Annotated in this window: 179 protein-coding genes (1 of these 179 running past the window's edge); 88 read left to right on the top strand and 91 right to left on the bottom strand. The window is 66.8% G+C overall.

What is annotated here, in order from left to right:
* Nucleotides 1–358: hypothetical protein (locus FHW81_RS21265; RefSeq protein WP_429480184.1), on the top strand; the 358-nt coding region annotated here is incomplete at its 5' end.
* On the opposite strand, the gene FHW81_RS21260 is transcribed toward FHW81_RS21265, so the two are convergent.
* Nucleotides 307–1623, bottom strand: coding sequence for an MFS transporter (locus FHW81_RS21260; RefSeq protein WP_003096675.1), 1317 nt, complete (start codon nt 1621–1623; stop codon nt 307–309). The genes FHW81_RS21265 and FHW81_RS21260 overlap by 52 nt on opposite strands.
* A 287-nt stretch (nt 1624–1910) precedes the next feature.
* Here FHW81_RS21260 and FHW81_RS21255 point away from each other — a divergent pair, with 287 nt between their 5' ends.
* The gene (locus FHW81_RS21255; protein ID WP_003096677.1) at nt 1911–2315 is read left to right on the top strand and encodes an acyl-CoA thioesterase; all 405 of its coding nucleotides are present in this window, start codon (nt 1911–1913) and stop codon (nt 2313–2315) included.
* A gap of 45 nt (nt 2316–2360) precedes the next feature.
* Here the strand turns inward: FHW81_RS21255 and betA are convergent, their stop codons facing one another.
* From betA to betI, 3 genes are all read right to left on the bottom strand, one after another.
* Nucleotides 2361–4046, bottom strand: a complete 1686-nt coding sequence (betA, locus tag FHW81_RS21250) for a choline dehydrogenase (RefSeq protein ID WP_003104848.1) — start codon at nt 4044–4046, stop codon at nt 2361–2363.
* A gap of 135 nt (nt 4047–4181) precedes the next feature.
* Nucleotides 4182–5654 carry a betaine-aldehyde dehydrogenase gene (betB, locus tag FHW81_RS21245; protein ID WP_023088821.1) on the bottom strand — a complete coding sequence of 491 codons (1473 nt, stop codon included), beginning with the start codon at nt 5652–5654 and terminating at the stop codon, nt 4182–4184.
* Nucleotides 5655–5714: 60 nt separating this feature from the next.
* The gene (gene betI / locus FHW81_RS21240; protein WP_003096684.1) at nt 5715–6308 is read right to left on the bottom strand and encodes a transcriptional regulator BetI; all 594 of its coding nucleotides are present in this window, start codon (nt 6306–6308) and stop codon (nt 5715–5717) included.
* Between the two features lie 332 nt (nt 6309–6640).
* Here betI and FHW81_RS21235 point away from each other — a divergent pair, with 332 nt between their 5' ends.
* Nucleotides 6641–8191 (top strand): BCCT family transporter, encoded by a 1551-nt coding sequence (locus tag FHW81_RS21235; protein WP_034054816.1) that lies wholly within the window; start codon nt 6641–6643, stop codon nt 8189–8191.
* 216 nt (nt 8192–8407) lie between these two features.
* Here the strand turns inward: FHW81_RS21235 and choV are convergent, their stop codons facing one another.
* Genes choV through FHW81_RS21220 form a run of 3 tightly spaced genes read right to left on the bottom strand, consistent with a single transcriptional unit; the run spans nt 8408 to nt 11409 of the window.
* The gene (choV, locus tag FHW81_RS21230) at nt 8408–9586 is read right to left on the bottom strand and encodes a choline ABC transporter ATP-binding protein (RefSeq protein ID WP_003096690.1); all 1179 of its coding nucleotides are present in this window, start codon (nt 9584–9586) and stop codon (nt 8408–8410) included.
* 3 nt (nt 9587–9589) lie between these two features.
* Nucleotides 9590–10429: a choline ABC transporter permease subunit gene (choW, locus tag FHW81_RS21225; protein WP_003096692.1), complete on the bottom strand. Its 840-nt coding sequence runs from the start codon at nt 10427–10429 to the stop codon at nt 9590–9592.
* A 41-nt stretch (nt 10430–10470) separates the two neighbouring features.
* On the bottom strand, nt 10471–11409 hold the full coding sequence (locus FHW81_RS21220) for a choline ABC transporter substrate-binding protein (protein WP_003111338.1): 939 nt from the start codon (nt 11407–11409) through the stop codon (nt 10471–10473).
* A gap of 463 nt (nt 11410–11872) precedes the next feature.
* Here FHW81_RS21220 and FHW81_RS21215 point away from each other — a divergent pair, with 463 nt between their 5' ends.
* Both FHW81_RS21215 and FHW81_RS21210 read left to right on the top strand, forming a co-directional pair.
* The gene (locus FHW81_RS21215; RefSeq protein ID WP_023090976.1) at nt 11873–13249 is read left to right on the top strand and encodes an L-serine ammonia-lyase; all 1377 of its coding nucleotides are present in this window, start codon (nt 11873–11875) and stop codon (nt 13247–13249) included.
* 419 nt (nt 13250–13668) lie between these two features.
* A complete protein-coding gene (locus FHW81_RS21210; protein WP_023090977.1) occupies nt 13669–14772 on the top strand; it encodes a GlxA family transcriptional regulator in 1104 nt (367 codons plus the stop codon).
* Nucleotides 14773–14818: 46 nt separating this feature from the next.
* Here the strand turns inward: FHW81_RS21210 and FHW81_RS21205 are convergent, their stop codons facing one another.
* Together FHW81_RS21205 and FHW81_RS21200 are read right to left on the bottom strand one after the other, a co-directional pair.
* Nucleotides 14819–15067 carry a hypothetical protein gene (locus tag FHW81_RS21205; protein WP_003096701.1) on the bottom strand — a complete coding sequence of 83 codons (249 nt, stop codon included), beginning with the start codon at nt 15065–15067 and terminating at the stop codon, nt 14819–14821.
* Between the two features lie 268 nt (nt 15068–15335).
* Entirely contained in the window at nt 15336–16229 is an 894-nt protein-coding gene (locus FHW81_RS21200; protein WP_003096704.1) for a LysR family transcriptional regulator, read from the bottom strand.
* A 107-nt stretch (nt 16230–16336) separates the two neighbouring features.
* Here FHW81_RS21200 and FHW81_RS21195 point away from each other — a divergent pair, with 107 nt between their 5' ends.
* A complete protein-coding gene (locus FHW81_RS21195; protein ID WP_003114439.1) occupies nt 16337–17404 on the top strand; it encodes a YeiH family protein in 1068 nt (355 codons plus the stop codon).
* Here the strand turns inward: FHW81_RS21195 and FHW81_RS21190 are convergent.
* The 5 genes from FHW81_RS21190 to FHW81_RS21170 all read right to left on the bottom strand — a co-directional run bounded on the left by FHW81_RS21190 (nt 17348) and on the right by FHW81_RS21170 (nt 21790).
* A complete protein-coding gene (locus FHW81_RS21190) occupies nt 17348–18343 on the bottom strand; it encodes an acylcarnitine hydrolase (RefSeq protein ID WP_003115631.1) in 996 nt (331 codons plus the stop codon). The genes FHW81_RS21195 and FHW81_RS21190 overlap by 57 nt on opposite strands.
* A gap of 5 nt (nt 18344–18348) precedes the next feature.
* Nucleotides 18349–18828: a thioesterase family protein gene (locus tag FHW81_RS21185; protein WP_023090979.1), complete on the bottom strand. Its 480-nt coding sequence runs from the start codon at nt 18826–18828 to the stop codon at nt 18349–18351.
* Between the two features lie 50 nt (nt 18829–18878).
* On the bottom strand, nt 18879–19844 hold the full coding sequence (locus FHW81_RS21180) for an L-carnitine dehydrogenase (protein WP_003096713.1): 966 nt from the start codon (nt 19842–19844) through the stop codon (nt 18879–18881).
* A 50-nt stretch (nt 19845–19894) separates the two neighbouring features.
* The gene (locus FHW81_RS21175; protein ID WP_003096716.1) at nt 19895–20779 is read right to left on the bottom strand and encodes a 3-keto-5-aminohexanoate cleavage protein; all 885 of its coding nucleotides are present in this window, start codon (nt 20777–20779) and stop codon (nt 19895–19897) included.
* Nucleotides 20780–20851: 72 nt separating this feature from the next.
* Nucleotides 20852–21790: a choline ABC transporter substrate-binding protein gene (locus FHW81_RS21170; protein ID WP_003096718.1), complete on the bottom strand. Its 939-nt coding sequence runs from the start codon at nt 21788–21790 to the stop codon at nt 20852–20854.
* 210 nt (nt 21791–22000) lie between these two features.
* Here FHW81_RS21170 and cdhR point away from each other — a divergent pair, with 210 nt between their 5' ends.
* A complete protein-coding gene (cdhR, locus tag FHW81_RS21165; protein WP_023090980.1) occupies nt 22001–23011 on the top strand; it encodes an HTH-type transcriptional regulator CdhR in 1011 nt (336 codons plus the stop codon).
* Here the strand turns inward: cdhR and argE are convergent.
* The 5 genes from argE to cls form a co-directional block, all read right to left on the bottom strand.
* Nucleotides 22941–24095 (bottom strand): acetylornithine deacetylase, encoded by a 1155-nt coding sequence (gene argE / locus FHW81_RS21160; RefSeq protein ID WP_023090981.1) that lies wholly within the window; start codon nt 24093–24095, stop codon nt 22941–22943. The genes cdhR and argE overlap by 71 nt on opposite strands.
* Nucleotides 24096–24151: 56 nt before the next feature.
* A complete protein-coding gene (locus FHW81_RS21155) occupies nt 24152–24826 on the bottom strand; it encodes a DUF1028 domain-containing protein (protein ID WP_003106037.1) in 675 nt (224 codons plus the stop codon).
* Between the two features lie 13 nt (nt 24827–24839).
* Nucleotides 24840–25262 carry a RidA family protein gene (locus tag FHW81_RS21150; protein ID WP_003096732.1) on the bottom strand — a complete coding sequence of 141 codons (423 nt, stop codon included), beginning with the start codon at nt 25260–25262 and terminating at the stop codon, nt 24840–24842.
* Nucleotides 25262–26614 carry a flavin-containing monooxygenase gene (locus FHW81_RS21145; protein WP_003122387.1) on the bottom strand — a complete coding sequence of 451 codons (1353 nt, stop codon included), beginning with the start codon at nt 26612–26614 and terminating at the stop codon, nt 25262–25264. Before FHW81_RS21145 ends, FHW81_RS21150 begins: the two co-directional genes overlap by 1 nt.
* Nucleotides 26615–26907: 293 nt before the next feature.
* A complete protein-coding gene (gene cls, locus FHW81_RS21140) occupies nt 26908–28380 on the bottom strand; it encodes a cardiolipin synthase (RefSeq protein WP_003121332.1) in 1473 nt (490 codons plus the stop codon).
* A gap of 153 nt (nt 28381–28533) precedes the next feature.
* Here cls and FHW81_RS21135 point away from each other — a divergent pair, with 153 nt between their 5' ends.
* The 13 genes from FHW81_RS21135 to FHW81_RS21075 all read left to right on the top strand — a co-directional run bounded on the left by FHW81_RS21135 (nt 28534) and on the right by FHW81_RS21075 (nt 39368).
* Nucleotides 28534–29004: a DUF1348 family protein gene (locus FHW81_RS21135; protein ID WP_003106041.1), complete on the top strand. Its 471-nt coding sequence runs from the start codon at nt 28534–28536 to the stop codon at nt 29002–29004.
* A 221-nt stretch (nt 29005–29225) separates the two neighbouring features.
* Complete coding sequence (locus tag FHW81_RS21130) at nt 29226–30203, top strand: dipeptidase (protein ID WP_003106042.1); 978 nt, start codon at nt 29226–29228, stop codon at nt 30201–30203.
* A 126-nt stretch (nt 30204–30329) separates the two neighbouring features.
* Nucleotides 30330–30860, top strand: a complete 531-nt coding sequence (locus FHW81_RS21125) for a DUF5943 domain-containing protein (RefSeq protein WP_003107282.1) — start codon at nt 30330–30332, stop codon at nt 30858–30860.
* A 15-nt stretch (nt 30861–30875) separates the two neighbouring features.
* Nucleotides 30876–32936, top strand: a complete 2061-nt coding sequence (gene dgcA / locus FHW81_RS21120) for a dimethylglycine demethylation protein DgcA (RefSeq protein WP_003107280.1) — start codon at nt 30876–30878, stop codon at nt 32934–32936.
* A 103-nt stretch (nt 32937–33039) separates the two neighbouring features.
* A complete protein-coding gene (dgcB, locus tag FHW81_RS21115) occupies nt 33040–35001 on the top strand; it encodes a dimethylglycine demethylation protein DgcB (RefSeq protein WP_003107277.1) in 1962 nt (653 codons plus the stop codon).
* A 118-nt stretch (nt 35002–35119) separates the two neighbouring features.
* On the top strand, nt 35120–36352 hold the full coding sequence (locus FHW81_RS21110; RefSeq protein ID WP_023090982.1) for an electron transfer flavoprotein subunit alpha/FixB family protein: 1233 nt from the start codon (nt 35120–35122) through the stop codon (nt 36350–36352).
* Nucleotides 36353–36387: 35 nt separating this feature from the next.
* The gene (locus FHW81_RS21105) at nt 36388–37161 is read left to right on the top strand and encodes an electron transfer flavoprotein subunit beta/FixA family protein (RefSeq protein WP_003105716.1); all 774 of its coding nucleotides are present in this window, start codon (nt 36388–36390) and stop codon (nt 37159–37161) included.
* A gap of 124 nt (nt 37162–37285) precedes the next feature.
* Nucleotides 37286–37855 (top strand): hypothetical protein, encoded by a 570-nt coding sequence (locus tag FHW81_RS21100; RefSeq protein ID WP_003096751.1) that lies wholly within the window; start codon nt 37286–37288, stop codon nt 37853–37855.
* 7 nt (nt 37856–37862) lie between these two features.
* Nucleotides 37863–38069, top strand: a complete 207-nt coding sequence (locus FHW81_RS21095; RefSeq protein WP_003096753.1) for a helix-turn-helix domain-containing protein — start codon at nt 37863–37865, stop codon at nt 38067–38069.
* A 31-nt stretch (nt 38070–38100) separates the two neighbouring features.
* Nucleotides 38101–38505, top strand: coding sequence for a hypothetical protein (locus FHW81_RS21090; RefSeq protein WP_003114450.1), 405 nt, complete (start codon nt 38101–38103; stop codon nt 38503–38505).
* A gap of 13 nt (nt 38506–38518) precedes the next feature.
* Complete coding sequence (locus FHW81_RS21085; RefSeq protein WP_003105712.1) at nt 38519–38752, top strand: hypothetical protein; 234 nt, start codon at nt 38519–38521, stop codon at nt 38750–38752.
* 95 nt (nt 38753–38847) lie between these two features.
* Nucleotides 38848–39081 carry a hypothetical protein gene (locus FHW81_RS21080; RefSeq protein ID WP_003105710.1) on the top strand — a complete coding sequence of 78 codons (234 nt, stop codon included), beginning with the start codon at nt 38848–38850 and terminating at the stop codon, nt 39079–39081.
* Nucleotides 39078–39368, top strand: a complete 291-nt coding sequence (locus tag FHW81_RS21075; protein ID WP_003105708.1) for a cell division protein ZapA — start codon at nt 39078–39080, stop codon at nt 39366–39368. The genes FHW81_RS21080 and FHW81_RS21075 overlap by 4 nt, the downstream gene beginning before the upstream one ends.
* Here the strand turns inward: FHW81_RS21075 and FHW81_RS21070 are convergent.
* The 3 genes from FHW81_RS21070 to gbcA form a co-directional block, all read right to left on the bottom strand.
* Nucleotides 39365–39541, bottom strand: coding sequence for a hypothetical protein (locus FHW81_RS21070; RefSeq protein WP_003096763.1), 177 nt, complete (start codon nt 39539–39541; stop codon nt 39365–39367). The genes FHW81_RS21075 and FHW81_RS21070 overlap by 4 nt on opposite strands.
* Before the next feature lie 4 nt (nt 39542–39545).
* Entirely contained in the window at nt 39546–40106 is a 561-nt protein-coding gene (locus FHW81_RS21065) for an HdeD family acid-resistance protein (RefSeq protein ID WP_003096765.1), read from the bottom strand.
* Nucleotides 40107–40380: 274 nt separating this feature from the next.
* Nucleotides 40381–41670, bottom strand: a complete 1290-nt coding sequence (gene gbcA, locus FHW81_RS21060) for a glycine-betaine demethylase subunit GbcA (protein WP_003096766.1) — start codon at nt 41668–41670, stop codon at nt 40381–40383.
* Nucleotides 41671–42094: 424 nt separating this feature from the next.
* Here gbcA and gbcB point away from each other — a divergent pair, with 424 nt between their 5' ends.
* Nucleotides 42095–43195 carry a glycine-betaine demethylase subunit GbcB gene (gene gbcB / locus FHW81_RS21055; protein WP_003096769.1) on the top strand — a complete coding sequence of 367 codons (1101 nt, stop codon included), beginning with the start codon at nt 42095–42097 and terminating at the stop codon, nt 43193–43195.
* On the opposite strand, the gene FHW81_RS21050 is transcribed toward gbcB, so the two are convergent.
* The 3 genes from FHW81_RS21050 to FHW81_RS21040 all read right to left on the bottom strand — a co-directional run bounded on the left by FHW81_RS21050 (nt 43189) and on the right by FHW81_RS21040 (nt 48793).
* On the bottom strand, nt 43189–45618 hold the full coding sequence (locus FHW81_RS21050; RefSeq protein ID WP_031772016.1) for a hypothetical protein: 2430 nt from the start codon (nt 45616–45618) through the stop codon (nt 43189–43191). The genes gbcB and FHW81_RS21050 overlap by 7 nt on opposite strands.
* A 1412-nt stretch (nt 45619–47030) precedes the next feature.
* Nucleotides 47031–48071 (bottom strand): low specificity L-threonine aldolase, encoded by a 1041-nt coding sequence (locus tag FHW81_RS21045; protein WP_003105702.1) that lies wholly within the window; start codon nt 48069–48071, stop codon nt 47031–47033.
* Nucleotides 48072–48151: 80 nt separating this feature from the next.
* On the bottom strand, nt 48152–48793 hold the full coding sequence (locus FHW81_RS21040; RefSeq protein ID WP_003105700.1) for a hypothetical protein: 642 nt from the start codon (nt 48791–48793) through the stop codon (nt 48152–48154).
* Nucleotides 48794–49008: 215 nt separating this feature from the next.
* Between FHW81_RS21040 and glyA the strand changes: the two genes are divergently transcribed.
* The 8 genes from glyA (at nt 49009) to FHW81_RS21000 (ending at nt 59108) form a co-directional block, all read left to right on the top strand.
* On the top strand, nt 49009–50262 hold the full coding sequence (gene glyA, locus FHW81_RS21035; protein ID WP_023090985.1) for a serine hydroxymethyltransferase: 1254 nt from the start codon (nt 49009–49011) through the stop codon (nt 50260–50262).
* 85 nt (nt 50263–50347) lie between these two features.
* Complete coding sequence (locus FHW81_RS21030) at nt 50348–51598, top strand: sarcosine oxidase subunit beta (RefSeq protein WP_003096779.1); 1251 nt, start codon at nt 50348–50350, stop codon at nt 51596–51598.
* 93 nt (nt 51599–51691) lie between these two features.
* Nucleotides 51692–52012, top strand: coding sequence for a sarcosine oxidase subunit delta (locus tag FHW81_RS21025; RefSeq protein WP_023084796.1), 321 nt, complete (start codon nt 51692–51694; stop codon nt 52010–52012).
* Nucleotides 52009–55026 (top strand): sarcosine oxidase subunit alpha, encoded by a 3018-nt coding sequence (locus FHW81_RS21020; protein ID WP_003117184.1) that lies wholly within the window; start codon nt 52009–52011, stop codon nt 55024–55026. Before FHW81_RS21025 ends, FHW81_RS21020 begins: the two co-directional genes overlap by 4 nt.
* Nucleotides 55027–55119: 93 nt before the next feature.
* Nucleotides 55120–55755, top strand: coding sequence for a sarcosine oxidase subunit gamma (gene soxG, locus FHW81_RS21015; protein WP_003096784.1), 636 nt, complete (start codon nt 55120–55122; stop codon nt 55753–55755).
* Between the two features lie 49 nt (nt 55756–55804).
* A complete protein-coding gene (purU, locus tag FHW81_RS21010) occupies nt 55805–56662 on the top strand; it encodes a formyltetrahydrofolate deformylase (RefSeq protein ID WP_029611176.1) in 858 nt (285 codons plus the stop codon).
* A gap of 206 nt (nt 56663–56868) precedes the next feature.
* Nucleotides 56869–58068 carry a formaldehyde dehydrogenase, glutathione-independent gene (gene fdhA / locus FHW81_RS21005; RefSeq protein WP_003096788.1) on the top strand — a complete coding sequence of 400 codons (1200 nt, stop codon included), beginning with the start codon at nt 56869–56871 and terminating at the stop codon, nt 58066–58068.
* Between the two features lie 83 nt (nt 58069–58151).
* A complete protein-coding gene (locus FHW81_RS21000; protein WP_003122353.1) occupies nt 58152–59108 on the top strand; it encodes a D-hexose-6-phosphate mutarotase in 957 nt (318 codons plus the stop codon).
* Nucleotides 59109–59173: 65 nt separating this feature from the next.
* Here the strand turns inward: FHW81_RS21000 and FHW81_RS20995 are convergent, their stop codons facing one another.
* The 4 genes from FHW81_RS20995 to purE form a co-directional block, all read right to left on the bottom strand.
* The gene (locus FHW81_RS20995) at nt 59174–59722 is read right to left on the bottom strand and encodes a DUF3299 domain-containing protein (protein ID WP_003096792.1); all 549 of its coding nucleotides are present in this window, start codon (nt 59720–59722) and stop codon (nt 59174–59176) included.
* 61 nt (nt 59723–59783) lie between these two features.
* Nucleotides 59784–60029 (bottom strand): GlsB/YeaQ/YmgE family stress response membrane protein, encoded by a 246-nt coding sequence (locus FHW81_RS20990; protein WP_003096795.1) that lies wholly within the window; start codon nt 60027–60029, stop codon nt 59784–59786.
* A gap of 114 nt (nt 60030–60143) precedes the next feature.
* Nucleotides 60144–61226: a 5-(carboxyamino)imidazole ribonucleotide synthase gene (locus FHW81_RS20985; RefSeq protein WP_003146811.1), complete on the bottom strand. Its 1083-nt coding sequence runs from the start codon at nt 61224–61226 to the stop codon at nt 60144–60146.
* A gap of 30 nt (nt 61227–61256) precedes the next feature.
* Nucleotides 61257–61748: a 5-(carboxyamino)imidazole ribonucleotide mutase gene (purE, locus tag FHW81_RS20980; RefSeq protein WP_003106314.1), complete on the bottom strand. Its 492-nt coding sequence runs from the start codon at nt 61746–61748 to the stop codon at nt 61257–61259.
* Nucleotides 61749–62095: 347 nt separating this feature from the next.
* On the opposite strand from purE, the gene adhP reads away from it, so the two are divergent.
* Nucleotides 62096–63124, top strand: coding sequence for an alcohol dehydrogenase AdhP (gene adhP / locus FHW81_RS20975; protein WP_003096816.1), 1029 nt, complete (start codon nt 62096–62098; stop codon nt 63122–63124).
* Nucleotides 63125–63160: 36 nt separating this feature from the next.
* Here adhP and FHW81_RS20970 read toward each other — a convergent pair whose 3' ends face one another.
* Entirely contained in the window at nt 63161–64069 is a 909-nt protein-coding gene (locus tag FHW81_RS20970) for a LysR substrate-binding domain-containing protein (protein ID WP_003096819.1), read from the bottom strand.
* Between the two features lie 175 nt (nt 64070–64244).
* Here FHW81_RS20970 and aspA point away from each other — a divergent pair, with 175 nt between their 5' ends.
* Nucleotides 64245–65669 (top strand): aspartate ammonia-lyase, encoded by a 1425-nt coding sequence (aspA, locus tag FHW81_RS20965; protein WP_003096822.1) that lies wholly within the window; start codon nt 64245–64247, stop codon nt 65667–65669.
* 363 nt (nt 65670–66032) lie between these two features.
* Here aspA and FHW81_RS20960 read toward each other — a convergent pair whose 3' ends face one another.
* The gene (locus FHW81_RS20960; RefSeq protein WP_019372306.1) at nt 66033–67247 is read right to left on the bottom strand and encodes a YeeE/YedE family protein; all 1215 of its coding nucleotides are present in this window, start codon (nt 67245–67247) and stop codon (nt 66033–66035) included.
* A 36-nt stretch (nt 67248–67283) separates the two neighbouring features.
* The gene (locus FHW81_RS20955; RefSeq protein ID WP_003121353.1) at nt 67284–68759 is read right to left on the bottom strand and encodes a PLP-dependent aminotransferase family protein; all 1476 of its coding nucleotides are present in this window, start codon (nt 68757–68759) and stop codon (nt 67284–67286) included.
* Between the two features lie 127 nt (nt 68760–68886).
* On the opposite strand from FHW81_RS20955, the gene FHW81_RS20950 reads away from it, so the two are divergent.
* Together FHW81_RS20950 and FHW81_RS20945 are read left to right on the top strand one after the other, a co-directional pair.
* Nucleotides 68887–69336: a GNAT family N-acetyltransferase gene (locus FHW81_RS20950; protein WP_003096834.1), complete on the top strand. Its 450-nt coding sequence runs from the start codon at nt 68887–68889 to the stop codon at nt 69334–69336.
* An 8-nt stretch (nt 69337–69344) separates the two neighbouring features.
* Nucleotides 69345–70019 (top strand): GNAT family N-acetyltransferase, encoded by a 675-nt coding sequence (locus FHW81_RS20945; RefSeq protein ID WP_003096837.1) that lies wholly within the window; start codon nt 69345–69347, stop codon nt 70017–70019.
* A 24-nt stretch (nt 70020–70043) separates the two neighbouring features.
* On the opposite strand, the gene mtr is transcribed toward FHW81_RS20945, so the two are convergent.
* The 3 genes from mtr to FHW81_RS20930 form a co-directional block, all read right to left on the bottom strand.
* Nucleotides 70044–71297, bottom strand: a complete 1254-nt coding sequence (gene mtr / locus FHW81_RS20940; protein WP_003146817.1) for a tryptophan permease — start codon at nt 71295–71297, stop codon at nt 70044–70046.
* A 180-nt stretch (nt 71298–71477) separates the two neighbouring features.
* The gene (gene oadA, locus FHW81_RS20935; RefSeq protein ID WP_003105555.1) at nt 71478–73301 is read right to left on the bottom strand and encodes a sodium-extruding oxaloacetate decarboxylase subunit alpha; all 1824 of its coding nucleotides are present in this window, start codon (nt 73299–73301) and stop codon (nt 71478–71480) included.
* Between the two features lie 15 nt (nt 73302–73316).
* Nucleotides 73317–74732, bottom strand: coding sequence for an acetyl-CoA carboxylase biotin carboxylase subunit (locus FHW81_RS20930; protein WP_003096848.1), 1416 nt, complete (start codon nt 74730–74732; stop codon nt 73317–73319).
* 213 nt (nt 74733–74945) lie between these two features.
* Between FHW81_RS20930 and pycR the strand changes: the two genes are divergently transcribed.
* Entirely contained in the window at nt 74946–75881 is a 936-nt protein-coding gene (pycR, locus tag FHW81_RS20925; RefSeq protein WP_003121355.1) for a LysR family transcriptional regulator PycR, read from the top strand.
* Here the strand turns inward: pycR and FHW81_RS20920 are convergent.
* Nucleotides 75835–76050 carry a PA3496 family putative envelope integrity protein gene (locus tag FHW81_RS20920; protein WP_003105559.1) on the bottom strand — a complete coding sequence of 72 codons (216 nt, stop codon included), beginning with the start codon at nt 76048–76050 and terminating at the stop codon, nt 75835–75837. The genes pycR and FHW81_RS20920 overlap by 47 nt on opposite strands.
* A gap of 106 nt (nt 76051–76156) precedes the next feature.
* Entirely contained in the window at nt 76157–77038 is an 882-nt protein-coding gene (gene hexR / locus FHW81_RS20915; RefSeq protein ID WP_003096857.1) for a transcriptional regulator HexR, read from the bottom strand.
* 85 nt (nt 77039–77123) lie between these two features.
* On the opposite strand from hexR, the gene zwf reads away from it, so the two are divergent.
* Nucleotides 77124–78590, top strand: a complete 1467-nt coding sequence (gene zwf, locus FHW81_RS20910; protein WP_003096859.1) for a glucose-6-phosphate dehydrogenase — start codon at nt 77124–77126, stop codon at nt 78588–78590.
* A gap of 80 nt (nt 78591–78670) precedes the next feature.
* On the top strand, nt 78671–80065 hold the full coding sequence (yegQ, locus tag FHW81_RS20905) for a tRNA 5-hydroxyuridine modification protein YegQ (RefSeq protein WP_003105560.1): 1395 nt from the start codon (nt 78671–78673) through the stop codon (nt 80063–80065).
* On the opposite strand, the gene FHW81_RS20900 is transcribed toward yegQ, so the two are convergent.
* Genes FHW81_RS20900 through FHW81_RS20890 form a run of 3 tightly spaced genes read right to left on the bottom strand, consistent with a single transcriptional unit; the run spans nt 80059 to nt 85893 of the window.
* Nucleotides 80059–80784: a DUF3142 domain-containing protein gene (locus tag FHW81_RS20900; protein WP_003096864.1), complete on the bottom strand. Its 726-nt coding sequence runs from the start codon at nt 80782–80784 to the stop codon at nt 80059–80061. The genes yegQ and FHW81_RS20900 overlap by 7 nt on opposite strands.
* Nucleotides 80781–82982, bottom strand: a complete 2202-nt coding sequence (locus FHW81_RS20895; RefSeq protein ID WP_003117617.1) for a hypothetical protein — start codon at nt 82980–82982, stop codon at nt 80781–80783. Before FHW81_RS20895 ends, FHW81_RS20900 begins: the two co-directional genes overlap by 4 nt.
* Nucleotides 82983–83040: 58 nt before the next feature.
* Nucleotides 83041–85893 (bottom strand): putative bifunctional diguanylate cyclase/phosphodiesterase, encoded by a 2853-nt coding sequence (locus FHW81_RS20890; protein ID WP_019372309.1) that lies wholly within the window; start codon nt 85891–85893, stop codon nt 83041–83043.
* A 176-nt stretch (nt 85894–86069) separates the two neighbouring features.
* On the opposite strand from FHW81_RS20890, the gene uvrD reads away from it, so the two are divergent.
* The 4 genes from uvrD (at nt 86070) to FHW81_RS20870 (ending at nt 90894) form a co-directional block, all read left to right on the top strand.
* Entirely contained in the window at nt 86070–88256 is a 2187-nt protein-coding gene (gene uvrD / locus FHW81_RS20885) for a DNA helicase II (protein ID WP_003117615.1), read from the top strand.
* Nucleotides 88257–88293: 37 nt separating this feature from the next.
* Nucleotides 88294–88722, top strand: coding sequence for an EamA family transporter (locus tag FHW81_RS20880; protein WP_003096873.1), 429 nt, complete (start codon nt 88294–88296; stop codon nt 88720–88722).
* A 97-nt stretch (nt 88723–88819) separates the two neighbouring features.
* A complete protein-coding gene (locus FHW81_RS20875; protein ID WP_003096875.1) occupies nt 88820–90313 on the top strand; it encodes an acetyl-CoA hydrolase/transferase family protein in 1494 nt (497 codons plus the stop codon).
* 377 nt (nt 90314–90690) lie between these two features.
* Nucleotides 90691–90894 carry a DUF1127 domain-containing protein gene (locus FHW81_RS20870; protein ID WP_003096877.1) on the top strand — a complete coding sequence of 68 codons (204 nt, stop codon included), beginning with the start codon at nt 90691–90693 and terminating at the stop codon, nt 90892–90894.
* Between the two features lie 55 nt (nt 90895–90949).
* Here FHW81_RS20870 and wbpZ read toward each other — a convergent pair whose 3' ends face one another.
* From wbpZ to rmd, 8 genes are read right to left on the bottom strand one after another with little or no spacing between them, the layout of a single operon-like run.
* Nucleotides 90950–92095 carry a D-rhamnosyltransferase WbpZ gene (gene wbpZ / locus FHW81_RS20865; RefSeq protein ID WP_010792440.1) on the bottom strand — a complete coding sequence of 382 codons (1146 nt, stop codon included), beginning with the start codon at nt 92093–92095 and terminating at the stop codon, nt 90950–90952.
* Nucleotides 92096–93223, bottom strand: coding sequence for a glycosyltransferase family 4 protein (locus FHW81_RS20860; RefSeq protein ID WP_003122346.1), 1128 nt, complete (start codon nt 93221–93223; stop codon nt 92096–92098).
* Nucleotides 93207–94589 (bottom strand): glycosyltransferase family 4 protein, encoded by a 1383-nt coding sequence (locus tag FHW81_RS20855; protein WP_003096882.1) that lies wholly within the window; start codon nt 94587–94589, stop codon nt 93207–93209. The genes FHW81_RS20860 and FHW81_RS20855 overlap by 17 nt, the downstream gene beginning before the upstream one ends.
* The gene (locus tag FHW81_RS20850; RefSeq protein WP_003142110.1) at nt 94586–95851 is read right to left on the bottom strand and encodes an ABC transporter ATP-binding protein; all 1266 of its coding nucleotides are present in this window, start codon (nt 95849–95851) and stop codon (nt 94586–94588) included. The genes FHW81_RS20855 and FHW81_RS20850 overlap by 4 nt, the downstream gene beginning before the upstream one ends.
* Nucleotides 95851–96648: an ABC transporter permease gene (locus FHW81_RS20845; protein ID WP_003096887.1), complete on the bottom strand. Its 798-nt coding sequence runs from the start codon at nt 96646–96648 to the stop codon at nt 95851–95853. Before FHW81_RS20845 ends, FHW81_RS20850 begins: the two co-directional genes overlap by 1 nt.
* Nucleotides 96648–98087: a mannose-1-phosphate guanylyltransferase/mannose-6-phosphate isomerase gene (locus FHW81_RS20840; protein ID WP_003096889.1), complete on the bottom strand. Its 1440-nt coding sequence runs from the start codon at nt 98085–98087 to the stop codon at nt 96648–96650. The genes FHW81_RS20845 and FHW81_RS20840 overlap by 1 nt, the downstream gene beginning before the upstream one ends.
* Nucleotides 98088–98090: 3 nt before the next feature.
* Nucleotides 98091–99062 carry a GDP-mannose 4,6-dehydratase gene (gene gmd / locus FHW81_RS20835; protein ID WP_003096890.1) on the bottom strand — a complete coding sequence of 324 codons (972 nt, stop codon included), beginning with the start codon at nt 99060–99062 and terminating at the stop codon, nt 98091–98093.
* Nucleotides 99059–99973 (bottom strand): GDP-6-deoxy-D-mannose reductase, encoded by a 915-nt coding sequence (rmd, locus tag FHW81_RS20830; RefSeq protein ID WP_003114107.1) that lies wholly within the window; start codon nt 99971–99973, stop codon nt 99059–99061. Before rmd ends, gmd begins: the two co-directional genes overlap by 4 nt.
* A 407-nt stretch (nt 99974–100380) precedes the next feature.
* Between rmd and FHW81_RS20825 the strand changes: the two genes are divergently transcribed.
* The 10 genes from FHW81_RS20825 to FHW81_RS20780 all read left to right on the top strand — a co-directional run bounded on the left by FHW81_RS20825 (nt 100381) and on the right by FHW81_RS20780 (nt 109652).
* The gene (locus tag FHW81_RS20825) at nt 100381–102003 is read left to right on the top strand and encodes a glycosyltransferase (RefSeq protein WP_023122431.1); all 1623 of its coding nucleotides are present in this window, start codon (nt 100381–100383) and stop codon (nt 102001–102003) included.
* Complete coding sequence (locus FHW81_RS20820) at nt 101997–103298, top strand: glycosyltransferase (RefSeq protein WP_023122432.1); 1302 nt, start codon at nt 101997–101999, stop codon at nt 103296–103298. The genes FHW81_RS20825 and FHW81_RS20820 overlap by 7 nt, the downstream gene beginning before the upstream one ends.
* On the top strand, nt 103295–104158 hold the full coding sequence (locus FHW81_RS20815) for a class I SAM-dependent methyltransferase (protein WP_023084802.1): 864 nt from the start codon (nt 103295–103297) through the stop codon (nt 104156–104158). Before FHW81_RS20820 ends, FHW81_RS20815 begins: the two co-directional genes overlap by 4 nt.
* Nucleotides 104155–105297 carry an acyltransferase family protein gene (locus FHW81_RS20810; RefSeq protein WP_003114111.1) on the top strand — a complete coding sequence of 381 codons (1143 nt, stop codon included), beginning with the start codon at nt 104155–104157 and terminating at the stop codon, nt 105295–105297. The genes FHW81_RS20815 and FHW81_RS20810 overlap by 4 nt, the downstream gene beginning before the upstream one ends.
* Complete coding sequence (locus tag FHW81_RS20805) at nt 105291–106127, top strand: class I SAM-dependent methyltransferase (protein WP_003096902.1); 837 nt, start codon at nt 105291–105293, stop codon at nt 106125–106127. The genes FHW81_RS20810 and FHW81_RS20805 overlap by 7 nt, the downstream gene beginning before the upstream one ends.
* Nucleotides 106128–106289: 162 nt before the next feature.
* On the top strand, nt 106290–106502 hold the full coding sequence (locus tag FHW81_RS20800) for a DUF1127 domain-containing protein (RefSeq protein WP_003096905.1): 213 nt from the start codon (nt 106290–106292) through the stop codon (nt 106500–106502).
* Between the two features lie 95 nt (nt 106503–106597).
* A complete protein-coding gene (locus tag FHW81_RS20795) occupies nt 106598–106915 on the top strand; it encodes a DUF2388 domain-containing protein (protein ID WP_003096907.1) in 318 nt (105 codons plus the stop codon).
* Between the two features lie 124 nt (nt 106916–107039).
* Nucleotides 107040–107333 (top strand): DUF2388 domain-containing protein, encoded by a 294-nt coding sequence (locus FHW81_RS20790; protein WP_003096909.1) that lies wholly within the window; start codon nt 107040–107042, stop codon nt 107331–107333.
* 43 nt (nt 107334–107376) lie between these two features.
* A complete protein-coding gene (locus FHW81_RS20785) occupies nt 107377–107697 on the top strand; it encodes a DUF2388 domain-containing protein (protein ID WP_003114112.1) in 321 nt (106 codons plus the stop codon).
* Nucleotides 107694–109652: a DUF4105 domain-containing protein gene (locus FHW81_RS20780; protein WP_003102547.1), complete on the top strand. Its 1959-nt coding sequence runs from the start codon at nt 107694–107696 to the stop codon at nt 109650–109652. Before FHW81_RS20785 ends, FHW81_RS20780 begins: the two co-directional genes overlap by 4 nt.
* Before the next feature lie 107 nt (nt 109653–109759).
* Here FHW81_RS20780 and FHW81_RS20775 read toward each other — a convergent pair whose 3' ends face one another.
* Nucleotides 109760–110179 carry a GFA family protein gene (locus tag FHW81_RS20775; protein ID WP_023087936.1) on the bottom strand — a complete coding sequence of 140 codons (420 nt, stop codon included), beginning with the start codon at nt 110177–110179 and terminating at the stop codon, nt 109760–109762.
* A gap of 67 nt (nt 110180–110246) precedes the next feature.
* On the opposite strand from FHW81_RS20775, the gene FHW81_RS20770 reads away from it, so the two are divergent.
* From FHW81_RS20770 to FHW81_RS20755, 4 genes are all read left to right on the top strand, one after another.
* Nucleotides 110247–111191 (top strand): AEC family transporter, encoded by a 945-nt coding sequence (locus FHW81_RS20770; RefSeq protein ID WP_003096914.1) that lies wholly within the window; start codon nt 110247–110249, stop codon nt 111189–111191.
* Nucleotides 111188–111550 carry a DUF2388 domain-containing protein gene (locus FHW81_RS20765; RefSeq protein WP_003102543.1) on the top strand — a complete coding sequence of 121 codons (363 nt, stop codon included), beginning with the start codon at nt 111188–111190 and terminating at the stop codon, nt 111548–111550. The genes FHW81_RS20770 and FHW81_RS20765 overlap by 4 nt, the downstream gene beginning before the upstream one ends.
* 279 nt (nt 111551–111829) lie before the next feature.
* A complete protein-coding gene (locus FHW81_RS20760; protein WP_003096918.1) occupies nt 111830–113134 on the top strand; it encodes a CitMHS family transporter in 1305 nt (434 codons plus the stop codon).
* A gap of 20 nt (nt 113135–113154) precedes the next feature.
* The gene (locus FHW81_RS20755; RefSeq protein WP_023122433.1) at nt 113155–113919 is read left to right on the top strand and encodes a TerC family protein; all 765 of its coding nucleotides are present in this window, start codon (nt 113155–113157) and stop codon (nt 113917–113919) included.
* A gap of 5 nt (nt 113920–113924) precedes the next feature.
* Here FHW81_RS20755 and prfH read toward each other — a convergent pair whose 3' ends face one another.
* From prfH to FHW81_RS20740, 3 genes are all read right to left on the bottom strand, one after another.
* The gene (gene prfH / locus FHW81_RS20750; RefSeq protein WP_003114116.1) at nt 113925–114539 is read right to left on the bottom strand and encodes a peptide chain release factor H; all 615 of its coding nucleotides are present in this window, start codon (nt 114537–114539) and stop codon (nt 113925–113927) included.
* Nucleotides 114536–115675 (bottom strand): RNA ligase RtcB family protein, encoded by a 1140-nt coding sequence (locus FHW81_RS20745; RefSeq protein ID WP_003121369.1) that lies wholly within the window; start codon nt 115673–115675, stop codon nt 114536–114538. The genes prfH and FHW81_RS20745 overlap by 4 nt, the downstream gene beginning before the upstream one ends.
* A 367-nt stretch (nt 115676–116042) precedes the next feature.
* On the bottom strand, nt 116043–116843 hold the full coding sequence (locus FHW81_RS20740; protein ID WP_003121370.1) for a substrate-binding periplasmic protein: 801 nt from the start codon (nt 116841–116843) through the stop codon (nt 116043–116045).
* A gap of 353 nt (nt 116844–117196) precedes the next feature.
* Between FHW81_RS20740 and FHW81_RS20735 the strand changes: the two genes are divergently transcribed.
* Entirely contained in the window at nt 117197–118945 is a 1749-nt protein-coding gene (locus tag FHW81_RS20735; RefSeq protein WP_003096931.1) for a Na/Pi cotransporter family protein, read from the top strand.
* Between the two features lie 68 nt (nt 118946–119013).
* Nucleotides 119014–120387: a M16 family metallopeptidase gene (locus FHW81_RS20730; RefSeq protein WP_003121371.1), complete on the top strand. Its 1374-nt coding sequence runs from the start codon at nt 119014–119016 to the stop codon at nt 120385–120387.
* Nucleotides 120388–120392: 5 nt separating this feature from the next.
* On the opposite strand, the gene FHW81_RS20725 is transcribed toward FHW81_RS20730, so the two are convergent.
* Together FHW81_RS20725 and FHW81_RS20720 are read right to left on the bottom strand one after the other, a co-directional pair.
* On the bottom strand, nt 120393–120953 hold the full coding sequence (locus FHW81_RS20725; RefSeq protein WP_003096934.1) for a GNAT family N-acetyltransferase: 561 nt from the start codon (nt 120951–120953) through the stop codon (nt 120393–120395).
* Between the two features lie 142 nt (nt 120954–121095).
* Entirely contained in the window at nt 121096–122385 is a 1290-nt protein-coding gene (locus tag FHW81_RS20720; RefSeq protein WP_003096941.1) for an MFS transporter, read from the bottom strand.
* A gap of 373 nt (nt 122386–122758) precedes the next feature.
* Between FHW81_RS20720 and FHW81_RS20715 the strand changes: the two genes are divergently transcribed.
* Nucleotides 122759–123799, top strand: a complete 1041-nt coding sequence (locus FHW81_RS20715; protein WP_003114118.1) for a DUF5924 family protein — start codon at nt 122759–122761, stop codon at nt 123797–123799.
* An 18-nt stretch (nt 123800–123817) separates the two neighbouring features.
* Here the strand turns inward: FHW81_RS20715 and FHW81_RS20710 are convergent, their stop codons facing one another.
* The 4 genes from FHW81_RS20710 to FHW81_RS20695 all read right to left on the bottom strand — a co-directional run bounded on the left by FHW81_RS20710 (nt 123818) and on the right by FHW81_RS20695 (nt 127850).
* Nucleotides 123818–125047 carry a nucleoside recognition domain-containing protein gene (locus FHW81_RS20710; RefSeq protein ID WP_003096953.1) on the bottom strand — a complete coding sequence of 410 codons (1230 nt, stop codon included), beginning with the start codon at nt 125045–125047 and terminating at the stop codon, nt 123818–123820.
* Between the two features lie 105 nt (nt 125048–125152).
* On the bottom strand, nt 125153–126487 hold the full coding sequence (gene gltP / locus FHW81_RS20705) for a glutamate/aspartate:proton symporter GltP (protein ID WP_003096956.1): 1335 nt from the start codon (nt 126485–126487) through the stop codon (nt 125153–125155).
* 712 nt (nt 126488–127199) lie between these two features.
* Nucleotides 127200–127667, bottom strand: coding sequence for an inhibitor of vertebrate lysozyme family protein (locus FHW81_RS20700; protein WP_003114119.1), 468 nt, complete (start codon nt 127665–127667; stop codon nt 127200–127202).
* A 21-nt stretch (nt 127668–127688) separates the two neighbouring features.
* A complete protein-coding gene (locus tag FHW81_RS20695) occupies nt 127689–127850 on the bottom strand; it encodes a DUF1328 domain-containing protein (RefSeq protein ID WP_003096961.1) in 162 nt (53 codons plus the stop codon).
* 474 nt (nt 127851–128324) lie between these two features.
* Here FHW81_RS20695 and algB point away from each other — a divergent pair, with 474 nt between their 5' ends.
* Complete coding sequence (algB, locus tag FHW81_RS20690) at nt 128325–129674, top strand: sigma-54-dependent response regulator transcription factor AlgB (RefSeq protein ID WP_003102840.1); 1350 nt, start codon at nt 128325–128327, stop codon at nt 129672–129674.
* Nucleotides 129671–131458 carry a KinB sensor domain-containing domain gene (locus FHW81_RS20685; protein WP_003102837.1) on the top strand — a complete coding sequence of 596 codons (1788 nt, stop codon included), beginning with the start codon at nt 129671–129673 and terminating at the stop codon, nt 131456–131458. The genes algB and FHW81_RS20685 overlap by 4 nt, the downstream gene beginning before the upstream one ends.
* A gap of 34 nt (nt 131459–131492) precedes the next feature.
* On the opposite strand, the gene ampDh2 is transcribed toward FHW81_RS20685, so the two are convergent.
* The 7 genes from ampDh2 to FHW81_RS20650 all read right to left on the bottom strand — a co-directional run bounded on the left by ampDh2 (nt 131493) and on the right by FHW81_RS20650 (nt 137666).
* Complete coding sequence (gene ampDh2, locus FHW81_RS20680; RefSeq protein WP_003096970.1) at nt 131493–132272, bottom strand: N-acetylmuramoyl-L-alanine amidase AmpDh2; 780 nt, start codon at nt 132270–132272, stop codon at nt 131493–131495.
* A gap of 29 nt (nt 132273–132301) precedes the next feature.
* The gene (locus FHW81_RS20675) at nt 132302–132895 is read right to left on the bottom strand and encodes a MarC family protein (RefSeq protein WP_003102836.1); all 594 of its coding nucleotides are present in this window, start codon (nt 132893–132895) and stop codon (nt 132302–132304) included.
* Nucleotides 132896–133012: 117 nt separating this feature from the next.
* Nucleotides 133013–135028 carry a diguanylate cyclase DgcP gene (gene dgcP, locus FHW81_RS20670; RefSeq protein WP_003114121.1) on the bottom strand — a complete coding sequence of 672 codons (2016 nt, stop codon included), beginning with the start codon at nt 135026–135028 and terminating at the stop codon, nt 133013–133015.
* A complete protein-coding gene (locus tag FHW81_RS20665; RefSeq protein ID WP_003096975.1) occupies nt 135025–135903 on the bottom strand; it encodes an endonuclease/exonuclease/phosphatase family protein in 879 nt (292 codons plus the stop codon). The genes dgcP and FHW81_RS20665 overlap by 4 nt, the downstream gene beginning before the upstream one ends.
* A gap of 15 nt (nt 135904–135918) precedes the next feature.
* Nucleotides 135919–136554, bottom strand: a complete 636-nt coding sequence (gene dsbA / locus FHW81_RS20660) for a thiol:disulfide interchange protein DsbA (protein WP_003096976.1) — start codon at nt 136552–136554, stop codon at nt 135919–135921.
* Nucleotides 136555–136721: 167 nt separating this feature from the next.
* On the bottom strand, nt 136722–137327 hold the full coding sequence (locus FHW81_RS20655) for a c-type cytochrome (RefSeq protein WP_003102831.1): 606 nt from the start codon (nt 137325–137327) through the stop codon (nt 136722–136724).
* Nucleotides 137328–137372: 45 nt separating this feature from the next.
* On the bottom strand, nt 137373–137666 hold the full coding sequence (locus FHW81_RS20650) for a c-type cytochrome (protein WP_003096979.1): 294 nt from the start codon (nt 137664–137666) through the stop codon (nt 137373–137375).
* A 183-nt stretch (nt 137667–137849) separates the two neighbouring features.
* Here FHW81_RS20650 and yihA point away from each other — a divergent pair, with 183 nt between their 5' ends.
* A complete protein-coding gene (yihA, locus tag FHW81_RS20645) occupies nt 137850–138497 on the top strand; it encodes a ribosome biogenesis GTP-binding protein YihA/YsxC (RefSeq protein WP_003161102.1) in 648 nt (215 codons plus the stop codon).
* Nucleotides 138498–138760: 263 nt separating this feature from the next.
* On the opposite strand, the gene polA is transcribed toward yihA, so the two are convergent.
* On the bottom strand, nt 138761–141502 hold the full coding sequence (gene polA / locus FHW81_RS20640; protein WP_003118455.1) for a DNA polymerase I: 2742 nt from the start codon (nt 141500–141502) through the stop codon (nt 138761–138763).
* 77 nt (nt 141503–141579) lie between these two features.
* Between polA and FHW81_RS20635 the strand changes: the two genes are divergently transcribed.
* Complete coding sequence (locus tag FHW81_RS20635) at nt 141580–141870, top strand: DUF2782 domain-containing protein (RefSeq protein WP_003096984.1); 291 nt, start codon at nt 141580–141582, stop codon at nt 141868–141870.
* A 33-nt stretch (nt 141871–141903) separates the two neighbouring features.
* A complete protein-coding gene (locus tag FHW81_RS20630; RefSeq protein ID WP_033980891.1) occupies nt 141904–142854 on the top strand; it encodes a homoserine kinase in 951 nt (316 codons plus the stop codon).
* 178 nt (nt 142855–143032) lie between these two features.
* Here the strand turns inward: FHW81_RS20630 and FHW81_RS20625 are convergent, their stop codons facing one another.
* From FHW81_RS20625 to FHW81_RS20615, 3 genes are all read right to left on the bottom strand, one after another.
* Nucleotides 143033–143722 (bottom strand): hypothetical protein, encoded by a 690-nt coding sequence (locus tag FHW81_RS20625; RefSeq protein ID WP_003096987.1) that lies wholly within the window; start codon nt 143720–143722, stop codon nt 143033–143035.
* A gap of 16 nt (nt 143723–143738) precedes the next feature.
* Nucleotides 143739–145943, bottom strand: coding sequence for an adenosylcobalamin-dependent ribonucleoside-diphosphate reductase (locus FHW81_RS20620; protein ID WP_003146829.1), 2205 nt, complete (start codon nt 145941–145943; stop codon nt 143739–143741).
* Between the two features lie 109 nt (nt 145944–146052).
* Nucleotides 146053–146976 carry a zinc ABC transporter substrate-binding protein gene (locus FHW81_RS20615; RefSeq protein WP_003099734.1) on the bottom strand — a complete coding sequence of 308 codons (924 nt, stop codon included), beginning with the start codon at nt 146974–146976 and terminating at the stop codon, nt 146053–146055.
* A 69-nt stretch (nt 146977–147045) separates the two neighbouring features.
* Here FHW81_RS20615 and zur point away from each other — a divergent pair, with 69 nt between their 5' ends.
* The 12 genes from zur to FHW81_RS20555 all read left to right on the top strand — a co-directional run bounded on the left by zur (nt 147046) and on the right by FHW81_RS20555 (nt 157952).
* Nucleotides 147046–147549 carry a zinc uptake transcriptional repressor Zur gene (gene zur, locus FHW81_RS20610; protein ID WP_003096992.1) on the top strand — a complete coding sequence of 168 codons (504 nt, stop codon included), beginning with the start codon at nt 147046–147048 and terminating at the stop codon, nt 147547–147549.
* The gene (gene znuC, locus FHW81_RS20605) at nt 147549–148358 is read left to right on the top strand and encodes a zinc ABC transporter ATP-binding protein ZnuC (RefSeq protein ID WP_003099732.1); all 810 of its coding nucleotides are present in this window, start codon (nt 147549–147551) and stop codon (nt 148356–148358) included. The genes zur and znuC overlap by 1 nt, the downstream gene beginning before the upstream one ends.
* The gene (gene znuB / locus FHW81_RS20600; protein WP_003096998.1) at nt 148351–149139 is read left to right on the top strand and encodes a zinc ABC transporter permease subunit ZnuB; all 789 of its coding nucleotides are present in this window, start codon (nt 148351–148353) and stop codon (nt 149137–149139) included. The genes znuC and znuB overlap by 8 nt, the downstream gene beginning before the upstream one ends.
* Before the next feature lie 41 nt (nt 149140–149180).
* The gene (locus tag FHW81_RS20595) at nt 149181–149969 is read left to right on the top strand and encodes a PA5502 family lipoprotein (protein ID WP_003122325.1); all 789 of its coding nucleotides are present in this window, start codon (nt 149181–149183) and stop codon (nt 149967–149969) included.
* 206 nt (nt 149970–150175) lie between these two features.
* Entirely contained in the window at nt 150176–151183 is a 1008-nt protein-coding gene (locus tag FHW81_RS20590) for a methionine ABC transporter ATP-binding protein (RefSeq protein WP_003097002.1), read from the top strand.
* Complete coding sequence (locus tag FHW81_RS20585) at nt 151183–151860, top strand: methionine ABC transporter permease (protein WP_003097004.1); 678 nt, start codon at nt 151183–151185, stop codon at nt 151858–151860. The genes FHW81_RS20590 and FHW81_RS20585 overlap by 1 nt, the downstream gene beginning before the upstream one ends.
* A 76-nt stretch (nt 151861–151936) precedes the next feature.
* Nucleotides 151937–152719: a MetQ/NlpA family ABC transporter substrate-binding protein gene (locus FHW81_RS20580; RefSeq protein ID WP_019727077.1), complete on the top strand. Its 783-nt coding sequence runs from the start codon at nt 151937–151939 to the stop codon at nt 152717–152719.
* Between the two features lie 202 nt (nt 152720–152921).
* Nucleotides 152922–153779, top strand: a complete 858-nt coding sequence (qapR, locus tag FHW81_RS20575; protein WP_003099726.1) for a transcriptional repressor QapR — start codon at nt 152922–152924, stop codon at nt 153777–153779.
* Between the two features lie 4 nt (nt 153780–153783).
* On the top strand, nt 153784–154437 hold the full coding sequence (locus tag FHW81_RS20570) for an isochorismatase family cysteine hydrolase (protein ID WP_003099724.1): 654 nt from the start codon (nt 153784–153786) through the stop codon (nt 154435–154437).
* Nucleotides 154434–155765, top strand: coding sequence for a glutamine synthetase family protein (locus tag FHW81_RS20565; protein WP_003099720.1), 1332 nt, complete (start codon nt 154434–154436; stop codon nt 155763–155765). The genes FHW81_RS20570 and FHW81_RS20565 overlap by 4 nt, the downstream gene beginning before the upstream one ends.
* A gap of 67 nt (nt 155766–155832) precedes the next feature.
* Entirely contained in the window at nt 155833–156501 is a 669-nt protein-coding gene (locus FHW81_RS20560; protein ID WP_003122323.1) for an N-formylglutamate amidohydrolase, read from the top strand.
* Nucleotides 156502–156602: 101 nt separating this feature from the next.
* Complete coding sequence (locus tag FHW81_RS20555) at nt 156603–157952, top strand: APC family permease (protein WP_003099715.1); 1350 nt, start codon at nt 156603–156605, stop codon at nt 157950–157952.
* Nucleotides 157953–157970: 18 nt separating this feature from the next.
* Here FHW81_RS20555 and FHW81_RS20550 read toward each other — a convergent pair whose 3' ends face one another.
* Entirely contained in the window at nt 157971–159314 is a 1344-nt protein-coding gene (locus tag FHW81_RS20550; RefSeq protein WP_003099712.1) for a sigma-54-dependent transcriptional regulator, read from the bottom strand.
* Nucleotides 159311–161077 carry a sensor histidine kinase gene (locus tag FHW81_RS20545; protein WP_003097020.1) on the bottom strand — a complete coding sequence of 589 codons (1767 nt, stop codon included), beginning with the start codon at nt 161075–161077 and terminating at the stop codon, nt 159311–159313. Before FHW81_RS20545 ends, FHW81_RS20550 begins: the two co-directional genes overlap by 4 nt.
* An 81-nt stretch (nt 161078–161158) precedes the next feature.
* Between FHW81_RS20545 and poxA the strand changes: the two genes are divergently transcribed.
* Both poxA and FHW81_RS20535 read left to right on the top strand, forming a co-directional pair.
* A complete protein-coding gene (gene poxA, locus FHW81_RS20540) occupies nt 161159–162037 on the top strand; it encodes an alpha/beta hydrolase PoxA (RefSeq protein ID WP_106120534.1) in 879 nt (292 codons plus the stop codon).
* 71 nt (nt 162038–162108) lie between these two features.
* On the top strand, nt 162109–162897 hold the full coding sequence (locus FHW81_RS20535; RefSeq protein ID WP_014603442.1) for an OXA-50 family oxacillin-hydrolyzing class D beta-lactamase OXA-851: 789 nt from the start codon (nt 162109–162111) through the stop codon (nt 162895–162897).
* Between the two features lie 12 nt (nt 162898–162909).
* Here FHW81_RS20535 and FHW81_RS20530 read toward each other — a convergent pair whose 3' ends face one another.
* Entirely contained in the window at nt 162910–163410 is a 501-nt protein-coding gene (locus FHW81_RS20530; protein ID WP_030048005.1) for a DUF3301 domain-containing protein, read from the bottom strand.
* Between the two features lie 32 nt (nt 163411–163442).
* Here FHW81_RS20530 and pdxY point away from each other — a divergent pair, with 32 nt between their 5' ends.
* Nucleotides 163443–164315, top strand: coding sequence for a pyridoxal kinase PdxY (gene pdxY, locus FHW81_RS20525; protein WP_016852291.1), 873 nt, complete (start codon nt 163443–163445; stop codon nt 164313–164315).
* A 47-nt stretch (nt 164316–164362) separates the two neighbouring features.
* The gene (locus tag FHW81_RS20520) at nt 164363–165565 is read left to right on the top strand and encodes an acyltransferase family protein (RefSeq protein WP_016852292.1); all 1203 of its coding nucleotides are present in this window, start codon (nt 164363–164365) and stop codon (nt 165563–165565) included.
* On the opposite strand, the gene FHW81_RS20515 is transcribed toward FHW81_RS20520, so the two are convergent.
* The 3 genes from FHW81_RS20515 to FHW81_RS20505 form a co-directional block, all read right to left on the bottom strand.
* Nucleotides 165562–166146: a YqaA family protein gene (locus FHW81_RS20515; protein ID WP_003114135.1), complete on the bottom strand. Its 585-nt coding sequence runs from the start codon at nt 166144–166146 to the stop codon at nt 165562–165564. The two genes, FHW81_RS20520 and FHW81_RS20515, sit on opposite strands and share 4 nt — an antisense overlap.
* A gap of 1 nt (nt 166147) precedes the next feature.
* The gene (ybaL, locus tag FHW81_RS20510; RefSeq protein WP_003099695.1) at nt 166148–167851 is read right to left on the bottom strand and encodes a YbaL family putative K(+) efflux transporter; all 1704 of its coding nucleotides are present in this window, start codon (nt 167849–167851) and stop codon (nt 166148–166150) included.
* A 378-nt stretch (nt 167852–168229) separates the two neighbouring features.
* A complete protein-coding gene (locus tag FHW81_RS20505; protein ID WP_003097040.1) occupies nt 168230–168712 on the bottom strand; it encodes an acyl-CoA thioesterase in 483 nt (160 codons plus the stop codon).
* A 160-nt stretch (nt 168713–168872) separates the two neighbouring features.
* Between FHW81_RS20505 and FHW81_RS20500 the strand changes: the two genes are divergently transcribed.
* Complete coding sequence (locus tag FHW81_RS20500; RefSeq protein ID WP_003118448.1) at nt 168873–169616, top strand: hypothetical protein; 744 nt, start codon at nt 168873–168875, stop codon at nt 169614–169616.
* 47 nt (nt 169617–169663) lie between these two features.
* On the opposite strand, the gene FHW81_RS20495 is transcribed toward FHW81_RS20500, so the two are convergent.
* The 3 genes from FHW81_RS20495 to FHW81_RS20485 form a co-directional block, all read right to left on the bottom strand.
* A complete protein-coding gene (locus FHW81_RS20495) occupies nt 169664–170422 on the bottom strand; it encodes an SDR family NAD(P)-dependent oxidoreductase (protein WP_003097046.1) in 759 nt (252 codons plus the stop codon).
* A 94-nt stretch (nt 170423–170516) separates the two neighbouring features.
* Complete coding sequence (locus tag FHW81_RS20490; protein WP_003114138.1) at nt 170517–171884, bottom strand: glutamine synthetase family protein; 1368 nt, start codon at nt 171882–171884, stop codon at nt 170517–170519.
* A gap of 1 nt (nt 171885) precedes the next feature.
* Nucleotides 171886–173280, bottom strand: a complete 1395-nt coding sequence (locus FHW81_RS20485; RefSeq protein WP_003114139.1) for an aspartate aminotransferase family protein — start codon at nt 173278–173280, stop codon at nt 171886–171888.
* Nucleotides 173281–173395: 115 nt separating this feature from the next.
* Here FHW81_RS20485 and FHW81_RS20480 point away from each other — a divergent pair, with 115 nt between their 5' ends.
* Together FHW81_RS20480 and FHW81_RS20475 are read left to right on the top strand one after the other, a co-directional pair.
* On the top strand, nt 173396–174178 hold the full coding sequence (locus tag FHW81_RS20480; protein WP_003099690.1) for an SDR family NAD(P)-dependent oxidoreductase: 783 nt from the start codon (nt 173396–173398) through the stop codon (nt 174176–174178).
* A gap of 64 nt (nt 174179–174242) precedes the next feature.
* Entirely contained in the window at nt 174243–174923 is a 681-nt protein-coding gene (locus tag FHW81_RS20475) for a GntR family transcriptional regulator (protein ID WP_025216313.1), read from the top strand.
* Between the two features lie 16 nt (nt 174924–174939).
* On the opposite strand, the gene FHW81_RS20470 is transcribed toward FHW81_RS20475, so the two are convergent.
* From FHW81_RS20470 to FHW81_RS20460, 3 genes are all read right to left on the bottom strand, one after another.
* The gene (locus FHW81_RS20470; protein WP_003097061.1) at nt 174940–175152 is read right to left on the bottom strand and encodes a YgdI/YgdR family lipoprotein; all 213 of its coding nucleotides are present in this window, start codon (nt 175150–175152) and stop codon (nt 174940–174942) included.
* A 217-nt stretch (nt 175153–175369) separates the two neighbouring features.
* Entirely contained in the window at nt 175370–175771 is a 402-nt protein-coding gene (locus FHW81_RS20465) for an SMI1/KNR4 family protein (RefSeq protein WP_003099687.1), read from the bottom strand.
* Nucleotides 175772–175967: 196 nt separating this feature from the next.
* Nucleotides 175968–176822, bottom strand: a complete 855-nt coding sequence (locus tag FHW81_RS20460; protein WP_003099685.1) for a Tim44 domain-containing protein — start codon at nt 176820–176822, stop codon at nt 175968–175970.
* A gap of 361 nt (nt 176823–177183) precedes the next feature.
* Here FHW81_RS20460 and FHW81_RS20455 point away from each other — a divergent pair, with 361 nt between their 5' ends.
* Both FHW81_RS20455 and FHW81_RS20450 read left to right on the top strand, forming a co-directional pair.
* On the top strand, nt 177184–178941 hold the full coding sequence (locus FHW81_RS20455; protein ID WP_003161091.1) for a cation:proton antiporter: 1758 nt from the start codon (nt 177184–177186) through the stop codon (nt 178939–178941).
* 315 nt (nt 178942–179256) lie between these two features.
* The gene (locus FHW81_RS20450) at nt 179257–180564 is read left to right on the top strand and encodes an MFS transporter (protein ID WP_003097074.1); all 1308 of its coding nucleotides are present in this window, start codon (nt 179257–179259) and stop codon (nt 180562–180564) included.
* Between the two features lie 415 nt (nt 180565–180979).
* Here FHW81_RS20450 and tonB1 read toward each other — a convergent pair whose 3' ends face one another.
* A complete protein-coding gene (gene tonB1 / locus FHW81_RS20445; RefSeq protein WP_003121399.1) occupies nt 180980–182011 on the bottom strand; it encodes an energy transducer TonB1 in 1032 nt (343 codons plus the stop codon).
* Nucleotides 182012–182103: 92 nt separating this feature from the next.
* Nucleotides 182104–183072, bottom strand: a complete 969-nt coding sequence (locus FHW81_RS20440; protein ID WP_015649885.1) for a CobW family GTP-binding protein — start codon at nt 183070–183072, stop codon at nt 182104–182106.
* Nucleotides 183073–183174: 102 nt separating this feature from the next.
* On the opposite strand from FHW81_RS20440, the gene FHW81_RS20435 reads away from it, so the two are divergent.
* Nucleotides 183175–183543 carry a hypothetical protein gene (locus FHW81_RS20435; RefSeq protein WP_003099679.1) on the top strand — a complete coding sequence of 123 codons (369 nt, stop codon included), beginning with the start codon at nt 183175–183177 and terminating at the stop codon, nt 183541–183543.
* A gap of 152 nt (nt 183544–183695) precedes the next feature.
* Here FHW81_RS20435 and FHW81_RS20430 read toward each other — a convergent pair whose 3' ends face one another.
* Genes FHW81_RS20430 through dksA form a run of 3 tightly spaced genes read right to left on the bottom strand, consistent with a single transcriptional unit; the run spans nt 183696 to nt 185955 of the window.
* Nucleotides 183696–184337: a DUF1826 domain-containing protein gene (locus tag FHW81_RS20430; RefSeq protein WP_003099676.1), complete on the bottom strand. Its 642-nt coding sequence runs from the start codon at nt 184335–184337 to the stop codon at nt 183696–183698.
* Nucleotides 184334–185536 carry a zinc metallochaperone GTPase ZigA gene (gene zigA / locus FHW81_RS20425; RefSeq protein ID WP_003099674.1) on the bottom strand — a complete coding sequence of 401 codons (1203 nt, stop codon included), beginning with the start codon at nt 185534–185536 and terminating at the stop codon, nt 184334–184336. Before zigA ends, FHW81_RS20430 begins: the two co-directional genes overlap by 4 nt.
* A gap of 14 nt (nt 185537–185550) precedes the next feature.
* On the bottom strand, nt 185551–185955 hold the full coding sequence (dksA, locus tag FHW81_RS20420; RefSeq protein ID WP_003118445.1) for an RNA polymerase-binding protein DksA: 405 nt from the start codon (nt 185953–185955) through the stop codon (nt 185551–185553).
* Between the two features lie 112 nt (nt 185956–186067).
* On the opposite strand from dksA, the gene FHW81_RS20415 reads away from it, so the two are divergent.
* Entirely contained in the window at nt 186068–186484 is a 417-nt protein-coding gene (locus FHW81_RS20415; protein ID WP_003118444.1) for a hypothetical protein, read from the top strand.
* On the opposite strand, the gene FHW81_RS20410 is transcribed toward FHW81_RS20415, so the two are convergent.
* Nucleotides 186462–187655, bottom strand: coding sequence for an N-acetylmuramoyl-L-alanine amidase (locus FHW81_RS20410; RefSeq protein WP_003118443.1), 1194 nt, complete (start codon nt 187653–187655; stop codon nt 186462–186464). The genes FHW81_RS20415 and FHW81_RS20410 overlap by 23 nt on opposite strands.
* A 99-nt stretch (nt 187656–187754) precedes the next feature.
* On the opposite strand from FHW81_RS20410, the gene folE2 reads away from it, so the two are divergent.
* The 3 genes from folE2 to FHW81_RS20395 are packed head-to-tail and all read left to right on the top strand — an operon-like array spanning nt 187755 to nt 190548.
* Nucleotides 187755–188651: a GTP cyclohydrolase FolE2 gene (gene folE2 / locus FHW81_RS20405; RefSeq protein ID WP_003099665.1), complete on the top strand. Its 897-nt coding sequence runs from the start codon at nt 187755–187757 to the stop codon at nt 188649–188651.
* Nucleotides 188648–189208 carry a hypothetical protein gene (locus tag FHW81_RS20400; protein ID WP_003099663.1) on the top strand — a complete coding sequence of 187 codons (561 nt, stop codon included), beginning with the start codon at nt 188648–188650 and terminating at the stop codon, nt 189206–189208. The genes folE2 and FHW81_RS20400 overlap by 4 nt, the downstream gene beginning before the upstream one ends.
* Before the next feature lie 2 nt (nt 189209–189210).
* Complete coding sequence (locus FHW81_RS20395) at nt 189211–190548, top strand: dihydroorotase (RefSeq protein ID WP_106120533.1); 1338 nt, start codon at nt 189211–189213, stop codon at nt 190546–190548.
* A 44-nt stretch (nt 190549–190592) separates the two neighbouring features.
* Here the strand turns inward: FHW81_RS20395 and FHW81_RS20390 are convergent, their stop codons facing one another.
* From FHW81_RS20390 to FHW81_RS20375, 4 genes are all read right to left on the bottom strand, one after another.
* Nucleotides 190593–191837, bottom strand: coding sequence for a serine hydrolase domain-containing protein (locus tag FHW81_RS20390; RefSeq protein WP_016264006.1), 1245 nt, complete (start codon nt 191835–191837; stop codon nt 190593–190595).
* Between the two features lie 86 nt (nt 191838–191923).
* On the bottom strand, nt 191924–192322 hold the full coding sequence (locus FHW81_RS20385) for a DUF1850 domain-containing protein (RefSeq protein WP_003458383.1): 399 nt from the start codon (nt 192320–192322) through the stop codon (nt 191924–191926).
* Nucleotides 192319–194343, bottom strand: a complete 2025-nt coding sequence (locus FHW81_RS20380; RefSeq protein ID WP_003099653.1) for a TRAP transporter permease — start codon at nt 194341–194343, stop codon at nt 192319–192321. Before FHW81_RS20380 ends, FHW81_RS20385 begins: the two co-directional genes overlap by 4 nt.
* 74 nt (nt 194344–194417) lie before the next feature.
* Nucleotides 194418–195075, bottom strand: the 3' portion of a protein-coding gene (locus FHW81_RS20375) for a TAXI family TRAP transporter solute-binding subunit (RefSeq protein WP_003097103.1). Its footprint extends 302 nt past the window's final position; the window shows 658 of its 960 coding nt (coding positions 303–960); its start codon lies beyond the right edge, outside the window — the gene reads right to left on this strand; its stop codon occupies nt 194418–194420.

The raw sequence follows: 195075 nt of genomic DNA, 5'->3' as shown, positions 1-195075 counted from the left end.
TTTTCTACTCAACCGCTTGCGCCGACCTTCAAACCATCTTCCGATCAGCGGGAGGCGCATTCTACAGCGTTCAAATTCGCTGTCAAGCACCTCGGTGAAGCTTCGTTTCGAGCCCCTTTCGGGGCTGAACCGCTGCGGCGAACAACCTGCCGGAGCGCTTCACCACCCCTGGGAGAGAATCCGTAAATCCTTGATTTTCAAGCATTTACTCTTCGTCGTCGCCGGGAGTGGTGCGCATTATAGGGAGATAGAAACTGGCGTCAACGATTATTTCAAAAATAATTCAAATAACCGCCGGAAGCGCTTTCAGCCCACCGAAACCGCCTCGCCAGCCGGCTTTTTCTGCGCCAGCAGGTAGAGCCCGACGAGGAAGCCGACCAGGCACAGAGTGACCACGTAGTAAGCCGGCCCCATCGGGCTCTGCTTGAGCAGCAGGGCCACCGCCATCGGCGTCAGCCCACCGAAGATGGCGTAGGCCAGGTTGTAGGAAAAGGACAGGCCGGAGAAACGCACAACCGGTGGGAACGCATTGACCATCACGTAGGGAACGGCGCCGACGATGCCGACGAAGAAGCCGGTCAGTGCATATAAAGGAAAGAGCCAGTCCGGGTGGGCCTTGAGGTTGCCGTAGAAGCTCCAGGACACCAGCGCCAGCAGCACGCTACCGGCAACGAAAGTCAGCCCCGCGCCGAAACGATCCGCCATGCGCCCGGCGACGATGCAGCCAAGGGTCAGGCAGACGATCGCCAGGCTGTTGGCCTTGAGCGCCGTGGCGGCATCGAAGCCGTATACGCTCTGCAGCACGGTAGGGGTCATCAGGATGACCACCACGATCGCGGCCGACAGCACCCAGGTCAGCAGCATCGACACCAGGACGGCGCCACGATGATCGCGGACCACCGCTTTCAACGGCACTTCCTCTGCCAGCGCCTTGCGCTGCTGCAGCTCGGCGAATACCGGCGTCTCGTGCAGCCAGCGGCGCAGGTAGACCGAGAACAGGCCGAACACCCCGCCGAGCAGGAAGGGAATCCGCCAGGCGTAGTCCTGCACCTCTGTCGCGCTATAGAAGCTATTGATCGCAGTAGCCACCAGCGAGCCCAGCAGGATGCCCGCCGTCAGGCCGGAAGTCAGCGTCCCGCAGGCATAACCGACATGCCGTGCCGGTACATGCTCGGCGACGAAGACCCAGGCCCCCGGCACCTCCCCGCCAATCGCGGCGCCCTGGATCACCCTCAGCAGGAGCAGCGCCAGGGGCGCCCAGATGCCGATCTGCGCGTAGGTCGGAAGCAGGCCCATGATCAGGGTCGGCACCGCCATCATGAAGATGCTCAGGGTGAACATGCGCTTGCGCCCGAGCAGGTCACCGAAGTGGGCCATGATCACGCCGCCCAGCGGCCGCGCCAGGTAGCCGGCGGCGAACAGGCCGAAGGTTTGCAGCTGACGCAGCCATTCCGGCATGTCCGCCGGGAAGAACAGCTTGCCGACCACGGTGGCGAAGAACACGAAGATGATGAAGTCGTAGAACTCCAGCGCTCCACCCAGGGCGGAGAGGGACAGGGTCTTGTAGTCGCTGCGGGTCAATGGACGCTGGGCCGGCGCCTCGGGAGCATTCGCGGATGGCATGTCGGGATTGTTCTCTTTATTCGTTCAGCAAGCATGAGCGGGGTTCGACCGGCAGGCGTGTCGACCTGCGACCCGGGGACGCAGGAGCGAAACCATAGCAAATCGACGAATGTCCACACAGTCGGTCGAAGAGAGAACCGGGCGGTCGTCGGCTGCCCTACTCCTCTATATAATGCCCGGGCGCCTCTGAAAGCTGTCCCAAGACCTTGCACCGGCAGGCGTTTTGGGAGAGTTTTCCCCTAAACCGCGCTTGAACAAGAAATCCGGGGGGCACGAGGCCCTTACCTATGATCGAGCTTGAACAAGAAGACCCCATTCCCCAGGGAGACCTGGCCTTGCAGATTACCGCGCTGCCGCGCGAAACCAACGGTTTCGGCGATATCTACGGCGGTTGGCTGGTATCCCAGATGGACCTGGCGGGAACCGCCATGGCCAGCAAGATCGCCGGCGGCCGTATCGCCACCGTCGCCATCGACCGCATGGCCTTCATGGTGCCGGTCGCGGTAGGTGCCCAGCTTTCCTTCTATACCCAGACCCTGGAAGTCGGCCGCAGCTCGATCCGCATGCTGGTCGAGGTGTGGAGCGACGACCCGCTGTCCAGCGAATGGCGCAAAGTCACCGAGGCGGTGTTCGTGTTCGTCGCCATCGATGGCAGCGGGCGCACCCGCCCGGTCCCGCCACGCCGGGGCTAGACGCAGGAACGCCGGCTATCGCCGGCGTTCTTGTTTGCGCGTTCCTCAGGCCCGCACGGGGTTGCCGCGTACCGGCGCATCCCCGGCCACGTAGTACTTCGCCGTGCTGCGCGGCAGCGGCTGGCGACCGCGGATCCTGTCGGCGATCTTCTCGGCCATCATGATGGTGGTGGCATTGAGGTTGCCGGTGATGATCAGCGGCATGATCGACGCATCCACCACTCGCAGTCCTTCCATGCCATGGACCCGTCCCTGGCCATCGACCACCGCCATGTCGTCGCTGCCCATCTTGCACGAGCAGGATGGGTGGAAAGCGGTCTCAGCATGGTTGCGGATGAACTCGTCGAGTTCGGCGTCCGACTGCACGCTCACCCCAGGGCTCAACTCGCGGCCCCGATAGGGGTCCAGCGCCGGCTGGTTCATGATCTCGCGGGTCAGCCGGATGCCGTCGCGGAACTCCTGCCAGTCCTGCTCGTGGGACATGTAGTTGAACAGGATGCTCGGATGCTGGCGCGGGTCCCTGGACTTCAGGTGGATGCGCCCGCGGCTCGGCGAGCGCATCGAGCCCATGTGCGCCTGGAAGCCGTGCTCCTGCACGCCCTTGCTGCCGTTGTAGTTGATCGCCACCGGGAGGAAATGGAACTGGATGTTCGGCCATTCGAACGCTTCGCGGGTTCGGATGAAGCCGCCAGCCTCGAACTGGTTGCTGGCGCCGAGGCCCTTGCCGAGGAACAGCCACTGGGCACCGATGGCAGGCTGGTTCCACCATTTGGTCGCCGGGTAGATCGACACCGGTTGCTTGCAGGCGTACTGCAGGTAGAGTTCCAGGTGATCCTGCAGGTTGGCGCCGACGCCCGGCAGGTCATGCACCACCGGGATGTCCAGGTCGCGCAGCAGGGCCGCCGGGCCGACGCCGGAGCGTTGCAGCAATTGCGGCGAGGCGATCGCGCCGCTGCACACCAATACTTCGCGGCGGGCGTGGGCGGTGACCGGGTTGTCGCCGTTGCCCACCAGGTAGGAGACGCCGATGGCGCGCTTGCCGCTGAACAGGATGCGGTCGCTCAGGGCGTGGGTGACGATGGTCAGGTTGGGCCGGCCGCGGGCCTGGTCCAGGTAGCCGCGCCCGGTGGCGGCGCGACGGCCCTCCGGGGTGACGGTCCGGTCCATGGGGCCGAAACCTTCCTGCTGGTAGCCGTTGAGGTCATCGGTTCGCGGGTAGCCGGCCTGCACGCCGGCCTCGACCATCGCATGGAACAGTGGGTTGTTGCCGGCCTTCGGCGTGGTCACGCTGACCGGGCCGTCGCCGCCATGGTAGTCGTTGGGACCGATGTCCCGGGTTTCCGCCTTGCGGAAGTACGGCAGGCAGTCGAGGTAGCTCCAGTCCTCGAGGCCCGGCTCCTTGGCCCAGCCGTCGAAGTCCAGGGCGTTGCCGCGGATGTAGCACATGCCGTTGATCAGCGAGGAGCCGCCCAGGCCCTTGCCGCGACCGCACTCCATGCGGCGGTTGTTCATGTAGGGCTCGGGGTCGGTCTCGTAGGCCCAGTTGTAGCGCCGCCCCTGCAGCGGGAAGGCAAGGGCCGCCGGCATCTGGGTGCGGAAGTCGAAGCGGTAGTCGGGACCGCCGGCTTCGAGCAGCAGGACGCTGACGTCGGCATCTTCGGTGAGGCGGGTAGCGAGTACGTTACCGGCAGAGCCGGCTCCGATGATGATGTAGTCGAATTCCTGGGACATGCAGGCCTTCCTCTTTTCTCGGCATGACACCGGCCGCGACGCTGGCGCGCCGGTGTCTGGAAGTTCGGAATGGCCGGTGTCAGGGAGCGTTGCCTGGGACCGGCCTGGTTAGGGGTTCGAGCGCTGCGTCGAGGCTCAGAACACCGAGGCGTAGTCGCCCAGCTCCACTTGCACGGACTTGATGCGAGTGTAATGAGCCAGGGTGGTGAGACCGTTCTCGCGACCGACACCGGATTGCTTGTAACCGCCGACCGGCATTTCCGCCGGCGACTCGCCCCAGGTATTGATCCAGCAGATGCCGGCTTCCAGGCGATGGATGGCGCGGTGGGCGCGGGCCAGGTCTTGGGTCACGACGCCGGCGGCGAGGCCGTACTCGGTATCGTTGGCGCGGCGGATCGCCTCGTCTTCGTCGTCATAGACCAGGATGCTCATCACCGGGCCGAAGATTTCCTCGCGGACGATGGTCATGTCGTCGCGGCAATCGGTGAACACGGTCGGCGCGACGTAGGCGCCATTGCCGAACGCTCCATCGGTCACACGCTCGCCGCCGCACAGCAGGCGAGCCTTCTGCGCCTTGCCGGACTCGATGTAGCCGAGCACGCTTTCCATGTGCGGGAAGCTGACCAGCGGGCCGAAGTTGGTGTTCTCGTCCTGCGGGTCGCCGAGACGGATGCGCTGCACGCGCTCCAGTATCTTGGCTTCGAAGCGGGCCTGCTGGGAACGGTGGATGAACACCCGGGTGCCGTTGGTGCAGACCTGGCCGGAGCTGAAGAAGTTGGCCATGACGGCGATGTCGGCGGCACGGTCGAGGTCTGCGTCGGGGAAGATGATCAGCGGGGACTTGCCGCCCAGCTCCATGGTCACTTCCTTCAGCGACGAGCTGGAAGCGCTGGCCATGACTTTCTTGCCGGTGGAGGTGCCACCGGTGAAGGAGATCTTCTCGATCAGCGGGTGCTCGGTCAGCCACTGGCCGACTTCGCGTCCGCTGCCGGTGAGCACGTTGAACACGCCGTCCGGCACGCCGGCCTCGGTGTAGATCTCGGCCAGCTTGAGGGCCGTCAGCGGGGTGACTTCGCTGGGCTTGAAGATCATCGCGTTGCCGGCAGCGAGGGCCGGGGCGGATTTCCACAGGGCGATCTGCACCGGGTAGTTCCAGGCGCCAATGCCGGCGACCACGCCCAGCGGCTCGCGGCGGGTGTAGACGAAACTGGTTTCGCGCAGGGGAATCTGCTCGCCTTCGATGGCCGGGACCAGGCCGGCGTAGTACTCGAGCACGTCGGCGCCGGTGACGATGTCCACCGAGCGGGTTTCCGCCAGCGGCTTGCCGGTATCCAGGGTTTCCAGGGCAGCCAGTTCGTCGTTGCGCTCGCGGAGGATGTCGACGGCGCGACGGAGGATGCGCGAGCGCTGCATGGCGGTCATCGCCGCCCACACCTTCTGCCCCTCGACGGCGCTCTGCACGGCCCGCTCGACGTCTTCCCTGGAAGCCCGCTGGACCTTGGCGAGCACTTCGCCGTTGGCCGGGTTGATGGTCTCGAAGGTGGCGCCACTGCTGGCCTCCACGTAGCGACCGCCAATGTAGAGCTTCTGTTCTTCGAATCGGGCCATGTTGCAGTCCTCTCTTATCGGTATCGCAGGCGCAAGGCGGCGCCGCGGGGGTTTTCGTCCCTACCCCGACTGTTTTGCCAACTGCTGGTCGAGGTAGTCGTAAGCGATGTTCAGGGCCTCGTCGGTATCGAAGGCATCGCCGGTCAGCGCGCCACGCAACCACAGGCCGTCGATCAGGGCCGCCAGGCCGCGTGCCGCGGCGCGGGCGTCGTCCGCCGAGAGCTGGCGGCGGAACTGGTAGCACAGGTTCGAATACAGGCGATGGTCGTTGACCCGCTGCAATCGACGCAGTGCCGGCTGGTGCATGCTGGTCGCCCAGAACGCCAGCCAGGTCTTCATCGCCGGACCATTGACCTGGCTGTCGTCGAAGTTGCCTTCGACGATCGCTCGCAGGTGCGCCCTCGGACTGTCGTCGTAGAGCGCCGCGCGGCGTTCGCGTACGGCCTTGCTCAAGGCGCTGAGCAGGTGCCGCATGGTCGCTTCCAGCAAGCCGTTCTTGTCCTGGAAGTAGTGGCTGATGATGCCGTTGGAAACACCCGCCAGGCGGGCTATCAGGGCGATGCTGGCGTCTCCCATGCCGACCTGATCGACCGCCTCCAGGGTGGCGTGAATCAGTTGCGAGCGGCGGATGGGCTGCATACCGACCTTGGGCATTGCTATCTCCTCTCGTCGATGGGTGCGTGCGGGCACCGACCGACGTCATTGGTGGCCAGTCTATTTTGTTTTTATTGAACGTTCAATCAACTAAGAATAAGCTCGGCGTCCATGAGCGGCTCCCAGCCTGCGTGCAACCTGGCCCGCGCCGTTCATCACCTCGTCGCCGAAGTCCGCCAAGGATCGCAGAATCCGGGCTTCAAGTGGGGTGGCAATGCTGTGTCTGTAGTCCGCGGCCATAAGCCGCCATGCTTTCACTGCCATGGGGTCATCCTCCAATGAGTACTGCTTCGCCAATAAAAACAAACGAGCAGGTACGTCTGAATCCGATCGTGTTCTTCGGCTCGACCGCACTGATCCTGGTTCTGACCGCCGCCCTCATCCTCTATCCCGACAGCGCCGGAGCCTTGCTCGGCCGCATCCAGGCGTGGCTGTCGCACAGCTTCGGCTGGTACTACATGCTGGCCATCGGCGCCTACCTGTTCTTCGTCGCCTGGGTGGCCTTCTCGCGCTTCGGCACCCTCAAGCTCGGCGAGGAGCATGAAAAGCCGGACTTCAGCTACGGCGCCTGGGCCGGCATGCTGTTCTCCTCCGGGATCGGCATCTCGCTGCTCTACTTCGCCGCATCCGAGCCGATCGACCACCTCTACCATCCACCCGAAGGCGTTCCCGGCAGCCCTCAGGCGGCGCGCCAGGCGCTGCAACTGACCTTCCTCCACTGGGGCCTGCACGGTTGGGCGATCTATGCCCTGGTCGGCCTCGCCGTCGGTTATTTCGCCTACCGCCATAGCCAGCCGCTGGCGTTGCGCTCGGCGCTCTATCCGATCCTCGGCGAGCGCTGGGTGAAAGGCGCCGCGGGCCACGCGGTGGATTGCTTCGGCATCTTCGTCACCCTTCTCGGGCTGGTGACCAACCTGGGCATCGGCGCCTTGCAGGTGTCGTCCGGTCTCGAGTACCTGACCGGCATGCCGCACAGCAAAGGCACCCTGCTGGCGGTGATCCTGGCGATGAGCCTGGTCGCCACCCTGGCGGCGGTCTCCGGTGTCGAGAAAGGCATCCGCCGGCTGTCCAACCTGAATATCGTGCTGTTCAGCTCGCTGCTGCTGTTCGTGCTGGTCTGCGGTTCGACCCTGGAACTGCTCAACGGCTTCGTACAGAACCTCGGCGACTATCTCGACGGCCTGGTGCTGAAGACCTTCGACCTCTACGTCTACACCGGTGCCGGCGCCGGCAAGAGCGAGGAATGGCTGGGCCTGTGGACCCTGTTCTACTGGGCCTGGTGGATTTCCTGGGCGCCCTTCGTCGGTATGTTCATCGCCCGCATCTCCCGCGGTCGCAGCGTGCGCGAACTGGTCTGCGGGGTGCTGCTGATCCCGCTGGGCTTCACCCTGGCCTGGCTGTCGGTATTCGGCAACAGCGCCCTGGACCTGGTGATGAACCACGGCGCGACCGACCTGGGCAAGGCCGCGCTGGAACAGCCGTCGATGTCGATCTACCTGCTGCTGGAACACTATCCGCTGTCGAAGATCGTCATCGGCCTGTCGATCTTCGTCGGCTTCGTGCTGTTCCTCACCCCGGCGGATTCCGGCTCGGTGATGCTGGCCAATCTCTCGCGCAGCGGCGGCGAGCTGGACGAGGACGCGCCGAACTGGCTGCGCATCCTCTGGTCGGCCGTCGTCACGCTAGTCACCATCGGCCTGCTGTTCGCCGGCAACTTCACGGCGATGCAAACCGTCGTGGTGCTCGCCGGGCTACCGTTCTCGGCGGTGCTGATCCTGTTCATGTTCGGCCTGCACAAGGCCATGCGCGCCGACTACGAGGCCCAGGTCGGCGACCGCCGCACCTACCAGCCAGTGCCGGCGCCAACCCAGCACCAGACCTGAATCCGGCGCCGCTAGGGCGCCCTCGCCAATCAGGTGCGTACTTGGCCCGGCGTTTCGCCGGGCCTTTCTTTTCTGCCGCCCGGCGCCCGGCGCATGCCGCAGGAACCGGCGCGCGGGAGCGTGCGAAAGGAAGAACAGACGGAAAAAGCGCGGAGGATAAACGCGAATGCCCGGCAGCGCCGGGCATTCGCAGCGGCCCCGAGCGGGCCTTGGGGGTCAGCCGAGGTTCTTGCCCAGCAGCGCGTGGTACAGCTCGCTGTCGCCGAGCACCCCGACCACCCTGTCCTGCTCCTGCAGAACCAGCTTGTGGCCGGTCTGGTAGCGAATCTGCAGGGCATCGCGCATACGGATGCTGACATCCACCAGGGTCGGTTCGCGGCGCAGCTTCTCCACCGGGTCGCCCTGGCGCCAGCGTTGCAGGTCGATGACGTTGCTGCCCTGGCGCGCGCCCTTGAGCACGTCGCCTTCGCTGAGACCGATCCAGCAGTCGCGGCCCTGGTCGAAGCAGATCTCGTCGTTCTGCCGGATGCACTGGTCGAGGCCACGCATCAGGCTCTGGCCGCACAGCACGTTGAGCGGGTTGGTATGGGCGACGAAGGTACGCACGTAGTCGTCCGCCGGGCTCAGCACGATCTCTTCCGGCTTGCCGTGCTGGATGATCCGGCCGTCCTTCATGATCGCGATGCGGGTGCCGATCTTCAGCGCCTCGTCGAGGTCGTGGCTGACGAACACGATGGTCTTGTGCAGTTGCCGTTGCAGCACCAGCAGTTCGTCCTGCAATTGCTGGCGGATCAGCGGGTCGAGGGCGGAGAACGGTTCGTCCATCAGCAGGATGTCGCCATCCATCGCCAGCGCGCGAGCCAGGCCGACGCGCTGCTGCATGCCGCCGGAGAGCGAGTCGGGACGCTTGTCGCGCCACTGCGAGAGACCGACCAACTCGAGCTTCTCGTCGATCAGCTTCTTCCGCTCGGCGGCCGGACGGCCCTGCATCTCCAGGCCGAAGCCGACGTTCTCGGCCACCGTCAGCCAGGGCATCAGGGCGAACTTCTGGAACACCATGGCGATGCGCTTGGTGCGCATGGCCTTGAGGGTCGCCGGCGAGCAGTTGGCGATGTCCACCTGCGAACCTTCGTGCTCGATCAGCAGCTTGCCGCGGCTGACCTTGTTCAGGCCGTTGATGCAGCGCAGCAGGCTCGACTTGCCGGAGCCGGAAAGTCCCATCAGCACGCAGATCTCGCCGCGGTTGACGTCCAGGCAGGCGTCCTCGACGCCGAGCACCTGGCCGGTGCGCTTGAGGATCTCGGCGCGGCCGAGGCCCTGGTCGAGGAGCTTCAGGGCTTCCTTGGTGTGGGTGCCGAAGATGACGTCCACATGGTCGAATCGGATCGCGGTCATGGCTTATTTCCCCTTCACGGCGCGCTGCTTGCACACCCGGTCGAGCAGGATGGCGAGCAGGACGATGGCCAGGCCGGCTTCGAAGCCGAGGGAGATGTCGGCGGTGTTCAGCGCGTTCACCACCGGCTTGCCGAGGCCATCGGCGCCGACCAGCGCGGCGATCACCACCATCGACAGGGAGAGCATGATGCATTGGGTGATGCCGGCGGCGATGCTCGGCATCGCGTGCGGCAGCTCGATGCGCGTGAGCAGTTGCCAGCGCGAGCAGCCGAAGGCCTTGCCGGCGTCGAGCAGCTCCGCCGGCACGTCCTGGATACCCAGGCAGGTCAGGCGGATCGGCGCGGCGACGGCGAAGATCACCGTGGAGATCAGGCCCGGCACCACGCCGAGACCGAACAGGGTCAGGGTCGGGATCAGGTAGACGAAGGTCGGTACCGTCTGCATCAGGTCCAGCAACGGCCGCAGCGCGGTGTAGAACCACGGCTTGTGCGCGGCGACGATGCCCAGCGGCACGCCCACGGCGATGCACACCAGGGTGGCGAATATCACCTGGGCGAGGGTTTCCATGGTCTCCTGCCAGTAGCCCAGGTTGAGGATCAGCAGCAACGAGGCCAGGGCGAACACGGTCAGCCCCCAGCTGCGCTGGATGAAATGCACCAGCCCTACCAGCAAGGCGATCAGCACCAACGGGTTGAACCAGAGCAAGCCGTTGGTGACGCCATGGATGAGGAACTCCAGGGTGTCGGAGATCTTGTCGAAGAACGATGCGCCATGCAGGGTCAGCCAGTCGACGAAACCGGCGATCTGCTCTCCCAGCGGGAGCTTGTGATCAGTCAGGAACATAATCAGGGTCCATCAAGAGCGGGAAATGAACGACCGGTCGCCTACTTGGCGAACGCCAGCTTGGCCGCGGCTGCGGCAGGCTGCCCGTCGCGCGTGGTGACACCGGCCAGCCAGGCATCCAGCTGTTCCGGGTGATCCTTCAACCAGGCCTTAGCGGCTTCCTCGGGTTTCTTGTTTTCGTTGAGTACCGCGTCCATCAGCTTGTTCTCCATCTCGAGGGTGAAGCTGAGGTTCTTCAGCAGTTGGCCGACGTTGGCGCACTCCTGGGCGTAGCCCTTGCGCACGTTGGTGTAGATGGTCGCGCCGCCATAGTTGGGGCCGAAGAAGTCGTCGCCGCCTTCCAGGTACTTCATCTGGAAGCGGGTATTCATGGGGTGCGGCTCCCAGCCGAGGAACACCACCCACTGGTTGCGCCGGATGGCCCGCTGCACCTGCGAGAGCATGCCCGCCTCGCTGGATTCCACCAACTTGAACTTGCCCAGTTCGAAGGCGTTCTTGTCGATCATGCTCTGGGCGACGCGGTTGCCGTCGTTGCCCGGCTCGATGCCGTAGATCTTGTTGCCCAGCTTGTCGGAGAACTTCGCGATATCGGCGAAGCTGCGCAGGCCGCCGTCGTAGACGTACTGGGGAACCGCCAGGGTGTACTTGGCGCCCTCCAGGTTGGCGCGCAGTGTCTCGACCGTACCTTTCTCGGCGTACTGCTTGATGTCGTTGGTCATGGTGGGCATCCAGTTGCCCAGGAATACGTCGAGGTCGTTGTTGGCCAGGGAACGGTAGGTCACCGGCACCGAGAGCAGATTGACCTTGGTCTTGTAGCCGAGGGACTCGAGGACCTGGCGGGTGACCGCGGTGGTCACTGTGATGTCGGTCCAGCCGACGTCGGCGAAACGCACCGACGCACAGGATTCGGGCTCCGCGGCCTGGGCTGCCAGCGGTGCGCACAGAGACACGACCAGCAGCCAAGACTTGCAACCTTTCATAGCGAACTCCTCTGCAGGGTAAGGCGCCGGCGCTACCCCGAAGGGCGCGGCGGTCTGTCTGTATCGGGCCGACCGGTAGCGGCCCTCAGCGGGCAATTCGTGAACGATCATGAAACAGGACGCATCCGTCGCCTACAGGGTGGGTCGCAACCAGTGCAGGCGGGGTCGCATTCAGTACCCGCTGTGTCGCATTCAATCATAGTGGTCTTTGCCGGCGACCAGCGGATGCCGTTTTCGGAGCGGCGCGAGCCCGTTCTCATTCCGACGCCGTGCAGGTGCAGACGCCCCCCGGCCGCAGAGGTTCCCCGATCCGGGCGCGGACGCGGCGCTTTTGGACATGGCCGGGTCGGTGGCGGATGCGGCCCGCCCCGGGGAAAGCCCGATGATGCGCAGGAATCGCGGGCGGAGGAGCCGCCACCCCCACTACGCAGGCACGGATGCCGCGGCAATCCCGGAGGCCGGCATGGCTATCAGTGTGTTCGACCTTTTCAAGATCGGTATCGGCCCGTCCAGTTCGCATACCGTCGGCCCCATGCGCGCCGCCGCGCTGTTCACCGCTGCCCTGCGCCAACGCCAGGCGCTGTCGGCGGTGCGGCGTCTCGAAGTGCGCCTGTACGGCTCGCTGTCCGCCACCGGCGTCGGCCACGGCACCGATCGCGCGGTGATCATGGGCCTGATGGGCGAATGGCCGGATCGTATCGACCCGACCCAGATCGCCCCGCGCATGGCCGCGCTGCTCGATAGCGGCCTGCTGCAACTGGACGGCCGCGTGGCGGTACCGTTCGACTGGGTGCGCGACATGCGCCTGCTCGACGAGAACCTGCCCTACCACCCCAACGCCATGACCCTGGTCGCCTACGGCGAGCAAGGCGAACTGCACCAGGAGACCTACTACTCGGTGGGCGGGGGCTTCGTGGTCGATGCGGCACAGGCCGCCTCGGGACAGCTCGACCAGGACCACACGGGGCTGCCCTACGACTTCTCCAGCGCCGAGGAACTGTTGCTGCTGTGCAAGCGCCACAACCTGCGGGTATCCGAGCTGATGCTGGCCAACGAACGCATCTGGCGCAGCGAGACCGATATCCGCGAAGGCCTGCGGCGCATCTGGCAGGCGATGCGCGATTGCGTCGACAACGGGTTGCGCAACGAAGGCATCCTTCCCGGCGGGCTCAACGTGCAACGCCGCGCCGCGCGCCTGCACCGCAACCTGCAGGAGATCGGCAAGCCCAACGTGATCGGCTCAACCCTCAGCGCCATGGAATGGGTCAACCTGTTCGCCCTGGCGGTGAACGAGGAGAACGCCGCCGGCGGACGCATGGTCACCGCGCCCACCAACGGCGCGGCGGGGATCATCCCGGCGGTGCTGCACTACTATATGAAGTTCAATCCCGACGCCCAGGACCGCGACGTCGTCGACTACCTGCTGGCCGCCGCCGCGGTGGGCATCCTGTGCAAGAAGAACGCCTCGATTTCCGGCGCCGAGGTCGGCTGCCAGGGCGAGGTCGGCTCGGCCTGCGCGATGGCCGCCGCCGGCCTGGCGGAAGTCCTCGGCGCCACCCCGGCGCAGGTCGAGAACGCTGCCGAGATCGGCCTGGAACACAACCTCGGGCTGACCTGCGACCCGGTTGGCGGGCTGGTCCAGGTACCCTGTATCGAGCGCAACGCGATCGCCGCGGTGAAGGCCATCAACGCGGCGCAAATGGCCTTGCGCGGCGACGGCCAGCATTTCATCTCGCTGGACAAGGTGATCCGCACCATGCGCGACACCGGCGCCGACATGCACGACAAGTACAAGGAAACCTCGCGCGGGGGCCTGGCGGTGAACGCCATCGAGTGCTGAACCGGAATTGCTCACGAAACGATCGAGACGCCACTTTTTGGCGCATATGACGCGTGACCGGGCGGTCGCCATCCGTCACACTGCGGGGTAACGGCTCGCCGCCCGTCGTTACCTTTGTCGCCACGGCCGCTGCCCCGCCTTCTCACCGGGGGCCGCCCTGGTGCTACCGAAATGCCCAGGCGCGCGGCGCGCCGCCAGCCGTCGCCCATGCTGTCGTTGTGCCAGGCCCGAGTGGAAATGCCGGGCTAAAGCCTTCCGGCTTTTTTGATTGAACGCCCAATCAATATAGGCATGGCATTTGCCTTGCTCTGGTTACAAGCAACGCCGACGGCGTGGCCCAAGCAGCCACCCGGAAATTCCAACAATCATAAAAAAAGCCTCGTGAGAGGCCTGCTTGCTCAGCGTGAGGAGATACACCCATGACCACGTACGCGCCCGGAGTTCCGCCACAGAACCGAAATCCGCAGTCCATCGGCTTCCTGCTGCTGGATAACTTCACCCTGATCTCCCTGGCCTCGGCGGTGGAACCGTTGCGCATGGCCAACCAGCTCTCGGGACGCGAACTCTACCGCTGGCATACGCTGAGCCTGGACAGCCGCCAGGTCTGGGCCAGCGACGGCCTGCAGATCACCCCCGACGCCGGTACCGACAACGCCCCGGCGGTGGATTGCGTGATCGTCTGCGGCGGCGTCGGCATCCAGCGCAGCGTCACCCGCGAGCACGTCACGTTCCTCCAGGCCCAGGCCCGCCAGGGTCGGCGCCTCGGCGCAGTGTGCACCGGCAGTTGGGCGCTGGCCCGCGCCGGCCTGCTCGACGGCTACGATTGCAGCGTGCACTGGGAATGCCTGGCGGCGATGCAGGAAGCCTTCCCCCGGGTGGCCATGAGCACCCGCCTGTTCTCCATCGACCGCAACCGCTTCACCTCTTCCGGCGGCACCGCGCCGATGGACATGATGCTGCACCTGATCGGCCGCGAGCATGGCCGCGAGCTGTCGGCGGCGATCTCCGAGATGTTCATCTACGAGCGCATCCGCAACGAGCAGGACCACCAGCGCGTGCCGCTCAAGCACATGCTCGGCACCAACCAGCCGAAGTTGCAGGAGATCGTCGCGCTGATGGAGGCCAACCTGGAGGAACCGATCGACCTCGACGAACTGGCGGTCTACGTCAACGTCTCGCGTCGCCAGCTCGAGCGGCTGTTCCAGAAGTACCTGCACTGCTCGCCGTCGCGCTACTACCTGAAGCTGCGCCTGATCCGCGCCCGCCAGTTGCTCAAGCAGACGTCCATGTCGATCATCGAGGTGGCCTCGGTCTGCGGCTTCGTCTCCACCCCGCACTTCTCCAAGTGCTACCGCGAGTACTTCGGCATCCCGCCGCGCGACGAGCGCCAGGGTCAGCCGCTGGGCCAGCCGGTGGTGCTGATGCCGATCCCGCAGGACCTGGCGCTGATGCCCAACTCCTCGGCGCTGTCGGCCCTGAGCCAGGCGCAGGGCGAGTCGACCTTCGCCAGCGTGCGGATCTGACGGCGCGTCCCTGCCCGCCCCGTCCACGGGGGCGGGCAGGGCCTTGTCAGCCCCGCGGCACCAGCGCCGGCAGCAGTTGCCGGGAAATCGCCTCGCGCACCGCCGGGAGCAGCGTGGCGTGCCCGCCGAGCATGTCCTCCACCAGCCGCCGCAGCGCCTGGGCGCGCTCCGGGCTGAGGCCGCGCACGGCGTATTCGCAGGCCTGCTCCGGAGTCGAGTCCGGCGGCACGCTGAAGCCCAGCGCCTGCAGGCGTTCGCGGAAATCGTCCTGGTCGATCAGATCGGCGTGCATCATCGCGGCAGCTCCTTCGATGGGGATTGCCATCGATTCTGCTGAGCCCACGTCGCTCCCGGCAAGGGGGCTGTCCCGCCTGGACATGGGCAGGTCGTTTTCGGCTAATTCGACCGTCAGCGACACCGCCACAATCACCTCCAGCGGCTTGCGGAATGCAGCGGACGGCTTCCGGAAAACGCCAGACTCACACTGAGGGCCGTTCCTGGCTCCTTTTTCATCCCCCTCCGCGCGTCGGGCGCGGCAGGGGGATCTTTTTGCCGGGAGCCGGCTAACCGGCGTCGAGTCCCGCCCGACAGTGTTCCCAGAAGCGCTCGAAGCCCGGCGAGAGGAACTTGTCGCGCTGGCGCAGCATGTAGAAACGCCGGCGCAACGGCGGCAGGCTGCTGCGCAGCTCGACCAGCGCGCCGGAGGCCAACTGTTCCTCGACCACCCAGCGCGACAGGCAACTGATGCCCAGCCCGGCGGCGACGCTGTGCTTGATCGCCTCGGAGCTGCCCAGGTCCAGGCTGTCTTCCAGGTAATGCAGGTGGCCCAGCAGGGCGTGACTGACCTCCTCGCGCGTGCCCGAGCCGGGCTCGCGCAGCAGCCAGCGCGCACGGCGCAGGGCCTCGCGGGAGACCTGGGTGCGCAAGGCCAGCGGGTGGCCGGGCGCCGCCACCACGATCAGGCTGTCCTCGAGCCAGGGCTCCACCCGCAGGCCCGGCTCGTGGCAGGGGCCTTCGATGAGGCCGATGTCCGCCGCGAAGGTCACCACGTCCTGCACCGCCGAACCGGTGTTGCCGATGCTGGCGTTGACCCTCACCCCCGGCTGCTCCCGCTCGAAGGAGGCCAGCAGGCGTGGCAGCACGTAGTTGCCGATGGTGCTGCTGGCCGCCACCGTCAGGCTCGCCTGGGGCGCGGCGGAAACCGCGAACTGCTGCTCCAGTTGCGCCACCCCGTCGAGCAGGCGCAATGCCTGGGGCAGGAAGCGGCGGCCGACCTCGTTCAGTTGCAGGCGCTTGCCGACCCGGTCGAACAGGCGCGTGGAAAGCTGCGATTCCAGCTCGTTGAGCGCGGCGCTGGTGGCCGACTGCGACAGCGAGATGGATTCCGCCGCCGCCGTGGTACTGCCGCAGCGAGCCACCGCACAGAAGATCTGGAGCTGACGGAAACTGAGGGCCATGGACTCACCTACCTGTTTTTCAGGTATTTAATACAGAAACTATTCGTTTCACAAATTCATGCCCGCTACCTAACCTGCGTCCCGTGACCTCACCTGAGGAGCGAAGGATGCACACCCTCCCCGTCAAGACCGGTACCAGACCCCTGGCCCAGGTCCAGAAACTCATCCCCGGCCTGCTGCTCAGCGCCGCCCTGGCCGGCGTGGCGATCCTCCTGGGTCGTTCGCAATGGTTGCAGCACAACGGCATCAGCGCGCTGACCCTGGCCATCGTGCTCGGCATCCTCGTCGGCAACACCCTGTACCCTCGGATCGCCGCCGGCAGCGCCGCCGGCGTCGGCTTCTCCAAGCAGATCCTGCTGCGCGCCGGGATCATCCTCTACGGCCTGCGCCTGACCTTCCAGGACATCGCCGGCGTCGGATTGCACGGCGTGCTGCTGGACGCCCTGATGCTCGCCAGCACCTTCGGCCTGGCGTGCCTGCTCGGCACCCGGCTGTTCGGCCTGGACCGCACCACCACCCTGCTGATCGGCGCCGGCAGTTCGATCTGCGGCGCCGCCGCGGTGATGGCCACCGAGCCGGTCGTGCGTGGCCGCGCCGAACAGGTCGCGGTGGCGGTTTCCACCGTGGTGGTGTTCGGCACCCTGGGCATCTTCCTCTATCCGGCGCTGTTCCAGCTCGACCAGGATTGGGGGCTGCTACCGCGCGACCCTGGCACCTGGGGCGTGTACATCGGTGCCACGGTGCACGAGGTGGCCCAGGTGGTCGCCGCGGGTCGCTCGATCGGCATCGAGGCAGCGGATACCGCAGTGATCGCCAAGATGGTCCGGGTAATGATGTTGGCGCCCTTCCTGATCCTGCTCTCGGCCTGGCTGGCACGCGACAAGGCGCACCGCCGGCAGCACAGCGGCGCGACCAAGATCACCATTCCCTGGTTCGCCGTCGGCTTCGTACTGGTCGCCGGGCTCAACTCGCTGGTCAGCCTGCCGCCGGCGCTGGTCAGCCACGTCAACGACCTCGACACCTTCCTCCTGGCCATGGCAATGGCCGGCCTCGGCCTCGGCACGCACCTCTCGGCGATCCGCCGCGCCGGCCTCAAGCCGCTGCTGCTGGCCGCCCTGCTATTCGCCTGGCTGGTGCTCGGCGGTGGATTCCTCACCCGCCTGGCGCTCGCCTGAGTCCTCCGCCAGGAAGCCCTGCACGGCCCGCCGCAAGGCCTCGTGCAGGGCTTCCACCTCATCGATGCCGTGGCCGCGCAGGCAGCCATGGACCAGCCCGCTTCCCGGATAGAACCCTGCCTCGCCACCCGCCGCGCGTAGCGCTGCGCCATAGCGCTCGCCGTCGTCGCGCAGCGGATCGAATTCGGCAACCGCCACGAAGGCCGGCGGCAGGCCAGTGAAATCAGCGGCCTCCAGGGGTAGCGCCAGCGGCTGTCGGTGCAGCGCCGCCAGCGGCAGGTAGGCGTCCAGGCACGCCTGCACATCGCCGAGGCCGAGCAACGGCGCGTCGGCGCAGTCGATCCGCGAGGGCGATGGCGCAGCGGACAGCAAGGGATAGAGCAATATCTGCGCGGCCGGCGACGGCGCGCCGCCATCGCGCAGGGCCAGGCACAGCGCCGCCGCCAGGTTGCCGCCGGCGCTGTCGCCGGCCACCAGCAGGCGTCGCCCATCCAGCGCTTCGTCCAGCTCGCCCAGGCTCAGCGCCTGCCAGGCACGCAGGCAATCCTGCAATGCCGCCGGGAACGGATGCTCCGGCGCCAGTCGGTAATCCACCGCCAGCACCAGCAGGCCCAGGCGCGCCGCCAGGTCGGCGCAGATGAAATCGTGTGAATCGAGGCCGCCGAGCATCCAGCCGCCACCGTGCAGGTAGAGCAGCGCCGGCCAGCCACCGGGCGGTGCCGGGCGGTCGGGGCGATAGCGGCGCACGCGCACCGGCGGCGCGGCCGGCAAGCAGGAGTCGAGCACCCGCAAACCGGCCGGGCGCGGCGGCGCGAACGCCTGGCACATCCGCGCGTAGGCCGCACGTTGCGCATCCAGGCGCGGACTGTCGCTGGCGAACGCCCGGCTGTGCTCGACGAAGCGCCACATCGCCGGAGACAGCGGATACTTCGCAGCCATCGCGCTCAGCGCAGCGGCGGCAGGCCGATCACCCGACCGACGCCTTCCGGCACGGGGAGCGCGCGATGTGCCTCGGCGAGCGCCTCGACCCGCGCCAGCACCTCGCCTTCGAACGGTGCCGAGCGCGGGCCGTCGAGGCTGACGTGGAGCAGCATCTGCTCGCTCAGCGCCAGCGCCTGCCCGCTGCCAGGCAGGTACAGGGCATGGTGGATATGCAGGCGCTTGCGATCGTGACCGAGCAGTTGCGTGCGCACCTCGACCCTGGCGCCCTCCTTCACCTCATGGAGGAAGTTCAGGTGGCATTCCAGGGTGAACAGCGAGTGTCCGCTGGCGTCGCGGTTCTGGCTGTGCAGGCCGATATGCGCCATCAGCGCATCGGTGGCGTAGCTGAACACCAGCAGGTAGAACGCATCGCGCAAGTGGCCGTTGTAGTCCACCCACTCGGGCAGGACCGGCGTCTCGTAGGTCGTCAGGACTTGGCTCATGGCAGGCTCCGTGGTTGCGCTACGTCCGGCGGGGCGGAAGGCGCGTCATGTCACTCGGCGAAGGCGAAGCCGTGCCGGGCCTTGGTTTCCCTGATCGCCCCGAGCACCGCCAGCAGGCAGTCGTCGCGGTAGCGCTCGAGCTCGGCGATGCTGCGCGCGCCCTGCTGCTCGGCGGTGCCCTCCACCACCCGGTCGATCAGGGCTTCGGTGAGTTCCGGCGCCGGCAGGTAGGTCCAGGGCAATTGCAGCGCCGGGCCGAACTGCGCCATGAAGTGGCGCATGCCGGCGTTGCCACCGGCCAGGGTGTAGGTCAGGAAGGTGCCCATGAACGACCAGCGCAGGCCGGCGCCGAAGCGGATCGCATCGTCGATCTCGCCGGTCGTGGCCACGCCGTCGTTGACCAGGTGCAGCGCCTCGCGCCAGAGCGCCTCGAGCAAGCGGTCGGCGATGAAGCCGGGCACTTCCTTGCGTACGTGCAGCGGACGCATGCCCAGCGATTCGTAGACCCGCATCGCCGCCCGCACGGCCTCGGCAGCGGTGCGTTCGCCGCCGACCACCTCCACCAGCGGCAGCAGGTAGACCGGATTGAAGGGGTGGCCGACCAGGCAGCGCTCGGGGTGGCTCGCCTCGGCGTAGAACTCGCTGGGCAGCAGGCCCGAGGTGGAGGAACCGATCAGCACGTCGGGCCGCGCCGCGGCGCTGATCCTGGCGTGCAGGTCGAGCTTCAGGTCGAGCCGCTCGGGGGCGCTCTCCTGGATGAAATCGGCGTCGCCCACGCATTCCTCGATGCTCGCGACGAAGCGCAGGCGCTCCTGCGCCGCGCCGGGCGCCAGGCCCTGTTTCCGCAAGGCCGGCCAGGCATTGGCGACGCGCGCGCGCAACGCCGCTTCGGCGCCCGGCGCCGGATCCCAGGCGACGACGTCGAGGCCGTGGGCCAGGGCGCGGGCGATCCAGCCGCTGCCGATGACGCCGCTACCGAGGGCGGCGAAGGTCTTGATCTCGGTGACGAAGGACATGGACATCTCCAGAAGTTGTTCCCGCCCCCGACGGGGCGGGGAGGAAGAAATCAGCGCGGCTTCAGGTTCATCCTGCGGCGCCCTTCCGCCGGGCTCAGGGCGCGCCCGCCGAGGCGCTCGATGATCTCGATGGCGCGCTCCACCAGGCTGCCGTTGCTCGCCGGCACGCCCTTGTCCAGCCAGATGTTGTCCTCCAGGCCGACCCGCACGTTGCCGCCCAGCAACATGGCCTGGGCGACCATCGGCATCTGCGTGCGGCCGATGCCGAAGCCGGCCCAGGTCGCCCCCGGCGGCAGGTTGTCGGCCATCGCCTTCATGGTCGTGGTATCGGCCGGCGCGCCCCAGGGAATGCCCAGGCAGATCTGGAACAGCGGATCCTCCAGCAGCCCTTCCTTGAGCATCTGCTTGGCGAACCAGAGGTGGCCGGTATCGAAGATTTCCAGCTCGGCCTTGACCCCCAGCTCGGTGATGCGCCGGGCGCCGGCGCGCAGTTGCGCAGGGGTGGAGACGTAGATGTAGTCGCCGTCGCCGAAATTGAGGGTGCCGCAGTCCAGGGTGCAGATTTCCGGCAGCAGCTCCTCGACATGCCTGAGCCGCTCCAGCGGGCCGACCAGGTCGGTGCCGGCACCGAACTCCAGGGGCTGCTCGCCCTTGCCGATCTCCAGGTCGCCGCCCATGCCGGCGGTGAGGTTGATGATCACATCGGTGTCGCTTTCGCGGATACGCTCGACCACTTCGCGGTACAGCGCCACGTCGCGGCTGGGCTTGCCGGTGGCGGGGTCGCGGACATGGCAGTGGGCGACGGTGGCGCCGGCCCTGGCCGCCTCGATGGCGGCCTCGGCAATCTGTTTCGGGGTGACCGGGATCGCCGGATGCCGGCCGACGGTATCGCCGGCGCCGGTCACCGCGCAGGTGACGATGACTTCATGGTTCACGGTGGTAGCTTCCTGTATTCGGGGTGTACGAAGCCCCGCCCGGCCGCGCCGGGCGGAACGGATAGGTGCGGGTTACTTCAGCGAGGCCTGGAGCGCGGCCAGGCCGTCCTTGCCGTCGAAGGTGCTCACGCCATCCAGCCAGGCCTTCAGCGGCTCGGGGTTGGCCTTCAGCCACTGGCGCGCGGCGTCGAGGGGCTGGGTGCGATCGAGGATCGGCGCCATCACCTGGCTGACCTGGGCGCTGCTGAAGCGCAGGTTGTGCAGCAGCCGGGCGACGTTGCCGCACTGCGCCTGGTAGCCGGCGGCGGTCATGGTGGAGACGGTGGCCGCGCCTTCGTCGGGACCGAACACATCCTCGCTGCCGGTGAGGTAGGTCATGTCGATCTGCAGGTTCATCGGATGCGGCTTCCAGCCGAAGAACACCACCCACTGCTTGCGCTTGATCGCCCGCTTCACCGCCGTGAGCATCCCGGCCTCGCTGGACTCCACCAGCTGGAAGCCCTTCAGGCCGAAACGGTTGTCGTCGATCATCTTCCGGGTGATGCGGTTCGAGCCGCTGCCCGGCTCGATGGCGTAGATGCGGCCGCCAAGCTTGTCCTTGAAGCGGGCGATGTCGGCGAAGGTCTTCAGCCCGCCCTCGGCGACGTAGCTCGGCACCGCATAGGTGGACTGCGCGTCGGCCAGGGTCGGCGGCTCGATCACTTCGATCCGGCCTTTGTCCAGGTAAGGCCTGGCGACCGGCTGCATGGTCGGTTGCCAGTAGCCGAGGAACAGGTCCAGCTGCTTGTCGGCCAGGCCGGCCAGGACGATCTGTTGCGAGGCGCTGGTCTGCTTCACCTGGTAGCCCAGGCCGTCGAGCAAGGCTTCGGCCACGGCGCTGCTGGCGACCACGTCGGTCCAGTTCACCGTGCCCAGGCGCACCGTGCGGCACTGCTCGGGTTCGGCGGCCAGGGCGGCGCCACTGGCCAGGATCAGCAGGGCGCAGCCCAGCTGGCGAATCGTCGTCTTCATCGGTCTCCCCTCGTGCGGCTATTGATTGTTTTTCTGCGAGGTGGGCGCCGGCCCCTTGCGAGACCGACCCTGGCGACCAAGGTACGCAGCCGGGACGGCGGCGAAGCGCACTGCGGCGACCAGCTCTTGCACTGCAGCGACCTGGCCATTGCCAAGCGCGGCGGGCCTGCGCTACACACAGGCTGCGCAACCTCAACCCCGGAGCGCCCCATGTCCCAGGACTTCTGGTTTCTCCTGCTGCCCGGCTTCTCGGTAATGGGCTTCGTTTCCGCCGTGGAGCCACTGCGAGTGGCCAACCGCTTCCACGCCGACCTCTACCGCTGGCACGTGCTCAGCGCCGACGGCGGTCCGGTGCTGGCCAGCAATGGCATGTCGGTGAACAGCGACGGCGCGCCGGAGCCGTTGAAGAAAGGCGACCTGCTGTTCGTGGTGGCCGGTTTCGAGCCGCTGCGGGCGGTCACCCCGGCACTGGTGCAGTGGCTGCGCAAGCTCGATCGCAACGGCGTGACCCTCGGTGGCATCGATACCGGCAGCGTGGTGCTGGCCGAGGCCGGTCTGCTCGACGGGCGCCGCGCGACCCTGCACTGGGAAGCCATCGACGCCTTCCAGGAGTCCTACCCGCAACTGAGCGTGACCCAGGAGCTGTTCGAGATCGACGGTCCGCGCATCACCTCGGCCGGCGGCACCGCCTCCATCGACCTGATGCTCGACCTGATCGCCCAGGCCCACGGTCCGCAACTGGCGGTGCAGGTTTCCGAGCAGTTCGTGCTCGGCCGCATCCGCCCGCGCCAGGACCACCAGCGCCTGCAGGTGGCGACCCGCTATGGCGTGAGCAACCGCAAGCTGGTGCAGGTGATCGGCGAGATGGAGCGGCATACCGAGCCGCCACTGACCACCCTGGAGCTGGCCGAGCGCATCCAGGTCACCCGCCGCCAGCTGGAACGGCTGTTCCGCGTGCACCTGGACGACACGCCCTCGAACTTCTACCTCGGCCTGCGCCTGGACAAGGCCCGCCAGTTGCTGCGCCAGACCGACCTCAGCGTGCTACAGGTGAGCCTGGCCTGCGGCTTCGAGTCGCCGTCGTACTTCTCCCGCAGCTACCGCGCGCGCTTCGCCGCCAGTCCCAGCCAGGATCGCGCGGTGCTGCCGCTCAAGGCTCCCGCAGCCACGCCGCCAGGCGCGCCAGCAGGGCATCGCACGCCTCGAGCTGAGCGAGGCTGACGAACTCGTCCGGCTTGTGGCCCTGGTCCATGCTGCCGGGACCGCAGATCACCGCCGGGATACCGGCCTGGTGGAACAGCCCGCCCTCGGTGCCGAAGGCCACGGTGGAGAAATCCGTCGAACCGCTGAGCAGGCCGATCAGCTCCACCGCCTGGCTGTCGTCTGCGGTGAGCAGGCCGGGATAGGCCGATAGCGGCGTGAAGCGGATATCGGTACTTCGCTCCACCGCGCGCATCCGCGGCAGCAGTTCGCTTTCGGCATAGTCGCGGAGTTCCTCGGCGACCTGCCGCGGGTCGTCCGCCGGCAGCGCGCGGACCTCGAAGTCGAAGCGGCACTCGGCGGGCACGATGTTCAGCGCCCGGCCGCCCTGGATCAGTCCGGTCTGCACCGTCGAGTAGGGCGGGTCGAAACGCCGGTCGTGGCGCTCCGGCACCGCCAGGCGCGCGCCGATCTCGCCGAGGCGGCCGATCAGCCGCGCGGCGTATTCGATGGCATTCACCCCCTGCGGCGCGTAGGCCGAATGGCAGGCCGCGCCGTGCACCTCGCAGCGCATGGCCAGCTTGCCCTTGTGGCCGAGCACCGGCTTCAGCTCGGTGGGCTCGCCGATGATGCACAGCAACGGCTTGTGCGGACGCCGCTCCAGCGCCGCGAGCAGCGAACGGACGCCCAGGCAGCCGACTTCCTCGTCGTAGGAGAACGCCAGGTGCACCGGCAGGCGCAACGGCGCGGCGAGGAACGCCGGGACGGCCGCCAGCACGCAGGCCAGGTAGCCCTTCATGTCCGCCGTGCCACGCCCGTAGAGGCGGCCATCGCGCTCGCTGAGCCGGAACGGCGGCACGCTCCAGGCCTGGCCGTCCGCCGGCACCACGTCGGTATGCCCGGAAAGGCAGACGCCGCCACGGTCGCTGGGGCCGATGGTGGCATAGAGATTGGCCTTGCGGCCGTCGGCGTCGAAGAACAGTTCGCTGTCGACGCCGAAACCCGCCAGGTAGTCGCGGACGTAGTCGATCAGCGCCAGGTTGGACTCGCGGCTGACGGTGTCGAAGGCCACCAGGTCGGCGAGGATGTCGCGGCTGCCGGGCATGTCGGGCTCCAGGGCGCAGGTCTCGCGCTGCGCCGTCGAGGAAGGGAACGACCCGCTCACTCGTCGCCGGGCACGCCGTAGCTCGGCGCACGGGTCGGGTCGAGGGCGCGGGTCACATAGTCCTGCATCTGCGGCTTGTAGGCGAGCCACAGTCGCTCGAGCTGGCCGATGGGGTCGTGCTCGGCCCAGTCGACGCGCAGGTCGACCACCGGCCAGAGCAGGTCGCCGACCACCGACAGCGCCGCCGAATGCACCGGCCCGGCTTCGCCACCAGCGGCCAGCGCGGCACGCATCGCCGCCAGCAGGCGCTCGGCGAGCAGGCCTTCGGCGTTCTCGAAGGCATCCACCATCGCCTCGATCACTTCCGGCGCGGCCAGCAGGTTGCCGGCCGCCACGCATTGTTCGCCGGCCCGCGCATGGTGGACGCCGAGCGCCTCGCGGCCGGTGAACAACGCGGTGCGGCCGTGCTGGTCGATCACCGTGACCTGGCGATACTGGCCATAGCCGTTGCTGCTCAGCGCCTGGTCCAGCGCTTCGCCAGGGGCCAGGCCCTGGTCGAGGCGGTCGAGGATCTGCGGGCCGAGCGCCGGCAGGGTGATGTTCTGCGTAGCCACCGCGCCGGTGCCGGCGCGCAGCCAGGGACAACGGGCGCCGACGGCGATGCTCGACGAGCTGATGGCGATGCCCAGCTGGCCGGTTTCGGCGCAGCGGCCGACGATGGAAAAGGTCATGGCGCGCGCCTCCTCATTGCTGCCAGTCGTCGGGAATCACCGCGATCACGTCGATCTCCATCAGCCACTGCGGCTGGCCGAGGGCCGAGACCACCAGTCCGGTGGAGATCGGGAACACCCCTTTGAGCCACTTGCCGACTTCGCGATAGACCGGCTCGCGGTAGCGCGGATCGATCAGGTAGGTGGTGGTCTTGACGATGTGCGAGAGGTCGCTGCCGGCTTCCTCCAGCAGTTGCTTGACGTTCTTCATCGCCTGCTCGGCCTGGGCGCGCGGGTCGCCGAGGCCGACCAGGTTGCCGTCGAAGTCGGTGCCGACCTGGCCGCGCACGTACACCGTGTTGCCGGCGCGCACGGCCTGGCAGAGATCGTTGTCCAGGGACTGGTTGGGGTAGGTGTCCTTGGTGTTGAACATGCGAATGCGGGTATGGGTAGGCATCAGCTGACTTCCTGGAGGCTGGTTTGCGGAGCTTGCGAGGCGCGGTCCTGTTCCTGGCGCTGGGCAGCGTCGCGGTATGCGAGGTACTTGCGCTGGATGGCGATGTGGTCGGCGACATGGCGCGCGTCGTGCCAGACGCCCCAGATGAACGAGGAGCCGCGCCGCGACAGCCAGGGCAGGCCGATGAAATACACGCCGGGTTCGCTGGACACGCCACGCTGGTGGCGCGGCTTGCCGTCGCGGTCGAAGGCATCGACCTGCAGCCAGCCGAAGTCGACGGCATAGCCGGTGGCCCAGATGATGCTGCCCACCCCGGCCTCGGCCAGGTCCAGTTCGAGGATCGGATCGGTCACGCACTGCGGGTCCGGCAGCCGGCGGCGCGCCTCGGGCTCTTCCGGCAGGTCAAGGCCGTTGCGGGCGATATAGGCGTCGGCGGCGTCGAGCAACGCCAGGTAGTTCTCGTCGCCGCGCGCCAGGTTCTCCGCCAGGTCCGGCCGGAAGGTCGCGACGCCGTCGACGAAGGATTCGGTCAGTCCGACCAGGGTCACGCCCTGATGCGCCAGGGCGCGGAAGTCCACGGTATGTCCGCCGCGGGCACCGCTCACGGCGATGGTCACATGCTCGCGCCCGGGCTTGGCGACTTCCGCATCCCATTCGCCGAGCACGCCCAGCCACCAGCAGAAGTCGCGGTTGCGGTAGGAACGCGGCGGACGGTCATGAGCGCCCACCGAGAGGTAGACCTGGCGCCCGGCACGTTGCAGCTCGTCGGCGATCTGTACCCCCGACGAACCGGCGCCGACCACCAGTACCGCACCTTCGGGCAGCTGCTGCGGGTTGTAGTAGTGGGCCGAGTGGATCTGCCGGATACGCTCGTCGCGCGGCGCGATCGGCGGGATCACCGGACGCTGGAACGGGCCAGTGGCGGCGACCACGCGGTTGGCCTCGATGGTCCCTGCGGAGGTGTCCACGGTGAAGCCGGGGCGGCCGACATTGCGCACCACCTTCCTCACCTCGACGCCGGTACGGATCGGCGCGTCGAATTTCTTCGCGTAGGCCTCGAAATAGGCCGCCACCTGGTCCTTGCCGGGGAAACCGTCGGGATCGATGTCGAATTCCATTCCCGGGAAGCGGTCGTGCCAGGCCGGGCCGTTGGCCACCAGCGAATCCCAGCGTCCGCTGCGCCAGGCCTCGGCGATGCGGTTGCGCTCCAGGACCAGGTGCGGCACGCCGAGCCGGCTCAGGTGCTCGCTCATCGCCACGCCGGCCTGGCCGGCGCCGACGACGAGGGTGTCGGTCTTTTCCACGGTCCCGTCCGTGCGCGAGGGCAAGGCGGTGCGATTCAGGTCGGTCATGGCTCGGTTCCTCGGACTCTGGTCGTTCTTGTTCTGCGGTTGCGTGATGGCCGCATTCTGTTCAGAGCCGGGGAATAGCGAAATTATGATTTTTGTAGTCGCTGGCTAGGGAAAAGCTGCACGCCCGCGCGGTCGGCGGGCGGCAGAGGCGTCGCTCAGGACCTGCCGACGATCTGGCGAGCTGGAGAAACCGGGCGAAAACGGACGGGGAAGCGGAGTCCCCGAACGGCAACCGAGCTTTCCGAAGCCGTTTCCAACGCGGTTTTGCCGACGTACAGAGTTCGCGAAGGTTTTCAGAGGATCGGCGAGACCAGCCGCGCCACGCGCATCCCCAGTTGCTGCAGGCGGCGCACGCTGCGGCGGTCTTCCGGAGTGAATTCGAGCGACTCGGCGAAGTCCGCCTCGAGCATCGCCTCCACCTCGCCGGCGAAGCCCTCGTCGACGGTCACCACCATCACCTCGAAATTCAGCCGGAACGAACGGTTGTCCAGGTTGGCGCTGCCGACGGCGGCGGTGTCGCGGTCCACCAGCACCACCTTCTGGTGGAGGAAGCCGGGCTGGTAGCGGAACACCTTGACCCCGGCACGGATCGCCTCCAGCGCGTAGAGGCTGGACGCGGCATACACCGTGCGGTGGTCCGGGCGCGAGGGTATCAGCAGGCGCACGTCGACGCCGCGCAGCACCGCCAGGCGCAGGGCGGCCATCACCGCTTCGTCGGGAACGAAATACGGCGAGGTGATCCAGACCCGCTCGTGGGCGGCGTTGATCATCTCGACGAAGAACAGCGAGCAGGTTTCCTGGGCATCCGCCGGACCGCTGGCGACTACCTGGCAGAGCGCGCCCTCGCTGTCGTACTGCGGCGGCAGGATCAGCGGCGGCAGGCTGTGGGTCGCCCAGTACCAGTCCTCGGCGAAGCTTTCCTGCAGGCACGCCACCGCCGGCCCGCGCAGTTCCATGTGGGTGTCGCGCCAGGGCGCCAGCGGCGGCTTCTCGCCGAGGTACTCGACGCCGACGTTGTGCCCGCCGACGAAACCGCACTCGCCATCCACCACCACGACCTTGCGGTGGTTGCGGAAATTCACCTGGAAGCGGTTGAGCATGCCGCTGCCGGTGCTGAAGCCATGCATCTGCACGCCGCCCTGGCGCAGCCGCTCGACATAGCGGTGCGGCAGCGCGTGGCTGCCGATGGCGTCATAGAGGAAGAACACCTCCACGCCGTTGGCCGCACGTTCCAGCAGCAGTTGCTGGAGGCGCTGGCCGAGGGCGTCGTCGCGGACGATGAAGAACTGCACCAGGATCACCTGGCGGGCGGCGGAAATCGCCTTGAACATCGCCTCGAAGCTGGCCTCGCCGTTGACCAGCAGGCGCACCCGGTTGTTCGCCAGGGTCGGCGTGCGGGTCATCCGCACCAGCGCCTTGAGCCCCTTGTAGCCGCTGACCTGGCGGGCCGCCAGGGCCTCCTCGACCCAGGGACGCCAGTCCAGCTCGGCGGCCGCCAGGTGCATCTCGCGGTTGGCCTGGCGCCGCGCCTCGATGTAGGCGTCGAAACGGCTGCGACCGAACACCAGGTACGGCAGCAGGGTCAGGTACGGCATGAATACCAACGAGGTGGCCCAGGCGATCGCGCCCTGGGCGGTGCGCACGGTGAGCACGGCATGGATGGCGGCGACGAAGCCGAGTACCTGGATACCGACCAGCAGCAGGCCGAGGTAGGTGGTGGAGGTCATTGCGCGAGGTCGATCCTTGTCCACTCCGGTGGCGGCCATCATAGCCCTCTCCGGGGTAGGTCTGGCCAGCCTGGCAAACAGCCAGGGGGCGAGGCGGGATTGGCAGGATCCGTGGGATCGACGTCATTCGGCCGCGCTCGCCCTGCCCTACGCTGTTCCCATCGAAAACCACCGCAGACCGAGGAGCCCGCCATGAGCGACGTCCGTCCCCCGCTTCCCCCCTTCACCGCCGAAACCGCCGCGCAGAAGGTCCGCGCCGCCGAGGACGGCTGGAACAGCCGCGACCCGCAGCGCGTCTCGCTGGCCTACAGTCCCGACAGCGTCTGGCGCAATCGCTCGACCTTCGTCCGCGGCCGCGAGCGGATCGTCGAATTCCTCAGCGGCAAGTGGCAGCGCGAGCAGGAGTACCGGCTGATCAAGGAACTCTGGGCGTTTACCGGCAACCGCATCGCCGTGCGCTTCGCCTATGAATGGCACGACGACTCGGGCAACTGGTTCCGCTCCTACGGCAACGAGAACTGGGCGTTCGACGAGCAGGGATTGATGTACGAACGTCACGCCAGCATCAACGACCTGCCGATCCGCGAGGACCAGCGGCTGTTCCGCTGGCCGCTGGGGCGCCGGCCGGACAACCATCCGTCGCTCGGCGAACTCGGCCTCTGAACCCGCGCCGGCAGGGGCGCGCGCACTCCCCGTTGCCGGCCCCGGGCGGCCAGCGCCTGTTCCATCCGCGACATTGCCCTCCGTCGTTGCGGTCGCACGCTTGACGCTTTCGGCACGACCCTGGTCGTTTTCGGGCCGGGTCGCGTCGGGCCCCGACGATATGCTGCCCCCAAAGCGTCGGCACAAGTCCCGGCGCGCCCAGCCTGAAAGGGGTATGCCAGATGAGCCCAGCCGAATTGCACGCCGACAGCATCGTCATCGACGGTCTGATCATCGCCAAGTGGAACCGCGAACTGTTCGAGGACATGCGCAAGGGCGGCCTGACCGCCGCCAATTGCACCGTATCGGTATGGGAAGGCTTCCAGGCGACGGTGAACAATATCGTCGCCAGCAACAAGCTGATCCGCGACAACAGCGACCTGGTGATCCCGGTGCGCAGCACCGCGGACATCCGCAAGGCCAAGGAGCAGGGCAAGACCGGCATCCTCTACGGCTTCCAGAATGCCCACGCATTCGAGGACCAGATCGGCTACGTCGAGGTGTTCAAGCAGCTCGGCGTGGGCATCGTGCAGATGTGCTACAACACCCAGAACCTGGTCGGCACCGGCTGCTACGAGCGTGACGGCGGGCTCTCCGGCTTCGGTCGGGAGATCGTCGCGGAGATGAACCGGGTCGGCATCATGTGCGACCTCTCCCACGTCGGCAGCAAGACTTCCGAAGAGGTCATCCTCGAATCGAAGAAGCCGGTCTGCTACTCCCACTGCCTGCCGTCCGGCCTCAAGGAACACCCGCGCAACAAGTCCGACGAGGAGCTGAAGTTCATCGCCGATCATGGCGGCTTCGTCGGTGTGACCATGTTCGCGCCGTTCCTCAAGAAAGGCATCGACTCGACCATCGACGACTACGCCGAGGCCATCGAGTACGTGATGAACATCGTCGGCGAGGACGCCATCGGCATCGGCACCGATTTCACCCAGGGCCACGGCCACGACTTCTTCGAGTGGCTGACCCACGACAAGGGCTACGCCCGGCGCCTGACCAACTTCGGCAAGATCGTCAACCCGCTGGGCATCCGCACCGTCGGCGAATTCCCCAACCTCACCGAGACCCTGCTCGAGCGCGGCATGCCCGAGCGCGTGGTGCGCAAGGTGATGGGCGAGAACTGGGTAAGGGTCCTGCGCGACGTCTGGGGCGAGTAACTCCCGGCCCACTCCCGACTCGTCGCCTCTTCCTCCAGGGAGGGGCATTGCATCGCACCCATCTTCCCTCTCCCCGCCTCTCTCCCTGAAGGGAGAGAGGGAGTCAAAAGAATCGGAGCTTACACCATGGCCAAACATGCCCCCCAACTGCCCATCGAGGTCGACAGCGAGACCGGCGTCTGGACCACCGACGCCCTGCCGATGCTCTACGTACCGCGACATTTCTTCGTCAACAACCACATGGGCATCGAGGAAGTGCTGGGCGCCGACGCCTACGCCGAGATCCTCTACAAGGCCGGCTACAAGTCCGCCTGGCACTGGTGCGAGAAGGAAGCCGAATGTCACGGCCTGGAGGGCGTGGCGGTGTTCGAGCACTACATGAAGCGCCTGTCCCAGCGCGGCTGGGGCCTGTTCGAGATCGAGCGGATCAACCTCGAGGAAGGCACCGCCGAGGTCCGCCTGCGGCACTCCGCCTTCGTCTACGTCTACGGCAAGGTCAATCGCAAGGTCGATTACATGTTCACCGGCTGGTTCGCCGGCGCCATGGACCAGATCCTCGCCGCCCGTGGCAGCAGCCTGCGCACCGTGGCCGAACAGGTCTACAGCGGCGCCGAGGACGGTCACGAAGACGGCCTGTTCGTCGTCAAACCCCTGTAAGCCGAGGAAAGGGTCATGGCCTTCGAAGCAATGTTCCAGCCGATCCAGATCGGCAAGCTGACCATCCGCAACCGCGTGCTCTCCACCGCCCACGCCGAGGTCTACGCCACCGACGGCGGGATGACCACCGAGCGCTACGTGAAGTACTACGAGGAAAAGGCCAAGGGCGGCATCGGCCTGGCCATCTGTGGCGGCTCCTCGGTGGTCGCCATCGACAGCCCGCAGCAGTGGTGGAGTTCGGTGAACCTGTCCACCGACCGGATCATCCCGCACTTCCAGAACCTGGCGGACGCCATGCACAAGCACGGCGCCAAGATCATGATCCAGATTACCCACATGGGGCGCCGTTCGCGCTGGGACGGCTACCACTGGCCGACCCTGATGTCGCCGTCGGGTATCCGCGAGCCGGTGCACCGCGCCACCTGCAAGACCATCGAGGTGGAGGAGATCTGGCGGGTCATCGGCAACTACGCGCAGGCCGCCCGCCGCGCCAAGGAAGGCGGCCTGGACGGCGTCGAGCTGTCCGCCGTGCACCAGCACATGATCGACCAGTTCTGGAGCCCACGGGTCAACAAGCGCACCGACGAATGGGGCGGTAGCTTCGAGGGGCGCATGAAGTTCGGCCTCGAGGTGCTCAAGGCGGTGCGCGCCGAGGTCGGCGAGGACTTCTGCGTCGGCATGCGCATCTGCGGCGACGAGTTCCACCCGGACGGCCTGTCCCACGAGGACATGAAGCAGATCGCCAAGTACTACAGCGATACCGGCATGCTCGACTTCATCGGCGTGGTCGGCTCCGGCTGCGACACCCACAATACCCTGGCCAACGTCATCCCCAACATGACCTTCCCGCCGGAGCCGTTCCTGCACCTGGCGGCCGGCATCAAGGAAGTGGTCGACGTGCCGGTGCTACACGCGCAGAACATCAAGGACCCGAACCAGGCCACGCGCATCCTCGAAGGCGGCTACGTGGACATGGTCGGCATGACTCGCGCGCACATCGCCGACCCGCACCTGATCGCCAAGATCAAGATGGGCCAGGTCGACCAGATCAAGCAGTGCGTCGGCGCCAACTACTGCATCGACCGCCAGTACCAGGGCCTGGACGTGCTGTGCATCCAGAACGCCGCGACCTCCCGCGAATACATGGGCGTGCCGCACATCATCGAGAAGTCCGCCGGACCGAAGCGCAAGGTGGTGGTGGTCGGCGGCGGGCCGGCCGGGATGGAAGCGGCCCGCGTGGCGGCCGAGCGTGGCCACGACGTGACCCTGTTCGAGAAGAAGGAGCAGCTCGGCGGCCAGATCACCACCGCCGCCAAGGCGCCGCAACGCGACCAGATCGCCGGCATCACCCGTTGGTACCAGCTGGAGCTGGCGCGCCTGGGCATCGACCTGCGCCTGGGCACCGCGGCCGACCCCGAGACCATCCTCGACCTGCGCCCGGACGTGGTGGTGCTGGCCAACGGCGGACATCCGTTCCTCGAGCAGAACGAACACTGGGGCGCCGCCGAAGGCCTGGTGGTGAGCAGCTGGGACGTGCTCGACGGCACGGTCGAGCCAGGCAAGAACGTGCTGGTCTACGACACCATCTGCGAGTTCAGCGGCATGTCGGTGGCGGACTTCCTCGCCGACAAGGGCGCCCAGGTGGAGATCGTCACCGACGACATCAAGCCGGGCGTGGCCATCGGCGGCACCACCTTCCCCACCTACTACCGCAGCATGTATCCCAAGGAAGTGATCATGACCGGCGACCTCATGCTGGAGAAGGTCTACCGCGAGGGCGACAAGCTGGTGGCGGTGCTGGAGAACGAATACACCGGCGCGCGGGAAGAGCGGGTGGTCGACCAGGTGGTGGTGGAAAACGGCGTGCGCCCCGACGAGAGCCTCTACTACGCGCTCAAGCAGGGCTCGCGGAACAAGGGCCAGATCGACGTCGAGGCGCTGTTCGCGATCCAGCCGCAGCCCTGCCTCAGCCAGTCCGGAGAAGGCTACCTGCTGTTCCGCATCGGCGACTGCGTGGCCCAGCGCAACACCCATGCGGCGATCTATGACGCGCTGCGCTTGTGCAAGGATTTCTAAGACACGCCTCGTGGCATCCGACCGGCACGGCCGGCCCCCCTCTCCCGCAAGCGGGAGAGGAGGCCGATCCAGCGCCGCCTGACGTCCCGCAGGGAGACCAGAAATGCTCGACACCCTCCTCCCCGTCCTGCTCTTCGCCGCCCTGGCACTTGCCGTGCTCGGCGCCGCGAAGCGCTTCCTCATGTGGCGCCGCGGCCGACCCGCCAAGGTCGACTGGATCGGCGGCCTCATGCAGATGCCGCGTCGCTACCTGGTGGACCTGCACCATGTGGTAGAGCGCGACAGGTACATGTCCAGGACCCACGTCGCCACCGCCGGCGGCTTCGTCCTGGCGGCGCTGCTGGCGATCCTGGTACACGGTTTCGGGCTGCACGGCCGGATCCTCGGCTTCGCCCTGCTGGCGGCCACGGCGCTGATGTTCGTCGGCGCGCTGTTCGTCGCCCGCCGCCGCCTCGACCCACCGTCGCGGCTGTCGAAGGGCCCCTGGATGCGCCTGCCGAAGAGCCTGCTGGCGTTCGCCGCGAGCTTCTTCCTCGCCACCCTGCCGGTGGCCGGGATCCTGCCGGAAGGCTTCGGCGGCTGGTTCCTCGCCGGCCTCCTCGCCATTGGCGTGGCCTGGGGCGTGTCCGAGCTGTTCCTCGGCATGACCTGGGGCGGGCCGATGAAGCACGCCTTCGCCGGTGCCCTGCACCTGGCCTGGCACCGCCGCGCCGAACGCTTCGGCGGCGGCCGCTCCACCGGCCTCAAGGCGCTCGACCTGGCCGATCCGCAGGCGCCGCTGGGCGTGGAAAAGCCCAGCGACTTCACCTGGAACCAGTTGCTCGGGTTCGACGCCTGCGTGCAGTGCGGCAAGTGCGAGGCGATGTGCCCGGCGTTCGCCGCCGGCCAGCCGCTGAACCCGAAGAAGCTGATCCAGGACATGGTCATCGGCCTGGCCGGAGGCAACGACGCGAAGTTCGCCGGCAGCCCCTATCCAGGCAAACCGCTGGGCGAGCACGGCGGCGGCCCGCACCAGCCGATCGTCGCGCTGGATGGCAAGGCCCTGGTCGACGCCGACACCCTGTGGTCCTGCACCACCTGCCGGGCCTGCGTCGAGGAGTGCCCGATGATGATCGAGCACGTCGACGCCATCGTCGACATGCGCCGCCACCTGACCCTGGAGAAAGGCGCCACACCGAACAAGGGCGCCGAGGTGCTGGACAACCTGATCGCCACCGACAACCCCGGCGGCTTCGCCCCCGGCGGCCGGTTGAACTGGGCGGCCGACCTGAACCTGCCGCTGATGAGCGAGAAGAAGAGCGCCGACGTGCTGTTCTGGGTCGGCGATGGCGCCTTCGACATGCGCAACCAGCGCACCCTGCGCGCCTTCGTGAAGATCCTCAAGGCGGCCGCGGTGGACTTCGCCGTGCTCGGCCTGGAGGAGCGCGACAGCGGCGACGTGGCGCGCCGGCTGGGCGACGAGGCGACCTTCCAGAACCTGGCCAGGCGCAATATCGCGACCCTGGCGAAATACCGCTTCACCCGCATCGTCAGCTGCGACCCGCACAGCTTCCATGTGCTGAAGAACGAATACGGCGCCCTCGGCGGCGACTACCAGGTACTGCACCACAGCACCTTCATCGACGAACTGCTGCGCGCCGGCACGCTGCAACCGGGCCGCAGCAAGGCCGGCAGCGTCACCTACCACGACCCCTGCTACCTGGGCCGCTACAACGGCGAGTACGAGGCGCCGCGCAACGTGCTGCGCGCACTCGGCATCGAGGTCAAGGAAATGCAACGCTCCGGCTTCCGCTCGCGCTGTTGCGGCGGCGGTGGCGGCGCGCCGATCACCGACATCCCCGGCAAGCAACGGATTCCCGACATGCGCATGGCCGACATCCGCGAGACCGGCGCCGAGCTGGTGGCCGTCGGCTGCCCGCAGTGCACCGCGATGCTCGAAGGCGTAGTGGCGCCGCGGCCGGAGATCAAGGACATCGCCGAGCTGGTAGCGGAAGCGCTGATAGAACAGGCGGAAGCGCCGGCAAAAAAGCCGTTGCGGCGTGAAGCCGTGGCGGAGGTGCATTGATGAGAGTGTCGAGCTTCACATCGAACCCGCTGCTAACCGGGGTAGCACGGATAGCGGCCTCTCCCTCCAGGGAGGGGGCCGCAGGATCGGGTAGCCGCAGCCACAGGAAGCATTCCGCATGAACGATATCGTCCGTCGCGATCCACGCGCCGAATGGATCGCCCGCAACCGCCTGCATCCGCTGCATGCGGCCATGCAGTCCGCCCAAGGCGGCGAGGTGCGCTGGATGGGCCCCCACGGCGTGATCCGCAAGAACCCGCACGCCGTCGGCTTCCTCGGCCCCAACGGCATCCGCCGCATCGATCGCTCCGGCGGCCAGCAGGGCAGCGGCGTGCGCCGCGCCAGCGTAGCGCAGGAAGCGCAGTTGCTGCTGCATGTGGTCGAGCAACCGGCATTCCTCGTCGCGGTGGTCCCGGACATGGTCGGCGGCCGTCTCTCCAGCCACGACAAGGACCTCCTCGGACTGGCCCGCAAGCTCGCCGGCAACGACGGCGCGGTGCTCGCCGTGGTGTTCGGCGAACACAAGGAAAGCGCCTTCGACAGCGCCGGCGTCGACCGCCTGCTGCACCTCTCCGGCGGCGAGTACGACGGCTACGCGCCCGAGCAGCGAATACTCGCCCTGCGCAACCTGGAGAACCAGCTCGCCCCGCGCCACTGGCTGTTCCCGGACAGTCGCAACGGCGGCGGCGAACTGGGCCGGCGCCTGGCCGCCGCGCTCGGCGAGCGGCCGGCCGGTCGCGTCTGGCAGGTCGAGGACGGCCGCTGCATCGGCCGCGCCGGCGCCGGCCGCGAGGACATCCAGCGCGCCCTGCCGCGCCTGCTGCTGGCCGCGGCGGAATGCGCCGAGCCGGTCAGCGAGACCCGCCATGAGGTTCGCGAACTGCACATGGCCGAGCAGGTGGCGCGCAACCTGCCACGCATCGAGGACCTCGGCCCGGTGGCCGTGGACCCGGCGCGGATTCCCATGGCCGAGGCCGAATTCATTCTCTCCGGCGGCAACGGCGTGCAGGACTGGACGCTGTTCCACCAGGCCGCCGCCGTCCTCGGCGCCACCGAGGGCGCCTCGCGGGTGGCGGTGGACGACGGGCACATGCCGCGCAACCGCCAGGTCGGCGCCACCGGTACCTGGGTCACCGCGCGGGTCTACCTGGCGGTGGGCATCTCCGGGGCGATCCAGCACCTGCAGGGCATAGGCGCCTGCGACAAGGTGGTGGCGGTGAACCGCGACGCCGGCTGCGACATGATCAAGCGCGCCGATCTCTCGGTGATCGGCGACTCGACGGAAATCCTCCGCGCGCTGATCCGCCTGGCCGAGGCACACCGCAACGGCGCCGCCCGCGATGCGGCCTGAACCCGCTTCCACGTACCTTTCATCGGTATCGAACCATGACTGAGCTGAACATCGTCGCGCTGGTCTCCATCGGCGCCCATCCCGCCTCCGGACGCCCGCGCCGTGCCGAACAGGACGCCCGCGCGGTGGAACTCGGCCTGCGCCTGAGCGGCCCACGCCTACAGGTGCTGCACGCCGGCGACCCGCACGCCGAGGCGCTGCGCGGCTATCTCGGCATGGGCCTGGAACGCTTGTCCGTGCTGGAACAGCCGGCCGGCGCCGACGCCCTGCCCGCACTGGCCGAGCACCTGCGCGACTCCCGCGCGCAACTGGTGCTCACCGGCAGCCAGGCGGAAACCGGGGAAGGCTCCGGGATGCTGCCCTTCCTCCTCGCCGAGCGCCTGGGCTGGCCACTGGTGGTCGGCCTGGCCGAGGTCGAGAAGGTCGAAGACGGCAGCGCTCAGGTCCTCCAGGCTCTGCCTCGCGGCCAGCGACGCCGACTGCGGGTACGCCTGCCGTTCGTCGCCAGCGTCGACAATGCCGCGCCGGTGGCCCGGCAGAGCGCCTTCGGCCCGGCTAGGCGTGGCGAGATCGAGGCCCATGAGGTGGAGGTGGTCGACGACCCGCTGCTCGCCGAAGACAGCCTGCAACCGGCCCGGCCGCGACCGAAGCGGCTCAAGGTAATCAAGGCGAAGACCGGCGCCGAGCGAATGAAAGCCGCCACCGCCAAGGCCTCCGGCGGTACCGGGCAGGTACTCAAGGATCTTTCGGCGGAAGCCGGCGCCGAAGCCATCTTCAAGCTCCTGCGCGAGGAAGGCGTGATCCGCTGAAGCGGGTCAGAACGCACTGTGCGCCAGATCACAAGTTATGACGTGGTGACGATAAATTATTGTATTACGATAATTTATTCCCTAGTTTCGCCATCCAGACGCGAAACACACAGGGGAACCCGGCATGGCGCTGTCCACGCATCTCAGCAACCACAAGCTCTATCTGCTCGGCATGCTCTGCGCCATCCTGGCCTGGGGCATGGCCTGCATCGAACTCGGAGCGAACACCCACCTCTGGTTCTCCGGCCTCAGCGAGCAGGGCTACCTGCAGGCCTGGAGCGATGAAATGCCGCGCCTGGCCAGCGACGGCTTCGTCCTGTCCTGGAGCAGCCGGGCGCTGCTGATGCTGCTGGACTACCTGCCGACCCTGCTTTCCGCGTTCGGCCTGGCGCTCACCGGCCTGTTCTTCCGCCGCCTGGCCAAGGGCGAACGCTGGTCGCAGCGCAACGCCAGGACCCTGGTGCACATCGGCCTGCTGTCCTTCCTGGCACTCTTGCTCCAGCCATTTATCAATACGCTGCAAGGTCTTGTACTATCTCTCGACCTGCCCGACGGCGAGCGTGTCCTGAGCGTTTCGATAGGACTCACTTCCGAAGCGGCCTACGAGTTTCTCAAGGCGATCTTTCTCTGCTCGTTCGGCCTGATGATGAGCGAAGCCAGGAAACTGGACGAAGAAGTAAGAGCCTTCATATGACGACCTCATGATCATCATCCGACTAGACGTCATCCTGGCGAAGAACAAGGTCCGCTCCAAGGAGCTGGCGGAAGCCATCGGTATCACCGAACAGAACCTGTCCCTGCTGAAGAACGGCAAGGTCAAGGGCATCCGCCTCGACACCCTGGAGAAGATCTGCGCCTTCCTGGACTGCCAGCCGGGCGACATCCTGGAATACGTCGCGGACGACTGATCCCCGCTCCACCCTTTCCCAACCAGAAACCATGAACAGACACCTGAACCTCTCGGGCGTTGCGCTCGCGCTCGCCCTGATCTCGGGCTGCGGCCCCTCCGTCCGCTACCAGTACGTGATGCCGCCGAGCGAAGCGGGACGCACCTGCGTCGCCCAGTGCCGCACGCAACAGAGCCAGTGCGAAAGCCTCGCGCGCCTGGAATGGCAGAACGAAAACCGCCTGCGCGAAGCGGAACGGCGCAGCTACCACTATTGCAGCCAGGGCAAGAGCAAGAAGCAGGCGCGCAAGGAATGCCTGGCGCCAGGCTATTCCTCCTCGTTCGGCTACAACGGCTTCGGCGGCTCCGGCAACTTCAACTGCAGTTCCGACTACGACCGCTGCTTCACCGACATCTGCGGCGGCACCATCCGCCGCATCGTCGAGCAACCTCAATGATCGGAGTATCCCCATGAGCCGACGCCTCTTCCCTCTCCTGCCGTTCCTGTTCCTGGTCGGCTGCGCCCAGGGCTATCCCTCCTTCTCCGGCATCCTTCCGGACGTCCGCGTCAGCGGCGACGAACGCAGCTACGCCGAGCGCGCCGAAGACTGCCTGAAACGGCGCAACTGCCCGCCGGCCACCGATCGCGATCCCTTCGTCGCCGACCCCGGGCACTACTCGCTGGGCGGCAGCTTTCACTGGTGAAGCCGGGTGCCGAAGCCTGGCAACCGACCACGGACCTGGCTTCGGCAGGCGCTTTTCTTTATCCTGCGCGCCCTTTGAACGACTGGGACGAGATCATGCTGGAGAACACCCTGGAACGCCTGGAAACCCTGGTAGCCGAGCTGCTGCAACAGAACCAGGCCCTGCGCGACAGCCACGACCAGCTTCAGCAGCAGCTGCGCCAGGCCACCGAGGAAAACGAAACCCTGCAACTCTCCATGCTCGAGCAGGAAGAAAAGCAGAGCGGCACCCAGGCCCGCCTGGAAGCCCTGGTCGAGCGCCTCAGCGCGCAGCAACCGGTTAGCGCATGAGCCGCGACGGCGTCCAGGTCCTGTCGATCCTCGGCCGGGACTATTCGATCCGCGTGCCGGCCGGCGAGGAGAGGGCCCTAGCGGACGCCGCCGCGTTGCTGCAAGCGGAAGTGGACGCCAACAAGCGCAAGTTTCCCTACGTCACCAGCAACGAGCTGGTGGTGCTCTCCGCGCTCAATCTCTGCGCCCGCCAGCTCGGCGCGAACGACGGCGAGTCGCCGCGCCTGCGAGCGGTGGAGCAGCGCCTGGAAGCGCTGGTCGAGCGGATCGCCGGGGCATCCGGCTAGTCGCGCGCCTGCGGACTCGCCCAATACAGCTGCCGATGCCCGCGCGCCTGGTAGTCCTTGACCAGCGCGCAGGCCTCGTCGCGCGTCAGGTCGCGGCGCATGACGAAGGCATTGCCGTTGTCGTCCTGGCGCCACAGGCACCAGCGCGTTTCCTCCGCCGGCTTCGCCGCCACCGCGTCAGGCCTTCAGGGTCGAAGTCTTGCGCAAGCGCAGCGCGAGCATGACCAGCAACACGCCGAAGAACACCGCGTAGGCGCCGATCACCCAGACCACCGCCAGCGCCCCGGCGCCGGGGTTGGCGATCATCAGCACGCCGAACAGCACCGAGATGGCACCAGAGAGGATCATCCACCATTCGTTCTGGATCGACTTGCGCAGGCGGATCGCCGCGACGATCTGGAAGATGCCCATCGCCAGTGCCCAGCCGGCGATGATCAGGAGCAGGCCGATGGCGGTCAGTTGCGGCCAGAAGAACGCAACCAGGCCGGCCGCCACGCCGATCACCCCGACCAGCGCCAGCGGCCAGTTGAACTGCCCATCGCTGCGCATGTTGAACGCGGCGATCAGGGCGAACGCTCCGTCCACCAGCGCGTAGGCACCCCAGAACAGCACCAGCACGGTCAGCGCCAGGGCCGGCGAGAGCAGGGTCAGGACGCCGAACACCAGCGCCGCCACGCCGCGCAGGGCCACCAGTTTCCAGTGCTTGCCCAGTTCGGCCCACAGGGGATTGTTTTCCACGCTTGCCTCCAGAGGCCGCCCTTGAGCGGCCCGTTCAGGTTGAGTCCTCCCACCTTAGTCCTTTTGCCGGGAGGCTGTCAGGGGGCGGAGGCGGGAGGCAAGGCGTGCGCGCGGGCTCAGGGCCGGGACTTCTCCGGCGGCCGCTGGCGGCGCCAGCAGGCGAACAGGTTCCAGGCCAGCAGCAGGCTGACGAAAGCGGAACTGACGTAGAACAGCAGGTTGTCCATGACCTTTCCTCCGCAGCGGCGCCCCGCCAGGGGGCGCCTCATCCGGCTCAGCTGCCGGCCACCTTGCGCACGTGGGCGGACTCCTCGCCGAGGTTGTTCAGCATGCGCTCGCTGTACCAGTCGAGGAAATTGATCACACCGAACTCGTAGGTTTTCGAGTATGGACCAGGCTGGTAGGCGTCGGAGTTGATCCCGCGCTGGTTCTCCTCGGCCAGCCGACGATCCTGGTCGTTGGTCGCGTCCCATACCTCGCGCAGGCGCGCCACGTCGTAGTCGACGCCTTCCACCGCGTCCTTGTGCACCAGCCATTTGGTGGTGACCAGGGTTTCCTGGGCGCTGATCGGCCACACGGTGAAGACGATCAGGTGGTCGCCCATGCAGTGGTTCCAGGAGTGCGGCAGGTGCAGGATGCGCATCGAGCCGAGGTCGGGGTTCTTGATCCGGCCCATGAGCTTCTTGCTGCCCTGCTTGCCGTCCATGGTCATCGACACGGTGCCGTCCAGCAGCGGCATGCGCACGATGCGATTGCGCAGGCCGAAGCTGGCGTGGGCGTACGGGATCTTCTCGGCGTCCCAGGCGCTGGTGCAGGCCGCCACCTGGTCCTTGAACGCCTGGCTGGCGCGCGGGTCGGTGACGTCGTCCCACTCCAGCAGGGTCTTCAGCAGTTCCGGGTGGGAGCCGTTGCAGTGGTAGCACTCGCGGTTGTTCTCGATCACCAGCTTCCAGTTGGCGGCTTCGCGGATGGTGGTCTGCACCGCCACCTTGGCGTTCTCCATGTCGTACGGCTCCATGTAGTGCTCGAGCGTCGCCAGGAAGTCGTCGATGGCCGGCGGGTTCTCCGCCAGGCTGATGAAGATGTAGCCGCCGGCGGTCTTCACCTGGATCGGCTTCAGGCCGTACTCCTTCATGTCGAAGTCGGCGCCCATCTCGGTGCCGGCGAACAGCAGGCGGCCATCCAGCTCGTAGGTCCACTGGTGGTAGGGGCAGACCAGCTTGGCCACCTTGCCTTTCTCGCTCACGCACAGGCGCGAGCCGCGGTGCCGGCAGACATTGTGGAAAGCATGCACCTGGCCTTCGGCGCCACGGATCACCAGGACCGGGTTCTTGCCGATCTGCAGGGTGAGGAAATTGCCCTTGGCGGGAATCTCGCAGGTCATGCCGGCGATCAGCCATTCCTTGTGGAAGATCTCCTGCATGTCGATCTCGAACAGGCGCTGGTCGCAGTAGAAGGGCTGCGGCAGCGAGAAGCTGTGGTCGCGGCTGCGCAGCATGTCGGCGGTGGCCTTGCGGGCCGGTTCCAGGGGATCGCCGAGACTCAGGGTGGAAGTGACGTCCATCGGTAACTCCTCATGCCGCCCCCGCGCGGGTGGCGGCGGAAAAAGTGGCTGATACGGTTGCTACGCAAGGTGGCGTTCACAGCCTTCCTCATCCCGGCGCGGCGTCCGGAATCCCGCCCTGCCGATGGACGGGCCCCGCCGTGGCGGGAATGAAGGTCAGTCGCTCTACACGTCCGGGCTCTACCCTCCCGGGGTTCATGCAAACCCTCGTCTCGGCTGGTCTGGAGTGTGGGCCCGCGCCCGCCGCCGACCTTATCCATGGGCGACATGACCGCATCCGTTTCCGACGCTCCGGGCCGCGCCCCAGCAGGCAGGTCGCGATAAGCATGTAAATGTCGCTGGCAGGTAAATGAGCGGCCACGGCGATGCGCACAATCCGCCCCATCAGGCCATCGTTCGGCCCCGTGCGCACGGAGAGATCATCATGTCGAGCAACTTCCTCAATCCGGTCACCACCCAGACCTGGGCCAACGGCCGGCACCTCGTGCGCTGCGTCAAGGTCATCCAGGAAACCTGGGACGTGCGCACCTTCTGCTTCATGGCCGACCAGCCGATCCTGTTCTTCTTCAAGCCGGGCCAGTTCGTCACCCTGGAGCTGGAGATCGACGGCGAGCCGGTGATGCGCTCCTACACCATCTCCAGCTCGCCCTCGGTGCCCTACAGCTTCTCCATCACCATCAAGCGGGTGCCGGGCGGGCGGGTTTCCAACTGGCTGCACGACAACCTCAAGGAAGGCCAGGAGCTACCGGTGCACGGTCCGGTCGGCCTGTTCAACGCCATCGACTTCCCGGCCGACAAGGTGCTGTTCCTCTCCGGCGGGGTCGGCATCACCCCGGTGATGTCCATGGCGCGCTGGTTCTTCGACACCAACGCCAACGTCGACATGGTCTTCGTCCACAGCGCCCGTTCGCCGAAGGACATCATCTACCACCGCGAGCTGGAGCACATGGCCTCGCGGATCGACAACTTCAGCCTGCACATCATCTGCGAGCGCCACGGCCTCGGCGAAGCCTGGGCCGGCTACCGTGGCTACCTGAACCTGCGCATGCTGGAACTGATCGCCCCGGACTTCCTCGAGCGGGAAATCTTCTGCTGCGGCCCGACGCCCTATATGAGCGCGGTGAAGCACCTGCTGCAGGGCCACGGCTACGACATGAGCCGCTACCACGAGGAAGCCTTCGGGCCGACTCCGCCGGAGGTCCGCGCCGACGTCAGGGAACTGGCCGCGGAAGCCGCCGAGGCGCCGGAGGTACCGGTCGCCGACCAGCACCAGGTGGAATTCACCGCCACCGGCAAGAGCATCCGCGTCAGCCCCGGGGAAACCGTGCACGCCGCCGCCGCCAAGCTCGGCCTGCACATTCCGAAGGCCTGCGGGATGGGCATCTGCGGCACCTGCAAGGTAATGAAGACCGCCGGCGAGGTGGAGATGGAGCACAACGGCGGGATCACCGACGAGGATGTCGCCGAAGGCTACATCCTCTCCTGCTGCAGCGTGCCCAAGGGCGACGTGGTCATCGACTACTGAGGGCGCGAGGGAAACGCCAGGCGCTCCCAGTAGCGCCGCCGCGGCAGTTCCTCGGCCGGCAGCCAGCGTCCGGCGCAGGCCTGCAGCGGCTCGGCGGGAGCCTTCAGCAGCGAGTCCAGGGCCAGCACGTAGCGCCCCGTCCCCGCGCAGCGGAAGCACAGGTCGTCGTCGAAGCTGTCGAAGCACGGGTACTCGCCGAGGTCGTCGCGGTAGCGACGCAACGTCCGCTCTTGCACGTCGAGCAGCAGCAGGCGCCACTGGTCCCGTTCCAGGTCGCTTTCCTCGTAGCGCTGGACGTGCCGGGTCAGCGCCAGGTAGCGACCGTCCGCCGACCAGATCATTGGCGCCGCCAGGTTGCCCAAGCCGATGCCCGACGCGGTCAGCAGGTAGCCGTCGCGGCTGAACCCGGCGCGCACGTCCTCGTCGCGGTGCATGCCCTCGTAGTGGAAACCGAAGCCCCAGGCGGCGTCCTCCGCGCCCACCGACGGCAAGACGAAGTCGCCGTCGCTCCAGGGCCGTGGCGCTGCGTCCAGCCAGCGCGACGTGGGGCACAGCCGCCAGGCCGTGCCATCGAACGCCACCCGCGCCTGCTCGTAGTAATGCCGCCAGTCGTCGTGGAAGCAGCCGAATGCGTGCCAGGCGCCGGGCTCGGGCAAGCCTTCGTCGAAGCGGCGCAACAGGCCGGGGTCGCCTTCGCCCGGCCCGCCCGGCGGCTGGTAGGCGTTGCGGCCGAGCAGGTGGAGCAAATGCACCTGGCCATCGATGAAACCTTGCAGGTGTAGATCGGCCAGCGGCTCGGCGAGCCACTCCAGGCGCCGCTCCCGGCTATCGAGTATGGCCAGGCGCTGCGGCAGGGTCGGCGCCTCGGCGAAGGCCACCACGGCCAGGTAGCGACCGCAATCGGACACGCGGTGGTCGAGCGTCCACTCGCCATCCAGGCGCCAGTCGCCCAGGCGCAAGGCATAGGCGCCGCGCTCCGCCTCCTGATCGTCGCGCAACCACTCCCAGACGGCCCGGCTGCCATCGGCCAGCGGTGCGCTCTGCAACAGGCATCCCGGCCTGCCGGCCGCGCCATCCAGCGGCAGCAACAGGTCCAGGCGCGGCATGTCGGCCTCACGCCAGCGCGGCCGGTCGTCCGCATCGCGAGCGTGCAGAAGGTAGAGGCTGGAATGGCTGTACGAACCCAGCGTGCCGTAGCGTTCGTAGGTCAGGCAGGGTTGCGCCAGGTCCAGGCCGAAACGCAGCCAGCCATCCTCCAGCCCGAGCAGTTCGGGCCCGCCGGCATGGAGCTCGGCGGGCAACGCCGACCACGGCGCGCCCAGCGCACGCAGACCGCCGTCCTCTCGCCAAAGCCAGTAGGTATCCTGCCCCAGCGGCTCGCCTGCAGCCTGCAGCGCCAGCGCCCGGCCGTCATCGCTCCAAGCCAATGGCGGCGCTTCACGGGACAGGTAGAGGCCGCTGGCCTCGCCGTTTATCCACAGCTCGCCGCGGTTGGCGCGCAGCGGCGCGAAAGGATCGTCCAGGGCCAGCAGGCTGGCCGGCAGCCAGGGGCGGATTTCCAGCGCGGGCCCGCCAAGCGGGGACGGTAGCGGTTGCGCGCGCAGATCCCTGCTCCAGCGCTGCCATTCGCTCTCGGGCAGCCAGAGGTCGCCGATGGCAACGAAGGCCTCGGCCTCGCTGCCGGCCTTGAGCGCCTGCAGCTCGAGGCGCTGCGGTGCGTTGGACGTCAGCGGACTGTGCCGCCCGATCACCTCGCGCTCGGTGACGCTGTCCAGCTCCCAGAAGTTGTCCACGGCACAGCGGTAGAGCAACCGCTCCTGCCGGTCGAAGATCGCCAGGCCCCACGCGCCTCGGCTCGGTATCGGCGAAACGAAGTGGCGGCCATCGCTGGAAAAGCGTGCCGAAGGATTGCAGTCGGGGATGAAACAGCCGTCGGGCATCAGGTAGTGGCATACCAGCGGGCCGCCCATGGCGATCTCGCCGCCGTCGAACAGGCGGATCGCCTCGCCCTCGGGGGTCCGCTCGGGCGCTTCGCCGCCCCATGCGCTACCTCCGGCCGGCAGGGGTGCGTCCAGCGCTTGCGGAGCCTGGCGCTCCAGGCGCAGGCCGCGCTCGAAGCGGATCTGCAACAGCACGCCGCCGATCACCGCCAGCAAGCCACCGCCCAGTCCCAGCCAGAAGCCCGGCAGTGCCTGGCCCAGGGCGATGCCGCCACCCAGAACCCAGAAGAACAGCGCCTGTTGCAGGCGATACGGCACCTTGCCGCGCCAACGATCCGTGGCCCACTCGGCGCCCAGCAGCAGCACCCAACCCAGCGCTACCAGCGGCAACGGAAGGAGGACGCCAAGGGCCACCAGCACGGCGATCCAGGCGATCTCGCCGAGGCCTTCGAGCAACAAGCGGCCGAGCGGCTTGTCTGACATCCGATCATCCATGATCCATCCCACTTTCCTGGCAAAAGCCAAGGGTAATCAAGGCTCCGGCCAACCACCAGAGCCACGGCGAAGCTGACCTTCTCATACTGGAAAACACCAGGGCGCCAAGGTTGTCCACATTCGGACTGGAATTCCATACAGGTGTTTCTTCGCCGCCTGGATGTCCGCCATGTGTTCACTCAAGCATTTGAAATAAAAGATAAATTCTACAAATTCAAGTGCATTTCAGGGCCGGCTATTCAGCCCGTCCCTGCCTCCGGGAAGCCCTTTCCAGGCTAGGTTGATCACAGACTTATCCACAAGTTGTGCAATCCATCGCCTCCTCTATGTCCTGCGGGTCCAGAAACAACATACCGACAATACCTCCTCCGTGGCGCGAGGGCTCCGCAAGCCCATCCGGCTTTCCTTCCGGGTAAATCGCACTTCGCCGCACGCTCGGCCTGGCCGCACTCTCCTGCTCATTTAACGATCAATACGCCAGAGACCCCGCCGTACGGCCCCCCCAAGCGTGAGCGAACAACTTTTCCACAGGGCTTTACACTTCCCGTGGGGAAAAACAAAAAAATATTCACAGCATGAAGAAAAATCTCTGCTTTCTCAGGCAGTCCGGCTCTTCCCATGCGCACCGATCGTTTATTGATCAATCCACCGCAGGCTTAGCCCTATGCGGCTTCTGGCGCTATCCATACAGGTTGTCCACAAGACTTTCCAGGCCTTTTGTGGGCAACCCTGCATTTATACACAAGCTCCCTAAAGCAAGCCCGCCACCTGTTGACAGAACATCCGGTCAATTCTTGATCAATTCCCTGAAAGGCTCGCCCCACCGGGCTCTCCGCACTCTATAAACAGGCTCTTCACATCGACCTCAACAGGAATTGGGGGAAATTCCCCTCGGCGATTGCTTCCATTGTCCCAGCGACTTCGGAACGGAAGAATTTTGTCTTTTTCCTCAAGCCGTTACGTCCGCGCAGGGTGTTTTCGACTTTTGCGCCCACTTCGCTCCCCGTCTTTTCTATCCACAGGCTTGCATGGGCCCGGAGGGGACAATACCCGTCACCGTTTCGTCAGCGCGTTTCACCCGAACCGTCATCCTCTGTTCACAAACGGCTGTTTTCGCTCAAAAACCGACCAGCCTCCGGAGAGCCCGGCGGGGCGCTGCCCGGAAGCGACTGCGAACACGTTATTCACATTCGGTTCCACAGTGTTTGTGGATTGGACAGGTTATCCCGCCACTGGAGTGGAGCCGCGTGGATAAAGGCTTTCGGCGTCTCGGGCGGAGACAGGAAGGACGTTCCAGGGAGCACTTTTGCATAGCTCCCGAACAGTTAGCCCACAGAGTTATCCACAGGATTTGGGGAAAGAGCGGCCGCCCCGCGCCATGGGGGCGACCGAGAGCGGACTCAGGCGCCCATCACCAGGCGGATGTCCCGCGCCAGTTCGCGGACCCGCTCGATATCGGTATCCCAGGAACACATGAAACGCGCGCCACCTTCACCGATGAAGGTGTAGAAGCGCCAGCCGCGCGCGCGCAAGGCTTCGATCGCCGGCTCGGAAAGCTGTAGGAACACGCCGTTGGCTTCTACCGGGAACATCAGGCTGACGCCGGGAACGTCGGCCACCAGCTCGGCCAGCAGGCGCGCGCAGCGGTTGGCGTGATCGGCGTAGCGCAGCCAGGCATCGTCCTGCAGTACGCCGACCCAGGGCGCGGCGAGGAAGCGCATCTTCGAGGCCAGTTGGCCGGCCTGCTTGCAGCGGTAGTCGAAGTCCTCGGCCAGGTCGCGGTTGAAGAACAGGATCGCCTCGCCCACCGCCATGCCGTTCTTGGTGCCGCCGAAGCAGAGCACGTCGACCCCGGCCTTCCAGCTCAGCTCCGCCGGCGAGCAGCCGAGGAAGGCGCAGGCGTTGGAGAAGCGCGCGCCGTCCATGTGCAGGTGCAGGCCGAGCTCCTTGCAGGTGGCGCTGATCGCCTTCAGCTCGTCCGGGCGGTACACCGTGCCGACCTCGGTGGCCTGGGTGAGAGTCACCACGCGCGGCTTCGGATAGTGGATATCCTGGCGCTTGAGAGCGATGTCGCGGATCGACGCCGGGGTCAGCTTGCCGACCTCGGTCTGCGCCAGCAGCAGCTTGGAGCCATTGGAGAAGAACTCCGGCGCGCCGCACTCGTCGGTCTCGACGTGGGCGGTCTCCGAGCAGATCACGCTGTGGTAGCTCTGGCACAGCGCAGCCAGGGCCAGGGAGTTGGCGGCGGTGCCGTTGAAGGCGAAGAACACTTCGCAATCGGTCTCGAACAACTGGCGGAAGTAGTCCGAAGCACGCGCGGTCCACTGGTCGTCGCCATAGGCGCGTTCGTGGCCGCGGTTGGCTTCGGCCATCGCCGCCCAGGCTTCGGGGCAGATGCCGGAATAGTTGTCGCTGGCGAACTGTTGGGTGTGATCGGTCATGTGGGCCTCTGGAACGGTTGCCGAGCCCTTGTGGGGCTCCATGCGGTCGTGCCGGCACGGGTACGTGCCGGCACAGTCTGTCAGGGTAGCTTGGTCAGCTTCATCTGCTCGACGAACGGCACCAGCACCTGGCGCATCGCCGTGGCGCTGCCGCCATTGGGCGTGTCGCGGGTGCTGAGGGTCAGTACGTAGCGGTTCTTGATCACTCCGCTGAGGGTCGAGACGCCCTCCTCGCCCTTGGCCGGGACCATCACTCCCAGCGGGTCGCCCATCCGCGTGGTATCGATCAGCGGCAGGTAGTCCTCGCCGCCGAAGCGCTCGGCGGTGCCGTTCTTAAGGGCGGTCTCGCGGGTCTTGTGGAGCAGGGTCAGGTTGGTCTGGGTCATCTCGCGCAGCTTGTCCTGCGCCGCCCGATAGGACACCGCGTCGCCCTCGGTCGGCGGCGCCGGCAGGCCGGTGTCGGTGAGGACGATCTCCAGGCGCTTGCTGCCGTCGGCGGCGCCGAAGACCACGGTGGCATCGTTGTAGCCGCACTGGCGGGAGAGGAAGTCGTAGCCGAACAGTGGCTTGCCGGCCGGCGGCAAGGCCACTTCGAGTTCATGGCCGGTGCAGGAATCGGCCGGCAGCGCAGGCGCGGCGGCCTGCTTTTCATCGCCGCCCCCGCACCCTTGCAGGGATGCGCCGAGCAGCACGGCGGAAAGGAAGATCAGCGGGCGTTTCATGGTGTTCTCGCAAGACGAAGAGCACGCAGTTTAGCGCCAGCCCGGGGCGTTCCGCATCGGTTGCCGAATCCCACCGCCATGTCGCAAACGCACCTCCCCGTGGCGTGCATAGGCATCTGGGCCGGCAGGGCCGGTCATACCATCGCTGGCAAAGGGACCGCGTGTCCCGTTGCAGCCATTCCGGCGCGGTTCCGGCGCCGCAGGGAGACCCAGCGATGTTCAGCAAGCATGACCAGATCCGCGGCTACGACGACGAACTGCTCGCCGCGATGGACGCCGAAGAGGCCCGCCAGGAAGACCATCTCGAACTGATCGCCTCGGAGAACTACACCAGCAAGCGGGTCATGCAGGCGCAGGGCAGCGGCCTGACCAACAAATATGCCGAGGGCTATCCGGGCAAGCGCTACTACGGCGGCTGCGAACACGTCGACAAGGTCGAGCAGTTGGCCATCGACCGCGCCAGGCAGCTGTTCGGCGCCGACTACGCCAACGTCCAGCCGCATTCCGGTTCCTCGGCCAACGCCGCGGTGTACCTGGCGCTGCTCAACGCCGGCGACACCATCCTCGGCATGAGCCTGGCCCACGGCGGCCATCTCACCCACGGCGCCAAGGTGTCCTCCTCCGGCAAGCTGTACAACGCCGTGCAGTACGGCCTGGACACCGCTACCGGGCTGATCGACTACGACGAAGTCGAGCGCCTGGCCGTGGAGCATAAGCCGAAGATGATCGTCGCCGGCTTCTCCGCCTACTCCAAGACCCTCGACTTCCCGCGCTTCCGCGCCATCGCCGACAAGGTCGGCGCCTACCTGTTCGTCGACATGGCCCACGTCGCCGGCCTGGTCGCCGCCGGCCTCTACCCGAACCCGATCCCCTTCGCCGACGTGGTCACCACCACCACCCACAAGACCCTGCGCGGCCCGCGCGGCGGCCTGATCCTGGCGCGCGCCAACGAGGAGATCGAGAAGAAGCTCAACTCCGCGGTATTCCCCGGCGCCCAGGGCGGCCCGCTGATGCACGTGATCGCGGCCAAGGCGGTGTGCTTCAAGGAAGCGCTGGAGCCGGGCTTCAAGGACTACCAGGCGCAGGTGATCCGCAACGCCAAGGCGATGGCCGAGGTGTTCATCGCCCGCGGCTACGACGTGGTCTCCGGCGGCACCGACAACCACCTGATGCTGATCAGCCTGGTGCGCCAGGGCCTGACCGGCAAGGAAGCCGACGCCGCCCTCGGCCGGGTCGGCATCACGGTGAACAAGAACGCCGTGCCGAACGATCCGCAGAGCCCGTTCGTCACCTCCGGCATCCGCATCGGCACCCCGGCCATCACCACCCGCGGGCTGCAGGAAGCGCAGAGCCGCGAACTGGCCGGCTGGATCTGCGACATCCTCGACCACCTCGGCGATGCCGACGTGGAAGCCAAGGTCGCCACCCAGGTCGCCGGTCTCTGCGCGGACTTCCCGGTCTATCGCTGAGCCCCCCGAAGACGGTCGGGGAGCCCGACGCGCCCCGGCCCAACCCTCTCCGCGGGAGAGGGAGCAACAGTTCAGGAGCATCCACATGCAACGCTACTCCGGCTTCGGCCTGTTAAAGCATTCACTGAGCCATCACGAGAACTGGCAACGCATGTGGCGCACGCCCACGCCGAAGCCGGTCTACGACGTGGTCATCGTCGGCGGCGGCGGGCACGGCCTGGCCACCGCCTACTACCTGGCCAAGGAACACGGCATCAGCAACGTGGCGGTAGTCGAGAAAGGTTGGCTGGGCGGCGGCAACACCGCGCGCAACACCACCATCGTGCGCTCCAACTACCTGTGGGACGAGTCCGCGCTGCTCTACGAACACGCGATGAAGCTGTGGGAGGGCCTGTCCCAGGACCTCAACTACAACGTGATGTTCTCCCAGCGCGGGGTCTACAACCTCTGCCACACCCTCCAGGACATGCGCGACGGCGAGCGCCGGGTCAGCGCCAACCGCCTCAACGGCGTCGACGGCGAATTGTTGAACGCGCAGCAGGTGGCGGAGGAGATTCCCTACCTGGACTGCAGCAAGAACACCCGCTACCCGATCATGGGCGCGACCATCCAGCGTCGCGGCGGCGTCGCCCGCCATGACGCGGTGGCCTGGGGCTTCGCCCGCGCCGCCGATGCCCTCGGCGTGGACCTGATCCAGCAGACCGAAGTCACTGGCTTCCGCAAGCAGGACGGCGCGGTGATCGGCGTCGAGACCAACCGCGGCTTCATCGGCGCGCGCCGTGTCGGCGTGGTCACCGCCGGCAACTCCGGGCACATGGCCAGGCTCGCCGGCTTCCGCCTGCCGCTGGAGTCGCACCCGTTGCAGGCGCTGGTCTCCGAGCCGCTGAAGCCGATCATCGACAGCGTGATCATGTCCAACGCCGTGCATGGCTACATCAGCCAGTCGGACAAGGGCGACCTGGTCATCGGCGCCGGCATCGACGGCTACAACGGCTACGGCCAGCGCGGCTCTTACCCGGTGATCGAGCACACCCTGCAAGCCATCGTCGAGATGTTCCCGGTGCTCTCGCGGGTACGCATGAACCGCCAGTGGGGCGGCATCGTCGACACCACCCCGGACGCCTGCCCGATCATCGGCAAGACTCCGGTGCAGAACCTGTTCTTCAACTGCGGCTGGGGCACCGGCGGCTTCAAGGCCACTCCCGGCTCCGGAAACGTCTTCGCCGCCACCCTGGCCAAGGGCGAACCGCATCCGCTGGCCGCGCCCTTCTCCATCGAACGCTTCCACAGCGGTGCGCTGATCGACGAGCACGGCGCGGCGGCAGTGGCGCACTGACAAAAGCCGCCCGAAGGGCGAAATCCGCTGCCCCTCGCCCTTCAGGGAGAGGGTGCCGGTCAACCGGCAAGAACAGTTTCCGGAGGCTACAAAATGCTGAATATCTTCTGCCCCCACTGCGGCGAACTGCGTTCCGAAGAGGAATTCCACGCCAAGGGTCAGGCCCACATCCCGCGCCCGCTCGACCCGAACACCTGCAGCGACGAGGAATGGGGCGACTACATGTTCTTCCGCGACAACCCGCGCGGCCTCCATCACGAGCTGTGGGTGCACGCCGCCGGCTGCCGCAAGTACTTCAACGTCACCCGCCATACGGTGACCTACGAGATCCTCGAGACCTACCTGATCGGCGAGCAGCCCAGCGTCGTCGCCGACGGTGAGAAGAAAGCCGCCGTACAAGGGGAACCGGCATGAGCCAGATCAATCGCCTGTCCAGCGGCGGCCGCATCGACCGCAACCGCCCGCTGACCTTCAGCTTCAACGGCCAGCACTACCAGGGCTATGCCGGCGACACCCTGGCCGCCGCGCTGCTGGCCAACGGCGTCGACATCGTCGGCCGCAGCTTCAAGTACTCGCGGGCGCGCGGCATCGTCGCCGCCGGCGCCGAGGAGCCCAACGCGATCCTGCAGATCGGCTCCCGCGAAGCCACCCAGATCCCCAACGTACGCGCCACCCAGCAGGCCCTCTACGGCGGCCTGGTGGCCACCAGTACCAACGGCTGGCCGAACGTGCAGAACGACCTGATGGGAATCTTCGGCAAGGTCGGCGGCAAGCTGATGCCGCCTGGTTTCTACTACAAGACCTTCATGTACCCGCAGTCGATGTGGATGACCTACGAGAAGTACATCCGCAAGGCCGCCGGCCTGGGCCGCGCGCCGACCGAGGTCGATCCGGACAGCTACGACTGGATGAACCACCACTGCGACGTGCTGGTGGTCGGCGGCGGCCCGGCCGGCCTGGCCGCCGCCCTCGCCGCCGCTCGCAGCGGCGCGCGGGTGATTCTCGCCGACGAGCAGGAAGAGTTCGGCGGCAGCCTGCTGGACACCCGCGAGACCCTCGACGGCAAGCCCGCCGCCGAGTGGGTCGCGGACGCCGTGGCCGAGCTGCAAGGCCTGCCGGAAGTCATCCTGCTACCGCGCTCCACGGTCAACGGCTACCACGACCACAACTTCCTCACCATCCACGAGCGGCGCACCGACCACCTCGGCGAGGTCGCCCCGCTCGGCCAGGTCCGCCAGCGCGTGCACCGCGTGCGCGCCAAGCGCGTGGTACTGGCCGCCGGCGCCCATGAGCGGCCGCTGGTCTACGGCAACAACGACCTGCCCGGCAACATGCTCGCCGGCGCGGTTTCCACCTATGTACGGCGCTACGGCGTGGCACCGGGCAAGAAACTGGTGCTGGCCACCAACAACGACTACGCCTACCGCGTCGCCCTCGACTGGCAGGAAGCCGGCCTGCAAGTGGTGGCCATCGCCGACGCCCGGGCCAATCCGCGCGGCGAGTGGATCGAGGAAGCACGCCAACGCGGTATGCGGGTGATCACTGGCAGTTCGGTGATCGAGGCTCGCGGCGGCAAGCGGGTCAGCGGCGCCAAGGTCGCCCGGATCGACCTGCAGGCCATGCGCGCCAGCGGCGGCGAATGGCTGGACTGCGACCTGATCGCCAGCTCCGGCGGCTACAGCCCGGTCGTGCACCTGGCCTCGCACCTGGGCGGCAAGCCGGAATGGCGCGAGGAAATCCTCGCCTTCGTCCCCGGCGAAGGCCTGCAGAAGCGCATCTGCGCCGGCGCCGTGAACGGCGTGTTCGGGCTCGCCGAGGTGCTCGCCGACGGCTACCAGGCCGGGAGTCGCGCCGCCCTCGACGCCGGCTACAAGACCACCGCCGGCAGCCTGCCGAAGGTCCAGCCGCGCCGCGAGGAAGCGTCCGTCGCGCTGTTCCAGGTGCCCCACGAGAAGCCCACGGCACGCGCACCGAAGCAGTTCGTCGATCCGCAGAACGACGTCACCGCCGCCGCCATCGAACTGGCCTGCCGCGAGGGCTTCGAGTCCATCGAGCACGTCAAGCGCTACACCGCGCTGGGCTTCGGCACCGACCAGGGCAAGCTGGGCAACATCAACGGCCTGGCGATCGCCGCGCGGGCCCAGGGCAAGAGCATCGCCGACACCGGCACCACCATGTTCCGTCCGAACTACACCCCGGTGACCTTCGGCGCCGTCGCCGGCCGCCACTGCGGGCACCTGTTCGAACCGGTGCGCTTCACCGCCCTGCACGCCTGGCACGTGAAGAACGGCGCCGAGTTCGAAGACGTCGGCCAGTGGAAGCGGCCGTGGTACTTCCCGCGCCGCGGCGAGGACATGCACGCCGCCGTGGCCCGCGAATGCCGCGCGGTGCGCGAGGCGGTCGGCCTGCTCGACGCCTCGACCCTGGGCAAGATCGACATCCAGGGCCCGGACGCGCGGGAGTTCCTCAACCGGGTCTACACCAACGCCTGGACCAAGCTCGACGTCGGCAAGGCGCGCTACGGCCTGATGTGCAAGGAAGACGGGATGGTCTTCGACGACGGCGTGACCGCCTGCCTGGCCGACAACCACTTCGTCATGACCACCACCACCGGCGGCGCCGCCCGCGTACTGGAGTGGCTGGAGCTGTACCACCAGACCGAATGGCCGGAGCTGAAGGTGTACTTCACCTCGGTCACCGACCACTACGCGACCCTCACCCTGTCCGGCCCGAACAGCCGCAAGCTGCTCGCCGAAGTCACCGACATCGACCTGGACAAGGATGCCTTCCCCTTCATGACCTGGAAGGAAGGCAAGGTCGCCGGGGTGCCGGCGCGGGTGTTCCGCATCTCCTTCACCGGCGAGCTGAGCTACGAGGTGAACGTCCAGGCCGACTACGCCATGGGCGTGCTCGAAGCGCTCGCCGAGCACGGCGCGAAGTACGGCCTGACGCCCTACGGCACCGAGACCATGCACGTCCTGCGCGCCGAGAAGGGCTTCATCATCGTCGGCCAGGACACCGATGCCTCGGTCACCCCGGACGATCTCAACATGGGCTGGGCGGTGGGCCGCAGCAAGCCGTTCTCCTGGATCGGCTGGCGCGGCATGAACCGCGCCGACTGCCTGCGCGAGGATCGCAAGCAACTGGTCGGACTCAGGCCGAGCAACCCGCAGGAGGTACTGCCCGAAGGCGCGCAACTGGTGTTCGACACCCAGCAGGCGATCCCGATGAAGATGGTCGGCCACGTCACCTCCAGCTACATGAGCGCCAGCCTCGGCCACGGCTTCGCCCTGGCGGTGGTGAAAGGCGGCCTCAAGCGCATGGGCCAGAAGGTCTACGCGCCGCTGGCGGACGGCCGCTTCATCGAGGCGGAGATCTGCTCCTCGGTGTTCTACGACCCCAAAGGGGAGCGGCAGAACGTGGATTGACCGGAGAGGGATGCGCTCCTCTCCCCGGCCCTCTTCCCGAAGGGAGAAGGCAGACAGGCTACCAGGGCGCGCGGCGCCCCAAGGTGAAAACGAATGAGCAAGGCAAACGTCTACCAGCAACGCCCCGAACCCGGCGTCCACGCCGAATCGCCGCTGCACCATGCCGAGCTGCACAAGCTCGCCGGCAAGACCGCCGCGAAGGCCGGTATCGTCCTGCGCGAGAAGAAGCTGCTCGGCCACCTGGTGCTGCGCGGCGATGCCGCCGACCCGGCCTTCGCCGCCGCCGTGCACCAGGCCCTCGGCCTGGAACTGCCGGTGGCCCTGACCCTGGTCGCCAGCGGCGAGACCTCGCTGCAATGGCTGGCCCCGGACGAATGGTTGCTGATCGTCCCCGGCGGCGAGGAATACGCCGTCGAACAGCGCCTGCGCCAGGCCCTGGGCGAGGAGCTGCACTACGCGGTGGTCAACGTCAGCGGCGGGCAGACGCTGCTCGAACTGAGCGGAGCGAACGTCCGCGAACTGCTGATGAAATCCACCAGCTACGACGTGCATCCGAGCAACTTCCCGGTGGGCAAGGCGGTCGGCAGCATCTTCGCCAAGTCGCAATGCGTGATCCGCCATACCGGCGAGGACACCTGGGAGCTGGTCGTGCGCCGCAGCTTCGCCGACTACTTCTGGCTCTGGTTGCAGGACGCCAGCGCCGAATACGGCCTGCAGGTAGCGGCATGAGCAGCCTTCCCCTCTCCCCGAGAGGGGATACTGGACCCGGAGCCTCGCGATGAGCCGTACCCCCGACACCTGGATCCTCACCGCCGACAGTCCCAGCCTGCTGGGCACCGTCGACGTGGTGACGCGCTACCTCTTCGAGCAGCGCTGCTACGTCACCGAGCACCACTCGTTCGACGACCGCCTGGCGCAACGCTTCTTCATCCGCGTGGAGTTCCGCGCCGGCGACGGCTTCGACGAAGCCTCCTTCCGCGCCGGACTGGCCGAACGGGTGGCACCGTTCGGCATGCGTACCGAGCTGACCGCGCCGGGCTACCGCAGCCAGGTGGCGATCATGGTTTCCAAGGCCGACCACTGCCTGAACGACCTGCTCTACCGCCAGCGCATCGGCCAGTTGCCGATGGACGTGGTGGCGGTGATTTCCAATCACCCGGACCTGGAGCCGCTGGCGCGCTGGCACGGCATTCCCTACCACCACTTCCCGCTCGACCCGAACGACAAGCCGGCCCAGGAAACCAGGGTCTGGCAGGTGCTCGAAGAGAGTGGCGCCGAGCTGGTGATCCTCGCTCGCTACATGCAGGTGCTGTCGCCGGAACTGTGCCGGCGCCTGGACGGCTGGGCGATCAACATCCATCACTCCCTGCTGCCCGGCTTCAAGGGCGCCAAGCCGTACCACCAGGCCTACCAGAAGGGCGTGAAGCTGGTCGGCGCCACCGCCCACTACATCAACAACGACCTCGACGAAGGGCCGATCATCGCCCAGGGCGTCGAGACGGTCGACCACGCCCACTACCCCGAGGACCTGATCGCCAAGGGCCGCGACATCGAGTGCCTGACCCTGGCGCGGGCGGTGGGCTACCACATCGAGCGGAGGGTATTCCTCAACGCCAATCGGACCGTGGTGCTGTAAGCGCGCCCTCTCTTCCCAACCCTCGCTGAAGGAAGAGGGCCAGGGAGAGGGGCGCTTCCCACGGCCTCGCGACCCGAGCAACACCGACAGCCCGCCGGCTGCCAGCATTCTCCGGCCCTGTCGCGCAACAGACGACTTTCCAGTGCAAAGCCGCGCGGCCGTGGACGCCGCGCATTTGTACCCACAACGACAAAGAGGAAACGCGTATGTCTGGCAATCGTGGTGTGGTCTATCTCGGCCCCGGCAAGGTCGAGGTGCAGAACATTCCCTATCCGAAGATGCAGGACCCGCAGGGCCGGCAGATCGACCACGGGGTGATCCTGCGGGTGGTCTCCACCAACATCTGCGGCTCCGACCAGCACATGGTGCGCGGCCGCACCACCGCGCCGGAAGGCCTGGTGCTGGGCCACGAGATCACCGGCGAGGTGGTGGAGATCGGGCGTGGCGTGGAAACCATGAAGATCGGCGACCTGGTCTCGGTACCGTTCAACGTCGCCTGCGGCCACTGCCGTACCTGCAAGGAACAGCACACCGGCGTCTGCCTGACGGTCAATCCGGCGCGTGCCGGCGGCGCCTACGGCTACGTCGACATGGGTGGCTGGGTCGGCGGCCAGGCCGAATACGTGCTGGTGCCCTACGCCGACTTCAACCTGCTGAAACTGCCCAACCGCGAAGCGGCGATGGAGAAGATCCGCGACCTGACCTGCCTTTCGGACATCCTCCCCACCGGCTACCACGGCGCGGTCACCGCCGGCGTCGGCCCGGGCAGCACGGTCTACATCGCCGGCGCCGGTCCGGTCGGCCTGGCCGCGGCGGCCTCGGCACGCCTGCTCGGCGCGGCGGTGGTGATCGTCGGCGACGTCAACCCGACCCGCCTGGCCCACGCCAAGAAACAGGGCTTCGAGATCGCCGACCTGTCCAAGGACACCCCGCTGCACGAACAGATCGCCGCTCTGCTGGGCGAACCGGAGGTCGACTGCGCGGTCGATGCGGTCGGTTTCGAGGCGCGCGGCCACGGCCATTCGGGCTCGCAGCAGGAAGCCCCGGCCACCGTGCTCAACTCGCTGATGGGCATCACCCGGGTCGCCGGCAAGATCGGCATTCCCGGCCTGTACGTCACCGAAGACCCGGGCGCGGTGGACGCGGCCGCCAAGCACGGCGCCCTGAGCATCCGCTTCGGCCTGGGCTGGGCCAAGTCGCACAGCTTCCATACCGGCCAGACCCCGGTGATGAAGTACAACCGCCAGCTGATGCAGGCGATCATGTGGGACCGGATCAAGATCGCCGACATCGTCGGGGTGGAAGTCATCACCCTCGACGATGCGCCGAAAGGCTATGGCGAGTTCGACGCCGGGGTGCCGAAGAAATTCGTCATCGACCCACACAACCTGTTCCGCGCGGCCTGAACCTCCGGCAACAACCGACGCGGCCCACGGGCCGCGTCGTCGTTGGCGCTATCCGGGGGAACTGCCGGCGATAAAATGGATCGGTGATACTGCTGCCATCCATTCGCCTCCCGGAGACCGCCATGAACACCGATAGCCCGATCAACCGCGTCGAACAGGTACAGGTCGACGACCTGGCCTGCTGGCGCATCCACACCGCCCATGGCGAGGCGCTGATCGCCCAGCAGGGCGCGCAACTGCTCAGCTACCAGCCCCACGAACAGCCGCCGCTGGTCTGGCTCAGCGACGAGGCCGGCTACCGGCGCGGGCAGTCGGTACGCGGCGGGGTGCCGGTGTGCTGGCCGTGGTTCGGTCCGCTGGAGCGCAACCCGCAGGAAGTCCGCGGCCAGGTGGAAGATGGCCTGAAGGCGCCCGCCCACGGGCTGGTCCGGGCAGTCGACTGGGAAATCGACGACATCGCCGAGGAGGACGGCGACCTCTGCGTCAGCTTCCGCCTCGACGCCCCCGATGGCCTCCCCGGCTGGCCGCACCCGGCGGCGCTGCGCATGCTGTTCCGCTTCGGCGAGCGCCTGACCCTGCGACTCACCAGCGAGAACCTCGGCAGCAAGCCGCTGGTGCTCAGCCAGGCACTGCACACCTACTTCGCGGTCAGCGACAGCCGCGAGATCGCCATCGAGGGCCTGGAAGGCGCGCGCTACATCGAGACCCTGGAGAACTGGGAAGAACGCACTCAGCACGGCGCGGTACGGGTCAAGGGCGAACTGGATCGCATCTACCTCGGTCTCGAACGCGACCTGCTGATCAAGGACCCGCGCTGGGAACGCAGCATCCACCTGCACGCCCTCGACTCGCGCTCGGCGGTGGTCTGGAACCCCTGGGTGGACAAGTCCCGGCGTCTCTCGCAGTTCGCCGACGACGCCTGGCAGCAGATGCTCTGCATCGAGACCGGGCGGGTCTGGGACGACCTCATGGTGGTCGCCCCCGGGCGCAGCGAAAGCTTTGGCGTGCAGATCTGGAGCGAGCCGCTGAAACGACCCTGAGCGGGTCGGCGAGCGGACGGCGCGGCTCGCATCGTCCGCCATGGACCGTTGCGCAGGTGCCGGCCCTACAGGTCCGCTTCCTCCACCACCTTCACCCGCGCCTTGTCGATGGCGTAGGCGGCATCGGCCAGGTCATTGCTCACCTGCTCGATCTTCAGCGTGCCGCTGACCCACAGCGGGGTGTAGATATCGGTCAGCTTCAGCCCCTGTGGATAACGCACCAGGACGATCTGGTTCGGCGGCGGCGGCGGCACGTGGATGCAGGCGCCCGGATAGGGCACCAGGAAGAATTCGGTGACGCGGCCCTTGGCGTCGTTCTCCAGCGGCACCGGGTAGCCGCCGAGGCGGACCGCCTTGCCATCCAGGCTGGCGACGGTCTTGGCCGAATACATCACCGCCGGCATCTTCCGGTCCGACTGCTTCAGGCCCCCCTTGCTGGTGAAGGTGCCGGCGGCCTCCGGGGTGTCGTGGACGATGTCGGGCATTTCTTCCAGCGCCTTGCGGTCGGCCGGCGGCATCAGTTCCAGCCAGTCGGTCTCGGGCAGTTCGGCGTGGACCAGGGGTGAGGACAACAGGGCGAGCAGCAACAGGCGGGCGAACGGGAAGCGGCGCATGATGGCGGGAATACCGGCGAAGTGAGGAAACGCCGGCCCCCGCGGGGGCCGGCCAGAGCCATCAATTCTTCTTGATCAGGCCGTAAATGACCAGCAGTACGACGGCGCCGACCACCGCGCCGATGAAACCGGCCGCCTGGCCAGCCTGGTAGAAGCCGATCGCCTGGCCGCCGTAGGTGGCCAGCAGCGAACCGCCGATGCCGAGCAGGATGGTCATGATCCAGCCCATGCTGTCGTCACCTGGCTTCAGAAAGCGTGCAACGAGACCAACGATCAGTCCGACGATGATGGTTCCGATTAATCCCATGACAGTCCCTCCTTACGGGTGTATGCGCATGTATTGCGCCTGCCATGGGACAGTGTAGAAAAGCCTTGGGTTCAGTGCCGCCCGCCAACCCAAGGATGGGCGGGCGGCAATCGCTCACGCCTCGATCAGCGCCTCGACCTCGGCGATGCGCGCCTGCAGCGTCGCCCGGTCGACACAACGCAGGGTGGCGTGGCCGACCTTGCGGCCGTTCTTGAAGGCCTTGCCGTAGTGATGCAGGTGGCAGTCGGCGACGGCGACCACCTGAGCCACCGGGGGGACCGCGCCGATGAAATTGAGCATCGCGCTCTCGCCAACCTTGGCGGTCGAGCCCAGCGGCAGGCCGGCGACGGCGCGCAAGTGGTTCTCGAACTGGCTGCACTCGGCGCCTTCGATGGTCCAGTGCCCGGAGTTGTGCACGCGCGGGGCGATCTCGTTGGCCTTCAGGCCGCCGTCCACCTCGAAGAACTCGAAGGCCAGCACGCCGACGTAGTCGAGCCGGGCCAGCACGCGGCCGACGTAGTCCTCGGCCAGCGCCTGCAACGGATGCCCGCTGCTGGCCACGGAGAGCTTGAGGATGCCGCTGTCGTGGGTGTTGTGCACCAGCGGGTAGAAACGCGTCTCGCCATCGCGAGCGCGCACCGCCACCAGCGAGACTTCCCCGGTGAACGGCACGAAGCCCTCGAGGATGCACGGCACGCTGCCCAGTTCGGCGAACGCGCCCTGCACGTCGGCCGGCTGGCGCAGGACCTTCTGGCCCTTGCCGTCGTAGCCCAGGGTGCGGGTCTTGAGCACCGCCGGCAGGCCGATGGCGGCTGCGGCGGCATCGAGGTCGGCCTGGGACTGGACGTCGGCGAAGTCCGGAGTGGGAATGCCGAGGTCCTTGAACATCGACTTCTCGAACCAGCGGTCGCGGGCGATGCGCAGCGACTCGGCGTTCGGGTAGACCGGCACGAACTGGGAGAGGAAGGCCACGGTTTCCGCCGGCACGCTCTCGAACTCGAAGGTCACCAGGTCGACCTCGTCGGCCAGTTGCCGCAGGTGCTCCTGGTCGCCGTAGTCGGCGCGGATGTGCTCGCCCAGGGAGGCCGCGCAAGCGTCCGGCGCCGGGTCGAGGAAAGCGAAGTTCATGCCCAGCGGGGTTCCCGCCAGGGCCAGCATGCGGCCCAGCTGGCCGCCACCGATGACACCGATTTTCATGGTTCGAGCCTTACCTTCTCAGAGCCTGTCTCACGCATCGCGCGGGTCGGGATTGTCCAGCACGGTTTCGGTCTGGTTGGCGCGGAACTGCTTCAGCGCCTCGTGGTACTGCGGGTGCTTGGCGCCGAGGATGCTCGCCGAGAGCAGCGCCGCGTTGACCGCGCCGGCCTTGCCGATGGCCAGGGTGGCGACCGGTACGCCGGCGGGCATCTGCACGATGGAGAGCAGCGAGTCGACACCCGACAGCATCGACGACTGTACCGGCACGCCGAGTACCGGCAGGTGGGTCTTGGCCGCGCACATGCCCGGCAGGTGGGCGGCGCCGCCAGCGCCGGCGATGATCACTTCGAGGCCGCGGCCTTCGGCTTCCTCGGCGTACTGGAAGAGCAGGTCCGGGGTGCGGTGGGCGGAAACCACCTTCACTTCGTAGGGGATGCCCAGCTTGTCCAGCATGTCCGCGGTGTGACTGAGGGTGCTCCAGTCCGATTTGGAACCCATGATCACGCCAACCAGTGCGCTCATCGTCGTGCCTCTCTCAAATGCGCCGTCCGGCGCGTCAGAAACCAACAAGCCACGCTTCGTCGAGGGGCGTGGCTTGTACTGGGCCGAGCCGGCGGGCAGTGCCGGTTCGAAGGCGGCGCAGTATACCGCAAAGGCAGGCCGGGCGCGCGCCGGGGGCTACCGTCCGTCCCGTTTTTTCGCGCCATGGCGGGAAACTTGCCGCAACTCAATGCGCGCCTGCCACGAGCGGCCAGACTGGTTGTCGCGGCGCGCTCCGAGGGAGCGGCGGCCGCGCCGGTTCCGCAGCCTGTCGCGGTGCCCGTCAAAGGCGCCGCGACAGGCGCTCAGCCCCGTCCAAGGAGATGACCATGACCCTGCCACAGACCATGAAAGCCGCGGTCGTGCACGCCTACGGCGCGCCGCTGCGGATCGAGGAAGTCAAGGTTCCGCTGCCCGGCCCCGGGCAGGTACTGGTGAAGATCGAAGCCTCCGGCGTCTGCCACACCGACCTGCATGCCGCCGAGGGCGACTGGCCGGTGAAGCCGCCGTTGCCGTTCATTCCCGGTCACGAAGGCGTCGGCTACGTCGCCGCGGTGGGCAGCGGAGTGACCCGAGTGAAGGAAGGCGACCGGGTCGGCATCCCCTGGCTGTACACCGCCTGCGGCTGCTGCGAGCACTGCCTGACCGGCTGGGAGACCCTCTGCGAGAGCCAGCAGAACACCGGCTACTCGGTGAACGGCGGCTATGCCGAATACGTATTGGCCGACCCGAACTACGTCGGAATTCTGCCGAAAAACGTCGAATTCGCTGAAATCGCGCCGATCCTCTGCGCCGGCGTCACCGTCTACAAGGGGCTCAAGCAGACCAACGCGCGCCCCGGCCAGTGGGTGGCGATCTCCGGCATCGGCGGCCTCGGCCACGTCGCCGTGCAGTACGCCAGGGCCATGGGCCTGCACGTCGCCGCCATCGACATCGACGACGCCAAGCTGGAACTGGCGCGCAAGCTCGGTGCCAGCCTGACGGTCAACGCCCGGCAGGAAGACCCGGTGGAGGTGCTCCAGCGCGACATCGGCGGCGCCCACGGGGTGCTGGTCACCGCGGTATCCAATAGCGCCTTCGGCCAGGCCATCGGCATGGCGCGCCGCGGCGGTACCATCGCCCTGGTCGGCCTGCCGCCGGGTGACTTCCCGACGCCGATCTTCGACGTGGTGCTCAAGGGCCTGCACATCGCCGGCTCCATCGTCGGCACCCGCGCGGACCTTCAGGAAGCCCTCGACTTTGCCGGCGAAGGCCTGGTCAAGGCGACCATCCATCCGGGCAAGCTGGACGACATCAACCAGATCCTCGACCAGATGCGCGCCGGGCAGATCGAGGGGCGCATCGTCCTCGAGATGTGACCTGCGGGGCGGCGTCCCGGCGCCGCCCTTGCCTGTCTACTCGACGCTGCCCAGCCCGCCTTCCAGCTTGCGCCAGAGCAGGCGGATCGCCGCCTTGCGTACCAGCGCGCAGCGGTACAGGCGGATTTCCTGCGGCACGAACCATTGCGGCCCGCCACAGATCGCCAGCTCACCGCGCTCCAGTTCGTTGACCACGCTCAGCCGTGGCACCCAGGCCACGCCCATGCCTTGCAGCGCCATGCTCTTCAGGCTGTCGGCCATCGCCGTCTCGTAGACCGTGGTGTAGCGCAGGTTGCGCTGGCGCAGCAGCAGGTTGACCCCGCGGCCGAGGAAGGCGCTGGCGCTGTAGGCGAGCAGCGGCACGCTCTGGCCGTTCTCCAGGTCGAACAGCGGCTGGCCCTCGGCGTTCACCGCGCAAACCGGCAGCATCTCGGTGCGCCCCAGGTGCAGCGAGGGGAAGATCTCCGGGTCCATCTGCAACGCGGCGTCAGGGTCGTAGAACGCCAGCATCAGGTCGCAGCTACCCTCGCGCAGGGAATGCACCGCCTCGCCGACGTTGGTGGCGATCAGCCGGCTGGCGATGTTCAGCCCCTCGTTGCGCAGCCGCGCGATCCACTGCGGGAAGAAGCCCAGCGCCAGCGAGTGGGCGGCGGCGAACTGCAGCACCTCGCCCTGCCCGCCTTCCAGGTGGTGCAGGTGGCGCACCACCTGGCCGAGCTGCTCGACCACGCTGCGCGCGGTGACCAGGAACAGCTGCCCGGCCTCGGTCAGTTCCACCGGCGTGCGCTGGCGATTCACCAGGGTCAGGCCGAGGGCGTCCTCCAGGCTGCGAATGCGCCGGCTGAAGGCCGGCTGGGTGACGAAGCGTTTCTCCGCCGCCTGGGAAAAGCTGCGGGTGCCGGCCAGGGCGATGAAATCCTCCAGCCACTTCAGTTCGAGGTTCACGACGGGAAAGGCTCCGGTAATGCGATGACACGTCCGCCATCATACCAGCGTCACATCCAACATTATGCCGTTTGTGCATGAGGCAGCGTTTAACAGCATTGGCCACGAAATCGTCACATCCTTAGTCTAGTGGGCATCGCGGCACTGGCCGTGTCCCTCTGAGACAAATCCCGTCATGTCCCCCGTTGCATCTTCCCGTATCGAGAAAGACCTGCTCGGCACCCTCGAAGTGCCCGCTGACGCCTACTACGGCATCCAGACCCTGCGCGCCGTGAACAACTTCCGCCTCTCCGGGGTGCCGCTGTCGCACTACCCGAAGCTGGTCGTTGCCCTGGCCATGGTCAAGCAGGCCGCCGCCGACGCCAACCGTCAGCTCGGCCATCTCCCGGAAGACAAGCACGCCGCCATCAGCGAGGCCTGCGCCCGCCTGATCCGCGGCGATTTCCACGAGCAGTTCGTGGTGGACATGATCCAGGGCGGCGCCGGCACCTCCACCAACATGAACGCGAACGAAGTGATCGCGAACATCGCGCTGGAAGCCATGGGCCACACCAAGGGTGAGTACAAGTACCTGCACCCGAACAACGATGTGAACATGGCGCAGTCGACCAACGACGCCTACCCGACCGCCATCCGCCTGGGCCTGCTGCTCGGCCACGACACCCTGCTGGCCAGCCTCGACAGCCTGATCCAGGCCTTCGCCGCCAAGGGCGTCGAATTCGCCGGCGTACTGAAGATGGGCCGCACCCAGTTGCAGGACGCCGTGCCGATGACCCTCGGCCAGGAATTCCACGCTTTCGCCACCACCCTCGGCGAAGACCTCGACCGCCTGCGTCGCCTGGCGCCGGAGCTGCTCACCGAAGTGAACCTCGGTGGCACCGCCATCGGCACCGGCATCAACGCCGACCCCGGCTACCAGAAGCTCGCCGTCGAGCGCCTGGCCGCCATCAGCGGGCAGCCGCTGAAGCCGGCCGCCGACCTGATCGAAGCCACCTCCGACATGGGCGCCTTCGTGCTGTTCTCGGGCATGCTCAAGCGCACCGCGGTCAAGCTGTCGAAGATCTGCAACGACCTGCGCCTGCTCTCCAGCGGCCCGCGCACCGGCATCAACGAGATCAACCTGCCGCCGCGCCAGCCGGGCAGTTCGATCATGCCGGGCAAGGTCAACCCGGTGATCCCGGAAGCGGTCAACCAGGTCGCCTTCGAAGTGATCGGCAACGACCTCGCCCTGACCCTGGCGGCCGAAGGCGGCCAGTTGCAACTGAACGTGATGGAGCCGCTGATCGCCTACAAGATCTTCGACTCGATCCGCCTGCTGCAACGCGCCATGGACATGCTCCGCGAGCACTGCATCACCGGCATCACCGCCAACGTCGAGCGCTGCCACGAACTGGTCGAGCACAGCATCGGCCTGGTCACCGCGCTGAACCCGTACATCGGCTACGAGAACTCCACGCGGATCGCCAAGACCGCCCTGGAGAGCGGCCGCGGCGTACTGGAACTGGTACGCGAGGAAAAGCTGCTGGACGAAGCCACCCTGGCCGACATCCTGCTGCCGGAAAACATGATCGCGCCGCGCCTGATTCCACTGCGCGCCTGATCCGATACGAGATCGAGCGCGCCCAGGTCCGGCTATCGACGCAGCCGGGCCGCAGCGCAGCCGATCGAAGAAGGCTCACCGGTAGAGGGGGAGTACTACCCCCTCGACCTTTAGGGATGGATACCCTTCATCCCTTCTTTTATACCCGGCGCCCCGGCCCAGCCGCGGCGCCACGCTCACCGGTCGAGAGGGATACCAACTTTCCCTCTCTACACTCTGAGGGACACGGCGACCTGCGGTGTCCCTTCTTTTTTTCACCGCTCAAGACGGCCCGCAGATCTTCCCCGTTGCCGAGGTGTTGTGTGGCTGCGCTCACCTGTGGATAACGTCCGCGTCATACGTCCTACGAAGACATATCCCCTCTCAACACCCCGTCAACCCTTGCTCCCGCCGCTCCTCCGGGAAGAAATAGGGCCTCAATACCCGTACCCCGACGCTGTTGCCGGCAAACGCCGCCACCAACCACAACCAGCCATGCAGGCTGCCGGACGCGATCCCGCTGAAATACGCGCCGATGTTGCAGCCATAGGCCAGGCGCGCGCCGTAGCCGAGCAGCAGCCCGCCGATCACCGCCGCCGCCAGCGAACGGCGCGGGATGTCCAGGTTCGGCGCGAAGCGTCCGGCCAGGCCGGCGGCGAGCAGCGCGCCGAGGACGATGCCGATGTCCATCACGCTGGTGATGTCTTCCCACAGCGGCGCGGCCAGCGCCTTGGCGTTCGCCGGCGTCTGCCAGAAGGCCCAGGCGCCGACGTCCAGGCCCACGCCCTGGGCGATCTTCGCGCCCCACAGGGCGAAGGCCGATGTGATGCCCCAGGGGCGTCCGGCGAGGTACAGGGTGAGGAAGTTGAGCAGCGCCAGCGCCAACGCGCCCCAGACCAGCGGCCAGGGGCCGCGGAGGAAGCGCCGCCAACCCCGCCATTCGGCGCTCGGCGGGGTTTCCAGGGTGCCGTGGCGGGCCTTCTCCATGCGTACCGTGACCCCGGCGATGCCGATGAACACCGCCAGGCTCAACACCAGCGCCGGTGCCAGGCCCAGTTCGGCGACCAGCGAGATCGGCGGCAGCGACGGCAGGGCGAACCACCAGCCGACATGCTGGGTGGCGATCAGCGAGCCGAGGATGAAGAACAGCAGGGTCACCAGCATCCGCGCGTTGCCGCCGCCGACGGTGAACAGGGTGCCGGAGGCGCAGCCGCCGCCCAGTTGCATGCCGATGCCGAAAATGAAGGCGCCGACGATCACCGAAGTGCCAACCGGCGAGACGAAACCGCTCACCGGCTGGCCGAACAGGCTGCCCGCCGCCAGCGCCGGGAAGAACAGCAGCACCGCCACGGCCAGCATCACCATCTGCGCGCGCAGCCCGGCGCCGCGCCGTTCGCGGATGAATACCCGCCAGGCGGAGGTGAAGCCGAAGGCGGCGTGGTAGAGGGTCAGGCCCAGGGCGCCGCCGACGATGAAGAGGATGGCCTGGCGCGCGCTGACCGCGTTGAACAGGAACAGCCCGCCGAGCACCAGCAGGGCGAAGGCGATCAGGGGGGCGGCGAGCTTGCGCTCGGGCACGGCGGAAAGGGCGACACTCATGGCTACTCCTGGGCGCGAGGGTGATCCGGGGGCATTCTAGTCAGTCGCGACGACGGGTCCAACCAGGGCCTCCCGCCGCCAGGCCTTGCGCAACGCCCGCAGCGCCTCGTCGATACGCACCTCGGGTACTGCCGCGAAGCCCAGCACCAGGCCCGCGCGGTCGTCTGGCGCAACGCTGGAGTCGTCCATCCAGTAGTCGCTCAAGGCGCTGACTTCCACCCCGGCGGCTGCCGCCGCGGCGATCAGGGCCCGCTCGCGCGCCAGGCTGTCGACCCGCACGCACAGGTGCAGCCCCGCCTCCACCGCCGGCAACGGCTGGCAACCCGGCGCCTCTGGCCAGCCCCGCAGCAAGGCGTCGCGGCGGGCGCGGGCGGCGCGGCGCATGCGGCGGACGTGGCGCTGGAAATGCCCCTCGGCGATGAAGTCGGCCATGACCCGCTGGGTGCCCACCTCCGAATGGCGTACCTCGATGGCCCGCCGCTGGCGGAAGCGCTCGACCAGCGCCGGCGGGACCACCAGGTAGCCCAGGCGCAACGCCGGGAAGGCGATCTTGCAGAAGGTCCCGACGTAGAGCACCCGGCCCTGTCGGTCCAGCGCGGCCAGCGGCGCCAGCGGCGTACCGCTGTAGCGATACTCGCCGTCGTAGTCGTCCTCGACGATCCAACCGTCGGCGCGCTCGGCCCACTCCAGCAGCTCCAGGCGCCGCGCCAGCGACAGGGTGACGCCGGTGGGGTACTGGTGTGACGGCGTGACATAGGCCAGGCGGCAGCCGGCAATGCCCGCGAGCCGGTCGCTGCGCAGCCCCTCGGCGTCGAGGTCGATCCCGTGCGGTACCGCGCCGGTCGCGGCGAAGGCCAGGCGCGCCGCGCGGTAGCCAGGGTTTTCCACAGCCACCGGATCGCCGTTCTCGAGCAACACCTGGGCGCACAGGCGGATGGCCTGCTGCGCGCCATGGGTGACGATCACCTGTTCCGCCTCGCAGCGCAGGCCGCGCGCGCTGCGCAGGTAGGCGGCGATCAGCTCGCGCAGGCGCGCCTCGCCGGCCGGGTCGCCGTAGCCCAGGCAGTCCGCCGGTGGGTTGCGCCAGAAGCGCGCCTGTAGCCGCGCCCAGGTGTCGAAGGGGAACAGGTCGAAGGCCGGCACGCCGACGCGGAACGCTCGCGGCGCGCCTTCCGGTGGCGGCGCCAGGGCCGCCGGGCCGCGCGGCGCGGGAGCGCTCGGGGCTACGGCGGGGGCCCTGCCTGGGATTTCCTGCAACTCGGCAACGTAGGTGCCGTCGCCTGTGCGCCCGTCGATATAGCCCTCGGCGTGCAACTGTTCATAGGCCCGCACCACGGTGTTGCGCGAGACCTTCAGGGCCTGGGCCAGTTCGCGGCTGGCGGGCATCCGCGTGCGGCTGCCGAGGCGGCCGTCGAGGATCCGTTCGCGCAGCGCGGCGTAGAGCTGGCGGGCCAGGCCCTGGGCGGGGTCGAGGTGGATGCCGGCGGCGTCGAAGGGCAGTACGGTGGCCATGGCGGTCTCGGAGGGAAGAAAGCGCCAGTGTGGATTGGACCTGTGGAATTGACCAGCAATGGATCTTCTAGCGGACCATTTCCCGGCCTAGTCTGGAGGCACCTTTACCCGGACATGGAACCGAGCCATGAGCACGTCCCTGCAGATTCGTCCCGTCGGCGCCGGCGACCACGCCGCCTGGCTGCCGCTGTGGGAGGGCTACCAGCGCTTCTACAAGACCGAGATCGCCGCCGCTACCAGCGACGCCACCTGGCAGCGCTTCCTCGACGCCGACGAACCGATGAACGCCGCCCTCGCCTGGCTCGACGAGCGCGCCGTAGGCCTGGTGCACTGGATCTACCACCGCTCCTGCTGGACCGTCGGCGACTACTGCTACCTGCAGGACCTGTTCGTCGCCGAGGGCCTGCGCGGCGAAGGCATAGGGCGCCGGCTGATCGAGCATGTCTACGCCGAGGCCGGCGCCGCTGGCTGTTCGCGGGTGCACTGGCTGACCCACGAGAGCAACAGCGACGCGATGAAGCTGTACGAGCGCATCGCCGACAAGTCCGGTTTCCTTCAGTACCGCAGGATTCTCTGAGGCCCACCATGCGCGAACCCTTGAACTGGCGCCCCGTCGCCACTCCACCCCACGCCCCGCTCGACGGCCGCTTCGTCAAGCTCGAACCGCTCGATCCGCAACGCCACGGCGACGACCTGTGGGACGCCCTGCAAGGGCCTGGCGCCGACCCGTTGCTGTGGGAATACCTGGCCTACGGCCCGTTCGCCGAGCGCCCGGCGTTCGACGCCTGGCTGGCCGGCCAGGCGGCCAGCCGCGACCCGCTGTTCTTCGCCGTGCGCGAGCGGCGCACGCAGCGCGCCGTCGGCCTGCTCAGCTACCTGCGGATCACGCCGAAGGATGGCGTCATCGAAATCGGCCATATCGCCTTCGGCGCGCCGATGCAGCGCACACCGGGGTCTACCGAGGCGGTCTACCTGCTCGCCGAACTCGCCCTCGGCCGCCTCGGCTACCGCCGCCTGGAGTGGAAGTGCAATGCCGGCAACGCCCGTTCGATGCGCGCCGCCGAGCGCCTGGGCTTCACCTACGAAGGCACCTTCCGCCAGCACATGGTGGTCAAGCAGCGCAACCGCGACACCGCCTGGTTCTCCCTGCTCGACAGCGAATGGCCGGCGCGACAGGCGGCGTTCGAGCGCTGGCTCGATCCTTCCAACTTCGACGCCGAAGGCCGCCAGCGGCAGACGCTGGAGGCGCTGCGCGACTAGCCCCTGGCAGGGACTGCCGGTCGCTCAACGGTACTCCGGCAGCCAGTGCAGGCTGGCCAGGATGTGCGCGACCGCGTTGGCCACGCCGAACAGCAGCACCAGCACGATCGCCGGCGTGCCGCCCCAGGCGCGGAACAGCGGGCTGCCGAAGCGCTTGCGCGAGGCCCGCGCCATCAGCGCCGGAACGATCACCGCCCAGAACGCCGCGGCCAGCCCGGCGAAACCGATGGCGTAGATGAAGCCGTTGGGGAACAGCAGCCCGCCGATGGTCGGTGGGACGAAGGTCAGCAACGCGGTCTTGAAGCGCCCGAAGTGGCTGTCGTCGAACTTGCACAGGTCGGCCAGGTAGTCGAACAGGCCGAGGGTCACGCCGAGGAAGGAGCTGGCCACCGCCAGGTTGGAGAAGGTGGTGAGCAACGCGTTCAGCGAATCCGACGCGGTGATCCGGTGCAGGTATTCCACCAGGGTGCCGACGTTGCTGCCGCCGGCGATGATGCCCTTGAACTGCTCGCGCGGGATGGTGCCCAGGGTGCTGGCCTGCCACAGCAGGTAGATGGCCAGGGCGATCAGGGTGCCGATCCACAGCGAACGGCTGATCCGCTGCGGGTCCTTGCCGTAGTACTTCATCAGGCTCGGCACGTTGCCGTGGTAACCGAAGGAAGTCAGGCAGAACGGCAGGGTCGCCAGCAGGTAGGGCCAGTAGACCGCGTCCGGCTCGCCGCTGTTGAACAGGATCGCCGGCTGGATGCGCCCGAGCAGGCCGCTGATGGAGAGGCCGAAGGTAATGATCATGCCGCCGAGCATCAGCGTGGTGATGCGGTCCACCGCGCGGGTGCTCCACCACACCACCAGCGCCACCGCCAGGGCGAACAGCAGCCCGGCGAGCTTTTCCGGCAGGGTCACGCCGAGGCCGCTGGACAGGGTGTAGCCGATGATCGAGCCGCCGCCGGAGATATAGGCATAGGTGAGGATATAGAGGACGAAGGCGATGCTCAGCCCGTTGACCACATTCCAGCCCTGGCCGAGCAGGTCGCGGGTGATGGTCGAGAAGCTCGAGCCCACCGGGTAGTTGAGGTTGGCCTCGAGGATCATCATCCCCGACAGCAGCATGCAGAACCAGGTGAGCAGGAACACCGCCACCGACCAGCCGAACCAGATGCCGGACATGGCGATGGGCAGGGAGAACATTCCGGCGCCGACGGCGGTGCCGGCGATGATCATCGAACCGCCGAGCAGCGAGGGCCGGCGGCTGGGCGTTTGAGCTGGAGAGGACGACACCTGGACTTCCCGATAGTCAGCGCCTGCGGCGCGACGCGCCGTTGGGCAGAGGCGGCATTCTAGGCGGCGCGCGCGCCGGGCGCACCCTGGCAGGGCGAACAGCCGGCCGACGCGGCAACCGATGCCGATAAAAAAAGGGGAGCATCATGCTCCCCCAGGGACTTTAACCGTCTGTCGCGGTCAGCCCGCAATCTCGATCAGGATCTCGCCCGGGTTGACCCGGTCGCCCTTGGCCACGTGGATCGCCTTGACCGTACCGGCGATGCCGGCCTGGACCTCGGTTTCCATCTTCATCGCCTCGGTGATCAACACCGCCTGGCCGGCCTTGACGCTATCGCCTTCCTTCACCAGCACGTCGACGATGTTGCCCGGCATGGTGGTGCTGACGTGGCCCGGCTCGCTGGCATGCTTGCGGCCGCTGGCGGAGCCGGCGACATATTCGTTGAGCGGCTCGAACACCACTTCTTCCGGCATGCCGTCGATGGACAGGTAGAAGTGCCGCTTGTTGTCGCTCTTCACGCCGACCCCGGTGATGTCGACGCGGTAGGTCTCGCCGTGCACGTCGATGACGAACTCGGTCGGGGTGCCTTCCGCGCCAGCGGCGGCGACGCCCTTGCCGGTGGGAATCGGCAGCAGTTCCTCGGGCTTCAGGGTGCCGGCCTCACGCTCTTCGAGGAACTTGCGCCCGATGTCCGGGAACATCGCGTAGGTGAGTACGTCTTCCTCGGACTTGGCCAGGTTGCCGATCTCGCTGCGCAGCTTGTTCAGCTCCGGCTTGATCAGGTCGGCCGGGCGCACGTCGATGACTTCCTCGCTGCCGATGGCCTGGCGCCGCAGTTGCTCGTTGACCTCGCCGGGGGCCTTGCCATAACGGCCCTGCAGGTACAGCTTCACTTCGTTGGTGATGGTCTTGTAGCGCTCGCCGGCGAGCACGTTGAAGAACGCCTGGGTGCCGACGATCTGCGAAGTCGGCGTCACCAGCGGCGGGAAACCGAGGTCGGCGCGGACCCGCGGGATTTCCTCGAGCACCTCGCCCATACGGTTCAGCGCGCCCTGCTCCTTGAGCTGGTTGGCCAGGTTGGAAATCATCCCGCCCGGCACCTGGTTGACCTGCACGCGGGTATCCACGCCGGTGAATTCGCTCTCGAACTGGTGGTACTTCTTGCGCACCGCGTGGAAGTACATGCCGATCTCCTGGATCAGCTCCAGGTCCAGGCCGGTGTCGTAGGGGGTACCGCGCAGCGCCGCGACCATCGACTCGGTGCCCGGGTGGCTGGTGCCCCAGGCCATGCTGGAGATCGCCGTGTCGATACGGTCGGCGCCGTTTTCCACGGCCTTGAGCTGGCACATGCTGGCGACACCGGCGGTGTCATGGGAATGCACCACCACGTCCAGCGGCAGGGCGTCCTTCAGGGCCTTGACCAGGTCGCCGGTGGCATAGGGGGTGAGCAGGCCGGCCATGTCCTTGATGGCGATGGAGTCGACGCCCATGTCGGCCATCGCCTTGCCCTGGGCGACGAAGGCCTCGATGGTGTGCACCGGGCTGGTGGTGTAGCAGATGGTGCCCTGGGCGTGCTTGCCGGCGGCCTTCACCGCCTCGATGGAGACGCGCAGGTTACGCACGTCGTTCATCGCGTCGAAGATGCGGAACACGTCGATGCCGTTGACCGCCGCCTTGGCCACGAAGGCGCGCACCACATCGTCGCTGTAGTGGCGGTAGCCGAGCAGGTTCTGCCCGCGCAGGAGCATCTGCAGGCGGGTGTTGGGCAGCGCCGCCTTGAGCTTGCGCAGGCGTTCCCACGGGTCTTCCTTGAGGAAGCGCACGCAGGCGTCGAAGGTGGCGCCGCCCCAGACTTCCAGCGACCAGTAGCCGACGCGGTCGAGCTTGTCGCAAATCGGCAGCATGTCCTCGGTGCGCATGCGGGTCGCCAGCAGAGACTGGTGGGCATCGCGCAGGATGGTATCGGTGACGCCGGTCTTCTTCGCTTGGATGGTGTTGCTCATGTTCTGCTCCTTCCCTTACAGGCCGGCGTGGGCCGCGATGGCGGTGGCGATGGCGATGGCCAGGTGCGACGGGTTGCGCTTGATCGAGTACTGGGTCAGTTCCGGGTGGCTTTCGACGAAGCTGGTGTTGAACTGGCCGCTGCGGAATTCCGGGTTGCGGAGGATTTCCTGGTAGTACGGCGCGGTGGTCTTGACCCCCTGCACGCGCATGTCATCGAGGGCGCGCAGGCCGCGATCGAGGGCCTCTTCCCAGGTCAGCGCCCAGACGATCAGCTTCAGGCACATCGAGTCGTAGTACGGCGGGATGGTGTAGCCGGTGTAGATCGCCGTGTCGGTACGCACGCCGGGGCCGCCGGGGGCGTAGTAGCGGGTGATCTTGCCGAACGAGGGCAGGAAGTTGTTCTTCGGGTCCTCGGCGTTGATGCGGAACTGCAGGGCGTAGCCGCGATGGACGATGTCGTCCTGCTTGACCGACAGCTCCAGCCCGGAAGCGATGCGGATCTGCTCGCGGACCACGTCGATGCCGGTGATCTCCTCGGTGATGGTGTGCTCCACCTGGACCCGGGTGTTCATCTCCATGAAGTACACCTCGCCGTCGGCGAGCAGGAACTCCACGGTGCCGGCGTTCTCGTAGCCCACCGCCTTGGCCGCGCGCACCGCCAGGTCGCCGATATAGGCGCGCTGCTCGGGAGTGAGCTGCGGGCTCGGGGCGATCTCGATGAGCTTCTGGTTGCGGCGCTGGATCGAGCAGTCGCGCTCGAACAGGTGCACGGTGTTGCCGAAGGAATCGGCGAGGATCTGCGCCTCGATGTGCTTGGGATTGACGATGCACTTCTCGAGGAATACCTCGGCGCTGCCGAAGGCCTTGGTCGCCTCGGAGATCACCCGCGGGAACGCCTGTTCCAGCTCCTCGCGGCTGTTGCAGCGACGGATGCCGCGACCGCCGCCGCCGGAGGTGGCCTTGAGCATCACCGGGTAGCCGATCCGCTCGGCTTCGCGCAGGGCCTCGGCGAGATCGGCGACGTTGCCTTCGGTGCCGGGGGTACAGGGCACGCCGGCGGCGATCATGCTGCGGCGGGCTTCGGTCTTGTCGCCCATGCGGCGGATCACTTGCGCCGACGGGCCGATGAACTTGATACCGCGCTCGGCGCAGATTTCCGCCAGCTCGGCATTTTCCGAGAGGAAGCCATAGCCGGGGTGCAGGGCGTCGCAGCCACTTTCCACCGCCAGGTTCACCAGGGCGCGCGGGTTGAGGTAGCCGGCCAGCGGGTCCGCGCCGATGCTGTGGGCTTCGTCGGCGCGCTTGACGTGCAGCGCGTGGCGATCGGCCTCGGAGTAGACGGCCACCGAGCGGATGCCCATCTCGGCGCAGGCGCGCACGATGCGGACGGCGATCTCGCCGCGGTTGGCGATCAGGATCTTCTTGATCACGGAGGTCTCCCTCTTCGGGGTTGGGAACCTGGTACGGTCGATCCGGATATTCCGGTCGCTGCATGACCGGCAGGCAGCTCCCGGTCGCGCTTTTACCCTACCCCCGTGAGGGTGATTAACAAAAATCAATAATTATTGGGATAGCCATTAGAAAAGCTTTATAGTCGCCCGACCGATCTCGGTCAGAGTGTGACTGGAATGCGTAAGTCGTTGATGCGTATGACATTACGGCAGCTTCAGGTTTTTCGTGCCGTATGCGAGAGCCGCTCCTACAGCCGGGCGGCGGAGGAAATGGCCCTGACCCAGCCGGCGGTCAGCCTGCAGATCCGCCAACTGGAAGAGCTGGTCGGCCAGCCGCTGTTCGAGTACGTCGGCAAGAAGCTCTACCTGACCGATGCCGCCGAAGCCCTGCTGAAGACCAGCACCGACCTGTTCCAGCGCCTGGAAAGCCTGGACATGCAGCTCTCGGACCTGAAGGGCTCGCTGCAGGGCCAGTTGCGCCTGGCGGTGGAGTCCAGCGCCAAGTACATCACCCCGCACCTGTTCAAGGCGTTCCAGAACCTGCATCCGGAAGTCAGCCTGAGCCTGACGGTGGTCAACCGCACCCAGGTGATCAAGCGCCTGGCCGACAACCGCGACGACCTGGTGATCATGTCCCTGGTACCGCAGGACATGGCCCTGGAGTTCCTGCCCTTCCTGAACAACCCGATCATCGCCGTGGCGCCGCCGGACCATCCGCTGTGCAACGCCGCGAAGCTGGCCCTGAAGGACCTGGAGCCCTTCCCGCTACTGGTCCGCGAACCGGGCTCCGGCACCCGCAAGGCTTGCGAGGAGTTCTTCCAGCAACGCCGCGCGCACTTCTCGCAGATCCAGGAGATCGCCTCGCTGGAGTCCCTGCGCGAAGGGGTGATCGCCGGCCTCGGCCTGGCCCTGCTGCCGCGCCATGCGGCGCACCAGGAACTGGCCAACGGCCTGCTGCGCGAACTACCGGTGGAGGAATTGCCGCTCTATCGCAGCTGGTGCCTGGTGCACGCCAAGGGCAAACGCCTGAGCCCGGTGGCCCAGGCGTTCGTCGCCTTCGTCCGCGAGGAGCGGGCGCTGATCAGCCAGCTCGCTGGGCGCTTCGCCGGCCCTGGCGGTTCGAGCTGAGGTAGGCGGCGGCTACCAGCTCGGGGTAGTCGGCCAGTTCCTGGCGCAGGCGCAGTTCTTCGCAGTGGTCCTCGATCGCCCGACGGAATTGCATGCGCCGCTGGTCTTCGAGCTTGCGGCGGGTTTTCGAATCCACGTGCTGGGCATTGGCATCGCTATGACGGGGCATCTCGCGTCTCCCATGGCCGACTGGCTGGAGTCGCGAGCATCGCGCAGCAATGTGACGGTTTGGCGGCAGGCCGGTGAAGACTGCGTTATGCCTTCCCGGCGGCGCCTCAGGACGGCTCGCCGCGCTCTTCCTGGTTCTTCATCACCTTCGGCGACAGGCGCAGGCTGCGCAGGCTGCGCTTGACGCTCTTGAGGTGGTTGACCAGGTCCGGGCCGCGGGCCATGGCCACGCCCATCGCCAGCACGTCGATCACCACCAGGTGGGCGATGCGCGAGGTCAGCGGGGTGTAGATGTCGGTGTCCTCGTGCACGTCGATCGCCAGGTTGACCGTGGCCAGGTCGGCCAGCGGGGTCTGGCTCGGGCACAGGGTGATCAGCGTGGCGCCGGCCTCGCGCACCAGGTTGGCGGTGATCAGCAGGTCCTTCGAGCGACCCGACTGGGAAATGCAGATGGCCACGTCGCTGGGCTTGAGGGTCACCGCCGACATCGCCTGCATGTGCGGGTCGGAGTAGGCCGCCGCCGACAGCAGCAGGCGGAAGAACTTGTGCTGGGCATCCGAGGCTACCGCGCCGGAAGCGCCGAAGCCGTAGAACTCCACGCGCTGGGCGTGGGCGATGGCGGCGATGGCGCGCTCCAGGGCGTGGGTGTCCAGGTGCTCGCGGACTTCCATCAGGCTGTGCAGCGTGGTGTCGAAGATCTTCAGGCTGAAGTCGGCCACCGAGTCGCTCTCATGGATCGAGAACTGGCCGAAGCTGGCGCCGGCCGCCAGGCTCTGCGCCAGCTTCAGCTTGAGGTCCTGGAAGCCGCTGCAGCCGATGGCGCGGCAGAAACGCACGATGGTCGGCTCGCTGACCCCGACCCCATGGGCCAGTTCGGCCATGGAGCTGTGCATGACCGACGCCGGATCGTTGAGAACGTGATCGGCGACCTTGAGTTCCGACTTGCGGAGCTGTTGGCGGGACTGGGCTATGTGCTGCAGCAGGTTCACAGGCTGGGCTCGATTCTCTGTAGTAACCTTGTAGTTATACTACAAACAGTCAGCCACGCCCAGCCAACGCCGTCGGGAGCTTGCCTTGAGTACACCAGCCACTCCAACGTCCTGCGACATCCTGGTCTTCGGCGGTACCGGCGACCTGGCCCTGCACAAGCTGCTGCCGGCGCTCTATCGCCTGCACCGGGAGGACCGCCTGCCGGCCGATACGCGGATCTTCGCCCTCGCCCGCAGCGCGCTGGACAACGCCGCCTTCCTCGCCCTCGCCGAGCGCAACGTCCGCGCGGTGGTGGCGCGCAGCGAGTTCGCCGCCGAACAATGGAAAGGCTTCGCCGCGCGCCTCGACTACCTGGCCATGGACGCCTCGCAGAGCGCCGACTTCGGCCGTCTCGCGCGGCACCTGAAGAGCAGCGAGGGCCGGGTGCTGGTGCACTACCTGGCGACCTCGCCGAGCCTGTTCGCGCCGATCGCGCAGAACCTCTCCATCGCCGGCCTCGCCGGGCCGCAAGCGCGCATCGTGCTGGAAAAACCGCTGGGCCATTCGCTGGACTCGGCGAGGGCGATCAACCAGTCCATCGGCCGGGTGTTCGACGAGTCGCGGGTGTTCCGCATCGACCACTACCTGGGCAAGGAAACCGTGCAGAACCTGATGGCCCTGCGCTTCGCCAATGCGTTGTTCGAGCCGGTCTGGCGCGCGGCGCACATCGACCATGTGCAGATCAGCGTCAACGAGACCCTTGGCGTGGAGAACCGTGGCGGCTACTACGACCACGCCGGGGCGATGCGCGACATGGTGCAGAACCATCTGCTCCAGTTGCTCTGCCTGGTGGCGATGGAGGCGCCGGTGCGTTTCGACGCCGAGGCTGTGCGCAACGAGAAGCTCAAGGTGCTGCAGGCGCTGAAGCCGATCTCCGGGCTCGACGTGCAGGACAAGACGGTACGCGGCCAGTACGCCGCCGGCAGGATCGGCGGCCAGGAGGTGCCGGCGTACTACTTCGAGAAGAACGTCGACAACGACAGCGATACCGAGACCTTCGTCGCGCTCCAGGCCGAGGTCGAGAACTGGCGCTGGGCCGGGGTGCCGTTCTACCTGCGCACCGGCAAGCGCATGGCGCGCAAGTGCTCGGAAATCGTCATCCAGTTCAAGCCGGTGCCGCACAGCCTGATCGACGGCGGCGGCGGGCCGGCCAACCGCCTGTGGATAAGGTTGCAGCCGGAGGAGCGGATCAGCGTGCAACTGATGGCCAAGACCCCGGGCAAGGGCATGCAACTGGAACCGGTGGAGCTGGACCTCAACCTGGCCGAGGCCCTCAGCCGCAACAAGCGGCGCTGGGACGCCTACGAGCGCCTGCTGCTGGACGTGATCGAGGGCGACTCGACGCTGTTCATGCGCCGCGACGAGGTAGAGGCCGCCTGGGGCTGGGTCGACCCGATCCTCGCCGGCTGGCGCGAGCACTACCAGAGCCCGCGGCCCTACCCGGCCGGCAGCAACGGCCCGGAACAGGCGCAACTGCTGCTGGAACTGCAGGGTCGACGCTGGCTGGAATGACGCGGACATTGATCCGGCTCAGGATCGCCCGGCGCGCGCTCGGCTAGAGTCGCGCGCCCACGTCGTTGCGAGCCCGAACCATGACCGCCACCACCCTCCGCCCCGAACTGCTGTGCCCCGCCGGCACCCTGAAAAGCATGCGCTATGCCTTCGCCTACGGCGCCGATGCCGTCTACGCCGGGCAGCCGCGCTACAGCCTGCGGGTGCGCAACAACGATTTCGACCACGCCCAACTGGCCGAAGGCATCGCCGAGGCCCACGCACTTGGCAAGCGCTTCTACGTGGTGGTCAACATCGCCCCGCACAACGCCAAGCTGAAAACCTTCCTGCGCGACCTGGAGCCGGTGGTCGCCATGGGTCCGGATGCGCTGATCATGTCCGATCCCGGCCTGATCATGCTGGTTCGCCAGCATTTCCCGCAGATGCCCATCCACCTGTCGGTGCAGGCCAACGCGGTGAACTGGGCCGCGGTGCAATTCTGGCGGCAGCAGGGCCTGACCCGGGTGATCCTTTCCCGCGAGCTGTCGCTGGAGGAGATCGAGGAAATCCGCCAGCAGGTGCCGGACATGGAGCTGGAAGTGTTCGTCCACGGCGCCTTGTGCATGGCCTATTCCGGGCGCTGCCTGCTGTCCGGCTACATCAACCGCCGCGACCCCAACCAGGGCACCTGCACCAATGCCTGCCGCTGGGAATACAAGGCGGTGGAGGGCCGCGAGGACGAGCTGGGCAACGTGGTGGCGCGGGAGCCGACCCTGGGACGCGGCGCGCCGACCGAGCAGGTGTTCCTCCTCGAGGAAGGCAACCGTCCCGGCGAACCGATGGCCGCCTTCGAGGACGAACACGGCACCTACATCATGAATTCCAAGGACCTCCGCGCCGTGCAGCACGTCGAGCGGCTGGCGCGGATCGGCGTGCACTCGCTGAAGATCGAGGGCCGCACCAAATCCCACTACTACGTGGCGCGCACCGCCCAGGTCTACCGCCAGGCGATCGACGACGCGGCGGCCGGCAAGCCGTTCGACCGCGGCCTGATGGACACCCTGGAGTCCCTCGCCCACCGCGGCTACACCGAGGGCTTCCTGCGCCGCCACGTGCACGACGAGTACCAGAACTACCAGCACGGCCATTCGTTGTCCGAGCGCCAGCAGTTCGTCGGCGAACTCACCGGCGAACGCCGCGACGGACTGGCCGAGGTGGAGGTGAAGAACCGCTTCCAGCGCGGCGACAGCGTCGAACTGATGACTCCGCGAGGCAACCTGAGCCTGCGCGTGGAGGACCTGCGCAACGCCGCCGGCGAGGCCATCGAGGTGGCGCCGGGCAATGGCCACGTGGTCTACCTGGCGCTGCCGGAAGGCCTGGACCTGTGCTACGCGCTACTGATGCGCGATCTCCAGCCCGGCCAGGATACCCGCCAGCCGCAGGCCGAACGCAGCGGCGGGTGTGCCGGCAAGGGCGCTTGCGGCTGCGCTCACTGAGGGTTGAGCAGGAACACCACGTAGCCCCTGAACCAGGGGCTCTTTTCCAGGTAGTCGGGGGCTTGCCAGTCGCCGCCCTGGACCAGGCCGATCCGGTACGGCAGTTGCAGGCGGCTGACCCGCGGGAGGTAGGCGGCGTGGTTGGGAATGCTGTGGCGCCCCTGGTAGGTCTGCACCACCACTTCGTCGACCACGCCCTTGAGCCGGTTGATCGCCGCCGGCTCGGCGTTGCTGCCCCAGTCGAGCAACCCGGTGATGCTCAAGCGGTATTCGCGGGGCAGGCGCCGGCGCAGGTCGCGGAGGAAATCGACGTACTCGTCGAGGTAGCGGGTACGCGCATCGAAGTCGATCTGGATGCCGACCACCGGGTTGCCGGCACGCTTCCAGCGCTGCACCTGGTTCAGCACGGCCTGGTAGATCTGCGGCGTCCAGCGCAGGGTATGGGCGCGGTACACCACCCAGACCTCGCCCCGCGCCAGGCGTGGCACCGAGATGCCCTGGGCGATCAGCCGCACGCCCTCGCCGGGGCGCCGGCGCGACTGGCTGATCTGTCCCTGCAGGATGTACAGCGTCTCGGCCCGCGCCAGCACCGGCTGCGGCGCGACGCCGCTCCACAGCCAGAAGGCGCCGTAGTCCTCGGCGCGCACCGCGGCCTCGACGGACGGCAACAGCGGCAGGCCCAGCAACAGGCCCGCCAGCCAGGCTCGCCAGCGCCTCACCAGTAGTACTTCAGTTCCTTGGCCCAGGAGCTGTCGGCGTAGGTCGACTTGAGCGTACGGAACCATTGCTTGCGCTCGGCCTGCGGGATGTCCTGCTGGCCGCAGGTGTTGTAGCCGGCCGGGGCGAAGCAGTTGATCGCGCGGAACAGCGCGTAGGCCTTGTCTTCGCGCGGAGCCTTGGGGTTGTCCATGACCAGGCGATAGCCATCCAGCCGGGAGTACACCTCGCCCTTGAAGCCGCTCGGGGTGCCGCCCAGCTCGTTGGCCTCGGGCTGGCTGTCCAGCGGCATGCCGTCGAGACCGTTGCGCAGGATGAATTCACCCAGGCAGTTCAGGCCCTTCGGGTCCTTGTCATCGGCGGCCAGCGCCGCGGCCGACTCGGCGATGGCCGGGCAAACGTAGCCGGACTCGGCCTTGTCGCCCTTCCAGCGGAACAGCTCCAGGCTGTTACCGGCGCCGTAGACATAGCCGAGGCTGGTGCCCAGCTTGGTCTGCGAGGGGGTTTCGCCGAGCAGCGCGAAGTCCTTGCCGAAGTCGGCGAAGCGGCTGCGGCGCAGGTCCTTGTAAAGGAGAGTGAACAGCGCGGTATCGCGCTCTTCCGCCGTCGCGCCCTGCTTGGCCTGGCGGCGCAACAGCGCGGCGTCGGCGACGTTGCGCAGGAGGATGCTGCGCAGCAGCGGCTCCTGGACCGGCGAACCTTCGGCGAAGACCTTTTCCAACTGGCCGCTGCGCTCGTAGTTGAGCGCCAGGGCCAGCTGCAACTGGCCCTTCTGGTACGGCTGCGCGGCCTGCGGCAACAGTTCCAGCCAGAGCGCCTCGGCGGCTTTCCAGTCCTTCTGCTGCTCCAGCGCCAGCCCGCGCAGGGTCTGCTGGCTGAAGCCGACGTAGTCGAGGCTGCCGACCTTTTGCGGCAGCGCTTCGAGGGTCTTCGCCGGATCCTGGTCGACATAGAAGCGATAGGCCGCCTGCAGGTAGGCGAACAGTTCGGGATGCGCGGCGAAGCTGGCCTGTTGGGCCTGCAGCGTTTCCCAGGTGAAGCTGCGCGGGGTCGACGGATCGTGGGCGCGCATCTGCACCAGGTCGGCCACCGCCAGCAGCAGCGGAGTCTGGATGTCGCCGAGCTGGATACCGGTCAGGAGCTTGTTGTCGACCTCCTGGACCAGGTCTTCCAGGGCCATGTTGCGCTGCCCTTGCTCGGCTTCGGCGAATTGCGCGGCATAGTCCTGGGCCAGCAGCTTCTGGTCGCCGGCCAGCCAATGCACGCGCCGTTGCAAGCCCTTGGCCGAGGCGGCGTAGAGCCCCTTCGGATACGCCTGCAGGTAGGCCTCGAGGGCGCTGCGGGTCTGTTCCAGGCGAGCCTTGTCGACATTCTGCAGCTCGGGGAAGCCCATGTCGTCGAAGGCGTTCTGCTGGGCGGCGTTGAGCAGGGTGCGCGCCTGCAGGTACAGGGCGGTTTCCTTCAGCCAGGGCTGCGACACGTCCTGCAACGCCTTGAAGCCCTGTTCGGCTTCGTCGAAGCGGCCGCTGTAGAAGTTGGCCGCAGCCTCCAGGTACGTGGCGAAGGCCCTGCCTGCGGCCGACTCGACGCCTTGCGCGAGCACACCGCCCAGTTCCTCTTGTTCCCAGCCGCAGGCACCGAGCAGCTCCAGGCGGCTGTTGGCCAGGGCCTTGGTCTCCGCCTCGCCCAGCCCGGCGTCACGCACCTGGCGAAGAAACGCCAGCGCGCTGTCCTGGTCGTTGCTGCGGCAGCGGCTGCCCTCGCCCTCGAAGAATTCGGCGCCGGCGATCTTTTCCGGTAGCGCTTCGGCGCCCATCTGCCGGGCCAGTTCGGCGAGCGGCGAGGGCGCTGGCGCAGGCGGCGGTGTCTCGGCTTCGCTCGCCGCCGGAGGCGCGGGCGGCTGGCTGCCGTCGCCGGGCAGCAGGCGGAACAGGCCGAACGGCACCAGGCCGTAGCCTTCGAGCTTCTCTTCCTCCGACGGCGGCGCCTCCACCAACCGCCAGTGGCCGGCGTCGGCCAGCAGCAGGCGCAGGTTGGCGCGGGTGTCGTTGCCCGGGGCGAGGAACGGCAAGGTATCGCAGACACCGCCGCCGACCAGCGACCAATCGGGATAGCAGGAGTCGTCGCTGCTGGCCTGGGCCAGCGGGGAGAGACCGGCGCCCACCAGCAGGAGGGCGGGAAGAAGCGGCTTCGAGCGCATGAATCGTCCTTAATTCGTGGGAGTCGAAAGTGCTACAGCATACTCCGCCGGATCGCGTTCAACGAGCCTGGCGCAAACCTTCCTCCAGGGCATGGGCCGGCAACGGCCGGCCGATCAGGTAGCCCTGCAGCTCGTCGCAACGCTGGGCCACCAGGAAGTCCCGCTGCTCGATGGTTTCCACGCCTTCGGCGACTACCTTCAGGTCGAGGCTGTGGGCCATGGCGATGATCGCCCGGATGATCGCCGCATCCTCGCTGTTCTGGGTCAGGTCGCGGACGAACGACTGGTCGATCTTCAGGTAGTCCAGCGGCAGGCGCTTCAGGTAGCTGAGCGAGGAATAGCCGGTGCCGAAGTCGTCGACCGACAGCTTCACCCCCATCTCGCGCAACTGGCGGAAGGTCGCCAGGACACTGTCGAGGGCGTCCAGCCACTGGCTTTCGGTCAACTCCAACTCCAGTTGCGCCGCCGGCAGGCCGCTGTCGGCCAGCGCCGAGCGCACTACGTCGAGCAGGTCGCCCTGGCGCAACTGGTGGACCGAGAGGTTCACCGAGACCCGCAGGTTCAGGCCCCGCTGGCTCCACTCGGCGGCCTGCAGGCAGGCCCGGCGCAGGACGAATTCGCCGATCTCGCCGATCAACCCGCACTCCTCGGCGAGGCCGATGAAGGTCGACGGCGGGATCATGCCCTCCTCCGGATGGTGCCAGCGCACCAGCGCCTCGACCGAGTCCGGGCGGGCGCTGGCCAGGCACAGCTTGGGCTGGTAATGCACGTCCAGCTGGCCCTCCTCGACCGCCTTGCGCAACCGGGTTTCCAGGCGCAGGCGTTCGAGGGTGCTGTCCTGCAGGTTGTCGCGGAAGAACTGGAAGGTGTTGCCGCCGAGTTGCTTGGCATGTTGCATCGCCAGGTTCGCCTGGCTCATCAGCACGGAGATTTCCCGCGCCTGCTCGGAAAACAGGCTGATCCCCAGCGAGGCGCCGAGGATCAGCTCGTGGCCGAGCACGCTCACCGGCTGGCGCAACTGGACCAGCAGGCGTTCGGCCAGGCGCGACAGGGCCGCGGCGCCGGTGCCGCCATCGAGGAGGATGGCGAACTCGTCGCCGGCCAGACGCGCCAGGGTGTTGGCTTCCGGCGCGGTGCGCCGCAGGCGCTGGGCCATCTCCCTGAGCAACTGGTCGGCGACCTCGTGGCCGAGGCTGTCGTTGAGCAGCTTGAAGCGGTCCAGGTCGATCAGCAGCAGGGCCAGCCCGCCCTCCTCCTGGCGCGCCCGCTGGGCCGCCTCGTGCAGCCGCTCGCGGAACAACCGGCGGTTGGCCAGGCCGGTCAGTTCGTCGTAGTGCAGCAGGTGACGCAGGCGCTCCTCGACGTCGCGGCGGGCGCTGAGATCGGTGAAGAAACCGACGATGTGGGTCGCCTCGCCATTGCCGTCGCGCAGCAGGTTGAGCTGCAGCCATTGGGGATAGGGATCGCCATTCTTCCGCGTATCCACCAGTTCGCCCTGCCACTGCCCGTGCTGGCGCAGCTCGGCGCGGATCTGCCGGTAGTGGCGCTGGGCCTCGGGGGTATTCACCAGCAGGCTGGCGTTGCGCCCGACCACGTCCTCGCGGCGATAGCCGGTGATGCGACTGAAGGCCTGGTTGACCGCCAGCAGGTTGTAGGCCGGATCGAGGATCACGATGCTCTCGCTGGCCGCCTCGAACACTGTCGCGGCCAGTTGCTGCTGCTCTTCCAGGCGCTTGCGCGCGCTGATGTCGCTGCGCGTGCCGAGCATCCGCGTCACCCGTCCCCGCGGGTCGCGAGCCATGGCCCGGCCACGATCCTCCAGCCAGCGCCAGCCGCCCTCCCGGTCGCGCACGCGGTACTCCACCCGGTACAGCTCGCTGCGCCCCTTGAGATGTTCGGCGAGGGCGCGACGGATACGCGGCAGGTCGCCGGGGTGGATGCTTTCGATCAGCCTGCGATAGTCCTCGGGACCGTCCCCGGCGCTGAAGACCGCCTCGAGATAGGAATGCTGGACCCGGCCGCTCTCCAGGTTCCAGTCCCACAACCCCAGTTCGCTGGCCTCCAGGGCCATGGCCAGGCGCGCCTCGCTCTGGCTGAGCGCCTGGCTGGTCGCGCCAAGCTCCTCGGTGCGCGCCTCCACCCGGCGCTGCAAGGCATCGCGGGCGGCGCGCAGCTCGCGTTCGACCAGGCGTCGCTGGCCGACCTCCTGGGCGAGCTTGCGATTGAGCGCTTCGGCCTCGGCGTTGACGCGCTCCAGGTGCAGGTTCAGCGCCTGGGTCTGGAAGCGTCGCAGCAGCGCGCCCTGCACCAGCCGGTGGATCTGCCCGGCGACCACCAGCAGCGCCACCAGCAGGATCAGGCCGAGCACGCCCCAGCCCTGCAACAGGCTATGCGGCTGCAACAGCAGGAAAACGATGGATGGCAGCAGGCCCGGCAAGGCGAAGGTGAGGAAGGCCGGCAGGCTCACCGCATAGGCGACGCTGGCGGAGAGGATCGCCGCCGCCACCAGGCCGAACACCAGCACCTGCTGGAGGAAGGCATCGGCCGGGACCAGCATGATCACCGCGAACGCCAGGGTCAGGCCCGAGGCGCCGGCGCCGCACAGGAAGGTCCGCCGCCAGTGGCGGCTGGCCTGGCGACGGCTGTCGGCCTGCTGGAAGGCGGCGACCTGCAGCAGGCGCAGGACGGCGAGCAACACCAGCCAGACCAGCCAGCCACCGAGCAGCCAGCTGCTGACCTTGCCCCACACCAGGCAGGCGCTGGTCACGCCGCCGAGCAGCATGAGCAGGGTCGGCGTGCGCGAGCCGAGATAAAGGAGCCGGGTACGCTCGATGGCAATTTCGCGGGCGTAGAGCCGCAGTACATCGGTGCTGCCGCCCGGCAGCGCCAAGGGCTCGACATGGACGGTCATAGGCGCTTGTTCTTGTAGTGGTTTGCCTTGAAGTGGCCGGAGCATAACCGAGCAGGGGCAGGCTGCCCAAGGCCGGGATAGAGCATTTTTCCGCAGCCAGGCCCGACGCTGCGCCGGCCTGCGCCGAATGGCGGCCCGGTTTGCCCGGCTTTTCCCCGCCCCGGTAGAATGCCGCGATGAACGACGACCTCTCCCTCCTGCTGAACTCCCTCAACGACCCGCAGCGCCAGGCCGTGGCCGCGCCGCTGGGCCGCCAACTGGTCCTCGCCGGCGCCGGCTCGGGCAAGACCCGCGTGCTGGTGCACCGGATCGCCTGGCTGATCCAGGTCGAGCACGCCTCGCCCTACAGCATCCTGTCGGTGACCTTCACCAACAAGGCGGCGGCGGAGATGCGCCACCGCATCGAGCAGTTGCTCGGGATCAATCCGGCGGGCATGTGGGTCGGCACCTTCCACGGCCTCGCCCATCGCCTGCTGCGCGCGCACTGGCGCGAGGCCGGGCTGAGCGAGAACTTCCAGATCCTCGACAGCGACGACCAGCAACGCCTGGTCAAGCGGGTGATCCGCGAACTCGGCCTCGACGAGCAGCGCTGGCCGGCGCGCCAGGCCCAGTGGTTCATCAACGGGCAGAAGGACGAGGGCCTGCGGCCGCAACACATTCAGCCCGGCGGCGACCTGTTCCTCGCCACCATGCTGAAGATCTACGAAGCCTACGAGGCGGCCTGCGCCCGCGCCGGGGTGATCGACTTCTCCGAGCTGCTGCTGCGCGCCCTGGACCTCTGGCGCGACCATCCCGGCGTGCTCGAGCACTACCAGCGGCGCTTCCGCCATATCCTGGTGGACGAGTTCCAGGACACCAACGCCGTGCAGTACGCCTGGCTACGGATTCTCGCCAAGGGCGGCGACAGCCTGATGGTGGTCGGCGACGACGACCAGTCGATCTACGGCTGGCGTGGCGCACGGATCGAGAACATCCAGCAGTTCAGCGACGACTTCGCCGATGCCGAGGTGATCCGCCTGGAGCAGAACTACCGTTCCACCGCGTCGATCCTCAAGGCCGCCAACGCCCTGATCGCCAACAATCAGGGACGCCTGGGCAAGGAGTTGTGGACCGACGGCGAGGACGGCGAGTCGCTGAGCCTGTACGCCGCGTTCAACGAGCACGACGAGGCGCGCTACGTGGTCGAGTCGATCGAGAGCGCGCTCAAGGGCGGCCTGGCGCGCAGCGAGATCGCCATCCTCTACCGCTCCAACGCCCAGTCGCGGGTGCTGGAGGAAGCCCTGCTGCGGGAGAAGATTCCCTACCGCATCTACGGCGGCCAGCGCTTCTTCGAGCGTGCCGAGATCAAGAACGCCATGGCCTACCTGCGCCTGCTCGACGGCCGCGGCAACGACGCGGCGCTGGAACGGGTGGTCAACGTGCCGGCACGCGGCATCGGCGAGAAGACCGTGGAGAGCATCCGCGAATTCGCCCGCGGCAACGATGTGTCGATGTGGGAGGCGATCCGCCTGATGATCGCCAACAAGGTCCTGCCCGGCCGCGCCGCCAGCGCCCTGACCGGCTTCGTCGAGCTGATCGAGAATCTTTCGGCGAAGGTCATGGACATGCCGCTGCACCTGATGACCCAGACGGTGATCGAGCAGTCCGGACTGATCAGCTACCACAAGGAAGAAAAAGGCGAGAAAGGCCAGGCCCGGGTGGAGAACCTCGAGGAACTGGTCAGCGCCGCCCGCGCCTTCGAGAACAGCGAGGAAGAGGAAGACCTCACCCCGCTGCAGGCCTTCCTCAGCCACGCCTCCCTGGAGGCCGGGGAAACCCAGGCCGACGCCCACGAGGACAGTGTCCAGCTGATGACCCTGCACAGCGCCAAGGGCCTGGAGTTCCCGCTGGTGTTCCTGGTCGGCATGGAGGAAGGGCTGTTCCCGCACAAGATGAGCCTGGAGGAATCCGGCCGCCTGGAAGAGGAACGCCGCCTGGCCTACGTCGGCGTCACCCGCGCCATGCAGCGACTGGTCCTGACCTACGCGGAGACCCGCCGGCTCTACGGTAGCGAGACCTACAACAAGGTTTCGCGCTTCATCCGCGAGATCCCGCCGGCGCTGATCCAGGAAGTGCGCCTGTCCAATACCGTCAGCCGCCCCTACGGCGGCACTTCGCGCAACGCCGGCGGCAGCCTGTTCAGCGGCGCCGGGGTGCCGGAGACGCCCTTCTCCCTCGGCCAGCGGGTTCGCCACGCGCTGTTCGGCGAAGGGACTATCCTCAACTTCGAAGGCGCCGGCGCCCAGGCCCGGGTGCAGGTGAACTTCGAGAGCGAAGGCAGCAAGTGGCTGATGCTCGGCTACGCCAAGCTGGAAGCCCTGTAGCGGCGCAGCCCGTGGAGAAGGCCCGGAGGAGGACGACATGCTGGCATCCTGGGCCTTCTGGGCACTGCTTTCGGCGCTGTTCGCCGCGCTGACCGCGATCTTCGCCAAGATCGGCCTCGACCGGGTCGATTCGGACTTCGCCACCTTCATCCGCACCCTGGTGATCCTCGTCACCCTCGGCGGCATCCTCGCGGTCCTGGGCAAGTTCCAAGCCCCGGGCAGCATCCCGCCGCGCAGCTGGCTGTTCCTGGTGCTCTCCGGGCTGGCCACCGGTGCCTCCTGGATCTGCTATTTCCGCGCCCTCAAGCTCGGCCCGGCGTCGCTGGTGGCGCCGCTGGACAAGTTCAGCGTGGTGCTGGTGGCACTGCTCGGCGTGGCCTTCCTCGGCGAACGCCTGGACCTGCGCCAATGGCTCGGCGTAGCCCTGGTGACAGCGGGCGTGGTGGTCCTGGCAATCCGCCCATAAGCCCGCTGAATGGCGCTTCGACCTTGGTATAAAGGCGAAAAATCGCGGAAACCCTAGACTGGCGGCCTCTAATAATTCGTCGTCTGAGGTTCGTTCCATGTACCGTGATCGCGTGCGCCTGCCCTCCCTGCTCGACAAGGTGATGAGTGCGGCCGAAGCCGCCGACCTGATCCAGGACGGCATGACCGTCGGCATGAGCGGTTTCACCCGCGCCGGCGAGGCCAAGGCCGTACCCCAGGCGCTGGCCATGCGCGCCAAGGAACGTCCGCTGCGTATCAGCCTGATGACCGGCGCCAGCCTCGGCAACGACCTCGACAAGCAGCTCACCGAGGCCGGCGTGCTCGCCCGGCGCATGCCGTTCCAGGTCGACAGCACCCTGCGCAAGGCGATCAACGCCGGCGAAGTGATGTTCATCGACCAGCACCTCTCGGAAACCGTCGAGCAGTTGCGCAACCACCAGCTGAAGCTGCCGGACATCGCCGTCATCGAAGCCGCCGCGATCACCGAGCAGGGCCACATCGTGCCGACCACCTCGGTGGGCAACTCGGCGAGCTTCGCGATCTTCGCCAAGCAGGTCATCGTCGAGATCAACCTGGCCCACAGCACCAACCTGGAAGGCCTGCACGACATCTATATCCCGACCTACCGGCCGACCCGCACGCCGATCCCGCTGACCCGCGTCGACGACCGCATCGGCAGCACGGCGATCCCGATCCCGCCGGAGAAGATCGTCGCCATCGTCATCAACGACCAGCCGGACTCGCCATCCACCGTGCTGCCGCCGGACGGCGAGACCCAGGCCATCGCCAACCACCTGATCGATTTCTTCAAGCGCGAGGTCGACGCCGGGCGCATGAGCAACAGCCTCGGCCCGCTGCAGGCCGGTATCGGCAGCATCGCCAACGCGGTGATGTGCGGCCTGATCGAGTCGCCGTTCGAGAACCTGACCATGTACTCCGAAGTGCTGCAGGACTCGACCTTCGACCTGATCGACGCCGGCAAGCTGCGCTTCGCCTCGGGCAGCTCGATCACCCTGTCGCCGCGGCGCAACGCCGACGTGTTCGGTAACCTGGAGCGCTACAAGGACAAGCTGGTGCTGCGCCCGCAGGAAATCTCCAACCACCCCGAGGTGGTCCGTCGCCTGGGCATCATCGGCATCAATACGGCGCTGGAGTTCGACATCTACGGCAACGTCAACTCGACCCACGTCGGCGGCACCAAGATGATGAACGGCATCGGCGGCTCCGGCGACTTCGCCCGCAACGCGCACCTGGCGATCTTCGTCACCAAGTCGATCGCCAAGGGCGGCAACATTTCCAGCGTGGTGCCGATGGTCAGCCACGTCGACCACACCGAGCACGACGTCGACATCCTCGTCACCGAGCAGGGCCTCGCCGACCTGCGCGGCCTGGCGCCTCGCGAACGGGCCCGGGTGATCATCGAGAACTGTGTCCACCCGTCCTACCAGGCACCGCTGCTGGACTACTTCGAGGCGGCTTGCGCGAAAGGCGGCCACACGCCGCATCTGTTGCGCGAGGCGCTGGCCTGGCACCTGAACCTGGAAGAACGCGGACACATGCTGGCCGGCTGAGGCTGAACCGTTTCATCCGCAACTATTTCCAGCGCCCGGACGATTAATTCTTCCGGGCGTCTAGACAGGGCAGAAAAAACCACGTAAAAACATATTTCGGCGGCCTTTTCTCTTGCCGCCATCGCAACACGCCGACCCGGCCCTTCCGCTTTTCCTGCTGTAACACTTCGTTGTTTCTTTCGGTAACGCACCATGACGGTGCAGAGCGGTACAGTTACGCACCGAAACAACCCATACAGTTCGGAAACACACCCCGGTGATCCAACGCAATTCTCCGCAACTGTTCCTATTCTTGTTGACCTGTTAGTCAGATCATATTGCTCAGTTAATCACTAGCAACCTGACTACCCACCACAAGTGGGAAGGATCGACACATCATGGAACGTACCCTCGGTTCCAACACTTTCGACATCGCTCGCTCCAACCGCCGCAGCAGCAGCCTGCTGGGCACCATGAAACTGTGGCAGCGCCGCATCCAGAGCCGTCGCCAGCTGGCCCGCCTGGACTCCCGCCTGCTCGCCGACGCCGGCATCAGCGAAGCCCAGCGCTACGCCGAGCTGAACAAGCCGTTCTGGCGCTAAGCGATACTGTAACGTCCCGGTTCGGCCCAGCCTGAACTGTACCGTAGGCCGCTCCTTACCGAGCGGCCTTCACGTATCTGGAAGAAGCCTTTTCCTCCAGCAGTTCACGGTACAGCTCGCTCCAGCGACGCCCCATCTCTTCGGCGGTGAACAGTTGCCGATAGCGGGCCTCCGCGTTCCTGCCCATTTCCTCCGCCTGCTGCGGATGCTCCCAGAGCCAGCGCATCGCTTGGCGAAACGCGGCCGGCTGGCTGGGCGGCACGACCAGGCCGGTCTCGCCATGGATATTGATGTAGCTGGTGCCGGTGCCGATCTCGCTGGAGATCATCGGCTTGCCGTACATCGCGCCCTCCAGCAGGGAGATACCGAACGCCTCGGAACGCAAGTGTGACGGAAAGACCATGGCGTAGCTGAGTTGCAGCAGGGCGACCTTGTCCTCGTCGTCCACCCGCCCGAGGAAGTGCACGTTGCGCAACCCCAGCGCCGCGGCCTGGGCATACAGCTCGGCCTGCAACGGCCCGGCACCGACGATCACCACCGGGTAATCGGTGCCCTGCAACGCATCCAGCAGGATATGCAGGCCCTTGTAGTAGCGCATCACCCCGACGAACAGGAAGAACCGCGGCCCGAGTTTCTCTCGCCAGTGCTCCAGACGCTGTGCCGCAGGCTTCGGGTAGCAGGCCTTGTCCAGGCCGTAGGTGATCACCCGGGTCTTTTCCCGGTACTGGCGGAGCACGTCGCTGGTGCTGAAGTAGTTGGGCGACGCCACCGCGATCCGATCGACGCTATGAAGGAAGCGCCCCATCAGCGGCCGGTACAGTTTCAACAGGACGCGCTGGCGGATGATGTCCGAATGGTAGGTGACCACGCTCGGCTTGTTCATACCGGTGAGGAAATGCACCAGGTCCATGAACGGCCAGGGGAAGTGGTAGTTGACCACGTCCGCCTCCGCCGCCAGCTCGCGGAACTGCTTGAACACGCTCAGGGAAAACCCGGTGGAAGCGAGCTGCAGGTCGAGCCTGGCGCGATGCACCACATGTCCGCCGAAGGGCACGACAGGCGGATGCGGGTCGCTGCTCAGGGTCAGGACGTGGTTGTCGATCCCCCACGACCCGCTGCTCTCGCAAAGCTGGAAGATCACCTGTTCGATCCCGCCTACCGTTTCGCTCAGGTAGGTCTTGTAGAAGTGCAGTACCCGCATTCAGCCCTCCACGGCACGACGATAGGCTGCAGCGGTGAGATTCGCGCAACGCTTCCAGGAAAACTGCTCCGCCCGTCGCAGGCCGGCTTCCCGGCAGCACTCCCAGTAGACGGTATCCTCGGTCATGCGGACCAGCATGTCAGATAGCCCATTGGCATCATCCGGGTCAATATAGCTGCCCGCCTCGCCGGCCACCTCCGGCATTGCGGAGAGTCGCGTGAGCAATACCGGCGTGCCGCTGGCCATGGCTTCCAGCACAGGCAGGCCGAAGCCTTCGTAGATCGAGGGGAAGACCAGCGCCCGAGCGCCCGACATCAACTCGGCGACCCGCTCGTCCGGCAGGTAGCCGAGCAGCCGCACCGTTCCCGAAGCCAGCGCCTGACGCAGTTCGTCGTCGAGCGAGCGACTTTCCCATCCCGGCATGCCGACGATCATCAGCGGAAAACGCTGGCGGACCGCCGCCGGCAGTTGCCCATGGGCGCGCAGGGCCAGCGACAGGTTCTTGCGCGGTTCGAGGGTTCCTACGCAGAGGAAATACCCGCGCGGCACCAGGCCATGCGCGCGCAAGGGCTCGCGCAGGGACTCCCGGTCCCGCGGACGGAACCGCGCGGCATGGCCGAGGGGCGCCACCACGAAGCGCTCGCGCGGCAGGCCGAAATACGCCTGCGCCTCGTCGGCGATCGCCTGCGAGTCGGTCAGGATCAACCGCGCCTTTTCCATCCCGCGCGCCAGCCGGCGTTCTATTTCGCGCAAGCGGGCGGCGGGTTGCGTCGCCGGATAATGCAGGTGGGTCAGGTCGTGCAGGGTCATCAGCATCGGCCCGTCGAAGTCCAGCGGCCAGAGACTGGGCTCATGGTAGAGATCGACCGGCGGCCGACCGCTATCGAAACGCCGCTGCTCCAGCCAGCGTCGTGCCCGGTAGGCTCCGGGCAGGTTGCGCAGCCAGGGCGACAGACGCGAATAGCCGGGCAGCGCCGCCGCCGGCAGGTCGCCGCTCCAGCCCCAGCCATGGAACAGGGAAAACTCTAAGTCCGCGTGCGCCTGCAACGCACCCAGCAACTCGACCAGGTAATGTCCGATGCCGGTCCGCGGCGCCTGGAGAATCCGCGCGTTAACCGCAATCCGCATGTACTGCCTCGCCATGCGCCGGGGCCTTGCCGAGGGCGAGCAGGATCCGCGCGATCAGTTGCCGACTCGCCTCGTGCCAGCCGATCCAGCGCCATTCGCCGACCGGTCGCTCGGCCGGGAACTCGCCCGTGGCTTCGAAGCGGGTGACCAGGTTCGCCAGTGTCTGCGGATCGGCGAGGTCGAAGTAGGCCATGAATTCGCCGCCGATCTCGCGGAACACCGGGATGTCGCTGCCCATCGCCGGCAGGCCGCGCTGCATGGCCTCCACCAGCGGCAGGCCGAAACCTTCCACATAGGACGGGAAGACCAGCGATGCGGCATGGGAGTATGCGTACTCCAGGCTCTTGTCGGAGAGGTCGTTGAACATGAACAGGCGCTTGTTCAGCTCCGGATGCTGCCGCACCCTTTCCACCAGCGCCTCGCACTTCCAGCCGATGCGTCCGGCGATGCACAACCGCGCCTGCGAACCCTGGGCCCAGGCACGCTCGAAGGCATCCAGCAGGTAACCGTGGTTCTTCCGCGGCTCGATGGTGCTGACCATCAGGAATACCGGCGCCTTGGCCTTGAACATGCGCAGCAGATCGGGCTCGACGGAGGCGCCGTCCTCCACCAGGTCCAGCTCCGAACCCAGGTGGAAATAATCGAACCAGCGTTGCGCGACCTTCTCCGGGCCGATGCGCCGCAGCATCTCCGCGCGCACTTCGTCGCGGATGGTCTCGGAAATCGCGACGTAGCCGTCGGCGGTGGCCGCGATCCAGTCGAACCAGTGGTTGAACACCTTGACCAGTCCGGCATCGCAGAATTGCGGATGGGTCAGGGGAATCAGGTCGTAGATCACCGAGACGATGCCCACGCCCTCGCTCTTGAGGCGTTCCGCCAGCGGGAAGAAATCGGCGTGCCAGGAGGAGTCCAGCAAGACCAGTTGGTCGCCGGCCCGATGTTCGAGCGGGGTCGCGCGCACGGGTGCAGGCTGCTGCTTGCCGAGGATGCGGTCGAGCAGGCGCAGCGGAATGCTGAGGAAGGCGAAGGCGAACAGGCGGCAGGCTACATAGAGAAGGCGCCGGGCCCACGGCGAGGAACGGAACGGGCGGCGCTTTTCCAGGGTGCGCTGGCCCAGCCAGAAGTAGTTGGCGGCTCGCTCCACCAGGATGCGCAGGCGTACCAGCGGCGAATGCGGCCGCGGGTCCAGCGGCGCCAGGCTGTGGACCTGATACAGGGTGCCGTCGAGCATTGCCACCGGGATGCACTCCACCGTCTCGTCGGCTTCCGGCAACTCGCGGATGACGTTGCGCACCACCCGCTGAATACCGGAATTGACCTTGGGATGCTCGAACACATAGGTGCATTCGACCAACAGACGCGTCATGGAGTGCTCTCCGCGGAAGTGGGGTCCAGAGCCGCCTCGCCGGAGCGGCTGATATGGGTTTCGGCGCCCAGCCAGGAGCAACCGACGAAGTCTTCCTGGCGGTTGTTGATGACATGGAAGACCAGGCCGTAGTCGCGCCATTCGAAGTTGCGGTCCAGGTGCGAGTCCAGCCGCGACAGGCTCAGTGCCACCGAGTAGTGCCCCTTGCCCAGGCGCATGTCGAAGGCGAAGCGGTAGGTGATGCGCTCGCCGGCCTTCAGGTCGGTGAGCGCCTTGTCCAGGCGGTGGGTATTGATCCCGTACATCGGCTGGCCGAGGCGGTCCTTGATCATGAAGCCGAGGATCAGCCGCTCGATGTCCTGGCGAACCTCGACCTCGACTTCCAGCGTCACCGCCTGGCCTACCTCGACCACCTCCAGCGCGCGCTGCCGCTGGTCGACCATCCGTACGTCGAGGATCGCTGCCTCGCCGGTGCCGGAAATCGTCCGCACCTGGCCGTCGGCGAGCATTTCCTGGCGCACGGTCTGCCCCTCGCGCTCGGCGAGCAGGGCGTTGTAGTAGTCCATCACTTCTTCCGGCCGCCCGCGCATGGCCATCCGTCCCTGCTCCAGGAGGATCGCGGAGTCGCAGATGGACTGGATCGCCGAGCGGTCGTGGGAAACGATCAGCAGGGTGGTGCCGGCCTTGCGGAAACTGCGGATGCGCTCGAAGCTCTTGTGCTGGAAATAGGCATCGCCGACCGACAGGGCCTCGTCGACGATCAGGATGTCCGGCCGCCGGGCAGTCGCCACGCTGAACGCCAGGCGCATCTGCATGCCGCTGGAGTAGGTGCGCACCGGCTGCTCGATGGCCTCGCCGATTTCGGCGAAGGCCTCGATCTCCGGCATCAGCGCCTGGATTTCCTCGACCTGCATGCCCAGCAGTTGCCCGGCCATGAAGACGTTCTGCCGGCCGGTGAAGTCCGGGTGGAAGCCCATGCCCAGCTCGAGCAGCGCGGCGACCCGGCCGGCCACGCGGATCTCGCCGCAGGTCGGCTGGGTGGTGCCGGCGATCATCTTCAGCAGGGTGCTCTTGCCGGCGCCGTTGACCCCGACGATGCCGACCGCTTCGCCCGGCTCGATGGTGAACTCGACCTCGCGCAGGATCCAGTGCAGGTGGTGGCGCGGAGGGCTGAAAGGCACCAGCCATTCGAACAACCGGCTCCAGCGATTGGGATACTGTTTGTAGGCCTTGCCGAGGCCGGATACGCGTATCTGTCCCATCAGAGTTCATCCACCATTTCGCCGACCCGCTGGCGGAACAGACGCAGGCCGAGCGCGCACAGCAGCAGCGCCAGCAGGGTGATCGGCAGCAATGAAGGCCAGTCCGGCCATTGCCCGTGGAGGAACAGCTGCTGGTAGCTGCGCATCAGCGCGGTCATCGGGTTGAGTTCGATCAGCGAGCGGATACCCTCGGGCAGGATGCCGATCGGATAGACGATCGGCGTCAGCCAGAACCAGAACTGCAGGCAGATGCCGAACAGCTGGCCGACGTCGCGGAAGAACACGTTGAGCACCCCGAGGATCATCCCCAGTCCCGCCGCGAACAGCACCTGGATCGCCAGCAGCGGCACCAGCGCGAGCAATGCCGCGCCCGGCAGGCGCCCGCTGAGGGCGAGAAAGCCGAGGAACAAGGCGAGGATGATGGCGAAATTGACCCCGGCGTTGAGCAGTACGATGACCGGCAGGCAGATGCGCGGGAAGCTGATCTTCTTCAGCAGGTTGGCGTTCTCGATGAACATGCTCTGGCTGCGCGAGGTGATTTCCGCGAACAGGCCCCAGGTCAGCAGGCCGGCGCAGAGATAGACGCTGTAGGCCAGGCCGTCGTCGACCCCCGGCAGGCGCGCGCGCATCACCTGGGAGAAGATCACCGTGTAGACGACGATCATCGACAGCGGATTGAGCACCGTCCACAACGCGCCGAACAGCGACCCGCGGTAGCGCGACTGGAACTCGCGCTTGACGCTGCCGAGAACGAAGCCACGATAGCCCCACAAGGAACGAGACAAGCCAAGAAGCATCAGACCACCCTGCCGTACTGGTCCTCGAAGCGGACGATGTCGTCCTCTCCCAGGTATTCGCCGCTCTGCACCTCGATCATCACCAGGTCGATGACCCCCGGGTTTTCCAGGCGATGCCGGTGGCCCGCGGGAATGTAGGTCGACTCGTTGCTGTTGACCAGCCGCGCGCCATCGCCATTGGTGACCCTGGCCATGCCTTGCACCACGATCCAGTGCTCGCTGCGGTGATGGTGCATCTGCAGCGACAAGCGCTCTCCCGGCCTGACCACGATTCGCTTGATCTTGAAGCGCGGCCCCTCCTCGAGGACGGTATAGCTGCCCCAGGGACGGTTGACGGTCCGATGCAGCCGATAGGCCTCGTGCCGCTCGTCCTTCAGCCGCTGCACCACCCTGCGCACCTCCTGGACCCGGTCGGCGCGGGCGATCAGCAGCGCATCGGAAGTATCCACCACGACCAGGTCGTCGACCCCGACCGTGGCGACCAGGCGCCCGTCGCTCTGCACGAAGGTGTTACGGGTGTCGACGAACAGGGTGTCGCCGCTGCCGCGATTGCCCTCTGCGTCCGCGTCGAGCAGCGCGCTCATCGCGCCCCAGGAACCGATATCGCTCCAGTCGAAGGCCGCCGGCACCACGGCGACCCGCGCGGAGCGCTCCATCAGCGCATAGTCGATGGAAATGTCCGGCAGCGCGGCGAAGGCTTCGCCCGCCAGCTCATGCTGGATGCCATCGGCCATCTTCACCGCCGCACTGGCGGCCAGGCAGGCCCTGGCCTGCTCCAGCAGGGCCGGGGCATGCTGCGCCAGCTCGTCGACCAGGGTCGAGGCCGTGAAACAGAACATCCCGGAGTTCCACAGGAAACCGCCACTTTCCACGTAGCGACGGGCGGTTTCCTCATCGGGTTTCTCGACGAAGCGGCGCACCTTGGCCGCCCCCTGCTCGTCCAGCCGGTCGCCCAGCTCGATATAGCCGAAACCGGTTTCCGCTGCGTCCGGCACCACGCCGAAGGTAACCAGGTGCCCGGCGACGGCGAGACGCGCGGCATGCCCTACCGCCTCGCGGAAGGCCTCCTCGTTGCGGATCAGGTGATCCGCCGGCATCACCACCAGTACCGCCGCGTCGCCATGTTCGGCTTGCAGCGCCAGGGCGGCGACGGCAATCGCCGGAGCGGTGTTGCGTCCGGTCGGTTCGAGGATGAAATGTCCCCGATGCCGCCCCAGGCGGGCCGCCTGGAACTGGTCCTTGCTCTGGAAGTAATGCTCGCGGTTGGTCACCGTGACGATTTCGCCATGCCCGGCCAGGAGCCCGGCGGCACGTCGGTAGGTCTTGCCCAGCAGGGTCTGGCCATCGGGCAGGCGCATGAACGGCTTCGGCTGTCCTTCACGCGACACCGGCCAAAGGCGGGTACCGGCGCCGCCGGAAAGCACCACGGGAATCAGCATGGCTTACTCCCGGGAAACGCGTCGCAGGTCCGCCTCGACCATCATCCGGATCAGCTCGTCCAGGCTGGTCCTGGGCTTCCAGCCGAGCACACGCTGGGCCTTGGCCGGATTACCCAGCAGCACGTCGACCTCGGCGGGCCGGAAGAACGCCGGGTCGATCTTGAGGAAGTCGCGGTAGTCCAGGCCCACATGCTCGAAAGCGATCTGGCACATGTCGCGCACGGTGGTAGTGACACCGGTGGCCACCACGTAGTCGTCGGCCTTGTCCTGCTGCAACATCAGCCACATGGCTTCGACGTAGTCCCCGGCAAAGCCCCAGTCGCGCTTGGCGTCGACGTTGCCCAGGCGCAATTCCTGCTGCTTGCCGAGCTTGATGCGGGCCACCGCGTCGGTAACCTTGCGCGTGACGAACTCGATGCCGCGCAGCGGCGACTCGTGGTTGAACAGGATGCCGCTGGAGGCGTGCAGGCCGAAGCTCTCGCGATAGTTGACGGTGATCCAGTGGCCATAGAGCTTGGCCACGCCGTAGGGGCTGCGCGGGTAGAACGGCGTGTTCTCGTCCTGGCGCTCGGCCTGGATCAGGCCGAACATCTCGCTGGTGGAAGCCTGGTAGAAGCGCGTTTCCGGGCTGAACTGGCGGATCGCCTCGAGCAGGTGGGTCACGCCCAGGCCGTCGACGACGCCGGTGGTCACCGGCTGGTTCCAGGAGGCCCCGACGAAGCTCTGTGCCGCCAGGTTGTAGACCTCCTGCGGCTGCGCCTTGATCACCGCGCGCTGCACCGAACAGGCATCGGCCATGTCGCCGTCCTCGTACTGGATATCGCCTTCGATCCCCAGTTCGCGCAGGCGCCAGCGCGTGTCGCTGCTGCGCCGCGCCACCAGGCCGTGGACCCGGTAGCCCTTCTCCAGCAGCAGCTTGGCCAGGTACGCTCCGTCCTGACCGGTGATCCCAGTTACCAGTGCACTTCTTGTCATTCTTCTCGTACCCGTGACTCCCAGTCGGACAGGATCGCCCGCAGGGACTGTTTTATGGTTATTTCAGGCTTCCAGCCCGTGGTGTCGTGCAGTCGCGCATGGCTGCCGCGAACCCGCCGCTGTTCCGCCCGGCGCATCCTGGCAGGGTCCTGAACGATTTCCAGCTCGACCTGGGCGATGTCCGCCAGCAGTTCGATCAGCTCGCGAATCTTCTGCTCCTGCCCGGAACAGACGTTATAGACGGCGCCCGCCTCGCCGTGGGAGAGCAGGCGCAGATAGGCTGACAGCACGTCCTGGACATCGAGGAAATCACGGCTGACGTCGATGTCCCCCACTTCCAGCCGATTGGCCTGCAAGCCCTGCTTCATCCGGGCGATCTGCCGCGCGGCGCTGGCGATCACGAAGCTGTCCTTCTGCCCCGGCCCGATATGGTTGAACGGTCGCGCCACCAGCACCCGCCAGCCTTCGGTGATACCCCACTGCAGGCACAGCGACTCGGCCGCCAGCTTGCTGACCGCATAGGGATTGCGCGGGTGGGGGATGAGTTCCTCGTGGATCGGCAACGCCGCCTCGGCCACCTGGCCGTAGACGTCGCCGGAGCTGATGTACAGGAAGGTACCGGAGAAACCCCGCGCCTTAAGCGCCTGGAGCAGGTTCAGGGTGCCAAGGAGGTTGATCTGCAGGGTCCGCGCAGGATCGCGGAAGGCCTCCGGCACGTAGGTCTGCCCGGCCAGGTGGATGACCGCATCCGGCAGCTCCGGCCAGAGGTCGCCCAGCGAATCCGGCTCCAGCAGGTCGTAACGATGCGGTACGGGAAGGAGCGCCCACGGCGTGTGGGCCGCTGCCAGATAAGCTTGAAGATGCTTGCCTACGAAACCGGAGAGCCCGGTGACGAACAGACGCTGAGTCAAGGAAGCGGGCCTTTTATCTGATGCTACGCTCGGCGACGCTCTTCCTAGGAATACGACGTTCCAGAGGTCATGCCGGATAGCGTGTTGTTCTGATTATCGCGCTCCAATCTGTGCCAAGAATGCGCCGATTTCAACCGCTTATTCGTGACCGGTAGGTTCTCATTCGAACGGCATGACGTTTTCTCCGTCAGCCTTCACGTTTTTGCGAAAGGTATGTTTAGAATGCCTCTCGATTTCGTGCTTGACTGCCTCCTGTTCTGTTGATCGAACAGGTCGCGGTCGCGATAACAGAACAAGAACACGATGGGTCGACCAGTCCGCCGGGAAGGCTTCCGGACAACGAAGCAGCGCCTGGCCTCGCTCATCACCACCAAGCTGTCGAACGGGCAGTTTCATCACGAGATGCCATGAATTTCATCCTTTACTCGGATATCAACGAGCGCTCGATCGGCCACAACCTCGGTCGCCCCGAATACAGCTACTACTTCGTCCTCAAGGCCTACCGGCCAATCCTCGAATCGCTGGGACAGGTCCACCTGGTACAGAGCACGGACGAAGTCGACCCGCTCTACCGGCAACTGCATGAACAGGGCGAAGACTGCCTGTTCCTCTCCTTCACCCCGCCGCACAAGGCGGCGCGGGGCCTGCAATGCCCGATGCTGTGCGTGGTCGCCTGGGAGTTCGAGTCGATTCCCGACGTGGCGTGGGACGGCGATCCGGCGCAGGACTGGAGCCAGGTCCTGGCCGGCCATGGCGCAGCCATCACCCTCTCCGAGCAGACTGCCCGCGCGGTTCGCCGGGTGCTGGGCGAAGACTTTCCGGTACTGGCGCTGCCGACGCCGATCTGGGAGGACTTCGCCGCGATCCGCCAGCAAGGCGAACGGAATCCGGTCAAGTCCGGCGAGACCCTGCAACTCAAGGGCTGCGTCATCGACAGCCGCCTGCTGGGCCTTTCCGCCGACGGCCTCATCGCACCGATCAGGGAAGAGACCGAGGACGAGATCCTCGAGGTCCTCCCCGAGACGCCCGCCGAGCCCGAACCGGTCCCTGAGCCAGAACCAGAGCCAGAGCCGGTTCCTCTCGACTGGAGGCGCCGACTGGTCATCAGCAAGCACTACCTGCTGCTGTGGTACCGGGAAGCCGTCAGCGACCTGGTACCCATACCGGTACGCCGCTGGCTGTTCCGTCACCTGCGCCGGCCGCTGCCGCCCCCGCCAACGGCGCTGGAAACGCTGCCGGAGCCATTGCCCCAGGCCATCGAGCCGATGCCGCCCGCCGAGCCCGAGCATCCGCCGGCGCTGTTGCCGGCCGTCGACCAGCACCAGCAGGTCGTCGTGGACGGGGTGGTCTACGTCTCGGTGTTCAATCCGCTGGACGGGCGCAAGAACTGGCATCACCTGATCACCGCCTTCTGCTGGGCATTCCGCGACACCAGCGATGCCACGCTGGTGCTGAAGATGACCCAGAGCGACCTGACGACCTACCACGTCGAACTGCTCACCCTGCTTTCCCAACTGTCGCCATTCGCCTGCCGGGTCATCGCCCTGCACGGCTATCTCGATGCCGCGGAGTACGCCCGCCTGTACGGAGCCGCCAGCTACTACGTGAACGCCTCGCGCTGCGAGGGCCTGTGCCTGCCGCTGATGGAATTCATGTCCTGCGGCACCCCGGCGATCGCTCCGGACCATTCGGCGATGGCCGACTACATGGACGCCCAGGTGGGCTTCGTGGTCCGCTCCAGCCAGGAGCCCGCGGCCTGGCCGCAGGATTCGCGCCGGTTGTACAGCACCCGGCGCTACCGGCCGAGCTGGGAGTCCCTGAAGGAGGCCTACCTGGAGAGCTACCGGGTAGCCCGGGAACAGCCGGAGCGCTATCGGCAACTGTCCGCCGCGGCCAACCAACGCATGCGCGGCTACTGCGCCGGCGACGTGGTCCGCCAGCGCCTGGAACCCTTCCTTTCCGCCCGCAAGGCAACCCCTGCGCCCGGCGTCGAACTGGCGGCCACCGCCACAGGCAACGTTCCATGCTGATCATCATCCACTCCGAGACCAACAAGACCACCATCCGGCAGAACCTCGGGCGCCCGGAGTACAGCTATTACTTCGTCCTCAAGGAATTCCGTCCGCTGCTGGAAGAGATCGGCCAGGTGGTCGAAGTCAGCGATCCCGACGAACTGGTGGACCGCCTCTACCACGACTGCCGCAAGCGCGGCGAACCCTGCGTCTTCCTCTCCTTCTCGCCGCCCCATCGCACGCCGATCCACCATGCCTGCCCGACCATCCCGGTGTTCGCCTGGGAGTTCAGCACCCTGCCCAGCGAAACCTGGCACGGCGAACCGCGCCACGACTGGCGACATGTGCTGCGCCACAGCGGACGGGCCATCACCCACTCCAGCTTCACGGTCGACGTGGTGCGCGCCGCCATGGGTCGCGACTACCCGGTACTGAGCGTGCCGGCGCCGGTCTGGGATCGCTTCGCCAACCGCGCCTCGCAGCAGGCAGGCCGTCCCGAAGCCCGGGATGTGCGCCTGCGCCTGGACGGCCTGCTGGTGGACAGCCGCCACCTGGACCTGGCCGTCCATGCCGACCCCGAGCCGTCGGCGGAGGTCCTGGCCCTGCCGGACCGCGCGGCGAAACAGGTCGAGCTGAGCCTCGACGGGGTCATCTACACCTCGGTGTTCAACCCCTACGACGGGCGCAAGAACTGGCAGGACATGATCAGCGCGTTCTGCGCCACCTTCCGCGACGAGCCCGACGCCACCCTGGTGCTGAAACTGACCCACCACAACGTCGGCGAAGCGCTGGCCGACATGCTTCACCACCTGTACAAGAACCAGTCCTACCGCTGCCGCATCGTGCTGATCCACGGCTACCTCGCCGACCCGGACTACGAGCGGCTGGTCGAGGCCACCAGCTACGTGGTGAACACCTCCTACGGCGAAGGCCAATGCCTGCCGCTGATGGAATTCATGTCCAGCGGCAAGCCGGCCGTGGCTCCGCGCAATACCGCGATGATCGACTACATCGACGCCGACAACGCCTTCATCGTCGACTCCTCGGAAGAAGCCACCGCCTGGCCCCACGACCCGCGCGCGGCCTACCGCACGCTGCGCTACATCACCGACTGGGAGTCGCTGTGCCGGGCCTACCGGGCCAGTTTCGAGGTCGCTCGCCAGGAGCCGGAGCGCTACGCACGCATGTCCGCGCATGCCAGCGCCAGCCTCGAACGCTTCTGCAGCCGCAAGCTGGCCGTGGAGCGCCTGCGCCGCTTCCTCGACGAAGCGGCACAAGGCGACCCCGCCGCCTTGCAAAGCATCCCGGCATGATCCGCGCCCTGCTCCAACGCTGGCGTTCCCGTCCCGCTGCGGCGAGCGAACCGGTGTCGCCACGCATGTGCGGTCTGCGCGATGCGGTGCTGGATGGCTGGTTCCGCAGCGAAACCGGCGAACTGCTCGCCGGCTTCGCCATCGGCGCCCAGGACACCCTGCTCGATCTCGGCTGCGGCGAAGGCGTCGCCACCCTCTTCGCCGCCCGCCAGGGCGCTTCGGTGATCTTCACCGACAGCGAGGAGGACAAGGTGCGGAGCCTGGCGCAGCAGGTCGAGGCGGTGGCCCGGCGGCCCTTCACCGGCCTGGTCAGCGACAGCGATCCGCTGCCGCTGCGCGATGCCTGCGCCGACAAGCTGGTGTGCATGGAAGTGCTCGAACACGTGGCCAACCCAGCGCGGGTGATGGACGAACTCGTGCGTCTCGGCCGCCCTGGCGCGCAGTACCTGCTGAGCGTGCCGGACCCGGTCGGCGAACACCTGCAGCAGGGCATCGCCCCGGCCGACTACTTCCGGGCGCCCAACCACATCCACATCTTTTCCCGCGACGACTTCGCGCGCCTGGTGCAGGACGCCGGGCTGGTCATCGAGCACCGCCAGGCCAGCGGCTTCTTCTGGGTGATGGGCATGATCTTCTTCTGGGCCAGCGAACGGGCCGCCGGCCGTGAGCTCGGCGGCGCCGTCCGCGACCGTATCCAGCCGCCCTACCCGGCGCTGATGGAAGACTGGGCACGGCTCTGGGAAAACCTCCTGGCCCGTCCCGACGGCCTGGAGATCAAGCACCTGCTCGACCACTTCATGCCCAAGAGCCAGGTGATCATCGCGCGCAAGCCGCTCGACCGCGGATCGTCGCGGACATGAGCGGCAAACGCATCCTCGACATCGAACTGTTGCGCGGGCTGGCCGTGCTCGGCGTGGTATTCCACCATCTGCACGGCAACCTGTTCAGCGGCTCCCCGGCACTGCTGGACGGCATCAACCAGCGCGTCCAGTTCTGGTGGGGCGTGGACCTGTTCTTCGCCATCTCCGGCTTCGTCATCGCCCGCACCCTCATCCCGCAACTGCGCGAGGCGCCCACACGCCAGGCATTCTGGGAACAGGCGCGGTACTTCTGGATCCGCCGCGCCTTCCGCCTGCTGCCCTCGGCCTGGCTGTGGCTGGCGCTGATCCTGGCCTGTTGCCTGCTGCTGAACCGCTCCGGAGCCTTCGGCAGCCTGTCGGCCAACCTCGCGGCAAGCCTCGCCGGTTTCCTCCAGGTCGCCAACTTCCGCTTCGCCGACAGTTTCTACCGCTACGAATACGGTGCCAGCTTCGTCTACTGGAGCCTTTCCCTGGAGGAACAGTTCTACCTCCTGCTGCCGCTGCTGATCCTCTGCCTGCGTCGCTACCTGGGCTGGGCCCTCCTGGCGCTGGTGCTGGTCCAGTTCTTCAGCCTGCGCACGCCGCTGCTGATGGTATTGCGCACTGACGCCCTAGCCATCGGCGTACTGCTCGCCCTCGCCTCCCTGCAGCCTGGCTATGCCCGCTGGAACCCGACCCTGCTGGGCCGCGCCTGGAGCGGGCCGTTGCTGCTGGCCGCCGTGGCCGCGGCCCTGGGCGTGCTGGCCAGCGAAGCGTACAGCCTGGTCGCCGTGCGGATCGGCGCCATCGCGCTATTGTGCGGACTGCTGGTGTGGATAGCCTCCTACGACCGCGACTACCTGCTCTCCAACGGGCCGCTGAAGCGCTTGCTGGTCTGGGTCGGCGCGCGCTCCTATGCGATCTACCTGATCCACATCCCGGCGTTCTATCTCAGTCGCGAACTCTGCTTCCGCCTGGGCTGGGACGCCGGCGAGCGGCCCCTGTCGCTGCTCGGCACCAGCCTGGTCCTGATCGTCGTACTCAGCGAGCTCAACTACCGCTTCGTCGAGAGCCCCTGCCGCGACCTGGGCTCCCGCCTGGTCAAGCGCCTGAGCGCCGCCCGCCGCGTCGCCACCACTTCCGGAGCCACCTCATGCTGAACTTCCTCAAGAAGATCGTCTCGCCGCCCAGCCCCGCCACCGAGCCCGTCGCCGCGCCACCCGCCCCCGCGCCGGTCGACCCGTACATGCTCGGGTTGCGCGACGCGGTGCTCAGCGGCTGGTTCAACCAGGAGACCGACGAGCTGTTCAGCGGCTTTCCGATTTCCGCCGAGGACACCGTGCTCGACGTGGGGTGCGGCGACGGCGGCAACGTTCATTTCTGCGCCATGCGCGGCGCTCGCATCATCATCGCCGACATCGACGCGGAAAAGATCGCCAGGACCCGCGAGCGCCTGGCCGATACCCCGGCCCGCGAACTGGAATGCCTGGTCAGCGACTGCGACCCGTTGCCCCTGGCTGACGCCACGGCCACCCGGGTGGTCTCCACCGAGGTCATCGAGCACGTCGACGATCCGCGGCAGTTCCTCGCCGAGCTGGTGCGGGTCGGCCAGCCCGGCGCACTCTATCTGCTCAGCGTGCCGCATCCCACGTCGGAAGACCTGCAGAAAGACTTCGCCGCCGACGAATACTTCCGCAAACCCAACCACATCCGCGTGCTCGGCGAGGAGCAGTTCGCCGCACTGGTGCGCGAAGCCGGGCTGGAAATCCTCAGCCACAGCCGCTACGGCTTCTACTGGTCACTGTGGATGCTGCTGTTCTGGGAGGCCAAGGTCGATTTCGGCAATCCCGACCATCCCCTCCTCGAACACTGGGCCAGGACCTGGCAGGCGCTGCTCGACTCGCCGCGCGGCCCGGCCATCAAGCAGGCCCTGGACGCCGTGGTCGCCAAGAGCCAGGTGATCATCGCGCGCAAGCCCGCCCAGGCGTAGAACCACCGGAACAGTTCCGCTACAGCCGGGCGGAACAGTTGCCGGGGCCACCGAACTGTTCCGTCCAACTCCCGCGTGGTTGCCCCTGAGCAAGCCAGCGGTCCCGGCGCATCATGAGGTTCCACACCCCGCCCCCATCCCCGGGATGGGAAGGAACGCACGATGAGGACATCCCCGCACCCGCACGCCGGGAGTTCCAGCGGTCTCCCGGCCGCCCATCCACATCTCGCCGCCCTGCTGGAAAAATTGAATTCCTGGCGACAAAACGCTCGATCGCGCAAGCATCTTGCGCAAATGTCCGAACACGACCTCGCCGACCTGGCAATCAGCCCGAGCGAACGCTACGTAGAGATTTCGAAACCTTTCTGGCGCTGAGCCGCTGGTGACGTGGCGCACAGTTGGTTAGTCTCAGCGTTGACACGGCCGCGCGGATGCGGCCGTCTACGCTGACTTCGTTCGGAGCAACTCACATGAAACGTCTGCGCCTGATCGGTGCCGCTGCCCTGCTCGCCTGCGCCTCCAGCGCGTTCGCCAGCAGCTTCGTGGTCACCACGGATACCCTGGTCCGCGCCACCGGCATGACCTCCAATGCCACTTCGGACATCACCAATTCCTTCCGCGACGACAAGATCGTCCTCGAAGCGCGCGACGACGCCGCCAGCTTCGTCGCCAGCCAGGGCGACATCCGCGGTTCGCACCTGGAAGCCGCACTGCGCCACATCCGTGGCAAGCTGCCGAGCCTGGCCGCCAACGACATGCAACTGGCCCAGGCGATCCTGACCATCTGAGTCGCCCGCCCCGCCGCCGCAGCCGCCCGGCTGCGGCGATGACCTGGCCGACCGGCCACACTGGCTCCGCGCCGCACATTCCGTTAGCCTTGGCGGCTGTTCCAGTCCTATTCCGCCCAACCCCATGCGTTACCGGTTCTCGTTGCTCTTCTGTTGCCTGCTGGCGCCCGCTGCGCACGCCTTCGATACCACGACGGCGTTCACCGCGAAGTCCCTTTACGTCACCAGCAAGCTGACCAGCACGCCGTTCGAGAACAAATTGTTACGCGATGCCCGGGGCGATGCGGCCAGCTTCGTCGCCAGCGATGGCAGCATCCGTGGTGCGCGCCTGGAAGCGGCGCTGCGCTGGTTGCGTGTCGCGCACCCCGAGCTGGCGGCCAGCGATCAGGAACTGGCCGAAGCAATTCTTGCCCAATAGGCGATCACCACCGTTCCGGAGAACCTCCATGCGCCGTAGCTCCATGCGTCATAGCCCCCTGTTCGCCGCCCTGCTGCTGGCGCTCTGCGCCACGGCCGCGGAAGCACGCTCGGTGGTCGCGACCAGCAATATCATCGTCCGCGCCCTCGACCGCAGCATCGACTTCACTTCCGACACCACCACTTCCGTGCGCGACATGAAAGTGGTCACCGAGGCGCGCGACGACGCCGCCAGTTTCGTCGCCAGCGACGGCGCCATTCGCGGCGCCCAGCTGGAAGCCGCGATGCGGACCCTGCGCAGCCGTCTGCCGGAAGCCCGGGAAGCCTCCGACCAGGTACTTGCCGAAGCCATTCTCGCCCTGTGAGGAAGGCCTGCGCCTGGCTGCTGGCGCTGGCCCTCTGCGGAGCCGGCAACGCGACGGCGGCCCTGCGCCTGAAACTCGACGCGCCTGAACTGGACCCTGCGCAGCGCGAGGCCAGCCAGCAACTCTTGGACGAAGCCGCGGACAAGTTGCCGCCGGCCTTCCGCGAACGCCTGGACCGCGAGATCGAGGTCGAGTGGCGCGACGACCTGCCCGCCAACGGCATGGGCCAGGCCCGTGGCCCGCAGCGCATCGCGCTGAACCGCAAGTACCTGGCCGATCTCACCGACGGCAGCGCCGCCAGCCGCCAGACCGGGCGCGTGCACGGCACCGAGCGGCGCGAGCTGCTGGCGACCCTGCTGCACGAGCTGACCCACGTCTACGATCGCGCGCGCCTGTGGTCGGCGGAGGAAAAACGCGAGATCCGCCGCTGCACGCGCCAGGAAGAAACCCTCGGCCGGATCGCCCAGCCCACCGATTGCCGCGGGCAGAGCGGTCGCCGCTTCACGCTCTCCGACGACCCGCGCCTGCTCGATCTCGCCGGCTGGCCGCAGCGCGCCGGCCAGCGCGGGCGGCGCGAGGCGCACAATGGCTTCGTACTGCGCAGCCCGGACGTCTACGAGCTGAGCAATCCGCGCGAGTTCGTCGCGGTGAACATGGAGTACTTCCTCCTCGATCCCAGCTACGCCTGCCGCCGCCCGGCGCTCTACCGCTACTACCAGCAACGCTTCGGCTGGGCGCCGGAACACAGTGCCTGTGCGCAGAGCTTCGCCTACCTCAACGCCGGCCGCGACTTCGGCCAGCAGCCGCTGGGCCAGCTCGACCCCGAGCGGGTCTACGAGGTCGACTACCTGCTGGCCGAGGCCAACGACAACCTGGTCAGCCGCTGGGGCCACACCATGCTCCGCCTGGTGATCTGCGCCCCCGGCCGGCCGCGTGGTCCGGACTGCCGGCTGGACCTCGACCAGCATCTGGTGCTGTCCTACCGCGCCTTCGTCGGCGACCTGCAATTGTCCAGCTGGGACGGCCTGACCGGCGCCTATCCGTCGCGCCTGTTCGTCCTGCCGCTGTCGCAGGTGATCGAGGAATACACCAAGGTCGAGCTGCGCAGCCTCGCCTCGGTGCCGCTGAAGCTGGACCGCGAGGAGGTCGCCAGCCTGGTCGAGCGCGCCGCGCAGAGTCACTGGAGCTACGACGGCCAGTACTACTTCATCTCCAACAATTGCGCGGTGGAAACCCTCAAGCTGCTGCGCAGCGGCATCCCCCGGCGACCGCTGCAAAGCCTGGACAGCATCACCCCCTACGGCGTGCTCGAGATGCTGGAGAACCGCAAGCTGGCCGATCCCAGTGTGCTCGACGACCCCAAGGAAGCCCTGCGCCTGGGCTACCGCTTCGACTCCTTCCGCGACCGCTACCAGGCGATGTTCGACGTGCTCAAGCAGCGCCTGCACATTCCCCAGGACAAGGTCGAGGACTGGCTGGCGCTGCCGGCCAGGGAGCGCCAGCCCTGGTTCGCCAAGGCCGACCTGCGCGCCAGCGCGGCGCTGCTGCTGCTCGAGCAGGCCTCGCTGCGGCGCCAGCTGCTGCTCGCCCAGGACGAGTTGAAGCGCCTGTACCTCGGCCACCTGGACAAGCCGGCCGGCGACCAGCGCCTGGAAGTGGCCGGCAAGACCTTCCAGCAGATCCTCGACGACAGCGGCTTCCTCAGTCGTCCGGCGGAACTCCTGGAGGGCGGCTACGGCCTGCCGCAGGCCGCCGAGTGGAAGCACCTGGAAGAGCAGACCCGCGAACGCCAGGCGCGCCTGCGCCGGCTCAGCGACGACCTCGACCGCGAGGTCCGCGCCCTGCTCGATCCCGAGCGCCGCGCCGAGCTGGAAGCCAACGAGGCCAACATCAAGGAGGTCGGCGCGCACCTGCGCGAGCTGCACAAGGCGGCCGGCGGGCTGATGCTGCCCTGAGGGAGGCGCCTGCAGGACGCATGGTCCCGAGCGCTCTTTCAGCGCCTCGCAGACGGCGGATAACGCTCTGCGTTATTCGCCCTACAGGTGCCACCTCCGGTCTTCGCTCACGGGTCGTCCGCTCCGGCGATGAACTCCTCGTCCTCTTCGGGCAACTGCGGGTCGAGGTGTAGCCATGGCAGGCGGCTGCCGACCCAGATGTGCCGGTTGGCGGGGGCGCGCTCGGGATAGTCGAGGCTGGCCACGGTGAAGTCCAGGGTATCGGCGCTGAGCCGGGTGAACAACGCCAGGTTGGCCCCGCAACGCGGGCAGAAGTAGCGCGTGCAGCTGGCCGACGAGGCATATTCCGCCGGTTCGCCCGCCAGCCAGCGGAACGCCGCGCGCGGCACCGTGGCCCAGGTGGTGACGATGCCGCCTGTGGTGCGCCGGCAGATCGAGCAGTGGCAGTGAGCGACATCGTCCAGCGGCGCGGCGACGGCGTAGCGCAGATAGCCGCAATGGCAACCGCCGGTATGGGTCTCGGGCATGGCGAATCCTCCTCGCGGGAGTGCCAGCATAAGCCGGACTTGCCCTGTGCCGCAGCCACCTCGCAAGATGAGCGGATTCCACTATCCGGGGGTGCCCGTGACCGCTCTGCTCTACTCCCTCTGGCCGCTGTTCGCCCTCATCGTCGGCGGTTACGCCCTGCGCCGCTGGGACTTTCCCGGCGAAGCCTTCTGGCCTGCCGCAGAACGCCTGAACTACTTCATCCTGTTTCCCGCGCTGCTGTTCAGCAACCTGGCGACCGCGCCGCTGGACGACCCCGGCCTGGCCCGCCAGGCCCTGGCCGTACTGCTCGGGCTCGGCGTCGCCTGGCTCGCCCTGCTGCTCTGCAAGCGCTGGCGCGGCTGGGACGCCGGGCGCTTCGGCGCCATCGCCCAGGGCGTATTGCGCTTCAACACCTATCTCGGCCTGGCCGCGGTCGGCAGCCTGTACGGCAAGCCGGGCCTGACCCTGGCCGCGCTGATGCTGGCGCTGATGGTGCCGACGGTGAACGTGATGTCGGTCTGGGCGCTGACCGCCGAGCGCGGCATCAGCCTGCGCGCGCTGCTGCTGCCGATCCTGAAGAACCCGCTGATCCTCGCCTGCCTCGCCGGCGCACTGGTCAACCTGGCCGGCGTCGGCCTGCCCGGCGGCAGCGATCGCCTGCTCAACCTGCTGGCGGTGGCCAGCCTGCCGCTGGGCCTGCTGTGCGTCGGCGCGGCGCTGAAACCCCAGGAACTCGGCGGCGAAGTCGCGGCCCTTGGCTGGAACTGCGCGGCGCGGCTGCTGGCGATGCCCCTGCTGGCCTTCGCCATCGCTCGCGGGCTGGGCCTGCCGAGCATGGAAAGCGCCGTGCTGGTACTGTTCTTCGCCCTGCCGACGGCGCCCACCGCCTATGTGCTGACCCGCCAACTGGGCGGCGACGGCCACCTGATGGCGGGCATCATTACCTTGCAAACGCTGCTTTCCGGCGCCACTCTGGTCGGCGTACTCCTCGTGCTGCAAGGAAGCCCATGACGACAGGACGCGTCGCCGCCGCCCTCACGGCGCTCTGCCTGCTCTGCCAACCGGCCTTCGGTTTCATCAAGGTGTTTCCCGAATTCGACGACGAACCCGGCGCCGCCACCTTCTTCTGGGCGGCCGTCACCACCGTCGGCCCGTTCATCGGCAGCACCGTCAGCGCACAGGAGTCCAGCGCTGACGAGGGCGACAAGCTCGTCCAGGCGCGGGACGACGCCGCCAGCTTCGTCGCCAGCGACGGTGCGATCCGTGGCGCGTACCTCCAGGCAGCCTTGCAGGTCCTGCGCCAAGCCCCGGAATACGCCGGGTACAGCGACCTGCAACTGGCCGCGGCGCTCCTCGCGCGGCAGCCCTGATCGACCATATATCCGAAATTACCCGCACGTTTCCCGCCGTTATCCAGCGAAAGCTGCCTGAAAGCTTCCCGCCGTAGCATCCGCCCACCACCGGCAGAAGACCGGACACGACGGCGCGCCCACGAGACGCCCGCTTACCCGTACAAAAACAACAATGGTGATTGCCATGCCCCGTTCCGCACACGCCTACAGCCGCACTCCGTCCGCGCGACGCCACCCGCCCGCCGCCTGCTGACCGCACGCCGCACGCCCGTCCGCCGTCTTCCCCGGAGTGAACCCATGCTGACCCTGCTCGCCTTCGCCATGGTGGCGACCTTCATGTTCCTGATCATGACCAAGCGCCTGTCCGCGCTGATCGCGCTGATCCTGGTCCCGATCGCCTTCGCCCTGATCGGCGGTTTCGCCGCCGGCCTCGGCCCGATGATGCTCGACGGCATCCGCACCCTGGCGCCGACCGGCGTGATGCTGATGTTCGCGATCCTCTACTTCGCCATCATGATCGACTCCGGGCTGTTCGACCCGGCGGTGCGCAAGATCCTCCGGCTGGTCAAGGGCGACCCGCTGAAGGTCTCGCTGGGCACCGCGGCGCTGGCGATGATCGTCTCCCTCGACGGCGACGGCTCGACCACCTACATGATCTGCGTGGCCGCCGTACTGCCGTTGTACAGCCGCCTGGGCATGAGCCCGCTGGTGATGGCCTGCCTGATCATGCTCTCCAGCGGCGTGCTCAACATGACCCCCTGGGGTGGCCCCACCGCCCGCGCGGCGAGTGCCCTGCACGTCGACCCGGCGGATATCTTCGTGCCGATGATCCCGGCGATGATCGCCGGGCTGCTGGCGATCTTCGCCATCGCCTGGATCTACGGCAAGCGCGAGCGCGCCCGCCTCGGCGAGCTGCACCTGCCCACCGACCATGAGGACCTGGCGGAGATCAGCGTGTCGCAGTATCCGGAGGCGCGCCGGCCCAAGCTGCTGTGGTTCAACGCTATTCTCACCGTGGTCCTGATGGCGACCCTGATCGCCGGCCTGCTGCCGATGCCGGTGCTGTTCATGATCGCCTTCGGCATCGCCATGATCGTCAACTACCCGTGCATCCAGGAGCAGAAGAAGCGCATCGGCGCACACGCCGAGAACATTCTCGCAGTGGTCTCGCTGATCTTCGCCGCCGGGGTGTTCACCGGCATCCTCTCCGGCACCGGGATGGTCGACGCCATGTCCAAGAGCCTGCTGGCGGTGATCCCGCCGGCGCTGGGCCCATACCTGGCGACCATCACCGCGCTGGTGAGCATGCCGTTCACCTTCTTCATGTCCAACGACGCCTTCTACTACGGCGTCCTGCCGATCCTCACCCAGGCCGCCGCCGAATACGGCATCACCCCGGTGGAAATGGCCCGCGCCTCGATCGTCGGCCAGCCGGTGCACCTGCTCAGCCCGCTGGTGCCCTCCACCTACCTGCTGGTGGGGCTGGCCAAGATCGACTTCGGCGACCACCAGCGCTTCACCCTGAAATGGGCCGTGCTGGTGTGCCTGGCAATCCTCGCCATGGCCCTGCTGCTGGGCCTGTTCCCCCTGTTCAGTAACTGACCGAGACGAGTGACCGCTTCATGGAATGGCTGACCAGCCCGGAAATCTGGATTGCGTTCTTCACCCTGACCGCCCTGGAGATCGTCCTCGGCATCGACAACATCATCATGATCTCGATCCTGGTCGGGCGCATGCCGAAGCACCTGCAGCCACGCACCCGCTTCTTCGGCCTGGCCCTGGCGATGGTGACGCGGATCCTGCTGTTGCTGTCGATCACCTGGGTCATGCGCCTGACCGCCGACCTCTTCCACCTGTTCGGCCAGGGCATCTCCGGACGCGACCTGATCCTGTTCTTCGGCGGCCTGTTCCTGCTCTGGAAAAGCAGCTCGGAGATCTACCAGGGCCTGGAAGGCGAGGAAGAAAGCGGCGATGAACCGAAGGGGTCGGCGAGCGGCTTCATCGGCACCATCATCCAGATCGCGATCATCGACATCGTCTTTTCCCTGGACTCGGTGATCACCGCCGTCGGCATGGTCTCCCACGTGCCGGTGATGGTCGCGGCGATCATCGTCGCGGTACTGGTGATGATGCTCTGCGCCGGCGCCATCAGCGACTTCATCGACAAGCACCCGTCGCTGAAGATGCTCGCCCTGTCGTTCCTCATCGTGGTCGGCACGGTGCTGATCGCCGAAGCCTTCGAAGTCCATGTGCCGAAGGGCTACGTCTACTTCGCCATGGCCTTCTCCCTGGCCGTGGAGGCGCTGAACATCCGCATGCGCGGCGCTGCCGCGCGCAAGCGGGGCGAAGAGCCAGTGAAGCTGCGCAAGGAAGTGCTCGGCGACTGAGCCGCTCAGGCCGGCTCGAAACGCTCGCCGCGGAATACCCGGCGAGCCGCGCCGCGACTGATCCGACCGTGGGCCCGGCGGCGCTCCGCGCGCAGCGCGTCGGCCGCGCTGCTCGCCTGGTCCGCGAGGCGCCGGGCGATCAGCAGGATCGCCAGGCGTTTGTTGGCGTGCTGGCTACGCTGGCTCTGCACCCTGACGCTGATGCCGCTGGCCAGGTGGGTGGCGCGCACCGCCGAGTCGGTGGTGTTGACATGCTGGCCGCCGGGGCCGGAAGAGCGCAGGGTCTCGAAACGGATCTCGCCCTCCAGACTGGCCGGCGGCGCGGCGAAGCGCTCCGCGCCGATGAACCAGTTCTTGCGCGCATGCCTTGCCCGGTAGGGGCTGGGGCAGATCCATTGGATACCGCCGCACCAGCGCTCGGCGAGCGCTTCGGCGGCAGTGCCGCGCAGCCCCAGGAGCAGCGAACGCCAGGTGCGCGGACGCTCGCCGGCCACCTCCTCGATTACCTCGACCTCGACGCCGGCTTGCGCCGCCTCGAGGCACAGCCGCTCGAACGCCTTCGCCACCGCCAGGCAGCATTCCGCCGGCCCCTGGGCCGCGGAGAGTTGCAGCAGGATCATCGGCAGCACTCCCCACGGGTCTTGTAGGTCAGCACCGGCTTCAGGCGGGCGACCAGGCGCAGCAGGCCGGCTTCGAGCAGCGCGCCGACCACCGAGTCGATACCCTTGTAGGCTTCCGGCGCTTCCTCGTAGATCAGTTGGCGGTCGCCACAGATCACCCTGCTGCCAAGGCGCGTACGGCCCAACTGGTCGACGCTGAAGCGCGCCGCCAGACGCTCCCGACACTCGCCGCGCTGCCATTTGCGACCGGCGCCGTGGGCCAGGGAGAACAGGCTCTGCGCGCTCGGCACAGGCTCCACCAGGTAGCTGTAGTCGCCGCGCGAGCCGGGGATCACCAGCACGCCCTGGTCGGCCGGGGTGGCGCCCTTGCGGTGCAGCCAGCCGTCGACGCCATCGACCTGTGCCGGCGCCACCAGGTTGTGGTTGATGTCGAGCAGTTCCAGGCCGTCGCAGCGCAAGCGTTCGAGAATGCGCCGGGCGATGAGCTGGCGGTTACCCTCGGCGAAGCGCAGCGCATCGGCGTGGCGCGCCAGGTAGGCGGAAGCTTCCAGGCTGCCGTCGAGCAGGCCGGCGTGGCCATGCAGGCTGACCTGCTCTTGCAGGATCGCCTGGCCGAGACCGCGCGAGCCACTGTGCACCAGCAGTTGCAGGCGGCCGGCATCGAGGCCGAGGGCGTGCAGGGCGGCCTGGTCGAACACGGTCTCGACCTGCTGTAGCTCGGCGAAGTGGTTGCCACCGCCTATCGTGCCGAGCGCGCGCCAGTGCTCGCGGGCCGGTAGATCCAGGGCTTCGATGCAGTCGCTCCAGGTCTCGTCCAGCGGCAGGTCGAGATTGCCCAGGCGCTTTTCCAGTTTGTCCGCCGACAGCTTGCCGGGGGCCAGGCCGGTTTCCCACAGGGCCATGCCACAGCCGATGTCGTTGCCGACCAGCGCCGGATAGAAGCGACCGACGGAGAAGAACGCCGCGCCGACCGGATAGCCGCGGCCGGGATGCAGGTCCGGGAGACCGACGACGCGGCACATGCCGTCCAGTTCGGCGGTGGTTTGCAGTTGCTGGATCGCCTTGCCTTCGATCCAGGTGCTGTCCGAGGCGATCAGTGCGACGCCCGCGGACAAAGGCTTGATGTAGTTGCCCATAATCCAATCCATGTGATTGAAACGGTAGATCCGGGGGGCAGACCGAAGCCGAGCGGGCACTCGCGGAAGGGCGAAGGGCGTCTAACGGAGAAGTGAAAACCTGGGGAGCGGTGACCGCGGCAGCCGATGACCTCTCGCCGGAAGCTTGCGCGGACGCAAGGGCGGGAATCGTTCAGCGGTGCAGGGGGTCGAGCGGTAGGTTTCGGTGGCCGTTAGGCCAGGCGCAGCCTGCAAAGGGTAGAGAACTGAATCATCGATGTAACCTCCTTTGCGGTGCGTAAGTGGGAGAAATGAAGGGCGAATCCTAGGCGTTTCATTCCCACCGCGCAAGCCCCGGAAAGGCTTCGCGATGGAAATGAGCGGCGCATCACTGCGCCGAAAGAGCCTGCACGGCGCCGGGCACCTCGCTGTTCCAGCGCTGGTAGAGCGCCCGCAGCTCGCCGGACGCCGCCATCTGCCGTACCCGCGCGTCGTAGACCTCGCGCAGGAGCCGGCCGCTGGCGCTGTCGGCGAAGGTCATGAAGGACTCCTTGCCGGGCGGCAGTTGCGCGATCGGGTAGGCGTCGGCCGGCAGATGCGCTTCGCTGCGCTGCTTTTCCAGTTCGTCCGGCTCGTCGAGGAAGAAATCCAGCTCGCCGTTCTGGACCTGCTCGGTGCAACGCTCGGGGCGGACGCACTCGACCAGGGTGAAGTCGCGCTGCTCCGCGGGGATCAGGTTGTAGCTGTGGCGCCAGCCGACGCGCTTGCCGGTGAGGCTGGCGCGGCCGGAAAAGGGCGTCTTCGCCGCATGCATCACGCCGTGGTACTCGATGTCGATCGGCAACTGGGCGTACAGCTTGCCCTCAACGCCGGGGATCTCGCCCGGCACGCCATCGACCATGGAGCCCGCGGTCATCAGCTTGTTGGCGCGGTTCCAGGGCATGTTGATGAATTTCACGTCGAGCCCGTAGGGCGCATAGACCTGCTTCAGCAGGTCCCAGTACAGACCGCTGCCGTCGGCGTTGGTATAGCCTTCCCAGGCCGGCGCGGCGAAGGTCGCCTTGCGGATGTGCGCCTGTTCCAGGCTATCGCCCAGCGCATCGGCCTGAACCACCGGCGCTCCCCCTACCCCGAGCGCCAACACCGCTGCCGAGAGGCAGCCACTGATCCCCGAAAATCGCATCCGCACCACTCCTCTGTATCCCTCTAGACCGGGGCTTTTTAAAAGGTGCAAAGGATACCCTTCCTGTCGGCTAATTCCATGGCCTGTGGCGCAAACGCATGCATCGAACGGAAGGCGAAAAAATCCTCGCCGTTTCGCGGCGCGCACGCTTGAATGAAGGGTAGGCGCCCTGCCGCTCGGGCTGCCGAGACGAACTCCCGCGGGGGGCGTCTGTCCAAATATGACGTTCGTGTTACAACTCGCCTGAACGCTGCCTTTCCATCGTGGCCGTTGGCGCCGTTGTCCGGGCTCCGCGGCGCAACGCACGCGGAACCTGGCGCGAGGTTGGCCATTCGTCGTAGTGCCAGGGGGGCCACGCCATGCTGAAACTGCTCGACCTGCTCTCTGCCGTCGCCCTGCTGGTGTGGGGCACGCATATCGTCCGCACCGGAATCCTCCGGGTCTACGGCGCCGACCTGCGGCGCATCCTCAGTCGCAGCGTGGAAAAACGCCCGCTGGCGTTCGCCGCCGGCATCGGCGTCACCGCCCTGGTGCAAAGCAGCAACGCCACCGCCCTGCTGGCCACCTCCTTCGTCGCCCAGGGCCTGATGGCACTGGCGCCGGCCCTGGCGATCATGCTCGGCGCCGATGTCGGCACCGCGCTGATGGCGCGGGTGCTGACCCTCGACCTGTCGTGGCTTTCGCCATTGCTGATCTTCTTCGGCGTGATTTTCTTCCTCAGCCGCAAACAGACCCGCCTCGGCCAGCTCGGCCGGGTATTCATCGGCCTCGGCCTGATCATCCTGGCGCTCCAGCTGATCGTCGCCGCCGCCGAGCCGATGACCCAAGCCAAGGGCGTCAAGGTACTGTTCTCCAGCCTGACCGGCGACATCATGCTCGACGCGCTGACCGGCGCGTTGTTCGCCATGATTTCCTATTCCAGCCTGGCCGCCGTGCTGCTTACCGCGACCCTCGCCGCGTCCAAGGTGATCTCGCTGAAAGTCGCGCTGTGCCTGGTGGTCGGCGCCAACCTCGGCAGCGGCATCCTGGCCATGCTCAGCGCCACCGCGCAAAACGCCGCCGGTCGCCGGGTGGCCCTCGGCAGCCTGTTGTTCAAGGTCGCCGGCTGCCTGCTGGTGCTGCCCCTGGTGGGGCCGCTGGCGGACTGGATGGATCACTGGCAGTTCAGCACAGCCGAACTGGTGATCGCCTTCCACGTGCTCTACAACGCCGCACGCTGCCTCGCCTGCCTGCCGCTGACCAACGCCATGGCCAGCTTCTGCACCCGTGTGATGCCCGACCGTGCCCTTCCCGACGACGTCGCCCGGCCGCGCCATCTCGACCCCGCCGCCCTCGACACGCCGAGCCTGGCGCTGGCCAACGCGGTGCGCGAGACCCTGCGCATGGGCGACACCGTCGAGCAGATGCTGAACAATCTGATGCAGATCATCCGCGGCGGCGATCCGCTGCTCGGCAAGGACATCCGCAAGCTCGACGACGACGTCGACGCCCTCTACACCGCGATCAAGCTGTATCTGGCAAGGATGCCGCGCGAGGACCTGTCCGAACGCGACAGCCGGCGCTGGGCGGAGATCATCGAGCTGGCGATCAACCTGGAGCAGGCCGGCGACATCATCGAGCACATGCTCGCCGCCGTGCAGGACAAGAAGACCTCGCGCAGCCGCTCGTTCTCCGACACCGGCCTGGAAGAGATCGGCACCTTGTACCAGCAGTTGGTCTCCAACCTGCGCCTGGGTCTCTCGGTGTTCCTCAACGGCGACCTCGACAGCGCCAAGCGCCTGCGCCGGGCCAAGCAGCGCTTCCGTCTGCAGGAACGGCGCTACGCCCATGCCCATGTCGACCGCCTGCACCAGCAGGTGGTACAGAGCATCGAGACCAGCTCGCTGCACCTGGACCTGATCAGCGACATGAAGCGTCTCAACTCGCTGTTCTGCGCCATCGCCTACGCCGTGCTGGACAATCCAGACGCGCCGAGCAGCGCGGCCGACGAGGGCACTCGGCGGGACGAGGACGACTGGGCCGACGAAGTCGACGACATGACCTCGGCGCCGCTGGCCGAGCCAGCGCTCGCCGAGGAGCGAGCGGAAACGCGCCGTTCGCGACATTAGCCGTTCTGCGGGTAGGTTCGTCATGAAGCATCCGCTATTCTCGGTATTTTCAGTTCCAGGCTCGGCCCATGCGTTCGTTGTCCACCCTGCTGCTGTTCTGCCTGCTCTGCCCCTGGTCGTACGCCGACCAGCGCAGCGAGGTCGAAGCCTTCCAGCTGGAAAACGGCATGGGCGTGCTGCTCAAGCCCACCGAGCAGCACCGACACGTCTCGATCCGGCTGGTGGTGGGGGTCGGTTTCGCCGACTTCTCGTGCCGTGAAAAGCAGCTGCCGCACCTGCTCGAGCACCTGTTCTTCAGCGGCCTGGACGGCGGCGACGAGGCCGACCTGGAAGCCCGCATGCAGGCCCTCGGCGGACAATGGAACGCCTACACCAGCGAAGGCGACACCACCTTCGTCATCGAGGCACCTGCCGCCACCCAGCGGCAGGTCCTAGACCTGCTGCTGGACACCATCACCCGCACCGAACTGGACGAGCCGCGCATCGCCGCCGCCAAGCGAGTGATCGAGCGCGAAGGCGGCGGCCATTACTCGCACCTGCAGCGCTGGCTCGACCGCGAGAACCTGGGCCGTGGCGCCATGGACCAACTGGCGGTGGAACTGGGCCTGGCCTGCTCCCAGCGCGCGCCGCTGGCGCCGCTTGGCGCGGAGCAGCTGGAGCGGCTGCGCAGCGACTGGTACGTACCGGGCAACATGACCCTGATCCTGGTCGGTGACCTCGATCCGCGCCTGCCGGCCTATCTGACCCGGACCTTCGGCACCCTGGAAGACCACGAGCTCCCCGAGCGCCGCGAGCTGCCGGCGGCCAACGGGCATGCCGAGGCCAGGCGCACCCTGATCACCCGGCCATTCGGCGAGGGTGCGATGCTGCACTGGATCTATCCGGAGCCGGACGACGCCGACCCGGACGCCATGGTCCTGCTCCAGGCCTATATGAACGACGCGCTGTACGCCGACCTGCGTGTGCGTCGCGGACTCACCTACGGGCCATCGACCGATCGCCAGGTGTTCGCCAACCAGGGCTTCTTCAGCCTCGACGCGGATGTCGAGCGCAGCGACCTACCCGCCACCGAGGCCGCCCTGCGCGAGTTGCTCGGCGGCATCCGCCAGCATGGCCTGGACCCGGGGCGTTTCAAGCGGGTGCAATTCGCCGAGCGCGCCAGGCTGGCCTGGAGCACCCAGGGCAACGCGGCGCTGGCGGACTATTACTGGGGCTCGCTGGCCGACTACGAGGACGGCCATTTCCCCAATGAGGAGCGCCGCCTGGCGAAGGTCAGCCTGCAACAGGCGAACGCGCTGGCGAAGCGGCTGTTCGACGGCGAAGGCTACCTGCGCATCGAAAAGCCGCTATTCGACGACGACATGCTCTACCCATTGCTGCTCGCCGCCGGTCTCCTGGCCAGCGGCCTGCTCTGGTTCGGCCTGCGCCGCCGGCGCGCCTGACCGGGCTACAGGGCCAGGCGGTGGATGACCTGGGTCGAGTCGTCCGGGTCGCGCTGGCCGACGAAGCCCAGTGCGCAACAAAGGTCGCGCATCGCCCGGTTGGCCGCCGAGTCCACCGAATACATCTGGCGGAAGCCGTTGCGCCGCGCCACGTCGATCAGATGGCGCATCAGCACGGCGTCGAGGCCCAGACCCTGGTAGTCGTCGGCGATGGTTACCGCGCATTCGCACTGCCCTTCCTCGCAGCAGGCGGCGTAGCGGCTGATACCGACCTCGCGCAGCTCACCGTCCTCGTGCACCAGGGCAACGAAGGCCATGCTCTGCTGGTAGTCGATGTCCATCAGTTGATCGAGCAGCGCCGGGCTGGCTTCCTTGATCTCGCCGAGGAAGCGGAAGTGGCGGGTCGCCGGGGACAGCCGGTTGATGAACTGGCGTTCGCGCTCCCGGTCCTCCTCGCGCAGGGGACGGATCAGCACGTGGCGGCCATCGTCGAGGGACTCGACCCAATGGTCGCCCTCTACCGCCGCGAACGCGGAAGACCGGCTGGCATTTTGTACATTGGACATGATGCGATCTCCAGGAAGGGAAGGAAGTCGGTACAACCACTTCCTTCCTGTCTACGCGGTTTGGCGCAGCTCCGGTTGATCGACATCAACGCCGCCGCCGCAGCCCCGGCGGGAGCCGACGCACGGCATGCGGCGAAACGCCTCAGGCGTTGGCCAGCTCGGCCTCGGCGATCTCCTTGCCGCGCCGGCGGAACAGCACCAGGGTGGCGAGCAGCCCCAGCAGCGCCGCGCCACTGAGCCAGATGCCCGGGGCCGCGCGGTTGTCCAGGGTGTGGATCAGCCAGGTGCAGACCGCCGGGGTGAAACCACCGAAGGTCGCCGTAGCCAGGCTGTAGGCGAGGGAGAAACCGGTAGTGCGCACGTCCGCCGGCATCACCTCGGTCAACGCCACCACCATCGCGCCGTTGTAGCTGCTGTAGAGGAACGACAGCCACAACTCGACGCCGAGCAGGCCGGCGAAACTCGGCTCGCGGACCAGCCAGGACAGCGCCGGGTAGGCGGTCAGCAGTGCCAGCGCGGAGGCACCCAGCAACAATGGCTTGCGCCCGATGCGGTCGGAGAACGCGCCCATCACCGGCAGCCAGATGAAGTTGGACAGGCCGATGCACATGGTCACCAGCAGGCTGTCGAGGTCCGACAGTTGCAGTTCGTTCTTGCCGAAGGTCGGCGTGTAGGCGGTGATCAGGTAGAACGATACGGTGGTCATCACCACCATCGCGGTACCGGCCAGCACTACGCCGAAGTTCTGCCCGATGGAGCGCAGCACCTGCGACAGCGACGGTCGGTGGGTGCGCGCCTCGAACTCCGGCGTTTCCTCCAGCGAGCGACGGATGACGAACAGCGCCGGAACGATCAGGCAGCCGATGAAGAACGGCACGCGCCAGCCCCATTCGCCCATGTCCTGCGGGCTCAGCCACTGGTTGAGGAGCACGCCGAGCAGGCCGGCGAAGACCACCGCGACCTGCTGGCTGGCCGACTGCCAACTGACGAAGAAGCCTTTGCGTCCTGGCGTGGCGATCTCCGACAGGTAGACCGAAACCCCTCCCAGCTCGACGCCGGCGGAAAAACCCTGCAGGAGCCGGCCGAACAGCACCAGCAACGGCGCCGCCACGCCCAGCGTGGCATAGCCGGGAACGAAGGCGATCAGCAGGGTCCCCATGGCCATCAGGCCGAGGGTGATGATCAGGCCCTGGCGGCGGCCGTGGCGATCGATGTAGGCGCCCAGGAACACCGCACCCAGCGGCCGCATCAGGAAGCCGGCGCCAAAGGTGGCGAGGGACAGCATCAGGGAGGCGAACGGGTTGTCGCCGGGGAAGAAGGTCTTGGCGATGGCGGTGGCGTAGAAGCCATACACCATGAAGTCGTACATCTCGAGGAAGTTGCCACTGACCACACGGAAAATGGCGACACCTTTGGATTTATTAGAGGCCATGGGACACACACTCAGGCAGACACGGGGAAGCGGTCCATGGCGGCGTCGATGGCCACGCAGGCGGGTACGTCATCCATCGACCGAGTTGTAACCATATGTGTAAAAACTCCTGTCGAACAATCTAAAATTGCCCGAAAGGTGCGAATTGAAGGGGTTTGAAAGGCTGTCGAAAGCTTCGCGACCATCGGTCGGGAAAGCGACGCCTTTTTCCCTGGTCGACCTCCAGAAAGGAGAGCGGAGCCTCTGTCGGGCGAAGGAAACATTCGCCACGCGGCAGCTGTCCTTCGTTCATACCCAGGAAACCCGGCCGGGGTTATGCTGCGCGCCCCGGCCGGCTGGCCGAGCAGCTCCGATCGAGAACCCGCTGGTCCCCATGCCCAACCAACAACGCCCCGTCCTCAAGGCCCGCCTGGAGCAACTGATCGCCCTGGTCGGCGGCCTGATGGCCCGCTATCCGCGCACCATCGCCCTGTTCGGCTTCTGTTCGGGCGTGTTCAGTTTCATCATGGTCGACCGGCAGAAGGGCTTCGCCCAGGTGCTGGCGATCATCATGCTGGTCAGTTGGGTCTGGTTGATCCTCGAGAACCTCCTGCGGGAGACCTTCGCCCGCCGCTTCGGCTGGGAGATCCCGGCGCCGCTGCTGCGCTACGCGACCCAACTGATCCACCAGGAAAGCCTGTTCTTCGTCCTCCCGTTCTTTCTCATCACCACCACCTGGAACAGCGGCCAGGCGCTGTTCACAGGGACGCTGGCCGCCGCGGCACTGATCTCCATCACCGATCCGCTCTACTATCGCTGGCTGTCCAGGCGTCGCTGGGTGTTCCTCGCCTACCACACCCTGACCCTGTTCGCGGTGTTGCTGACCTCGCTGCCGATCCTGCTGCACCTGACCACCCCGGAAAGCTACCGGTTGTCGCTGGGCATCGCCGTCGTGCTGTCCTTCCCCAGCCTGCTCGTGACCTTCCCGCTACAGCACTGGTGGCGCGGCTTCCTGCTTCTCGGCCTGACCCTGGCGGTGGGCCTGGCCGGATGGTTCGGCCGCACCTGGGTACCGCCGGCCACCCTGTGGCTGACCGAAGTGGCGGTGAGCAGCCAGTTCGACGACCAGAGCCGCACGCCCGGCGACAGCCTGGAGCAGGTCGGCGCCGCCCAGTTGCGCAGCCAGGGCCTGTTCGCCTATACCGCGATCAACGCGCCGCGCGGCCTCGACGAGCGCATCTATCACGTGTGGATGTTCAACGGGAAGGAGTTCGACCGCATCGCCCTGGATATCCACGGCGGCCGCAAGGAGGGCTACCGGGCCTGGACCCACAAGCAGAACTTCCCCGGCGACCCGGTCGGCCACTGGCAGGTGAAGGTACTCACCGAGGCCGGACAGATGATCGGCACCCTGCGCTTCGACGTCACCCAGTGACGTCGAAGCCTGGCGACCTCAGGCGAAGAACCAGTAGCACACGCCGATGGAGGCGATGACCCCGGCCAGGTCCGCGGTCAGCGCGCAGCCCACCGCGTGGCGCGCGCGCTGCAGGCCGACCGAGCCGAAATAGACGGCGAGCACGTAGAAGGTGGTCTCGGTACTGCCCTGCACGGTGGCGGCGACCAGCGCCGGGAAACTGTCGACGCCGTGGGTCTGCATGGTCTCCAGCAGCATCGCCCGCGCCGCGCTGCCGGAGAACGGCTTGACCAGCGCGGTGGGCAGCGCCTCGACGAAGCGGCTGTCCCAACCCAGCCCCTCGACCGCCCAGCGTATCCCGCCGAGTACCACTTCCAGCGCCCCGGAAGCGCGCAACACGCCAACCGCGCAAAGCATTGCGACCAGGTACGGCAACAGGTTCCTGGCGACGTCGAAACCTTCCTTCGCCCCCTCCACGAAGCTCTCGTAGACCGGCACCTTCTTCAGCGCGCCGACGATCAGGAACAGCACGATCAGGCTGAACAGCGTCAGGTTGCCCAGCAGCGAGGACAGCTGCGCCAGCGCGGTGGCCGAGAGCGTGCCGAGCACCGCCATGAAGCCGGCCAGCAGCAACGCGCCGGGGATCAGGTAGGCCAGCACCACCGGGTCCCACAAGCGCAGGCGCTGCATCAGCGCCACCGACAGCAGGCCGGCCAGGGTCGAGGCGCTGGTGGCCAGGAGGATCGGCAGGAATACCAGGGTCGGATCGGCCGCGCCCTGCTGCGCGCGGTACATGAAGATAGTCACCGGCAGCAGGGTCAGGGACGAGGCGTTGAGCACCAGGAAGAGGATCTGCGCATTGCTCGCGGTGGTGCTGCTGGGATTGAGCTCCTGCAACGCCTTCATCGCCTTCAGGCCGATCGGCGTGGCGGCGTTGTCCAGACCCAGGCCATTGGCGGCGAAGTTCAGGGTGATCAGGCCGATCGCCGGATGCCCCGGCGGCACTTCCGGCATCAGCCGGCGGAACAACGGACCGAGCAGCACCGCCAGGCGCTCCACCAGCCCGGCCTTCTCGGCGATGCGCAGGAAGCCGAGCCAGAGCGTCAGGGTGCCGAACAGCAGGACCATCACCTCGACCGCCAGCTTGGCCATGGCGAACAGGCTCTCCACCATCGCCGCGAACACCGTCGCATCGCCGCCGATCAACCAGCGCGCCAGCGCACTCGCCGCCGCCACCAGGAAAAAACCCAACCACAAGCCGTTCAGCATTCAGAATCCCCCGCGTTGCGCGGATGATAGCGGCGCAGGCGGTGCCGGCGCCAGAAACGCCGAGGCCCCGGACGATGCCGGGGCCTCCTGGAGCCACAAGCCGCCTTATTCGAGGGTGGCCTGCTTGCCCTTGGCTTCGCCGACCGCCTGCCGCAGGTGCGGCAGCGAATCCCAGTAGCGCTGGCCCTTGGCCGCGTCGTACATGCCTTCCCACTTGGAGATGACCAGCACCGCGAGGGCATTGCCGATCACGTTGAGGGCGGTGCGCGCCATGTCCATGATGCGGTCCACGCCGGCGATGAAGGCCAGGCCCTCGAGCGGGATGCCGACGCTGCCCAGGGTGGCGAGCAGCACCACGAAGGATACGCCCGGCACGCCGGCGATACCCTTGGAGGTCACCATCAGGGTCAGCACCAGCATGATCTGCTGGCCGATGGACAGGTCGATGCCGTAGAGCTGCGCGATGAAGATCGCCGCGATGCTCTGGTACAGGGTCGAGCCATCGAGGTTGAAGGAGTAGCCGGTGGGCACCACGAAGCTGCTGATCGCCTTCGGCGCGCCGTAGGCTTCCATTTTCTCGATGATGCGCGGCAGCACGGTTTCCGAGCTGGCGGTGGAATAGGCGAGGACCAGGTCGTCCTTGAAGATGCGGATCAGGCGCATGATCGAGAAGCCGAACATCCGCGCGATCAGGCCCAGCACCACCAGGGCGAAGAAGACGATGGCCACGTAGACCAGGATCACCAGCTTGGCCAGCGGCAGCAGCGAGGCGAAGCCGAAGTTGGCGACGGTCACCGCGATCAGGGCGAAGACACCGATAGGGGCGTACTTCATGATCATGTGGGTGACCTTGAACATGGTCTCGGAAACGCCCTGGAACACCTTCACCAGCGGCTCGCGCAGATCGTTGGGCAGGCTCGACAGGCCGAGGCCGAACATCACCGAGAAGAAGATGATCGGCAGCATCTCGCCACGGGCGATGGCGGCGAAGACGTTGGAGGGAATCAGGTTGAGGATGGTCGCGATGAACGCATGGTCATGCTGCACTTCCTGGGTGGTCTTCTGGTACTGGGAAATGTCCACGGTACCCAGGGTGCTCATGTCGATGCCGGTGCCGGGCTGGAACAGGTTGGCCAGCAGCAGGCCGACGACGATGGCGACGGTGGTGACGATCTCGAAGTAGATGATGGTCTTCAGGCCGATGCGGCCAAGCTTCTTCGCGTCGCCGACGCCGGCGATGCCGACCACCAGCGAGGAAATCACGATCGGCACCACGATCATCTTGATCAGACGGATGAAGATGTCGCCGGCCGGTTGCAGCACGTTGGCGATCCACCAGGCCTTTTCGGCGCTGAAATGGTTGAGCACTGCGCCGACGGCGATACCGAGTGCCAGACCGATCACGATCTGCCAGGCGAGGCTTAGCTTGGCTTTACCCATGTTTCGTCACCCTTAATTCTTGTGGAAGTCGGGAGTCGCTCCAACGGGAGAGTCGCTCCCGACAGGCGAAAGGGCGCAATGATTCATGCGCTCCCCTACCCCGTCTAATGCCGTAAGTGACTGCCCCATGCCGAATCGGCATGAGAAATCACTAATGAAACGTCCGTCCCACAGGAAATTGCCCTTGATTTTCGTACAAGAACAGGGAGCGGAAGGCACTCCGTGCAAGGCCCGGGAGCCTCGTGCCCATCCTGGGAAGTTGAAAGTCGCTCATCATCGCTGCGATGGATGGTCGCAGGACACGCAAGGCCGTCCGGCACGCCATCGCTGGCTGTGGATAAGCGGCATTCTGTGGATAACCGCGCGGTAAAGCCCTTCTGGGAGGGCGCCTCGGAACGCGCGGGCGGTCGATTGTAAAACGACTCCGCCATCCACAGGCATTGATCGATATCAGGGAAGTTCGCGGAGTATCGCTGCGGAAGCCGACGCTCCGCCGGACGGCGGAGCATCGTACCCCTTCTATATATAGAAGCGCGCCGGAAGGCAGCGAGACATCGGTGGCTCCCCTCCGGCGCGTTTTCGCCTGGCCCGACCCCGAAGGAGGTACTCCCTGTACCCCTGGAACCCGCCGGATCGACCTCACCCAGCGCATCCCGGTCCCCTGGCCATGCCCCGCTGCGGGCGGGGCGGTGTCACGCAAGCCCGTTCCGCCTCAGTACCAGTTCGGATCGGCCTTGAGTTGTTCGTCGAGGATCTTCTGTACCGCCGGTTCCGGCTTGCCCAGCCAGCGGAAGCTGGCGTGCTTGCTCGGCGACTTGTCCTGCGGCAGCCCTTCGGGCACCTGCACGTAGAGCCCGTAGGCATGACTCTTGTCCCAATCGAAGGCGACCAGCAGGCGCTGGCCCTTGCAATCGGACTTCTCGCAGAGACCGCCAACCAGATACTTGTCGCCCTGGTCGTCGACGGCATGCATCGGCGTAGCGGTTCCCGAGAGATTCATCACCCAGTCGGGCAAGCGGCTCTCGTCTTCCACCAGGTTCTGCCAGGCCTTGCGGTATCCGGCATCGGTGCTCTGCAGTTCGTTCAAGCGGTATTCGCCGTCCCTGTCGGCCGCCACCGCCAGCGAACTGGCGGCGGCACCGAGCAGCAGTGCGTTCATCAGGTTACGCATGAGTCGCATCGCTTTCTCCTTGGCATCCGGCTAGCCGCGACGGCGTCCGAAGAAGAACGAGACCACGAAGAGCACCAGGAACAGCACGAAGAGGATCTTCGCGATTCCGGTGGCGGCACCTGCGATGCCACCAAACCCGAGGACGGCAGCGATGATGGCGATGATCAGAAAGGTGATAGCCCAACTAAGCATGATGTTTTCTCCTGTGTGCCTTCGGAACTGTCGGTACCGCCTCGGGGCCAGGCCCATCGGGGTAGCGAACCGGCCTGTGTCCATTTTTTCTTCAGGGAGACCGTGACTACCTCATTGCACGCCGCATGCCAGCCTTTCTGAAAAATAAAAACACTTTTAATTCAATAAGTTATAAAACAACCCAGGTAGTCTGCGCAGTTCATCCTGCACGACGCGACAAATTATTCCGGGCGTTTTGCACGATCGGCGCGGTACGCTGTCACATGCAACAGGGAAGCGACCCGGCACCTGCTACCCGGAGCCATCCGTGGAGCCGCCACGGCTTCCCGAAAACCCAAGAACAGACATCGGCAGGTTGCACGCCGCCCTGGCCGCCCGGATGGGCGGCGGGGCGCTCTGCAACTTGCATGGGCTTTCCGGGGACTAACCCAGAAGCCGAATGGCAGTGAATTCCCTAGAGGATAAAAAGCAACGATGGAAACCACTTCCGAAAAACAGGGGCGCATCCTGCTGGTCGATGACGAGTCGGCGATCCTGCGCACTTTCCGTTATTGCCTCGAAGACGAAGGCTACAGCGTGGCCACCGCCAGCAGCGCGCCGCAGGCGGAGGCCCTGTTGCAGCGCCAGGTATTCGACCTGTGCTTCCTCGACCTGCGCCTGGGCGAAGACAACGGGCTCGACGTTCTCGCCCAGATGCGCGTCCAGGCGCCATGGATGCGCGTGGTGATCGTCACCGCGCATTCGGCGGTGGATACCGCGGTCGACGCCATGCAGGCCGGCGCGGTGGATTACCTGGTCAAGCCCTGCAGCCCGGACCAACTGCGCCTGGCCGCCGCCAAGCAACTGGAGGTGCGCCAACTGACCGCGCGCCTGGAGGCCCTGGAGGACGAAGTGCGCCGCCAGGGCGACGGCCTGGAATCGCACAGCCCGGCCATGGCCGCGGTACTGGAGACCGCGCGCCAGGTAGCGGCGACCGACGCCAACATCCTCATCCTCGGCGAATCCGGCTCCGGCAAGGGCGAACTGGCACGCGCCATCCACACCTGGAGCAAACGCGCGAAGAAGCCCCAGGTCACCATCAACTGCCCGTCGCTGACCGCCGAACTGATGGAAAGCGAACTGTTCGGGCACAGTCGCGGCGCCTTCACCGGTGCCACCGAAAGCACCCTGGGCAGGGTCAGCCAGGCTGACGGCGGCACCCTGTTCCTCGACGAGATCGGCGACTTCCCGCTGACCTTGCAACCCAAGCTGCTGCGCTTCATCCAGGACAAGGAATACGAACGCGTCGGCGATCCGGTGACCCGCCGCGCCGACGTACGCATCCTTGCCGCGACCAACCGCGACCTGGGCGCGATGGTCGCCCAGGGCCAGTTCCGCGAGGACCTGCTCTACCGCCTCAACGTGATCGTGCTCAACCTGCCTCCCCTGCGCGAACGCGCCGAGGATATCCTCGGCCTGGCCGAACGTTTCCTCGCCCGCTTCGTCAAGGACTACGGCCGCCCCGCCCGCGGCTTCAGCGAAGCCGCCCGCGAGGCCATGCGGCAATACCCCTGGCCGGGCAACGTACGCGAGCTACGCAACGTGATCGAACGCGCCAGCATCATCTGCAACCAGGAACTGGTGGATGTCGACCACCTCGGTTTCAGCGCTGCGCAATCTGCCAGCAGCGCGCCGCGGATCGGCGAATCGCTGAGCCTGGAAGACCTGGAGAAAGCCCATATCACGGCGGTGATGGCCTCCAGCGCGACCCTCGACCAGGCCGCCAAGACCCTCGGTATCGATGCCTCGACCCTGTACCGGAAGCGCAAGCAGTACGGCCTATGAGCATGCCGCTGCCGATGAAGCTCCGGACCCGGTTGTTCCTCAGCATTTCCGCGCTGATCACCGTCTCGCTGTTCGGCCTGCTGCTCGGGCTGTTCAGCGTGATGCAGCTCGGCCGCGCCCAGGAACAACGGATGTCGCACCACTACGCGACCATCGAGGTGAGCCAGCAACTGCGCCAGTTGCTCGGCGACCAGTTGGTCATACTGCTCCGCGAAACCCCCGACGGGCAGGCCCTGGAGCGCTCGCAAAACGACTTCCGACGAGTCCTGGAACAGGGCCGGGCGAATACCGTCGACAGCGCCGAGCAGGCCGCCCTGGATGGCGTCCGCGACGCCTACCTGCAACTGCAGGCGCACACCCCGGCCCTGCTCGAAGCGCCCATGGCCGACAACGACGGCTTCAGCGAAGCCTTCAATGGCCTGCGCCTGCGCCTGCAGGACCTGCAGCAACTGGCGCTGGCCGGCATCAGCGAAGCCGAGACCAGCGCCCGCCATCGTGCCTACCTGGTCGCCGGCCTGCTTGGCCTGGTGGGCGTCGCCATCCTGCTGATCGGTTTCGTCACCGCCCACAGCATCGCCCGGCGCTTCGGCGCGCCGATCGAAACCCTGGCGCGGGCGGCGGACAGGATCGGCGAAGGCGATTTCGACGTGACCCTGCCGATGACCAACGTCGCCGAGGTCGGCCAGTTGACCCGGCGTTTCGGCCTGATGGCCGAGGCCCTGCGGCAGTATCGCAAGACCAGCGTCGAAGAGGTGCTTTCCGGCGAGCGGCGCCTGCAGGCGGTACTCGACAGCATCGACGACGGCCTGGTGATCTTCGACAACCAGGGACGCATCGAACACGCCAACCCGGTCGCGATCCGCCAGCTGTTCGTCTCCAACGACCCCCATGGCAAGCGGATCGACGAATTACTCAGCGATGTCGATGTCCAGGAGGCGGTGGAAAAGGCCCTGCTCGGCGAAGTCCAGGACGAGGCGATGCCCGACCTGGTGGTGGACGTCGCCGGCGAGTCGCGCCTGCTGGCCTGGTCGCTGTATCCGGTCACCCATCCCGGCGGGCATAGCGTCGGCGCGGTGCTGGTGGTCCGCGACGTGACCGAGCAGCGCGCCTTCGAACGGGTCCGCAGCGAATTCGTCCTGCGCGCCTCCCACGAACTGCGTACGCCGGTGACCGGCATGCAGATGGCCTTCAGCCTGCTCCGCGAACGCCTGGACTTCCCCGCGGAGTCACGGGAAGCGGACCTGATCCAGACGGTGGACGAAGAGATGTCGCGGCTGGTCCTGCTGATCAACGACCTGTTGAACTTCTCGCGCTACCAGACCGGCATGCAGAAGCTCGAACTGGCTTCCTGCGACCTCGTCGACCTGCTCACCCAGGCGCAGCAGCGTTTCATTCCCAAGGGCGAGGCCCGCCGGGTCTCGCTGCAACTGGAGCTGGGCGATGAGCTGCCGCGCCTGCAGCTCGATCGCCTGCAGATCGAGCGGGTGATCGACAACCTGCTGGAAAACGCCCTGCGCCATAGCAGCGAAGGCGGGCAGATCCACCTGCAGGCCCGGCGCCAGGGCGACCGGGTGCTGATCGCGGTGGAAGACAATGGCGAAGGCATTCCCTTCAGCCAGCAAGGACGGATCTTCGAGCCTTTCGTCCAGGTCGGACGCAAGAAGGGCGGCGCCGGCCTCGGCCTGGCGCTGTGCAAGGAAATCATCCAGCTGCATGGCGGGCGCATCGCGGTGCGCTCGCAACCGGGCCAGGGCGCGCGCTTCTACATGCTGCTGCCGGTGTGACCGGGGCCGCTCCCGGCAGGCTTTTCCACAGGCCTCAGGAAGTCGGCACCGCCAGCAGCAGGGCGGCGGTTTCCAGGTCCGGCTCGCCATCGAAGCGGGCCGGACGGTATTTCATCTGGAAAGCGCCGATGACGTCGCGGGTGTCCTTCTCCAGCTCGCCGGTCTGCGGCACCAGGTAACCGTGCCGCGCCAACTGCTGCTGGAACCAGCGCACATCCGGCAGCTGGCCGTTCAGTTCGGCGAGCCGGCGCGCCAATTCGCCGGGCTTCGGCCAGGGCACCAGGCCGGCGTCGGCGAGGCGCTTCCAGGGGAACAGCGGACCCGGATCGACCTTGCGGCCCGGCGCGATATCGCTGTGTCCGATGATCCGGTCCGGGGTGATGCCGTGGCGCTTGGCGATGTCCTTCAGCAGGGGGATCAGCGCCTGGATCTGTGCTTCGCTGAACGGATACCAGACCCGCCCCTGGGGTGTATCGCGATAGCCCTGGTTGACGATCTCGATGCCGATCGAGGTGGCGTTCAGCCAGGTCCGGCCCTGCCATTCACTGACCCCGGCGTGCCAGGCGCGGCGGTTCTCATCCACCAGGCGGTAGACGGTGGCCGGCTCGTCGTCGCCGATCAGGTAGTGCGCGCTGACGCCGCCGTGGGTGAGGATGCCCAGCGAATGCGGCAGATCGGTGGAGGTGTAGTGGAGGACGATGAACTGGACGCGGCTGTCCTGGTTCGCCGAGGTGTAGTCGGTGTTCAGGCGCGGGCCGCTGGAGCAGCCGGCCAGCAGCGACAGGGTGAAAGCCAGTAGAACGAACGAACGCATGATGACTCCGAAAAAAATGGGCAGCGCGGTCAGGCGGCGATGTGCAACACGCTGCGCAGGTTGTCCAACAGCATATCGACGCTGAGCATGATCAGCAGCATGCCGGCCAGCCGCTCGATGGCGGTCAGCCCGCGCGGGCCGAGGAAACGCTGGAGGAACGCCGCCTGCAGCAGGATCAGCGCAGTAGCGGCCCAGGCCAGCACCACCGCCAGGTAAAGCTCCCACAGCGGACCGTCGAAGGTGGTGCGCAGGGTGATCAGCATCGCCAGCGCCGAGGGCCCGGCCACCGCCGGGGTGGCCAGGGGTACCAGCAGCGGCTCGCCGTCGGGCACTTCGCCGAGCAGCCCTTGGGGCGACGGGAAGATCAGGCGCATGGCGATCACGAACAGGATGATGCCACCCGCGATCCCGGTCGCCTCGCGGGACAGGCCGAGGCCGCTGAGGATGTGCTCGCCGAGGGTGAGGAAGAGCAGCAGCAGGCCCAGGGCGAAGGCCAGCTCGCGAAACGCCACGCGCAGGCGGCGCCCAGGTGCGACGCCTTTCAGCGCGGCGAGGAACACGGCGATGTTGCCGAAGGGGTCGGTGACCAGAAAGATCAGGACGGCGACGCCGAACATATCCATGGGAGTTTCCAGAGCGGGACAGCCGGTCATTCTACCGGGCGGGACCATTCTAGCGAGCCGCGGCAACACCTGCAGGCGAGCCCGTCCCGAGTCGTCGGAATGTGCGCTGGTCGCCCTTCAGGCCACTTCCAGGCGGTCCCGGCCGGCGCGCTTGGCTCGATACAGCGCCTGGTCGGCACGCTCGAAAACCGCTTCGCCGGCCTCGTTGCCTTCGAACGCGGTGATGCCGGCGGAACAGGTGATGCTCAGGGGCTCGCCCTTGAAATGGAACGGACAGGCGGCGATCGCCGCGCGCAGCCGTTCGAGCAGTTGCCGGCCGGCTTCCAGGGACGTGGCCGGGAGCAGGACGACGAACTCCTCGCCGCCGAAACGGGCGATGAAATCGGCCTGGCGCAACCGTTTGCGCAATTCGCCGGCAATGATCTTCAGCACCTTGTCCCCGGCCAGGTGGCCGAAGTCGTCGTTGATCCGCTTGAAGTGGTCGATGTCCAGCACCGCCAGCAGCAGATCGCCGCCGTCCCGGTGCCGGCGCGCCACCTCCTGTTCCAGGCGCTCGCTGAGCGCCGCGCGGTTGGGCAGCCCGGTCAGCGGATCAGTCAGGGCTTTCTGTCGCTGGTCCTCCAGGTGGCTGTGGAACGCCTTGGCATCCTGCTCCATGCTGTTGACCCGCTCCATCAGCGCCTGCAGGCGGCCGGACACCTCCTGTTCGTGCTCGGCCTGTTCGCGCTGGTGTTCGTCCATGGAGGCAAGCAGGCCGTTCAGCCGGCTGTCCACCGCCAGCTTGAGGCTGTTCAGGTCGGTCGCCTGCTGCACGCTGGCCTGCAGGCCACTGACCTGCTCACGCAGCGATTGGTCGAAGCCGCGCGCGTTGTCCAGCACGTCGGTATAGCCGGCGTGGGCGTCGCCCAGGTGGCCGAGGAAGCTTTCCAGGCGCTCGTTGAGTTGCCGCAGGTATTCCTCGAAGTCGCGCTGGCCACTGTCCGCCAGGGACAGCACCAGCACCGCCAGGTCGTCGAGTACCGGCACCAGCTCATACCAGTTCAGGCTGCCATCGATCCGCTCCCGCAGCGCCTCGGCCTGGGGCTGGTGGCTGCTCGGCAGGGACAGGCCGTCGAGCAGCCGCAGCAGGCTGGCCTCGATGTGCGGCGCCACCGCGCTGTAGCCGGGCTCCGGTATCGGCGGCGGCAGTTCGTAGGCCTCGTCTACCGCCTGCCCGTCGAGGTTATCCACAGGAGTGGCCGGAGCTTCGGGCGCGCTTTCAACGTCCGCCGGCATTGCGGGCGACGGCTCCGCACCCGCTTCTTCCAGCGTCTCGCTAAAGCTCAGGCCGGCCGGTAGCGGCAGGCTGTCGAGCCAGATTTCCCGGGGCTCATCCAGCAGGATCTGGTTCGGCTCGCCACGCTCGGCGACCCCGACCCAACCCGCTGGCGCGCTTTCGATGGCGGCGACCGTGCGGGCGGGCAACGGCTGCGGCGGACCGCCTGGCGCCTCGTCGTGCTCGGCGACCGGCAGGGACGGCGCGGCCGCCGCCGGTTGGATCGGTGTATTGCTTGCCGCCACAACGGACGGCACCGATGCGCTCGGCTCCGCGGTGGTTTCCGACTCCTTGCCGCCGAACAGGCGTTGCAACAGGCTCGGGCGACCGTCTTCGGCATCGCCGCCCTTGCGCTCGGCCAGCGCCTGGCGTTGCAGCCTGCTCAGCTCGCTGAGCAGGATCGGAATCTCGCGCGACTGCCGGGCGCGCTCCTCGATATCGCGGGCGAACTGCTTCAGCGGCTTGCGCAGTTCCCGCGGCAGGTCCAGGGCCAGCAACTGCTGGGCCAGTTCGCCGAGAGCATCGATGTTCTGCTGGGTGCGTTGCTGGCGGCGCTGTTCGGAGTCGAGCACGGCCTTTTCCAGGCGCGGAATCAGGCCCGACAGGCCGGCGTCCATGTCGTCGCGACGGAGGATCTCGCGCAGCTCCTTCATGCACTGGTCGACCGCCTTGTCGCTGCCTTCGGCCGCCAGACTGCTACGCACCAGGCCGCGACGCAGCAGGTCGATCCGGGCATCCCAGCGCCGTTGCAGGCGCTCCTGCTGCTCGATGTTCTCCAGGTACTTGTCTTTCCAGCGCTGGACGTCGTCGCGACTCATGGCGGACTCCCGGCATCCCCGCGCACGACCAAGGCCTTGTCGCGCAGGTTGTCCGGCAGGCGAATCTCCACCGATACCGGCAGATGGTCGGAGATCGGCTGGTCGAGCACGTCGACCCGCTCGAGAGCGAGATCGGAACTGAGCAGGATATGGTCGAGATTGCGCTGCGGCCGCCAGCTGGGAAACGTCGCCTCGACCTGCGGCGCCATCAGGCCGAGGTCACGCAGGGGCGAGTTTTCCAGAAGATCGACGGCGTGGGTGTTCATGTCGCCCATCAGCACCTGGTGGCGGTAGTCGCCGATCAGCTCGCGGATATAGGCGAGCTGGCGGGTGCGGGTGCGAGCGCCGAGAGCGAGATGCATCATCACTACCACCAGCGCGTCGGCGCCTTCGCCAAAGCGCACGAAGATCGCGCCGCGTCCCGGCGGACCGGGCAACGGATGATCTTCCAGCAGGGTCGGCCGCCAGCGGCTGAGCAGGCCGTTGCTGTGCTGGGCGATACGCCCGAGGTTGCGGTTGAGCTGCTGGTACCAGTAGGGGAACGCCCCCAACTGGGCCAAGTGCTCGACCTGATTGACGTAGCCGGAACGCAGGCTGCCGCCGTCGGCTTCCTGGAGGGCGACGAGGTCGTAGTCGGCGAGCAGTTCGCCGATCCGCTTCAGGTTGGTCGCCCGCCCCGCGTGGGGCAGCAGGTGCTGCCAACCGCGGGTCAGGTAGTGGCGGTAGCGCTCGGTGCTGATACCGACCTGGATGTTGAAGCTGAGAAGGCGCAGGCGGCCGTCGTCGGGCAGCTCCCGCGAATCGTCACAGGAGGGGTTCACTCGCGGGTCGCAGCTACCTGCGACCCGAGGTTCACGCTGCCAGCGGCGCAACATGCCGAATCACCTTGCCTACTTCTTGGCCGCTGCGCGCTCTTTCTCGATCAGGTAGTCGGCCAGCTTGAGGGTTTCCTCCGGACCACCGGCGGAGCCGATGTCGAAGCGGTATTTGCCATTGACCACCATGGTCGGTACGCCGGTGACCTGGTAGGCCATCGCCAGCTTCTTGGCCTTTTCCATCTGGCCCTTGATGGCAAAGGAATTATAGGTGCTCAGGAATTTTTCCTTGTCCACGCCCTTGCCGGCGAGGAAATCGGCCATTTCTTCCGGAGTGGCGAGCTTCTTGTGCTCCTTGTGGATCGCCTCGAACACGGCGTTGTGTACGTCATGCTCGACGCCCATGCTTTCCAGGGTCAGGAACATCTGCCCATGGACGTTCCAGATACCGCCGAACAGGGCAGGCAGGCGCACGAAATGGACATCTGCCGGCAGCTTCTCGCTCCACGGCACGATGGTCGGCTCGAACGCGTAGCAATGCGGGCAGCCATACCAGAACAGTTCCACCACTTCGATCTTGCCCGGCTGGGACACCGGCACCGGGCTGCTCAGCTCGACGTATTCCTTGCCGGCGGTATAGTCGTCGGCCTGGGCGGCCATGCCGAACAGGCTGGCCATGGCCAGCATGGCGGTGAGAATCAGGTTACGCATCGTTCACTCCTAGGCGAGGTCAGTGCCGCTCTCCGGCCGGGTTCGGCCCGGTCAGTTCGACCGGGGGGAGCGGTCACGGGTTCCAGCATTGTAGCGATGGCGGACGCAAAAAAGGGCAGCCGAGGCCACCCTTTTTCATACATCTTTTTTGCCGTGCTACGCAGCGATCAGTGCAGACCCTGGATGTAGCTGGAAATCGCGGCGATGTCCTTGTTCGACAGCTTGGCGGCGATGGACTGCATGATCTTGGTGTCGCCGTCGTTGGTGCGGGTGCCTTCGCGGAAGTCGGTCAGCTGCTTGGCCACGTAGGTCGCGTGCTGGCCGCCCAGGTGCGGGAAACCGGCGGTTGCGATGCCGACGCCGCTCGGGGAATGGCAACCGGTGCAGGCCGGCATGCCTTCGGCGATCTTGCCGCCGCGGAACAGCGCTTCGCCCTGGGCCACCAGGTTCGGATCGGCCATGCCGACGCTCATCTTCTGGCTGGCGAAGTAGGCGGCGATGTCGGCCAGGTCCTGGTCGCTGAGGTTGGTCAGCAGCCCGGTCATTTCCAGCACGGTACGCTTGCCGTCCTTGATGTCATGCATCTGCTTGAGCAGGTAACGCTCGCCCTGGCCGGCCAGTTTCGGGAAGTTCGGCGCCGGGCTGTTGCCATCCGCACCGTGACAGGCGCCGCACACCGCGGCTTTCGCCTGGCCCGCGGCGGCATCGCCAGCGGCATGGGCAAGGCCGGTCAGACCCAGGGTCAACAGCAGACTCACGAGAAGTTTGTTCATCAGCTAATCCAATTACGGCTAAGGGTGAAAGATAGTGGGCTTCGGCTACTTCTTCACCATCCACTGGATGGTTGCCTGGTAGTCTTCGGCACTGCAGTCGGTGCACAGGCCGCGGGGCGGCATGGCGTTGAATCCGTTGGTCACATGCTGGACCAGGGTCGGCATGCCCTTGGCCAGCCGCGGCTCCCAGGCGGCATGGTCGCCCTTTTTCGGCGCCATCGGCAGCTGGCCGTCGTGACACGCGCCACAGGTCCGGTTGAACACTGCTTCCGGGTCCTGCGCCGCCTGCGCCGTAACGGCCACCGCAACGACTGTCGCTGCGAGCAGCAGTTTCTTCATGATCGTCCTCATCAGGGGGAACGCCCGCGTTCTACCGCGCGGAAAATGCTCTGTCCGTTCCCGCGCGCGCTCGACCCTGGGGGATAAAGCGCACACAAAATCCGCGGCATTATATACTTCCGATACCGAAACGGAAACGAAACAGCCCCCCGCGACACCGAGTCGCACCCCTGTGGATAACCCATGTCAGAGAAGAACCCCATCGTCGGCCTGTGCCAGAAGGCCAGCTTTCTCATCAGTGCCGCCCAGGTCGACCAGTGCCCCCCCGACGAAGGCCTGGAAGTCGCTTTCGCCGGGCGCTCCAATGCCGGCAAGTCGAGCGCGCTGAACACCCTCACTCACGCCAACCTGGCGCGCACCTCGAAAACCCCGGGACGTACCCAACTGCTCAATTTCTTCGCCCTGGACGACTCGCGGCGCCTGGTGGACCTGCCCGGCTACGGCTACGCGAAGGTGCCGATCCCCCTGAAGCAGCACTGGCAGCGCCACCTGGAAGCCTACCTGAGCAGCCGCGCAAGCCTGGCCGGGGTGTTCCTGATGATGGACATCCGCCACCCGCTCACCGACTTCGACCGACTGATGCTGGATTGGGCACAGGCCAGCCAGCTGCCGATCCATGTGCTGATGACCAAGGCCGACAAGCTGGCCTTCGGCGCGGCCAAGAACGCCCTGCTCAAGGTACGCCGGGAAGTCCAGCAAGGCTGGGGCGACGTCGCCACCCTGCAACTGTTCTCCGCGCCCAAGCGCCAGGGCATCGACGAGGCGCAAATGGTCCTGGCGCAATGGCTGGGCCTGCTGGACGAGGAACAAGAGGCGTTCGAGGAAGCCTGAATTCCAGGCAAAAAAAACCCCGAGCTTCGTATGGGGAGGGGGAAGTTCGGGGTTCAAGTCCGGACCGCTAGGGCGGGGTCCAGGAATCTGCCAACACTAAACACTGCAAAGGAGCATCGAAGGGCTCAAGAAGCCATTCGTGTGTTCTGACTGTCGGCAAAACGGGAAAGTTCAGCGCACCGCGAAAAACTTTTCCACGGCACCCTCACCGGGCACTCCGGACCTGCTCGCAAGGCCCGCCACACGGGCCTCGCAACCGTTCATCAGTGGGCTTCGTCCCAGTTCGAACCGACACCCGCCTCGACCACCAGCGGTACGTCCAGGGTCGCCGCTCCGCTCATCAGCGGGCGGATTCCCTCGCACACCTGCTCGACCAGCTCCTCGCGCACTTCCAGCACCAGTTCGTCGTGCACCTGGAGGATCACCCGGGCATCGAGGCCGCTTTCCTGCAGCCAGTTATCCACAGCGACCATGGCGCGCTTCATGATGTCCGCCGCCGTGCCCTGCATCGGCGCGTTGATCGCGGTGCGCTCGGCGGCCTTGCGCATGGCGCCGTTCTTCGAATGGATCTCCGGCAGGTACAGGCGACGGCCGAACAGGGTTTCGACGAAGCCCTGCTCCGCGGCCTGGGCGCGGGTCCGTTCCATGTACGCCAGGACGCCGGGGTAGCGGGCGAAGTAACGGTCGATGTAGGCCTGGGCCTCCTTGCGCTCGACACCGATCTGCTTGGCCAGGCCGAAGGCGCTCATGCCGTAGATCAATCCGAAGTTGATCGCCTTGGCGCTGCGTCGCTGGTCGCCGCTGACGTCTTCCAGCGGCACGCCGAAGACTTCCGCCGCGGTGGCGCGGTGTACGTCCAGGTCGTGGCGGAAGGCATCCAGCAGGCCATCGTCCTTGGCCAGGTGGGCCATGATCCGCAGCTCGATCTGCGAGTAGTCCGCGGCCAATAGCTTGTAGCCCTGCGGCGCGACGAACGCCTGGCGGATGCGCCGGCCCTCCGCGGTACGGATCGGGATGTTCTGCAGGTTCGGGTCGCTCGACGACAGCCGCCCGGTAGCCGCCACCGCCTGGTGGTATGAGGTATGGATGCGTCCGGTACGCGGGTTGATCTGCTCGGGCAGGCGGTCGGTGTAGGTGCTCTTGAGCTTGCTCATGGAGCGGTACTGCATGATCACCTTGGGCAGCTCGAAGTCCTGCTCGGCCAGTTCGGCGAGCACTGCCTCGGCGGTGGACGGCTGCCCGGTCGCGGTCTTGCTCAGAACCGGCAGGCCGAGCTTGTCGTAGAGGATCGCGCCGAGCTGCTTGGGCGAGCCGAGGTTGAATTCCTGCCCTGCCAGGTCGTATGCCTGGCGCTCCAGGGCGACCATCTTCTCGCCCAGTTCGCGGCTCTGGATGCCCAGCAGGTTGGCGTCGACCAGCGCGCCGTTGCGCTCGATCCGCGCCAGCACCGGTACCAACGGCATCTCGATGTCGGTCAGGACCCTGGCCAGGGACGGGATCGCCTCCAGCTTCTGCCACAGGGCCTGGTGCAGGCGCAGGGTCACGTCGGCGTCCTCCGCCGCATAGGGCCCGGCCTGTTCGATGGCGATCTGGTCGAAGGTCAGTTGCTTGGCGCCCTTGCCGGCGATGTCCTCGAAACGGATGGTGCTGTGGCCGAGGTACTTCAGGGCCAGGCTGTCCATGTCGTGGCGAGTGGCGGTGGAGTCCAGCACATAGGACTCGAGCATGGTGTCGTAGGCTACGCCCCGCAGCGCGATGGGGGTGCTGGCATTGGCCAGGACATTGATGTCGTACTTGGCATGCTGGCCGACCTTGAGCTTCTTCGGATCCTCCAGCAGCGGTTTCAACGCACGCAGCACCGCGTCACGGTCCAGTTGCTCGGGAACGCCCATGTAGCTGTGGGCCAGCGGCACGTAGGCGGCCTCGCCCTCCTTCACGGCGAAGGACACCCCCACCACCTGCGCCTGCTGGGCGTCGATGCTGGTGGTCTCGGTATCGAAGGCGATCAGCTCGGCCTCCTCCAGCTTCTTCAGCCAGGCGTCGAATCCGGCCTGGTCGAGCACCACGTCGTAGTCGACCTCGGCCTGGATAGGCGTTTCCGCCTCGCCGTTCTCGCCGGCCTCCTTGGCCTCGCGCAGGAGGTCGTCCAGCCAGTTCTTGAACTCCAGCTCGCGGTACAGGGCGATCAGCGCTTCGCGCTGCGGCTCGCCGGGATACAGCTTGTCGATCTCCACGTCCAGTTCGACGTCGGTCTTGATGGTCGCCAGTTGATAGGACAGGAACGCCTGCTCGCGATTTTCCTCGAGCTTCGCCGGCAAGCCCTTGGCGCCGCGGATCGGTAGCTCGGGCACCTTGTCCAGGCTGGCGTAGAGCACCTCCAGGCCGCCACCGACACCGGTCAGCAGGCCCAGCGCGGTTTTCTCGCCGACACCCGGAACGCCGGGGATGTTGTCGACCTTGTCGCCCATCAGGGCGAGGAAATCGATGATCAGCTCAGGACCGACGCCGAATTTCTCTTTCACGCCATCCACGTCGAGGCGGCTACCGGTCATGGTGTTGACCAGCGTAATGTGCCCGTCGACCAGTTGCGCCATGTCCTTGTCGCCGGTGGAAATCACCACCGGGCGGTCAGCCGCGGCGCTGCTGCGCGCCAGGGTGCCGATCACGTCGTCGGCCTCGACCCCCTCCACGCACAGCAGCGGCAGGCCGAGGGCGCGGACGCTGGCATGCAGCGGCTCGACCTGGACCCGCAGGTCGTCGGGCATCGACGGCCGGTTGGCCTTGTACTCGGCGAACAGCTCGTCGCGGAAGGTCGGGCCCTTGGCGTCGAAGACCACCGCGAACGGGCTGTCCGGGTACTGCTTGCGCAGGCTCAGGAGCATGTTCAGCACGCCCTTCACCGCACCGGTGGGCTTGCCGGTCGAGGTGGTCAGCGGCGGCAGGGCATGGAAGGCGCGGTACAGGTACGAGGAACCGTCCACCAGGACGAGGGGCGCTTGGCTCATGAGGGGAATCAACCTTTTCCGGAGACCAGGGCGTGTAGAATGAACCCTGGACGATTCGATAAAGGAGCAAGGTTACCATGCGTACGCTGAACCGCTTGATGCTCGCCGGACTGCTGGCGTTCGCCCCGCTCGTCGCGATGGCGGCGGACGACGACGCGCCCTCCGGCGAGCCCGACGTAACCATCCGCCAGGAGGGCGACAAGACCATCCAGGAATACCGCGTGAATGGCTTCCTCTACGCCATCAAGGTGGTTCCCAAGCATGGCAAACCCTATTTCCTGGTCCGCGCCGACGGCAGCGATGGCAACTTCATTCGCTCCGACCAGCCGGACAAGCTGATTCCACAATGGGAGATCTTCAGCTGGTGATGTGCATTTCCAACCTGGCGAGGCCGCGCTGACATGTCGGTGTTCACCCCACTCGAACGCTCGACCCTGGAAGCCTTCCTCGCCCCCTACGACCTGGGCCGCCTGCGGGATTTCCGTGGCATCGCCGAAGGCTCCGAGAACAGCAACTTCTTCGTCAGCCTGGAACACGGCGAGTTCGTCCTGACCCTGGTCGAGCGCGGCCCGGTGCAGGACCTGCCGTTCTTCATCGAACTGCTCGACGTGCTCCACGAGGACGGCCTGCCGGTGCCCTACGCCCTGCGCACCCGCGACGGCGAGGCCCTGCGCCGTCTCGAAGGCAAGCCGGCGCTGCTGCAACCGCGCCTGGCCGGCCGCCACGAGCGGCAGCCGAACGCCCACCACTGCCAGGAAGTGGGCGATCTGCTCGGCCACCTTCACGCCGCCACCCGCGGGCGCATCCTCGAACGCCCGAGCGACCGTGGCCTGCCCTGGATGCTGGAACAAGGTGCCAACCTCGCCCCGCGACTACCGGAACAGGCCCGCGCCCTGCTCGCCCCGGCCCTGGCGGAGATCGCCGCGCTGGATGCCGAGCGCCCTGCGCTGCCGCGCGCCAACCTGCATGCCGACCTGTTCCGCGACAACGTGCTGTTCGACGGCCCGCACCTGGCCGGCCTGATCGACTTCTACAACGCCTGCTCCGGCTGGATGCTCTACGACCTGGCGATCACCCTGAACGACTGGTGCTCCAATGCCGACGGCAGCCTGGACCCGGCCCGCGCCCGCGCCCTGCTCGCCGCCTACGCCAACCGCCGGCCGTTCACCGCGCTGGAAGCCGAGCACTGGCCGAGCATGCTGCGGGTCGCCTGCGTGCGCTTCTGGCTGTCGCGACTGATCGCCGCCGAGGCGTTCGCCGGACAGGACGTGCTGATCCACGATCCGGCGGAGTTCGAGATGCGCCTGGCGCAACGGCAGGACGTGGAGATTCATTTGCCGTTTGCGTTGTAGGCAGGAACCGCAGGAGTACGGCCGTCCTGCGGCCGCTCCCCCTTCAAAACCCATGCGGTTTGGCGTCTTGGGTGAGGCCGAGTTGACATCCTGTCGAGGCTTCGTCGTTCAGCCCACCCCCGGCCCGGCCATCCTGGCCGGTCGTTCGCATTGAAAAACGCATGCGTTTTTCAAGTGCTCACCCACATTTCGAGTGTCCGCAGTTGAGGCAGGTGGCGCAGCCGTCCATCTGTACCACCGCCATGCTGTTGCACTTGCCGCACAGTTGCGCGCCGGCGGGGAAGCCTTCGCCCGGCTCGACCTTGCTGGTGCCCTGGGCGGCCTCGTAGGCGGCGCGTTTTTCCGCGAGGAAAAGACGCTGTTCCTCGTCCAGTTCAGGGCCACGCAACAGGCCGATGGCCGTCAGGTGGCGCTCCAGCACGCCGCCGATCTCGGCGACGATGGAAGGCATGTAGATGCCGCCTTTCTTCAGGTAGCCCCCGCGCGGGTCGAATACCGCCTTGAGTTCCTCGACAAGGAAGGTGCAGTCGCCGCCCTTGCGGAAAACCGCGGACATGATGCGGGTAAGTGCGACGATCCACTGGAAATGATCCATGTTCTTCGAGTTGATGAAGATCTCGAAGGGACGCCGCTGCTCATGCGCCGTGCCCGCGTTGAGGACCATGTCGTTGATGGTCACGTAGAGCGCGTGCTCGAACAGCGGCGACTTGATCTTGTAGGTGGCGCCGATCAGGGTATCCGGGCGTTCCAGGGTCTCGTCCATCTGCACCACCGACGCGGCTTCCGCGGCGGCGGCAAGGGCCTGCTCCTCGGCTTCGTTGACGACCTTGAAGCCCTTGATCTTCTGCGTGATCTTGACTGCTGACATATCGATTCCCCCGGCCTCAGTACTTGCCGTAATAGCCTTCTTTCAAGGCGTCGAAGAGGTTGGCGGCGGTATGGATCTCACCGTCGTACTCGACCTGCTCGTTGCCCTTGAACTCCACCACGCTGCCGTCCTCCAGTTCGAAGCGGTAGCGGGTCTTCTCCAGGTCGGACTCCTTGACCAGCACGCCCTGGAACGCCTCGGGATTGAAGCGGAAGGTGGTGCAGCCCTTGAGTCCCTGGTGCCAGGCGTAGCGGTAGATGTCCTTGAAGTCCTCGAACGGGTAGTCGGTGGGCACGTTGGCGGTCTTGGAGATCGACGAATCGACCCACTTCTGCGCCGCCGCCTGGATGTCCACGTGCTGCGCCGGGGTGACGCTGTCGGCGGTGATGAAGTAGTCCGGCAGGCGTCGCGCCGGGTCGTCGCTGTCCGGCAGGGCCTGGGCGTTGACCAGGGTCCGGTAGGCCAGCAGCTCGTAGCTGTAGACCTCGACCTTTTCCTTGGTCTTGCGGCCTTCGCGGATAAGGTTGCGCGAATAATGGTGGGCGAAGCTCGGCTCGATGCCGTTGGAGGCATTGTTGGCCAGGCTCAGGCTGATGGTCCCGGTCGGCGCGATGGAGCTGTGGTGGGTGAAGCGCGCGCCGGTTTCAGCCAACGCCTCGATCAGTTCCGGAGCATGTTCGGCGACCCGCTGCATGTAGCGGGAATACTTGGCGTGAAGCACGCTGCCGCGGATGCGGTCGCCGGCCTTATAGCCATCGGCGGCCATTTCCGGACGCTTGCGAAGCATTTCCGCAGTGACTTCGTAGTCCTGCGCCAGGATCGGCGCCGGGCCCTTCTCCCTGGCCAGCTCCAGGGCCACTTCCCAGCCCACCAGGGCCATTTCCCGCGCCACTTCCTCGGTGAATACGCAGGCCTCGGGACTGCCGTAGCGCAGCTTGAGCAGGGTCAGGGTCGAGCCCAGGCCGAGGAAGCCCATGCCATGCCGGCGCTTGCCAAGGATTTCCTGGCGTTGCTGTTCCAGCGGCAGGCCGTTGATTTCCACCACGTTGTCGAGCATCCGGGTAAACACCCGCACCACTTCGCGGAAACGGTCCCAGTCGAAGCGCGCCTCGTCGCCAAATGGCTGCTCGACGAAGCAGGTGAGGTTGACCGAGCCGAGCAGACACGAGCCGTACGGCGGCAGAGGCTGCTCGCCGCAGGGGTTGGTGGCGCGGATCGCCTCGCACCACCAGTTGTTGTTCAGTTCGTTGACCCGGTCGATGAGGATGAAGCCCGGCTCCGCATAGTCGTAGGTGGAGACCATGATCATGTCCCACAGGTGGCGGGCGCGGACCTGGCCGTAGACCTTGCAGGCGACCAGCCCGTCGGCGCGCTGGACGTAGTCGTCCTGGATCGGCCATTCGCGCCAGACCACCGCGTTGGGGTCGTCGAGGTCGATCTCGTCGCGCTCCTTCACGTGCACCGGGAATACCAGCGGCCAGTCGGCGTCCTGTTCCACCGCCTGCATGAACTGGTCGGTGATCAGCAGGCTCAGGTTGAACTGGCGCAAGCGCCCGTCCTCGCGCTTGGCGCGGATGAATTCGCGGACGTCCGGGTGGCTGACATCGAAGGTGCCCATCTGCGCGCCGCGGCGGCCGCCGGCGGAGCTGACGGTGAAGCACATCTTGTCGTAGATGTCCATGAACGACAGCGGCCCGCTGGTGTAGGCACCGGCACCGGAAACGTAGGCGCCGCGCGGGCGCAGGGTGCTGAACTCATAGCCGATGCCGCAGCCGGCCTTGAGCGTCAGCCCGGCCTCGTGGACTTTCTCGAGGATGTTGTCCATGGAGTCCTGGATGGTCCCGGACACCGTGCAGTTGATGGTCGAGGTGGCCGGCTTGTGCCCCAGGGCGCCGGCGTTGGAGATGATCCGGCCGGCCGGGATGGCACCGTTGCGCAGGGCCCAGAGGAAGCGCCCGTACCAGTGTTCGCGGGAGGCCTTTTCCTCGACATCGGCAAGGGCGCGGGCGACGCGTTGCCAGGTACCGTCGACGCTGGCATCCACCGGCGTACCGTCCTTGCTCTTGAGCCGGTACTTCTTGTCCCAGATATCCTGCGACGCGTCCTGCAGGGCGATGGTCCCGCGTTCGGTGCGGGGACTGCGTGCGTCTGTCTTGGCCATCCGCTGATTAACCTCCCGATGGTTGTTGGGGCGTCCGAAGCCGGCCACCGTACGCAACATCTAGTTATCCGTACCTGACGGGAATCAATATCTTGTGTCAGGCAGCAACAGACAACCTTAGTCATCGGGACGCCGCGCGCAAGAGGGCGCGGCCATCAGTCACGGGTTTTCAGAGCTTTTCCAGACAGCCGGCAAATTCGCCTGCCAGGTTGTTCAGAAGATTCTCATAGCCGTTGGCGTCCACGCTCACGTTCACGCCCAGGTCGTCCAGTTCGGCCAGGCGCACCGGCAGGCCTTCGCTGAGGGTGTCGGCCAGCCGCGGTCGAAGCGGCGGCTCGCTGAAGATGCAGGCCGGACCGGCGGCCTTCAGTTGGGCGCGCATGGCGGCGACATGGCGTGCTCCCGGCTGGACCTCCGCGGATACCGCGAACACGCCGGTATGGCGCAATCCGTAGGCTTCCTCGAAATAGTCGAAGGCTTCATGGAAGACGAAGAAAGGCTTGCCGGCAAGCTTGCCCAGGCGTTCGCGGAGTTTGCCGTCGAGCCCGCCGAGGCGCTCCTCGAAGGCCTTCAGGTTGGCCCGGTAGCGCCCGGCGTTGGCCGGGTCGACCTGGGCCAGGTCCTCGGCCATCCGCGCGGCGATGGTGCGGGCGTTGGCCGGCAACAGCCAGAGGTGGGCGTCGAGCATGCCGGGACGATGGTCATGGTCGTGCTCGTCGTGCCCGGCATGCTCCTCTTCCTCGAAATTGACGAACTTGCGCAGGTGCATGCCCGGCAGGTCCTGCACCGCGACGCTGGCGCCCTGGCGGCCGGCGAGCACCTTGGGCAGGAAGTTCTCCAGGTCCGGGCCGATCCAGTAGAACAATTGCACCTCGCGCAGCCGCCGTACGTCGGAAGGACGCAGGGCGTACTGGTGCGGCGAGGCGCCCGGCGGCAGCAGTACGTCCGGCTGGCCGACGCCGTCCTGGATGGCCGCGGCGACCAGTTGCAGCGGTTTGATGCTGGTCAGCACGCTGACCTCGGCGCGCGCCGGCGAAGCCAGCAGGAACAGGGCGAAGCAGGCGGACAGCAGGGCAAAGGGACGCAGGGTCACGGCGGCACTCACATGAAAGGTGGTTAGCGGGTAATATAATAACGTCTCTACCCTCGAGCGTCGCAGCCCATGTACAAGATTGCGCCCAAGACCCCGCTGGCCTGCCAGCCCCATGACCACAGCCAGTGCGTCAGCACCGCGCTGGCCGAGGCCGATGCGCTGTGCGCGCGCCAGGGCGTACGCCTGACCGAATTGCGGCGGCGCGTGCTGGAGCTGGTCTGGCAGAGCCACAAGCCGCTGGGGGCCTACGATATCCTCGCGGTGCTCAGCGAAACCGACGGCCGCCGCGCCGCGCCGCCGACCGTCTACCGCGCGCTGGACTTCCTCCAGGAGAACGGCCTGGTGCACCGCATCGCCTCGCTCAACGCGTTCGTCGGCTGCAACAACCCGGAGCACAGCCACCAGGGCCAGTTCCTCATCTGCCGCACCTGCCACACCGCGATCGAGCTGGAACAGCCGGATATCAGCCGGGCCATCGTCGCCGGAGCGAACAGCGTCGGCTTCGCCGTGGAAAGCCAGACCGTCGAGGTGGTCGGCCTCTGCGGCACCTGCCGGGACCAGAAGGACGCCTGATGGACAACGCGCTGGTGCGGCTGACCCAGGTCGGCGTGTCCTTCAACGGCCAGGCGGTGCTGAGCGATGTCGACCTGGCCATCGAGCCCGGCCAGATCGTCACCCTGATCGGCCCCAACGGCGCCGGCAAGACCACCCTGGTACGCAGCGTGCTCGGCCTGCTCAAGCCGCACGTCGGCGAGGTCTGGCGACGGCCGCGGCTGACCATCGGCTACATGCCGCAGAAACTCCACGTCGACGCCACCCTGCCGCTCAGCGTACTGCGCTTCCTCCGCCTGGTACCCGGGGTCAGGCGCGAGCAGGCGCTGGCGGCGTTGCGCGAGGTCGGCGCGGCGCACGTGCTGGAGCGCCCGCTGCAAAGCATTTCCGGTGGCGAACTGCAACGCGTGCTGCTGGCCCGCGCTCTGCTGCGCAAGCCCGAGCTACTGGTGCTCGACGAGCCGGTGCAGGGCGTCGACGTCGCCGGCCAGGCCGAACTCTACCGCCTCATCGGCAAACTACGCGACCGCTACGGCTGCGGTGTGCTGATGGTCTCCCACGACCTGCACCTGGTGATGAGCGCCACCGACCAGGTGGTCTGCCTGAACCGCCATGTCTGCTGCTCAGGGCACCCCGAGCAGGTCAGCGGCGACCCGGCCTTCGTCGAGCTGTTCGGCCAGGACGCTCGCAGCCTGGCGATCTACCACCACCATCACGACCACGCCCACGACCTCCACGGCGAGGTGGTCAAGGCCGGTCCCGGCGCCTTGCCTCCAGGCACCCGCTTCACTCCTGTCCACAAGCACGGCCCCGACTGCAACCATGGCTGACTTCCTGCTCAACGCCCTCCTCGCCGGCCTCGCCCTGGCCCTGGTGGCTGGCCCCCTGGGCTCCTTCGTGGTCTGGCGGCGGATGGCCTATTTCGGCGATACCCTGTCCCACGCCGCACTGCTCGGGGTAGCCCTGGGTTTCCTCCTCGATGTCAGCCCGACCCTGGCTGTGACCGTCGGCTGCGTGCTGCTCGCAGTGCTGCTGGTGACCCTGCAGCAGCGCCAGCCGCTGGCCGCCGACACCCTGCTGGGCATCCTCGCCCACAGCACCCTGTCGCTGGGCCTGGTCACCCTGAGCTTCATGAAGGAAGTGCGGGTCGACCTGATGGCTTACCTGTTCGGCGATCTGCTGGCGGTAAGCGCCAGCGACCTGCTGTGGATAATCGCCGGCAGCGCGCTGGTCCTGGCACTGATCTGCTTCCTCTGGCGGCCGCTGCTGGCGATCACCGTGCACGAGGAACTGGCGAAGGTGGAAGGCCTGCCGGTCGGAGCGATCCGCCTGGCGCTGATGTTGCTGATCGCCATCGTCATCGCCGTGGCGATGAAGATCGTCGGCGTACTGCTGATCACCTCGCTGCTGATCATTCCCGCCGCCGCCGCCCAGCGCCATGCCCGCAGTCCCGAGCAGATGGCGGTCGGCGCCAGCCTGCTGGGACTGGTCGCGGTGTGCGCCGGCCTGGCCCTGTCCTGGTTCAAGGATACCCCCGCCGGCCCCTCGATCGTGGTCAGCGCCGCCGGCCTGTTCCTGCTGAGTTTTGTCCTGCCCCGCCGCACGGTGTAGAATCTGGCGATTTTTTGACCAAACGAGAACCCGCAGGAATGATGTCGTCCTTCTTTCGCCTGCTGTCCGTCCTGGCGGCGGCGCTGCTGGTCAGCGCCTGCCAGGGCAATGCGTCGTCGCAACCGACGCCGGTGGTCGCGCCCCAGGCGCAGCCCGCCGATCCCTACGCCGAACTGCAGCAAACCCTGGCCGCCGGCAAGCTCGAACAGGCCGAGCAACAATGGCTGGCCCTGCGCAGCGCAGCCGCCGGCGACGAGCGCGTCGAAGCGTTCCGCCGCCAGTTGGCCGAGGCCTACATGCAGCGCGGGGAAACCGCGCTGCGTCAAGGAGACCTCAACACCGCCACCAGCGCCCTCGGCCATGCCCGCGGACTGATGCCCAAAGCGCCGGCGCTGACCGCCGGGCTGGACGGTGCGATCAACCGCGCCAAGGTCGATCCCGCCCGCGCCGAGCAGGCCCGACGCATGCAGCAGGCGGCCCAGCAGCAGATGCAGCAGATCATCCAGACGCCGCCCGGCGGCGAGCTGAAGCCGCTACCCGGCGCTCCCCACCTGATCGATCCGCAAGCGGCCAGCAGCGCCGTGCCCCTGCCGATGCTCGACGGCACCGGCCAGGGCGGCCTCGGTGCGGTGCTCGACGCGGTGGCCGCGGATGTCGTCGCCTACCGTTGCAGGGTGCATATCGAAGTGCGCCGGGACAGCGACTATCCGCTGGTTTCCGACCAGCTCCTGGCGCGGGTGAAGAAGCTCTCACCCGATTTCGACCTGCATCTCAGCCATGTCGTACAGGCCGACAAGCCAACCCGATTGATACTTACCCCCCGGAATTGAGACCGGTCCTGCCCCGGCCGCAGCAGAAAGCGCTTGTCGGGAGCGCACCAGACGCTTATTCCATTTCAATGATTTTTCATCACCAATAAATATTAATAATGCATAAGAAAGCAAGGTAAAATGCTCGGTTTAGCTGACCGCCCATGCTTCCCGCCAAGCCCGTGCTCCAGCCGTAACAGCATCGCCGCACCCACAAGGTTCGCCCAGTGATCGAATTCCACGACGTCCACAAGACCTATCGAGTTGCCGGTCGGGAAATCCCCGCCTTGCAACCGACCCGCCTGAACATCCAGGCCGGGCAGATTTTCGGCCTGATCGGCCATTCCGGTGCCGGCAAGAGCACCCTGCTGCGCCTGATCAACCGCCTCGAGGAGCCCAGCGGCGGCCGCATCCTGGTCGAGGGCGAAGACGTCACCGCCCTCGACGCCGAAGGCCTGCGCCGTTTCCGCCAGCGCGTCGGGATGATCTTCCAGCACTTCAACCTGCTGTCCTCGAAGACCGTCGCCGACAACATCGCCATGCCCCTGCGCCTGGCCGGCGGCTTCAGCCGTGCCGAAGTCGATGCGCGGGTCTCCGAGCTGCTCGCGCGGGTCGGCCTGTCCGACCACGCGCGCAAGTATCCGGCCCAGCTCTCCGGCGGACAGAAACAGCGCGTCGGCATCGCTCGCGCCCTGGCCTGCCGGCCGAGCATCCTGCTCTGCGACGAGGCCACCAGCGCCCTCGATCCGCAGACCACCGCCTCGGTCCTGCAACTGCTGGCGGAAATCAATCGCGAGCTGAAGCTGACCATCGTCCTCATCACCCACGAGATGGACGTGATCCGCCGTGTCTGCGACCAGGTCGCGGTCATGGACGGCGGCGCCATCGTCGAGCAGGGCGATGTCGCCGATGTCTTCCTCCATCCGCAGCACCCGACCACCCGCCGCTTCGTGTTCGAGGCCGAACGGGTCGACGAGGACGAGCGCCACGACGATTTCGCCCACGTGCCGGGTCTCATCCTGCGCCTGACCTTCCGCGGCGAAGCCACCTATGCGCCGCTGCTGGGCACCGTGGCGCGGCAGACCGGGGTCGACTACAGCATCCTTTCCGGACGCATCGACCGCATCAAGGACACGCCCTACGGCCAGTTGACCCTGGCCCTGGTCGGCGGTGACCTGGAAGCCGCCATGAGCCAGTTGAACGCCGCTGACGTACATGTGGAGGTACTGCGCTGATGGACTTCTTCGAAACCATGAGCTTCGCCAACATCGACTGGTACGAAATCTGGCTGGCCAGCGTCGACACCTTCTGGATGCTCGGCGGTTCGCTGCTGTTCACGGTGGTCCTCGGCCTGCCCCTCGGCGTCCTGCTGTTCCTTACCGGGCCACGGCAGATGTTCGAGCAGAAGGCGGTCTACACCCTGCTCTCGCTAGTGGTGAACATCCTCCGTTCGTTGCCGTTCATCATCCTGCTGATCGTGATGATCCCGCTGACCGTACTGATCACCGGTACCTCGCTGGGCGTCGCCGGGGCCATCCCGCCGCTGGTGGTGGGCGCCACGCCGTTCTTCGCGCGCCTGGTGGAAACCGCCCTGCGCGAGGTCGACAAGGGCATCATCGAGGCAACCCAGGCGATGGGCGCCAGCACCCGGCAGATCATCTGGAACGCCCTGCTGCCGGAAGCCCGGCCGGGCATCATCGCCGCCATCACCGTCACCGCCATCACCCTGGTCTCGTACACCGCGATGGCCGGAGTGGTCGGCGCCGGCGGGCTGGGCGACCTGGCGATCCGCTTCGGCTATCAGCGCTTCCAGACCGACGTGATGGTGGTCACGGTGGTGATGCTGCTGATCCTCGTCCAGATTCTGCAAACCGTGGGCGACAAGCTGGTGGTGCACTTCTCGCGCAAGTAAGCTTGCCGGCCAAGCCCAAAACCCTGAGCGCCGCGGTTATCCACAGCCGCCAGGAACACCTCGAAAGGAGTTGAAGATGAAAAAACTGCTTGCTGCTTTCTCCGCTGTCGCGGCGCTCGGCCTCACCGCCGCCCAGGCCGCCGAGTCCCTCACCGTCGCGGCCACCCCGGTGCCGCACGCGGAGATCCTCAACGTGGTCAAGCCGCTGCTGGCCAAGGAAGGCGTGGACCTGAAGATCAAGGAGTTCACCGACTACGTGCAGCCGAACGTGCAGGTCTCGGAAAAGCGCCTGGACGCCAACTTCTTCCAGCACCAGCCGTACCTCGATGAGTTCAACAAGGCCAAGGGCACCGACCTGGTCGCCGTGACCGGCGTACACATCGAGCCGCTGGGCGCCTACTCGAGCAAGTACAAGAAGCTCAACGAACTGCCTTCCGGCGCTACCGTGGTGATTCCCAACGACGCCACCAACGGCGGCCGCGCCCTGCTCCTGCTGGACAAGGCCGGGGTGATCAAGCTCAAGGACAACAAGAGCATCACCGCCACGCCGAAGGACATCGTCGACAATCCGAAGAACATCAAGATCCGCGAACTGGAAGCCGCGACCCTGCCGCGCGTGCTGACCCAGGTCGACATGGCGCTGATCAATACCAACTACGCCCTGGAAGCCAAGCTGAACCCGACCAAGGATGCGCTGGCCATCGAAGGCAGCGACTCGCCCTACGTGAACATCCTCGTCGCGCGGCCGGACAACAAGGACAGCGACGCCATGCAGAAGCTGGCCAAGGCCCTGCACAGCGCCGAGATCAAGCAGTTCATCCAGGAGAAGTACAAAGGCGCGGTGGTACCGGCGTTCTGAGCCAAGCCGCGTAACCGCCCCTGGAAAAAGCCCGGTCTTCGACCGGGCTTTTTCGTTTCCGTCCCGGCCGTACGTCTGCCTGCCGTGCCACGACAGAGGTCATTCGGCCGTTTGCGGGAAATGTAGTGAAAAAAACATTCCGTCACATATTGAACAATCTGAAAAATTCACTACACAATCGACCCACCTTCGAGGATGCCCCATGCAAGAACTAAAACAACGCCTGGCCTCCCCGCCCGCCGAACTGACGCCCGCGGAGCGCAAGGTGGTGCGTGCCCTGCTCGATGACTACCCGCGCCTCGGCCTCGGTCCGATGACGCGCCTGGCCCGGCACGCCGGAGTCAGCGACCCGACGATCATGCGCCTGGTGAAAAAGCTCGGCTTCGCCGGCTACGGCGACTTCCAGGAAGCGCTGCTGGCCGACGTCGACGACCGCCTGCGCTCGCCGCGCACCCTGCTCGCCGAACGCCGCGAGCGGATGGGCCGCGACGACACCTGGGCGCGCTACCTCGACCAGGCTGGCCAGAGCCTGCAACAGACCCTCGGCCTGACCCGCCCCGATGACATCCAGCGCCTCGCCGACTGGCTGCTCGACAGCCGCCTGCGCGTGCACTGCCACGGCGGACGCTTCAGCCGTTTCCTCGCCGGCTACCTGGTCACCCATCTGCGCCTGCTGCGTCCGCAGTGCCGATTGCTCGACGACGGCGCCCTGCTCCCCGACCAGCTCTACGACCTCGGCCGCCAGGACCTGCTGGTCCTGTTCGACTATCGCCGCTACCAGAGCCAGGCCCAGCACGTGGCCCAGGCCGCCAAGGCACGCGGCACACGGCTGGTGCTGTTCACCGACATCTACGCCTCGCCGCTGCGCGAACACGCCGACCTGATCGTCAGTTCGCCAGTGGAATCCGCCTCGCCCTTCGACTCGCTGGTGCCGGCCATGGCCCAGGTCGAGGCACTGGTAGCGACCCTGGTGGCGCGCATGGGCGCGCCGCTCGACGAACGCCTGGAGGGCATCGACCAGCTCCGCAACGCGTTCAGCAGTCATATACTGGAGGAATGACCCGATGTTCAGCCTGCCCCACCACTCGCCGCGCGACCTGCCATTCGGCCGCCGGCAGACCGCCATCCTGTTCGTCGACATGCAGCGTGCCTGGGTCGAGCCGGGGCGCGACCCGCACGTCGATCCGCAGGCAGCCGGTTACTTCTACGAGCGCGTGCAGAACCAGGTGATCCCCAACCAGCAGCGCCTGCTCAGGGCCATGCGCGCAGTGGACGAGAACGTCCTGCACACCGTCATCGAGAGCCTCACCGCCGATGGTCGCGACCGCTCGCTGGATCACAAGCTGTCGGAGATGCACCTGCCCAAGGGCAGCCCGGACGCCAGGGTGATCGACGCCCTGGAGCCGACCGCCAACGAGATCGTGCTGCCGAAGACTTCTTCCGGCGTTTTCAACTCCACCGCCATCGACTACGTACTGCGCAACCTCGGCACCCGCCACCTGATCGTCTGCGGGGTGGTCACCGACCAGTGCGTGGACATGGCCGTGCGCGATGCCGCCGACCGCGGTTACCTGGTCACCCTGGTCGAGGATGCCTGCGCCACCCATACCCCGGAACGCCACCAGGCCTGCCTGGAAGCGATCAAGGGCTACTGCTGGATCAGCGACACCGAGACCGTCCTGCAACGCATCGCCGCCCTCGGCCGGAGCAACCTGTGAACCGCCTGCAGCCGGTACGCCTGGTCAGCTTCGTCACCACCGACCTGGCCGGCATCACCCGCGGGCGTTCGCTGCCCCTGGCGACCCTGGAGGAGCAATTGGCCAGCGGTTGCGGCTGGGTACCGGCGAACAGCTCGCTGACCCCGCAGGACCTGATCGACGAGAGCAGCCCCTGGGGCAGCCACGGCGACCTGCGCCTGCTGCCCGACCCGAACAGCCGGGTGCGCGTCGAGCAGGGTCCCGACGCCGCTGCGCCGGCGCTCGACTACCTGCACGGCAACCTGGTGGAAACCGACGGCACGCCGTGGCCGGCCTGCCCGCGCAGCCTGCTGCGGGCCGAGGTGGAACGCTATCGCGACAGCGGCCTGCAGGTCATCGCGGCGTTCGAACACGAATTCAGCCTGCTCGGCCTGCCCGGTGAGCGTCCGGCCGCGGCGTTTTCGCTGCAGGCCCAGCGTGCCGCCGGGCAGTTCCCCGGCTGGCTGGTCAGCGCCCTGGCCCAGGCCGGCACCGAGCCGGAGATGTTCCTCCCCGAATACGGCCAGCGCCAGTACGAGGTCACCTGCCGCCCGGCGCAGGGCGTGGCCGCCGCCGACCGCGCGGTGAACGTCCGCGAGGTCACTCGCGAAGTGGCGCGACAGATGGGCCTGCGTACCTGCTTCGCACCGCTGCCGGCACCCGGCGCGGTGACCAACGGGGTGCACCTGCACCTGAGCCTGCAACATGCCGACGGCAGCCCGCTGCTGTACGAGCCCGGTCGACCCAACGATCTCTCCGAACTCGGCGAGCACTGGGCCGCCGGCGTGCTCGCGCACCTGCCAGCGCTGTGCGCGCTGACCGCGCCTACCGCCGCCTCCTACCTGCGCCTGAAACCCCACCACTGGAGCGCCGCCTACGCCTGCCTGGGACTGCGCAACCGCGAAGCGGCGCTGCGCATCTGCCCGGTGGTGAGCGTCGGCGGCAAGCCGCTGGGCAAGCAGTACAACCTGGAATTCCGGCCGATGGACGCCACCGCCTGTCCGCACCTGGCGATGGCCGCGGTGCTGATCGCCGGCCGCCTGGGCATCGAACGACGCCTGCCGCTGCGCGCCCTGGCCGATGTCGATCCGCACGGCCTCAGCGACGAAGAGCGCCAGGCCCGCGGCATCCAGGCCCTGCCGGCGACCCTCGGCGATGCGCTCGACTGCCTGCAACGCGACGAGGCGCTCTGTGCCGAGCTGCCAAAGCCGCTGCTGGACACCTACCTCGCCATGAAGCGCCACGAACTGGCGCTGACGGCGGGCCTTTCCGACGACGACCTGTGCCGCCACTATGCCGAGCTCTACTGACAACCCCGAACTCGGCATCTACCAGCTGCCGCCCTACCACCTGCTCAATCCCCAAGGGCGCAGCCCGGTGGTCCTGGTCTGCGAGCATGCCAGCCGGCACATTCCGCTGGAGTTGCAGCGCCTCGGCCTGGACCAGGCCGCGGCGGAAGAACACATCGCCTGGGATATCGGCGCCCTGGCGCTGGCCGAAGAGCTTTCCCGGCGACTCGACGCGCCATTGCTGGCGGCCGGCTACTCGCGTCTGCTGATCGACCTGAACCGACCGCTGGAGGCCCCCGACAGCATTCCGCCACACAGCGAGGTCTACCCCGTTCCCGGCAACCGCGAGCTGTCCGAGACGGTGCGCCGCTATCGCCAGGATTGCCTGTTCCATCCGTTCCACCAGCGCCTGACGCAACTGCTCGACGAGCGCCAGGCCGCCGGCGTGCCGACCCGTGTGGTCGGCGTGCACAGTTTTACCCCGGTGTACCACGGCAGACCCCGCCCGCTGGTTGCCGGGGTGCTTTATCGCAACGCCGGCGCCTACGCCAGGCGCATCCTCGACGGTTTGCGCCGGCACGGCCTGGAAGTCGCCGGCAACCAGCCCTATGCGATCGACCCGGCGGAAGACACTACCGTTCCGGTGCATGGCGACGCACGCGGTCTGGAAGCGGTGCTGCTGGAGATCCGCAACGATGGATTGCGCACGCCGGATGCGGTGTACGCCTGGGCCGAGCGTCTGTATCCCTGGCTCTGATGCGATGACCGGCACCGCCGGTCGCCAATAACGAGAAAGAGGCCCGCTTCGCGTGCGGCGCCGATAACGACAATACGCTGCCTTTTCCCGAGGAGCCCGTCATGGCCATCGAACAGTTCGGATACCGGCAACAGCTGCGCCGCAGCCTGTCCCTGAGCGACCTGATCATCTACGGGATGATCTTCATGATCCCCATCGCCCCGTTCGGGGTCTACGGCTGGGTCCATGCCGATGCCCACGGCATGGTGCCGATGGCCTACCTGGTGGGCATGCTGGCGATGCTCTTCACCGCCCTCAGCTACGGAGCCATGGCCAAGGCCTTTCCGATTGCCGGCTCGGTGTATTCCTACGCCCAGCGCGGCATCCACCCCCATGTCGGCTTCATCGCCGGCTGGGTGCTGCTGCTCGACTACCTGCTGATCCCGCCGCTGCTCTACGTGTTCAGCGCGCTGGCGCTGAACCACTTGTTCCCGGCGATCCCCAAGCTGGCCTGGATGCTGCTGTTCCTGGTCTCGGCGACCCTGGTCAACCTGCGCGGCATCACCTTCGCCGCCCGCGCCAACCTGTTGTTCCTGATCGGAGAGCTGGTGGTGCTGGCGATCTTCCTGGTGGTCGGCTACCAGGCGCTGGAAGGCGGCCTGGGCAACGGCCGGCTGACCCTCGAACCGCTGTATCGCCCGGAAGCCTTCGATCTCGGCCTGGTAATGAAGGCCGCCTCGATCGCCGTACTGTCGTTCCTCGGCTTCGACGCCATCTCCACCCTCGCCGAGGAGGTCAAGGGCGATCCCGCCCGGCAGATCGGCCGCGCCGCGCTGATCGCGCTGTTCATCATGGGCGGCATCTTCATCGCGCAGACCTGGCTGGCCACCGACCTCGCCGCCGGGATGAACTTCAAGTCGGCGGACACCGCCTTCTACGAGATCGCCGAAGCGGCCGGTGGCCAGTGGCTGTCGATGCTGACCGCGGTAGCCACCGCGCTGGCCTGGGGTGTCACGGTGTCGATCACCTCGCAGGCAGCGGTCTCGCGCCTGCTCTACTCGATGGCCCGCGACGGCAGGCTGCCGCGCGCGCTGGCCAGGGTCCATCCGCGCTACCAGACGCCGCACGTCAGCCTGTACCTGGTGGCGGTGCTGTCGCTGGGAATCGGCTGGGCCTTCCTCGACGCACCGGACGTGCTCACCTCACTGGTGAACTTCGGTGCCCTCACCGGCTTCTGCCTGCTGCACCTGAGCGTGATCAACCACTACTACCGCCGCCAGCGCTCCGGCCAATGGTTGCGGCATCTACTGTTCCCGCTGGTGGGCCTGGCGATCATCGCCTACGTGCTGTACAGCATGAGCCTCGACGCACAGTTGCTCGGACTGGCCTGGATCGCGGTGGGGCTGGTCTACCTGGCGTTGCTGCAACGCGGCGGGCGCCAGGCGCCAACGGAGTTGGCCAAGGATCTCTGACGCCTCGCGAGGGCTGCTTCAGGCCGGCTCTTCACCGACGAAATCGCTGCGGCTGAGGCCATGCCGCAGCATCTTTTCGTTGAGTGTCCGACGCGGCAGTTGCAGCAACTCCATCACCGCCTTGATGTCCCCGCGGCACTGGCCGAGCGCCTGGCGCAGGCACTCCGCCTCGAAGGCTTCCATGCGTTCCGCCAGCCCCGAGGTGAGGCCGCCGCCTTCCTCCGCGTCCCCGCGCTCCAGGCCGAGGACATGACGCTCGGCGGCGTTGGCCAGCTCGCGTACATTGCCCGGCCAGTCGTGGGCCATCAGCCGCGCCAGTTCCGCCGGCGCGGCGGGCTGCGGCTCGCGGCCGAGGCGCTGGCTGGCAACGCTGGCGAAATGTTCGAAGAGCAGCGGGATGTCCTCGCGACGCTCGCGGATCGGCGGCAGGCGCAGCTCGGCGACATTCAGGCGATACACCAGGTCCTCGCGGAAGCGTCCGGCACGTGCTTCGGCCAGCAGGTCGGGCTTGGTCGCGGCAATCACCCGCAGGTCGACGTGGATACTCTGGTTCGAGCCGAGCCGCTCCAGTTGCTGCTCCTGTAGGACGCGCAGCAGCTTGACCTGCTGCGCCAACGGCATGCTTTCGATCTCGTCGAGGAACAGGGTGCCGCCATGGGCATGCTCGAGCTTGCCGATGCGCTTGCCCTGCGCGCCGGTGAAGGCGCCGCTCTCATGACCGAACAGCTCGCTCTCGAACAGTTGCTCGGGAATCGCCGCGCAGTTCAGCGCCACGAACGGCTTGTCGGCGCGCGGCCCGAAGTCGTGCAGGCAGCGGGCAACCAGTTCCTTGCCGCTGCCGGTCTCGCCACGGATCAGGACGTTCACCGGGGTCGGCGCCAGGGCCAGAACCTGCCGGCGCAACGCTTCCATCGGCTTGGACACGCCGAGCAGACGCGCATCGACCTGGTCCTTGAGACTGGCCTGCTCCTTCAGGCGCCGATTCTCCAGCACCAGGCGGCGCTTTTCCAGCGCGCGCCGCAAACTGCCGAGCAGGCGCTCGGGCGTGAAGGGTTTCTCGATGAAGTCGTAGGCACCCTGGCGCATGGCCTCCACCGCCATCGGCACGTCGCCGTGCCCGGTGACCATGATCACCGGCAGGTCGCGATCGACCGCCTGCAGGTTGGCGAGCAGTTGCAGGCCGTCCATGCCGGGCATGCGCACATCGCTGATGACCACCCCGGCGAAGGACTTGTCCAACGCTCCCAGGCATTCCTCGGCGCGCAGGCACAGGCGCACCTCGAAGCCCGACAGCTCCAGCCATTGCTGCACCGCTTCGCGGATCGTCGCTTCGTCGTCGACGAAGATCACCTGGTCGCTCATGTCGTTACGCTCGTGTCATCGGGGGCCGCCGGCAGGATCAGGCTGAACACCGCTCCCGCCTCGGCATTGGCGACCTGCAGGCGGCCGCCGAGTTCGTGGACGATCCCATAGGATACCGCCAGGCCGAGGCCGAGTCCCTCTCCCACCGGCTTGGTGGTGAAGAACGGATCGAAGACGCTGCCCAGGTGCTCGGCGGGAATCCCGCCGCCGTTGTCGGCGACGCTCAGCACCCAGTCGCCGCCAAGCCGTTGCAGGGCCAGGCGGATCCATGGCCGCTCCTGGCCGGCAACGGCATCCAGGGCGTTGCGCAGCAGGTTGACCAGCACCTGTTCCAGGCGGATCGCGTCACCCATCACCCAGGCCGGCCAGAGCAGCGCCTGCTCGATCTCCACCCGTTCGGCGCGGATTCGCGGCAGCAACAACTGCTGCGCCTGTTCGACCACGTGACCCAACTCGATACGCTCGCGCAGGCCGCCGGCGCTCTTGCGCGCGAAGGTCTTCAGGTGGCCGGTGAGCGCGGCCATGCGTTCGAGCATCTGGTCGATGCGCGGCAACGCCTGGCGCGCCTCGTCGTGGCGTCCGGCGTCGAGCAGCAGGCGCAGGCTGGCCAGTTGCATGCGCTGGGCGGTGAGCGGCTGGTTGATCTCATGGGCCAGGGCTGCCGACATCTGCCCCAGGGCGGCCAGCTTGGCCGCCTGCACCAGGCCGTCCTGCGCGGTACGCAGGTCGGCGGTGCGCTGCTCGACCAGGCGCTCCAGCTCCTCCCGGCTACGTTGCCGCAGGCGGGCGATACGCCAGCGCTGGTGCAGGAACAAGCCGAGGAAGACCAGCGCCAGCCAGGTGCCGGCGGCGGCCAGGCGCGCGGTGGCGACGTCGTCCTGGATGCTCGCGGTGTCGCGCAGCAAGTGGAGGGTCCAGCCGTCGTTGGGCAGGTCCAGCGATTGCCAGAGGTAGTCCTTCTCGCCGTCGGCGCTTTCCACCCGCGCCAGACGGCTGTCTTCGCCGTAGCTGCGCAAGGTCTGGTGGCGCAGGGGTGTCAGGGGCTGGCGATCGTATTGCCGGGTCTCCGCCAGTTCGAAGCGGTCCACGGTATCCAGCGGTTCCAGTTCGCGGTAGCGCCAACCGGCGTGGTTGGCGAGGAACACGATGCCCTTGGCGTCGCTGGCCAGGACCAGGTCGGGGGTCTGGTTCCACTGCCGTTCCAGATCGGGAAACTCCAGCTTGACCACGATTGCGCCCAGGAAGCTGCCGTCCTCGGCGCGCACCGCGTGGGACAGGAAATAACCGGGAATCCCGCTGATCACCCCGACCGCATAGAAACGTCCGGAGCCTTGGGCGATGGTCTGGCGGAAATAGGGACGGAAACCGTAGTTGTGGCCCACGTAGCTGGTCGGCAGGTTCCAGTTGCTCGCCGCCACGGCCAGCCCGGTACGGTCGAGCAGCTCCAGGGTGGAGGAGCGGGCGGCCAGGTTGATGCTTTCCAGCTTGAGGTTGAGGCGCTGCTGCAACTCGCCGTCGATCGGCCCGGCCAGCGCCGCGCGCAGGTCCGGATCCAGCGCCAGCACCGCCGGCAGGCTGCGGAAGCGTTCGATCAGGGTCTGCAGCGAGCCGGCGTAGAGGTCCAGCTGCTTGCGCACCTGTTCGCCCTCGGCGCGTAGCGCCTGCTGCCGCGCCTGGCGTCCCGCCCAGTCCATGGACAGCAGCAGGCCGCCGAGCAGCGGCAGCAACAGCAGGAACAGGCGCAGCGGACGGGACAAGGACATCGGCGGATCGAAACGGCGGCGGGAAGCGGCGACGATAGCACGGCGCCCGGTTACACTGCGCGCCGTACGAGGAGTCTGCCCATGTCGCTATCCCCCTGGTCCCATTCCTGCTCGGCCGGTTTCACCCTGCGCGGCTGGCGCAGCGAACCGAGCGGCAAGCCGTTGCTGCATTTCCTCCATGGCAACGGCTTCTGCGGCCGCACCTACGAACCGATGCTGCGTCTGTTGGCGGAGGATTTCGACCTCTGGCTGTGCGACATCCAGGGCCACGGCGAAAGCGACCATGGCGGCCGCTTCCACGGCTGGAACCGCAACGCCGAGATGGCGGTGGAGGCCTTCGAGGCCGGGCGCGGTCCCTATGGCGATGTCCAGCGACTGGCCTGCGGGCACAGCTTCGGCGGCGTCCTCAGCAGCCTCGTCCTGGCCCGCCATCCCACCCTGTTCGCCCGCGCCGTGCTGCTCGACCCGGTACTGTTCACCCCGGCGATGATCGGCGTGATGGCGCTTTCCGAGACCCTCGGCCTGCAATTGCGCGGCAGCCTGGCGAAGAAGGCGCGCCTGCGCCGCAGCCAGTGGCCGGATCGCGCAGCCGCCTACGCCGGCTTGCGCGGCCGCGGTATCTTCAAGGGCTGGACCGACGAGGCGCTGTGGGCCTACGTGGAATATGCGCTGAAGGAGAGCGACGGCGGAGTCGAGCTGAAGTGCCGGCCAAGCCGCGAAGCGGAGATCTTCAGTTCCTTCCCCAGGCGGCTGTGGCCGTCGCTGGGCAAGATCACCACGCCGACCCGCGTGCTCTACGGTGACCGCACCTACCCTTTCGTCGCCAAGTCGGTGGCGCGCTGGTGCTCGTTCAACCCCCAGGTCAGCGCCCACGCGGTGGTCGGCGGCCACTGCTTCATGCAGGAAGACCCGGCCGCTGCCGCCGAACGCGTACGCGACTTTCTCCTGCCCAATCCATGAACGCTCCTTCCGTAGGGAATCCGGCGCTCATCCATCGGTCCCAGGGAGGGTGACCCCCACAGGACCGAGCCATGCGCCCTCTCCTCTTCAGCGCCCTTCTCCTGCTCTCCGGGCATGCCCAGGCCAGCGAATGGAACGACAGCCAGGCCGTGGACAAGCTATTCGGCGCGGCCGGTGTGAAAGGCACCTTCGTCCTCTACGATGTGCAGCGGCAGCGCTATGTCGGCCATGACCGGGAGCGCGCGGAAACCCGCTTCGTTCCCGCTTCCACCTACAAGGTGGCGAACAGCCTGATCGGCTTATCCACAGGGGCGGTTAGATCCGCCGACGAGGTTCTTCCCTATGGCGGCAAGCCCCAGCGCTTCAAGGCCTGGGAGCACGACATGAGCCTGCGCGACGCGATCAAGGCATCGAACGTACCGGTCTACCAGGAACTGGCGCGGCGCATCGGCCTGGAGCGGATGCGCGCCAATGTCTCGCGCCTGGGTTACGGCAACGCGGAAATCGGCCAGGTTGTGGATAACTTCTGGTTGGTGGGACCGCTGAAGATCAGCGCGATGGAACAGACCCGCTTTCTGCTCCGACTGGCGCAGGGAGAATTGCCATTCCCCGCCCCGGTGCAGTCCACCGTGCGCGCCATGACCCTGCTGGAAAGCGGCCCGGGCTGGGAGCTGCACGGCAAGACCGGCTGGTGCTTCGACTGCACGCCGGAACTCGGCTGGTGGGTGGGCTGGGTGAAGCGCAACGAGCGGCTCTACGGCTTCGCCCTGAACATCGACATGCCCGGCGGCGAGGCCGACATCGGCAAGCGCGTCGAACTGGGCAAGGCCAGTCTCAAGGCTCTCGGGATACTGCCCTGACGCTCTGCCGCCTCAGTCGCCGACCTTTTTCTGCCGGGACTGCCGCCACTCGTCGAGGCGAATCACCTCGGCGCTATGCACCGGCGGGTTGTCGACCTCGGCGGCCGCCTCGAAGCGATGCGGGGCCAATTCGATGGCGCCGAGGTGATAGCCATACATGACGATGCGCCCGGCGTAGCGTTCCTCGCCGCTGACGGTGAATTCGAAACCGAACTCGCGGCTCAGCCGCCACTGACCACGGCGGTCACGGGCCAGGCGCAGGCGCCGGCGCGCGACATTCTCGTCGAGCAGTTCCACGCCCTGCTTGGCGCAATGCTGCTTGGCCAGCAGCAACGCCCGCTCGCGCACGCCATGGGCGCGCCACCACCAGGCTGCGGCGGCGCCCAACAGGAGCATGACGAAAAGGTTACCCAGGGTCACGAGCGGAATCCGGTGTAGGGGGACGGCCAGCTTACCCGTTCTCCCGGCAGGCAGCGAGTGGGGGGTGTTTTCGCCATGTGAATTAGCCCCCATACTGCGCCGACTCAGCTGTAGGAAGTCGTCTCATGCCACGTACGCCCCACCTGCTCGCCATCCAGTCCCATGTGGTCTTCGGCCACGCCGGCAATGCCGCGGCGGTGTTCCCGATGCAGCGCATCGGAATCAACGTCTGGCCGTTGAACACGGTGCAATTCTCCAACCACACCCAGTACGGTCGATGGACCGGGCAGGTGCTGCCGCCGGAGCAGATTCCGGCGCTGGTGGACGGTATTGCCGGCATCGGCGAACTGGGCAACTGCGACGCGGTGCTGTCCGGCTATCTCGGCAGCGCCGCCCAGGGCCGCGCCATTCTCGATGTGGTGGCACGGATCAAACAGGCCAACCCTCGGGCGTTGTACCTCTGCGACCCGGTCATGGGCCACCCGGAAAAAGGCTGCATCGTGGCCCCGGAAGTCAGCGACTTCCTGCTGGAAGAAGCCGCCGCGGTCGCCGACTACCTGTGCCCCAACCAGTTGGAGCTGGACAGCTTCTGCGACCGCCAGCCGAACTCCCTCGCCGACTGCGTGGAAATGGCACGGAGCCTGCTGGCACGCGGTCCCAGGGCAATCCTGGTAAAGCACCTGAACTATCCGGGCAAGTCCGGCGACACCTTCGAGATGCTGCTGGTGGCCGCCGACCAGGCCTGGCACCTGCAACGCCCGCTGCTGGCCTTCCCGCGGCAACCGGTCGGAGTCGGCGACCTGGCCTCGGGGCTGTTCCTCTCTCGCCTGCTGCTCGGCGACGACCTGCGTAACGCCTTCGAATTCACCGGCGCCGCGGTCCATGAAGTGCTGCTGGAAACCCAGGCCTGCGGCAGCTACGAGCTGGAGCTGGTGCGGGCGCAGGATCGGATCGCACATCCACGTCTCAAATTCGAAGCTCGCTCACTCGCAATGTAGGAATCTGACATATCATTCTCGGTCTTCCGACAGAGATAGACCGACGAATGAGCCCCACCAGCGCCCTACCTGCCCTAGCCTGCCTGGCTGTTGCGCTCGCCACCTGTGAGTTCATTCGTCGCCTTGGCAGCGCGCGCCTGCCCGCTTCCCGGTTCGTCACCATCGACGGCCTGCGCGGTTACCTGGCGTTCTTCGTTTTTCTCCATCACTCGTCCATCTGGTACTACTACCTGAAGGATGGTCTCTGGCAACTACCGCCGTCCCGGCTCTACGCCCATTTCGGCCAGACCAGCGTCGCGCTGTTCTTCATGGTCACCGGCTTCCTCTTCGCTCACAAGCTCCTGCACAGCCGCGGCACGCCGATCAGATGGCTGGATGTCTATGCATCGAGGATTGCCCGGCTGCTCCCAGCCTATCTCCTGGCAATGGCACTGCTATTCCTTTTGGTGTTCACGGCCACCGGCTTTTCCCTACGCGAGGCGCCCTCGGCCCTGCTTGGCAAGATGCTCGACTGGTTGCTCTTCTCGATACCGAGCAAGCCTGACATGAACGGTTTCATCGAGACATTCCGCATCGTGGCAGGGGTGACCTGGACGCTGCCCTATGAGTGGTTGTTCTACTTCTGCCTGCCATTCCTCGGCGTCCTGCTCGGGAACCGTCCTTCCCCAGTAGCCATGGCCATCATGGCAGGCATGATCTGGCTGGTACTGAAAGCCTGGCAGCCGAACTGGACGCTCGCCTATATGTTCGTCGCTGGTGGGTTGTCAGCGCTCGCGGTACGCTCGACGCACCTGCAGCGATTCGCCGCGAGTATCCCCGGCAATCTCCTATGCCTGGCGCTCCTGCTCCTACCCGGAGTGCTCTTTCCCAGCGCCTATCAGGAAACGGCGATCCTCATTCTCGGCCTGGCTTTCCTGCTGATTGCGGCGGGTTCGAGCCTATTCGGCCTGCTGACTCAAGCACTGTCCCGCTTCCTCGGCGAAATGACCTACAGCATGTATCTGCTGCACGGGTGCATCCTATTCATCAGCTTCGAACTGCTGATCGGCAGGGACAACGCCAAGGCGTTTTCCGCTCTGGAACACTGGCTGGTCATAGGTGCGATCACTCCCCTGGTAGTGCTCGCGTCGTATCTATCCTTCCGTTTCATAGAAAGTCCGGCCATGCAACGCTCCAGACAACTCAGCGCTCTGCTGGGCAAACCGATGCTGGCGCTCAAGCGCCTGGGCCGTCACCCGACTGCTGGCTAAAGAACGTATTTCCCCAACATCAACCCACCGACCACCATCACCGCCATCAGCACGAAAGCCATGCCCAGACGCCGCTCGATCAGGGTCTTCAGGCGTGGGCCAGCCCAGAACAGCAAAGCGCAGGTAGCGGCGAAGCGCAGGCTGCGGGCGACAAGGCTGAGGCCGACGAACAGCCAGAGGTCGAGCTGGGTCACTCCGCTGGTAATGGTGATCACCTTGTACGGCAGCGGCGTGAAGCCGCCGCCCAGCAGCACCATCAGCCAGCCCAGTTCGTTGTAGCGTTCGGCGACCTGTTCGAAGTTCTCCAGCAAGCCGTAGAACGCCAGGATCGGCATGGCCACGCTCTCGAACAGCAGCAAGCCGATGAAATAGCCGGCGATGCCGCCCAGCACCGAGCTGATCGCGCAGATCGCCGCGTAGCGCCAGGCCTTGGCCCGGTTGGCCAGGACCATCGGCACCAGCAAGGCGTCCGGCGGAATCGGGAAGAACGAGCTTTCGGCAAAGGTCACCCCGCCCAGGGCCAGCTCCGCGCGGGGATGGCCGGCCAGGCGCAGGGTCCAGTCGTAGAGACGGCGCAACATGTCAGGCCGACTGCGGCAGCGGTGCGTCGGCGCCGCGCTCGTCACGGTCGAGTCCCAGGCGATGGACCATGCCGCAGGCGATCTCGCGCTCGCCCATGATCACCAGGTTGGCGCCGTTCTGCTCCAGGTAGTCCACCTCGGCGTCGAAATGCGCCCGGGCGACGATGTCCAGCGGCGGGTTCACCGCGCGGGCGTGGCTGGCGATCTGCCCGGCCTCGAAGCCGTTGGGAATGGCGATCAGCAACCAGCGCGCCTCGGCGATGTTGGCCAGTTCCAGCACGCCGGGACTGGCGGCATTGCCGAGGACCACGCTGTAGCCCTGTTCGCGCAGTTCGTCGGCCTTGTCGCGCTTGTCCACCACTACCACGAAGGGCGTCCCGGCGGCGCGCAGGCGAGCGCTGACCAACCCGCCAACCCGGCCATGACCGATCAGCACCGCATGCTCGCGCTCCAGGATCGGCGGCGGCAGGTCCTGCGCCGGCATCTCGCGGACCCCGCCAGCGGCCTCCGCCAGGCGCTGCTCCTTGCGTTGCTGCAGGCGATCGATGGCGATGAACAGCAGCGGATTGACCAGGATCGACAGGATCGCCCCGGCCAGCACCAGGTCGCGGCTCTGCTCCGGCACCAGTTCGAGGCCAATGCCCAGGCCGATGAGAATGAAGGAAAACTCGCCGATCTGCGCCAGGCTGGCGGCGATCACCAGTGCGGTGCTGTTCGGATGGCCGAAAGCGCGGACGATCAGGTAGGCGGCCACCGACTTGCCGAAGACGATGACCAGGAAAGTGGCCAGGACCGTCAGTGGCTCCTGCAACAGGATCATCGGATTGAACAGCATCCCCACCGAGACGAAGAACAGCACCGCGAAAGCGTCGCGCAGCGGCAACGAGTTCTCCGCCGCCTCGTGGCTGAGCTCGGACTCGTTGAGAATCATCCCGGCGAAGAAGGCGCCTAGCGCGAAGGACACCCCGAACAGCACCGCCGAGCCATAGGCGATGCCCAGGGCAATGGCCAGCACGGCCAGGGTGAAGAGCTCCCGCGAACCGCTGGCGGCGATCCTCTCCAGCACCCAGGGCACCACCCGGCGACCGCCGAAGATCATCAGGGCGACGAAGGCGGCGACCTTGCCCAGGGTAATCAGCAGCGGCCAGAGCAGACCGGCGTCGCCGCCGTCGGTCTTGCCGCCGAGGGTGCCGGCGAGCGCCGGCAGGAGCACCAGGGTCAGGACCATCGCCAGGTCCTCGACGATCAGCCAGCCGATGGCGATCCTGCCACGCTTGGTGTCCAGCAACTGGCGCTGCTCCAGGGCGCGCAACAGCACCACGGTACTGGCCACCGACAGGCTCAGGCCGAATACCAGGCCGCCGCCGAAGCTCCAGCCGAGCAGCTTGGCCAGGCCGATGCCAAGCAGCGTGGCGACGCCGATCTGCACCAGCGCCCCGGGAATGGCAATGGCCTTCACCGAGAGCAGGTCCTTGAGCGAGAAGTGCAGGCCGACGCCGAACATCAGCAGGATCACGCCGAGTTCGGCGATTTCCTGCGACAGCGCCTGGTCGGCGACATAACCGGGAGTGAACGGCCCGGCCAGGACGCCCGCGAGCAAGTAGCCGACCAGCGGCGAAATGCGCAGGCGATTGGCCAGGGCCCCGAAGAGGAAGGCGAGGACGAACCCCGCGGCGAGTGTAGTGAGTAACGGCGTATGGTGCATCAGGACTCCCGGCAACACGGGGAACGCGTCCTCCGCGGCCTGGCCGGCGGACGACGACGTTCGAAATGGATCACGGACCCGCGCCCGTGACGGCAAGGCGGAAAGGCTTTCCGCCAACGGAGCCGGGCAGAGCGACCGGCCCATGGCATTCGAGCGACCCGACGGCGGCTATGGTTCGTGGCGAAACCCGGCGCGATACCGACAGGTTAACCCGTTGACGTTGCTGGAGTTTTAACAGGCACGCCGGTTTCTTATCAAGAAATGTCAGGAATGGACGCCAGCAGAGGCAAACCTCTGCGTTTTCTTATGAAAAGCTGCGAAAATTCGCGAAACGGCAGCAGGTCCGAAGCGGGCTCGACCGGACACCGGCAGCCTTCCTCATCCGTCTTCGCGAATCGCCTGGTAGCGGGCCTCCAGCTCCGCGCGCAGCTGGCGGCGTTGTTGGGCCTGGGCGAAGCGGCGCTTCTGCTCGGCGGTTTCCAGCTCCAGCGGGCGGACGGCCACCGGCTTGCGCTCGTCATCCAGGGCGACCATGGTGAAGAAACAGCTGTTGGTATGACGCACGGACTGCTCGCGGATGTTCTCGGTGATGACCTTGACGCCGATTTCCATGGAAGTCCGCCCGGTGTAGTTGACCGAAGCGAGGAAGGTCACCAGTTCGCCGACATGCACCGGCTCGCGGAAGATCACCTGATCCACCGACAGGGTCACCACGTAGCGACCGGCATAGCGACTGGCGCATGCATAGGCGACTTCGTCGAGATACTTCAGGAGGGTGCCGCCATGGACATTGCCGGAGAAATTGGCCATGTCCGGAGTCATCAGCACGGTCATCGACAGTTGGTTGTTTCCGGGTTGCATAGCGCTTTTTCTCTCATCAGGACGGGCGGGGGACACCATAGACGCAAACGAAGACGGCAGCGGCCACAAATTTTCAATCGTCATGATCGAAATCGCGCCGGGTCGTGCAGACATCCGCGGGCTTTTCTAGACTGGCCCTTTTCCACCGGGAATCGCTCCAATGCCTGCCGCCATACGCATCCTTCTCCTGGCCCTGGCCGTGCTTGCCGGCATCGGTGCCGCTGCCATCCAGGCCGAGGATACGCCCTGCGCCACCGCCGCGGAATGCAACACGCGCGGCACCCAGGCTTATCGACAGGGGAGTTATCCACAGGCGCTGGACGCCTTCGCCTGGCAATTGCGCCTGGCCGAGCGCCAGGAGCAGGGCGGAGCCGACTCGGAACAGGCGCTGAACAATCTCGCGCTGACCAGCCTCAAGGCCGGGCAACCGGGACGCGCCCGCGCCTGGATGAACCTGGCGCTGGATCGCGGCTACAGCGGCAAAGCCACGCGCTACAACCTGGAACAGGTTGCCCTGAAAGTCGACTATCCGTCCCTCCAGGGCCTCGCCGGGCACTACCTGCGCTACGCCGGGCAGGCCGAATGGGAAAGCCTGCAGATCGAACCGGTGAAGGGCGGCTACCAGGCGAGCTTCGCCCTGATGCGCATCGGCAATCCGGAGAAACTGATGGAATATGGGCCCGCGGCGGTCGGCGAGCTGTCCGGTCGGCTGGAGGGGCAAGGCGCGCTCTACCGGCTGCGCAGCGAAGGCCTGGGCGCCGGCTGCAGCCTGCTGGTATGGCAGGAAGGCATCGACCTGCGAGTGGTGGAGAGCCTTGGCGGGAACTGCCAGGGTTACGGCGGCATGGGCATCGCCGCCGCCGGTAACTGGGTGAAGATATCCAGTCAGGCCAGGGACGACTGAAACTTTTCCACAGGCCGCTCCAGCGGAGCGACCCGTGGAAAATCCACTCAGCGGCCAGCGGACAGGCCGAAGTCCACCGCCAGGTCGGCGCCCGTGATCGCTTCGGCCTGAGGGCCGCAGAGATACCAGACCAGCTCGGCGACTTCTTCCGGGCGGATGAAGCGTGCCGCCTTGCCCTGTGGATAATCCTTCAGCAGCGCGCGCTTGTAGCCATCCGGATTGCCCATCCCATAGCGTTCGGCCTGGTAGTCGAGCATCGGCGTGGCGATATCCGCCGGCGACACGGCGTTGACCCGCACGCCCTGCTCGGCCAGTTCCAGCGCCAGGGTCTTGCTCAGCATGGTCAGCGCTGCCTTGCTCGCGCAATACGCCGCCGAACCCCGGTAGGCCTGGCGTCCGGAGTCGCTGGAGATGTTGACGATGCTGCCCTGGTTTTCCTTCAGGTAGGGAATCGCGGCCTGGCACATGTAGAAGGAGGCCTTGAGGTTGACTCCCAGGACCAGGTCGAAATCCTCCTCGGTGAAATTTTCCACAGGCCCCTCGCGCCAGACGCCCGCGGCATTCACCAGGGCGTCGAGACGTCCGGTACGGGCGAGAATCTTCGACATCAGGGTATGGCAGTTATCCGCGCTGCGCAGGTCGGCGACCCCGCTGGCGTCCAACGGCACCTGCGCGTTCAGCGCGTGCAGGCCCTCCTTATCCACATCCGTGGCGGCGATGCGCCAATGACTCTGGGCGAAACGCTTGGCGATTGCCCGGCCCAAGCCGCCGGCTGCACCAGTGATAAGAACGACGGGCGTGCTCATCTGCTTTTCCTTACTCCTGTGCCGCGTGGAAAACACCGACGGCCAATCGGCCGCCCGCTTCAATGACTGACCGGCAACGCCGGCAGCCGTTCATTCAGGCCTGGTTGAGATACCAGCGCCAGTCCTGCTCGCCGACCTCGCCCATGAAGGCACGGTATTCGGCCTGCTTGATCGCCAGGTAGATCTTCAGGAAATCCTCGCCGAGCGCCTCGCGCGCCCAGGCCGAGCCCTCCAGCGCGCGCAGCGCGGTCAGCCAGTCGCTCGGCAACGCCTGGGTGGCTTGAGCGTAGCCGTTGCCGGTGATCGGCGCACCGGGGTCGAGTCGCTCGCGAATCCCCAGGCGCACCGCCGCGAGCAACGCCGCCGCCGCCAGGTAGGGATTGGCGTCGGCGCCGCAGATGCGGTGCTCGATGTGCCGGCTGGACGCCGGGCCGCCGGGAACCCGCAGCGACACGGTGCGGTTGTTGATTCCCCAGGTCGGCGCCAGCGGCGCGTAGCTGTTCGCCTGGAAGCGGCGGAACGAGTTGGCGTTCGGACAGAACAGCGCCAAAGACTCCAGCAGGCACGCCTTCATTCCACCGATGGCCTGGCGCAGCAGCGGGGTCCCGGCCGGGTCCTCGCTGGCGAACAGATTGTTGCCAGCGGCGTCGGCCAGGCTGACGTGCAGGTGCAGGCCGCTGCCGGAAAGATCGGCGAACGGCTTGGCCATGAAGCAGGCCTGCAACCCATGGCGATTCGCCACGCCCTTGACCAGGCGCTTGTAGCGCACGCCTTCGTCGATCGCCTGGAGCGTGTCGAAGCGATGCTGCAGGGTAATTTCCACCTGCCCCGGCGCGTACTCCGAAATCGCCGTGCGCGCCGGCAGGCCCTGGGCCTCGCAGGCGGCATACAAGTCATCGAGGAATGGCTGCAACTGCTCCAGCTCGTAGACGCCATAGACCTGGGTCGCCCGCGGCCGCTGGCCATTCATCTGTAACGCCGGCAACGGCCGGCCGTCGCTGTCGCGTTCGCGGTCGAGCAGGTAGAACTCCAGTTCCACCGCCATCACCGGGTGGAAACCCTCCGCCTGCAGGCTGTGGATAACCCGCTGCAACACATGCCGGGGATCGCCCGCCGCGGCCGGTAGCCCGAGCTCGGGATGCATGCTTACCTGCACCTGGCCGGTCGGTGACTGCCGCCAGGGTTGCAGGGTCAGGCTGCCGGGCAGCGGGAAGGTCCAGCAATCGGCATCGCCGACGTCCCAGACCAGGCCGGTCTCCTCGACGTCATCGCCATTGATGGTCAGGCCGAGGATGGTGCTCGGCAGCGGCCGCCCGCTTTCGTAGACCGCCAGCAGCTCGTCGCGATGCAGCAGCTTGCCGCGCGGCACGCCGTTGGCGTCGATCAGGAACAGCTCGATGCTGCGCACCTCGGGGTGTGCGGCGAGGAACTCGCGGGCTTCCCGCGGATCGGCGAAATGCATCTCAGGCCTCCCGCGCGCCGGGTATGGCGAGCAGCTCGCCGAGCGCCTCGTCGAGGCTGGAGAGCAGGCGGTCGACATCTTCTTCGCGAGTGTCCGGGCAACACAGGGTCATGTTGTGGAACGGCGTGATGAGGATGCCGCGGTTGATCAGATACAGGTGCAAGGCCATCTGCAGGCTGTCGTGGAACGCCGCCTCGGCGGCCGCGCCGTCGCGTGGGGGTTGCGGGCAGAACTGGAACTCGCTGCGCGCGCCGAGCTCGGTCACCGACCAGGCCAGGCCGTGCTTGTGGATAATCCTGCGGAAGCCCTCGGCCAGACGCGCCGCCAGGGGCAGCATGTGGGCGTAGGCGGTATCGGTCATCACCTCTTCCAGGTTGGCGCGCATACAGCGCATCGCCAGGGCGTTGGCCGACAGCGTGGTACCCATGCCGCTGTGGCCGTGGCCTTCGCTCTGCTCGCTGGCACGTGCCCTGGCCAGTTGCATGGCGCTGGCCATCGCCGCGCTGCAACCATACACCGAGCACGGTACGCCGCCGGCGATCGGCTTGCCGAGGGTGATGAAGTCCGGCTCGAGCTTCCAGGCGCGGGTACAGCCGCCAGGACCTGTGGAGATGGTGTGGGTCTCGTCGATGATCAGCAGCGTGCCGTGACGACGGGTCAGCTCGCGTAGCTTCTGGTGGAAGCCGGGTTGCGGCAGGACCATGCCGATGTTGGTCATCGCCGGCTCGCAGAGCACGGCGGCCACGTCTTCGCCGGCCAGCGCCCGCTCCAGGGCCTGGAGGTCGTTGAACGGCACCGCGCGGCTGAACTGGGTGAGGTCGTGGGCCTGGCCGAGCAGGCCGGAGCGATGCACGGTGCGGCCGTCGCGGCAGCGAACCAGGGTGTCGTCGACCGTGCCGTGGTAGCAACCGTCGAATACCAGCACCACCTTGCGACCGGTGATCGCACGCGCCCAGCGCAGGACGAAGCGGTTGGCGTCGGTAGCGGTGGTCGCTACCTGCCAGAACGGCAGGCCGAAGCGCTGCGCCAGCAACTCGCCTGCGACGATGGCATCCTCCCCCGGAAGCATGGTGGTCAGGCCGTTCGCGCCCTGCTCGGCGAGCGCCCGGGCGATCGGCGCCGGAGAATGGCCGAACATGCTGCCGGTATCGCCCAGGCAGAAGTCCACGTAGGCGTGGCCGTCCACATCATGGAAACGCGCGCCGTGGGCACGCGCCACGAACAGCGGACAGGGTGTTGACCAATCGCTCATCCAGTGCATCGGTACGCCGTCGAACAAGGCGCGCCGGGCTCGCTCGGCGAGCGCGACGGACTGTGGATTCTGCGCAAGGAAACGTTGCTGCTCGCGGGCCATGAAGGTTTCCACGGCGGCTTCGGCGATGCCACTGGCGGTCATTTCGAACACCTCGTTTTTTATTTCGCACAACTTTCATTTGTGATCACAAAAAAGTCAATACAGTATTTGAAAGCACTGATAATCTGTTTTCCATGTCAATTTTGTGATCACAAAAATGAATGACTTTTCGAAGTGGACAGGTCAGGTCGCGCTCATCAGCGGCGCCGGCAGCGAACTCGGCATCGGTTTCGCCATTGCCCGGCGGCTGGCCCGCGAAGGCGTGCGCCTGCTGATCACCGCCAGCAGCGAGCGGATTAGGCAACGAGCGGAGGAACTGAGCGCATGTGGTCACGACGTGCGCGCCGCGAGCGCCGACCTGACCGACGAAGCCCAGGTGCAGGGCCTGCTGGACTGGGCCGAAGCCCAGTGGGGACGGGTCGACATCCTGGTGAACAATGCCGGCATGGCCCAGTTGGACAGCGCGGAGCCCTTCAGCGCAGTGGAAGCGACCTCGCTGCGGGATTGGCAACTGTCCCTGTCGCGCAACCTGACCAGCGCTTTCCTGCTCACCCGCGGCCTGCTGCCGGGCATGCGCGAGCGCGGCTACGGGCGGATCGTCAACGTCGCCTCCACCACCGGAACCCGCGGCAGCAACCCGGGCGAAGCCGCGTATAGCGCGGCCAAGGCCGGTCTGGTCGGCTGGAGCATGGGCCTCGCGCTGGAGGTGGCGAAGAGCGGCATCACGGTGAACAGCGTCGCGCCGGGCTGGATCGCCACCGCCTCGAGCACCGCCGAAGAACGCCAGGCCGCCCTGGCCAGCCCCAGCGGACGTGCCGGCCGGCCCGAAGAGGTGGCCGCCGCGGTGGCCTTCCTCGCCTCGCCCGAAGCCAGCTTCGTCAACGGCGAACTGCTGGTGGTGGATGGCGGCAACTGCCTGATCGAAAACAAACGGAGCTGAACATGTGCAACTGCAGCCTGACGCTTTCCCAGCTTCCGGCGCCACCGGCGACCCGGAGCTGACCATGGCCGAGAATCTCCAGGAACGACTCTACCAACGACTGCGGGAAGACTTGCTGGCCGGACGTTTCCAGCCCGGCGAGCGACTGAAGATCCGCGACCTGGCGAACCAGTGGGACACCAGCCCGATGCCGGTTCGCGCCGCCCTGCAACGGCTGGTGGCGGAAGGGGCGCTGGAGGGCGAGGCACAACGCTCGCTCAGGGTGCCGCTGATGACCCGCGAGCGTTTCCTGCAGATCCTCCAGGTGCGCCTGTCCCTCGAAGGGCTGGCGGCCGAAAGCGCCAGCGGCCGGCTGGACGAGCAGGCACTGGAAGGACTCGAAGGTTGTCTGCGGCGAATGGAGGACGCCTTGCGCCGACGCGAGGTACAGGCCTACCTGGACGCCAATAGCGAATTCCACCTGACGCTCTACCGCGCCTGCGGCAACCCGGTGCTGCTGCGTCTCATCGAGACGCTCTGGCTACAGGTCGGGCCGTTCTTCAACCGGCTGTTCACCGAGGCCGACCTCTCCCTACGTCTGAACGATTTCCACGAGGACGCCCTGGACGCGCTACGCCGCGGCGACGGCCCGGCCGCGCGCGCGGCGATCGAACAGGACCTGGCCTACTTCGGTCAGTACCTGCTGAACCTCCTGGAGCTGGAGGCCCGGCCACGAAAGCGACACCGTTCCGGCGAGCACGCCTGACGGGAGATAAGCGCCGCTACTGCGGGCGAATGGTGCGCACATTGTCCTTCTTGATCAGGATGGTGTCGCCATTCAGCTGTTCGAACTCGTAGTAGTCATTGTATTTGTCGTAATCCGACTGATCCTTGACCAGGACCTCGCTGCCATCTTGCAAAGTGACCACCGCCTGGTTGGCGCAACCCGCCAGGCTGGTCAGCAGCAATGCAGCGAACAGAGCTTTGAACTTCATAGAATCTCCACACGGGGCAGCGCACTTGCCTACATCCGGAGCGACAAGTGCGGAATTGCCCTTGTGACCGTCGCAATCGAGGGAAATTCCTTAGCGCAGCGGCGCTTTGTCGGAGACGAAGCGCCGACGGCGACGCGCAGGGCCTCCAGGCAGCCTCGCGCGACGTCGGGAAGTCAGCGGCAAAGGCGCGTTGCAGAGCCTTTGCGGCGGTTCAGGCTCAGCTCTCCAGCCAGACGTCGCGAGCCCAGACCCACACCGAATCCCAGCTTTCATCGGTGAGGTCGCCATCGGCCCAGAGCACCACCTCGCCGTCCTCCGCCACGCAGTAGTAGCTGCCGTCGTCCTCGCAAAGCGGGATCAGCTCGCGCGGAACGCCCAGGTCCCAGGCAGTGGCCGCCACTTCGGGCAGGTAGGTGTGCGAGTGCGGATCGGTCACGGTCACCGGCTCCAGGCGGCCGTAGACCACATCGCTGACCAGCAGGAGGAATTCGCGGAACTCGGCGGGAATGCCGATCAGCAGCTCTTCCTCGATTTCCACCAGCAGTTCTTCTTCCGGCAGTTCCAGGGGCACCGGAACCGGTTCGTTGAGTTCACGCAGTTTTTCGATGACGTCTTCCACGACAGGCTCTCTCGCAACGGGTGGCGCGCTTTTTATACAGTAGCCGCACCGAGCGCAAGACAAGTGTCGCGGCTGGCCTTCGGCCATGGCGCCGGACGAATGGTCGGTCAACCCGCCAACGGAGATGAAAAAACCCCCGTTCCCTGGCGGAAGCGGGGGTTTCGGCGGCCCCCGAAGGGACCGCAACCACTCGGGATCAGTTCTGCCGGATACCGGCCACCAGCCATGGCTGGTTCTCGCCCTGGGCGCGCTCCATCCGCCAGCTTTCGCTGAAGGCTTCGCCCTGGTCGAAGCGCGAGGTCTTCGACACACCGCTGAAGGTCAGGGTGGCGATTGTCTTGTCGGCCTGGTCGTCGACGCCGTCCAGTTGCACGACCAGGTTGTCGATGTAGGTGGACTGGTAGGCGTCGCCGATCTCGGCGCGCTCCTGCTTCAGCCATTGCAACATCTGCGGGGTGACGAACTCGGCGATCTTGTCCATCTCGTTGGCATCCCAATGCTGCTGCAGGGACATGAAGTGTTCGCGAGCGGCACCGACGAAGCGCTCCTCGTTGAACCAGCTCGGCGCGTTGATCACCGGGCTCGGCGCAGCGGCAGCAGCGGCGGCGCCACCGAAGATCGGCGCCTGGGCCGGCATTTCGCGCTGCATCGGCGCGTGCCCGGCCATCGCAGGCTGGCCCTGGTTCTGCTGGCGCCGGCGAGCGGCGATGAAGCGGAAGGCGATGAAGGCCACCAGGGCGATCAACAGGATGTCGAGCATCTGGATGCCCTCGAAGCCGTCGCCCATGAACATGGAAGCGAGCAGGCCGCCCGCGGCGATACCGGCCAGCGGGCCGAGCCAGCGCGAAGCACCGCTGGCGGCAGCGGCGGGACGAGCGGCGTTGGGGGCGGCAGCAGTGGCGTTCGGCGCAGTGGCCGGCTGCGCCTGGCGGGTCTGGTGGCTGGGTGCCGAGCCGAGGCTCTTGCCGCCGCCGAAGCGCTTGGCATTGGCATCCAGGCTGACGGTCAGCGCCAGGCAGAAGGCGAGGGCGATGCTGAGAACACGCTGCATTGTAGTCTTTCTCTCTTGGGGGAATCGACGCGCGCCATGTTGCGGCGGTACGGGCGACAGGACCAGCCGGATTTTGTTTCGGGCTATTGCTCCCCGGCCGCCGTTTTTTCGCCCGCCGCGTCTGGCTCGCGGGTCGGCGCCAGGGTACACCTTCGTTGCCGGGGACGACAGGCATGCACGCGGATCGGCGCGCGAAGATCCGCCCGGCGACCCGGGAAGCACAACGCAGAGCCTCGCCGAAACGTCTGTTACAGTTTTTTTCAGCCCACCGATCAAGCACTTGCGGATGCTAGTCTGCGGGTCTGCGAGGCCGCCCGGTCGCCGCGTCTGCCGACCCATTCCCCGAGCGAGGACCGCCGCCATGCATGCCGTCGATTTCATCCAGGACCTCGCCGTGATCATGCTGGTGGCGGGTGTGGTCACTATCCTCTTCCACCGCCTGCGCCAACCGGTGGTCCTCGGCTACATCGTCGCCGGCTTCATCATCGGCCCGCACACCCCGCCCTTCGGACTGATCCACGACGAAGACACGATCAAGACCCTGGCCGAACTCGGGGTGATCTTCCTGATGTTCTGCCTCGGCCTGGAGTTCAGCCTGCGCAAGCTCTTCCAGGTCGGCGCCACGGCGTTCATCGCGGCGTTCCTGGAAATCGTCCTGATGATCTGGATCGGCTTCGAGATCGGTCGCTTCTTCGAGTGGAGCACCATGGACTCGCTGTTCCTCGGCGCGATCCTGGCGATCTCCTCCACCACCATCATCGTCAAGGCGCTCAGCGACCTGAAGATGAAGAACGAGCGCTTCGCCCAACTGATCTTCGGCGTGCTGATCGTCGAGGACATCCTCGGCATCGGCATCATCGCCCTGCTGTCGGGAATCGCCGTGAGCGGTTCGGTGGAAACCGGCGAGGTGTTCTCCACGGTCGGCAAGCTCAGCCTGTTCATGATCGTCGCGCTGGTCGTCGGCATCCTCCTGGTGCCACGCCTGCTGGCCTACGTGGCGAAGTTCGAGAGCAACGAGATGCTGCTGGTCACCGTGCTCGGCCTGTGCTTCGGCTTCTGCCTGCTGGTGGTGAAGCTGGAATACAGCATGGTGCTCGGCGCCTTCCTGATCGGCGCGATCATGGCCGAGTCGCGCCAGTTGGTGCAGATCGAACGATTGATCGAGCCGGTCCGTGACATGTTCAGTGCGATCTTCTTCGTCGCCATCGGCCTGCTGATCGACCCGAAGATCCTCGTCGAGTACGCCTGGCCGATCGCCCTGATCACCGTCGCGGTGGTGCTCGGCAAGATGTTCTCCTGCGGCATGGGTGCGTTCATCGCCGGCAACGACGGACGCACTTCGCTGCGGGTCGGCATGGGCCTGTCGCAGATCGGCGAGTTCTCCTTCATCATCGCCGCCCTGGGCATGACTCTGAAAGTCACCAGCGACTTCCTCTACCCGGTGGCGGTAGCGGTCTCGGCCATCACCACCCTGCTCACCCCGTACCTGATCCGCGCCGCCGACCCGCTCTCGCAGCACCTGGCCAACGCCATGCCGCAGCGCATGGCGAGGATCTTCGGCCACTACGGCGACTGGCTGCGCAGCATCCAGCCGCAGGGCGACCGTGCGGTGCTGGCGGCGATGATCCGGCGCATCTTGCTGCAGGTCGGGGTGAACCTGGCGCTGGTGATCGCGATCTTCCTCGCCGGCGGTTATTTCGCCGATACGCTTTCCGCCTGGATGAGCCAGTGGGTCGCCTACGACGGGCTACACAAGGCATTGATCTGGGGCGGCGCGCTGCTGGTCTCGCTGGCCTTCCTGATCGCCGCGTACCGCAAGCTCAAGGCCCTATCGATGCTGCTGGCCGAACTCGGGGTCAAGCCGGAGAAAGCCGGACGCCATACGGCGCGGGTACGTCGGGTGATCTCCGAGATCATCCCGCTGCTGTCGCTGGCCGGCATGATGGTGCTGCTGGCGGCGCTCAGCTCGAGCATCCTGCCGCCGGGCGAGTTGCTGGTCGTAGTGGTGCTGGTCGCCGGCCTGGTGATCGCAGTGCTCTGGCGCTGGCTGATCCGCGTGCATTCGCGGATGCAGATCGCGCTGATGGAAACCCTCGACCAGGAAAAGGGCAGCCACTGAGAGCCAAGCGATCCCGGCCTGCCGTCGAATCGGCGGATAACCACGCTGCGGTTATTCGCCCTCGCCTGCACCTGGTGTCGCTATCGGACCCTTTGCCCTGAAGGATCGGCGGATTTCCGCTTATCCACTCTCCCGGTCGGCGGACTCCCGCTCGGCCAAGACCACCCCGCTCCTCTTCCAACCCAGTCCCCACGCGGCTTTCCCGCGTTGGCACGGCACCTGCTATCGAGCCATCCAATACGTCGCCCTCGCGATGTGCCGGTGTGCTGCGCCCTGATCAGCACATCCAAGACAACAACGAAAAGAGGAAACACGATGGAAAGCGCCAACGCCATTTCCGCGTCTGCCCAGCCCCGCACCACTTCGCAACGCATCAAGTCGATCTTCAGCGGTTCCGTCGGCAACCTGGTCGAGTGGTACGACTGGTACGTCTACGCCGCCTTCTCGCTGTACTTCGCAAAGGCATTCTTCCCCCAGGGCGACATGACCGCCCAACTGCTGAACACCGCAGCTATCTTCGCCGTGGGCTTCCTGATGCGCCCGATCGGTGGCTGGCTGATGGGTATCTATGCCGACCGCAAGGGCCGCAAGGCGGCGTTGCTGGCCTCGGTGCTGCTGATGTGCTTTGGCTCGCTGATCATCGCCCTGACCCCCAGCTATGAAACCATCGGCGTCGCCGCGCCGATCCTGCTGGTGGTCGCGCGCCTGCTCCAGGGCCTGTCGGTCGGCGGCGAATACGGCACCTCCGCCACCTACCTGAGCGAGATGGCGAACAAGGAACAGCGCGGGTTCTTCTCCAGCTTCCAGTACGTGACCCTGATTTCCGGCCAGCTCATCGCCCTGGCGGTGCTGATCGTCCTGCAACAGACCCTGACCGTAGAACAACTGGAAAGCTGGGGCTGGCGCGTCCCCTTCTTCATCGGCGCGCTGTGCGCAGTGGTGGCGATGTTCCTGCGTCGCGGCATGGAAGAGACCGAGTCCTTCTCGAAGAAGAAGGAAGAGCCGAAGGAAAGCCTGCTGCGCACCCTGCTGCGCCACCCGAAGGAAGTGCTGACCGTGGTCGGCCTGACCATGGGCGGCACCCTGGCCTTCTACACCTACACCACCTACATGCAGAAGTACCTGGTGAACACGGTAGGCATGAGCAAGACCGATTCGACCATGATCTCGGCTGCCACCCTGTTCCTCTTCATGCTACTGCAGCCCATCGTCGGCGCCCTCTCCGACAAGATCGGCCGGCGGCCGATCCTGATCGCCTTCGGCGTACTCGGCACCGTCTTCACCTACCCGATCCTCAGCACCCTGCACAGCGTCGACAGCTGGTGGGGAGCGTTCTTCCTGATCATGGCGGCGCTGGTGATCGTCAGCGGCTACACCTCGATCAATGCGGTGGTGAAGGCCGAACTGTTCCCCACCGAGATCCGCGCCCTGGGCGTCGGCCTGCCGTATGCCCTGACCGTGTCGATCTTCGGCGGCACCGCCGAATACGTTGCCTTGTGGTTCAAGAGCGTCGGCCTGGAGAGCGGCTTCTACTGGTACGTCACCGCCTGTATCGCCTGCTCGCTGCTGGTCTATGTGTTCATGAAGGACACCCAGAAGCACTCGAAGATCACGACCGATTGATTGAGCCTCGTGCTCATGGCCCCGACACACTCCGGGCCTTTTTATCCACAGGACGGCGACCTTCGGGTCGCCGTCCTGCTTTTTGGCGCGGCAACCGACTCCCCCACACCCGCCGACTGTTGGTCTACGGCACGGCATCCCGACCGGAGCCCTAGGGCGCGCAACGCCGGCGGCGTAATCATCCGGTGTCCCTGCGTTCCACGGCGGATAACCGCAAGCGGTTATTCGCCCTGCGGCTCGTCATTCCGGCGGGGCTGGAACCTTGGCGCGCAAACGCCGATCTCCTCGCGTTCCCACGGTGGAACAGCGCAAGGGGCCTGCCGTCCCCAGGCAGCGAAGCCCCGTCTGCGAGACCTACCGGGAATAAAAAAACCGCGCTCGAAGGCGCGGCTCTTTTCGTTGTCAGAGAACCGCCTCAGCGGCGCTTCTCGATCTTGAAGAAGAACATCTTGGTCGCCTGGCGGGCGACGATCTTGCCACCACTGACACGCGGCTCGAAACGCCACTTGGCCATGGCCTGGCGCACTTCGCGGTCGAACATGCGCGACGGCACCGACTCCAGCACCTGGATGTCGTCAATGCGGCCATCGCTGGTGATGGTGAACAGCACCTTCACCCGGCCTTCGATACCCCGGGCCTGGGCCATCCGGGGATAGACCGGAGGATCCATGCGCAACGGCTTGATGTCACTGTCGTTGAGGCTGCCGCTGGGCAGGCCGGCCGGACCTTGCGAGCCGCTGGGCGCGGTCTGCGCGCCGGGCGTGCTCTGCCCGACGGTAGGTGCGGGCGGCGGCGGGGCGGCGCTGGACGGGCTGGGCTGGCTGGATGCCTCCGTGCTCGGCTCGGGTTCCGGCTTGGGTTTGGGTTCCGGCTTCGGCTTGGCCTTGGGAATGGCGTTTTCCACCGGTTTGGGCTTGGGTTTCGGCTTGGGCTTGGGTTTTTCCACCGGCTTCGGCTTCGGCGGCTCCGGCTTGGGTTCCTCGATCTTCGGCGGCGTCGGCTCCGGCGCGGCAGCCGGCGGCTGCGGGGTCGGCTCGGCCTTCTTCTCGAGCTGGACGAAATTCACCTGCATGGTCTTCGGCAGTTCGCCGTGGCCAAGGTTGAGTTCGGCCGGGGTCGGCATCACCCACACCAGCGCACCGATGATCGCCACATGCATCGCCACCGCCGCGCCGGAGGACAACCACCAGCGCGACTTGGGCGGCTCGCCGGGGACGTCTTCGGGATCGCTGCCATGGGCGTAGGGGATCAGCACTTCCTCGACCGCCACTTCCTCGTCGCGGCGCGCACCGGAGCAGTCCACCACGCGCAGGTTGGGTTCTCCGCGCTGGGCATTCACGCATGGCAGGGACTCGCTTTCGTCTCCCTGGGCGGGAGCGGTGGGGTGGTCTTCGGCGAGCGCGGCCAGCGAAAAACGGTCAGGCGACCGTGAAGGCTGTGGCGACATGAGGGCGACCTGCGGAGAAGTGAAAGGTAAGGAAGTAGAGTCTTCTGATAATTATTATCATTCAGTCGCGTCCTCAGGGCAACCTTGGCGGATCATTCCGCGACCATCCGACACGCCAGGAACGCCTCTTCGAGCGCCTCTTCATCCGCGCCTGCGGCGAGGATCAGTTCCAGCCGATTATCCCGCCGCCACGAGGATTTGCCCCAGTTATCCACAAACGGCGCGGCATTCGCTGCATACCAACCGTCCGCGCAATGCAGCACCGCCTTGGCCCGCCGCAGTCCGGACAAACGGTTCAGCCAGGCGTCCACTGCGACCCGATCGAAACGCACCGACGGCGCCAGCCGCCAGCCGATGGCGAACTGGCCGTCCTGCTCGCGCACGGCGCGCAGCGGTCGCTCGGCGGGCAGCACCGTTCCCAACTGAGCAGGCGCCTCCGGCAGGGCCGCCCAGGTCGTCGCGCTACCTTCCCCGGCAACGCTGGTCGGCAGATCGCGCAATGCCAGGTGGCCGCGCACGCTCCAGCGCAAAGGCAGGACCGGCAGGCGCGCGCGCACGGCGCAGCGCTGCGTCGCGTCGAGCGCTTCGGATTTGTTCAGCAGCAACATGCCGGCCGCTTCCAGCGCCTGTTCCTGTGCCTCCGGCAGCGGTTGGCCGGAGGCCAGCGCCGCGGCATCCAGCACCACTACCAGGGGTTGCAGGGCCAGGACGCCGGACCAGGGAGGAGCCTGCAGCTGTTTCCACAGCGCCAGCGGATGTCCCAACCCGGAGGGTTCGATGAACAGCCGGTCCGGCCGTGCCCGACGCAACAAGCGACCGAGCCCCACCTGGAACGGCACGCCATTGACGCAGCAGAGGCACCCGCCCGCCACCTCGCCGATGGCCACGCCGTCGACGTCCGTGGCCAGCAGCGCGGCATCCAGGCCGATCTCGCCGAACTCGTTGACCAGAACCGCCCAGCGCTCGCCCGCCGGCTTCTGCGCCAGCAGCGAGCGGATCAGGCTGGTCTTGCCGGCCCCCAGGGGGCCGCCGATCAGGTGTGTGGGTATCTCTCGAAGCATCTGCGCAACCGGAATGTGAAAGCCTGTGGATCAATGCGGTCCTTGCCTGCGGGGAGCCCGGCCCCGTGCTAGAGTCGCGCCCGTCTGCAATGGAGTCCTCGCATGCGTCCGTTCCTGTTCTTCCTGTCCTGCCTGCCGGGCCTGGCCCTGGCCGAAGCCTGCATCGTCCATAGCCAGGCGAAGAATCTCGACGTGAAGGTCTGCCAGCAGAACCGCAGCATCCCGGCCAAGCTGTTCCGCGAAGGCTTCTGCCAGCCACAACTGCAGGGCCAGAAGGTCGAGGTGACGTTCGCCGAGGAATGTCCGACGGGCGCCTTCGGTGTCTGCCGCGACGCCAGGGTACCCAACGCGCCCTATCGGCAGGACATCTTCTACTACGGCATCGCGACCGACGCACGCTACCTGGAGCCGTTCTGCGCCAGCCAGAGCCAAGGTCGCTGGGAAGAGCCTAGCGCCGCGAAAAAGCCCTGAGCGCGTCATCAGCCTGTCACAGCGTCAGGGCTAAATGGGAGTCGGGTACCTCAGCACCCTTCGTCCCCATCCCCAAGGTAGGACGACTTTTTGGTGATAGGCCATCTGCGGATGGCCTTTTTTTATTCCTCGAAAGACACTTGTCCACAGGCTCAGGCAAGCCAGTCCAGGGTCAACAGCAGGCGCGCCAGCCCAGGCTCCGCTCGCGGCGAGCGATGCACCAGCCCGGCACCTTCGTTACCCTCCCAGCGTTCGCCCTTGAGCAGCGCCACGTCGCCCGTGGACAAGCTGTGGATAAGCTGTTCGTCGACAACTTCGGCCTGCGCTCCGCCAAGCAGCCGACGGTCCAGGCCGGACTCGTCCAGCCATTCGCTGGCGGCGCCCTGGTAGGTGGTGACCAGCCGCAGCGGCACGTGGTCGACGTGGAAACGCGGGCACATCGGTTTATCCAGAACGCGCAGGCGCAGGCCGATACGCCGCGCCCCGGTCAGGCAGGAGAAGGCCTCGACCAGCCAGCCCAGGTCGTCGAGGAAATCGGTTTGTCCCGGCAGTTGCTGCGCGTCGAGCAGGCCGTCCAAGACGGGTAGCCGTTCCTCTTCCATCTCCAGCGTCTGGCTCAGCGCCAGTCCCGGCCGGTTGCGCACCAGGGCGGCGGCGAAGTCGCGCAGCGCCGGGCTCAACCGGCGTGTCCAGACCGCCAGGTTGACGCCCTCGCGAAGCACCTCGGCCAGCACCTGGGGGTCGTCATCGAACGCCTGGCACGGCAACGGTTTTTCCTGCGGCAGTGCGCTCATGCGGCGTGCCCCCAGTCCTCGAAGGGGTCGTCCAGGCCCTGCCAGCCGGGGATGCCCAGGTTCATCTCGGCGTCATCCAGCAGGCAGGCGTCCAGGGCTGCGCGCAGGGCCGCGAAGTCCAGGTTCTGACCGATGAAAACCAGCTCCTGGCGACAGTCGCCGACGCCTTCCTCCCAGTGCCGCATGATCGCCCGCAGGCCCTCTTCGTCCTGTGGCCACTGTCCGGTCGGCACGAAGCGCCACCAGCGGCCCGCCAGGCCGTAGCGCATCAGGCCGCCGGCCTGCGACCAGCTGCCGGCCTCGCGGGGCCGGCTGGCGAGCCAGAAGAAGCCCTTGGAGCGCAGCAGCCGCCCCTGCTTCAGCGGATTGTGCAGGAAGGCGTGGAAGCGCGCGGGGTGGAACGGACGGCGCGCCCGGTAGGCCATGGAGGCGATGCCATATTCCTCGGTTTCCGGCAGGTGCTCGCCGCGCAGTTCCTTCAGCCAGCCCGGCGCGGACGCCGCGCGATCGAAATCGAAGCGACCGGTATCGAGGATCTTCGCCAGCGGCACCTGACCCATCACCATCGGCAGGATCTCCGCCTCGGCATTGAGCTGGCGCAGGATCGCCAGCAGTTCCTCGCGCTGCTCGCTGGAGATCAGGTCGATCTTGCTGACCAGGATCACATCGGCGAATTCGACCTGGTCGATCAGCAGGTCGGTGATCGAGCGCTGATCCTCCTCACCGAGGGTTTCGCCACGGCTGGCCAGGCTGGCGGCCTCCTGGTAGTCGCGGAGGAAATTCATCCCGTCGACCACCGTGACCATGGTATCCAGTCGCGCCACGTCGGACAGGCTGCGGTCCAGCTCGTCGCGGAAGGTGAAGGTCTCGGCCACCGGCATCGGCTCGGAAATCCCGGTGGACTCGATCAGCAGGTAGTCGAAGCGGCCTTCCCGGGCGAGACGGCCGACCTCTTCTAACAGGTCTTCGCGCAGGGTGCAGCAGATACAGCCGTTGCTCATCTCCACCAGGCGCTCTTCAGCGCGGTTCAGGCTGACATCGCGCTGGACTTCGCTGCCATCGATATTGATTTCACTCATATCGTTGACGATCACCGCAACCCGGCGGTTCTCGCGGTTCTTCAGCACATGGTTGAGCAGCGTGCTCTTGCCGGCGCCGAGAAAGCCGGACAGCACGGTGACAGGTAGGCGTTGGTTCACGGTTGGTAACCTCTTCAGTTGTGCCGCACGTGGCGTTCGCGCTTCTCCTGGCGCTCTTTCGCCTCGATGCAGAGGGTGGCGGTGGGACGCAACAGCAGGCGGCGCAGGCCGATCTGCTCGCCGGTTTCCTGGCACCAGCCGTAGTCGCCGCGGGCCAGGCGCTCCAGCGCTTCGTCGATCTTGTCGAGAAGCTTCTTCTCCCGCTCCAGCAGGCGAAGTTGCCATTGCCGCTGTTCCTCGCGGGAAGCCAGGTCGGCCTCGTCGCTGGGGCGTTCGAGATCGCGCAGCTCGCCGAATTCGCCTTCGATGCGCGCCTGCAGTTCCTGGCGCTGGCGCAGCAGCAGGTCGCGGAAGAAGTCCTGCTGGGCTTCGTCCATGTAGGCAGCGTCGGGCTGGGCAAGCAGTTCCTGTTCGGTCATAGGCTGAACCTGGGAAATTTAAAACGTTATACTATAACAATTAACACCACAATCGATGGCCCGCCAATCGCCTTCCGGCTACCCTGGGCCCACGTCATCCCGGGATCCACCGATGCGCCGCGTCCTCCGCCTTTACTGCCTGGCCCTCCTGCTGCTCGCTCCGGCGGCACAGGCGCAGGGCTTTCTTCCCGGCACCCGCCCGGCGGAATGCGCTTACCTGCGCACCGTTCTGGCCTGCATGGATCGGCTGGGCAACCACTACAGCGTCGCCACCGGCGGCAACGACACCTGGCTGCGCGGCTACGACGCGGCGAGCGGACGACGCTGGGCCCAGACCAATACGCGCTACGGGCGCCTGACCTTCTTCAGCGGCATCGCCAGCGACGGGGAAATCTGGGTCGGCCTCAGCCGCAACATCGGCTGGACCAACGTCAGCCGCCTGAGCAGTTCATCGGGCCAGCGCCAACGCCTGACCTGCGGGCGGGTCAGCGGCTGCAGCGAAGGCCCTAGCCGGGAGACTGCGCGCTGAGCGCCGCCAGGTAGCTGCCGGCGGGAGGGCGTTGCCTGAAGTAGCCCTGCACGCCAACGAAGATCGCCTCGGCCAGGCGCTGGCGATGGCGTTCGTCCATCAACCGGCGACAATCGCCGCGATTCGAGATGAAGCCGGTCTCCACCAGGATCGAAGGGATGTCCGGCGACTTGAGCACGGCGAAGCCGGCTTGCTCGACACGCTTCTGGTGCAGCGCGGTGACGTCCGACAACTGGCCGAGCACGCTGTGGCCAAGGTCCAGGCTGCTGGCGATGGTCGAACTCAGGGCCATGTCGAGGATCACCCCGGCGAGTACCTTGTCGCGGCCCTGTAGCGGCAGGTTGCCGCTGTTGCCGATCAGGTCGGCGCCGTTCTCGCGGTCGGCCATCCAGCGCGCCATGGTCGAGCTGGCGCCATGCTCGGAGAGGGCATATACCGACGCGCCGGAGGCGGTCAGTCGCGGCGCCGCGTCGGCGTGCACCGAGACGAACATGTCGGCGTTGTAGCGCCGAGCCACTTCCGGCCGCTTGCGCAGCGGGACGAACACGTCGCCGTTGCGCACCAGGCGCGCCTTGAAGCCTTTCTCGCGGTCGATCCGCCGCGCCAGCAGGCGGGCGATGGCCAGCGCCACGTCCTTTTCGCGCTCGCCCTTGCTACCGACCGCGCCGGGGTCCTTGCCGCCATGGCCGGCATCGACCACCACGAGGATGTCGCGGCCCGTCGAGGGTAGCGGGCGGGCCAGCGCCAGCATCGGCTCGGGGGGCGCCGCCAGCGCCTGTGGATAAAGGTCCAGGACCAGGCGATGGCCCTTTCCTGCCTGCGGTTCCAGGGCGAAGCTGCGCGGCCTGACCGCCTGGCGCAGGTCGAGGACGATGCGCGTCCCGCCGCCACCCAGTTGGCCACTGCGTATGGCGCGCACGGGGCCGTCCAGCGGTAGCTCGGAGAGCGTTGCGAGCAATTGCGCGTCGGGCAGGTCGAGGATCAACCGCTCGGGGGCCTGCAGGGAAAAGGTTCGATAACGCGGCGGGCCGTCCAGTTCCAGCACCAGGCGCCAGCTTTCCGAGGAATTCCAGGCCCGGGCCTGGCGGATTCGTACATTGGCGCTGGCGGCCAGGAACGGCTGGAGGGCCAGGCCGGCGAGCAGGCTTTGCAGGAGACGACGGCGCTTCATCGACGAAATACCCGATTGCAAGGGTCGGCATTAGCTAATACGTTATATTATAACATTCAAGCCATTTCCAGGCCTTGCCTACCCTTCTTCGAGTTCTCCATGAATGCCTTGACGCTTCCCGATATCGCCCGCCAGACCACCACCGCCGATCTTCCCCTGGACTGGGTCGGCATGCAGGGCATCGCCCTTCCCGTGCAGATCGGCGGGCAGAGGGTCGCCGCCGAAGCCGATGCCGGTGTCAGCCTGGACGACCCGCAGGCCCGCGGCATCCATATGTCGCGCCTCTACCTGGCGCTGGCCGAACTGGAACAGGGCGAGCTGGACCTTTCCTGCCTGCGCGCCGTCCTGCAACGCTTCCTCGACAGCCACGCCGGCCTGTCGCGTCGCGCCTACCTGCGCCTACGCCTCGCGCCGCTGCTGCGGCGTCCGGCGCTGGTCAGCCCGCTGAGCGGCTGGAAACGTTATCCACTGGTGCTGGACACGCGCCTGGAAGGCGATGACTTCCAGGCCGAAGTCCATCTCGAGCTGACCTACTCCTCAACCTGCCCCTGTTCGGCGGCACTGGCCCGGCAATTGATCCAGGAGCGCTTCGACCAGGACTTCGCCGGACAGCCGCTCGATCATGCCAGCGTGCTTGCCTGGCTCGGCAGCAGCGCCGGCATCGTCGCCACCCCGCACAGCCAGCGCAGCAGCGCGCACCTGCGCATCGGCCTGGCGGAAGACTGCATCGGACTGCCCCTGGAAGAGCTGGCGGATCTCGGCGAAAGCGCCCTCGGCACCGCGGTGCAGACTGCGGTGAAACGCGCCGACGAGCAGGCCTTCGCCCTCGCCAACGGGCAGAACCTGATGTTCTGCGAGGACGCGGTGCGCCGGCTGCACCGCGCCCTGCAGGGTTATCCACAGGCGAGCCGGTTCTCCATACGGGTCGTCCATGCGGAAAGCCTGCATGCCCATGACGCCGTCGCCGAAAGCCATTGGCAGCGAGGTGCAGCATGATCCGCAAGAATCCCTCCGGCGACCTGCCGGTGATCGACGAATCGGCCTATGTGGACAAGACCGCGATCATCTGCGGCAAGGTGATCATCCAGGCCAACGTCTTCGTCGGTCCCTACGCAGTGATCCGTGCCGACGAAGTCGACGCCGACGGCGGCATGCAACCGATCGTGATCGGCGCCAACTCGAACATCCAGGACGGCGTGGTGATCCATTCCAAGTCGGGTGCCGCGGTGACCATCGGCGAGCACAGCTCCATCGCCCACCGCTCCATCGTCCACGGTCCTTGCGAAGTCGGCGACCGGGTCTTCATCGGCTTCAACAGCGTGCTGTTCAACTGCCGGGTCGGCGATGGCTGCGTGGTCCGCCACAACGCGGTGGTCGACGGCTGCGACCTGCCAGCGGGTTTCTACGTACCGTCCACCGAGCGCATCGGTCCGCGCACCGACCTGGCGAGCATGCCGCGGGTCAGCGTTTCCGCCAGCGAGTTCTCGGAAGACGTGGCGCGCACCAACGTCGACCTGGTACGCGGCTACAAGTCGCTGCAGAACGAGTTCTGAACATGCGAAGCCTGCTGATCCGCAATGCCCGGATGGTCAACGAGGGGCAGGTACGCGAAGGCGATCTGCTGGTCCGCCACGGTCGCATCGAACGCATCGCCGGCTGCCTGGAAAACTGCGGCGCCAGCCGGGAGATCGATGCCGCCGGACGCTACCTGCTGCCGGGAATGATCGACGACCAGGTGCACTTCCGCGAGCCGGGTTATCCACAGAAGGGCTCGATCGCCAGCGAATCCCGCGCCGCCGTGGCGGGCGGCATCACCAGTTTCATGGACATGCCCAATACCCGCCCGGCGACGCTGAGCCTCGAAGCGCTGGCGGAAAAGAAGCGCCTCGCCGCCGCCCATAGCGTGGCCAACTACGGTTTCCACTTCGGCGTCAGCCGCGACAACCTCGACACCGTGGCCGCCCTCGATCCACGCGAGGTCGCCGCGGTGAAGGTGTTCATGGGCGCCTCCACCGGCGACATGCTGGTGGACGACCTGCCGACCCTGGAGCGCCTGTTCGCCAGCGTTCCGACCCTGCTGCTGAGCCATTGCGAAGACACGCCGCGGATCGAAGCCAACCTGGCGCGCTGGCGACAACGCTTCGGTGAACGTATTCCGGCAGCCGCCCACCCGCGCATTCGCGACGCCGAGGCTTGCTACCGTTCCACCGCCCTGGCGGTGGAACTGGCGCAACGACATGGCACGCTGCTGCATGTCCTGCACTTATCCACAGCGCGTGAACTGGCCCTGTTCGAGGACAAGCCGCTGTGCCAGAAACGCATCACCGCGGAAGTCTGCGTCCACCATCTGCTGTTCGACGACAGCGACTACGCCCGCCTCGGCCATCTGCTCAAGTGCAACCCGGCGATCAAGCGCCGCGAGGACCGCGACGCCCTGCGCAGGGCGCTGGCCGGCAACCGCCTGGACGTGATCGGCACCGACCACGCGCCGCACGCCTGGGCCGAGAAGCAGCAGGCTTATCCACAGGCGCCGGCCGGCCTGCCACTGGTCCAGCATGCATTGCCGGCACTCCTGGAGCTGGTCCGCGAAGGCTGGCTGTCGCTGGCCACCCTGGTGGCGAAGACCAGCCACCGGGTCGCCGAACTGTTCGCCATCGCCGATCGCGGTTTCCTCCGCGAAGGTTACTGGGCCGACCTGGTGCTGGTCAGCGAACTGGAGCACCCGGCGCTGGCCAGCGCCATGCCGCTGCTGTCGCGCTGCAACTGGACGCCGTTCCGCCACCGGGCATTCCACCATCGGATCGATACCACCATCGTCTCCGGGCAACTCGCCTGGCACGCGGGACGCCTGTCCGACGATTGCCAGGGACTGCCCCTGCGGTTTTCCCGCTGAAGTCTTGTCCACAGCCTGCTGTGGATATCCGTTAGCCCACGGCCCTAGCGCAGGGCTTTCACCGCCGCGCCAAGGAAGGCATAGGTCTCCTCCTCGCGATCGTCCATCTCCGGCTTCGGCCAGGCGCTCCAGACCACCGCCACGATCTTCTCCTTGCGGTTGATGTAGAGGTACTGGCCGAAGATGCCCTGGGCTTCGAAGGCCCCGCCGTCATGCTCGGGCAGGGCCTTGGCGCCCACCGGGAAGGTCCACCACTGGTAGCCGTAGCCGAGCGCGTATTCGCCATCGTAGAGCTTGCCCGGGGCCAGGTGGGAAGAAGCCTCGACGCGACTGGCACGATCGACCCAACCTTCGGGGAGGATACGTTCGCCATCGATCACCCCGTCCTCGAGGACGAACTGGCCGAAGCGGCCATAGTCGCGCAGGGTCGCGCTCAAGCCGCTGCTGCCGATCTCTTGCCCGGCCGGCGATTCCAGTTGCCAGAAGCCGTCGCTCTCCATGCCCATCCGCGCCCAGATCCGCTCGGACAGGTAGTCGCTCACCGGAATGCGGGTCGCCGCGTGCAGCAGCTCGCTCTGCAGGTGCGACTCGCCGGTGCTGTAGGTGAAGTGGGTACCGGCCGGGTACTGCCGCGGCAGGCTCGCCAGCAGCCGCAGGATGCCACCGGGACGTTCGGCGAGCTGGGCGTCGAACATCTGCCTGCGGTCGGACTTCGGATCGCGATAGGTCTCGTTCCAGCGGACCCCGGAACTCATCTGCAGGACCTGCTCCACCGTCACCCCCTGGTAGGCGGAGCCGGCCAGGCTCGGCAGGTACTTGTCCACAGGCTGGTCGAGAGCCAGCAGGCCCTGCTGCACGGCGGCGCCCACCAGGGTCGAGGAGATCGACTTGACCACCGAGAACGAGGTCCAGCGCGTGCGTTCGTCGTTGCCCAGGCCGTAGCGCTCCAGGGCGACCTTGCCATCCTTGAGGACCAGCACCCCGCCAACGCGGTTGCGCCGCATGAAATCGTCGACGCCGTATTCCTCGCCGCCGATCCGGTAGCGCGGCGCGATGGCCACACCCGCCGGCAGCGGACGGACCTTGGTCCCCTTGTGGATAACCCGGGTCGGATAGACCTTGTCCATGTTCCGGTAGGTGTCCGGCTGGTATTCCGGGATCAGTTCATAGAGATCGGCGGCACGGCCGATCCGCGGGTTTTCCACAGCCGCGTCGGCGCCGGCCGAGCCGCTTGCCGAGACGAACAGTGCCAGCAGGGCCGGCCGGAAGACTGATATACAGCTACGCATGGACGTTTTCCTTATGACCGGAAGCAGCTCCGGCTTCGTCGTTTTTATGGATGTGGACTGGCGTCGCAGTGTTATCCACAGGACGTTCAGTCGCTCGGGTCCCGTATCGGACACGCCCAGAGTTCGACCGCCGGGCGCTCACGGTCCGGCGGACCGATCCAGCGCGCCAGCGCATCGCAGCGCCCCTGACGGCAGATCCGGTAGTCGCCGGCCTCCGGTGTGCGCCCCAGCCGCAACGGTTGCAGCGGCGGCACCCCACGGTGGTAATGCCAGGCGCCGTCACGCAGCACGGCGCCCTCGGGAATCTCCATCCCCGCCCCGCTGCCCCGCACCCGGGCCTCTTCCAGCAGCAGGCCGCGCTCACTCAGGCGATAGTCTTCTTCCCAGAGCACCTTCTCGACCGTGTGTTGCCAGGCCAGGGTGAACGACTGCAGCGGCAGCGTCGCCCAGACGCTGCCGGCCATGCCCAGACACAGCGCGATCACGCCACCGCCTCGCGCGCACGCTGGCGCCAGAGGTGCCAGCCGATCACCAGCGCGCCGAGGACGAAGCCCAGCTCGTCGCTGATCGGCAAGGCCAGGACCAGGCTGGCCCCCGCGGCGAACGCCACCAGGCGCTCCCACCAGGCCAGCGGCCCCTGCAGGTAGCCGATGGAAGCCATGCCCCACAGGCCGATGGCCAGCACCGCCTTGCAGGTGACATAGAGCGTCGCCCCCCAACCGCCTTCCTGCAGCATCAGCGCCGGGGAATACACCGCCATGAACGGCACCACGAAACCCGCCAGGGCGATGCGCACCGCCCAGAAGCTGATCTTCAATCCCCTTTCCTTGGCGATCGGCGCGGCCGCGAAACAGGCCAGCGCCACCGGAGGGGTGAGGTCGGCGAGGATGCCGAAGTAGAAGACGAACATGTGCGAGACGATCAGCGGCACCCCCAGTTCCAGCAGCGCCGGCGCGGCGATGGAGCTGGTGATGATGTAGTTGGGGATGGTCGGGATGCCCATTCCCAGGACCAGGCAGGTGACCATGGTCAGGACCAGCGACAGCAGCAGGTTCTCCCGTCCCAGGTCGAGCACGTAGCTGGCGAAGGTGGTGGCGATGCCGGTCAGCGAAATCACCCCGATGATGACTCCCACCAGGGTGCAGGCGATGCCCACCGGAATCGCATGTCGCGCACCTTCGGCGAGGGCGCGGACGCAGATGCGCAGGGTTTCCCGGCCGCCACGGACGAACCAGCAGGCCAGGGCCAGGGCCGCGATCACGACGAAGATCACCCCGATGCCGAGGCGGAAGAACCCCGCGCAGAGCAGCCCCAGCGCCACCCAGAAGGCGATGCGCAGGCCGAGCGAGGACACCCGCAGGATGATCGCCGAACCGAGGATGACGATGGCGGTCAGCGCCAGGCCGATGGTTCCGGAGAACAGCGGCGTGCGCCCGGAGAACAGCAGCGCGATCAGCACCAGCAACGGAATCAGCAGGAACCAGCGCTCGCGGACGGCACCCCAGGCGCTCGGACACTGATCGCGCGGCAGGCCCTTTAGATCGGCCCGGCGGGCCTCGAGGTGGACCATCCAGTACACCGAGCCGAAATACAGCAGGGCCGGGATCAGCGCCGCCTTGGCGATCTCCACGTAGGGGACGTTGATGGTCTCGGCCATAATGAACGCCACCGCCCCCATCACCGGCGGCATCAGTTGGCTGCCCATGCTCGCGGTCGCCTCGACGCCGCCGGCGAACGCCGGCTTGTAGCCGAAACGCTTCATCAGCGGGATGGTGAACTGTCCGGTGGTGACCACGTTGGCCACGCCGGAGCCGGTGATGGTGCCCATCAGCGCCGAGGAGAATACCGAGACCTTGGCCGGCCCGCCGACCCGGTGACCGAACAGGCCCATGGCGAAATCGGTGAACAGGCGGATCATGCCGGCCTGCTCGAGGAAGGCGCCGAACAGGATGAACAGATAGATGTAGGTGGCCGATACGTAGGTCGGCGTGCCGTAGAGACCTTCGGTACCGAACGACAGCTGGTTGACGATCTGGTCGAAGCCGTAGCCGCGGTGGGCCAGGTCGCCCGGCAGGTGTTCGCCGAACAGGCCATAGGCAAGAAACAGCGCGCAGATGATCGGCAAGGCGATGCCCATCACCCGTCGCGCCGCCTCGAAGACCAGGACGATCAGCACCACGCCGACGACCATGTCGGCCTGGGTCAGCTCTCCGGAGCGCTGGATCAGGTCGCCCTCGAAAACCCACTGGTAGACCGCCGTGCCCAGGCCGGCCATGCCCAGCAACCAGGCCAGCGGCTGCCAGGGGCGACCTATGCCGAAGGCGGGATAGCTGATGTACACCACCAGCAACAGCAGTCCGACGTGCATTGCCCGCAGGACCTGGGTGGAAATCAGGGGAAAGGCCGCGGTGACGACCTGGAACACGGAAAAGGCCAGGGCCACGGCGAACAACGCGCGCGGCCAGTTTTCCGCCTCGAGGTGCAGCCCGTTCTGATGATCGCTCATGCATCGACTCCCTACAGCCGGAAACGCGGGGAACCCGGTCCGCCGCACGGACCGGGGCTACGGAGAAACGGGCCTCACTCGGGCAGTACGCCCTTCTCCTTGTAGAAGCGCTCGGCGCCGGGATGCAGCGGAATCGGCAGGTTCTTCGCCGCCTTGTCCAGGGCGATGTCCTTGGCGGCAGCATGGGCGGTGACCAGGCGCGGCAGGTTGTCGAACATCAGCTTGGTCATCTGGTAGGCCAGCTCGTCGCTGACCCCGGAGTGGCTGACCAGGATATTGTCGATCGCCACCGTCGGCACGTCCTGCTCCTGGCCGTCGTAGGTGCCGGCGGGAATGCTCGCGGCGTGGTAGGCCGGGCTGTCGATCTTCGCCACCACGTCCGCCGGGATCGCGACGAAGGTGATCGGCATGGTCGAGGCCAGGTCGCGGATGGCCGCCATGCCCAGGCCGGAGGATTGCAGCGTAGCGTCGAGCTGGCGGTTCTTGATCAGCTCCACCGACTCGGCGTAGGGCAGGTACTCCACCTTGCCCATGTCCTCGTAGCTCAGGCCGGCGGCCTTGAAGATCGCCCGGGCGTTCAGCTCGGTACCGCTCTTGGGCGCGCCCACCGAAATGCGCTTGCCTTTCAGGTCGGCCAGGGTCTTGATGCCCGAGGCTTGGCTGGCCACTACCTGGATATAGTTCGGATAGGTATTGCCGATAGCCCGCAGCTTCTTCAACGGCGCCTTGAAG

This window comes from Pseudomonas sp. RC10-4-2 (assembly GCF_050433085.1).
Taxonomy (GTDB): Bacteria; Pseudomonadota; Gammaproteobacteria; order Pseudomonadales; family Pseudomonadaceae; genus Pseudomonas; species Pseudomonas aeruginosa.
The sequence above is the reverse complement of the archived record's forward strand: the minus strand, read 5'-3'. Positions and strand labels throughout refer to the sequence as shown.

Coding starts and splice junctions, on each gene's coding strand:
- FHW81_RS20400 (WP_003099663.1), top strand. CDS start 188,648: ATGATCCGCAAGAATCCCTCCGGCGACCTGCCGGTGATCGACGAATCG.
- adhP (WP_003096816.1), top strand. CDS start 62,096: ATGACCCTGCCACAGACCATGAAAGCCGCGGTCGTGCACGCCTACGGC.
- FHW81_RS21215 (WP_023090976.1), top strand. CDS start 11,873: ATGGCTATCAGTGTGTTCGACCTTTTCAAGATCGGTATCGGCCCGTCC.
- FHW81_RS20505 (WP_003097040.1), bottom strand. CDS start 168,712: ATGCAACCCGGAAACAACCAACTGTCGATGACCGTGCTGATGACTCCG.
- FHW81_RS20585 (WP_003097004.1), top strand. CDS start 151,183: ATGGACTTCTTCGAAACCATGAGCTTCGCCAACATCGACTGGTACGAA.
- FHW81_RS20825 (WP_023122431.1), top strand. CDS start 100,381: ATGAATTTCATCCTTTACTCGGATATCAACGAGCGCTCGATCGGCCAC.
- FHW81_RS20795 (WP_003096907.1), top strand. CDS start 106,598: ATGAAACGTCTGCGCCTGATCGGTGCCGCTGCCCTGCTCGCCTGCGCC.
- FHW81_RS20855 (WP_003096882.1), bottom strand. CDS start 94,589: ATGACGCGTCTGTTGGTCGAATGCACCTATGTGTTCGAGCATCCCAAG.
- FHW81_RS20550 (WP_003099712.1), bottom strand. CDS start 159,314: ATGAGCGACCAGGTGATCTTCGTCGACGACGAAGCGACGATCCGCGAA.
- algB (WP_003102840.1), top strand. CDS start 128,325: ATGGAAACCACTTCCGAAAAACAGGGGCGCATCCTGCTGGTCGATGAC.
- FHW81_RS21205 (WP_003096701.1), bottom strand. CDS start 15,067: ATGATGCACGCCGATCTGATCGACCAGGACGATTTCCGCGAACGCCTG.
- FHW81_RS21095 (WP_003096753.1), top strand. CDS start 37,863: ATGATCATCATCCGACTAGACGTCATCCTGGCGAAGAACAAGGTCCGC.
- poxA (WP_106120534.1), top strand. CDS start 161,159: ATGTCGCTATCCCCCTGGTCCCATTCCTGCTCGGCCGGTTTCACCCTG.
- FHW81_RS20955 (WP_003121353.1), bottom strand. CDS start 68,759: ATGGCCACCGTACTGCCCTTCGACGCCGCCGGCATCCACCTCGACCCC.
- purU (WP_029611176.1), top strand. CDS start 55,805: ATGAGCCGTACCCCCGACACCTGGATCCTCACCGCCGACAGTCCCAGC.
- FHW81_RS21135 (WP_003106041.1), top strand. CDS start 28,534: ATGAGCGACGTCCGTCCCCCGCTTCCCCCCTTCACCGCCGAAACCGCC.
- FHW81_RS20490 (WP_003114138.1), bottom strand. CDS start 171,884: ATGCATTTCGCCGATCCGCGGGAAGCCCGCGAGTTCCTCGCCGCACAC.
- FHW81_RS21075 (WP_003105708.1), top strand. CDS start 39,078: ATGAGCCGCGACGGCGTCCAGGTCCTGTCGATCCTCGGCCGGGACTAT.
- FHW81_RS20785 (WP_003114112.1), top strand. CDS start 107,377: ATGCGTCATAGCCCCCTGTTCGCCGCCCTGCTGCTGGCGCTCTGCGCC.
- gltP (WP_003096956.1), bottom strand. CDS start 126,487: ATGGGTAAAGCCAAGCTAAGCCTCGCCTGGCAGATCGTGATCGGTCTG.
- FHW81_RS20805 (WP_003096902.1), top strand. CDS start 105,291: ATGCTGAACTTCCTCAAGAAGATCGTCTCGCCGCCCAGCCCCGCCACC.
- choW (WP_003096692.1), bottom strand. CDS start 10,429: ATGTTCCTGACTGATCACAAGCTCCCGCTGGGAGAGCAGATCGCCGGT.
- FHW81_RS20960 (WP_019372306.1), bottom strand. CDS start 67,247: ATGAGTGTCGCCCTTTCCGCCGTGCCCGAGCGCAAGCTCGCCGCCCCC.
- cdhR (WP_023090980.1), top strand. CDS start 22,001: ATGTCCCAGGACTTCTGGTTTCTCCTGCTGCCCGGCTTCTCGGTAATG.
- FHW81_RS20430 (WP_003099676.1), bottom strand. CDS start 184,337: ATGAGCGCACTGCCGCAGGAAAAACCGTTGCCGTGCCAGGCGTTCGAT.
- FHW81_RS20635 (WP_003096984.1), top strand. CDS start 141,580: ATGCGTACGCTGAACCGCTTGATGCTCGCCGGACTGCTGGCGTTCGCC.
- fdhA (WP_003096788.1), top strand. CDS start 56,869: ATGTCTGGCAATCGTGGTGTGGTCTATCTCGGCCCCGGCAAGGTCGAG.
- dgcB (WP_003107277.1), top strand. CDS start 33,040: ATGCTCGACACCCTCCTCCCCGTCCTGCTCTTCGCCGCCCTGGCACTT.
- yihA (WP_003161102.1), top strand. CDS start 137,850: ATGTCAGAGAAGAACCCCATCGTCGGCCTGTGCCAGAAGGCCAGCTTT.
- ampDh2 (WP_003096970.1), bottom strand. CDS start 132,272: ATGCGTTCGTTCGTTCTACTGGCTTTCACCCTGTCGCTGCTGGCCGGC.
- FHW81_RS20815 (WP_023084802.1), top strand. CDS start 103,295: ATGATCCGCGCCCTGCTCCAACGCTGGCGTTCCCGTCCCGCTGCGGCG.
- FHW81_RS20450 (WP_003097074.1), top strand. CDS start 179,257: ATGGAAAGCGCCAACGCCATTTCCGCGTCTGCCCAGCCCCGCACCACT.
- FHW81_RS20765 (WP_003102543.1), top strand. CDS start 111,188: ATGACGACAGGACGCGTCGCCGCCGCCCTCACGGCGCTCTGCCTGCTC.
- FHW81_RS20985 (WP_003146811.1), bottom strand. CDS start 61,226: ATGAAAATCGGTGTCATCGGTGGCGGCCAGCTGGGCCGCATGCTGGCC.
- FHW81_RS21105 (WP_003105716.1), top strand. CDS start 36,388: ATGACTGAGCTGAACATCGTCGCGCTGGTCTCCATCGGCGCCCATCCC.
- FHW81_RS21220 (WP_003111338.1), bottom strand. CDS start 11,409: ATGAAAGGTTGCAAGTCTTGGCTGCTGGTCGTGTCTCTGTGCGCACCG.
- FHW81_RS21050 (WP_031772016.1), bottom strand. CDS start 45,618: ATGTCAGACAAGCCGCTCGGCCGCTTGTTGCTCGAAGGCCTCGGCGAG.
- FHW81_RS20485 (WP_003114139.1), bottom strand. CDS start 173,280: ATGACCGCCAGTGGCATCGCCGAAGCCGCCGTGGAAACCTTCATGGCC.
- FHW81_RS20820 (WP_023122432.1), top strand. CDS start 101,997: ATGCTGATCATCATCCACTCCGAGACCAACAAGACCACCATCCGGCAG.
- FHW81_RS20500 (WP_003118448.1), top strand. CDS start 168,873: ATGCCTGCCGCCATACGCATCCTTCTCCTGGCCCTGGCCGTGCTTGCC.
- FHW81_RS20895 (WP_003117617.1), bottom strand. CDS start 82,982: ATGCGCTCGAAGCCGCTTCTTCCCGCCCTCCTGCTGGTGGGCGCCGGT.
- yegQ (WP_003105560.1), top strand. CDS start 78,671: ATGACCGCCACCACCCTCCGCCCCGAACTGCTGTGCCCCGCCGGCACC.
- oadA (WP_003105555.1), bottom strand. CDS start 73,301: ATGAGCAACACCATCCAAGCGAAGAAGACCGGCGTCACCGATACCATC.
- FHW81_RS20710 (WP_003096953.1), bottom strand. CDS start 125,047: ATGCTGAACGGCTTGTGGTTGGGTTTTTTCCTGGTGGCGGCGGCGAGT.
- FHW81_RS20790 (WP_003096909.1), top strand. CDS start 107,040: ATGCGTTACCGGTTCTCGTTGCTCTTCTGTTGCCTGCTGGCGCCCGCT.
- FHW81_RS20950 (WP_003096834.1), top strand. CDS start 68,887: ATGAGCACGTCCCTGCAGATTCGTCCCGTCGGCGCCGGCGACCACGCC.
- FHW81_RS20435 (WP_003099679.1), top strand. CDS start 183,175: ATGCGTCCGTTCCTGTTCTTCCTGTCCTGCCTGCCGGGCCTGGCCCTG.
- FHW81_RS20470 (WP_003097061.1), bottom strand. CDS start 175,152: ATGAAGTTCAAAGCTCTGTTCGCTGCATTGCTGCTGACCAGCCTGGCG.
- betA (WP_003104848.1), bottom strand. CDS start 4,046: ATGTCCCAGGAATTCGACTACATCATCATCGGAGCCGGCTCTGCCGGT.
- FHW81_RS20515 (WP_003114135.1), bottom strand. CDS start 166,146: ATGTTGCGCCGTCTCTACGACTGGACCCTGCGCCTGGCCGGCCATCCC.
- FHW81_RS20735 (WP_003096931.1), top strand. CDS start 117,197: ATGCTGAAACTGCTCGACCTGCTCTCTGCCGTCGCCCTGCTGGTGTGG.
- FHW81_RS20665 (WP_003096975.1), bottom strand. CDS start 135,903: ATGTTGCGCCGCTGGCAGCGTGAACCTCGGGTCGCAGGTAGCTGCGAC.
- dksA (WP_003118445.1), bottom strand. CDS start 185,955: ATGACCGAACAGGAACTGCTTGCCCAGCCCGACGCTGCCTACATGGAC.
- tonB1 (WP_003121399.1), bottom strand. CDS start 182,011: ATGTCGCCACAGCCTTCACGGTCGCCTGACCGTTTTTCGCTGGCCGCG.
- FHW81_RS20920 (WP_003105559.1), bottom strand. CDS start 76,050: ATGCCCCGTCATAGCGATGCCAATGCCCAGCACGTGGATTCGAAAACC.
- dgcA (WP_003107280.1), top strand. CDS start 30,876: ATGGCCTTCGAAGCAATGTTCCAGCCGATCCAGATCGGCAAGCTGACC.
- FHW81_RS20745 (WP_003121369.1), bottom strand. CDS start 115,675: ATGGGCAACTACATCAAGCCTTTGTCCGCGGGCGTCGCACTGATCGCC.
- FHW81_RS20625 (WP_003096987.1), bottom strand. CDS start 143,722: ATGTCAGCAGTCAAGATCACGCAGAAGATCAAGGGCTTCAAGGTCGTC.
- dsbA (WP_003096976.1), bottom strand. CDS start 136,554: ATGCGTAACCTGATTCTCACCGCCATGCTGGCCATGGCCAGCCTGTTC.
- FHW81_RS20730 (WP_003121371.1), top strand. CDS start 119,014: ATGCGTTCGTTGTCCACCCTGCTGCTGTTCTGCCTGCTCTGCCCCTGG.
- soxG (WP_003096784.1), top strand. CDS start 55,120: ATGAGCAAGGCAAACGTCTACCAGCAACGCCCCGAACCCGGCGTCCAC.
- FHW81_RS21110 (WP_023090982.1), top strand. CDS start 35,120: ATGAACGATATCGTCCGTCGCGATCCACGCGCCGAATGGATCGCCCGC.
- FHW81_RS20580 (WP_019727077.1), top strand. CDS start 151,937: ATGAAAAAACTGCTTGCTGCTTTCTCCGCTGTCGCGGCGCTCGGCCTC.
- gbcB (WP_003096769.1), top strand. CDS start 42,095: ATGTCGAGCAACTTCCTCAATCCGGTCACCACCCAGACCTGGGCCAAC.
- FHW81_RS21040 (WP_003105700.1), bottom strand. CDS start 48,793: ATGAAACGCCCGCTGATCTTCCTTTCCGCCGTGCTGCTCGGCGCATCC.
- glyA (WP_023090985.1), top strand. CDS start 49,009: ATGTTCAGCAAGCATGACCAGATCCGCGGCTACGACGACGAACTGCTC.
- FHW81_RS20700 (WP_003114119.1), bottom strand. CDS start 127,667: ATGCGACTCATGCGTAACCTGATGAACGCACTGCTGCTCGGTGCCGCC.
- FHW81_RS20530 (WP_030048005.1), bottom strand. CDS start 163,410: ATGGGGGCTAATTCACATGGCGAAAACACCCCCCACTCGCTGCCTGCC.
- purE (WP_003106314.1), bottom strand. CDS start 61,748: ATGAGCGCACTGGTTGGCGTGATCATGGGTTCCAAATCGGACTGGAGC.
- aspA (WP_003096822.1), top strand. CDS start 64,245: ATGTCCCCCGTTGCATCTTCCCGTATCGAGAAAGACCTGCTCGGCACC.
- FHW81_RS20655 (WP_003102831.1), bottom strand. CDS start 137,327: ATGAACAAACTTCTCGTGAGTCTGCTGTTGACCCTGGGTCTGACCGGC.
- argE (WP_023090981.1), bottom strand. CDS start 24,095: ATGCCCGGCAGCCGCGACATCCTCGCCGACCTGGTGGCCTTCGACACC.
- FHW81_RS20630 (WP_033980891.1), top strand. CDS start 141,904: ATGTCGGTGTTCACCCCACTCGAACGCTCGACCCTGGAAGCCTTCCTC.
- FHW81_RS21200 (WP_003096704.1), bottom strand. CDS start 16,229: ATGGCCCTCAGTTTCCGTCAGCTCCAGATCTTCTGTGCGGTGGCTCGC.
- FHW81_RS21210 (WP_023090977.1), top strand. CDS start 13,669: ATGACCACGTACGCGCCCGGAGTTCCGCCACAGAACCGAAATCCGCAG.
- znuB (WP_003096998.1), top strand. CDS start 148,351: ATGGCTGACTTCCTGCTCAACGCCCTCCTCGCCGGCCTCGCCCTGGCC.
- FHW81_RS20990 (WP_003096795.1), bottom strand. CDS start 60,029: ATGGGATTAATCGGAACCATCATCGTCGGACTGATCGTTGGTCTCGTT.
- FHW81_RS21155 (WP_003106037.1), bottom strand. CDS start 24,826: ATGACCTTTTCCATCGTCGGCCGCTGCGCCGAAACCGGCCAGCTGGGC.
- FHW81_RS21045 (WP_003105702.1), bottom strand. CDS start 48,071: ATGACCGATCACACCCAACAGTTCGCCAGCGACAACTATTCCGGCATC.
- FHW81_RS21150 (WP_003096732.1), bottom strand. CDS start 25,262: ATGCCTACCCATACCCGCATTCGCATGTTCAACACCAAGGACACCTAC.
- gmd (WP_003096890.1), bottom strand. CDS start 99,062: ATGACAAGAAGTGCACTGGTAACTGGGATCACCGGTCAGGACGGAGCG.
- FHW81_RS20455 (WP_003161091.1), top strand. CDS start 177,184: ATGCATGCCGTCGATTTCATCCAGGACCTCGCCGTGATCATGCTGGTG.
- uvrD (WP_003117615.1), top strand. CDS start 86,070: ATGAACGACGACCTCTCCCTCCTGCTGAACTCCCTCAACGACCCGCAG.
- FHW81_RS20860 (WP_003122346.1), bottom strand. CDS start 93,223: ATGCGGATTGCGGTTAACGCGCGGATTCTCCAGGCGCCGCGGACCGGC.
- FHW81_RS20410 (WP_003118443.1), bottom strand. CDS start 187,655: ATGAAGCGCCGTCGTCTCCTGCAAAGCCTGCTCGCCGGCCTGGCCCTC.
- FHW81_RS21260 (WP_003096675.1), bottom strand. CDS start 1,623: ATGCCATCCGCGAATGCTCCCGAGGCGCCGGCCCAGCGTCCATTGACC.
- FHW81_RS21145 (WP_003122387.1), bottom strand. CDS start 26,614: ATGACCGACCTGAATCGCACCGCCTTGCCCTCGCGCACGGACGGGACC.
- FHW81_RS20800 (WP_003096905.1), top strand. CDS start 106,290: ATGAGGACATCCCCGCACCCGCACGCCGGGAGTTCCAGCGGTCTCCCG.
- FHW81_RS20535 (WP_014603442.1), top strand. CDS start 162,109: ATGCGCCCTCTCCTCTTCAGCGCCCTTCTCCTGCTCTCCGGGCATGCC.
- prfH (WP_003114116.1), bottom strand. CDS start 114,539: ATGATCCTGCTGCAACTCTCCGCGGCCCAGGGGCCGGCGGAATGCTGC.
- FHW81_RS20715 (WP_003114118.1), top strand. CDS start 122,759: ATGCCCAACCAACAACGCCCCGTCCTCAAGGCCCGCCTGGAGCAACTG.
- FHW81_RS20675 (WP_003102836.1), bottom strand. CDS start 132,895: ATGGATATGTTCGGCGTCGCCGTCCTGATCTTTCTGGTCACCGACCCC.
- pycR (WP_003121355.1), top strand. CDS start 74,946: ATGCGTATGACATTACGGCAGCTTCAGGTTTTTCGTGCCGTATGCGAG.
- FHW81_RS20850 (WP_003142110.1), bottom strand. CDS start 95,851: ATGGGACAGATACGCGTATCCGGCCTCGGCAAGGCCTACAAACAGTAT.
- FHW81_RS20520 (WP_016852292.1), top strand. CDS start 164,363: ATGAGCCCCACCAGCGCCCTACCTGCCCTAGCCTGCCTGGCTGTTGCG.
- FHW81_RS20770 (WP_003096914.1), top strand. CDS start 110,247: ATGAGCGGATTCCACTATCCGGGGGTGCCCGTGACCGCTCTGCTCTAC.
- zur (WP_003096992.1), top strand. CDS start 147,046: ATGTACAAGATTGCGCCCAAGACCCCGCTGGCCTGCCAGCCCCATGAC.
- betB (WP_023088821.1), bottom strand. CDS start 5,654: ATGGCCCGATTCGAAGAACAGAAGCTCTACATTGGCGGTCGCTACGTG.
- FHW81_RS21255 (WP_003096677.1), top strand. CDS start 1,911: ATGATCGAGCTTGAACAAGAAGACCCCATTCCCCAGGGAGACCTGGCC.
- FHW81_RS21170 (WP_003096718.1), bottom strand. CDS start 21,790: ATGAAGACGACGATTCGCCAGCTGGGCTGCGCCCTGCTGATCCTGGCC.
- FHW81_RS21100 (WP_003096751.1), top strand. CDS start 37,286: ATGGCGCTGTCCACGCATCTCAGCAACCACAAGCTCTATCTGCTCGGC.
- FHW81_RS20755 (WP_023122433.1), top strand. CDS start 113,155: ATGGAATGGCTGACCAGCCCGGAAATCTGGATTGCGTTCTTCACCCTG.
- FHW81_RS20725 (WP_003096934.1), bottom strand. CDS start 120,953: ATGTCCAATGTACAAAATGCCAGCCGGTCTTCCGCGTTCGCGGCGGTA.
- znuC (WP_003099732.1), top strand. CDS start 147,549: ATGGACAACGCGCTGGTGCGGCTGACCCAGGTCGGCGTGTCCTTCAAC.
- FHW81_RS21195 (WP_003114439.1), top strand. CDS start 16,337: ATGCACACCCTCCCCGTCAAGACCGGTACCAGACCCCTGGCCCAGGTC.
- ybaL (WP_003099695.1), bottom strand. CDS start 167,851: ATGCACCATACGCCGTTACTCACTACACTCGCCGCGGGGTTCGTCCTC.
- FHW81_RS20390 (WP_016264006.1), bottom strand. CDS start 191,837: ATGCGTAGCTGTATATCAGTCTTCCGGCCGGCCCTGCTGGCACTGTTC.
- FHW81_RS20555 (WP_003099715.1), top strand. CDS start 156,603: ATGGCCATCGAACAGTTCGGATACCGGCAACAGCTGCGCCGCAGCCTG.
- FHW81_RS20945 (WP_003096837.1), top strand. CDS start 69,345: ATGCGCGAACCCTTGAACTGGCGCCCCGTCGCCACTCCACCCCACGCC.
- dgcP (WP_003114121.1), bottom strand. CDS start 135,028: ATGAGTCGCGACGACGTCCAGCGCTGGAAAGACAAGTACCTGGAGAAC.
- FHW81_RS20415 (WP_003118444.1), top strand. CDS start 186,068: ATGCGCCGCGTCCTCCGCCTTTACTGCCTGGCCCTCCTGCTGCTCGCT.
- polA (WP_003118455.1), bottom strand. CDS start 141,502: ATGAGCCAAGCGCCCCTCGTCCTGGTGGACGGTTCCTCGTACCTGTAC.
- FHW81_RS20775 (WP_023087936.1), bottom strand. CDS start 110,179: ATGCCCGAGACCCATACCGGCGGTTGCCATTGCGGCTATCTGCGCTAC.
- FHW81_RS20460 (WP_003099685.1), bottom strand. CDS start 176,822: ATGCAGCGTGTTCTCAGCATCGCCCTCGCCTTCTGCCTGGCGCTGACC.
- FHW81_RS21025 (WP_023084796.1), top strand. CDS start 51,692: ATGCTGAATATCTTCTGCCCCCACTGCGGCGAACTGCGTTCCGAAGAG.
- FHW81_RS20620 (WP_003146829.1), bottom strand. CDS start 145,943: ATGTTGCGTACGGTGGCCGGCTTCGGACGCCCCAACAACCATCGGGAG.
- FHW81_RS20545 (WP_003097020.1), bottom strand. CDS start 161,077: ATGTCCTTGTCCCGTCCGCTGCGCCTGTTCCTGCTGTTGCTGCCGCTG.
- FHW81_RS20875 (WP_003096875.1), top strand. CDS start 88,820: ATGTACCGTGATCGCGTGCGCCTGCCCTCCCTGCTCGACAAGGTGATG.
- FHW81_RS20870 (WP_003096877.1), top strand. CDS start 90,691: ATGGAACGTACCCTCGGTTCCAACACTTTCGACATCGCTCGCTCCAAC.
- FHW81_RS20880 (WP_003096873.1), top strand. CDS start 88,294: ATGCTGGCATCCTGGGCCTTCTGGGCACTGCTTTCGGCGCTGTTCGCC.
- FHW81_RS20810 (WP_003114111.1), top strand. CDS start 104,155: ATGAGCGGCAAACGCATCCTCGACATCGAACTGTTGCGCGGGCTGGCC.
- FHW81_RS20440 (WP_015649885.1), bottom strand. CDS start 183,072: ATGCTTCGAGAGATACCCACACACCTGATCGGCGGCCCCCTGGGGGCC.
- FHW81_RS20480 (WP_003099690.1), top strand. CDS start 173,396: ATGAATGACTTTTCGAAGTGGACAGGTCAGGTCGCGCTCATCAGCGGC.
- FHW81_RS21085 (WP_003105712.1), top strand. CDS start 38,519: ATGAGCCGACGCCTCTTCCCTCTCCTGCCGTTCCTGTTCCTGGTCGGC.
- FHW81_RS21125 (WP_003107282.1), top strand. CDS start 30,330: ATGGCCAAACATGCCCCCCAACTGCCCATCGAGGTCGACAGCGAGACC.
- FHW81_RS21185 (WP_023090979.1), bottom strand. CDS start 18,828: ATGAGCCAAGTCCTGACGACCTACGAGACGCCGGTCCTGCCCGAGTGG.
- FHW81_RS20380 (WP_003099653.1), bottom strand. CDS start 194,343: ATGAGCGATCATCAGAACGGGCTGCACCTCGAGGCGGAAAACTGGCCG.
- gbcA (WP_003096766.1), bottom strand. CDS start 41,670: ATGGACGTCACTTCCACCCTGAGTCTCGGCGATCCCCTGGAACCGGCC.
- FHW81_RS21190 (WP_003115631.1), bottom strand. CDS start 18,343: ATGGCTGCGAAGTATCCGCTGTCTCCGGCGATGTGGCGCTTCGTCGAG.
- FHW81_RS21030 (WP_003096779.1), top strand. CDS start 50,348: ATGCAACGCTACTCCGGCTTCGGCCTGTTAAAGCATTCACTGAGCCAT.
- folE2 (WP_003099665.1), top strand. CDS start 187,755: ATGAATGCCTTGACGCTTCCCGATATCGCCCGCCAGACCACCACCGCC.
- FHW81_RS20595 (WP_003122325.1), top strand. CDS start 149,181: ATGTCGTCCTTCTTTCGCCTGCTGTCCGTCCTGGCGGCGGCGCTGCTG.
- FHW81_RS20890 (WP_019372309.1), bottom strand. CDS start 85,893: ATGACCGTCCATGTCGAGCCCTTGGCGCTGCCGGGCGGCAGCACCGAT.
- FHW81_RS21090 (WP_003114450.1), top strand. CDS start 38,101: ATGAACAGACACCTGAACCTCTCGGGCGTTGCGCTCGCGCTCGCCCTG.
- FHW81_RS20475 (WP_025216313.1), top strand. CDS start 174,243: ATGGCCGAGAATCTCCAGGAACGACTCTACCAACGACTGCGGGAAGAC.
- cls (WP_003121332.1), bottom strand. CDS start 28,380: ATGGCCGCCACCGGAGTGGACAAGGATCGACCTCGCGCAATGACCTCC.
- wbpZ (WP_010792440.1), bottom strand. CDS start 92,095: ATGCGGGTACTGCACTTCTACAAGACCTACCTGAGCGAAACGGTAGGC.
- qapR (WP_003099726.1), top strand. CDS start 152,922: ATGCAAGAACTAAAACAACGCCTGGCCTCCCCGCCCGCCGAACTGACG.
- FHW81_RS20650 (WP_003096979.1), bottom strand. CDS start 137,666: ATGAAGAAACTGCTGCTCGCAGCGACAGTCGTTGCGGTGGCCGTTACG.
- FHW81_RS20495 (WP_003097046.1), bottom strand. CDS start 170,422: ATGAGCACGCCCGTCGTTCTTATCACTGGTGCAGCCGGCGGCTTGGGC.
- pdxY (WP_016852291.1), top strand. CDS start 163,443: ATGCCACGTACGCCCCACCTGCTCGCCATCCAGTCCCATGTGGTCTTC.
- FHW81_RS20995 (WP_003096792.1), bottom strand. CDS start 59,722: ATGCGCCGCTTCCCGTTCGCCCGCCTGTTGCTGCTCGCCCTGTTGTCC.
- FHW81_RS20845 (WP_003096887.1), bottom strand. CDS start 96,648: ATGCTTCTTGGCTTGTCTCGTTCCTTGTGGGGCTATCGTGGCTTCGTT.
- FHW81_RS20840 (WP_003096889.1), bottom strand. CDS start 98,087: ATGCTGATTCCCGTGGTGCTTTCCGGCGGCGCCGGTACCCGCCTTTGG.
- FHW81_RS20720 (WP_003096941.1), bottom strand. CDS start 122,385: ATGGCCTCTAATAAATCCAAAGGTGTCGCCATTTTCCGTGTGGTCAGT.
- betI (WP_003096684.1), bottom strand. CDS start 6,308: ATGCCCAAGGTCGGTATGCAGCCCATCCGCCGCTCGCAACTGATTCAC.
- FHW81_RS20395 (WP_106120533.1), top strand. CDS start 189,211: ATGCGAAGCCTGCTGATCCGCAATGCCCGGATGGTCAACGAGGGGCAG.
- choV (WP_003096690.1), bottom strand. CDS start 9,586: ATGACCGCGATCCGATTCGACCATGTGGACGTCATCTTCGGCACCCAC.
- FHW81_RS21180 (WP_003096713.1), bottom strand. CDS start 19,844: ATGTCCTTCGTCACCGAGATCAAGACCTTCGCCGCCCTCGGTAGCGGC.
- FHW81_RS20570 (WP_003099724.1), top strand. CDS start 153,784: ATGTTCAGCCTGCCCCACCACTCGCCGCGCGACCTGCCATTCGGCCGC.
- FHW81_RS20695 (WP_003096961.1), bottom strand. CDS start 127,850: ATGCTTAGTTGGGCTATCACCTTTCTGATCATCGCCATCATCGCTGCC.
- FHW81_RS20685 (WP_003102837.1), top strand. CDS start 129,671: ATGAGCATGCCGCTGCCGATGAAGCTCCGGACCCGGTTGTTCCTCAGC.
- FHW81_RS21020 (WP_003117184.1), top strand. CDS start 52,009: ATGAGCCAGATCAATCGCCTGTCCAGCGGCGGCCGCATCGACCGCAAC.
- FHW81_RS21080 (WP_003105710.1), top strand. CDS start 38,848: ATGCTGGAGAACACCCTGGAACGCCTGGAAACCCTGGTAGCCGAGCTG.
- FHW81_RS21130 (WP_003106042.1), top strand. CDS start 29,226: ATGAGCCCAGCCGAATTGCACGCCGACAGCATCGTCATCGACGGTCTG.
- FHW81_RS20760 (WP_003096918.1), top strand. CDS start 111,830: ATGCTGACCCTGCTCGCCTTCGCCATGGTGGCGACCTTCATGTTCCTG.